The 230,686-nt window shown below is 45.6% G+C and carries 236 protein-coding genes, 1 other RNA gene, 4 pseudogenes, 3 riboswitches and 1 other annotated feature (2 of these 245 only partly in view); of the genes and pseudogenes, 67 read left to right on the top strand and 174 right to left on the bottom strand.

The window, feature by feature from the left end:
* On the bottom strand, positions 1–125 hold the 5' portion of the coding sequence (locus KHQ79_RS08180) for a YuiA family protein (protein WP_148982784.1). It extends 19 nt beyond the left edge of the window; only the first 125 of its 144 coding nucleotides appear in the window; the start codon lies at positions 123–125; its stop codon lies off the left edge, out of view.
* A 172-nt stretch (positions 126–297) separates the two neighbouring features.
* On the bottom strand, positions 298–1,518 hold the full coding sequence (locus tag KHQ79_RS08175) for an NAD(P)/FAD-dependent oxidoreductase (RefSeq protein WP_225514760.1): 1,221 nt from the start codon (positions 1,516–1,518) through the stop codon (positions 298–300).
* 331 nt (positions 1,519–1,849) lie between these two features.
* Here KHQ79_RS08175 and yumC point away from each other — a divergent pair, with 331 nt between their 5' ends.
* On the top strand, positions 1,850–2,848 hold the full coding sequence (gene yumC, locus KHQ79_RS08170) for a ferredoxin--NADP reductase 2 (protein WP_003228725.1): 999 nt from the start codon (positions 1,850–1,852) through the stop codon (positions 2,846–2,848).
* Between the two features lie 39 nt (positions 2,849–2,887).
* Here the strand turns inward: yumC and KHQ79_RS08165 are convergent, their stop codons facing one another.
* Positions 2,888–3,028, bottom strand: coding sequence for a hypothetical protein (locus KHQ79_RS08165; protein WP_003240972.1), 141 nt, complete (start codon positions 3,026–3,028; stop codon positions 2,888–2,890).
* Positions 3,029–3,305: 277 nt separating this feature from the next.
* Between KHQ79_RS08165 and guaC the strand changes: the two genes are divergently transcribed.
* Positions 3,306–4,286, top strand: coding sequence for a GMP reductase (gene guaC / locus KHQ79_RS08160; RefSeq protein ID WP_003240970.1), 981 nt, complete (start codon positions 3,306–3,308; stop codon positions 4,284–4,286).
* A gap of 103 nt (positions 4,287–4,389) precedes the next feature.
* On the opposite strand, the gene KHQ79_RS08155 is transcribed toward guaC, so the two are convergent.
* From KHQ79_RS08155 to KHQ79_RS08130, 6 genes are all read right to left on the bottom strand, one after another.
* The gene (locus KHQ79_RS08155) at positions 4,390–5,013 is read right to left on the bottom strand and encodes an FMN-binding negative transcriptional regulator (RefSeq protein WP_225514758.1); all 624 of its coding nucleotides are present in this window, start codon (positions 5,011–5,013) and stop codon (positions 4,390–4,392) included.
* Positions 5,014–5,034: 21 nt separating this feature from the next.
* Positions 5,035–5,553, bottom strand: coding sequence for a spermidine/spermine N(1)-acetyltransferase (gene paiA / locus KHQ79_RS08150; RefSeq protein WP_003240967.1), 519 nt, complete (start codon positions 5,551–5,553; stop codon positions 5,035–5,037).
* Positions 5,554–6,083: 530 nt separating this feature from the next.
* On the bottom strand, positions 6,084–6,446 hold the full coding sequence (locus KHQ79_RS08145; RefSeq protein ID WP_225514756.1) for a HesB/IscA family protein: 363 nt from the start codon (positions 6,444–6,446) through the stop codon (positions 6,084–6,086).
* A 78-nt stretch (positions 6,447–6,524) separates the two neighbouring features.
* Positions 6,525–7,379: a diaminopimelate epimerase gene (dapF, locus tag KHQ79_RS08140; RefSeq protein ID WP_225514755.1), complete on the bottom strand. Its 855-nt coding sequence runs from the start codon at positions 7,377–7,379 to the stop codon at positions 6,525–6,527.
* 122 nt (positions 7,380–7,501) lie between these two features.
* Positions 7,502–8,716, bottom strand: a complete 1,215-nt coding sequence (locus KHQ79_RS08135; RefSeq protein WP_019259367.1) for a NupC/NupG family nucleoside CNT transporter — start codon at positions 8,714–8,716, stop codon at positions 7,502–7,504.
* A gap of 136 nt (positions 8,717–8,852) precedes the next feature.
* The gene (locus KHQ79_RS08130; protein ID WP_003222913.1) at positions 8,853–9,089 is read right to left on the bottom strand and encodes a YuzB family protein; all 237 of its coding nucleotides are present in this window, start codon (positions 9,087–9,089) and stop codon (positions 8,853–8,855) included.
* A gap of 262 nt (positions 9,090–9,351) precedes the next feature.
* On the opposite strand from KHQ79_RS08130, the gene KHQ79_RS08125 reads away from it, so the two are divergent.
* A complete protein-coding gene (locus tag KHQ79_RS08125; protein ID WP_003240960.1) occupies positions 9,352–10,419 on the top strand; it encodes an NAD(P)/FAD-dependent oxidoreductase in 1,068 nt (355 codons plus the stop codon).
* Positions 10,420–10,444: 25 nt separating this feature from the next.
* Here KHQ79_RS08125 and KHQ79_RS08120 read toward each other — a convergent pair whose 3' ends face one another.
* A complete protein-coding gene (locus KHQ79_RS08120; protein ID WP_225514753.1) occupies positions 10,445–10,771 on the bottom strand; it encodes a YuzD family protein in 327 nt (108 codons plus the stop codon).
* 87 nt (positions 10,772–10,858) lie between these two features.
* Between KHQ79_RS08120 and KHQ79_RS08115 the strand changes: the two genes are divergently transcribed.
* Positions 10,859–11,194, top strand: a complete 336-nt coding sequence (locus KHQ79_RS08115) for a NifU family protein (protein WP_010886606.1) — start codon at positions 10,859–10,861, stop codon at positions 11,192–11,194.
* A 42-nt stretch (positions 11,195–11,236) separates the two neighbouring features.
* Here KHQ79_RS08115 and KHQ79_RS08110 read toward each other — a convergent pair whose 3' ends face one another.
* From KHQ79_RS08110 to cotNH, 5 genes are all read right to left on the bottom strand, one after another.
* Entirely contained in the window at positions 11,237–13,210 is a 1,974-nt protein-coding gene (locus KHQ79_RS08110) for a S9 family peptidase (RefSeq protein WP_225514751.1), read from the bottom strand.
* Between the two features lie 108 nt (positions 13,211–13,318).
* Positions 13,319–14,248, bottom strand: coding sequence for a homoserine kinase (gene thrB, locus KHQ79_RS08105; protein WP_225514749.1), 930 nt, complete (start codon positions 14,246–14,248; stop codon positions 13,319–13,321).
* A complete protein-coding gene (gene thrC / locus KHQ79_RS08100) occupies positions 14,245–15,303 on the bottom strand; it encodes a threonine synthase (RefSeq protein ID WP_060400055.1) in 1,059 nt (352 codons plus the stop codon). Before thrC ends, thrB begins: the two co-directional genes overlap by 4 nt.
* A complete protein-coding gene (locus KHQ79_RS08095; RefSeq protein ID WP_003240951.1) occupies positions 15,303–16,604 on the bottom strand; it encodes a homoserine dehydrogenase in 1,302 nt (433 codons plus the stop codon). The genes thrC and KHQ79_RS08095 overlap by 1 nt, the downstream gene beginning before the upstream one ends.
* Before the next feature lie 200 nt (positions 16,605–16,804).
* Positions 16,805–17,824, bottom strand: a complete 1,020-nt coding sequence (gene cotNH / locus KHQ79_RS08090) for a spore coat-associated protein CotNH (RefSeq protein WP_225514861.1) — start codon at positions 17,822–17,824, stop codon at positions 16,805–16,807.
* Positions 17,825–17,976: 152 nt separating this feature from the next.
* On the opposite strand from cotNH, the gene KHQ79_RS08085 reads away from it, so the two are divergent.
* The gene (locus KHQ79_RS08085) at positions 17,977–18,477 is read left to right on the top strand and encodes a phosphatidylglycerophosphatase A family protein (protein ID WP_003240947.1); all 501 of its coding nucleotides are present in this window, start codon (positions 17,977–17,979) and stop codon (positions 18,475–18,477) included.
* 25 nt (positions 18,478–18,502) lie between these two features.
* Here the strand turns inward: KHQ79_RS08085 and nucF are convergent, their stop codons facing one another.
* From nucF to KHQ79_RS08070, 3 genes are read right to left on the bottom strand one after another with little or no spacing between them, the layout of a single operon-like run.
* Positions 18,503–19,273 (bottom strand): 5' nucleotidase NucF, encoded by a 771-nt coding sequence (gene nucF / locus KHQ79_RS08080; protein WP_133486148.1) that lies wholly within the window; start codon positions 19,271–19,273, stop codon positions 18,503–18,505.
* A 17-nt stretch (positions 19,274–19,290) separates the two neighbouring features.
* Positions 19,291–19,725, bottom strand: a complete 435-nt coding sequence (locus tag KHQ79_RS08075; protein WP_225514747.1) for a DUF86 domain-containing protein — start codon at positions 19,723–19,725, stop codon at positions 19,291–19,293.
* 23 nt (positions 19,726–19,748) lie between these two features.
* Positions 19,749–20,024 carry a YutD family protein gene (locus tag KHQ79_RS08070; protein WP_003228682.1) on the bottom strand — a complete coding sequence of 92 codons (276 nt, stop codon included), beginning with the start codon at positions 20,022–20,024 and terminating at the stop codon, positions 19,749–19,751.
* 113 nt (positions 20,025–20,137) lie between these two features.
* Here KHQ79_RS08070 and KHQ79_RS08065 point away from each other — a divergent pair, with 113 nt between their 5' ends.
* Positions 20,138–20,773 carry a YhcN/YlaJ family sporulation lipoprotein gene (locus KHQ79_RS08065; protein ID WP_225514746.1) on the top strand — a complete coding sequence of 212 codons (636 nt, stop codon included), beginning with the start codon at positions 20,138–20,140 and terminating at the stop codon, positions 20,771–20,773.
* Positions 20,774–20,788: 15 nt separating this feature from the next.
* Here KHQ79_RS08065 and lipA read toward each other — a convergent pair whose 3' ends face one another.
* The gene (gene lipA / locus KHQ79_RS08060; protein ID WP_003222888.1) at positions 20,789–21,685 is read right to left on the bottom strand and encodes a lipoyl synthase; all 897 of its coding nucleotides are present in this window, start codon (positions 21,683–21,685) and stop codon (positions 20,789–20,791) included.
* Between the two features lie 225 nt (positions 21,686–21,910).
* Here lipA and lytH point away from each other — a divergent pair, with 225 nt between their 5' ends.
* Positions 21,911–22,891 carry an L-Ala--D-Glu endopeptidase gene (gene lytH, locus KHQ79_RS08055; RefSeq protein ID WP_019259376.1) on the top strand — a complete coding sequence of 327 codons (981 nt, stop codon included), beginning with the start codon at positions 21,911–21,913 and terminating at the stop codon, positions 22,889–22,891.
* A gap of 26 nt (positions 22,892–22,917) precedes the next feature.
* Here lytH and yunB read toward each other — a convergent pair whose 3' ends face one another.
* The 7 genes from yunB to KHQ79_RS08020 form a co-directional block, all read right to left on the bottom strand.
* The gene (yunB, locus tag KHQ79_RS08050; protein ID WP_019259377.1) at positions 22,918–23,685 is read right to left on the bottom strand and encodes a sporulation protein YunB; all 768 of its coding nucleotides are present in this window, start codon (positions 23,683–23,685) and stop codon (positions 22,918–22,920) included.
* Between the two features lie 69 nt (positions 23,686–23,754).
* Positions 23,755–24,060: a YunC family protein gene (locus KHQ79_RS08045; protein WP_225514744.1), complete on the bottom strand. Its 306-nt coding sequence runs from the start codon at positions 24,058–24,060 to the stop codon at positions 23,755–23,757.
* A gap of 64 nt (positions 24,061–24,124) precedes the next feature.
* Positions 24,125–25,513, bottom strand: coding sequence for a bifunctional metallophosphatase/5'-nucleotidase (locus KHQ79_RS08040; protein WP_225514743.1), 1,389 nt, complete (start codon positions 25,511–25,513; stop codon positions 24,125–24,127).
* Between the two features lie 19 nt (positions 25,514–25,532).
* A complete protein-coding gene (locus tag KHQ79_RS08035; RefSeq protein ID WP_003240931.1) occupies positions 25,533–26,354 on the bottom strand; it encodes a sulfite exporter TauE/SafE family protein in 822 nt (273 codons plus the stop codon).
* Between the two features lie 17 nt (positions 26,355–26,371).
* Positions 26,372–27,220 carry a DUF72 domain-containing protein gene (locus tag KHQ79_RS08030; protein WP_029316899.1) on the bottom strand — a complete coding sequence of 283 codons (849 nt, stop codon included), beginning with the start codon at positions 27,218–27,220 and terminating at the stop codon, positions 26,372–26,374.
* A 37-nt stretch (positions 27,221–27,257) separates the two neighbouring features.
* Positions 27,258–27,605 carry a YunG family protein gene (locus KHQ79_RS08025; protein WP_225514741.1) on the bottom strand — a complete coding sequence of 116 codons (348 nt, stop codon included), beginning with the start codon at positions 27,603–27,605 and terminating at the stop codon, positions 27,258–27,260.
* A 98-nt stretch (positions 27,606–27,703) separates the two neighbouring features.
* The gene (locus tag KHQ79_RS08020) at positions 27,704–29,044 is read right to left on the bottom strand and encodes an allantoinase (RefSeq protein WP_225514739.1); all 1,341 of its coding nucleotides are present in this window, start codon (positions 29,042–29,044) and stop codon (positions 27,704–27,706) included.
* A 176-nt stretch (positions 29,045–29,220) separates the two neighbouring features.
* Between KHQ79_RS08020 and pucR the strand changes: the two genes are divergently transcribed.
* The 5 genes from pucR (at position 29,221) to uraH (ending at position 35,443) form a co-directional block, all read left to right on the top strand.
* Positions 29,221–30,816: a purine catabolism transcriptional regulator PucR gene (gene pucR / locus KHQ79_RS08015; RefSeq protein WP_060399419.1), complete on the top strand. Its 1,596-nt coding sequence runs from the start codon at positions 29,221–29,223 to the stop codon at positions 30,814–30,816.
* A 146-nt stretch (positions 30,817–30,962) separates the two neighbouring features.
* A complete protein-coding gene (gene pucJ, locus KHQ79_RS08010; RefSeq protein ID WP_225514737.1) occupies positions 30,963–32,297 on the top strand; it encodes a uric acid permease PucJ in 1,335 nt (444 codons plus the stop codon).
* 6 nt (positions 32,298–32,303) lie between these two features.
* On the top strand, positions 32,304–33,596 hold the full coding sequence (gene pucK, locus KHQ79_RS08005; RefSeq protein ID WP_225514735.1) for a uric acid permease PucK: 1,293 nt from the start codon (positions 32,304–32,306) through the stop codon (positions 33,594–33,596).
* Positions 33,597–33,608: 12 nt separating this feature from the next.
* Positions 33,609–35,093, top strand: a complete 1,485-nt coding sequence (gene pucL / locus KHQ79_RS08000) for a factor-independent urate hydroxylase (protein ID WP_225514733.1) — start codon at positions 33,609–33,611, stop codon at positions 35,091–35,093.
* Complete coding sequence (uraH, locus tag KHQ79_RS07995) at positions 35,093–35,443, top strand: hydroxyisourate hydrolase (protein ID WP_225514731.1); 351 nt, start codon at positions 35,093–35,095, stop codon at positions 35,441–35,443. Before pucL ends, uraH begins: the two co-directional genes overlap by 1 nt.
* Positions 35,444–35,607: 164 nt before the next feature.
* Here the strand turns inward: uraH and KHQ79_RS07990 are convergent, their stop codons facing one another.
* A complete protein-coding gene (locus KHQ79_RS07990; RefSeq protein WP_019259389.1) occupies positions 35,608–35,895 on the bottom strand; it encodes a hypothetical protein in 288 nt (95 codons plus the stop codon).
* A gap of 193 nt (positions 35,896–36,088) precedes the next feature.
* Here KHQ79_RS07990 and KHQ79_RS22375 point away from each other — a divergent pair.
* A pseudogene (locus tag KHQ79_RS22375) lies at positions 36,089–36,194 on the top strand (hypothetical protein); the annotation flags it as partial.
* Positions 36,195–36,542: 348 nt separating this feature from the next.
* A complete protein-coding gene (locus tag KHQ79_RS07985) occupies positions 36,543–36,641 on the top strand; it encodes a YjcZ family sporulation protein (protein WP_032732263.1) in 99 nt (32 codons plus the stop codon).
* A 433-nt stretch (positions 36,642–37,074) separates the two neighbouring features.
* On the opposite strand, the gene KHQ79_RS07980 is transcribed toward KHQ79_RS07985, so the two are convergent.
* Both KHQ79_RS07980 and KHQ79_RS22315 read right to left on the bottom strand, forming a co-directional pair.
* Complete coding sequence (locus KHQ79_RS07980) at positions 37,075–37,491, bottom strand: hypothetical protein (protein ID WP_060399424.1); 417 nt, start codon at positions 37,489–37,491, stop codon at positions 37,075–37,077.
* A gap of 156 nt (positions 37,492–37,647) precedes the next feature.
* A pseudogene (locus KHQ79_RS22315) lies at positions 37,648–37,798 on the bottom strand (phage terminase small subunit-related protein); the annotation flags it as partial.
* Positions 37,799–37,960: 162 nt separating this feature from the next.
* Between KHQ79_RS22315 and KHQ79_RS07970 the strand changes: the two are divergent.
* Positions 37,961–38,077 carry a YjcZ family sporulation protein gene (locus KHQ79_RS07970; protein ID WP_003240909.1) on the top strand — a complete coding sequence of 39 codons (117 nt, stop codon included), beginning with the start codon at positions 37,961–37,963 and terminating at the stop codon, positions 38,075–38,077.
* Between the two features lie 687 nt (positions 38,078–38,764).
* On the opposite strand, the gene pucE is transcribed toward KHQ79_RS07970, so the two are convergent.
* The 7 genes from pucE to allC form a co-directional block, all read right to left on the bottom strand.
* Positions 38,765–39,286 (bottom strand): xanthine dehydrogenase subunit E, encoded by a 522-nt coding sequence (gene pucE, locus KHQ79_RS07965; protein ID WP_225514729.1) that lies wholly within the window; start codon positions 39,284–39,286, stop codon positions 38,765–38,767.
* Positions 39,277–41,514: a xanthine dehydrogenase subunit D gene (gene pucD, locus KHQ79_RS07960; protein WP_225514727.1), complete on the bottom strand. Its 2,238-nt coding sequence runs from the start codon at positions 41,512–41,514 to the stop codon at positions 39,277–39,279. The genes pucE and pucD overlap by 10 nt, the downstream gene beginning before the upstream one ends.
* A complete protein-coding gene (gene pucC / locus KHQ79_RS07955) occupies positions 41,515–42,348 on the bottom strand; it encodes a xanthine dehydrogenase subunit C (protein ID WP_225514725.1) in 834 nt (277 codons plus the stop codon).
* Entirely contained in the window at positions 42,345–42,962 is a 618-nt protein-coding gene (gene pucB / locus KHQ79_RS07950) for a xanthine dehydrogenase accessory protein PucB (protein WP_088112129.1), read from the bottom strand. The genes pucC and pucB overlap by 4 nt, the downstream gene beginning before the upstream one ends.
* Positions 42,959–43,951 carry an XdhC family protein gene (locus KHQ79_RS07945; protein ID WP_225514724.1) on the bottom strand — a complete coding sequence of 331 codons (993 nt, stop codon included), beginning with the start codon at positions 43,949–43,951 and terminating at the stop codon, positions 42,959–42,961. Before KHQ79_RS07945 ends, pucB begins: the two co-directional genes overlap by 4 nt.
* Positions 43,952–44,382: 431 nt before the next feature.
* Positions 44,383–45,633: a (S)-ureidoglycine--glyoxylate transaminase gene (gene pucG / locus KHQ79_RS07940; RefSeq protein ID WP_003240895.1), complete on the bottom strand. Its 1,251-nt coding sequence runs from the start codon at positions 45,631–45,633 to the stop codon at positions 44,383–44,385.
* Between the two features lie 16 nt (positions 45,634–45,649).
* Positions 45,650–46,888: an allantoate deiminase gene (allC, locus tag KHQ79_RS07935; RefSeq protein WP_225514722.1), complete on the bottom strand. Its 1,239-nt coding sequence runs from the start codon at positions 46,886–46,888 to the stop codon at positions 45,650–45,652.
* A 282-nt stretch (positions 46,889–47,170) separates the two neighbouring features.
* Between allC and KHQ79_RS07930 the strand changes: the two genes are divergently transcribed.
* On the top strand, positions 47,171–47,485 hold the full coding sequence (locus KHQ79_RS07930) for a glycosyl transferase (protein WP_225514720.1): 315 nt from the start codon (positions 47,171–47,173) through the stop codon (positions 47,483–47,485).
* 137 nt (positions 47,486–47,622) lie between these two features.
* Positions 47,623–48,489, top strand: coding sequence for an endonuclease I family protein (locus tag KHQ79_RS07925; protein WP_225514718.1), 867 nt, complete (start codon positions 47,623–47,625; stop codon positions 48,487–48,489).
* Between the two features lie 32 nt (positions 48,490–48,521).
* Here KHQ79_RS07925 and KHQ79_RS07920 read toward each other — a convergent pair whose 3' ends face one another.
* Positions 48,522–49,625 carry an ABC transporter ATP-binding protein gene (locus tag KHQ79_RS07920; RefSeq protein ID WP_225514716.1) on the bottom strand — a complete coding sequence of 368 codons (1,104 nt, stop codon included), beginning with the start codon at positions 49,623–49,625 and terminating at the stop codon, positions 48,522–48,524.
* 181 nt (positions 49,626–49,806) lie between these two features.
* Here KHQ79_RS07920 and frlR point away from each other — a divergent pair, with 181 nt between their 5' ends.
* Positions 49,807–50,535, top strand: coding sequence for a transcriptional regulator FrlR (gene frlR / locus KHQ79_RS07915; protein ID WP_119914243.1), 729 nt, complete (start codon positions 49,807–49,809; stop codon positions 50,533–50,535).
* Positions 50,536–50,559: 24 nt separating this feature from the next.
* Here the strand turns inward: frlR and frlD are convergent, their stop codons facing one another.
* From frlD to KHQ79_RS07880, 7 genes are all read right to left on the bottom strand, one after another.
* Positions 50,560–51,414, bottom strand: coding sequence for a fructosamine kinase FrlD (frlD, locus tag KHQ79_RS07910; protein ID WP_225514714.1), 855 nt, complete (start codon positions 51,412–51,414; stop codon positions 50,560–50,562).
* A gap of 12 nt (positions 51,415–51,426) precedes the next feature.
* Entirely contained in the window at positions 51,427–52,329 is a 903-nt protein-coding gene (locus tag KHQ79_RS07905) for a carbohydrate ABC transporter permease (RefSeq protein ID WP_225514712.1), read from the bottom strand.
* A gap of 3 nt (positions 52,330–52,332) precedes the next feature.
* The gene (locus tag KHQ79_RS07900) at positions 52,333–53,211 is read right to left on the bottom strand and encodes a carbohydrate ABC transporter permease (RefSeq protein ID WP_003240882.1); all 879 of its coding nucleotides are present in this window, start codon (positions 53,209–53,211) and stop codon (positions 52,333–52,335) included.
* 56 nt (positions 53,212–53,267) lie between these two features.
* A complete protein-coding gene (locus KHQ79_RS07895; RefSeq protein ID WP_225514710.1) occupies positions 53,268–54,536 on the bottom strand; it encodes an ABC transporter substrate-binding protein in 1,269 nt (422 codons plus the stop codon).
* 80 nt (positions 54,537–54,616) lie between these two features.
* Complete coding sequence (gene frlB, locus KHQ79_RS07890) at positions 54,617–55,603, bottom strand: fructosamine deglycase FrlB (protein WP_225514708.1); 987 nt, start codon at positions 55,601–55,603, stop codon at positions 54,617–54,619.
* Between the two features lie 214 nt (positions 55,604–55,817).
* The gene (locus KHQ79_RS07885; protein WP_019259408.1) at positions 55,818–56,192 is read right to left on the bottom strand and encodes a nucleotide excision repair endonuclease; all 375 of its coding nucleotides are present in this window, start codon (positions 56,190–56,192) and stop codon (positions 55,818–55,820) included.
* Positions 56,193–56,287: 95 nt separating this feature from the next.
* Complete coding sequence (locus tag KHQ79_RS07880; protein ID WP_225514706.1) at positions 56,288–57,412, bottom strand: NAD(P)/FAD-dependent oxidoreductase; 1,125 nt, start codon at positions 57,410–57,412, stop codon at positions 56,288–56,290.
* A gap of 158 nt (positions 57,413–57,570) precedes the next feature.
* Between KHQ79_RS07880 and KHQ79_RS07875 the strand changes: the two genes are divergently transcribed.
* Together KHQ79_RS07875 and KHQ79_RS07870 are read left to right on the top strand one after the other, a co-directional pair.
* A complete protein-coding gene (locus tag KHQ79_RS07875) occupies positions 57,571–57,720 on the top strand; it encodes a hypothetical protein (protein WP_003240873.1) in 150 nt (49 codons plus the stop codon).
* Complete coding sequence (locus tag KHQ79_RS07870; RefSeq protein WP_225514704.1) at positions 57,720–57,992, top strand: hypothetical protein; 273 nt, start codon at positions 57,720–57,722, stop codon at positions 57,990–57,992. The genes KHQ79_RS07875 and KHQ79_RS07870 overlap by 1 nt, the downstream gene beginning before the upstream one ends.
* 183 nt (positions 57,993–58,175) lie before the next feature.
* On the opposite strand, the gene KHQ79_RS07865 is transcribed toward KHQ79_RS07870, so the two are convergent.
* The 21 genes from KHQ79_RS07865 to KHQ79_RS07765 all read right to left on the bottom strand — a co-directional run bounded on the left by KHQ79_RS07865 (position 58,176) and on the right by KHQ79_RS07765 (position 76,206).
* Entirely contained in the window at positions 58,176–58,559 is a 384-nt protein-coding gene (locus KHQ79_RS07865) for a VOC family protein (protein ID WP_119914250.1), read from the bottom strand.
* 111 nt (positions 58,560–58,670) lie between these two features.
* Entirely contained in the window at positions 58,671–58,949 is a 279-nt protein-coding gene (locus KHQ79_RS07860) for an ArsR/SmtB family transcription factor (RefSeq protein ID WP_060400058.1), read from the bottom strand.
* Positions 58,950–59,407: 458 nt separating this feature from the next.
* Entirely contained in the window at positions 59,408–60,805 is a 1,398-nt protein-coding gene (gene sufB / locus KHQ79_RS07855) for a Fe-S cluster assembly protein SufB (protein ID WP_003240854.1), read from the bottom strand.
* Between the two features lie 20 nt (positions 60,806–60,825).
* Positions 60,826–61,269, bottom strand: a complete 444-nt coding sequence (gene sufU, locus KHQ79_RS07850) for a Fe-S cluster assembly sulfur transfer protein SufU (protein WP_003222809.1) — start codon at positions 61,267–61,269, stop codon at positions 60,826–60,828.
* The gene (sufS, locus tag KHQ79_RS07845; protein WP_003240852.1) at positions 61,259–62,479 is read right to left on the bottom strand and encodes a cysteine desulfurase SufS; all 1,221 of its coding nucleotides are present in this window, start codon (positions 62,477–62,479) and stop codon (positions 61,259–61,261) included. Before sufS ends, sufU begins: the two co-directional genes overlap by 11 nt.
* Positions 62,479–63,792, bottom strand: coding sequence for a Fe-S cluster assembly protein SufD (sufD, locus tag KHQ79_RS07840; protein ID WP_003240850.1), 1,314 nt, complete (start codon positions 63,790–63,792; stop codon positions 62,479–62,481). The genes sufS and sufD overlap by 1 nt, the downstream gene beginning before the upstream one ends.
* A 17-nt stretch (positions 63,793–63,809) precedes the next feature.
* Positions 63,810–64,595 (bottom strand): Fe-S cluster assembly ATPase SufC, encoded by a 786-nt coding sequence (gene sufC, locus KHQ79_RS07835; RefSeq protein WP_003151872.1) that lies wholly within the window; start codon positions 64,593–64,595, stop codon positions 63,810–63,812.
* A 192-nt stretch (positions 64,596–64,787) separates the two neighbouring features.
* Positions 64,788–64,925, bottom strand: coding sequence for a YuzK family famiily protein (locus KHQ79_RS07830; protein WP_003228600.1), 138 nt, complete (start codon positions 64,923–64,925; stop codon positions 64,788–64,790).
* A gap of 192 nt (positions 64,926–65,117) precedes the next feature.
* Complete coding sequence (locus tag KHQ79_RS07825) at positions 65,118–65,495, bottom strand: carboxymuconolactone decarboxylase family protein (protein WP_003222796.1); 378 nt, start codon at positions 65,493–65,495, stop codon at positions 65,118–65,120.
* A gap of 84 nt (positions 65,496–65,579) precedes the next feature.
* Complete coding sequence (metQ, locus tag KHQ79_RS07820; protein WP_003240839.1) at positions 65,580–66,404, bottom strand: methionine ABC transporter substrate-binding lipoprotein MetQ; 825 nt, start codon at positions 66,402–66,404, stop codon at positions 65,580–65,582.
* A 13-nt stretch (positions 66,405–66,417) separates the two neighbouring features.
* Entirely contained in the window at positions 66,418–67,086 is a 669-nt protein-coding gene (metP, locus tag KHQ79_RS07815) for a methionine ABC transporter permease MetP (protein WP_003240837.1), read from the bottom strand.
* On the bottom strand, positions 67,079–68,104 hold the full coding sequence (metN, locus tag KHQ79_RS07810) for a methionine ABC transporter ATP-binding protein MetN (protein ID WP_003240833.1): 1,026 nt from the start codon (positions 68,102–68,104) through the stop codon (positions 67,079–67,081). The genes metP and metN overlap by 8 nt, the downstream gene beginning before the upstream one ends.
* Before the next feature lie 105 nt (positions 68,105–68,209).
* A riboswitch (SAM riboswitch) is annotated at positions 68,210–68,316 on the bottom strand.
* A 114-nt stretch (positions 68,317–68,430) separates the two neighbouring features.
* Complete coding sequence (locus tag KHQ79_RS07805) at positions 68,431–68,775, bottom strand: SCP2 sterol-binding domain-containing protein (protein WP_003240831.1); 345 nt, start codon at positions 68,773–68,775, stop codon at positions 68,431–68,433.
* 107 nt (positions 68,776–68,882) lie between these two features.
* A complete protein-coding gene (locus tag KHQ79_RS07800; protein ID WP_003222787.1) occupies positions 68,883–69,203 on the bottom strand; it encodes a thioredoxin family protein in 321 nt (106 codons plus the stop codon).
* A gap of 1 nt (position 69,204) precedes the next feature.
* The gene (locus KHQ79_RS07795; protein WP_060400059.1) at positions 69,205–69,567 is read right to left on the bottom strand and encodes a toprim domain-containing protein; all 363 of its coding nucleotides are present in this window, start codon (positions 69,565–69,567) and stop codon (positions 69,205–69,207) included.
* A gap of 76 nt (positions 69,568–69,643) precedes the next feature.
* Entirely contained in the window at positions 69,644–69,880 is a 237-nt protein-coding gene (locus KHQ79_RS07790) for a YusG family protein (protein WP_003240826.1), read from the bottom strand.
* Between the two features lie 55 nt (positions 69,881–69,935).
* Positions 69,936–70,319, bottom strand: a complete 384-nt coding sequence (gcvH, locus tag KHQ79_RS07785) for a glycine cleavage system protein GcvH (RefSeq protein ID WP_003222781.1) — start codon at positions 70,317–70,319, stop codon at positions 69,936–69,938.
* A 66-nt stretch (positions 70,320–70,385) separates the two neighbouring features.
* On the bottom strand, positions 70,386–70,742 hold the full coding sequence (locus KHQ79_RS07780) for an arsenate reductase family protein (protein ID WP_003240824.1): 357 nt from the start codon (positions 70,740–70,742) through the stop codon (positions 70,386–70,388).
* 109 nt (positions 70,743–70,851) lie between these two features.
* A complete protein-coding gene (gene fadE, locus KHQ79_RS07775) occupies positions 70,852–72,636 on the bottom strand; it encodes an acyl-CoA dehydrogenase FadE (protein ID WP_225514702.1) in 1,785 nt (594 codons plus the stop codon).
* 14 nt (positions 72,637–72,650) lie between these two features.
* Positions 72,651–73,826 carry an acetyl-CoA C-acetyltransferase gene (locus KHQ79_RS07770; RefSeq protein ID WP_225514700.1) on the bottom strand — a complete coding sequence of 392 codons (1,176 nt, stop codon included), beginning with the start codon at positions 73,824–73,826 and terminating at the stop codon, positions 72,651–72,653.
* A gap of 10 nt (positions 73,827–73,836) precedes the next feature.
* Entirely contained in the window at positions 73,837–76,206 is a 2,370-nt protein-coding gene (locus tag KHQ79_RS07765; protein WP_225514698.1) for a 3-hydroxyacyl-CoA dehydrogenase/enoyl-CoA hydratase family protein, read from the bottom strand.
* 173 nt (positions 76,207–76,379) lie between these two features.
* Between KHQ79_RS07765 and KHQ79_RS07760 the strand changes: the two genes are divergently transcribed.
* Positions 76,380–76,526 carry a YuzL family protein gene (locus tag KHQ79_RS07760; protein ID WP_003240817.1) on the top strand — a complete coding sequence of 49 codons (147 nt, stop codon included), beginning with the start codon at positions 76,380–76,382 and terminating at the stop codon, positions 76,524–76,526.
* 24 nt (positions 76,527–76,550) lie between these two features.
* Here KHQ79_RS07760 and KHQ79_RS07755 read toward each other — a convergent pair whose 3' ends face one another.
* The gene (locus KHQ79_RS07755; protein WP_225514696.1) at positions 76,551–77,459 is read right to left on the bottom strand and encodes a proline dehydrogenase family protein; all 909 of its coding nucleotides are present in this window, start codon (positions 77,457–77,459) and stop codon (positions 76,551–76,553) included.
* A gap of 92 nt (positions 77,460–77,551) precedes the next feature.
* Here KHQ79_RS07755 and KHQ79_RS07750 point away from each other — a divergent pair, with 92 nt between their 5' ends.
* From KHQ79_RS07750 to mdtP, 4 genes are all read left to right on the top strand, one after another.
* Positions 77,552–77,797: a hypothetical protein gene (locus tag KHQ79_RS07750; protein WP_003222768.1), complete on the top strand. Its 246-nt coding sequence runs from the start codon at positions 77,552–77,554 to the stop codon at positions 77,795–77,797.
* Positions 77,798–77,809: 12 nt separating this feature from the next.
* Complete coding sequence (locus tag KHQ79_RS07745; RefSeq protein WP_003222766.1) at positions 77,810–78,142, top strand: spore coat protein; 333 nt, start codon at positions 77,810–77,812, stop codon at positions 78,140–78,142.
* A 158-nt stretch (positions 78,143–78,300) separates the two neighbouring features.
* Positions 78,301–78,771, top strand: coding sequence for a MarR family transcriptional regulator MdtR (gene mdtR, locus KHQ79_RS07740; RefSeq protein WP_060399445.1), 471 nt, complete (start codon positions 78,301–78,303; stop codon positions 78,769–78,771).
* A 1-nt stretch (position 78,772) separates the two neighbouring features.
* Complete coding sequence (gene mdtP / locus KHQ79_RS07735) at positions 78,773–80,389, top strand: multidrug efflux MFS transporter MdtP (RefSeq protein ID WP_225514694.1); 1,617 nt, start codon at positions 78,773–78,775, stop codon at positions 80,387–80,389.
* A 37-nt stretch (positions 80,390–80,426) separates the two neighbouring features.
* On the opposite strand, the gene KHQ79_RS07730 is transcribed toward mdtP, so the two are convergent.
* Positions 80,427–80,810 (bottom strand): tautomerase family protein, encoded by a 384-nt coding sequence (locus tag KHQ79_RS07730; RefSeq protein ID WP_225514693.1) that lies wholly within the window; start codon positions 80,808–80,810, stop codon positions 80,427–80,429.
* A 17-nt stretch (positions 80,811–80,827) separates the two neighbouring features.
* The gene (locus KHQ79_RS07725; RefSeq protein WP_225514691.1) at positions 80,828–81,568 is read right to left on the bottom strand and encodes an SDR family NAD(P)-dependent oxidoreductase; all 741 of its coding nucleotides are present in this window, start codon (positions 81,566–81,568) and stop codon (positions 80,828–80,830) included.
* Between the two features lie 133 nt (positions 81,569–81,701).
* Between KHQ79_RS07725 and KHQ79_RS07720 the strand changes: the two genes are divergently transcribed.
* Positions 81,702–82,589: a LysR family transcriptional regulator gene (locus KHQ79_RS07720; protein ID WP_100276171.1), complete on the top strand. Its 888-nt coding sequence runs from the start codon at positions 81,702–81,704 to the stop codon at positions 82,587–82,589.
* A 20-nt stretch (positions 82,590–82,609) separates the two neighbouring features.
* Here the strand turns inward: KHQ79_RS07720 and KHQ79_RS07715 are convergent.
* From KHQ79_RS07715 to KHQ79_RS07700, 4 genes and pseudogenes are all read right to left on the bottom strand, one after another.
* A pseudogene (locus KHQ79_RS07715) lies at positions 82,610–82,898 on the bottom strand (YusU family protein).
* Between the two features lie 27 nt (positions 82,899–82,925).
* Entirely contained in the window at positions 82,926–83,753 is an 828-nt protein-coding gene (locus KHQ79_RS07710) for an ABC transporter ATP-binding protein (RefSeq protein ID WP_075749192.1), read from the bottom strand.
* A gap of 217 nt (positions 83,754–83,970) precedes the next feature.
* Positions 83,971–84,408, bottom strand: coding sequence for a YusW family protein (locus KHQ79_RS07705; protein WP_003240790.1), 438 nt, complete (start codon positions 84,406–84,408; stop codon positions 83,971–83,973).
* A 108-nt stretch (positions 84,409–84,516) separates the two neighbouring features.
* Positions 84,517–86,313 (bottom strand): M3 family oligoendopeptidase, encoded by a 1,797-nt coding sequence (locus tag KHQ79_RS07700; RefSeq protein WP_225514687.1) that lies wholly within the window; start codon positions 86,311–86,313, stop codon positions 84,517–84,519.
* A gap of 133 nt (positions 86,314–86,446) precedes the next feature.
* Here KHQ79_RS07700 and KHQ79_RS07695 point away from each other — a divergent pair, with 133 nt between their 5' ends.
* Both KHQ79_RS07695 and mrgA read left to right on the top strand, forming a co-directional pair.
* Entirely contained in the window at positions 86,447–87,289 is an 843-nt protein-coding gene (locus KHQ79_RS07695) for an oxidoreductase (RefSeq protein WP_225514685.1), read from the top strand.
* A gap of 89 nt (positions 87,290–87,378) precedes the next feature.
* Positions 87,379–87,840, top strand: a complete 462-nt coding sequence (gene mrgA / locus KHQ79_RS07690; protein WP_003221689.1) for a metalloregulation DNA-binding stress protein MgrA — start codon at positions 87,379–87,381, stop codon at positions 87,838–87,840.
* 43 nt (positions 87,841–87,883) lie between these two features.
* On the opposite strand, the gene htrB is transcribed toward mrgA, so the two are convergent.
* A complete protein-coding gene (gene htrB / locus KHQ79_RS07685; protein ID WP_003240785.1) occupies positions 87,884–89,260 on the bottom strand; it encodes a serine protease Do-like protein HtrB in 1,377 nt (458 codons plus the stop codon).
* A gap of 277 nt (positions 89,261–89,537) precedes the next feature.
* Between htrB and cssR the strand changes: the two genes are divergently transcribed.
* Positions 89,538–90,215 carry a two-component system response regulator CssR gene (gene cssR, locus KHQ79_RS07680; RefSeq protein WP_003240782.1) on the top strand — a complete coding sequence of 226 codons (678 nt, stop codon included), beginning with the start codon at positions 89,538–89,540 and terminating at the stop codon, positions 90,213–90,215.
* On the top strand, positions 90,212–91,567 hold the full coding sequence (cssS, locus tag KHQ79_RS07675) for a two-component system sensor histidine kinase CssS (RefSeq protein WP_060399453.1): 1,356 nt from the start codon (positions 90,212–90,214) through the stop codon (positions 91,565–91,567). Before cssR ends, cssS begins: the two co-directional genes overlap by 4 nt.
* Positions 91,568–91,595: 28 nt before the next feature.
* On the opposite strand, the gene spxO is transcribed toward cssS, so the two are convergent.
* Positions 91,596–91,760 (bottom strand): anti-adapter protein SpxO, encoded by a 165-nt coding sequence (spxO, locus tag KHQ79_RS07670; RefSeq protein ID WP_003221681.1) that lies wholly within the window; start codon positions 91,758–91,760, stop codon positions 91,596–91,598.
* Between the two features lie 166 nt (positions 91,761–91,926).
* Here spxO and KHQ79_RS07665 point away from each other — a divergent pair, with 166 nt between their 5' ends.
* Positions 91,927–92,802 (top strand): TetR/AcrR family transcriptional regulator, encoded by an 876-nt coding sequence (locus tag KHQ79_RS07665; protein WP_088112103.1) that lies wholly within the window; start codon positions 91,927–91,929, stop codon positions 92,800–92,802.
* 39 nt (positions 92,803–92,841) lie between these two features.
* Here KHQ79_RS07665 and fumC read toward each other — a convergent pair whose 3' ends face one another.
* Both fumC and KHQ79_RS07655 read right to left on the bottom strand, forming a co-directional pair.
* Positions 92,842–94,230 (bottom strand): class II fumarate hydratase, encoded by a 1,389-nt coding sequence (gene fumC / locus KHQ79_RS07660; RefSeq protein ID WP_003240775.1) that lies wholly within the window; start codon positions 94,228–94,230, stop codon positions 92,842–92,844.
* A 66-nt stretch (positions 94,231–94,296) separates the two neighbouring features.
* On the bottom strand, positions 94,297–94,482 hold the full coding sequence (locus KHQ79_RS07655) for a YvzF family protein (protein ID WP_003221676.1): 186 nt from the start codon (positions 94,480–94,482) through the stop codon (positions 94,297–94,299).
* A gap of 117 nt (positions 94,483–94,599) precedes the next feature.
* Between KHQ79_RS07655 and gerAA the strand changes: the two genes are divergently transcribed.
* The 3 genes from gerAA to gerAC are packed head-to-tail and all read left to right on the top strand — an operon-like array spanning position 94,600 to position 98,232.
* Entirely contained in the window at positions 94,600–96,048 is a 1,449-nt protein-coding gene (gene gerAA, locus KHQ79_RS07650; protein WP_003240771.1) for a spore germination receptor protein GerAA, read from the top strand.
* Positions 96,017–97,114: a spore germination receptor protein GerAB gene (gene gerAB / locus KHQ79_RS07645; RefSeq protein ID WP_225514683.1), complete on the top strand. Its 1,098-nt coding sequence runs from the start codon at positions 96,017–96,019 to the stop codon at positions 97,112–97,114. The genes gerAA and gerAB overlap by 32 nt, the downstream gene beginning before the upstream one ends.
* Positions 97,111–98,232, top strand: coding sequence for a spore germination receptor protein GerAC (gene gerAC, locus KHQ79_RS07640; protein WP_003240768.1), 1,122 nt, complete (start codon positions 97,111–97,113; stop codon positions 98,230–98,232). Before gerAB ends, gerAC begins: the two co-directional genes overlap by 4 nt.
* A 7-nt stretch (positions 98,233–98,239) precedes the next feature.
* Here the strand turns inward: gerAC and liaR are convergent, their stop codons facing one another.
* The 11 genes from liaR to KHQ79_RS07585 all read right to left on the bottom strand — a co-directional run bounded on the left by liaR (position 98,240) and on the right by KHQ79_RS07585 (position 108,255).
* A complete protein-coding gene (gene liaR / locus KHQ79_RS07635; RefSeq protein WP_003240766.1) occupies positions 98,240–98,875 on the bottom strand; it encodes a two-component system response regulator LiaR in 636 nt (211 codons plus the stop codon).
* A complete protein-coding gene (gene liaS / locus KHQ79_RS07630) occupies positions 98,853–99,935 on the bottom strand; it encodes a two-component system sensor histidine kinase LiaS (RefSeq protein WP_003240764.1) in 1,083 nt (360 codons plus the stop codon). The genes liaR and liaS overlap by 23 nt, the downstream gene beginning before the upstream one ends.
* Positions 99,932–100,657, bottom strand: a complete 726-nt coding sequence (gene liaF, locus KHQ79_RS07625) for a LiaRS two-component regulatory system accessory protein LiaF (RefSeq protein WP_225514681.1) — start codon at positions 100,655–100,657, stop codon at positions 99,932–99,934. Before liaF ends, liaS begins: the two co-directional genes overlap by 4 nt.
* Before the next feature lie 33 nt (positions 100,658–100,690).
* Positions 100,691–101,563, bottom strand: coding sequence for a LiaG family protein (gene liaG / locus KHQ79_RS07620; protein WP_225514679.1), 873 nt, complete (start codon positions 101,561–101,563; stop codon positions 100,691–100,693).
* 100 nt (positions 101,564–101,663) lie between these two features.
* The gene (gene liaH / locus KHQ79_RS07615) at positions 101,664–102,344 is read right to left on the bottom strand and encodes a stress responsive protein LiaH (RefSeq protein WP_060399459.1); all 681 of its coding nucleotides are present in this window, start codon (positions 102,342–102,344) and stop codon (positions 101,664–101,666) included.
* Positions 102,345–102,370: 26 nt separating this feature from the next.
* Entirely contained in the window at positions 102,371–102,751 is a 381-nt protein-coding gene (gene liaI / locus KHQ79_RS07610) for a cell envelope stress-induced membrane anchor protein LiaI (protein WP_003240759.1), read from the bottom strand.
* A gap of 161 nt (positions 102,752–102,912) precedes the next feature.
* Positions 102,913–104,181 carry an MFS transporter gene (locus tag KHQ79_RS07605; RefSeq protein ID WP_060399460.1) on the bottom strand — a complete coding sequence of 423 codons (1,269 nt, stop codon included), beginning with the start codon at positions 104,179–104,181 and terminating at the stop codon, positions 102,913–102,915.
* A 174-nt stretch (positions 104,182–104,355) separates the two neighbouring features.
* Positions 104,356–104,937, bottom strand: coding sequence for a cob(I)yrinic acid a,c-diamide adenosyltransferase (locus tag KHQ79_RS07600; RefSeq protein ID WP_060399461.1), 582 nt, complete (start codon positions 104,935–104,937; stop codon positions 104,356–104,358).
* Between the two features lie 21 nt (positions 104,938–104,958).
* Positions 104,959–106,287: an ABC transporter ATP-binding protein gene (locus KHQ79_RS07595; protein WP_225514859.1), complete on the bottom strand. Its 1,329-nt coding sequence runs from the start codon at positions 106,285–106,287 to the stop codon at positions 104,959–104,961.
* Positions 106,287–107,348, bottom strand: coding sequence for a FecCD family ABC transporter permease (locus KHQ79_RS07590; RefSeq protein WP_032732257.1), 1,062 nt, complete (start codon positions 107,346–107,348; stop codon positions 106,287–106,289). The genes KHQ79_RS07595 and KHQ79_RS07590 overlap by 1 nt, the downstream gene beginning before the upstream one ends.
* Positions 107,311–108,255 carry an ABC transporter substrate-binding protein gene (locus tag KHQ79_RS07585; protein ID WP_003240753.1) on the bottom strand — a complete coding sequence of 315 codons (945 nt, stop codon included), beginning with the start codon at positions 108,253–108,255 and terminating at the stop codon, positions 107,311–107,313. Before KHQ79_RS07585 ends, KHQ79_RS07590 begins: the two co-directional genes overlap by 38 nt.
* A gap of 105 nt (positions 108,256–108,360) precedes the next feature.
* Positions 108,361–108,500, bottom strand: a riboswitch (cobalamin riboswitch).
* A 154-nt stretch (positions 108,501–108,654) separates the two neighbouring features.
* Here KHQ79_RS07585 and KHQ79_RS07580 point away from each other — a divergent pair.
* Positions 108,655–109,446 carry an SDR family NAD(P)-dependent oxidoreductase gene (locus tag KHQ79_RS07580; protein ID WP_225514677.1) on the top strand — a complete coding sequence of 264 codons (792 nt, stop codon included), beginning with the start codon at positions 108,655–108,657 and terminating at the stop codon, positions 109,444–109,446.
* Positions 109,447–109,483: 37 nt separating this feature from the next.
* On the opposite strand, the gene KHQ79_RS07575 is transcribed toward KHQ79_RS07580, so the two are convergent.
* The 5 genes from KHQ79_RS07575 to sigO all read right to left on the bottom strand — a co-directional run bounded on the left by KHQ79_RS07575 (position 109,484) and on the right by sigO (position 113,802).
* Complete coding sequence (locus tag KHQ79_RS07575; protein WP_225514676.1) at positions 109,484–110,362, bottom strand: SMP-30/gluconolactonase/LRE family protein; 879 nt, start codon at positions 110,360–110,362, stop codon at positions 109,484–109,486.
* A 68-nt stretch (positions 110,363–110,430) separates the two neighbouring features.
* Positions 110,431–112,173, bottom strand: a complete 1,743-nt coding sequence (gene yvrG / locus KHQ79_RS07570; protein WP_032732256.1) for a two-component system sensor histidine kinase YvrG — start codon at positions 112,171–112,173, stop codon at positions 110,431–110,433.
* The gene (yvrH, locus tag KHQ79_RS07565; protein WP_003243545.1) at positions 112,170–112,883 is read right to left on the bottom strand and encodes a two-component system response regulator YvrH; all 714 of its coding nucleotides are present in this window, start codon (positions 112,881–112,883) and stop codon (positions 112,170–112,172) included. Before yvrH ends, yvrG begins: the two co-directional genes overlap by 4 nt.
* A 149-nt stretch (positions 112,884–113,032) precedes the next feature.
* Positions 113,033–113,269, bottom strand: coding sequence for a sigma-O factor regulator RsoA (gene rsoA, locus KHQ79_RS07560; protein ID WP_003240741.1), 237 nt, complete (start codon positions 113,267–113,269; stop codon positions 113,033–113,035).
* Positions 113,266–113,802 carry an RNA polymerase sigma factor SigO gene (gene sigO / locus KHQ79_RS07555; RefSeq protein WP_225514857.1) on the bottom strand — a complete coding sequence of 179 codons (537 nt, stop codon included), beginning with the start codon at positions 113,800–113,802 and terminating at the stop codon, positions 113,266–113,268. Before sigO ends, rsoA begins: the two co-directional genes overlap by 4 nt.
* A 201-nt stretch (positions 113,803–114,003) precedes the next feature.
* On the opposite strand from sigO, the gene KHQ79_RS07550 reads away from it, so the two are divergent.
* From KHQ79_RS07550 to KHQ79_RS07540, 3 genes are all read left to right on the top strand, one after another.
* Complete coding sequence (locus KHQ79_RS07550) at positions 114,004–114,159, top strand: YvrJ family protein (protein ID WP_003221632.1); 156 nt, start codon at positions 114,004–114,006, stop codon at positions 114,157–114,159.
* A gap of 119 nt (positions 114,160–114,278) precedes the next feature.
* Entirely contained in the window at positions 114,279–115,436 is a 1,158-nt protein-coding gene (oxdC, locus tag KHQ79_RS07545) for an oxalate decarboxylase (protein WP_060399469.1), read from the top strand.
* A gap of 60 nt (positions 115,437–115,496) precedes the next feature.
* Entirely contained in the window at positions 115,497–115,907 is a 411-nt protein-coding gene (locus tag KHQ79_RS07540) for a regulatory YrvL family protein (RefSeq protein WP_003240734.1), read from the top strand.
* 33 nt (positions 115,908–115,940) lie between these two features.
* On the opposite strand, the gene KHQ79_RS07535 is transcribed toward KHQ79_RS07540, so the two are convergent.
* The 6 genes from KHQ79_RS07535 to KHQ79_RS07510 all read right to left on the bottom strand — a co-directional run bounded on the left by KHQ79_RS07535 (position 115,941) and on the right by KHQ79_RS07510 (position 122,082).
* Complete coding sequence (locus tag KHQ79_RS07535) at positions 115,941–117,170, bottom strand: ABC transporter permease (RefSeq protein ID WP_084993350.1); 1,230 nt, start codon at positions 117,168–117,170, stop codon at positions 115,941–115,943.
* Complete coding sequence (locus KHQ79_RS07530) at positions 117,163–117,852, bottom strand: ABC transporter ATP-binding protein (protein ID WP_225514674.1); 690 nt, start codon at positions 117,850–117,852, stop codon at positions 117,163–117,165. The genes KHQ79_RS07535 and KHQ79_RS07530 overlap by 8 nt, the downstream gene beginning before the upstream one ends.
* Positions 117,836–119,029 (bottom strand): efflux RND transporter periplasmic adaptor subunit, encoded by a 1,194-nt coding sequence (locus KHQ79_RS07525; RefSeq protein ID WP_225514673.1) that lies wholly within the window; start codon positions 119,027–119,029, stop codon positions 117,836–117,838. The genes KHQ79_RS07530 and KHQ79_RS07525 overlap by 17 nt, the downstream gene beginning before the upstream one ends.
* A gap of 171 nt (positions 119,030–119,200) precedes the next feature.
* A complete protein-coding gene (locus KHQ79_RS07520; protein WP_003240726.1) occupies positions 119,201–120,010 on the bottom strand; it encodes an ABC transporter ATP-binding protein in 810 nt (269 codons plus the stop codon).
* A gap of 15 nt (positions 120,011–120,025) precedes the next feature.
* Positions 120,026–121,036, bottom strand: coding sequence for a FecCD family ABC transporter permease (locus KHQ79_RS07515; protein WP_225514671.1), 1,011 nt, complete (start codon positions 121,034–121,036; stop codon positions 120,026–120,028).
* Positions 121,036–122,082: a FecCD family ABC transporter permease gene (locus KHQ79_RS07510; RefSeq protein WP_060399473.1), complete on the bottom strand. Its 1,047-nt coding sequence runs from the start codon at positions 122,080–122,082 to the stop codon at positions 121,036–121,038. The genes KHQ79_RS07515 and KHQ79_RS07510 overlap by 1 nt, the downstream gene beginning before the upstream one ends.
* Before the next feature lie 203 nt (positions 122,083–122,285).
* Between KHQ79_RS07510 and KHQ79_RS07505 the strand changes: the two genes are divergently transcribed.
* The 4 genes from KHQ79_RS07505 to KHQ79_RS07490 all read left to right on the top strand — a co-directional run bounded on the left by KHQ79_RS07505 (position 122,286) and on the right by KHQ79_RS07490 (position 124,692).
* On the top strand, positions 122,286–123,233 hold the full coding sequence (locus KHQ79_RS07505) for an iron-hydroxamate ABC transporter substrate-binding protein (RefSeq protein ID WP_225514670.1): 948 nt from the start codon (positions 122,286–122,288) through the stop codon (positions 123,231–123,233).
* A 156-nt stretch (positions 123,234–123,389) separates the two neighbouring features.
* Complete coding sequence (locus KHQ79_RS07500) at positions 123,390–123,704, top strand: ArsR/SmtB family transcription factor (protein ID WP_032732273.1); 315 nt, start codon at positions 123,390–123,392, stop codon at positions 123,702–123,704.
* A gap of 75 nt (positions 123,705–123,779) precedes the next feature.
* Positions 123,780–124,208, top strand: coding sequence for a DMT family transporter (locus KHQ79_RS07495; protein ID WP_032732255.1), 429 nt, complete (start codon positions 123,780–123,782; stop codon positions 124,206–124,208).
* Positions 124,209–124,218: 10 nt separating this feature from the next.
* Positions 124,219–124,692 carry a DMT family transporter gene (locus tag KHQ79_RS07490; protein WP_003240704.1) on the top strand — a complete coding sequence of 158 codons (474 nt, stop codon included), beginning with the start codon at positions 124,219–124,221 and terminating at the stop codon, positions 124,690–124,692.
* A 61-nt stretch (positions 124,693–124,753) separates the two neighbouring features.
* Here the strand turns inward: KHQ79_RS07490 and KHQ79_RS07485 are convergent, their stop codons facing one another.
* Positions 124,754–126,163 (bottom strand): amino acid permease, encoded by a 1,410-nt coding sequence (locus tag KHQ79_RS07485; protein ID WP_225514668.1) that lies wholly within the window; start codon positions 126,161–126,163, stop codon positions 124,754–124,756.
* A 103-nt stretch (positions 126,164–126,266) separates the two neighbouring features.
* A riboswitch (Lysine riboswitch) is annotated at positions 126,267–126,446 on the bottom strand.
* A 118-nt stretch (positions 126,447–126,564) separates the two neighbouring features.
* On the bottom strand, positions 126,565–126,705 hold the full coding sequence (gene sspJ / locus KHQ79_RS07480; protein ID WP_003240697.1) for a small acid-soluble spore protein SspJ: 141 nt from the start codon (positions 126,703–126,705) through the stop codon (positions 126,565–126,567).
* Between the two features lie 166 nt (positions 126,706–126,871).
* Here sspJ and KHQ79_RS07475 point away from each other — a divergent pair, with 166 nt between their 5' ends.
* Positions 126,872–127,354, top strand: coding sequence for a metal-dependent hydrolase (locus tag KHQ79_RS07475; protein ID WP_100276146.1), 483 nt, complete (start codon positions 126,872–126,874; stop codon positions 127,352–127,354).
* A 98-nt stretch (positions 127,355–127,452) separates the two neighbouring features.
* The gene (locus KHQ79_RS07470; protein WP_119914275.1) at positions 127,453–129,306 is read left to right on the top strand and encodes an LTA synthase family protein; all 1,854 of its coding nucleotides are present in this window, start codon (positions 127,453–127,455) and stop codon (positions 129,304–129,306) included.
* 26 nt (positions 129,307–129,332) lie between these two features.
* Here the strand turns inward: KHQ79_RS07470 and KHQ79_RS07465 are convergent, their stop codons facing one another.
* A complete protein-coding gene (locus tag KHQ79_RS07465; protein ID WP_119914276.1) occupies positions 129,333–130,259 on the bottom strand; it encodes a substrate-binding domain-containing protein in 927 nt (308 codons plus the stop codon).
* A 110-nt stretch (positions 130,260–130,369) separates the two neighbouring features.
* Between KHQ79_RS07465 and modA the strand changes: the two genes are divergently transcribed.
* Both modA and modB read left to right on the top strand, forming a co-directional pair.
* Positions 130,370–131,152: a molybdate ABC transporter substrate-binding protein gene (modA, locus tag KHQ79_RS07460; protein WP_225514667.1), complete on the top strand. Its 783-nt coding sequence runs from the start codon at positions 130,370–130,372 to the stop codon at positions 131,150–131,152.
* Positions 131,124–131,816, top strand: coding sequence for a molybdate ABC transporter permease subunit (modB, locus tag KHQ79_RS07455; RefSeq protein WP_225514665.1), 693 nt, complete (start codon positions 131,124–131,126; stop codon positions 131,814–131,816). Before modA ends, modB begins: the two co-directional genes overlap by 29 nt.
* Before the next feature lie 33 nt (positions 131,817–131,849).
* On the opposite strand, the gene pgoN is transcribed toward modB, so the two are convergent.
* Positions 131,850–132,680, bottom strand: coding sequence for a glyoxal/methylglyoxal reductase (pgoN, locus tag KHQ79_RS07450; RefSeq protein ID WP_225514663.1), 831 nt, complete (start codon positions 132,678–132,680; stop codon positions 131,850–131,852).
* A 222-nt stretch (positions 132,681–132,902) separates the two neighbouring features.
* On the opposite strand from pgoN, the gene yvgO reads away from it, so the two are divergent.
* Complete coding sequence (gene yvgO, locus KHQ79_RS07445) at positions 132,903–133,388, top strand: stress response protein YvgO (RefSeq protein WP_003240683.1); 486 nt, start codon at positions 132,903–132,905, stop codon at positions 133,386–133,388.
* A gap of 45 nt (positions 133,389–133,433) precedes the next feature.
* On the opposite strand, the gene KHQ79_RS07440 is transcribed toward yvgO, so the two are convergent.
* From KHQ79_RS07440 to csoR, 11 genes are all read right to left on the bottom strand, one after another.
* Positions 133,434–135,446 (bottom strand): Na+/H+ antiporter, encoded by a 2,013-nt coding sequence (locus KHQ79_RS07440; protein WP_225514661.1) that lies wholly within the window; start codon positions 135,444–135,446, stop codon positions 133,434–133,436.
* A gap of 257 nt (positions 135,447–135,703) precedes the next feature.
* A complete protein-coding gene (gene cysI / locus KHQ79_RS07435; RefSeq protein ID WP_225514659.1) occupies positions 135,704–137,416 on the bottom strand; it encodes an assimilatory sulfite reductase (NADPH) hemoprotein subunit in 1,713 nt (570 codons plus the stop codon).
* 25 nt (positions 137,417–137,441) lie between these two features.
* A complete protein-coding gene (locus tag KHQ79_RS07430; RefSeq protein ID WP_032732254.1) occupies positions 137,442–139,253 on the bottom strand; it encodes an assimilatory sulfite reductase (NADPH) flavoprotein subunit in 1,812 nt (603 codons plus the stop codon).
* Between the two features lie 169 nt (positions 139,254–139,422).
* Positions 139,423–141,747, bottom strand: coding sequence for an RNA polymerase recycling motor HelD (gene helD, locus KHQ79_RS07425; RefSeq protein WP_225514658.1), 2,325 nt, complete (start codon positions 141,745–141,747; stop codon positions 139,423–139,425).
* 192 nt (positions 141,748–141,939) lie between these two features.
* Positions 141,940–142,548 (bottom strand): trimeric intracellular cation channel family protein, encoded by a 609-nt coding sequence (locus KHQ79_RS07420; protein WP_003219999.1) that lies wholly within the window; start codon positions 142,546–142,548, stop codon positions 141,940–141,942.
* Positions 142,549–142,733: 185 nt separating this feature from the next.
* Positions 142,734–143,150, bottom strand: coding sequence for a disulfide oxidoreductase (locus tag KHQ79_RS07415; RefSeq protein WP_003235152.1), 417 nt, complete (start codon positions 143,148–143,150; stop codon positions 142,734–142,736).
* A 4-nt stretch (positions 143,151–143,154) separates the two neighbouring features.
* A complete protein-coding gene (bdbD, locus tag KHQ79_RS07410) occupies positions 143,155–143,823 on the bottom strand; it encodes a disulfide bond formation protein BdbD (protein ID WP_133486014.1) in 669 nt (222 codons plus the stop codon).
* Positions 143,824–143,942: 119 nt separating this feature from the next.
* The gene (locus tag KHQ79_RS07405) at positions 143,943–146,051 is read right to left on the bottom strand and encodes a heavy metal translocating P-type ATPase (protein ID WP_225514656.1); all 2,109 of its coding nucleotides are present in this window, start codon (positions 146,049–146,051) and stop codon (positions 143,943–143,945) included.
* A gap of 159 nt (positions 146,052–146,210) precedes the next feature.
* Positions 146,211–148,622 carry a copper-exporting P-type ATPase CopA gene (copA, locus tag KHQ79_RS07400; RefSeq protein ID WP_225514654.1) on the bottom strand — a complete coding sequence of 804 codons (2,412 nt, stop codon included), beginning with the start codon at positions 148,620–148,622 and terminating at the stop codon, positions 146,211–146,213.
* A gap of 83 nt (positions 148,623–148,705) precedes the next feature.
* Positions 148,706–148,915 carry a copper chaperone CopZ gene (gene copZ / locus KHQ79_RS07395; protein WP_040081817.1) on the bottom strand — a complete coding sequence of 70 codons (210 nt, stop codon included), beginning with the start codon at positions 148,913–148,915 and terminating at the stop codon, positions 148,706–148,708.
* A gap of 73 nt (positions 148,916–148,988) precedes the next feature.
* Complete coding sequence (gene csoR / locus KHQ79_RS07390; protein ID WP_014115157.1) at positions 148,989–149,294, bottom strand: copper-sensing transcriptional repressor CsoR; 306 nt, start codon at positions 149,292–149,294, stop codon at positions 148,989–148,991.
* A gap of 79 nt (positions 149,295–149,373) precedes the next feature.
* Between csoR and KHQ79_RS07385 the strand changes: the two genes are divergently transcribed.
* On the top strand, positions 149,374–150,498 hold the full coding sequence (locus tag KHQ79_RS07385; RefSeq protein WP_250648200.1) for an oxidoreductase: 1,125 nt from the start codon (positions 149,374–149,376) through the stop codon (positions 150,496–150,498).
* 35 nt (positions 150,499–150,533) lie between these two features.
* Here KHQ79_RS07385 and azoRB read toward each other — a convergent pair whose 3' ends face one another.
* The 12 genes from azoRB to secG all read right to left on the bottom strand — a co-directional run bounded on the left by azoRB (position 150,534) and on the right by secG (position 160,509).
* Positions 150,534–151,169 (bottom strand): FMN-dependent NADH-azoreductase AzoRB, encoded by a 636-nt coding sequence (gene azoRB / locus KHQ79_RS07380; protein ID WP_019259473.1) that lies wholly within the window; start codon positions 151,167–151,169, stop codon positions 150,534–150,536.
* 130 nt (positions 151,170–151,299) lie between these two features.
* Positions 151,300–153,210 (bottom strand): FUSC family protein, encoded by a 1,911-nt coding sequence (locus KHQ79_RS07375; RefSeq protein WP_225514651.1) that lies wholly within the window; start codon positions 153,208–153,210, stop codon positions 151,300–151,302.
* 101 nt (positions 153,211–153,311) lie between these two features.
* A complete protein-coding gene (locus KHQ79_RS07370; protein WP_003235161.1) occupies positions 153,312–153,461 on the bottom strand; it encodes a hypothetical protein in 150 nt (49 codons plus the stop codon).
* A 15-nt stretch (positions 153,462–153,476) separates the two neighbouring features.
* Positions 153,477–153,881: a YvaD family protein gene (locus tag KHQ79_RS07365; protein WP_084993386.1), complete on the bottom strand. Its 405-nt coding sequence runs from the start codon at positions 153,879–153,881 to the stop codon at positions 153,477–153,479.
* Positions 153,878–154,237 (bottom strand): DMT family transporter, encoded by a 360-nt coding sequence (locus KHQ79_RS07360; protein ID WP_225514649.1) that lies wholly within the window; start codon positions 154,235–154,237, stop codon positions 153,878–153,880. Before KHQ79_RS07360 ends, KHQ79_RS07365 begins: the two co-directional genes overlap by 4 nt.
* The gene (locus tag KHQ79_RS07355) at positions 154,234–154,806 is read right to left on the bottom strand and encodes a TetR/AcrR family transcriptional regulator (protein WP_225514647.1); all 573 of its coding nucleotides are present in this window, start codon (positions 154,804–154,806) and stop codon (positions 154,234–154,236) included. The genes KHQ79_RS07360 and KHQ79_RS07355 overlap by 4 nt, the downstream gene beginning before the upstream one ends.
* A 110-nt stretch (positions 154,807–154,916) precedes the next feature.
* The gene (locus KHQ79_RS07350) at positions 154,917–155,711 is read right to left on the bottom strand and encodes an SDR family NAD(P)-dependent oxidoreductase (RefSeq protein ID WP_225514645.1); all 795 of its coding nucleotides are present in this window, start codon (positions 155,709–155,711) and stop codon (positions 154,917–154,919) included.
* Between the two features lie 183 nt (positions 155,712–155,894).
* Positions 155,895–156,257, bottom strand: a transfer-messenger RNA (tmRNA) gene (gene ssrA / locus KHQ79_RS07345).
* A 176-nt stretch (positions 156,258–156,433) separates the two neighbouring features.
* Positions 156,434–156,904: an SsrA-binding protein gene (gene smpB, locus KHQ79_RS07340; protein WP_003220025.1), complete on the bottom strand. Its 471-nt coding sequence runs from the start codon at positions 156,902–156,904 to the stop codon at positions 156,434–156,436.
* A 144-nt stretch (positions 156,905–157,048) separates the two neighbouring features.
* The gene (rnr, locus tag KHQ79_RS07335; RefSeq protein WP_225514643.1) at positions 157,049–159,388 is read right to left on the bottom strand and encodes a ribonuclease R; all 2,340 of its coding nucleotides are present in this window, start codon (positions 159,386–159,388) and stop codon (positions 157,049–157,051) included.
* Between the two features lie 18 nt (positions 159,389–159,406).
* Positions 159,407–160,147, bottom strand: coding sequence for an alpha/beta hydrolase (locus tag KHQ79_RS07330; protein WP_003235169.1), 741 nt, complete (start codon positions 160,145–160,147; stop codon positions 159,407–159,409).
* Positions 160,148–160,278: 131 nt separating this feature from the next.
* Positions 160,279–160,509 (bottom strand): preprotein translocase subunit SecG, encoded by a 231-nt coding sequence (gene secG / locus KHQ79_RS07325; protein WP_003220028.1) that lies wholly within the window; start codon positions 160,507–160,509, stop codon positions 160,279–160,281.
* A 150-nt stretch (positions 160,510–160,659) separates the two neighbouring features.
* Here secG and KHQ79_RS07320 point away from each other — a divergent pair, with 150 nt between their 5' ends.
* Positions 160,660–161,430: an alpha/beta fold hydrolase gene (locus tag KHQ79_RS07320; RefSeq protein WP_225514642.1), complete on the top strand. Its 771-nt coding sequence runs from the start codon at positions 160,660–160,662 to the stop codon at positions 161,428–161,430.
* 39 nt (positions 161,431–161,469) lie between these two features.
* On the opposite strand, the gene KHQ79_RS07315 is transcribed toward KHQ79_RS07320, so the two are convergent.
* Positions 161,470–161,703 carry a helix-turn-helix domain-containing protein gene (locus tag KHQ79_RS07315; protein WP_003220031.1) on the bottom strand — a complete coding sequence of 78 codons (234 nt, stop codon included), beginning with the start codon at positions 161,701–161,703 and terminating at the stop codon, positions 161,470–161,472.
* Between the two features lie 152 nt (positions 161,704–161,855).
* Between KHQ79_RS07315 and rghR the strand changes: the two genes are divergently transcribed.
* The 4 genes from rghR (at position 161,856) to KHQ79_RS07295 (ending at position 164,962) form a co-directional block, all read left to right on the top strand.
* Entirely contained in the window at positions 161,856–162,263 is a 408-nt protein-coding gene (rghR, locus tag KHQ79_RS07310) for a transcriptional repressor RghR (protein ID WP_003235175.1), read from the top strand.
* 28 nt (positions 162,264–162,291) lie between these two features.
* Positions 162,292–162,711: a helix-turn-helix domain-containing protein gene (locus KHQ79_RS07305; protein ID WP_133485995.1), complete on the top strand. Its 420-nt coding sequence runs from the start codon at positions 162,292–162,294 to the stop codon at positions 162,709–162,711.
* 91 nt (positions 162,712–162,802) lie between these two features.
* Complete coding sequence (catR, locus tag KHQ79_RS07300) at positions 162,803–163,129, top strand: catDE operon transcriptional regulator CatR (RefSeq protein ID WP_003220037.1); 327 nt, start codon at positions 162,803–162,805, stop codon at positions 163,127–163,129.
* Positions 163,130–163,261: 132 nt separating this feature from the next.
* Positions 163,262–164,962, top strand: coding sequence for a methyl-accepting chemotaxis protein (locus tag KHQ79_RS07295; RefSeq protein WP_225514640.1), 1,701 nt, complete (start codon positions 163,262–163,264; stop codon positions 164,960–164,962).
* Positions 164,963–165,005: 43 nt separating this feature from the next.
* On the opposite strand, the gene opuBD is transcribed toward KHQ79_RS07295, so the two are convergent.
* From opuBD to opuBA, 4 genes are read right to left on the bottom strand one after another with little or no spacing between them, the layout of a single operon-like run.
* Positions 165,006–165,686 (bottom strand): choline ABC transporter permease OpuBD, encoded by a 681-nt coding sequence (gene opuBD / locus KHQ79_RS07290; RefSeq protein ID WP_225514638.1) that lies wholly within the window; start codon positions 165,684–165,686, stop codon positions 165,006–165,008.
* 16 nt (positions 165,687–165,702) lie between these two features.
* Positions 165,703–166,623, bottom strand: a complete 921-nt coding sequence (gene opuBC / locus KHQ79_RS07285) for an osmoprotectant ABC transporter substrate-binding protein (protein WP_225514636.1) — start codon at positions 166,621–166,623, stop codon at positions 165,703–165,705.
* An 11-nt stretch (positions 166,624–166,634) separates the two neighbouring features.
* Entirely contained in the window at positions 166,635–167,288 is a 654-nt protein-coding gene (gene opuBB / locus KHQ79_RS07280) for a choline ABC transporter permease OpuBB (RefSeq protein WP_084993412.1), read from the bottom strand.
* A gap of 14 nt (positions 167,289–167,302) precedes the next feature.
* Positions 167,303–168,448 carry a choline ABC transporter ATP-binding protein OpuBA gene (gene opuBA, locus KHQ79_RS07275; RefSeq protein ID WP_225514634.1) on the bottom strand — a complete coding sequence of 382 codons (1,146 nt, stop codon included), beginning with the start codon at positions 168,446–168,448 and terminating at the stop codon, positions 167,303–167,305.
* A 284-nt stretch (positions 168,449–168,732) separates the two neighbouring features.
* On the opposite strand from opuBA, the gene KHQ79_RS07270 reads away from it, so the two are divergent.
* Positions 168,733–169,266: a GbsR/MarR family transcriptional regulator gene (locus KHQ79_RS07270; protein WP_060399502.1), complete on the top strand. Its 534-nt coding sequence runs from the start codon at positions 168,733–168,735 to the stop codon at positions 169,264–169,266.
* Between the two features lie 33 nt (positions 169,267–169,299).
* Here KHQ79_RS07270 and opuCD read toward each other — a convergent pair whose 3' ends face one another.
* Genes opuCD through opuCA form a run of 4 tightly spaced genes read right to left on the bottom strand, consistent with a single transcriptional unit; the run spans position 169,300 to position 172,738 of the window.
* Positions 169,300–169,974 (bottom strand): glycine betaine/carnitine/choline/choline sulfate ABC transporter permease OpuCD, encoded by a 675-nt coding sequence (opuCD, locus tag KHQ79_RS07265; protein WP_225514633.1) that lies wholly within the window; start codon positions 169,972–169,974, stop codon positions 169,300–169,302.
* A 17-nt stretch (positions 169,975–169,991) separates the two neighbouring features.
* Complete coding sequence (gene opuCC / locus KHQ79_RS07260; RefSeq protein ID WP_225514631.1) at positions 169,992–170,909, bottom strand: osmoprotectant ABC transporter substrate-binding protein; 918 nt, start codon at positions 170,907–170,909, stop codon at positions 169,992–169,994.
* A gap of 13 nt (positions 170,910–170,922) precedes the next feature.
* Positions 170,923–171,576: a glycine betaine/carnitine/choline/choline sulfate ABC transporter permease OpuCB gene (gene opuCB / locus KHQ79_RS07255; RefSeq protein WP_225514630.1), complete on the bottom strand. Its 654-nt coding sequence runs from the start codon at positions 171,574–171,576 to the stop codon at positions 170,923–170,925.
* 22 nt (positions 171,577–171,598) lie between these two features.
* Positions 171,599–172,738: an osmoprotectant ABC transporter ATP-binding protein OpuCA gene (gene opuCA / locus KHQ79_RS07250; protein ID WP_003235198.1), complete on the bottom strand. Its 1,140-nt coding sequence runs from the start codon at positions 172,736–172,738 to the stop codon at positions 171,599–171,601.
* 267 nt (positions 172,739–173,005) lie between these two features.
* Here opuCA and opcR point away from each other — a divergent pair, with 267 nt between their 5' ends.
* The 3 genes from opcR to KHQ79_RS07235 all read left to right on the top strand — a co-directional run bounded on the left by opcR (position 173,006) and on the right by KHQ79_RS07235 (position 175,211).
* Positions 173,006–173,563, top strand: a complete 558-nt coding sequence (opcR, locus tag KHQ79_RS07245) for an opuC operon transcriptional regulator OpcR (RefSeq protein WP_003235200.1) — start codon at positions 173,006–173,008, stop codon at positions 173,561–173,563.
* A gap of 189 nt (positions 173,564–173,752) precedes the next feature.
* Positions 173,753–174,367, top strand: a complete 615-nt coding sequence (locus KHQ79_RS07240) for a PH domain-containing protein (RefSeq protein ID WP_060399506.1) — start codon at positions 173,753–173,755, stop codon at positions 174,365–174,367.
* A 145-nt stretch (positions 174,368–174,512) separates the two neighbouring features.
* Positions 174,513–175,211, top strand: coding sequence for a zinc ribbon domain-containing protein (locus tag KHQ79_RS07235; protein ID WP_225514628.1), 699 nt, complete (start codon positions 174,513–174,515; stop codon positions 175,209–175,211).
* 39 nt (positions 175,212–175,250) lie between these two features.
* Here the strand turns inward: KHQ79_RS07235 and KHQ79_RS07230 are convergent, their stop codons facing one another.
* Positions 175,251–177,065, bottom strand: coding sequence for a zinc ribbon domain-containing protein (locus KHQ79_RS07230; RefSeq protein ID WP_225514626.1), 1,815 nt, complete (start codon positions 177,063–177,065; stop codon positions 175,251–175,253).
* A gap of 132 nt (positions 177,066–177,197) precedes the next feature.
* Here KHQ79_RS07230 and KHQ79_RS07225 point away from each other — a divergent pair, with 132 nt between their 5' ends.
* Positions 177,198–177,659 (top strand): GNAT family N-acetyltransferase, encoded by a 462-nt coding sequence (locus tag KHQ79_RS07225; protein WP_225514624.1) that lies wholly within the window; start codon positions 177,198–177,200, stop codon positions 177,657–177,659.
* Positions 177,660–177,702: 43 nt separating this feature from the next.
* Here the strand turns inward: KHQ79_RS07225 and eno are convergent, their stop codons facing one another.
* The 7 genes from eno to araE all read right to left on the bottom strand — a co-directional run bounded on the left by eno (position 177,703) and on the right by araE (position 186,613).
* Positions 177,703–178,995: a phosphopyruvate hydratase gene (eno, locus tag KHQ79_RS07220; protein WP_003235209.1), complete on the bottom strand. Its 1,293-nt coding sequence runs from the start codon at positions 178,993–178,995 to the stop codon at positions 177,703–177,705.
* Positions 178,996–179,023: 28 nt separating this feature from the next.
* Complete coding sequence (gene gpmI, locus KHQ79_RS07215) at positions 179,024–180,559, bottom strand: 2,3-bisphosphoglycerate-independent phosphoglycerate mutase (RefSeq protein WP_225514622.1); 1,536 nt, start codon at positions 180,557–180,559, stop codon at positions 179,024–179,026.
* Entirely contained in the window at positions 180,552–181,313 is a 762-nt protein-coding gene (gene tpiA, locus KHQ79_RS07210; RefSeq protein ID WP_003235214.1) for a triose-phosphate isomerase, read from the bottom strand. Before tpiA ends, gpmI begins: the two co-directional genes overlap by 8 nt.
* 30 nt (positions 181,314–181,343) lie before the next feature.
* Positions 181,344–182,528 carry a phosphoglycerate kinase gene (locus KHQ79_RS07205; RefSeq protein WP_003235216.1) on the bottom strand — a complete coding sequence of 395 codons (1,185 nt, stop codon included), beginning with the start codon at positions 182,526–182,528 and terminating at the stop codon, positions 181,344–181,346.
* A 315-nt stretch (positions 182,529–182,843) separates the two neighbouring features.
* A complete protein-coding gene (gene gap, locus KHQ79_RS07200; RefSeq protein WP_003219957.1) occupies positions 182,844–183,851 on the bottom strand; it encodes a type I glyceraldehyde-3-phosphate dehydrogenase in 1,008 nt (335 codons plus the stop codon).
* Positions 183,852–183,897: 46 nt separating this feature from the next.
* On the bottom strand, positions 183,898–184,920 hold the full coding sequence (gene cggR, locus KHQ79_RS07195; protein WP_088112062.1) for a gapA transcriptional regulator CggR: 1,023 nt from the start codon (positions 184,918–184,920) through the stop codon (positions 183,898–183,900).
* Positions 184,921–185,218: 298 nt separating this feature from the next.
* The gene (gene araE, locus KHQ79_RS07190; RefSeq protein WP_003235220.1) at positions 185,219–186,613 is read right to left on the bottom strand and encodes an arabinose-proton symporter AraE; all 1,395 of its coding nucleotides are present in this window, start codon (positions 186,611–186,613) and stop codon (positions 185,219–185,221) included.
* A 203-nt stretch (positions 186,614–186,816) separates the two neighbouring features.
* Here araE and araR point away from each other — a divergent pair, with 203 nt between their 5' ends.
* The gene (gene araR, locus KHQ79_RS07185) at positions 186,817–187,905 is read left to right on the top strand and encodes an arabinose utilization transcriptional regulator AraR (protein WP_003235221.1); all 1,089 of its coding nucleotides are present in this window, start codon (positions 186,817–186,819) and stop codon (positions 187,903–187,905) included.
* 48 nt (positions 187,906–187,953) lie between these two features.
* Here the strand turns inward: araR and KHQ79_RS07180 are convergent, their stop codons facing one another.
* Both KHQ79_RS07180 and KHQ79_RS07175 read right to left on the bottom strand, forming a co-directional pair.
* Positions 187,954–188,964, bottom strand: a complete 1,011-nt coding sequence (locus tag KHQ79_RS07180) for an LLM class flavin-dependent oxidoreductase (RefSeq protein WP_060399510.1) — start codon at positions 188,962–188,964, stop codon at positions 187,954–187,956.
* A 157-nt stretch (positions 188,965–189,121) separates the two neighbouring features.
* On the bottom strand, positions 189,122–190,000 hold the full coding sequence (locus KHQ79_RS07175; protein ID WP_225514620.1) for a LysR family transcriptional regulator: 879 nt from the start codon (positions 189,998–190,000) through the stop codon (positions 189,122–189,124).
* Between the two features lie 97 nt (positions 190,001–190,097).
* On the opposite strand from KHQ79_RS07175, the gene KHQ79_RS07170 reads away from it, so the two are divergent.
* The gene (locus tag KHQ79_RS07170) at positions 190,098–191,015 is read left to right on the top strand and encodes a DMT family transporter (RefSeq protein WP_060399512.1); all 918 of its coding nucleotides are present in this window, start codon (positions 190,098–190,100) and stop codon (positions 191,013–191,015) included.
* 39 nt (positions 191,016–191,054) lie between these two features.
* On the opposite strand, the gene KHQ79_RS07165 is transcribed toward KHQ79_RS07170, so the two are convergent.
* From KHQ79_RS07165 to KHQ79_RS07125, 9 genes are all read right to left on the bottom strand, one after another.
* Complete coding sequence (locus KHQ79_RS07165) at positions 191,055–192,398, bottom strand: amino acid permease (RefSeq protein WP_225514618.1); 1,344 nt, start codon at positions 192,396–192,398, stop codon at positions 191,055–191,057.
* A gap of 64 nt (positions 192,399–192,462) precedes the next feature.
* Positions 192,463–192,698, bottom strand: a binding site (T-box leader).
* A gap of 97 nt (positions 192,699–192,795) precedes the next feature.
* Complete coding sequence (locus KHQ79_RS07160; RefSeq protein ID WP_225514616.1) at positions 192,796–193,830, bottom strand: glycosyl hydrolase family 18 protein; 1,035 nt, start codon at positions 193,828–193,830, stop codon at positions 192,796–192,798.
* 106 nt (positions 193,831–193,936) lie between these two features.
* A complete protein-coding gene (gene lutC, locus KHQ79_RS07155) occupies positions 193,937–194,659 on the bottom strand; it encodes a lactate utilization protein LutC (protein ID WP_225514615.1) in 723 nt (240 codons plus the stop codon).
* The gene (gene lutB, locus KHQ79_RS07150; protein ID WP_060399515.1) at positions 194,659–196,098 is read right to left on the bottom strand and encodes a lactate utilization iron-sulfur protein LutB; all 1,440 of its coding nucleotides are present in this window, start codon (positions 196,096–196,098) and stop codon (positions 194,659–194,661) included. The genes lutC and lutB overlap by 1 nt, the downstream gene beginning before the upstream one ends.
* 26 nt (positions 196,099–196,124) lie before the next feature.
* On the bottom strand, positions 196,125–196,841 hold the full coding sequence (lutA, locus tag KHQ79_RS07145; RefSeq protein WP_003235238.1) for a lactate utilization iron-sulfur protein LutA: 717 nt from the start codon (positions 196,839–196,841) through the stop codon (positions 196,125–196,127).
* A 188-nt stretch (positions 196,842–197,029) separates the two neighbouring features.
* Entirely contained in the window at positions 197,030–197,632 is a 603-nt protein-coding gene (gene yvfU, locus KHQ79_RS07140) for a two-component system response regulator YvfU (protein WP_060399516.1), read from the bottom strand.
* 16 nt (positions 197,633–197,648) lie between these two features.
* Positions 197,649–198,764, bottom strand: a complete 1,116-nt coding sequence (locus KHQ79_RS07135; RefSeq protein WP_119914297.1) for a sensor histidine kinase — start codon at positions 198,762–198,764, stop codon at positions 197,649–197,651.
* Positions 198,765–198,767: 3 nt separating this feature from the next.
* The gene (locus KHQ79_RS07130; protein WP_225514613.1) at positions 198,768–199,505 is read right to left on the bottom strand and encodes an ABC transporter permease; all 738 of its coding nucleotides are present in this window, start codon (positions 199,503–199,505) and stop codon (positions 198,768–198,770) included.
* Positions 199,506–200,411: an ABC transporter ATP-binding protein gene (locus KHQ79_RS07125; RefSeq protein WP_080429060.1), complete on the bottom strand. Its 906-nt coding sequence runs from the start codon at positions 200,409–200,411 to the stop codon at positions 199,506–199,508.
* A gap of 400 nt (positions 200,412–200,811) precedes the next feature.
* Between KHQ79_RS07125 and KHQ79_RS07120 the strand changes: the two genes are divergently transcribed.
* The 5 genes from KHQ79_RS07120 to rsbP all read left to right on the top strand — a co-directional run bounded on the left by KHQ79_RS07120 (position 200,812) and on the right by rsbP (position 205,062).
* On the top strand, positions 200,812–201,330 hold the full coding sequence (locus KHQ79_RS07120) for an ATP-binding protein (protein ID WP_225514611.1): 519 nt from the start codon (positions 200,812–200,814) through the stop codon (positions 201,328–201,330).
* A gap of 17 nt (positions 201,331–201,347) precedes the next feature.
* Positions 201,348–202,382, top strand: a complete 1,035-nt coding sequence (locus KHQ79_RS07115; protein WP_225514609.1) for an N-acetyltransferase — start codon at positions 201,348–201,350, stop codon at positions 202,380–202,382.
* The gene (locus tag KHQ79_RS07110) at positions 202,360–202,779 is read left to right on the top strand and encodes an ASCH domain-containing protein (RefSeq protein ID WP_225514607.1); all 420 of its coding nucleotides are present in this window, start codon (positions 202,360–202,362) and stop codon (positions 202,777–202,779) included. The genes KHQ79_RS07115 and KHQ79_RS07110 overlap by 23 nt, the downstream gene beginning before the upstream one ends.
* 228 nt (positions 202,780–203,007) lie before the next feature.
* Entirely contained in the window at positions 203,008–203,817 is an 810-nt protein-coding gene (gene rsbQ, locus KHQ79_RS07105) for a sigma factor SigB/phosphatase RsbP regulator RsbQ (RefSeq protein ID WP_100276321.1), read from the top strand.
* A 33-nt stretch (positions 203,818–203,850) separates the two neighbouring features.
* On the top strand, positions 203,851–205,062 hold the full coding sequence (gene rsbP / locus KHQ79_RS07100; protein WP_225514605.1) for a phosphoserine phosphatase RsbP: 1,212 nt from the start codon (positions 203,851–203,853) through the stop codon (positions 205,060–205,062).
* 52 nt (positions 205,063–205,114) lie between these two features.
* Here the strand turns inward: rsbP and ganB are convergent, their stop codons facing one another.
* From ganB to lutR, 7 genes are all read right to left on the bottom strand, one after another.
* Complete coding sequence (gene ganB, locus KHQ79_RS07095; RefSeq protein WP_225514603.1) at positions 205,115–206,404, bottom strand: arabinogalactan endo-beta-1,4-galactanase; 1,290 nt, start codon at positions 206,402–206,404, stop codon at positions 205,115–205,117.
* Positions 206,405–206,484: 80 nt separating this feature from the next.
* On the bottom strand, positions 206,485–208,548 hold the full coding sequence (gene ganA, locus KHQ79_RS07090) for a beta-galactosidase GanA (RefSeq protein ID WP_225514602.1): 2,064 nt from the start codon (positions 208,546–208,548) through the stop codon (positions 206,485–206,487).
* Between the two features lie 18 nt (positions 208,549–208,566).
* Positions 208,567–209,418, bottom strand: a complete 852-nt coding sequence (gene ganQ / locus KHQ79_RS07085; protein ID WP_225514600.1) for a galactooligosaccharide ABC transporter permease GanQ — start codon at positions 209,416–209,418, stop codon at positions 208,567–208,569.
* Between the two features lie 3 nt (positions 209,419–209,421).
* Positions 209,422–210,678, bottom strand: coding sequence for a galactooligosaccharide ABC transporter permease GanP (gene ganP / locus KHQ79_RS07080; RefSeq protein WP_225514598.1), 1,257 nt, complete (start codon positions 210,676–210,678; stop codon positions 209,422–209,424).
* A gap of 39 nt (positions 210,679–210,717) precedes the next feature.
* Complete coding sequence (gene ganS, locus KHQ79_RS07075) at positions 210,718–211,983, bottom strand: arabinogalactan oligomer ABC transporter substrate-binding protein GanS (protein ID WP_225514596.1); 1,266 nt, start codon at positions 211,981–211,983, stop codon at positions 210,718–210,720.
* 140 nt (positions 211,984–212,123) lie between these two features.
* Positions 212,124–213,116 carry a galactan degradation operon transcriptional regulator GanR gene (gene ganR, locus KHQ79_RS07070; RefSeq protein ID WP_119914302.1) on the bottom strand — a complete coding sequence of 331 codons (993 nt, stop codon included), beginning with the start codon at positions 213,114–213,116 and terminating at the stop codon, positions 212,124–212,126.
* A 181-nt stretch (positions 213,117–213,297) separates the two neighbouring features.
* A complete protein-coding gene (gene lutR, locus KHQ79_RS07065) occupies positions 213,298–214,020 on the bottom strand; it encodes an L-lactate utilization/bacilysin biosynthesis transcriptional regulator LutR (protein WP_119914303.1) in 723 nt (240 codons plus the stop codon).
* Between the two features lie 227 nt (positions 214,021–214,247).
* Between lutR and lutP the strand changes: the two genes are divergently transcribed.
* Positions 214,248–215,939: an L-lactate permease LutP gene (gene lutP, locus KHQ79_RS07060; protein WP_225514594.1), complete on the top strand. Its 1,692-nt coding sequence runs from the start codon at positions 214,248–214,250 to the stop codon at positions 215,937–215,939.
* Between the two features lie 26 nt (positions 215,940–215,965).
* Here lutP and rpoN read toward each other — a convergent pair whose 3' ends face one another.
* Positions 215,966–217,276 carry an RNA polymerase factor sigma-54 gene (gene rpoN / locus KHQ79_RS07055; RefSeq protein ID WP_225514593.1) on the bottom strand — a complete coding sequence of 437 codons (1,311 nt, stop codon included), beginning with the start codon at positions 217,274–217,276 and terminating at the stop codon, positions 215,966–215,968.
* 78 nt (positions 217,277–217,354) lie between these two features.
* Between rpoN and yvfG the strand changes: the two genes are divergently transcribed.
* Complete coding sequence (yvfG, locus tag KHQ79_RS07050) at positions 217,355–217,573, top strand: protein YvfG (RefSeq protein ID WP_003235267.1); 219 nt, start codon at positions 217,355–217,357, stop codon at positions 217,571–217,573.
* A gap of 9 nt (positions 217,574–217,582) precedes the next feature.
* Here the strand turns inward: yvfG and KHQ79_RS07045 are convergent, their stop codons facing one another.
* The 13 genes and pseudogenes from KHQ79_RS07045 to KHQ79_RS06985 all read right to left on the bottom strand — a co-directional run.
* Positions 217,583–218,551: a polysaccharide pyruvyl transferase family protein gene (locus KHQ79_RS07045; protein ID WP_225514591.1), complete on the bottom strand. Its 969-nt coding sequence runs from the start codon at positions 218,549–218,551 to the stop codon at positions 217,583–217,585.
* Positions 218,530–219,696, bottom strand: a complete 1,167-nt coding sequence (locus tag KHQ79_RS07040) for a DegT/DnrJ/EryC1/StrS family aminotransferase (RefSeq protein ID WP_225514589.1) — start codon at positions 219,694–219,696, stop codon at positions 218,530–218,532. The genes KHQ79_RS07045 and KHQ79_RS07040 overlap by 22 nt, the downstream gene beginning before the upstream one ends.
* 4 nt (positions 219,697–219,700) lie before the next feature.
* Entirely contained in the window at positions 219,701–220,351 is a 651-nt protein-coding gene (locus tag KHQ79_RS07035; RefSeq protein ID WP_225514587.1) for an acetyltransferase, read from the bottom strand.
* A complete protein-coding gene (locus tag KHQ79_RS07030) occupies positions 220,348–220,956 on the bottom strand; it encodes a sugar transferase (protein WP_088112048.1) in 609 nt (202 codons plus the stop codon). Before KHQ79_RS07030 ends, KHQ79_RS07035 begins: the two co-directional genes overlap by 4 nt.
* On the bottom strand, positions 220,953–222,470 hold the full coding sequence (locus KHQ79_RS07025; protein ID WP_225514585.1) for an MATE family efflux transporter: 1,518 nt from the start codon (positions 222,468–222,470) through the stop codon (positions 220,953–220,955). Before KHQ79_RS07025 ends, KHQ79_RS07030 begins: the two co-directional genes overlap by 4 nt.
* Positions 222,467–223,501 carry a glycosyltransferase gene (locus KHQ79_RS07020; protein WP_225514583.1) on the bottom strand — a complete coding sequence of 345 codons (1,035 nt, stop codon included), beginning with the start codon at positions 223,499–223,501 and terminating at the stop codon, positions 222,467–222,469. The genes KHQ79_RS07025 and KHQ79_RS07020 overlap by 4 nt, the downstream gene beginning before the upstream one ends.
* Complete coding sequence (locus KHQ79_RS07015; RefSeq protein ID WP_003235280.1) at positions 223,498–224,574, bottom strand: polysaccharide pyruvyl transferase family protein; 1,077 nt, start codon at positions 224,572–224,574, stop codon at positions 223,498–223,500. The genes KHQ79_RS07020 and KHQ79_RS07015 overlap by 4 nt, the downstream gene beginning before the upstream one ends.
* A 4-nt stretch (positions 224,575–224,578) precedes the next feature.
* A complete protein-coding gene (locus tag KHQ79_RS07010) occupies positions 224,579–225,613 on the bottom strand; it encodes a glycosyltransferase family 2 protein (RefSeq protein WP_225514581.1) in 1,035 nt (344 codons plus the stop codon).
* A 24-nt stretch (positions 225,614–225,637) separates the two neighbouring features.
* The gene (epsG, locus tag KHQ79_RS07005) at positions 225,638–226,741 is read right to left on the bottom strand and encodes a biofilm exopolysaccharide biosynthesis protein EpsG (protein WP_119914313.1); all 1,104 of its coding nucleotides are present in this window, start codon (positions 226,739–226,741) and stop codon (positions 225,638–225,640) included.
* Positions 226,738–227,893, bottom strand: a pseudogene (locus tag KHQ79_RS07000) (glycosyltransferase family 1 protein). Before KHQ79_RS07000 ends, epsG begins: the two are co-directional and overlap by 4 nt.
* Positions 227,886–228,722: a glycosyltransferase EpsE gene (gene epsE, locus KHQ79_RS06995; protein ID WP_225514577.1), complete on the bottom strand. Its 837-nt coding sequence runs from the start codon at positions 228,720–228,722 to the stop codon at positions 227,886–227,888. The pseudogene KHQ79_RS07000 and the gene epsE overlap by 8 nt, the downstream one beginning before the upstream one ends.
* Complete coding sequence (locus KHQ79_RS06990) at positions 228,719–229,864, bottom strand: glycosyltransferase family 4 protein (protein ID WP_225514575.1); 1,146 nt, start codon at positions 229,862–229,864, stop codon at positions 228,719–228,721. The genes epsE and KHQ79_RS06990 overlap by 4 nt, the downstream gene beginning before the upstream one ends.
* 11 nt (positions 229,865–229,875) lie before the next feature.
* Positions 229,876–230,686 carry the 3' end of a polysaccharide biosynthesis protein gene (locus KHQ79_RS06985; protein WP_178938627.1) on the bottom strand. The gene runs 1,010 nt beyond the window's last position, so the window shows 811 of its 1,821 coding nt (coding positions 1,011–1,821); its start codon lies off the right edge, out of view; the stop codon is at positions 229,876–229,878.

Here is a 230,686-nt window from a genome sequence, read left to right as displayed (position 1 = left end):
TGACTGTCTTTTCCTGTCCCCTGGCAAGACGGACAAGTCTCTGAACCGCCGAGGATCAATTGAAAATACCCTTTCCCTGAGCAAAATGGGCATGTATGCGAAGCGGTTGTCGTTGCAGTTTTCATCTGATCATCACCCTTTTTCTTAATTTTCTGATAATATAACATATCGAGCTGTCAACAATAAAGTCAGATCATGTGACAAATCTTTCGATGTAAGCGGAAACATACTTGTTTTCCTCTCGTTCTCTTTTTATTTTGGCGTTTTTTAATAAAGAAAACCCGCTTCCGCGGGTTTTTAGAAAAACTTGAACTTGCCCTTTTTCAGCGTTAGTCCGATTCCGCCGATCAAAAACAGCGAGCGATTATCGATGACTTTTTTCATAAACGAAGCCGGCGTGCCTTTCAGCTTTCTGCCATAAACGACTCCAACCGCGTTATGCTCGCCAAGAGAAGCCACCGTTCCTTTAATGTCGGGCTTGAATTCCTCAAGCTCCCCGCCTTTAATGAGCCTGCCAAGGTTTTTAGCAACCGTTATCCCCTGCTGCATCGCAATTTGCGCAGTCGGCGGATACGGGCGCTCTGTATCCTCATTCATAAACAGCGAGCTGTCACCGAGTATAAAGACGTTGTCATGTCCGGGTGCACGAAGATCCGGATTCACTTTGACCCGGCCGCGCATATTTTCAAAACCGGCTTCCTCCACAATCGGATGGCCGCGGACACCTGCCGCCCATACAACGGTTTGCGATTTGATCTGCTCTGGTTCTTCATCTTTTTTGCCGACTCTGACTCCTTCCGGTGTACATTCTTGCACAGCCGTTCCGATCTTAAACTCAATTCCGTTTTCCTCAAGATAATGAACCGCATAATCGACAAGCTCAGGATCAAATCCCGGCAAAACGGTCGGCGCCGCTTCCACACAAATAATGCGCACGAGGCTTCTGTCAACGTCATACTCCTTGCAGAGCTCAGGCACGCGGGCTGCCAGCTCGCCAAGAAATTCAATCCCCGTAAATCCGGCTCCGCCTACAACAATGGTTAACCTGTCCGGCCGTTTTTCCGCTTCCGTATTGTAAGTCGCAAACTGCAGCTCAATATGTTCCCTCAGCAGGCGCGACGTGTTGATGTTGGCAATCGGAAACGCATATTCTTTCAAACCTTTAATGCCGAACGTTTCGGGCACCGCGCCGAGTCCGATGACTAAATAATCGTACTGCAGCTCTCCATTCGCAAGCACAACTTTTTTCTCATCTATTTTGATTGCCTTTACGGTATCCTGTACAAAATTGACCCGCGACTGGTTGATTACATCTTTTATCTGATAACGGCAGCGGTCATGGTGGAGCGTACCCGCGCTCGCTTCATGCATCCATGTCGTTTCATAATGATAATTGTGTTTATTCACAAGCGTAATATCAGCATCATTCGGCCCGACAAACTTTGTCAGCCTAGTTACCGTCATCAATCCGCCATATCCTGCACCTAAAATCACGATTTTGGGCTTATTCAATGCCATCACATCCACCTTCTCTTTTTTTGCTTTTGTTAGACGCATAATAAAATCATCATTTGTGTTAGCTTCAGCTTATTGGCGGGATTTTATGAAATATATTGAAAAGTTTTTTGTGAAGTCCTCACGCATAGCACTACTATCATATTTATCCGGCTGGCCCAAGAAACATTCAGAAAAAGATCAATTCATTTGGTTATCATCGTATCGGCCGGCGGAAATATTTTCAAGAACGGATGCTCACGCCATACACTTAGGATTTTTTCTGCTGACTCGTCAATTTAAACGGCAATATGGTATAATTAATAACAATTTTCATTTAGGAGGCAATTTTCGTATGCGAGAGGATACAAAGGTTTATGATATTACAATTATAGGCGGGGGACCGGTCGGCTTATTCACCGCTTTTTACGGAGGCATGAGACAGGCAAGCGTCAAAATTATCGAAAGCCTGCCTCAGCTCGGCGGACAGCTTAGCGCCCTTTACCCTGAGAAATATATATACGATGTAGCGGGCTTCCCGAAAATCCGCGCACAAGAACTTATCAATAACCTAAAAGAGCAAATGGCGAAATTCGACCAAACCATTTGTCTGGAGCAAGCGGTTGAATCTGTTGAGAAACAAGCGGACGGCGTGTTTAAGCTCGTGACAAATGAAGAAACCCACTACTCTAAAACAGTCATCATTACTGCAGGAAACGGCGCATTCAAACCGAGAAAGCTGGAACTTGAAAATGCCGAGCAGTATGAAGGCAAAAACCTTCACTACTTCGTTGACGATTTGCAAAAATTCGCCGGCAGACGCGTTGCGATCCTTGGCGGTGGAGATTCAGCAGTTGACTGGGCGCTTATGCTTGAACCAATCGCAAAAGAAGTATCCATCATTCACCGCCGCGATAAATTCCGCGCGCACGAGCACAGTGTGGAAAACCTTCATGCGTCGAAGGTTAATGTCCTGACACCATTCGTCCCTGCGGAGCTGATCGGGGAAGGCAAAATTGAACAGCTTGTGCTTGAAGAAGTGAAAGGCGATCGAAAAGAGATTTTAGAAATCGATGACTTAATCGTCAACTACGGTTTCGTTTCATCTCTTGGACCGATCAAAAACTGGGGTCTGGACATCGAGAAAAATTCCATTGTCGTGAAATCAACAATGGAAACAAACATCGAAGGCTTCTTTGCAGCAGGTGACATTTGCACATACGAAGGAAAAGTCAACCTGATCGCAAGCGGCTTCGGCGAGGCGCCGACAGCAGTGAACAACGCCAAAGCTTACATGGATCCGAAAGCCCGCGTACAGCCTCTTCACTCAACAAGTCTTTTTGAAAATAAATAATAAAAAAAGGAGTTTGTGTCAACGACACAGCTCCTTTTTTTATTTGAAGATATTTATATAATTCATCGCAGTTCCAAGAACCAGCGCAATCACAAGGGCTGCGACGATCCAGATCATTGCCATAATAATGCGGTCTTGGATCTTTTGGGATTTCGGTGTTTTTTCTTCGTTTTGCGTCATCTCATTCGCTCCTTTCACATGTCCATGTCATAAAGAAAGCCTGGTGCTGAACGACCAAGCTTTGCTGAACGTATATCATTCGCGTTTTGATCCGCTCTCTAAGACTTTTCGTTAAGACTATGATACCCAAACTCACTGAGCATGACAAGCTTCGGCACTTGTACATACGTGCCAGCAAATAAAAACGTTTGACATCCTAAATAAAACAGAGTACATTATAGAAGGCGAACATTTCATATAATATCATTTTAAATATTCGTTTTTAGGAGTGAAAACCATGGAAAACGTATTTGATTACGAAGATATTCAGCTAATTCCTGCAAAATGCATTGTAAATAGCCGTTCAGAATGTGATACATCCGTACGTTTAGGCGGACGTACATTTAAATTGCCCGTCGTCCCTGCCAATATGCAGACGATTATAGATGAAAAACTAGCGATTTCATTAGCCGAAAATGGCTACTTTTATGTGATGCACCGATTTGAACCTGAAAAACGGATTGATTTTATTAAAGATATGAACGCACGCGGATTATTCTCTTCTATCAGCGTGGGCGTCAAAGATGAGGAGTATGAATTTGTCCTCCAGCTGGCAAAAGAAAATCTGGCTCCTGAATACGTGACTATTGACATTGCTCACGGGCACTCAAATGCTGTCATTGAAATGATCCAGCACCTAAAAAAACATTTGCCGGACAGCTTTGTTATTGCTGGCAATGTCGGAACGCCGGAAGCTGTCAGAGAACTTGAAAATGCGGGAGCGGATGCCACTAAAGTCGGCATCGGACCGGGAAAAGTATGTATTACGAAAATCAAAACCGGCTTCGGCACTGGCGGCTGGCAATTAGCGGCGCTGCGCTGGTGTGCCAAAGCAGCCAGCAAACCGATTATCGCGGATGGCGGCATCCGTACACATGGCGACATCGCAAAATCAATCAGATTTGGCGCAACGATGGTCATGATCGGTTCACTATTCGCCGGACACGAAGAATCACCAGGCCAAACGATCGAAAAAGACGGAAAGCTCTACAAAGAGTACTTCGGCTCAGCCTCTGAATTCCAAAAAGGCGAAAAGAAAAATGTAGAAGGCAAAAAAATGCACGTGGCGCATAAAGGCTCAATTAAGGATACGCTGATTGAAATGGAACAGGATCTGCAATCTTCTATTTCTTATGCAGGCGGAACAAAGCTTGATGCGATCCGAAATGTGGATTATGTAATTGTGAAGAATTCCATTTTTAATGGGGATAAATATTAATCATAAAAAAACGCCAAGTCAGCGGTTTGCCGCTTGACTTGGCGTTTACTGTTATTAGCACCTTCAGGCCCACTGGCATACGGAGGGTTTCATAAAAGTGGGTTTATATTTGCTTTTTGAATCTCTTTTCCATCAATTCTGCCATTTGTTTTGAATTTAGATTTCCTTCATTTTGTAATTCTTTAATGATGTTCGTATAATCCGTTTCATCTCGGTTCTGGCTTAATTTATATGCCGCCTGAATGTCTCCTACCTTAATCTTAAATCCAACTATACCTTTCAATTCACTTTCTAAAAGAGTTGGAGAAAGTTTATCCCATAAAACTGGATTTTCTCGATGTTTTTCGTATTTTTCCAACATTATTGTTAATTCTTCAATTAATTCATCTTTCTCTAAAATGCTTGCTTTACCATACATGTGGACAGCCTGATAATTCCACGTCGGAACATTTTCGCGGGAATACCAAGAAGAAGAAATATAAGCGTGCGGTCCCTGAAACATCACAAGCACATCTTCACATGCTGCAAATGTTCTCCACTGAGGATTTCCATAAGCCATATGCCCAGTAATATAGCAATCATCACCTTTTTTATTGAATCCTAAGGGCAAATGAGTGGCAATTGGTTTCCCTTGTTTCGTTGTGACAATCGTGCCAAAAGAGTTATTTTGAACAAAATCAACAATTTCATCAACATTTGTGACCTTATAATACTTTGGAATATACATGTTAATCCCCATTTCAACAAGTTATAGGAGTGTTTTGGCCATGATATAGTCTATTTGTTCTTCATCGCCCATATAAAAAGAGTGGGCTCCAATTTGAACAAACCCCATTTTCTTATAAAAAGCAATGGCATTTTCATTTTTTTCCCATACACCCAGCCAGACTTTCTTTTTATTACGTTCCAAGGCAATTTCCATAGCTTTGTTTAATAGATGTTTGCCAAGCCCATGTTTTTGAAATTTGTTCTTTATATAAATCCTCTCTATTTCAAGTGATTCTTTACCCATTTCTTCAGACTGAGCATCATCGGTGTTGATCTTTAAATATCCAGCGACTTCATGATTAAAATAAACAAAAAAGAACTGCGAAGAAGTATTGGATAATTCCTTTTCCAACTGTTTAGCGTTAAATGCACTTTCCAAATAGGCTTTCATATTTTCAGGTGAATTCTGGTCTTTAAATGTATCATTGAACGTTTCAATACTAATTTCTTGAAGTATTTTTAAGTCTTCTTGGCTGCACTTTTTTATATTTATGGTCATTTAAATATGTCGCTCCTTTATATAATCAATAATTTCTCGTGTTTTTCCTAAATTTCCAGTCCTTTTCTATACTTTTTCTTTTTATAAATGGAAATACATTTTTCCTTTCTCTGTTGGAAAAAGTTTTTTGTTCGATCCACCTTTATCCTTTCGCTAACTTTTCTTGAAGATTCCTGGGTTTGTACATATTCGGACAAGGTACAGATACGGCCCTTGCTGCCACTCAATTTCACAAAGAATCTCCCTCATCATCAACTCCTCAACGTATTTTTTGTTGTAAATGCAATAAAAATACCGTACATCAAATATAACTCAACTTTGTTGCATTTACAATATAAATGAAGATGAAGGAGGCTGCGTAAAGTGAATTTTGTCTATTTAAGCCATAATAAAAACGCCTCCCTTAACGATGGTTTATCGCTAAGAAAAGCGTCATGAACAACTAACGGTTACTCGTGGGATGCAATCACGCAATCCTCCGAAACTGGTGTAATGATTGATTCATATCTCGAAATATCGGGCTTTAGCGCCTAGCACTCTTCAGGCTTACCTGCATTCGTTGCTGTTCTAAAAGAAGAACCGCAGCCGCATGAGGCGATGGCGTTTGGATTGTCGATGGTGAAGCCGCCGCCGAGCATGGATTGTTTATAGTCAATCACGGTGCCGTTCATGATATCAAGGCTTTCTTTGTCAACAAGAACCGTGATGCCATGCTGATCAAACATACTGTCTTTTTCGCCTTTTTCATGCTCAAAGCCCATGCCGTAAGAAAGGCCGCTGCAGCCGCCGCCTTTGACGCCGACACGCAGAAACGCGTTTTCTTCTTCATGCTCTTTCATCATTTCTTTTATATGCAAAGCTGCTGCTTCTGTAATTGTTACCGGGTTGCTCATCTTTGTGAACCTCCTTTTAAAAACCGGATGCTGTCTTTTATTATAAACATGATCGGTTCAATTCTCAAACAAGGTGTTTTACAAAAAATAGACACCTTCACAAACGGTCTCAGCCGGCCCTGTCATCATCACATGGCCGTTGTCCTTCCAGTTAATCACCAAGTCTCCGCCTGCTAAATGCACAGTGATGTCTTGATTTCGTTTTGATACGCCGTTTAACACTGATGCGACCGCCGCTGCACACGCTCCTGTCCCGCATGCCTGAGTAATGCCTGATCCCCGTTCCCAGACGCGGAAATGCAGTTCATGTTCATTCACGGTTTCGACGAATTCCACATTGATGCCTTCCGGAAATCTTGGATCTTTCTCAATCACCGGCCCCAGTGTCGTCAGGGGTGCCTGTTCAATGTCAGCGATCGGAAAAACGATATGCGGATTTCCCATTGAAACAGCAGTGCCTGTTAGTTCGGCTTCACCAAACGTCATCGTTTCATTGATCGTGTGCTCTTCCCCGCCGCCAAGCATTGGGAGCTCGGCTTTTGTCAGGTGCGGTTCGCCCATATCGACAGTGACAACATTCACTTTTCCGTTTTCAGCTTGAACCTCCGCTTTCACAAGCCCGGAGAGGGTTTCAATCAGAAAAGATGTTTCCTCAACCAGCTTATGCTCATACGCGTATTTTGCGACGCAGCGCAGGCCATTGCCGCAGTTTTTCCCTTCAGACCCATCATTATTAAAAATCCGCATTTTGACAGGCGCTTGATCTGAAGGGCATATCAGGATCATTCCGTCAGAACCGATCCCAGTATAAACAGAAGAAACCTGAACTGCAATCTCAGACAGTTTTTCTTCCGGAAGCTGTTCTTCAAATTGATTCACATAGATATAGCTATTTCCCAGGCCGTGCATTTTGGTAAATCGAAATGAGTTCATAGGTGCCTCCAACTTTTTTTCTTTTACTTAGTATAAAAGCTATTATAAACGGACACAATACAATTATCCCCCGTTTTTCATACATAAAAGCTCCTTGCACTGACGCAAGGAGCTTTTATCGTTTATATAAACATGCCGGCAATGGCTGCGCTGAGCAGATTGGCTAATGTTCCCGCTAGAACAGCCTTCAAGCCTAGGCGTGCGATATCTGAACGGCGGCTCGGCGCTAAACCGCCAAGTGTACCGAGCATAATCGCAATTGATGAAAAATTGGCGAATCCGCATAATGCGAAACTGATAATGGTAGCGGTTTTCTTAGAAAACTCGCCGATGTGCGGACCGAAGTTAGAATAAGCAACAAACTCATTCAGCACCAATTTCTGGCCGATATAGCTTCCTGCCTGCAACGCTTCATGCCAAGGCACGCCAATCAAAAAGGCGATTGGAGAAAACACATAGCCGAGGATAGATTCTAACGTGACGCCTTTTAAGCCGAACAAGCTGAAAACTCCGCCAAGAATACCGTTTACCACGGCGATTAATGCAACGAACGCAAGCAGCATCGCTCCAACGTTTAAAGCAATTTGCAGGCCTGTTGACGCTCCCTTTGCAGCTGCGTCAATGACATTGGCTGCGCCTTCGCCTTCATCCATTTTGAAATCGCTTTTTACGGTTTGGGGCTTTTCCGTTTCGGGTATAATCAATTTACCGAAGACAAGACCCGCGGGAGCAGCCATAAAGCTGGCCGCAAGCAAGTATTCAATCGGAATACCGAGAAGCGCGTACCCAAACAAGGTTGAACCCGCAACAGCCGATAGACCGCTCGTCATGATCGTGAACAATTCAGAGCGCGTCAGCCCTGCAATAAGGGGTCTGATCACTAACGGAGATTCAGATTGTCCTACAAAAATATTAGCAGCAGCTGCAAGAGATTCCGTTTTGCTTGTCCCAAGGAGCTTCGACAATCCGCCGCCAATGACACGGAAAATGAGCTGCATGATTTTTAAATGATATAAAACGGCGATCAGTGCTGAGAAGAAAATGATAACGGGCAGTACACTTAATGCAAATGCCGGACTGTCACCGACTTTCAGAAGCGGTCCAAAAATAAAACTGATGCCTTCATTTGCGTAATCAATCAGAAGCTGTACACGGCTTGAAAACCATAAAAAAACAGCGCGTCCCGCTTCCCATTTCAACACGATGTATCCAAACGCCACCTGTGTGCATAAACCAATGATGACGGTTCTTATCTTAATATTGCTTTTCTTTTCTGAAAATAAAAACGCGATAGCAATGATCGCAACTGCGCCGAGCAGCCCCCACAGAACACTCATGAATACACCTACACCTCTTAACATTTTATTTAAAAAAATATCTTTTATACGATAACAATAATATTTTTTGATGTCTACACATTTTTTAGTTCTTTTGTACGGCAAAATAAAAAAGGGCCTGTCCAGGCCCTTTTCTTCAAAACATTGGATTTTCTTCAATAAATGTATATATATTCTCAACAAGCTCAGCAGGCGTTTCACCCATGACGACTTCTCCGTTTACAAGAGCGAAAAGCGACTCCATGCATGTCCCGCAGTAGCTTAAGCAGCCGTATTCGAGAACATCCAGGTTTGGGTCCTTCTCCAAAATCGCCCGGGCTTCCTGAGAGCCGTGAGCCAGATTGCTGACACAAAATTCAATCATTGGATTCATGCGGTTTCACCTCACATATGTCCATTATCGCGAATTTTTTACCATTCGTCAAAGATAACAGATTCATCAAAATTTATTATCGTAACATATCATTCCTTGAATAACGTTTTACTAATTTGTGATTAAAGGCTAATTTGTAGGTTATTTTGAAACTATTATTGTGATTTTAGATCAAATTCGATATAATTCTAGATGTTATTTTACATAGTTCGTATTTTCTTCAATGTGTCTATCATACTCTTCGGATTAAAGGGGAATTCAAATGAAAAAATTGGTCTTGATCGGCGGAGGTTACGGGAACATGCGTGTTCTTCATCGCTTATTGCCAAACCAGCTGCCTGATGATGTTTCAATCACGTTAATTGACAGAAATCCTTATCACTGCTTGAAAACAGAATATTATGCCCTTGCCGCAGGCACAATTTCTGACCATCATATCAGAGTGTCATTCCCAGAGCACCCTCGCCTGGATGTCCAATACGGTGATATCTCATCAATTGATATTGCACAAAAACAAGTGCTGTTCCAAGATCGTGAACCGATTTCTTACGATGACGCCGTGATCGGGCTCGGCTGTGAGGATAAATATCACAACGTGCCGGGAGCGCCTGAATTCACCTACAGCATTCAAACCATCGACCAGTCCCGCGAAACCTATCAAAAGCTGAATAACCTGAGCGCTAATGCCACTGTCGCCATTGTCGGAGCGGGCCTTAGCGGCGTTGAGCTTGCAAGTGAATTGAGAGAAAGCCGTGATGACCTGAACATTATTTTGTTCGACCGCGGCAATCTCATTTTATCAAGCTTTCCCGAGCGCTTGAGCAAATATGTGCAAAAATGGTTCGAAGAGCACGGTGTCCGCATCATTAATAGGGCAAATATCACTAAAGTAGAAGAAGGCATTGTGTATAACCACGATGATCCGATTTCTGCAGATGCCATTGTATGGACAGCCGGCATCCAGCCCAACAAAGTCGTCAGAGACTTAGATGTGGAGAAGGACGCACAAGGGCGTATCGTATTAACGCCTCATCACAATATTCCTGGTGATGAACATCTGTACGTAGTCGGCGATTGCGCCAGCCTTCCTCATGCACCGAGCGCCCAGCTGGCAGAGGCTCAAGCAGAGCAGATTGTCCAAATCTTGCAAAAACGCTGGAATGGAGAAGCCCTTCCAGAATCAATGCCGCAGTTCAAGCTGAAAGGCGTTCTCGGTTCACTCGGAAAAAAAGCCGGCTTCGGTCTTGTTGCTGACCGCCCGCTGATCGGCCGTGTTCCGCGTATGCTGAAATCCGGCTTGCTGTGGATGTACAAACACCATAACGGTTAATGATAGAGAAGAACCGCTGATCATATCAGCGGTTTTCTGCATACCCATGCTTCTCCATTTCCTCATAAACGTCTTTTAATTTCGGATTGCCTTCACCGACAATTTTGCCTTCTACGAGCACAAGCGGATAAAAATACTCGTCATTTCTGATTTTCTCCGCAAGCTCTTTCGCATGTTCATTGTCAGGCGGCTCATGAATATCGATGTATTGCATCATAAAAGGCTGATTTGGATATTTTCTTTTCAACGCTGCCTCAAGCCATTCGTATGTATCCTTGGCCGTCGGCATATTGACACAGCTTGCACAAACGGTTTCTGCCCCGTACACGCTGAGCATGACTGGTTTTGTCACTGATAAACCCTCCTTCTCCTTTCTATTCAGTATACAGAGCCAAGAGACATTTTTATAGAAAAAAACCGTTTTTGTGTTCAAGTCTGAATGTGCTATAATAGGGAAAGCAACTTTGCAAACCAAACAATAGATTTTTATTGTTACACTGAATATAATGGTTTTATGACGACGAAAGGAGCGAATGTCATGACTGAAGTTGAAATGAAAGAACAGGTGCAGGAAGTACTGGACAAACTTCGTCCGTTTTTACTTCGTGACGGCGGTGACTGTGAGCTTGTAGACGTAGATGAAGGTATCGTAAAGCTTCGTCTTCTAGGCGCATGCGGCAGCTGCCCAAGTTCAACAATTACGCTGAAAGCCGGAATTGAACGCGCTCTTCTTGAAGAAGTGCCGGGTGTTGTTGAAGTAGAACAAGTCTTTTAATAAAGCAGCCAGGCTGATATTTCCATCAGCCTGGCTTTTTTTTTAGAGATATTGATCAAACCATGAGCTGATATAATTCAGGCGTTTGATCCGCTGTCCCGGGTGACCGCTGCGTGACAAATTGTGCGATGCTTTCGGAAAACGGACGAACATGGTTTCCTTGCCCATTTTTTTCAAGGCAATAAATAGCTGCTCAGCCTGCTCGATCGGACATCGGTCATCTCGCTCGCCATGCAGAATCAAAAGCGGTGTCTCGACATTTGCTGCGTACTTTATAGGGGAACGGTCCCAGAGCTTTTCTGTGTCTTCAAACACGTCATGCTCAAGCTGCCAGTCTGTGAAGAAGTAGCCGATATCACTGACGCCGTGAAAGCTGATCCAATTTGATATGGAGCGCTGGGTGACGGCAGCTTTAAAGCGGTTCGTCTGCCCGACGATCCAGCTGGTCATAAAGCCTCCGTAGCTTCCTCCCGTGACACCGAGCCGCTTCGGATCAATCTGCGGATCTCGTTTGATAGCCTCGTCCACAGCCTGCATCACATCCTCATAATCCTTTCCTCCATAATCTCCTCTGACGGCATTCACAAATTCCTGCCCGTAGCCGTGGCTTCCTCTCGGATTGATATAAACTACCGCGTACCCTTTCGCCGCCAGCACTTGAAATTCATGAAAATATGTATTCCCGTACATCATGTGCGGTCCGCCGTGTATGTTGAGAATAAGAGGGTATGATGTCTCATCTTCCGCCTGTGCAGGCTTCATCAGCCAGCCGTTCACCGTCACGCCGTCTTCTGTGACAAATTGAATATCTTCAGGTATTGAAATCGCATGCTCGCCGACAAACTTGTCATTCGCGCCAGTCAGCCGTTTCTCTTCCTGCCCAAGCGGGATGCTGTATAGCTCGCTCGGTCTGTCCGGCTTTGTCACACTGGCAATAAAGTGTTGTTCGTCAGGTGAAATGGAAAAGCTATTGACGTACTCTTTTTCGAGACGAATCGGATACACAAGGCCTTCAATCGAAATATAATAGATTCCCGTGCTGCCTTGATCTGTGCCGATAACATAAAACCCTTGGCAGTCTTTCGTCCAAACCGGGTGCTGTTCGGCACCTCCGATCAATGAATCTCCAATCAGCGCATCCGCTAAATGAACGTCCAGCATCTCAGTCAGACATGTGAGGCGGTCTTGTTCGGTATCATAGAGCCACGCCTTTTCGAGCGTTGCATTATGATATTCCTTTTCATGCCCAAGCAAAGCAAGATACCTTCCGTCCGGTGAAAATGAACTTGGTCCGAATGAGCCGCGATGAGGTGTAATCTGCTTAAGATCTCCAGACTCCAGCGACATGATATAAACATCATGCGGCTTGCTGGCATCATCCGTCTCAATCAAATTAGCTGAGAAAACAAGCCATTTGCCATCAGGAGAAAAAGCAGAGTCGCCATGATCGGCTTTGTGATTTGTCAGCTGCTTCACCTTACCAGACTTCACGCTGACAAGCACAAGCTGGGCATGCGCACCTCTCGTCAGCCCTTTGCCGTCCCGTTTATAGGATAGACCCTGCACTTCAATGGGTTCAAAGCTGTCCGGCTCCGTTTTCTCTTGGTCATCAATACTTTCCCCCTCTCCCAAACTGACAGTGACAAGCACCGATTCGCCATCCGGGGACCATATTGGTTTTGACACGCCATACGGGATATCAGTCAGTTTTCTCGCTTCTCCGCCTTCAGCGCTCATGATATACAGCTGTGCCGCATCGCCTTCACGATCAGATATAAAGGCAAGCGTGCGCCCGTCCGGAGACCATCTTGGGTCAGTGCTCCGCTTTTTTCCGTGTGTCCAAGGAACAGATCTGCCCGTTTTCGTTTCATAGATCCATATATTTGATGTATACGAATCTTTCTCTTGGTTCACTTGTGACTTCACATATGCGGCACGGCTGCCGTCTGGGGCATATTGAGGATCGGTCACAGAGACAATCGCTGTGATGTCTTCTGCGGTTATCAGCTTTTTCATTTTCATCTCCTCCTTTTTACAAGTATTTCGTTTTTCTAAATAAAAACTCCTTTATCTCCAGCAGAAAAAAAGCGCCCTCCGCTGACGCTGAGGAACGCTTGGCATGATCTATACACTTTTTACTTGATATAAAGGATTTCGCTCTATTATACTTCCCTCTTTCGGAACGGTCAAAGCGTCAACTTCACAATGAGGGAAATGAAGCGCGAGCTGTTCTTTCAGCTCTTCTCCCTTTCCTTTTTCAGTCATGACGAGAATCGTCGGGCCTGCCCCGCTGAGCGCCGTTCCATAGGCGCCCTTCATCTCGGCGACATGTTCTACCTTGGACAACTCAGGGACAAGCATCGCCCGGTACGGCTGATGAAACATATCCTTCTTCATGATTTTCCCGACGAGCGCCCAATCCTTGGACATGATCGCAGCGATGAGTATATTGCTGACGGCACTTCCTTTTACGGCGTCGGCATATGGAAACTCTTTCGGAAGCACGTCTCTTGCGTCTCTTGTCAGCACCTCGTAAAAAGGAATGACAACGACAACGTCAATGTCAGCATCTGGGACGCGGATCATTTGTGTCTCGTCTTCTTCATGCAGGCCAATGACAAGTCCGCCAACGAGAGAAGCGCCCGCATTGTCCGGATGTCCTTCTTCAAGACTGGCTAAATGCAGCTTGTCCGCTTCAGACAGCTTTAAGCTGCATAATTCATCAGCCAGTTCAATGGCCGCTACAATCGCCGCGGCGCTGCTGCCAAGGCCGCGTGCGAGCGGAATGTCGCTCCACACCTTCACATGGACAGGCGGCATTTCTTTGCCGTACAAATCTGCTGTCCGTTTTGCCACTTGATAGATCATATTATCTGTACCCGCCGGAATTCCGGCGACTGTTTCTGTTTCAGCTTCAAAAGACCATTTGTCGCTTTCAAAGACGGTCAGCTTCAAATATCTGCTGAGCGCCATTCCGACTGAATCAAAGCCGGGGCCTAGGTTAGCCGTGCTTCCGGGAACAGTGACAGTGAACAGCATGTCGGCTTCGTTCATACACGGGCCGCTCCTTTTACATATTCAAGGATGCTGTCTTCATCAGTCGGCAATGTGACAGGCTTGATTTCCGAAATGTCGACCGCTGTGTTCGGATCTTTCAGTCCGTTTCCTGTTAACACAGCAACGACCTTGCTGCCTTTTGGTATTTCTCCGGATTTCACCTGTTTCAGCACTCCTGCGATAGACGCGCAAGAACCCGGTTCTGCAAACACGCCTTCTTCACGGGCGATCAGCTGATACGCGTGAAGAATTTCATCATCAGTGACTTCGTCAATTTTCCCATTGGATTCCTCAGCTGCTTTTACAGCTTTGTCCCAGCTTGCCGGGTTTCCGATACGAATGGCCGTTGCTATTGTTTCGGGATTTTCAATTACTTCATTGCGCACGATTGCCGCCGCGCCTTCTGCTTCAAAGCCGCGCATTTTCGGAAGGCCTGTGCCGTTTTTCTCATGATATTCCTTGAAGCCCTTCCAGTACGCAGTGATGTTTCCCGCGTTTCCGACCGGGATCGCTAACACATCCGGCGCTTCTCCCAGCTGCTCGCACACTTCGAAGGCAGCTGTTTTTTGGCCTTCTATGCGGTAAGGGTTAACTGAGTTGACAAGGGCAATCGGTGATTTCTCACAGATGGAACGGACAATTTTAAGCGCATCGTCAAAGTTTCCGTCAATTGCAATAATCTCGGCTCCGTACATGACAGCCTGAGCGAGTTTACCAAATGCGATTTTGCCGTTCGGGATGATGACGATGCATTTCATGTTAGCGCGGGCTGCATAAGCCGCCGCAGCAGCGGAAGTGTTTCCTGTTGACGCACACATAATCGTGTCGTTGCCTTCTTCTTTTGCTTTCGCCACAGCCATGACCATTCCGCGATCTTTAAATGATCCCGTAGGATTGACGCCTTCTGTTTTGACATGAAGTTCAATTCCGAGCTGCTCAGACAGCTTCGGCAGGTGAATAAGAGGTGTGTTTCCTTCATGTAAAGTAAGCGCCGGTGTTTGATCTGTTACAGGTAAAAAATCTTTATATTGATGGATAAGTCCTTTCCACATTAGCTCCAACCGTTCCCTTCTACACGATATGTGCTTTTGACTTCTTGAACGACTTCCAAATCATTTAGGTTTTGCAGGATATCACTGAAATCAGCTTCAGATGTATGGTGTGTCACAATCACGATTTCGGCTAACTCATCATGGCCTTTAATCGGCAGCTGAAGGATCTTTTCAAAGCTCACGCCCCGTTCGGAGAACACAGACGTAATTTTCGAGAATGAACCGACCTCATCTTTTACATGAATTCTTAAAAACTGCTGTGCGTAAATGTCAGACGGCGATTTCATATTTTTCTCATATTGCGGCCCAACAAAGCTGTTGCCGGTTACGCCGAGGCGCATATTTTTCATGACAGCGACAAGGTCAGAAACAACAGAGGTCGCAGTCGGCATGCTTCCGGCTCCCGGTCCGTAGAACATCGTCTCACCGACAGCCTCGCCGTATACATAAACGGCGTTAAATTCATTATGAACAGCAGAAAGCGGGTGGTGGTCAGGAAGCAGTGTCGGCTGAACACTGACTTCAATTTTGCTGCCGTCACGCTGAGCAATCCCGATCAGCTTCATCGTATAGCCGAGGCGTTTGCTGAAGCTGATGTCCTCGTCTGTAATTTGGGAGATCCCCTTTACTTTGACGTCTTCCAGATCCACGTTCATTGAGAAGCCGAGGCGCGCCAATATCGCCATTTTCCGTGCGGCGTCAAGCCCTTCCACGTCTGAAGTCGGATCAGCTTCGGCAAAGCCGAGATCCTGCGCTTCCTTGAGCACTTCCTCGTAAGGGCTTTTTTCTTTAATCATTTTTGTTAAGATAAAGTTCGTTGTTCCGTTCACAATCCCCATCATTTTTGTAATCCGGTCTGATGAGAGACCTTCCTCTAACGTACGCAGAATCGGAATCCCGCCGGCAACACTGGCTTCAAAGTAGATATCACAGCCATTTTCCTTCGCTTCCGCAAGCAGCTCAGAGCCGTACACAGCCATTAAATCCTTGTTTGCTGTGACAACATGCTTTTTCGATCTCAGCGCGTCGAGCAAATATTGTTTTGTCTGTTCAACTCCGCCGATCACCTCGATGACGACATCAACATCTGGATCATCGATGACATCATACACTTCGGTCGTGAGCACTTCCTTTGGCAAATCTACTTCTCTCTTTTTCTCTAGATCTTTTACAAGCACTTTTTTTATCGTAACCGGACAGCCGACCTGATGCATCAGCTTATCCTGATGGTCTTGAATAATTTTAACGACACCGCTTCCGACGGTACCTAAACCTAAAAGCCCTACACGAATCGCTTTCAAAAAAACTCCACCTTTCTATTGATTGTCCTCTTGAAAAAGACAATTGTTAACTCAACACAGACATATAAGTTACAAACATTATATAAGCCCTCTCCTGTTTTGACAAGACAGCAATCGGCTGAATTTTACGAATGTAAACGCTTAACACATTGATATGACAAGATTCTTTATTTTCTAATTATTTTTGTCAGATTTTCTCCTCACCCTGGGCTGCCTTTGCCGAGCCAGCTCACGCGGGGAACAAATGGCTTCTGTGCCCGCATATTCATGAATTCCTGCGCTGTATTGAGAAATTGCTCATAGCGGCCGCAGTCGCTAAGAATGAAGTCAAGCTGCTCTTCATAATAATGCGTTTCTGATTCTGACGACATGTAGTAGCTCTCCACGATTTCAAAATAATGAAGCGGGAAGAGCAGGCGGCTGTACAGAAGACGTTTCGAAAACGAAGACAGCGGCGTGACCTGCCCGTATTCCTGTAAAAAGAGAAAGCCCTGCTGATTAAAATCCTGTCTGTGATGCAAAAACGTATGTCGCATATATTCAGCCAAATCGCGTGAGGCGTGGTCAAAAACCCAATCCGCCGGAATCCTAAGCAATGATTCGGATGACCATGTATGTCTTTCCATCCGCTGATGGCATATCGTTCCTGAATCAGCGGCTTGGGGCTTGTCATCCAGCTCAGTGTCCACTAAATATTGTATCGCGTTTTCTGACAGTCCTAAATAATATGGAAATGACTCGATCATTTTTTTATCGAATGGCTCGTGCGGAGGGGTATGAACCTTTCGCTGCCAAAACGCTTCCAACTGATCAATGCGTTTTCCCCACAGATCCTTCCACTGGCCGATTCTTCCGGCTGCCTTCACTTCATACGGATACCCTCGGCCTTTTCGGTGAAATTCCGCCAGCTCCGCTCCAATAGAGAACGCCCGGTTTGAAACAGGGGGTGCCGCCTTCAGCAGAGCGTACGTTTTTCCTTCATGTTCAAACGTTAGCTCACCTTCTTTTGTAAAGATAAAAACCGAAACGTATGGGTCACTTTGTTCTTGTAAATACTGACTCATGTAATAAAGCTCCGCCAGTTCCGTATCTGAGAATTGGGAAACGGGGACAATCAGAAAGAATGAATTCGGCGTCTGAAAGCATTGATATGTGTGCTGGTACATGGAAAGCTGCCTGATATGAATACCGTATTTTTCTTTTATTGTACCTTTCACAATGATCACCTGCCTGTAGAATTAGGGCTCATCACATCGTAGTCATACACGTCCGGAATTATGAATACATATTTTAATCCGACGAAGGCGCAAGAAAAAGTCGTAAACATCTCAAACATTTTGTATAAACTAGTAAAAAAGATTGGGTGAAGCTGATGTCAGAAAACGAACAAATCAGTCAGATGGAAGCAAAAGCAAGAGCACGGATGAAGGAGCGCGGCGTTGAGGTGTCAGACATTGCCGAGCTTGTCTTTTTTCTGCAGAAAAAATATCATCCGGATTTAACCATTGATGAATGCACGTTGAACGTCAATCGCGTTCTCGCAAAACGCGAGGTGCAAAATGCGATTTTAACGGGCATTGAATTGGATGTTCTTGCTGAGCAGAAAAAACTGTCTGAACCGCTGCAAACGATGCTGGAAACAGATGAAAGCCTATATGGAGTAGATGAAGTTCTGGCATTTTCCATCGTGAACATTTACGGATCGATCGGGTTTACGAACTACGGCTACATCGACAAAGAAAAACCCGGAATCCTTACACATTTGAATGATAAATCAACCGGCGAATGCCATACCTTTCTGGATGACATCGTCGGTGCGATTTCCGCCGCGGCCTCAAGCAGGCTCGCACACCGCGCGCGGCACACAGAATAAGGGCACCCTTTTGGGGCGCCCTTTTTTAAATGTATGGAATCCATTCAGTCAGAGAGTCAATGGCATGAGTCGGTTTTTCCATATCGTCTGTCATATGCTCTCTTTTCGTTACGCCTGTGTGAACAAGCAGCGTATCCATACCGGCGTTAATGCCGGCCATAATGTCCGTCGCGTAGTTGTCGCCGACCATGAGTGTTTCCGACACATCTGTGCCGAGAACGCGCATCGCCTGCTCCATAATAATTGATTCCGGCTTGCCGATAAATACCGGCTGTACGCCTGTCGATACGGTTAATACAGATGTCAGTGAGCCGTTTCCAGGCAGAAGGCCTCTTTCAGTCGGTATCGCAATATCTCCGTTAGTGGAAATAAAGCGGGCGCCATTTCTGATTGCAAGGCAGCCGACAGCAAATTTTTCGTATGTAATGGAACGGTCAATACCAACAACGACAAAATCCGCGTTTTCCTCGCCAAACGTCAGGCCGTTTTCTTCAATCGCCTGGCGGATGCCTTCTTCCCCGATCACATACACAGACGCGTCTTTTTTCTGCTGGGCAATATGCTGGGCAGTCGCCATGCTTGTCGTAAAGACCTGCTCTTCTGTTGCCGGAATATCAAAAGACATAAGCTTGTCCGCCACCTGCTTCGGTGTGCGCGAAGAGTTGTTTGTCACGAAAAGATAAGGAACGCCGCGATCTTTCAGCGTTCTGACAAATTCACACGCTTCCTCGATTTTTTCCGTGCCATTGTACATTGTTCCGTCTAAATCAATTAAATACCCTTTATATGTTTTCATTTCCAACACTCCAGTTGTTATTTAAACGCGGAAACAGGACCAAGCTCTGTTTCCAAGTAGCTTCTGATCCGTTGCGGGAAGTCTTGCAGAGCTGTCTGATGTGCCGTAATCAGCCTGTAAAGCTCGGCGCTGTCAGCGAGCAGGTACTGCTGAACCAATGTTTTGCGGTAGGCGATCAATTTTTTGAGCTCAATTCCCTCTTGTTCTGTGACAACTTTTTCATCAACAAGTATGTCCATAATGTCATCATAGCTGCCCGGGTCCCGCATAATAAAACCGTCAATCATGTCATTGCCTGTATCCAGAATGCATTCGATTAGCAAATGGCCTATACGCTGAAGCGCCAGTCCCCCGATTTCAGACTGCCAGTCTGTTTGTGAGTTAAAAAGCGCCAGCTGGTGCTCAAAGAACCCAAGTGTTTGCTCGATCTTGTTTCTGTCAACAAAATACATGACAGCATCCCCTTTGTGTATGTTTATTTTCTGATCCGTTTCAAGACAAAATACGCACAGCCGAAATTGCAGTATTCGTAAATGTATTCATCTAATGTACTGATTTTCGTTTCGAAGGTTGCCTTTTGATTCTGGTCGTCAAAGAAGCCCTTGAGCCTAAGCTGACCGTATCCCCAGTCTCCCACAATATAATCGTATTTATTTAAAATATCGGAGTAGCGGGCTTTAAAAGCCTCTTCGTTGAAGCCGTCTTTGAAATTGTGCACCAATTCAAATTCGGCATTTTGAATAAGAATCATGATCTCACCTCTTTTTCACTCATTCCTATCATAATTCATTGCCCCGTCCCCATCAATTGCTAAAGAATAAATCATGCGATTTGGCTACCCTACACATAAGGAGGGATTTATAAATGAAACCAACTGCTGTCAGCCTCTGCCTGTTGGCCGGTCTTTTATCCGGATGCGGAGGCGCAGGATTAGATAATGCCGAGCAAAATGTCCAAAATCAGACGCAGAGTCAAACCAGGCCCATTCATGTGTCTGACCGCAACGAGGTTTTTAACCGGCATGATGAGAACGAACAATTTGGCTATGTCCGTTATCAAAAAGAACAATTTGACGGCGAACAGCAGGAAGCACCGGTGATGAATCGGGAAGAAACCGCTCACATCATATCAAGTTTAACGGTTCAGCTCCCTCATATTCAAGATGCTGCCACACTGGTGACCGATCGAGAAGCGCTTGTCGTGTACAAAACCGATTCAAAAAACCGCGGGCTGACCGCCGATCAGGTGAAGAAAACGGCGGCTTCTGTGATACCGCGATACTATCATGTGTATATTTCTGATAATCCAAACCATATGCAATCCATCGAAAATTACAGCAATCTCGGTTCCGGTTCAAGGGATATTAGAGAGATCATGTCGGGGACGATTCAAGAAATGAAAGCCTCCCCTCAAGGAAGCCCTGTCTCAGAGAATGAAAATGCCAACGGAGAAACCCGTCAGGACATGAAAATCGATAGGAATGACAAAAACGCCAGATGATCTGGCGTTTTGGCATTATGCTTGTGCTTGACGCTTTTTAGATGCTTCGTTCACCTGTTCATCCGCATGGTAAGATGAACGGACAAGCGGACCGGCTTCGCAGTGGCTGAAGCCTTTTTGCATTGCGATTTCCTTTAATTCTGCAAATTCATCAGGGTGATAGTATTTTTGGACTTTTAAGTGTTTCTTTGTCGGCTGCAAATATTGGCCGATTGCCATAATATCCACGTTGTTTGCCAAGAGGTCGTCCATGACTTCAATAATCTCTTCTTTCGTTTCGCCGAGTCCGATCATGATGCTTGATTTTGTCGGAATGTCAGGCTGCATTTCTTTCGCACGGCGCAAAAATTCCAACGAACGGTCGTACGTCGCACGCGCGCGAACTCTTGGCGTCAAGCGGCGAACCGTTTCGATATTGTGATTCAGGATGTCTGGACGTGTATCCATTAAGGTTTTCAGGTTATCATAATTTCCGCCCATATCAGACGGCAGCACCTCAATTGTTGTGAACGGGCTTTTTCTGCGGATCGCACGGACAGTTTCCGCGAAAATGCCTGCTCCGCCGTCTTTCTGGTCGTCACGCGCAACAGCCGTAATGACCGCGTGTTTCAGATTCATAAGCGCGACAGAATCCGCTACGCGTTCCGGCTCTTGCAGATCAAGCTCAGTTGGAAGGCCCGTTTTGACAGCACAGAAACGGCATGCTCTTGTACAAACAGAACCTAAAATCATAAATGTCGCTGTACGTCTGACCGCCCAGCATTCATGAATATTCGGACATTTTGCTTCTTCGCATACGGTATGCAGGTTGTTTTCCCGCATGAGTTTTTTGAGGCCTGTATAGTTTTCATTTGTATTTAATTTGATTTTGAGCCATTCGGGCTTTCTGAGGTGTTCGTCTTTCTTTGCCAATTCCCATCATCTCCAATATCCAATATACTCAATTTCTGACACGAAACATTCTGAAAACGAGAAAGGTATTTCTGCAACAAAAATAATGTTTTTCTAACTAAAGAAAGTCTTTTCTCTAGACACTTTAACATAGGAAAAATTTCTCGACAAGGGAAGATGATTACTGACATTTTTAAGCCGGCTTGCCGCAAACTATGTGTATTCAATATGAAAGGAGATTATTTTGTGAAAGTTTTGTTAACCGCTCTTCTTCTCCTTTTGTTTGCGCTTGAGCCTTATGCGTCTGGAAAAGAGCTTTCAGATCCAGTGCTGTCGAAACGGATGGAATTATATCATAAAGTCGAGGCTGTGACGCAGATTCCTTGGTATGCGCTCGCCGCTGTAGATCAATACGAGGAAAATGTGCGGAGCAACCGAAAAGATCTGCCTGACAAAGCGGGAATCATCAGCATCTATATACCGGATGAAATTTGGAGCGGGCCTGAAAACCCGAATCCTAAAGACGATGCGCCGTTAAGCATTAAAGTGTTTGACGGAATCGGAATGGATGGTGACGGAGACGGGAAAGCCGAGGTCAGCAATGATGAAGATATTTTGTATACGTTCAGCCAATACTTGCTGTCGTATGGCACAGATGAGGACAACATCCGCATTGGGCTTTGGGATTATTACCGGCGTGATCAGACAGTGGGGATCATATCTGAATTCATGAAGCTGTTTAAAGCCTACGGTCATATTGATCTAGGCGAGCATGCGTTTCCGCTTCCGATCAGAACCGATTACAGCTATCGCAGCACGTGGGGAGATGCCCGGGGCTTCGGGGGGAGACGGATTCATGAAGGCACGGATATCTTTGCCCATTACGGCCTTCCTGTCAGATCTACCTGTTACGGGGTAGTTGAAATGAAGGGCTGGAACCGCTTCGGAGGATGGAGAATCGGCATTAGAGACATTAACAATACGTATCATTATTTTGCCCATCTTAATGGGTTTGCCAAAGGGATTAAAACAGGACAAATTGTTGAGCCCGGCCAAGTGATCGGATCAGTCGGCAGCTCAGGATACGGCCCGCCGGGAACCGCTGGGAAATTCCCGCCGCATCTTCACTACGGCATGTACAAAGATAACGGAAAAACCGAATGGTCGTTTGATCCATACCCGCATTTGAGAGCGTGGGAGCGGTATGAATACAGAAAAAAGAAATAACAAAAAGCCGCCTCTTCGACAGGCGGCTATTTGCTGCTTTTTTCATTTTTCGATTCGGCACTGTCCTCTTCTTTGCTGCTTGGAAGCTGGACAGAAGGCGTGACACCCGAGGCGCCGCTTCCGTTATAAAACTGCGGCACTTCGCCCTGCACTGCTTTAATCGATACAGGCACATTATTTGTGACGACAGCAGTTTTACTTGCGAACGGAATAATGACCTTCACTTTAATTTCAACAAAGATGCTGATATCAATAAGTGCATTATTTATGCCATACGGCTTGATTTTGGTTTTGACGTCTGTAAAAGCGTCACCGATTAAATTGAACCGGACCGGGATTTTCGGGCCGAGGTTTCCGAGGAGGCTGTTGCCGGTTACCTGCCCCAGCGGAATGTTGATCATAATATTTTCACTGGCGCCGCTGTGTCCAGTGTGGGTTTCCATCTCTTTCAGATGAGCCTGAAGCTGCTTTGTCACTTTTGTTTTCACACTGTTTACAACCTGTGTATTAAAATCGATTGTCGTTAAGTTCCCGTTTTCATCAGAATTCATTTGAAACATATCTTTCATATTCTCACTGTCAGACATATAATCCTCAATCGAATCCTGGATCACCTCTGTCGCCACACGCTTCGTTTCCATCTCGCCGATGCTCATTAAAACAGGTTTAATCGAGCCATTGATCATCCAAAGGCTGACTGTTGTTGACAGAATAAAAAAGACAACTGACAAGAGCAGCACGTAACGGAAAGGCAAAGGTCCTCTCTTGCGAAAAGGGCCGCGATATCTTGGCAAGAAAATCCCCCCTTACATATCACAATGTATGCTTGTAAGAGGGGACATAGTAATAGCCGGGCCAAATTTTTATTTCACCATTTTTAAAAGCGCGTCTCTGCCGCTCATGCCGGCATGGATACCGAGATCTTCCGCGGCGTACGTGACGGATTCTAAAGGTGCGTCTAACAGCTGGTCAATTGTTCGTACACCAACTGCGCGCCCCGCCACAATGCCCCGCTCCTTTAATTTTTCATTCAGCAGCGCCACATCAAGCGCACCGCACATAATGTATCCGTGATCATTGGTGACGGCCATAAAATTTGTTTTTGGAAGCTTTACTGTTACAGCTGTAAAAGGCTGTCCTTCTATCATGATTGGTGTCAGATTTACCACGTCAACCACTCCCTTCAATCATCACTTTATGATGAAGGGCACAGCTTGTTGTGGGCTGACTCCCTTATTGCGCGAGCTTCCAAGCGAGCAGATCCCGCAAAAATTCAGGCATAAAATATTCTTTTTCTGCGGCGTCGCGGATGATCGGAAACATCCTGCCGAGCGTAAACATGTCGAGAACCGCAACGGAGTATTGTTTATGTTTTTCAATCTCTTCTCCGTTCAACGTGATCCGTGTGACATGCGTGATTCCGTCATCCAGGCGTTTCGTTTCTACATCAACACCCGCGTACACCATTTTTCCCATCACTTCTCCGCGAAAGCCGAGCCCTTTGATCCGGAGCTGCTCCATTTGTTCTGAAGCGGCATGGACAATGGTCTCTTTGAGTTCTTCTCCCGTCAGGCGGACAGCCACCGGGTTGATCGGGTGAGGACAGATGCGGTGCAGATCCAGCTTCGTCACTGGACCCGCTTTCAGCGGACCGAGAATGACACCGGAATTCACCATACTGATGTCCGTCCCGCACCATTCCTTTAACGCGTACGCCAGAAGCAAAGGCAGCTCTGATTCTTCAAACCACTTCACCTCAGCATCTTGTGCAAGCTCCGCAACGGCATCGGACAGCTTCTCCTCGGCTTCACGTTCTTTCTCATTAAGAAACGCTTTAGTTTCGGCGGATTCTCCTGGCCATTCCGCCATGTTCTGCACAGACGCTGTTTTGCTGATGATGCTTCGCTGTACACTGTCCACCGTGATTTCTACACAGCCGACATAATGCCCGTATTTCTCTGCGCTGGCAAGCAATACACCGTTTACTACTTGTCCATCTTCAAGCAAATGATGGGTGTGCGATTCGAGGATCACATCAATCTCAGGTACCGCTTCAGCCACTGCCTGATCATCAAGAATGCCTAAATGCGACAGCAAAACGATGATATCAGCCTGCCCTTTCACTTCCTGAATGGTTTCTTTTACGCTTTCAAGAGCATCAGTTACTGTCCATCCCAGCTTGTCATAAACGGGATAATAAGGCACAGTTACGCCTAAGAAAGCAATGGACATACCGTTTTTCAATGATTTGATATGGTAAGGAACCGCCCAGGACGGACGGTTTCCTGTTTTGTCATACAGATTGGAGACGATAACGGGAAATTCAGCATGATCATATAGTGCGGCTAGCTCTTCATGCGGAAGCGTAATCCCTTCGTTATTGCCGATCGCCGCTCCATCAATGTGAAGACGGTTTAAGAGATCGACATTCGCTTTTCCGAATGTCGCCTCTGTCACGAATTGAAAACGATCAAGATGATCGCCAATATCAAAAACGAGCGTCTCTTCGCTGTCTGACTGATGCTCTTTTCTTTTCTGCTCGATATAATCTACAATTTTCGGCCAGTTTTCAAAATGGCTGTGCAAATCATTTGTATGATATAAGCGGAGCTTCTCCTTCATATTATCTCTCCCTAATCGTTCAGCTGAAAATGCCTTCATAAATGAGCTGGCAGCCGATCAAGATCAGTACGATCCGCATGATCATAACGATCGTTTTCGTCTGCATTTTCCTATTGATGGCGGCGCCAAGCTTACCGCCGAACCAAGCGCCGGGCACCAGCGCTAGGGCATACAGCCAATTGACGTGCCCGGAAATAACATGTGAAACAGACCCTGTCATAGAGGACAGGAAAATAATAAACATGGACGTTGCCACCGCAACCTTTGGCGGGAACAGGAATAACAGCATCATCGCCGGAACCATCAGCGAACCGCCGCCTATTCCGAAAAGCCCACCTAAAAAGCCGACAACGAAGGCAATGGCAATGCCGATAGGCGCCTGATATGAGTACGTATAAGGCTCACCGGCATCATCCTGAAATGTCCGAATGATCCCTTTGTGCGCTTTGTTGATCGGCCGGGCTTTCGCTTTCAGCATTAAGGATAATGAAATAAGAATCATAAAAATGCCAAACCAAACAGAAAACGAGTTTGAATTGAACAGCTTTGACACGTAAGCCCCGATAATGCTGCCGGGACCTGAGCCAATAAAGAAAATGAGCCCGCTCTTATAATCAACGGTTTTATATTTAATATAAGCCAAAGTTGAAGAAAGACCCGTAAAAATAATGACTAAAAGCGAAGTTCCAATCGCGACCTGCGGCGTCACATCCTGAAACAGCGGCGTCACTGTGCTTAAAAACATCAGAGACGGCACGATGACAATTCCGCCGCCAAGCCCAATCAGACTTCCCACCGTACCTGCGATTAATCCCAATACGGCCAAAATCACAAACGACATCAATCAAAACCTCTTTTCTAAAATAAATCGAGCTGTCTCGGAGCAAGTCCGCTGTACTCGATATCAAGCAGTTCAAGCATCTGCTTGCCGTTATCCGCGGCGTCTCCGCCGGAATTGTTATTGAACAGGACAAAAACATCCTTACATTGCTGCTGCAATTCATCCAGGTGCTTTTTCCAATCCTCCAGCTCCTGTTGGTTGTAGCGGTATAAGTACCTGACCTCCCGCCAGTTTTTTCCGCCATCAGGCTTCATCCAGCCCTGCTTGTTGCGTCCGTGAAACCTGACGAGCGTTTTGTTTTCATCGGTGGCGCGCAAAACAGTCGGAACGCTGCCTTCTCCGATTTGCGGTTCATCACAAACACTGTGAATCCAGCCTTCCGCTTTCATAAATGAAAGTGTCTGCTCATAAAATGGCGGCGAGAACCAGGAGCGGTTTCTGAATTCAAGCGCACAAGGGATATCTCCCATTTGATGCTTGCACCACCTCAAATAGGCGACATTCTCCTTCTTGCAGTCAAACCACGGCGGAAATTGAAACAGCACCATGGCAAGCTTATTGCTATGTAAATATGGCGTTAAAGACACCTTAAACGCTTCAAACATCTCCTCTTTTGAGTCAAAGGGAATTTCGCCGCGCTGATGCCCCGTCATGCCCTGATACGCTTTCACGATAAATTGGAAGGTTTCCGGCGTTTCCTTCACCCACTTTTCATTATTGCGCGCCGGCTGAATCGCGTAAAAGCTCGCGTCTAATTCAACGATCGGAAAATGGGAGGAATAGGCCTGCAATTTTTTCTGGCTGGCCGTTTTCGGCGGATAGATGCTGTCATGATCCCCCCATCCCGTCAGTCCGATATAAATCACAATCATTCACCTCTCTCCCAGTTTATCACAGGTGTTTTCAGGTTTCCTCGGAAATGCTGTTCATATGGCGGGAAAATGCTGAACGGAGTTGCTGGTATTGTTCCTCATTCGTATCTAAAAACGCCTCTTCTCTTGAGGAAGGAATATGCTGATATTCAATAGGCGCCCGAAACTGTTCACTCGTAAAATCGTACATCACGCCATTGATGCTGTTATAAAAATGCCAGCTCTCACCGACTTTTGTTTTGAAAATGGCTCCGCCGAAATGATCCTGAATCACCAATGCCGTCACACCGCATTGGCCGCATGACGGGCATTCTTCCGTCCATTTAGAACTCGTATGGCGCGACCATGATTGCTTCAGTATGTATTTGACATGTTCCATTGCCTCCGCCTCCCTTTTAAAAAAGATACCACGTTGATTGAATTTTAAAAACAAGAACAGCGGAAATCAAAAAAACCCGGCGGTAAATACCGCCGGGTTTACGAAGGAACGACCAACGCTCCGTCAATTCCGCTGACTTTTTCCCCATCGCTGTACACGCACAGTCCTTTGCTGTAAGTGGCCGAAATGCGGCAGGGAAATGTATGGCCTTCGTAAATGCTATGCTTATGCTTTGCAAACATCGATTCTTTTGTAGCAGTGTACGGCTCCATGCTGACAAGCACAAAATCGGCATCACATCCCGCTTCAAGCCGTCCTTTTTGCTGAAGGCCGAATCGTTTTGCAGGGGCCGCCGCTGTCCATTCAGCGATGTTTTCAAACGGAATCTGATGCTCAAGCGCCAGTTCCAGCATTCCTAATAAAGTGAACTGCCCGCCGCTGATTCCGCCCCATGATAAAAACAGATTGTCCTCCCGCTTCAAGGACGGGCGGCAAGGGGAATGATCGGAGGAGACCATGTCAATGTGCCCCGCAATGAGCGCCTCGATCAACGCCTCCTTTGATCGAGGCGACCGGAGGGGAGGCGCGCATTTTGCGACAGAGCCCTTTTCTCGTAAATCGTCATGGCTGAACAAGACATAATGCGGGCATGTTTCGACCGAAACATCCAGCCCTTCCTGTTTCACATCTCTGATCAGCCGGACCGCTTTCACCGTGCTGATATGAACAAAATGGACCGGACAGCCTGTCACCTTCGCATACTGAATCGTGCGATACACCGCTTCAGCTTCGGCTTCCTCCGGGCGGGAGGCGGCGTACGCATCCGCATCCACTTTTCCTTTATTGGCCAAGACCATCTGCAAATAACTTGTGATTGCGTCGCTCTCGGCGTGAAGAGCGAGGATTTTTCCTGCAGCGGCGATTTCTGTCATGCCTTTGAGCAAGGTCCTTTCGTCAACGGAGCGGAACTCGTCTGTGCCTGATTTTGATAAAAACGCTTTAAACCCGATCGCTCCCGCTTCAGCCATTGGGCGGATGTCATCAATATGGCCGGGCACAAGGCCGCCCCATAGCGCAAAATCCACGACTGATTTTTGCCTGCCAAGTTCAGCTTTTGCGAGAAGATGTTCTGCCGTCACAGTTGATGGAATGCAATTGAGCGGCATATCAAAATAAGTGGTGCAGCCGCCTGCTGCCATCATCTGCGAACCTGTTTCAATCCCCTCCCAATCCTCTCTGCCCGGTTCATTGAAATGAACATGGCAGTCTATCGCACCAGGAAACACGTATTTTCCATCTGCCTGGATCATTGCTGCCCCGCCTGCTTCAATGTCTGAACCAATCTCGGCAATGACACCGTTTTGAACTGCAATATCAGCTTCTTTAACGCCATCTGGCGTAACTGCCTTCGCACCTTTTATCACCAAATCGTAAGCCATATTGATCCCTCCATGTAAGGATAACGATTTTTTAATGTCAGTTTATGTAACACAATCAGTTCTATTTTCAACAGTTTACTGCTACTATGATCGTATTACATCAGCAAAACCGCTAGAATTCCTATTGAAAATTATTCATCTTAACCAATGTTTTTTATAGAAAAGGAGAATGCTCTATGAATATTTTTGATGTGATGAAAATACCAGCTTATGAAAACGCCAATTTAATCGCGGGAAAAGCAGGAGGAGAAAGAGAGGTTCAGCATGTCAATATGATGGACGCTCCGGATATCGCAGACTTTCTGCATAAGAACGAATTGCTCGTCACTACCGCGTATCACCTGAAGGATACCCCCCACCAGTTATCTGAACTGATTCGGCAAATGGCAAAACGCGGCTGCGCGGGCCTCGGCATTAAAACAAAGCGTTATCTGGAGGATATCCCGAAAGAAATCATCGAACTGGCTGATTCATACGCGTTTCCGATCATCGAGCTCCCGGAACACATCCGCCTTGGCGATATTGTGAATGCAACACTCAGCCACATTCTCGATATGCGTTCTAACGAGCTGCAGCAAGCCATTTACGCGCACAAAAAATTCACAAACCACATTATGAGCGGCAAGGGGCTGCAATCTCTCCTCAAAAAGGTGTCAGACCTCCTTCAGCTTCCCGTGCTGCTTCTTGACCAGCATGCCAAAATGCTCTCTGCGTCCCATCAGATTTCAGTTGAGACCGAAAAGCTGAAAGGCACCCTGAATACCGTATCCGGGCCGTTTTTCACTTGTTTCTCTACGATCTCGGATCAAAAAACGTATTCTGTCCTTCCGATTTATAATCACGAAAAAAACTGCGGCTACCTGCTGATACCGGACATGGTGCAGGCCGGCGACAAAGGGTTGATTCTCACGATTGAACAAGCGGCCAACGTGATTTCCTTTGAACTGCTGAAGGAAAATGCGCTGAAGCAATTCAGCCGGCGGGCGCGCAATGAGTTTTTCAGCAATTTTATTGAGCGGTCATTTTCTTCAGATGATGAAATTAAAAACCGGGCGAAAGAATTCAAGCTGCGCTGGGATCAAAAATACATGTGCATTGCCGGAAAACTTGACCGTAATGACGAATCGATCAGCTTTACAGAAAATCAGCTCGCCTCCGACAGCGTATTCGAATTTCTTGAAGGCGAATTATCAGCCTTCCCGTTTCCGCCCCACCTCTTTATTAAAGGAAACGTCGGCATTATTCTGATCGAAGCAACAGACAGCTGGAGTGAAATGCACGCCTCGGTGATCAGCTTTTTAGAGCAGTTCCAATCACAGGTGAGAGCCCAATTTAAACGGACCGTCTCCTTTGGGATCAGCAATATATGCCAAAAGCTCATTGATGTTCCCGACGCGTTTACAGAGGCTTCTGATGCTCTGCAATCGGGGCATTTGTCAAGAAGCACGGAGTTTATTCAGGTGTATCACGCCAAAGATGTCCCTGAGCTTCTTCGCCTGCTCCCGGTTGAGGATTTGAAGAAATTTTACAACTCCACGCTTCAAAGCCTCGCTGAAAAACAGCAGGAGGATCAAAGCCTCCTTCATACACTGTCCGTCTATTTAGAGACACACTGCCAAATTTCCGAGACGGCAAAGCGTCTGTACGTTCATCGCAATACTGTCATCTACCGCCTTGAAAAATGCGAAGAGCTGCTGGGCAAAAGCTTAAAAGATCCTGAAACGACGATGCGTTTACGGCTTGCCTTACGGATGCAGCGGCTGATCAGCTAACGTTTGTCACATTCTCTTACAAACCGAATCGTTTTTCGTCACTTTCAGCAATAACACCTGTCTTTTTCGGCTACTGTATCCAATGACACCCGACAATCGGCACGCTATCATGTTACTAAAGTTCACATTTAAAAGGAGGGGCTATAGTGAAACAAAGATCGTTTGCGGTGTTTACTCTTGGCCTTCAGCATGTGCTGGCTATGTATGCAGGTGCGATTTTGGTGCCCCTGCTTGTCGGCAGGGCGCTGAATGTAACATCTGAACAGCTGTCTTACCTATTGGCGATTGACCTGTTAACGTGCGGCGTCGCGACGCTTTTGCAAACCTTGCGCGGAGCGTACATCGGCATCGGGCTTCCCGTCATGCTTGGCAGTTCATTTGTAGCCGTCACCCCGATGATTGCAATTGGCGCGAATTACGGCATTCACGCGATTTACGGTTCAATCATCGCGGCTGGTGTGTTTATCTTTTTGTTTGCGCGTTTTTTCGGCAAGCTGACCGTGTTATTCCCTCCTGTCGTAACAGGAACCGTTGTAACCTTGATCGGCCTTTCTCTTGTTCCGACAGGTGTGAAAAATATGGCTGGCGGCAGCGCCAATCCCGAATACGGTTCGCTCGAAAACCTTCTTCTCTCTGTCGGCGTCCTTATGCTGATCCTAGTCCTCAATCGCTTTCTCAAAGGGTTTGCCCGAACGCTGTCCGTTCTGATCGGAATCGCTGCCGGGACAGCGGCAGCAGCCATCATGGGCAAAGTCAGCTTTTCTGCTGTCGCCGAAGCCCCGTTCTTTCAAATTCCGAAGCCATTTTACTTCGGAGCCCCTTCATTTGAAATCGGCCCGATCTTAACGATGCTGATCGTTGGAATCGTCATTATTGTAGAATCAACCGGCGTTTTCTACGCGATCGGAAAGATATGCGGCAGACCTTTAACCGAAAAAGATCTTGTCAAAGGCTATCGGGCGGAGGGAATCGCCATTCTCATCGGCGGGCTCTTCAACGCCTTTCCCTACAACACCTTTGCGCAAAACGCCGGCTTATTGCAGCTGACGAAAGTGAAAACGAGAAATGTCGTCGTTACCGCAGGCTGTATCCTTGTCTGTCTCGGACTGATTCCGAAGATTGCCGCCCTTGCTTCAGCTGTTCCTGCAGCTGTTCTTGGAGGTGCGACCGTTGTCATGTTCGGCATGGTGATAGCGTCCGGCGTCAAAATGCTCAGCACAGCGGATCTCACAAATCAATATCACCTCCTGACCATCGCATGCTCAATCGCACTCGGCATCGGCGCCAGCACGGTGCCCGGGATTTTCGCTGAATTCCCCGCTCCAATCCGGATTCTGGTCAGTGACGGCACCATCACCGGAAGCCTGACCGCCATCTTTTTGAATCTATTTTTCAGCTTGCGCGGAAAAAAAGAAACAACAGCGCAGAAAACAGAACTTCCGGTATTAGACCATACACTTGCATTAGAAAAAGAGGTGTAAAAAGACATGAAGGAACAGTACAATTCCTTTCAGCTAATGATGCTCGGACTTCAGCATATGCTTGCCATGTATGCGGGAGCGATTCTCGTTCCGCTGATCGTCGGAGCGGCGATCGGGCTGAATGCAGGGCAGCTGACGTATTTAATTGCGATCGATTTGTTCATGTGCGGGACGGCGACTCTTTTGCAGCTGTGGAAAAACCGGTACTTCGGCATCGGCCTCCCCGTTGTGCTCGGATGTACGTTTACCGCAGTCGGCCCGATGATTTCCATTGGCAGCACATATGGTGTCTCAGCGATATATGGTGCCATTATCGCCGCAGGGCTGATTGTCGTCTTAGCTGCGGGCTTTTTCGGAAAGCTTGTCCGTTTTTTTCCGCCTGTCGTGACCGGCTCAGTCGTCATGATCATCGGCATCAGCCTGATTCCAACAGCAATGAATAACCTGGCCGGAGGTGAAGGAAGCAAAGACTTCGGCACACTGGACAACGTGCTCCTCGGGTTTGGGGTCACAGCTTTTATCTTATTGATGTTTTATTTCTTTAAAGGCTTTATCCGCTCCATTGCGATTTTGCTCGGCCTTGTCGCCGGAACGGCGGCCGCATTCTTCATGGGGAAAGTCGATTTTTCTGACGCCATAGAGGCATCCTGGCTTCATGTTCCGTCTTTGTTTTATTTCGGCCCGCCGACCTTCGAGCTGCCGGCTGTTGTCACGATGCTCCTCGTTGCCATTGTCAGCCTTGTTGAATCGACAGGTGTTTACTTTGCGCTCGCTGATATCACAAACCGCAGGCTGTCGGAGAAGGATCTGGAAAAGGGCTACCGGGCGGAAGGCCTTGCGATTGTGCTGGGCGGCTTATTTAACGCGTTTCCCTATACCGCCTTCTCGCAAAATGTCGGCATCGTTCAGCTTTCAAAAATGAAAAGTGTCAACGTCATCGCGATTACAGGAATCATGCTGATGGCGATCGGACTGGTTCCGAAAGCCGCAGCATTGACAACAGTGATTCCAAACCCAGTTCTCGGCGGCGCGATGATTGTCATGTTCGGCATGGTCATTTCTTACGGGATCAAAATGCTCTCCAGCGTTGACTTCGATTCGCAGGGCAATCTGCTGATCATCGCCTCTTCCGTCAGCTTAGGGCTCGGCGCCACAACAGTTCCCGCGTTGTTTTCGTCTCTTCCGGGCGCCGCCTCAGTCTTGGCAGGAAGCGGAATTGTGATCGGCAGTTTGACGGCAATTGCACTGCACGCTTTTTTTCAAACCAAACAGCCGGATGGCGCTGAAATGAAAACGTAAAGGAAGATGCCAATGTTCACAATGGATGACCTGAATCAAATGGACGCACAAACACTGACAGACACGCTTGGATCTATTTTTGAACACTCTTCATGGATTGCGGAGGAAGCCGCGGCATTGCGGCCGTTTTCTTCCCTTTCCGACCTTCACCACAAAATGGCGGGCATTGTAAAAGCCGCTGATCGCCAGACACAGCTTGATTTAATCAATAAGCACCCTCGTCTCGGAACAAAGAAAACGATGAGCGCTTCCTCGGTAAGAGAGCAGCAAAACGCGGGGCTCAGCACGCTTGAACAGCAGGAATACGAGGAATTTCTCAAGCTGAATGAACACTATTATAAACGCTTCGGCTTTCCTTTCATTTTAGCGGTAAAGGGAAAGACGAAGCAGGACATTCACCAAGCCCTGCTGGCAAGGCTGAAGAATGAACGGGAAGCGGAGTTCCAGCGGGCTCTAGAAGAAATTTACTGCATCGCCCGCTTTCGTCTGGCGGACATCATAACTGAAAAGGGAGAGACGCAAATGAATAGAACCATGTCTTACGGCAAAGGCAATGTATTTGCATACCGAACGTTTTTAAAGCCGCTCACAGGAGTGAAACAAATCCCAGAGTCAACTTTTACCGGGAGAGACAATACCGTTGTTGGCGTTGATGTGACATGTGAAATTGGCGGAGATGCCTTCTTGCCATCATTTACAGATGGAGATAATACACTCGTCGTAGCTACAGACTCAATGAAAAACTTTATTCAGCGCCATCTCGCTTCCTATGAAGGGACAACAGCCGAGGGATTCTTACACTATGTGGCTCACCGATTTTTAGATACCTATTCTCATATGGACACGATCACTCTGACCGGCGAAGACATTCCATTTGAGGCGATGCCTGCTTACGAAGAGCAAGAGCTCGGCACAAGTCAGGTCGTCTTCAGAAGATCGCGCAATGAACGCGCTCGGTCTGTTCTGAAAGCGAAACGAACCGGGGATACAATAACGATCAAAGAGCAATACAGCGAAATCATGGATCTTCAGCTCGTCAAGGTGAGCGGCAACTCCTTCGTCGGCTTTATCCGGGACGAATATACAACACTCCCGGAAGACGGCAATCGTCCGCTGTTTGTCCATTTAAACATCAGCTGGCATTATGAAAACACAAATGACGCATATGCTGCCGATCCCGCCCGCTATGTTGCGGCTGAACAAGTCCGAGACTTAGCGAGCACAGTTTTTCACGAGCTCGAAACCCCTTCAATCCAAAACTTAATCTATCATATCGGCTGCAGAATATTAATGAGATTTCCGCAGCTCACCGATGTCAGCTTCCAATCTCAAAATCACACATGGGATACGGTCGTCGAAGAGATCCCGGGCTCAAAAGGTAAAGTCTACACCGAACCGCGCCCGCCATTTGGTTTCCAGCGCTTTACCGTGACAAGAGAGGACGCCGAGAAAGAAAAACGGAAAACCGATGAAGCCTTAGGGAGCCTGAAGGCATAATGGGAAAGCTGACAACCCATATCTTGGATTTAACCTGCGGCAAACCCGCAGCGAACGTAAAAATTGAATTGAAGCGGCTGGGCGAAGGCAGCAGCCTTGTCAAAGAGGCATTCACCAACGATGACGGCCGAGTCGATGCTCCGCTGCTGGCTGGTGAAGAGCTGGTGTCCGGGGAATATGTGATGGAGTTCCATGCAGGAGACTATTTTGCGAGAAAAAAAGCGATGACGGCCGGCCAGCCGTTTTTAACCATTGTCACCGTCCGTTTTCAGCTTGCAGACCCAGATACTGATTATCATATCCCGCTTTTGCTGTCGCCGTTTGGTTATCAGATGTATAAGGGGAGTTAAGAAAAAGGAGGAAGCCCGCCGGTGAGGCGGGCTTAGATGATGTTCAGGGGTTAAGTTGGAACCTAAAAAACTTCTGGGTTAACTTTTTATATTCATCTAACATGATCTCCGAGTTTCAAAAAAGCATCATCCTAAAAGATGACACTTTTTATTAATATATAGATTTATCTAAAAAACTGAACTCCTCCCTGTGGGCCAGCTCCTAGTTGAGAAGCCGAAACTTGAGCGGAACCAGCAACACAATTACCGCCAACTCCTAAAGGAAAGACGATTGTAACAAGTTCTTGGCCAGCTTGAGTAAAACTGGATCTGTGTATAAACACCCTTGTGCCTGCAGCCAGCACTTGACCATTAGGCAAAGTTAGATTACCTGGAATCGATATAAACGTACCGACCAAACCTTCAAAAGCACGACTTTCACCCGTATATGGGTAATAATAATTTGGATACATAAAAAATTACCTCTTTCTTATAATGAATTCGCCTTTCTCTTACTTTATATTCCATTTATTGCAATTGTGTGAAAATAACTTTTTTAAAAACTTTCTCCCGAAACCCCCGCCTATAGGTGTCATGTTTCGTCCCATAATTTCTTCCCAATCATACTCGTAGAGGCAGGGATAGCCTAGGGTAATAACATTGAAGGAAATAAAGTCGCTGGCTCGAAATCCTGCAGCAAGACACCTTATTCATGGAACATGACCAAAAGAGCAGGGATAAACTCCGCTCCGCCTTTCAGCTTCCGCCGCTCCCGAAGACCAAATATCGTCCATGAAATTAAATAAGATTGATTTCCTTTTGGAGCTGCACCGCCTCTATTTTCCCTTTAGCGTTTTGGTTGCCCGACCGAATCCTTTCTCTCTTTTGTTCCCCTTATTTCCTTTTGCGTTTTATTCCTTTTAGATGCACCAACGGGTTAGTAACGTTACTTTTCAGATTCTGTTCCATTTATCTTGATTTTGTTTTTTAATAGTTTTTAATTATGCATTTCTATTAGCCTTTAGACAAAATATTCATTTTTTCTTATTTAGACTTAAATCTATGTCGAAAATTATCGTTTGCCATATCCTATACTATCCTCACTAAAGGAGGTGGCAATATGGGTTATTCAAATGGTTATGGTAGCTCCTTCGCTTTGATCGTGGTGCTATTCATTTTGTTAATCATTGTTGGTACTTCTTTCTTTGGTGGTTATTAATTTTTACTCTTGCCTAACCTCCGCCGTAGTAGCACCTCCTAGTTCGGCTGACGCCATAAGAAGTTTTTATGGCGTTATGCTCGTGATTAACTAATCATATCTGACATAGTTTTTGAACCAGGGATATATAAACATCGTATTCGATTCAATCGTTTCTGTTGAGCTGAAGACATAAAAAAAGACCCTCCGTATAGAGGGGTTATAGGAGTAATCGTTCTTCAGATTTGAAGACGATCTGAAGCAATATGAAATGCGTTTTGAGTTTGGTTTTCTGTTAAGTTTGTTCCGAAACCACATACTAAAACGACCGACAAACCCAGAATAAGACATACCTTCTTCTTAAAATTCATACACGCATTCTTCCCTTTGAATTTGTCAAAAATCTAAATACGTTTGGATACTTAGAATAAAAGGGAGCTATGCTCCCTTTTATTCATTCTATTACAGAATTTTCCAATGTGTATGAGCCACCAGTTTTTGCAGTGCTATATCCAGCAACCCTTATACTATAAGTATAGCTTTTACTGACTGCAATAGTGTGCTTCGATAATTCTGAGGAATCATAAGAATTCACAAGAGTTACTTTTCCAGTGTTTATATCTTCTTTGTAAATACTAACTTTTAACGGGGTTGTGTTACTACTTTTGGACAAATAAAATTTTACTTTTGTAGCTGATCCCGGATGGAATTGCCACTCATCTCCTTCTTTAGCAGCAGCGGCATCAGCAAAAGATCCACTTACTTTGTCATTAAGAGGAAGTATACCTTTAAATTCATAGGCTGATGCACTTCCCATAGCAGTAAAGATTAACATCAAAACAAAACACATTGATACTAACGACTTTTTCATATTAAATCTCCTCCTTAAAATTAAAGTCTTTGTATTATTACTCGTCCTAATTTACAAATCCTCCCACAAGATAATAATTTCATATTTTTGACACAAAAGGGAAACTAAAGATATCGATCATGATTATTTTACAGTGTAATCCTGTATTAATGAGCTTTCTTCCCATTTATTGTTTACTTTCCATTTGCGAACAGTGCTGCTTGTTACGCCTAATTCTTCGGAAGTGTCTTTTAACTTCTCGGTTCCTCCCGCTCTCTTCCCACAAACTGAAGGCTTCGTCTCTGCGTGGATCTCCCGGTCTTGTCACATGTCACCACCCATATTTGAGTTTGTTTTAATAGTTTTTGACTATGCATTTTCTATTAAGACTTTAAACAAAATATTCATTTTTTCTTATTTAGACTTCAATCTATGTCGAAAATTATCCATTGCCATATCTTATACTATCCTCATTAAAGGAGGTGGCAATATGGGTTACTCAAATGGATATGGCAGCTCCTTCGCTTTGATCGTGGTGCTATTCATTCTATTAATCATTGTTGGAGCATCTTTCTTTGGAGGCTATCCAGAAGGCGTTCCAATTTAGTATGTTATAAGCACCTCCCTGTTCGGGCTAGACGCCATAAGAAATTTTTATGGCGTTTTGCTATGTGATTTGCTGACAAAGTTTCTGAACTAAGGAAATATAAACATCGTTTTTGAGACATAAAAAAAGATCCTCCGCTTTAGAAGGTTTTGAAGACAATTTGAACCAATATGAAAAGTATATTGTGTTTGGTTTTCTGTTAAGTTGGTTCACAAACCACATTCTAAACAAATGATATACATAAGATGCTTCGTAAGCAGCTGTGGTCTCACAGGCAATGTCTTCAACATACGAATAGTTCTTATTCTCTTCTAGGTTTTATTCACTCAAAAACAAAAAAAGAACAGGTTTACCCCTGCCCTTTTTTCCTTTTCACATCATCTAATCTTAGAACCACAATACTTAATAAAATCAAACCAATAAACGTACCGTACTTTCCTGTGTCTAAATGTGTGAGTGGAGCTATAAAATATTCAATTATGAATATGATTATAGCAATTGAAACTAATATACGATTCATTTAGTAATTAACACCTCGTTTATGCATTTCTCCAAGGCATATTAATGGTTGACGCAATTAACTAATGATAGTTTACTCGTCCACAATGCTTCAGCAAGGGCACCAGCGATGGATCATCCGGCTGCTCTTTCATTATATTATAATTTCGAAAACTAATAAGCCCGCTTTTAAAAACCGGACTCCCTTTTTCCATCGTTCAGCTCTTTTCTAATCCTGCATGCAGACCGCATAATCCCTCCATACCCGGTACACCGGCACAAATTCCCCGCCAGCCCTTCTTCTATGTCTTCATCAGACAGATGCGTTTTTTCCTCAAAGAGTGCTTTAAGCGCAATTATCATTCCTGGGGTGCAGTAGCCGCATTGAAAGCCGCCTTCTTCCAGGAAAGCAGTTTGGCAGATATCCAGTTCTTCTTTTTGAATTCCCTCGATGGTTGTAATGCAATGGCCGTCCACTTGATAAGCCATGGTCATACACGCATTGGCCAGCTTTCCGTCAATTAAAATAGAACATACTCCGCAACGGCCGATTCCGCAGGACACCTTTGTCCCGGTAAGTTGAAATTCTGTTCGCAGCAGGTCAATCAGACGTGCCGTGGGAACGGCTGAAACCTCCCGCTCCTGCCCATTCACAGTCATTCGGAATTTTTCCTTTTTTACAGGAAATGGCCCGGCTTCTTTTACGTCCATTGCTTCAGCCCCTTTCTGTCTATCGCGTTCAGAAGCTCTTCTCTTGAAATTGGCAGTTTATTTATCCAGCAGCCGAGCGCATCATGTACAGCCTTTACAATCGCCGGGGTGATGGCGATCGTTCCGATTTCGCCAACACCTCGCGGGCCGTAGAAATCCCCTTCCAACAGCTCTTCTATCGCGGTCAGCTTCATATCGGGAACATCCTTCACACCGGGAATGACATACTGGTCGAGATTTTCCGCCGCGTAACGGCTGTCCGTCATTTTAGCTTCCTCCATTAGCGTATAGCCGAGTGCCATGGCAGCGCCGCCTTCAATTTGCCCCCGATAGCCCTGCGGACTGACAACCGGGCCTGCCGCAATGGCGTGCTCACAATCTATCACTCTGACATCGCCTGTTAATAGATCAACCTCCACCTCAACAGCAGCCGCTCCAAATGAGTAGAGAAAATGGCCGCCGACTACAGGATCAGGTGTTGTCGGAAAGTCGAATGCCGTTTCCGCTGCCAAAGGGCCTTTTTCAGCCAGCTCTCTATACGTCACCACGAGTTCCTTTGTGTTTTGATCACGCAAGCCCACTGCACCGAAAATAAGGTTTTCCGCTGAACAGCCGCTCCATTCTGCCGCCCGTTTTTTTAGTTGAGATAGAAACGGCTTCTTCAAACGCTGGATCGCGTGCCACACCATGCTTGTGCCGCGGGATGCTGTGGAGGAGCCTGACTTCGGCACTTTTGCGGTATCCCCAATGACAATGGATATATCCTCTGCCGCACAGCCCAGCTCATCCATGACAATATGTTCAATCGCCGCTAGAATCCCTTGTCCGCATTCTTCAAATCCGAACGAAGCTGTGATTTTGCCATCACTCGAAAGGGACAAACGGCCTCCTGCCGCATCCATTCGGCCATACCCCAGCCCGCCGCCGTGCATCGTAATTGCCGCTCCCGTGCCTCTCCGTATATACCCGGAGTTCTGGCGTTTTCTTGTGAGAATGGGAGATTCAGAAATGGCATTCAACACCTGCGCCGCTCCGTCAGTCGGTGCAATCCGATGCTCAAGCGGCCCCAAGTCATGCGGTTGTCTGATATTTTTTCTTCTCAGCTCCAACGGATCGATGCCGAGCATATCACTGAGACGATCAAGATGGGTTTCGAGTGCAAATGTGATTTGATTGCCGCCAAAGCCCCGGAATTCTCCCGCAACCCCGTTGTTCGTAAACACAGAGACCCCTTCCGTCCGGATATTTGGAATACGGTACGGACCCGCAGCATGCTCGACAGAAAAATCAAGAACAGCCGGTCCGAGCGTAGCATATGCCCCTGTGTCCGCCACAATTTTCACGTCATGGGCCAATAGATTTCCTGCATGATCCGCACCCGTTTTTATCGTAATCTTCATCGGATGGCGCTTAATGCCAGAGCGTACAGATTCCTTTCTGGTCTGATGAATTTTGACAGGAAGTCCGCTTTTCAAGGCCAAAAGCGCGGCATACGGCTGGATATTCAGCTCATCCTTTCCGCCGAACGAGCCGCCCATCGGACTCGACACAACCCTGATCTTCTCTTCAGGAATGTCAAACATACGGGAAAGCTGGAAACGGTCTTTATAGCCGTGCTGTGTTCCTGCATACATCGTAAAGCCCCCATCGTCTTCCGGAACAGCTACGCCTCCTTCTGTTTCCATATACGTATGCATCTGACGCGGCAGCCCGTAGGTTTCTTCGAGGACTATGTCACATGCTCGAAACCCTTCTTCCACATCGCCGTGTGAAAAAAACGCACGGTGAAGGATGTTCCCGTCCTCGTGCAGTCTATGCGCGTCAGGCCGAAGCGCTTTTTCCGGTGAATCAATGACCTCCAGCTCTTTATATTCAACGCGAATCAACTCCAGCGCCGCTTCCGCGATTTCCTCCGTTTCCGCAGCAACTGCGGCGATCGCATCCCCGACATACCGCACCCTGTCCTCACATAAAACCGGCTGATCAGGGATGACAATGCCAAATCGGTTTAAACCGGGAACGTCTTTATGAGTAACGACTGCCCGCACACCTTCCATTTCTTCCGCTTTCATGGTGCAAATCGACACGATCTCCGCATGAGGATAAGCGCTTCTCAGCACTTTGCCATACAGCATTCCGGGAAAGCTGAGATCGGTCATATATTTCAGTTCCCCTGTGACCTTTCTTCTTCCATCCGGCCTCACTCTTGACGGTTTGTTGACGATCATTTATTCCCCTCCCTCAGCCATCAGCTCTGCCATAATGACGTTGGCCGCGGCTTTTTTTCTGTATGGCGCTGACATAAAAGCATCTCCGGAAAACGGCAGCTCATTGATAAGCGTTTCGTACAGCTCGTGAGTATCCCACCCTGACGCCATCCACTTCGCTTCGCTTTCCACTAATCTTTCCGGTGTGATATCAGCATGGCCAGCGGCGAGGCGAATGCCGCCGTCTTTTAAAAAACGTCCAGCTGCAACAGCAACAGCTCCTGTAAAAGCCTGGCGCCTCCCAAGCTTGCGGTAAAACACACGCTCTTCCTTTGCATGCGGAATGTTGACACGCGTGACGATGGCATTTCCAAAGTCTTCATCTATGAGCCAATCGCCAAGCTGCAGCCTGATCAGCTCCTTTTGATATACGATAAGCTCAGCATCTAGCACAAGCAGGAGGGGAATCAAATCCCCGATTTTACTCGCTATGTTGCCGCCAATCGTGGCCCGGCTGCGAATTCCGGGTGCGGCGACAGCGGAAGCAGCGTCGCTGAAACAACCGAGCGCACTCTTAATCAAAGGGTTCTTTCTGCATTCACTCAGCGTTGTGAGTGCCCCGATCGAGAGGTGGGTGTCACTGGCGCTGATCCCTCTCATCTCTTCAATTCCTTCAAGACTGATGAGATGCTGTTTCGGAAGAATCCCTTTGTCCCACTGAAGCTGAAGCAGCGTGCTTCCCGATGCGGCACACACATCCGGGGAATGCTGCTCCAAAAGCGCATAGGCCTCATCAAGCGCTGCCGGCCTCCATAATTGAATATTCATCCTTGCTTTTGTCACTTGGCCGTTCAAACCATCGCCCTCCTTACCATGTCGTATTCCTCCGGTGTATCAATATCTTTCAACTCCGCGCTTTCCTTCGCCTCCAAAACCGCTCCTGTTCCAAGCTGTCCGCTTTTCAGGAGCCTGCGAGCCCCCTCATCTCCCTTTAACTCCTTTACATAAGGAAAACAAGCCGATGAGAAATAGATTGGCGGGGTGAACGCGCCTAAAAATGATGACACGGCAAATGACTCAGGAGCGATTGCCACAAGGGCATTGAGATGATTGACGGAAAGCTGCGGCTGGTCGGCTAACAAAATGACAACGCCTTCAGCTCCCATGCTTTCTGCTTTTCTCACCCCGCTGCTGACTGAATGTCCTTGACCCTTTTCTGCGTCTTGACAAACGTGCAGGGTCCAGCGTTTTCGAAAAGGCGGAGCGTGATAAGGCGCTCCCATCCACTCAAGGGAAGCATGTTCTGTTCTCTCGACGATCAGCACATGATCTAGGCGGGACAGAAGAGCTGTTTTCAAAGAAAGCGATCCGATGGTTTCTCCTTTTAGCGGCAAAGCCAGCTTGTTTTGGCCCATTCTTTTGCTTTTGCCGGCAGCAAGAAACACTCCGATAATATAGGGGCTTCTCATACAACCGCTAGCCGTTTTCTTATTTGAATGATTTCCGCGACAACGCTGACGGCAATTTCCTCGGGGCCTTCCGCACCGATTTTCAGCCCGACCGGACTGTAAAAGTGAGCCGGCGGCTGTTTTCCGTTCAGAAGCCGTTTGGTACGGTTTGCCGAACCCAACAATCCGATATAATGAAGATGTTGAGAAAATAAGCAGTCGACGATCGCTTGATCATGCTGAAAATGGTGGGTTGCCACAACAGCTGCATCCTGCGGAAAAAACTGAAATTCATTGAGCATTTGTTCCGGAAAAGCGGTGATCAGCTGATCCGCTTTTGGAAAAAGGGAGGATGTGCAATAAGCGGGACGCCAATCTGTCACGATAACAGAAAACCCTGTATCAGCCGCCAAATTGGCGAGCGGCACAATATCCGGTCCCGCTCCGAACAGAATGAGACGCGGCTTCGGTACAATTCGCTGAATAAACATGTTGGTTGATGGATCAAAATACGGTAAATGAAGCGTAGAAGCGATACGTTGAATATCCTGCAGAGGCGCGTCCGGCCAGTTCCCAAAACACCCTTTCTCGGACAGAAATAAATAACGGGAGGATTTAATCTGTTTAACGGCTGTTACAGCTTTGCCTGAATGAAGGCAGTCCCTCACGATTTCATAGTGCCGTCTTCTTTCCTGAGTGATTCGCTCCGCATGAATATGAATCATGCCGTTGCACCCGGCCCCCATGCCCCAGGAAAGATCGTCCTCCGCCCGCATGTCATAGGAAATCAGCGCTGACGTCAGCTGATCGGCCATCTCACTAATTCTTTGGAATAAATCTTCTTCCACACATCCGCCGCTCAGCAAGCCGACCCGTTCGCCATTTTTCTTAAAGAGCATAGAGGCGCCTGCTTTTCGATACGCGGAGCCCTCAACTTGAACAATTGTCGCCAGCACAGCCTCATCCTGATCTTTCAGGAGCGCATCTAATATCATGTGCAAATTTCCCAATGCTGCATCCTCCTCTCAAAAATCGCTGTAAGAAACCACTAGTTCAGCGTGGTTTTATAGGTAACTTGTATAAAGAATAGATGATGGAAGGAAAAATGACTCATACTTCGTCAGAAAATGCAACATAGAGAAAGAGGATTTGTAAAAAGAGTCAAACGAAGAAAAACAGATTGGAGAAAAAGCGAAATCGTATAACTAAAACAGCTTGCGGAGTTCCCGCAAGCTTAGATTGTTGACAAAATCCTAAAACGGTTTATAGTTTTAGGATTTTGTCATCTTTTCAGCGTGATTGAAAACCCTTGAAGTCTAGAAAAGGCGAGCATCGGAGCACAGCGAATGTTGAAATTCGTGAGCACCGAAGCGCAGCCTTGACAACGAATGCGAGGGTTTGTCGACACGCTGAAGCTTGCGGAGTTCCCGCAAGCTTTTCTTTATACCGCAGCCTGGCGGCCGGCGTTTTCATACACATCAAGCGCTGCCTGGAGCGCTTTTCCTGCTTCGATTCCTGCTCCATGTCTGAGAAGCACAGCCTCTAAACCGGCAAGCACGAACAATACGTTTTCTTTTCTGCAGCTGTAGCCCATCGTGCCGATTCTCCAGATCTTCCCCGCCAGCGGGCCGAATGAACTGGCGATTTCGATGCCGAATTGCACCAGCAGCATGTTGCGGACAGACTCGCCGTCAATACCATCAGGGATTTCTACACAGGTGACAACAGGCATTTTGCAGCCGTCATCTCCAAACAGCTTCAGCCCCATCGCCTTAATCCCTGCTGCTAATGCGGTCTCATGGTAGCGATGGCGCTCAAAACGGGCTTCAAGTCCTTCTTCAAGCACCAGTCTGACACCCTCACGCAAGGCGTACAGCATCGTCGTCGCTTCTGTATGATGATTGAGCCGTCTTTCGCTCCAATAATCCTCAAGCTGGCTCAAATCAAAATAATTGCTTGTGATCGGCCGGTTTCCTGAAAGCGTTGTCCTGTCAGCTTGTGTCGCAATCCCGCGCTCCACCTTTTTGCGGGCCGCAATTACATCCGCCACCCGCTCATTATATGTAATCGGCGCCATTCCCGATGGAACAGACAAGCATTTTTGCGTGCCGCCGATGGCCGCGTCAATGTTCCATTCATCCACCTTTACCTCACACCCGCCGATCGTCGCGACTGCATCGACGATAAACAATGCTTCCTGGGCGCGGCAGGCTTCGCCGATGGCTTTCAGGGGGTGAATCCGACCTGTCGATGTTTCCCCATGCACCATCGCCACGATTTTCGGTTTCACTTTTTTCATTTCCCGTATGATGTCTTCCGGGTCAAAAACCGTTCCCCACTCGCACTCAAGCGTATGAACATTCGCCCCGTACCGCTCGGCAATTTCAGTCAGCAAATAACCGAAGCGCCCATAAATCGGAATGAGCACATCATCTCCCGGCTCAATCACACTCGCCAGCACCGCTTCGATACCCGCCCGTGAAGTGCCATCAATCGGGTATGCCCAGCGGTTTTTCGTTTGAAATACCTCCCGAAGCATCTCCATCGTTTCATTCATGATATCCGTAAACGCCGGATCAAATTGGCCGACAACCGGGGTGCTCATCACTCTTAATACACGCGGATCAACCTCAACAGGACCCGGTGTCATAATCGTTCTTAACGGTGTACATAACTCTTTTCTGCCTGACACAGCCATTCCTCCTTTATCAGTAAGCCAGTTTGTATAATAAATCAGTCAATGCGCGGACGCCGATCTCAAGCTGTCTGGCTGAGGTATATTCCTTCGGTGAGTGGCTGATGCCGTCGCGGCTTGGCACAAACAGCATACAAGCAGGATGGCGCCTTCCGATCATTTGCGCGTCATGCCCTGCTCCGCTCACCATTTCTTCACACCTGATGCCGTTTTCTGCCGCTGTTTCCAGAGCCGCAGCCTTCAGCCTTTCGTCCATCGGTACAGGCTCTATCCGCATATATTCATCAATTACAGCGCGAATCCCTTTTTGATGGCAAATGCCGTTGATCAAAGCAGCCATGTCTTCATGAAATTGCTCCAGCACGTGCTGATGCTGATGGCGAATATCAATTGAAAACTGCACGCGTCCCGGTATCACATTGGCTACATTGGGCTCTGCAGTTATTTTTCCGCAAGTCAGACGGAGCTCATCCGGCTGCTCTTCCGACCGCAGCAGCAGTTCATGAATAATATGGCTGCTGGCTGCGAGCGGGTCTTTGCGCCATTTCATGGAGGTTGTTCCCGCGTGGTTGCATTCCCCCTCCAGCGTGACGAGATATCGCCTCTGCCCCGCAATACTTGTCACAATGCCAAGATCCCGACCTGACATTTCCAATGTCTGTCCCTGTTCTATATGAAGCTCGACAAAGGCGCTGATATCTGTCCTGTACGGAGCCTGATACACACCTTTTCCAAAACCGCACTCATACATCGCTGATTGCAGAGAGACGCCTGTTTCGTCTTTCGGCTCTACTCCATCCTGTAATGAAAAAACGCCCGTCATATTCCCTGATCCCCAATAGGTCATTGGAAAACGGCTGCCCTCCTCCTCACATAAGGACACCGCTTCGAGTGTTTTTTTCGGTACTCCGTACGTTTCTTTGAGCTGCTTTAGCGCGAGCATTGCCGCAAGGACGCCATAGGCACCGTCATACTTTCCCCCATTGATGACAGTATCGATATGTGAACCGGTTACAATCACTTCATCCGGAGACTGGGTGCCCGAAAGCCTTCCAAACACATTGCCGACATCGTCGAATCTTGTTTCAAGTCCGAATGAAGACATTTCCGTTTTTACGGCAAGCTGCGCGTCCATCCATTCTTTTGTATACAAAAGCCTCGTCACACCGTCGTCAGCGGATGCGCCGTATTGGGCGAGCCATTCGATATAATCTGCGATGCCGCTTTTTACTGAAAGCTTCTGCTTTTCCATGTACTCCCCCCTCTGGCCGTTATGGTGACTTCATTATAGAAGGAGGAGCACGATAGTTCATTGGCAGATTAACCAAAAAAACGTTTATTTTTTAGTCACAGTATCTATCCGGCATCAAGCAGCCAGAAAACACCCTACCTCTCAGGGCTATTCTCATGTAAAGTCAAAAGAAAACACAGTAAGGGAGAGATCCAATATGCAGCAGTGGATTAAAGAAACAGCAAGAGGAAAAAGGGGTCAAAACACCTTTCATAGGAACAAGCTAAACTTGCGGGAGAAGCGATGTTTTCTGGCGAGGCAAGCGATGTGCAGATCGCAGCGTTTCTGATCGCGAACGGATCAAAACAGAATCGCCGGACGAATTGCTGGGCATCACCGAAGCAATGCGGGCATGCGTATTCCTCGGTGCTTCAATTGCCGCCACACATCGGCGGACCTGCCGTCGATTTTGCCTGCCCGTATACGGGCAGGCGCTCTTTTCTCGCCACCATTCCTGCGTCTCTTTTACTCGCGGAAAACGGCATACCGGCATTTCTTCACAGCAGCGACGCGCTTCCGCCGAAATATGCAACAAGCCGGAGCAAAAACGGGGCCTAAAGTTATTGGAAGAGTGGATATCCGCCTCCTCCAAAGGGACTAATTTACAATTTTAATGAAAAATATACAAAATGACACTTCTATCCTTTATTTCAATTTTAGATAATAGACATGATCTGATAAAAGGAGGGCAAGTGATGACAAAAAAAGCAAGGTTTCTGCCGCTCGTCTGTGTATTACTGATTTCCGGATGGTTTGCGCCCGCCGCCTCAGCAAGCGCGCAAACCGCATTGAGCCTGAACGACCGATTGGCGTCTTCCCCTTCAGGAACCGGGGACCTACTCTCATTAACCGCTCCCGCTGCACCCTACGCTGACACAGATACCTATTATGAAGGGACTGAAGGAAAAACTGGAGAATCGCTAAAAAGCACCCTGCACCGCATCATCAGCGGACACACGATGCTGTCCTACAGCGAAGTATGGAACGCGCTGAAAGAAACCGATGAAGATCCGGCAAACCCGAATAACGTCATCCTGCTCTATACGAATGAATCGCGGTCGAAAAACCTGAACGGCGGCAATGTCGGCGATTGGAACCGCGAGCACGTCTGGGCAAAATCCCATGGCGATTTTGGTACAAGCATGGGGCCTGGCACCGACATTCACCATTTGCGCCCGGCTGATGTTCAAGTCAACAGCGCCAGAGGAAATATGGATTTTGACAACGGCGGCACTGAATATGCGAAAGCGCCCGGAAATTATTATGACGGAGATTCATGGGAGCCCCGAGATGATGTGAAGGGCGATGTCGCCCGCATGCTGTTTTACATGGCTGTCCGTTACGAAGGTGATGACGGCTACCCTGATCTTGAGCTTAATGATAAAACAGGCAACGGCTCAGCCCCTTACCACGGAAAACAATCTGCCCTGCTCGAATGGAATAGGCAGGACCCGGTTGATGACCATGAGCGAAAAAGAAATGAAATCATTTATGAAAAGTATCAGCACAACCGCAATCCATTTATCGACCACCCTGAATGGGCGGACGACATTTGGCCGTAAGAAAAAGGTGCTCCTTTTAAGGAGCACCTTTCCTAATACACAGCCTCTTCCGTCTCCGCATCGAAAAAGACGACGTGATCCATTTTCACTGACAGCTGGATCGAATCGCCTGCGGCGATTCGCGTGTTTCCGTCCAGGCGGACCGTGAGCCTCTCATCTCCAGCCGTGACATGCACAATCAGCTCCGATCCCAGATTTTCATTCACTTCCGCCTTCGCTTTAAACACTGAATCAAACAGCTGATCATTTCCCATCAATTGTGTCATATGCTCCGGCCGGACGCCGGCAATCATCTGTTCTCCGGCGTATCCTTTTTCCTTAAGGCTCTTCGCTTTTCCTTCAGGAATATGAAGCCGGATTGAAGGGTTTGTGAAAAACAGCTCGCCGTGCTGCTCTTCAATGACGCCTTTCAGAAAGTTCATTCCCGGGGAGCCGATGAAGCCTGCGACAAACAGATTCGCCGGGTAATGATAAATGTCATGAGGTTTCGCCACTTGCTGGATTTCCCCTTCATTCATCACGACAATCCGATCGCCCATTGTCATCGCTTCGGTCTGGTCATGCGTGACATAAATGATGGTTGCCTCCAAACGCTGGTGCAGCTTGCTGATTTCTGTCCGCATCGTCACTCTCAGCTTCGCATCCAAATTGGAAAGCGGCTCGTCCATTAAAAAGACCTTCGGCTCCCTCACAATCGATCTGCCAAGCGCCACCCTTTGCCGCTGCCCGCCGGAGAGCGCTTTTGGTTTTCTCTTCAGCAAATGTTCAATCTCTAAAATTCTAGCTGCCGCATGAACCCGCTCGGCAATTTCCTGTTTCGACATCTTTCTGAGCTTTAATCCGAACGCCATATTATCAAAAACCGTCATATGCGGATAAAGCGCATAGTTTTGGAATACCATCGCAATATCACGTTCTTTCGGCGGAAGATCATTGACCCGCTCCCCATCAATAAGAAGGTTTCCTTCAGAGATGCTTTCCAGTCCCGCCACCATCCGCAGCGTTGTCGATTTTCCGCATCCTGACGGCCCCACCAGCACCAAAAGCTCCTTATCCTTTACATTTAAATCAAAGTCCTTCACCGTTAATTGTGAATGATATGATTTTTTGACATGCTCAAATGTTAATGAAGCCATCAGAAATGTCCCCCTATCTTTTGATCCATTATTTCGTCACTGGAAACAACTTGGTCTTTCTGTTATTTTTAGAGTAATCGATTCCTATTTTTGCTATATTTCTAAAATAAAAAATGTAAATTTGTATTATAACGTCATAATACATTATAATATGAATAATAGGTTAAAAGGAGGCTACCCCTTGTTAAACAACGGAAGTTCTACACCTTTATACATTCAGCTAAAACAAATCATCACTGATGACATCAAAAAGGGCGTGTATTCCCCAACCACCAAGCTGCCTACCGAAAACGAGCTTTGCAGCAAGTATAATGTCAGCCGCATTACTGTCAGGAAAGCCATTCTTGATTTAGTCGAAGAAGGCTATCTGATCAGGCAGCAGGGGAAGGGAACGTTCGTTAAAAGCCCTAAATTAAAGCGAGAGCTGATCGCAGTAAACGGCTACTCGGAATTTATGGAATCAACCGGCAAAAAACCGAAGCATCAGGTGCTGTCCCATGAGATCATTCCAGCGTCAAAACCCATCGCCGAAAAGCTTCAAATCCATCCCGAGAGCCCTGTCGTTGAATTAAAACGAATTTTATACAACGATGATCAGCCGCTCTCCTTTGAAGTGACGCATTATCCGCTGGATTTGTTTCCCGGCATTGATACCTTTATTGCTGACGGCGTATCCATGCATGATATTTTGAAACAGCAATACCAAGTTGTTCCCACCCACAATACGAAGCTATTAAATGTTGTATATGCCCAGCAGGAGGAAAGCAAATACCTGGATTGCGATATCGGGGATGCACTATTTGAAATTGATAAAACGGCTTTTACATCAAACAACCAGCCAATCTACTGCTCACTGTTTTTGATGCACACAAACCGTGTCACTTTTACGATCAACAGCCCTTACACATAACAGGCATAAAAAACGAGACACTGCTTATAGTATTCTCGTTTTTTCACTGCTTCCCCCGTCCTCCAAGCGAAAAGGATGGCCGTAGCCAAAAGCCCCATACACGCCGCATGTTTTCGCAGCCGTTTCGGCCGCTTGGCGCAAAGCGCGCGTTATGTCCTGCTTCTCGCAAAAGGCTGTCAAAAAGCCTGCTATAAATGAATCTCCGGCTCCAAGTGTATCTATTATATCAGTTTCCACAATCGGCTGATGATAGATTCGGTCTCCCGCAGACAGGATTGCTCCTTGCCCCCCGCGGGTCAGACAAACGAATTTGGCTCCATACCCATGAGCTGTTTTCGCAAGCTCACCGCACTCCGACTCACTCAGATCGCTTCCTGAAAAAAACGCATACGTCACATAAGGACAGACCTTCCTCAAATAATCATCCTCCCGATTGGTTGAAAAATCAAAAGAAACCGGGATCAGTCCGCACAGCTGCGGAAGATCGTTCTCAAGTCGGCTGTACACACTGGTATGCAACAGATCATGCCCGCTGATAAAGGCTAGATCTTTCTCCTGGAACACCAGACGGAGCCGGGACTGAATGCCGCCTTTATTTGATCTGACAAAAATACGGTCCCCCTGCTCATCAAGGGTGACAATCGCCATCCCGTTTTCTCCGTGCGCCTGGCGGATATAATCCGCATTGACCTTCTCCAATTTCAGTACGTTCAAAAGATGTGCCGCTGCTTCGTCATTGCCGACGATTCCGATATAGGAAGCCTCATGCCCGAGCCGTTTGGCAAGCACCGCGACGTTTAAGGCATTTCCTCCCGGGTAGAACGTTTCTTGATCCTGATAGTAATCTACAACGTTATCTCCAACCGCAATCAATTTCATTATGCTTCCTCCTTATCCTTTTACACTTCCGCTCGCAATCCCGCGGACAAAATATTTCTGCATAAATAAAAATAGAATAATAATCGGCGCAGCTGAAATCGTTAATCCCGCCAGCAGGACGCCCCAATCTGTCTGCAGTGCGTCTCTGAACTGCATCAGCCCGGCTGGAATGGTCCGCAAATTCTCATCATCTATGAAAATAATCGCAAACATGAACTCATTCCACGTATGGTAAGCCGTTAAAATGCCGGATGTCACCAAAATCGGCACACTCATTGGTAAGAAAATTCTGAAAAATACCCCGAAACTCGTACACCCATCTAAATAAGCCGCCTCCTCCAATTCTTTGGAAATAGAAAGAAAATAAGAGCGGATCAAAATGATGGTGAATGGAATCCGGTAAGCCGCATACGGCAAGATTAACGCCCAATACGTATTGTAAAGGCCCAGCGACTGAATAATAGAATACAGCGGCACAAGACTGACCTGCGGCGTCAGCATCAAACCGCCAAGACAAAGCACCAAAAAGAATCCTTTTCCCTTAAACTCAAACCGGGAAAGGCCGTACGCCGCCCATGCACTGATAAAGACAGTGATCACACACGTCAGCGCCGTGACGATAACGCTGTTCATAAAATAAGAAGAAATCCCCTGATTCCAGGCGGACACAAAGTTTTCCGGATGCCACGAAGACGGCAGCGACCAGCTGTGCTCAAAGATATCGTCCGAGCTTTTAAAGGCGCTCATGACCATCCATAACAGCGGATAGGCGATCGCAATAAGATAAAGAAACAGAAAAACCCACACAGACGTTTCTCCGATGTACCATTTTCGTCTCGGTTTTCTTTTCTTCTCAATGTGCCGGTCAGGCACTGGCTCCAATCTGAACGAATCTGTCTTCTTCTGAGGCAGCATCTGTTAGTCCTCCTTTCCGGTTTTAAAGAACTTCATTTGCATGAGCGACAATGCGAGCGTAATGATTAACACAACGGTGGCAATCGCTGACGCATAGCCCATCATATCCTTTGTAAAGGCGCTTTTATATAAAAACGTGCTTAAGACTTCTGAAGCGTTTCCCGGCCCGCCGCCTGTCAATATGTACGGTTCATTAAATACCGTAAAGGCGCCGGTCAGCGTCATGACCACCGCAACAAAAGACATCTCTTTCGTCTGGGGAACGGTAATATGAAAAAACTGCTGAATTTTCCCCGCACCGTCAAGCCGGGCCGCTTCATACAGTTCATCCGGTATTTTTTGAATTGACACAATGTACAGCATCGCAATATAACCGACAGATTGCCATTGAGACACAAAAATGACAGATAGCATAGCCGTGCTGTCATCACCGAGCCAAGCCCTCGTCAGCTGATCAAGACCGATTGCCTGTAGCAGCTGATTCAAAAGCCCCGTCTCAGGGTTGTAAATAAAATCAAACAAAAGCGCGATTACCGTCATGGAGATGACAACCGGCAAAAAGAAAACGGTGCGAAAAAACGGCGACCATTTTCTGACCAGCTTATCCTCAAGCACCGCCGCCAAAATCAACCCGCCAAATACCTGGCATACAATAGAGATCACTGCGTAAAGCACATTATTGGTAAGTGCCTGATAGAAGACAGGATCATGAAATAATTCAACATAGTTTTTTAAGCCGATAAACGTTTTTTCCGGAGAAAAAGAGCTCCATTGAAATAGGCTGAGGAAGACATTCTCAAAAATCGGGATATAAACGAAAAGTAAAAAAACGAGAGCGGGCACCAAAAACAAATAGGGGATTATTTTATTCTGATTGACCAAGGATATCTCATCTCCTTTATAAAAAGAAAAGGTGCAAAGCTCACCTTTTCTTTGATTTATTCAGCTGACGCCCTCACTTGCTTCGCTGCTTTTTGAACGGCTTTCATCACCTGCTCCGGTGTCATGTCGCCGCCAAGCATTTGCTGGACGCCCGTTAGGTACGCGTCTGCGATTTCAACATCAACATCCATATCAAACCATGGAACCATTGATTTGGCATCAACAATTTGCTGAACCGCTTCACGCTGAATGGCTGTAGAATTTTCTTCAGTAGCCGTTCCTTGCACTGCACTGTATTTCCCGACATCTTTGACGAGCTTTTCACCCATTTTTTTCGACGTCAGAAACTGCAAAAATTCCATCGCTTCCTTCGGATGTTTTGTTTTCGAGGAGATCATGAACCCTTCCGGCGCTCCCGTTAATGCCTCTGAAGAACCTTTTTGCCCGCTGATTTCAGGAAATGGGAACATCCCCAGATTCACCGGTTCAACCAGCTTGATTTCCGCTGTTTCCGCATATATCATCGCCGACTTTCCGCTCTTAAATTGCTGTCTCACATACTCGTGGTCGACGGAGTTTACATGTTTATTGAAGTAAGGCATCAGCTCCTGAAGCTTTTCAAGTGCTTTCACATAGCCTTCATCAGTAAATTCACCCGTTTTGGCGTTATAATCCTTTTGTCGTGTTTTTTCATCGACCATCCGCTGATTGAGCGTGCCGATATAGTGCGAGATTGTCCAAGTCGCCTTTGTTCCGAAGCTGATCGGTGTGTAGCCATTTTCTTTGAGCTTCTTTGACACATCGATTAATTCATCCCATGTCTTCGGGGGATCAAGGTTCAGCTTTTGAAAAATGTCTTTATTATAGAAGAATGATTTAGCGTCCATTTGCCACGGCACGCCATATTGCTTGCTTTCATAAGTAAATGGTGTAATTTGTGATTGAACGATCTGTGATGACCAATCTGTATCATTTTTGTAGTAGGACGAGAGATCAAGTGCCTTATTGCCTCTGATGAATTTAAACGCAAACTCGTCACTCCAAGAGAAGTAAATGTCAGGAGGACTGGTGGTTCCCAGCATAACCTTAATTTTGTCTTTATAGGAGTCATTCAAAACGGCTTCAATTTGAATGTCGATATCCGGATGCTCTTTTTCAAATTCTTTTACAACCTCTTCAAAATAACTTTTTTCCGGCTCCTTTGGCCATCTGTGGAAAAATTTCAATGTCACCTTTCCGTCCGCTGAACTGTTTTGGCTTGAACAGCCCGCAATGGTGAGCATACTGACAGCTGCAATGATCAAGAACAACAACATTTTCTTCAAAGGGTTGGCCTCCTCTGGACATTAGACTATAATGTTATATAACATTATAGTCTAATGCATAATGGTTCCTCATTTTCAGATCAATACTCAACTTTCCACATGTATCTTCTATGAGATAAAGGATGATTTCTCGCCTCTGCCAGCTCGTCCGCATAGCTTCTCAGCACACGGTTGAGAACGAGCGGAGCAAGGTAGCCTTTAACTGAATCGTCAATCGCAGTGAAATCGTAAGATGCAGCATCAAGCACAGTGAGCTTTTTGCCATACTTTTTCGAGAAGGTAAGCGCCCGCTCTTCAAGAGGTCTAGTTTCATCTAAACCGAGCAGGATGATAAACGGCACGGATTCATCAATAATCTCAAACGGTCCGTGAAAATATTCTCCGGCATGAATGGCGTGGGAATGAATCCATTGCATTTCCATGAGAATGCAGATGCTGTAGGAGTAAGCGACACCGTAGTTTGCACCGCTTGCCATTGTATAAATAATGCTTTCTTTTTCATGAGCTTTTGCAAACTGCTGTGCATTGTCAGCTTCCTGCTTAAGGGCTTCATCATACACAGCCTGCAATTGATCTAAACCTTCAATTGCTTTTTCAAATTTCGTATTGTTTTCTAATACTTGCAGGGCGCCGAAAACGATTTGATACAGAACGCCATAGTTCGTATTCATTGCAAGCGCCTCATCACCCCAATCGTACTGGGCAACATATTGCGCTTCCTGTGCTAAAGGAGACTCCGGTTTATACGTCATCGCAATCGTAAGTGCGCCTTTGCCCCTCGCAAACGCAGCAGCTTTGACTGTTTCCGGGGTATTTCCCGAATGCGAGCACAAAATAACAAGAGATTTTTCACCAAGCTGAACAGGGTTGCGCTGAATAAATTCGTTAGAGCTGTAAAGGTCGGAGTTCATTGATTTTGACTCCCTGTCAAACACATACTTACTCGGATACATAATGGCCGAAGAGCCTCCGCATGCGACAAAGAATACATGGTCAATGGTTTTCCCTTTCAAATCCTGCAAGAAAGCTTGAACCTCACGATTAACTTTTGCTGTGGCTTGACTCAAATCCTTCACTCCTCATTTTTATTATATAACGTTATATAACATTATATATTGTTATATTAAAGTCCACAGCTAGGATTGTCAATATTATTTTCTGAAATTTCTCAATAATCCACTTAGACGATAGACAAAGGGTCTACATACGGAAAGTGCCCAAATCAAAAGCCAGAACTTAACATAAGTTCTGGCTTCGTTATTCAATCCGCAGACTGACGTCTTATTTAAAAAATGCCTTGTCTATATTGTACTTCGAGTGCTGTGTATTGATGATATATGTTTCGTAAATGTCTCTTTCCATTGGGTCATCGACTACACATACTTCAATTTTATATACTTCGTCTCTGTGATGTTTGATCGGTGAGACAGTGTCTTCAAAATGCTTCTTAATTCTCTGTCTTAACTTTCTAGCTTTACCGACAAACAGCAGCTCGTCATGAATGTTGTAAAACATGAAGATGCCGCCTTTATCCCTTGGTATCTGGTGAAAGTCAATGAATCCGTGAATCGCCTTTATTTTCGGCTCGTTATCATTAGCTGACTGCTGTCGTTCAGTGATGGTGACATTCGGTGCGGGTATATCAATTTTTATCAAAATTAGTTCACGTCCTCTTTTTCATTAAAGATAAATGCTAACACAGACAGAAAAGAAAAGCCAGAACAGCTTTATTATATTTGTTTGTTATGCTTTTACTTATTATGCAACGCTCCGGCTGGATCATAAGGGCTAAGATCTATTTCTGTCTGCTTTCCGAGAACTAGCTTTGCGAGCTCTGACCCCAAGAATGGCCCCATCGTTAATCCCGAGGCGCCTAAACCGTTAGCGGCAAAAAGGCCTTGAACGTCCGGTACAGCGCCCACAACCGGGAGAAACCCAGGTGTAAACGGCCTGAAGCCCACTCTTGTTTCAATGGCAGCGGCATCAGCAAGTCCCGGAGCCGCTGCTAGCGCTTTGCTCAATACTTCGTGCTGGCCTCCGGCCGTCACACGCAGATCATCAAGTCCGGCATCGTTTTCGTGCGTGGCGCCAGCTACAATTCTGCCGTTATCAAACGAAAGAATGTACTGATCGTTCGGCGGCATCACAACCGGCCAAGATCCTGTATCCGTTTCTGTCATTTCAAAATGCATAATCTGCGCTTTCTGAAAGGACACTTGAAAATGAATGCCAAGAGGCTTCATGACCTCATTGGCCCATGCCCCCGCCGTCACAATCACTGTATCGGCCGCAAACTGCTGTGTATCTGTTTGCACGCCGGTAACCGTGCCGTTTTCAAAAAGCAGGGACGCATTTCCTTTCACCATCAATGCGCCTCGCTTTTTTGCCGCGCTTACAAGTGACCGGCACAGCGCTCTTCCATTCACCCGGGCGGCACCGCTGATATGAACCGATTCATAACCATCAGCTAAAATCGGCAACAGCTTTTTCGTTTCACTTGCAGACAAGCGGGTAATGTCGCCGATTTCTGGCGCATCCTCCCGTCTCTTATATGCCCTTTCCTCCATCTTATCGAGCTTTGACGGATCAGTATGAATGCTGATCGCACCGACACGTTTATATCCTGTATCCGTTTCTCCGTCCTCTTCCAACTGATTGATTAAATCCGCATAGTATCGCGCCCCGCCCTTAGCAAGCTGATACCAATCCTGATTGCGGCGCTGAGAGAGCCAAGGACAGACGATCCCCGCCGCCGCATCAGTCGCTTGTCCAGGTTCGTTCCGATCAATGACAGTAACTCGAGCTCCTGATTTTGCGAGATGATAAGCCGTCGACGCACCTAGTATGCCGCCACCGACGATGATGTAAGATTTCATATGCAAACACCTTTTCTATTATAATGTCTATTCATTTTACCAAATAGAGTGCTTTCCTTCGACCTTTTGCCCTAATGTGGAAAAACCGCGAAGTTCGTCCAATCTCTTCACTCTCCTATCGAATATCCTGTCACTATCAATAGAGAAAGGATGATACCATGAGCGAAAATCGTCATGAAAATGAAGAAAACCAAAAGCGCAATGTATCAGTTGCTAAAGTTGAAAACAGCGGCAATGCAAAAGTCGTAGTCAACGTGAATACAGATCAGGATCAGGCACAGGCACAGTCTCAAGACGGAGAAGAGTAATGAAAGAAAATATCATTCCTATCAACAGACATACTCAAGATATGCCTAGCAATGGATCTATGATCGAAAACAGCGGCAACTCAGAGGTCCATATCGATATCCACATTGATACAATGCCGATCGCCTTTGCCATTTTATGCTCAGCATTAGCCGCAAAGCAGATGTCAAAAGAGGAATTCGACATGGCCTATACTCGTTTACAAGAGATGAACAGGGAGCATAACAGCAATACATCTGTAAAACAAATCATCAATCAGGAGATCGAAGAGTAAGAAACCGCGGCCCCCGGCCAGCGGTTTTTCTCCTGCATACAAAAAGGACGCGACTGAAAACCAGCCACGTCCTTTTTTATGAAAGAATTAACCGAATGAACCTTAATTAATCGTTAATAATACAGCTATAATTTTTGATTAGATTTCACCAATAAACAGAAATATGGTTAATTCATGCATTGGTTACTTCTGTACAATTTGAATAAGATTACCGCATGTATCGTCGAAGACAGCTATTGTGACTTGGCCCATTTTTGTCGGTTCCATAGTAAAGTTCACGCCTTTTTCCATTAATCGTTTGTACTCTTTTTGAATATCTGCAACGCCAAACATTGTTGCTGGGAAGCCTTCGGAGAATATCTTCTTTTGATACTCCTTGGCGGCAGGATGTTCATTCGGTTCAAGTAAAAGCTCGGTTCCGTCTTGATCATCTTGAGAAACAAGCGTTATCCACCTGAATTTCCCCATGGGAACGTCCTCCTTTTTTACAAACCCCAGTTTTTCTGTATAAAACTCCAGTGCCTTGTCTTGATCTTGTACGAATAAACTGGTAACAATGATTTTCATACTGTTTTTGCCTCCTTTGATTATTTATGACGCACGGTACTGTGCTAACAGTCTGGCTGCCAGCAAAACAACCCGCACATTTGTCAGACATCCTTTTCCGATTTTATAAAGTTACTCTATCCATCCTTTCAGCAAATTTTTAAGTGGTTCGTTGTTGAATATAAGTACTCGATATTTTCCCTTTCGTTTTGACTTTACAAGCCCTGCATCTTCCAGTACAGAAAGATGTTTAGCTATCGCCTGCCGCGTAATGGAAAGGCCGTGCTTCGTAATGAGACGTATCGTAAGTTCATACAACGTCAGCTCGTTGCGTTCGGATAGTTCGTCTAATATAAGCCGCCGAGTCGAATCGCCGAGTGCTTTGAATATAGTGTCTTTGTCCCAATTCATATATTGAGTATAAGCAACTATATGGTTGCATGTCAAGAATAAGCAACTGTATGGTTGCGTGATATAGGAACTGAATCATGTAGCCGTTAAAGTCACATAATAGTAGTTTGAACCTTATAGAAAAGATTACTTGTGCAAGCAGGAATATTGCCCCGATTGAAATTATTAAAAAGGACAAAAGTGACGGCATAATGTGGTCATTATCACAACAAGAACAGGCTTTTGACAAAAAAGAAAAAGCAAAAACTGCGTGAACCTGGCGCAAGTCTGAAATATGTATCTAATCGAATAGGACATAAAACCATCTAAACAACAGCGGATACTTATTTTGATATCACTAAAAAAATAAAAGGAGGCGAACTTCAAAAGTTCGCCTCCTACATAAAAATCGGCACGCCGACAATTTTAAAATTTATAATAATCCCTTAAACCCTTGATAAACCAAGGCGTTTTCATCATTAACCAATAGAACCTTCCATCTCGAACTTGATTAAACGGTTCATTTCAACTGCGTATTCCATTGGAAGCTCTTTTGTGAATGGCTCGATGAAGCCCATTACGATCATTTCAGTTGCTTCTTCTTCGGAAATACCGCGGCTCATCAAGTAGAAGAGTTGCTCTTCAGATACTTTAGACACTTTCGCTTCGTGCTCCAATGAAATGTTATCATTTAAGATTTCATTGTAAGGAATTGTGTCTGACGTTGATTTGTTATCCATAATGAGCGTATCGCACTCGATGTTAGAACGGGCGCCTTCCGCTTTGCGTCCGAAGTGGACGATTCCGCGGTACGTTACTTTTCCGCCTTGTTTTGAAATCGATTTTGATACGATTGTGGATGATGTGTTTGGTGCAAGGTGAATCATTTTCGCACCCGCATCCTGATGCTGGCCTTTACCCGCAAGAGCGATAGAAAGCGTCATACCGCGCGCGCCTTCGCCTTTTAGGATACAAGCCGGATATTTCATTGTCAGTTTAGAACCGATGTTGCCGTCGATCCATTCCATTGTTGCGTTTTCTTCACAGATCGTACGCTTCGTTACAAGGTTGTAAACGTTGTTCGCCCAGTTTTGGATCGTTGTATAACGGCAGTAGCCGCCTTTTTTCACGATGATCTCAACAACCGCACTGTGAAGTGAGTTTGTTGTGTAAACAGGCGCAGTACAGCCTTCAACATAATGAACGCTTGCTTCTTCGTCAACGATGATCAGCGTACGCTCGAACTGACCCATGTTTTCAGAGTTGATACGGAAGTAAGCTTGAAGCGGTGTTTCAACCTTCACGCCTTTAGGAACGTAGATGAAAGATCCGCCTGACCAAACAGCTGAGTTAAGCGCCGCAAACTTGTTATCAGTCGGCGGGATCACTTTTGCCCAGTGCTCACGGAAAATATCTTCATTTTCTTTCAGCGCGCTGTCAGTATCTTTAAAGACGATGCCTTGCGCTTCAAGATCTTCTTTCATGTTGTGGTATACAACCTCAGATTCGTACTGAGCAGAAACACCCGCAAGGTATTTTTGTTCAGCTTCTGGAATACCGAGCTTGTCGAATGTTTGCTTAATTTCGTCAGGAACTTCATCCCAAGAACGCTCTGAACGCTCAGACGGTTTTACGTAGTACGTAATTTCGTCAAAGTTCAGTGAGTTTAAATCTCCGCCCCATTGAGGCATCGGCATGTTGTAGAAATGCTCAAGTGATTTCAAGCGGAAATCAAGCATCCATTGAGGCTCTTCTTTCATGCGAGAAATTTCTTCTACGATTTCTTTTGTCAATCCGCGCTCTGAACGGAAAATGGAAACGTCCTTGTCGTGAAAACCATACTTGTATTCACCAATATCAGGCATTTTTTTAGCCATCCATTTTCACTCCAATCCTTTTAATTGCCGCCTTCTTCTTTTGCGACTCCTTTTTCAAGTGCTTTCCATGACAGGGTTGCACATTTGATACGGGCCGGGAATTTTGAAACGCCTTGAAGGGCTTCAATATCCCCGAGATCTATAGAATCATCATATTCTTTCCCTTGCATCATATCCGAGAAAATCTTAGACATGGAAAGGGCTGTTTCAATATCTTTCCCTTTAATCGCCTGAGTCATCATCGAAGCGGATGCCATTGAAATGGAACAGCCTTCCCCTTCAAATTTCGCATCTTCCACGATGTCTCCGTCAAGCTTCATTGTCAGTCTGATTCGGTCGCCGCATGTCGGATTGTTCATATCCACGACGATGCTGTCATTCAAAACCCCTTTGTTGCGCGGGTTTTTGTAATGATCCATAATCACCTGTCTGTACAATGTATCTAAATTTGCATTAAAAGACATTTGTAAAATACTCCTTTGTCTTTTGAAGAGCTTCCACAAGCTTATCAATCTCTTCCTCTGTATTATACAGATAAAAGCTTGCTCTTGCAGTAGCAGTTACATCCAGCCATTTCATCAGCGGCTGCGCGCAATGATGGCCGGCTCTGACAGCGATTCCCTCCGCATCAAGCACGGTTGCCACATCGTGAGGATGAACATCATCAAGGTTAAATGTAACAAGCCCGGCACGCTCTTCCGGTCCGTAAACCGTCACGCCGTCAAGCTGGCGGAAGCGTTCAAGCGCATAAGCTGCAAGCTTGTGTTCGTGGCGGGAAATCTCATCCAGACCGATTTCTTCGAGAAAATCAATGGCGGCACCGAGACCGATTGCTCCTGCAATAATCGGCGTACCCGCTTCGAATTTCCACGGAAGCTCTTTCCAAGTTGATTCATAAAGCCCGACAAAGTCGATCATTTCACCGCCGAATTCGGCAGGCTCCATGTTTTCCAGCAGGGCTTTCTTTCCGTACAGCACACCAATACCGGTAGGTCCGCACATTTTATGGGAAGAAAGCGCAAAGAAGTCGCAATCGAGATCCTGCACGTCAATTTTCATGTGAGGCGTGCTTTGTGCACCGTCCACCACAATAACAGCCCCATTGTCATGAGCGATTTTCGCCATTTCTTTAATCGGGTTGATCGTGCCGAGGACGTTAGATACATGAGACACTGCAACAATTTTTGTGTTGCTTGTGACCGTTTCTCTGACGTCTTCTAAAGAAATCGTTCCGTCTTCCTGCAGCGGAATATATTTTAATGTGGCGCCAGTCGCTTTTACAGCCTGCTGCCACGGAATGATATTCGCATGATGCTCCATATAGGTGATGACCACTTCATCACCCGGTTTCAGGTTGGCGCGCGCATAGCTTAACGCCACCATATTCAGTGATGTGGTCGTGCCTTTTGTGAAAATAATCTCAGCCATTGACTTCGCGTTAATAAACTTGCGGACTTTTTCACGCGCACCTTCATAACCGTCTGTCGCTCTGGTTCCAAGTGTATGGACGCCCCGGTGAACATTGGAATTGTATTGGTTATAATACTTATCCAGTGTTTCAATGACAGCACGCGGCTTCTGGGAAGTCGCCGCGCTGTCGAGATAAACGAGATCATGTCCGTTCACTTGCTGATGAAGGATCGGGAACTGTTCACGAATATCTGTGATATTCATTACTTCACTTTCCTTTCGATAACAGAAACTAATTGTTTCTTAACGCCTTCAATCGGAAGTTCATTTACTACCGGTGCAAGGAATCCGTAGATGACTAAGCGTTCTGCTTCTTCTTTCGCAATACCGCGGCTCATCAGGTAGTAAAGCTGAATAGGGTCCACACGGCCGACAGATGCCGCATGCCCTGCAGTTACATCGTCTTCGTCAATTAAAAGAATAGGGTTTGCGTCTCCGCGTGCTTTTTCGCTGAGCATCAGCACACGTGATTCTTGCTCCGCATTCGCTTTAGAAGCGCCATGTTCGATTTTGCCGATCCCGTTAAAGATAGAAGAAGCGGAATCCTTCATCACACCGTGCTTCAAGATATATCCTTCTGAAGCTTTACCAAAATGAATGATTTGTGTTGTAAAGTTTTCTGTTTGCTCTCCTCTTCCGACAACAACCGTTTTCGTATCGCCGTATGTGCCGTCACCGTAAAGGTTTGTTGTGTTTTCGGAAATCGTGTCGCCGTCGTTCATCAGGCCGAGAGCCCACTCGATTTTGCTGTCGCGTCCGCGCGCAGCACCTCGGCGGTTAACATATGTTGTCACACCGCTAGACAGAGTATCCACCGCACCGTATGTCACGCTGGCATTATCACCTGTGATGACCTCACTGATAATATTGAACACAGCGTCTTTAGGGTTTACAGTGCTGATGTAGTTTTCAACATATGTTACAGAGCTGTGGTCTTCAGCCACAATCAGCACGTGGTTGAATAGAGCTGTATCGTTGCTTTCGTGGACATAAACAGCCTGAACCGGCGTCTCCACCTGAACATTTTTCGGAACATAAAGGAATGCTCCTCCGTTAACAAGAGCTGCGTGAAGCGCAGTTAATTTATGCTCGTCAACCTTCACGCCGTCCTTCATAAAGTATTTCTCCACCAAGTCGCTGTGCTCGCGTGCGGCAGTCAGAATATCAGTGAAGATGACGCCTTTGTCTTTCAATTCTTGTGAAAGAGAAAGGTATGCCGGCGTCTGGTCACGCTGTACGTATAATGTTTTATCTTCGTTTTCAACATCAATCAGCGCTTTTACTTCATCAGTCAAATCTTCTAATGAAGAAAGCGGTTCGTTATCAACTGTATGCTTCGCGAAGTTCGTGAAGTTCCAGTTTGTGATTTTTGTTTTGTCAGGCTTCGGCATCGGCAGATCCTCAGCTTGTTCAAGAGCCTGTAAGCGCAGGTTTTTCAGCCAGGCAGGTTCTTGATGCTTTTCGGAAAAGCTTTTGAGATACTCCTGATCTACGGATAGTTTTGTACCTAGTGTCATATTAATCCCCCTAACGCTTACGCTTCTTGGCCTACAGTTTCGTCTTCAATGCCAAGTTCTTGTTTGATCCAGTCATAACCTTCTGCTTCAAGACGCTGTGCAAGTTCTGCACCGCCGGATTTTACAACGCGGCCTTGCATCATAACGTGAACAACATCCGGAGTGATGTAGTTTAACAGGCGCTGATAGTGAGTGATCATCAGGCAGCCAAAGTTTTCGCTGCGCATTTTGTTGATCCCTTTAGATACAACTTTCAGAGCATCAATATCAAGACCTGAGTCGATTTCATCAAGGATGGCGATTTTCGGTTCAATCATCATTAATTGAAGGATTTCGTTGCGTTTTTTCTCCCCGCCTGAGAAGCCTTCGTTAAGGTAACGCTGAGCCATTTCAGGGTCCATTTCAAGGAACTCCATGTTTTCGTCCATTTTGCGGATAAATTTCATAAGAGAAATTTCATCGCCTTCTTCTCTGCGCGCATTGATTGCTGAACGAAGGAAGTCGGCATTTGTCACACCGCTGATTTCACTTGGGTACTGCATCGCAAGGAATAAACCTGCCTGCGCACGCTCGTCCACTTCCATCTCCAGTACATCTTTGCCGTCAAGCGTGATGCTTCCTTTTGTTACTTCATATTTAGGATGCCCCATAATAGCAGCTGACAGAGTGGATTTACCAGTTCCGTTCGGTCCCATTACTGCGTGGAACTCTCCGCCTTTTATTTCAAGGTTTACACCCTTTAAGATCTCTTTCCCTTCGATTTCAACGTGAAGATCTTTGATCGTTAATGTTGAAGCAGCCATATCTATACCTCCAAAAATATATAATCATTATTCTCAATTTATTCTCATTCTAATTTTATAACAAATGAAAAGTAAATACAACTTTTTATCGTGTCTTGCACATTCCTCAAGTTTAACAAAGATCGGCACTTTATTAAAGCGATTGAAAAAGAAAAAGAGTGGATTCCCACCCTTTTTTAAAGATTGATTTTCTCAATAAGCTCCCGCGGAAATTCGCTTGCTTTTTTCATAATCAAGCTCTCTCTGCCGCTCTACTTTCATTCTTGTTTCCAGCCGGCGTCCGTATTCCTCGTATCCAATTCCGTGAGACAGCTGCATCGCTTTTTCCATTTCTGACGTATAATCGAGGTCCAGTCTGTCCTGGCTGCTGCAAATAATGAATCAATCCCTTCATATATTTGCTTCAATTGTATCAGCGCTGAGATGGATGCCGCAAAAAGGATATGGCTCGAAATAGCGGCAGATGAGACGAAAGCATCCTTTTAGATCAAATGAGAATGGTTTTTCGGAATATTCCTTCTCTTAATGAGTGGTGTTTCCGAATTCCTCTATGCACTGCTGGACGACTGTCACGCCTTGGCTTAGAGCCGCGCCGCCTCCAAATGCCGCTGCAACACTGACGGCTTCGAGAATGTTTTCTTCTGTCGCTCCCTCATCAAGACAGCCTTTTGTGTGATAGATCATGCAATATTCATCCTGGGCATTGATGGCGATTCCGAGGGCGATCAGCTGTTTTTCTCTTTCAGTCAGAGAATTGCCGGCAAAGCATTGTTCAGTAAACTCGTTAAACTTTCTTCCCATCAGCGGCATCTTTTGTTCAAATGTGCCTAAACCTAATTTATACTGTTTTAGCGCGTCCTGCATGCTTCCTCTGTCTTGATTCAAAGAAAATCCCTCCATCTGTTTAACATTCCTTTTTATTATGAACAGCTTTTAGGAAAATACCCGAAAAAAACCCCGGATTTCTCATCCGGGGTTTCAGTCTTATTCAGATACAGGAAGCACAGCTCCGTCGTATTTTTTGTCGATGAAGTCTTTGATCTCTTTAGAGTGAAGAACTTCCATCAGCGCTTTGATTTTTGCAGAATCTTCTTCGCCTTTTCTTACTGCGACGATGTTAGCGTATGGGTTGTTTTTCGTTGATTCTACTTCAATCGCGTCTTTTTTAGGATTTAATTTATTTTGGATCGCATAGTTTACATTGATGAAGACCGCGTCTCCTTCTTTGTTATCATATGCTTTTGCTGTTAATTCAGGCGCTACTTTTTTGAACTCAAGGTTTTTCGGGTTTTTCTTAATGTCTTTCAAAGTTGCGTCAACTGCTTCCACTTTAGAATCAAGTGTGATTAATCCTGCGTTTTCAAGCATTGCAAGCATACGACCTTGTTCAGCAACGTTGTTTGTCAGGATAATTGTCGCACCGTCTGGAAGGTCTTTTAATGATTTGTATTTTTTAGAGTAAATACCGAATGGCTCTAAGTGAACAGCACCGGCATTCACAAGTTTGTAATCTGTGTTTTCTTTCATTTCTTGCTCAAGGTAAGGAATGTGCTGGAAGTAGTTCGCATCCACTTCTTTATCAGATAAAGCTTTGTTGTACATCTTGTAATCACTAAGCACTTTCACTTTCAGCGTGTAGCCTTTTTCTTTCAGCAGTGGTTCAGCTTCTTTTAAAATTTCCGCATGCGGTGTTTTTGTTGCCGCAACGACAATTTCTTTCTTGCCGGATTCAGCGCCGTTATTCGAACCGCAGGCAGCCATAACTCCTGCAAATACAAGCAATAATGCACCCAAAAATAGCTTTTTCAATGTAAATCCTCCCTTATCGTTTGTCTATAATATTTGTTATGACATCACCGATGATTTGAATAATAAATACGATGATTAAAATAAACACAGTAGCAACGAAGGTAACATCAGTATTATTAGACTGATAGCCTTCTACGTACGCAAGGTTTCCAAGGCCTCCTGAACCGATGGCACCGGCAATTGCCGTTGAGCCGATCAATGCGATGGCCGTAACCGTAATACCAGAAATCAGAGCCGGCATCGACTCCGGAAGCAGCACTTTGAAAATAATTGTAGACGTTTTAGCGCCCATTGATTTAGCAGCTTCAATAACACCTTTATCCACCTCGCGAAGCGCGATTTCAGCAAGACGCGCGTAAAACGGTGCAGAGCCGATAACCAAGGCCGGCAATGCGGCATTTGGCCCTAAGATGGTGCCGACTAAAAACTTCGTAAACCCTAGCAGTAAAATAATTAAAATGAGGAACGGAATCGATCTGAATATGTTGACAATGGCCGCAATTACAGAGTTGACTGCTTTATTCTGCCAAAGGCTCCCTTTGCTTGTCAGGAAGAGCAGCAAACCGAGGATCACCCCGATGACAAAGGCAAACAGTAAAGAGATCAGCGTCATATAAAGTGTTTCATATGTCGCGTTCCACAATTCAGTTAAATCAACGTTCGGGAAGTATTTTTCAAACATTCGTGATCACCTCTGCTTTCACCTGTTTGTCATTAATAAACCGGATCACGTTGTGTACTTCTTCCTCGTCTCCGTCAATGTGGATGAACAGTGAGCCGTACGCCCCATCCTTCGTCTGCGAGATTTTCCCTTGCAGAATATTGACACTGATATTAAAGTTTCTGATCATCTCTGTAATCAGAGGCTGTTCAGCTGAATCGCCGACAAATGTGAGCTGAACCGTTTTTCCTGATGCTGTTTCATCAAGAAGGTGCTGAAGCGTTTCTTTCGTTTCTTCCGGTTCTGTCACCTGCTGAACAAATCGTTTTGTCATTTCTTCCTTCGGATTTTTGAAGACATCGAGAACTTCGCCTTCTTCAACAACCTTTCCGTTTTCCATGACAGCGACTCTGTTGCAGATTTTGCGGATCACATGCATTTCGTGTGTGATCAGCACAATCGTCAAACCGAGTCTTTCATTAATATCGGACAACAAATCCAAAATTGAATCTGTCGTTTGCGGATCTAATGCTGATGTCGCTTCATCACAAAGGAGAACCTTCGGATTGTTTGCAAGCGCTCTGGCGATTCCGACACGCTGCTTTTGCCCGCCGCTCAGCTGAGACGGGTAAGATTTTTCTTTTCCTTCTAAACCTACCAGTTTAATCAGTTCATTGGCGCGCTTGATCCGCTCGCTCTTTTTCACCCCGGCAATTTCTAAAGGAAACATGATATTATCTCTGACGGTCCGCGACCAAAGCAAATTGAAATGCTGGAAAATCATACTGATTTCATGGCGTGCTTTTCTTAAACCGCGTCCATTTACTTCATTAATCTTGGTTCCCGCCACTTCCACGGTTCCTGAGGTTGGTTTCTCAAGGCCGTTCAGCAGACGGATTAAGGAACTTTTACCTGCTCCGCTATATCCTATAATTCCAAAAATCTCACCTTTTTTAATGGAAAGCGAGACATTTTGGACAGCATTGACATCTCCATGTTTCGACTTATAAACTTTTGAAACATTTTGAAGATTGATCAAAGCAATCACCTGCCTTAACACTATTCTAAGAAATCTTCCGGGTTTTTCTGCAAAAGAAAAGCCTTTCTGCACACTTGAGCAGAAAGGCTTATAGAAAATGCCTTTCTCTCATCTTTCAAAGCTGAACGCTTCGTGTGAATTGGCACCATTTCAACAGCGTTGATGGTTGCCGGGCTTCATAGGGCACTTCCCTCCACCTCTCTTGATAAGAGAAATATATAGTCTTTTTCGTCCGGAAATTCTTAATGTAGAATAGCATGGCGAATGATTAAATGTCAATAAAATAAATGATGTCAACTTTTACTATTATAATAATTTCCTATTTTTTAATTTTTCAAAATCCTCTGAAAAAATCCATTTGTCAGCCAGAGAATGGCTTCTAGTTTTAACAGGGCTCTGAATGACCCCTTCACTTTTAGTCTTCCGCTCTGGATCAGGTGCTGAAGGGAAATGTCTCCGTGCAATAAATGAATGATTTCTGCTTGGTTTCCGTAAAAGGTCAGGTTGGACGTTTGGGGCGGAGAAATTTTTTTCATTTCTCCCTGTTCGTTTATTGAGACGGTTAAGGCTTCTGTTTCTCCTTGGAAGGTAATGAGCAATGTTGAAGCGTTCAAAAGGGGTTTTAAAAACAGATGCTGATACTCATCTTCTAAAACTTCCGCTTTCTCCATATGTACAACCTCCTATTTGTTGGTCATACATACACATTTCTCTTTCTGGCGCAAGAACCCCTTTATAAAATGAACGACAATTTCATTGAAATGTGTTGAGAAATATGTCATAAATGGGATGCGGAAGATGATTTTTGTTTGATCAGCTCATATAAATAAGAAACGGAATGAAACGCATATCCCCTTTCGACCACTTTTCCGCCTTTAAACAGCAGAAAACAAGGGACACTTTCAATTTGATACGCTTTTGCGAATGTCGGAGAGTAATTGACATTGTTTTTATAGAAGGCGACATCGGGCAGCATTTCTTTCACCACTGTCAGCATTTTGCTTGCAAGCTGGCAGGTGCCGCAAAACGGAGTATATAAATATAGGAGATACACATCATCAGCAATGTGCTCAAGCTCGTGTTCTTGGAGTTCTTTCATGCTATACACCTCGGGACTTTCTTTCAAGAAAAATAGTATGGACATTCAAATTCGCGCGCAGCAATACAGCGGCGACATGGTGTCTGGGCGCAGCGGCCACTTCCTTATAGGCTTTGTCGATATGTAAATGGCAGGCTTCATTAAATTCTCTTTTCAGCTGTTTTCTCAATTTCTCGCCTGATTCATCAGCATCAACTAATATATAGACGTCTTTATCGTAAAGCTCGTCAGCCAATTCCTCAAGCTTCAGCTGGCTGATTGTTCCGTTTGTGCAGATAATGCGCACTGGTTCATTTAGGACGCTTTCGATTTTCTCTTTATCTGATTTCCCTTCGACAATCATAACCTTTTCCAGCTCTTCCATCTTCATCTTCTTCACCTGCCGCGTCAAATTTGAAACGTTCAGATTGTAAAAGAAGGCAGTGAAATTCACCGCCACATTAACACCAGCCGTTTTCGTAGTCACAATCCACATATTTTTCGTCGTTTCCCGAGACCACATCGGCTGTCTTATAAAATTTCTCATTTTCAAAGGAATAACCGGATTTTAGCTCATATTCATCCATGCTTGTCATTTGGCCGATCATCTCATTATCATGATATAACGAGAGCCGGCCATTTTGAAAGCGGCCTGTCACATCATTGGTAACATCGAGCTTTTGTTTGCTGAAAGCCATATTGGACACCTCCCATAACGTTAGCGTGTCCAATTGCCTTTACAGCTATCCTGTTTTAGTCTTCTTGTGTCATCTCTTCGTATTGCTCTGCTGTCATCAGTTTTTCAATTTCAGAAGCGTCAGACGGCTCAACGACGATCATCCATGCTTTTTCGTACGGAGATTCGTTAACGAATTCCGGACTGTCATCAAGATCTTCGTTTACTTCTACAACAGTTCCGTTAATCGGTGCATAAAGCTCAGATACCGTTTTAACGGATTCAACACTGCCGAATGGCTCGTCCGCTTTGATTTCAGCGCCAACTTCAGGAAGTTCGACAAACACGATGTCGCCTAGCTCGGACTGGGCAAAATGCGTAATCCCGATTCTGGCTTTTTCTCCTTCAACTTTTACCCACTCGTGTTCTCCTGAGTAACGCAAATCTTTAGGTATGCTCAATTGAATCCCTCCATTTTTTACAGCACTACAATAAGAAGATACCACACTTTTCGAAAAAAATTTACATTAAGCCCAGTTTTCTTCAAATTGCTCTTCTTTAAAACCGACTGTCACTTTTTCGCCGTCTGTTGTAAGCGGGCGTTTGATCAGCATTCCGTCTGAAGCCAGCAGTTCAAGCTGTTCATCCTCCGACATATGATACAGCTTTTCCTTGAGATTCAGCTCGCGGTATTTCATGCCGCTCGTGTTGAAAAATTTCTTGAGATCCAGCCCGCTTTTTTCATAAATCGCTTTTAGTTCTTCTTTACTTGGAGGCTGCTCTGCAATATGTATTTCGTTTATTTCTTTCCCATGCTCTTCAAGCCATTTCTTTGCTTTGCGGCACGTTCCGCATTTAGGGTACCAGTAAAAAGTTAACGACATCTTCTTCCCCCTCAATAAAATAATCGAGGTTATTTTAACACAGTTTGTTTTAAAAACCTAAAACGGTGCTTCTTAAAAAAAGCTCCGCACATGCGGAGCTCTTGGGCAATCAGACAATATATTTTTCAGCTTCAAAAATGCCCGCTGCCGCTTCGCGCTTTTTCTGAATGACGTTTTTAGGCGTTACGCGCGTCAGCTTGCGCAGAGCGGAAAGCATCATGCGGAGTGAATCTCCTTCTTCCATTGCGATGAGGGACTCCTTCGCGTGCGCTTCAATTTCGTTAAAGGCTTCCTGAACGAAAATTTCCGTATACAGCACCTTTTGCGCTGCTTTTTCTGCACCTTGTGCGGCAATGGCCTTTTCCGTTCTGAGCACGGCTGATTCCATTGCGTACACATTGCTGACGATATCCGCGACGTTTACGAGAATTTCTTGTTCGCGATCGATGGCTTTTCCGTATTTTTGTGCAGCAAGGCCAGCGGCGAATAGCGCGATTTTTTTGGCTTGCTTGACGATATATTTCTCCTGCTCTAAAACGCCGATGCCAGGCTCCTCAGGCATAAGCATCATGAGTTCTTCCTGCAGTGATTGTGCTTTTTCAAATAGAGGGAGCTCGCCTTTGAGCGCTTTTTTCAGGAAGGTGCTTGGCACGATCAACCGGTTGATTTCGTTTGTGCCTTCAAAAATCCGATTGATCCTTGAATCCCTATAGGCTCTTTCTACTTCGTACTCCTGCATAAAACCGTAGCCTCCATGAATCTGCACACCTTCATCAACGATATAATCAAGCGTTTCAGAGCCGAATACCTTATTCAGAGAGCATTCGATGGCATATTCAGCAATTGACTTGGCAATTTGCCGTCCGTCCTTGAGATCTTCGGCTGTAAACTGGCTCATATTGTCTTCAAACAGCCCGACGGTTCTGTACACAGAGCTTTCCATCGCGTACAGCCTCGATGCCATTGTCGCCATTTTTTCCTGTGTCAGCGAAAAGGCTGCAATCGGCGTTTTAAATTGGCGGCGCTGATTTGCGTATGCCGCAGAGAGCTCGATTACCCGCTTAGACGCGCCGATTGTGCCAACCGCCAGTTTGTAGCGGCCGATATTTAAAATATTAAAGGCGATGATATGCCCTTTGCCGATTTCTCCAAGCAGGTTTTCTTTTGGGACTTCAGCTTGATCCAGAATGAGGGTTCTTGTCGATGATCCTTTAATCCCCATTTTCTTTTCTTCCGGACCCGTGGATACTCCCGGGAAATCTTTTTCTACAATAAAGGCCGAGAACTTTTCGCCGTCCACCTTAGCGTAAACGACAAATACATCAGCAAAGGCAGAGTTGGTAATCCACTGTTTTTCCCCGGTTAATACGTAATGGGTTCCCGCTTCATTCAGCACGGCTGTTGTTTTTGCTCCAAGCGCATCAGAGCCAGAGCCCGGCTCAGTCAATGCATAAGCCGCGATCTTTTCGCCTGAAGCGAGCCCGGGCAAATATTTTTTCTTTTGTTCTTCTGATCCGAAAAAGACGATCGGCAAGGAACCGATGCCGACATGCGCCCCATAAGAAAGCGAAAAGCTTCCCGCACGCGAAAATTTTTCAGTGATGAGTGCCGAGCTGATTTTATCAAGACCGAGGCCTCCGTATTCCTCCGGCACATCAGCGCCAAGCAGTCCCAGTTCGCCCGCTTTCTTCAACAGCCTGACGGAATGCTCGAACTGATGGTTTTCGATATCATCTATATGAGGGAGAACATCTTGCTCAATGTAATCCTCTGTTGTTTTCGCAATCATTTTATGCTCGTCAGTGAAATCCTCCGGTGTATACATTTGGTCGTATGTGACATCCTCGATTAAGAAACCGCCGCCTTTTTGTACTTCAGCCGCTTTTTTTACCATTTGTTTTTCCCCCTTTAGCATAATTCAAATACACCGGCCGCTCCCATCCCGCCGCCGATACACATTGTGACGACTCCAAATTGCTCGTTTCTCCGTTTCATTTCATGAATCAATGAGAGTGTAAGCTTTGTGCCCGTACAGCCAAGCGGGTGTCCGAGTGCGATTGCGCCCCCGTTGACATTCACTTTTTCTTCATCAATTCCCAGCTCTCTGATGACTTGAATGGCCTGTGATGCAAAAGCTTCGTTCAGTTCAAACAAGCCGATGTCCTGCAGTTGAAGCCCGGCAAGTTTTAAGGCACGCGGAATGGCTTCCACCGGACCGATGCCCATCACTTCCGGCGGTACGCCGCCTACGGCAAAGGAGCGGAATTTCACAAGCGGGGCTAATCCCAGCGCATCAGCCTTTTCCCGGTCCATCAGCATGACAGCCGCCGCTCCGTCACTCGTCTGCGAGGAGTTGCCCGCAGTAACCGTTCCGTCAACGGAAAAAGCCGGGCGCAATGTCGCTAAGATGTCGGCTGCCGTTTGCGGGCGAACGCCTTCATCCTGTGAAAACACAAACTGTTTTTCCTGCGGCTTATGGTTGTCTCCGATTTCTGTCACCGTCACTTCGACGGGTACAATCTCGTCTTTAAATTTTCCCTCTGCAAGGGCTTTGGCCGCGTTCTGGTGGCTGCGAACAGCAAACGCATCCTGATCCTCGCGGGAGACGCCGTATTTTTTCGCGACCTGCTCGGCCGTGTGGCCCATGCTCATGTAATATTCCGGCGCCTTTTCTGCCAATGCGAGGTTCGGACGGGTCACATGCCCCATCATCGGAACCTGCGACATGGATTCTGCTCCGCCCGCGATCGCTGTATCGTAGGCGCCGAGCATAATCTTTTCTGCCGCATAAGCGATGGACTGAAGACCTGAAGAGCAGTAGCGATTGACTGTAATCGCCGGGACCGTGTACGGCAGGCCCGCGAGCGCGCCGATATTTCTCGCCATATTAAGCCCCTGTTCTGCTTCAGGTGTCGCACAGCCGATAATCAAGTCGTCAATATTGCCTTCGTAGCCGCCTGCCCGTTTCAGTGTTTCTTTTACGCAAATCGCTCCCAAATCATCCGGGCGAACGGTGGCCAGCGATCCTTTTTTTGCTTTCCCAACCGGTGTTCTTGCACCTGACACAATGACTGCCTCTTTCATAAGCTCCCTCCTAATTCCGTAAAGGTTTACCTTTCACAAGCATATGCTGCATTCTCGCTTGAGATTTCGCCTCTCCAGCCAAACTCAAAAACGCCTCTCTCTCGATCTCCAATAAATACTCTTCATCAACCTCAGTACCGAACGGCACTTTTCCGCCGGCAATGACATAAGCGAGTTTTTTCGCGATCTTGAAATCATGCTCAGATATATAGCCGGACAGTTTCATTTGCTCGGCGCCAAGCAAGAGTGCCGCATAACCGGTTTCGCCCGCCACTTTGACCTTTTTCTTTACTGGCGGCCGCCAGCCGGTGTCGTATAAAGATGCGGCAAGCTGCTTTGCATCATACAGCAGGTGGTCCTGATTTATACTGATGTGATCTGTTTCTTTTAAGATGTTCATCTCTCGAGCCTCTTGGGCGGAAGCGGACACTTTCGCCATCGCAATCGTTTCAAATGTTTTCATTGCCGCATTCATCGGATCAAGACCGCGGTGAAGATGGTTGATGTACAGCTCTTTGTTTCCTCCTCCGCCAGGGATGAGGCCGACACCGGATTCCACAAGTCCCATATAGGCTTCGCTTGCTGCTTGAATGCGCGCCGCCGGCAGGCACACTTCCGTTCCTCCACCGAGCGTCATGCCAAATGGAGCGGCGACAACCGGTTTCGCACTGTATTTGATCTTCATCATCGTCTCCTGGAAACGGCGTATCACGAAATCAACTTCCAAATAGTTGTCATCTTGGACTTCCATTAGGATCATGCCAAGATTCGCACCGACGCAGAAATTTTTTCCTTGATTCCCGATGACAAGACCTTTGTAGTTCCGCTCTGTTTCCTCTAACGCTTTGTTGATCATTTGTATGATATCAAGGCCGATCGCATTGCTTTTCGAATGAAATTCAAGAAGGGCCACATCATCTCCAAGATCGATCAGGCTTGCTCCGCTGTTTTTCGCAATCACGCCGTTTGTTTCCTTGAGCGCTTGTAAATGAATCCGTTTCTTGTTTTCTTTCACGGCTCTGTATTCGCCGCGGTCATAATAAAATACCGTTCCGTTCTCTTTGATGTAGAAGGTTTCATTTCCTTTGTCCAGCATGTCTTTGATCCAGCCAGGCACATCTGCTCCAAGCTGCTCAAGCTTTTCCGCCGATCGCTTGAGGCCTATGGCATCCCACATTTCAAATGGGCCCAGCTCCCAGCCAAAACCCCACTTCATGGCTTGGTCAATCGCATGAATATCATCAGCAATCTCACCAAGCAGTTCGGCTGAGTAAAGCAAGGTTTGAGATGTGATATTCCACAGCAGCCTACCTGCCCTGTCATCCGAGTAAATAAGCGCTTTCATTTTGGCTTTTGTCCCTTTTGCCTGTTTTGCTGCTTCAAGTGAGGCTGTTTTCATTTTTGTCCGCTCGCCGTAAGTAAGCGTCACTGGATCAAGCTCATAAATCGTTTTTCCTTCTTTTTTATAAAAGCCTTGGCCAGCCTTGCTTCCGATCCACCCTTTCTGCAGCATATCGTTCATGAAGCCTGGCAGGCGGAACACTTCTTTCTCGTCACCATCCGCTTTGTCATACACATTTCGAGCGACGTGGGCGAATGTATCGAGCCCGACAACATCAAGCGTTCTGAAGGTCGCGCTTTTCGGTCTTCCGATCAGCGGGCCTGTGATTGAATCAACCTCCCCGACCTGATAGCCGCCTTTCAGCATTTCTTGGACTGTAACGAGAAGCCCGTACGTTCCGATGCGGTTTGCGATAAAGTTCGGTGTGTCCTTTGCTGTAACAACGCCTTTACCGAGGACATTTTCACCGAAGGATGCCATAAACGTTAAAATATCAGGGTCCGTTTCCTTAATCGGAATGATCTCCAGCAGCTTTAAATAGCGGGCGGGATTAAAAAAGTGTGTTCCGAGAAAATGGGTTTTAAAATCATCCGATCTGCCTTCTGCCATTTCTTGCACTGATATGCCGGATGTGTTGCTTGAAACAATGCTTCCAGGCTTTCGATGTTCATCCACAAGAGCGAAAATTTGCTTTTTGACCTCTAGGTTTTCGACAACGACCTCAATAATCCAATCTGCTTCTTTCAGCTTTGCTGCATCATCCTCCAGATTGCCTGGAGTGATATAGGAGGTATTTTTTGCTGATGTAAGGGGAGCCGGCTTTTGTTTCAGCAGTTTTTTCACTGCCTGCCGGCTCAGCCTGCTGCGCACCTCCGGACTGTCCTTCGTCAGCCCCCTTTTTTTCTCTTCCTTTGTCAAATCGTTCGGCACAATATCTAGCAGCAGGACAGGAATTCCGATGTTAGCCAAATGCGCTGCAATCCCGGAACCCATTACCCCCGATCCTAAAACGGCTGCCTTCCGAATGTGTTTGTGCATGAGACATCCCCCTTGAACATTGAATGAATAGTCATTCATTTTTTGACCAAAAAAAATGAAACCCGTTTCTTCTTTCATCTTAAAAGATTTCCGGTTCGACTTCAATAGCTAATTTGTTATTTTTTGAATGAAGCGTATAAAAGACGGGCAACTTAAGCCCGGAGGTGAAGGGAATGGTGCGAGAGAAAAAAAATCCGTCTTCAGCGGCAGTCAGCGCGGCTAGCGTAAAAGGAGACGCCGGTCCGACCCAGCATTACGGCGGCGGAAAACGGACAAGTCAAAATCAGCAGTATAAAAAACATAACATGGAACAATCATGACGCAGCTGCTTCTCGCGGCTGCTTTCACTTTTTCAAGATTCCTTTTAACACAAACGCTGCATTGGCGGGCCGTTCGGCAATTCTTCTCATAAAGTAGCTGAACCAGTCCGTTCCATATGGGACATACACACGCATTCTGTACCCTTCCTTGGCAAGTTCCTTCTGCCGCTCCGGCCTGATGCCGTACAGCATTTGAAACTCAAATTGTGACGCTGGGATATGATGTTCAGCAACGAGCTGTTTCGTAAACGCAATGATATCATCGTCATGTGTGGCGACAGCCGTGTAGTTCCCGCTTAACAGCTGCAGCTTTATTAAGCTTTGAAAATGAAGGTCTGTTCCTTTTTTGTCAGGAAACGCTACAGCCGCAGATTCTTTATACGCACCTTTCACGAGCCTGAGAATCGGCTTTAGATCGCGCATATGTCTGATATCTTCTGCCGCCCGGTACAGATATGCCTGAATCACCGTGCCGAGCATCTCAAATTCCTGTTTGCATTGCCTGTAGATGGCAAGTGTCTGTTCATAATGAGAATAGTCTTCCATATCAATGGTCACAGCAACACCATATTGCTTCGCAGCAGATAGAATAGCACGCAAATGAGAAAGGGCAAGTTCTTCTGAAAGATCGAGCCCGATTGATGTCAGCTTTAATGAAAGTTCTGAGTCCAATTGGTGTTCAGCAATGGCTTGAATAGCTTTTTTGCATTCCTCTGCGACTTGATTCGCTTCTTTTTCCGAAGCGGCATACTCGCCTAAATAATCAATTGTTGCACACAAACCGGATCTGTTTAGCCTTTTGACGGTCTTAACCGCCGATTCAATTGTATCCCCTGCGACAAACCTTCGTGCTCCAAGCCGCGTTCCGTATGCTTTTGCGAACTTGGTAAGTGTTTTATTTTTTGATAAGAATAAAAACACATGTCTCAACATCCGACTCCCTCCCGCCGTCAACTTAAAAACCTGTATATAACTCCCAGTCTGAAGGAAACTATAAAATGAACAGAAATCAAAGGAGGATCACAATGGACAATCAGCAGCAATCTCAAATGCCACCTTCCGTTATTTCGACAAAGGATCATTTGTATCTGAATGACATGCTGAACTGGAATTTGCTCGCGATGAAAAAAGCGCATTTCATGGCGCAGCAGTGCCAGGATCAATCGTTAAAACAAGAACTCGACCGCGTCGGACACATGCATCATGATCACTATCAAAGAATATTAAAGCATCTGCAGCCAGGCCAGCAGCAGTCCGGCTACATCCAATAAGGAGGCGCCAGAATGAATCAGCAAAATCAGAAAATCAGCAACCCGCAGACACCTGTACCGACAACTTCGGAGATGAATGACAGAGATTTCGTCAACGAACTGCTGACAACAGAAAAATACATGACAACAGCTTATTGCACAGCCTTGCACGAATTCAGCCACGAGTCTCTTTATCAGGATATTCAATCCATTTTTGATGAGTCACAAAAAGCGCAAAGAAAACTGTATGACCTCATGTTCCAATATGGATGGTATTCTGTTGAAGCGGAGGATGCCCAGAAGCTGCAGCAGTCCTATCAAAAGTTCCAGCAGACCATTCAGCAGCAGTCTCCATACCAGCAATAACACTATCAGTAAAAGGGATACGATGTTCTTTCGGACATCTATCCTTTTTTTGTGTAAAATCAATTGACTTTTCATTTACGCTTATTTATATTTAATAAGCATTAACTATTTTGTTATCAAAATATATATACAGTGTATGTAACAGAGGGGAAATGAATATGAAGAGTGCGGATCAGTTAATGTCCGATATTCAATTATCGCTTCAGGCGCTCTTTCAAAAGATACAGCCTGAAATGCTGGAAAGCATGGAGAAACAAGGTGTCACCCCAGCGCAGCTGTTTGTGCTGGCCAGCTTAAAGAAACACGGCAGCCTCAAAATTTCTGAAATTGCCGAGCGTATGGAGGTCAAGCCAAGCGCGGTGACGTTAATGGCAGATCGCCTTGAACAAAAAAATCTCATCGCCAGAACACACAACACAAAAGACAGGCGAGTGATAGATATCAGTCTTACTGATGAAGGAGACAGAAAGTTCGAGGAGGTTTTGGCAGGCAGAAAGGCCATTATGGCACGGTACCTTTCCTTCTTGACAGAGGAGGAAATGCTTCAGGCGGCGCATATTACAAAAAAGCTCGCACAGGCTGCAGCGGAAACTGATGAAAAGCAAAATATGAAAGAAGGAAACGGATGAAATGAGTAATGAAGGCAAACAATCAAAACGAACGTTATTAATAACAGGCTTAATTATTGCCATGTTTTTTTCAGCTCTTGATGGTACCATTGTCGGAACGGCCATGCCGAAAATTGTCGGTGATCTGGGCGGTTTGAGCATGATGACCTGGCTGACAACTGCATATTTGTTAACATCAACAACCATCGTTCCAATTGCCGGCAAACTGGCCGATTTATTGGGACGCCGCATTGTCTATGTATCAGGTTTGATTATTTTTATGGCAGCTTCTGCTTTGTGCGGAATGGCCAATAATATGACAGAATTGATTGTCTTCCGTGGACTTCAAGGAATCGGCGGAGGCATCATGATGCCGATGGCGATGATTGTTATCGGTGACTTGTTCACAGGAAAACAGCGTGCTAAATTCCAAGGGGTCTTTGGCGCAATTTACGGGCTTGCTTCAGTGATTGGGCCGCAAATCGGCGGCTGGATTGTAGACTCGCTAAACTGGAAATGGGTTTTCTATATTAACCTTCCAGTCGGAATTATTGCGGTTATTTTTATTGCGAGAGGATTGCAGGGCCGCCAGCAGACTGGTCCAATCAACTTCGACATCGCTGGTATTTTCACTATGATTGTCGGAGTTGTCAGCCTTCTTCTCGCCCTAAGCTTTGGCGGGAAAGATTACGCGTGGGATTCATGGCAGATTCTTGGTTTATTCGCACTCGCGCTAATCGGCATTGTCAGCTTTATTATCGTAGAATCAAAAGCAAAAGAGCCAATCCTGCCAATGTATCTATTTAAAAACAGAACGTTTACATTTTTAAACCTGATCGGCTTTTTTATGAGTATCGGAATGTTTGGTGCAATTACGTTTGTTCCTTTCTTTATGCAGGGAATTGTCGGTGTAAGCGCGTCTGAATCAGGCACGATTATGACACCGATGATGATCTCTATGATTATTACAAGTATTATCGGCGGCCAGCTTGTTTACAAAATCGGCATTAAACCGCAAATCATTACAGGCATGCTGGTTATGGCCGGAGGATTCCTTCTGTTAACAACTTTGGATCTTGATACGAGCAAGCTTGTCGCTACATCGTATATGGCGATTATTGGTCTGGGAATGGGTCTGGTTATGCCGATTCTGACACTGGCTTTACAGGAAAGCTTTTCGAAGGAAGAGCTTGGGGTTGTCACCTCATCCAGCCAATTCTTCCGTTCTATCGGAGGAACATTCGGTATTACCATGCTGGGAGCCGTTATGAATGCGAGATCCGGAAGTTTATTAACTGATAAACTGGTGCCATATTTAGACTCACTTCCGGCACAGGCAAGCTCATTTGCCGCCCAGCTAAAGGGTATGATTGATACAAATCCGCAAGGGCTGCTGCAATCACTGTTCAGCCCGGACGCAATCAAACAAATCCCTGCGGCTTTCTCATCCCATATTATGCCGATTTTAAAAACATCGTTGATGGATTCGCTCCACAGCGTGTTTTATACAGGCCTGATCTTTATCGCAGTCGGAGCCGTATTTACCTTGTTCTTAAAACCTATCAAGCTATCGAATAAGAAAACGGGAGAACAAGTAAAGGAGAAAGCGGCACAAGCCGTTGAATCACCTTCCCATTAATAGAAAACCCCGCGGGTACCAATCCGCGGGGTTTTTTTTATTGTATCATCTGAGCCCTTCCGTTTCCGAAGGACCAATCCTCATCCCGGTTTCCGGCCAGCATGATAAACACATCTTCTTTTCTTACACCAAGCTCGGAATGAATCCCACTTGCGATTGAGCGGTAAAGCGCTTTTTTCTGTTCAGTTGTTCTTGAATGCTTCAACGTAAAATGAATGTATATCAGTTCATCAGTACGCTCAACCTGCAGATAAGACGGATCATAAAAAAATTCGCTTTTTTCATATTGCCTGATCACTTGAAAATAGTCATCTTCCGGCACATTGATTTCTTCGATCATCGATTGGTGGATGGTTCTGCTTAGTTTTTTAAGCCACGCTTCGCTTCTCCCCGCCCGCAAATGAATTTGTACAAATGGCATCCCCGCATCTCCTCTCTTTACAGCGTCTGTCCGCTGTCAATTGTGATGATTTGGCCTGTGAGTGATTCCTGTTCAACAAGCGAACAAATCAATTTGGCGACCTCTTCCGGTTCAGCAATACGCTGTAACAGCAAAGTGCCGATCATGCTTTTCATTTTTTCTTCCCGGCCAGCCCACCATCTTGTTGCGACAGCTCCCGGTGCTACACCGCTCACTCTGATTTCGGGCGCTAAAGCGTGGGCCAATGATTTCGTTAAACCGTGCACCGCCGATTTTGACACTGCGTAAGGCATAGATGAGCCCGCCCCGGTTAAACCTGCGATACTGCCGACATTTACGATCGCTCCAGCCTTGTTTTTTTTCATGAATGGAACAACGGCCCGCGCGCAGAAAAACATCCCTTTCACATTGACAGCGTACAGCTCATCCCAGATGTCTTCTGTCGCAGCTTCTAGATCATCCATTGGAATATGCCGCGTAATGCTGGCGTTGTTGACTAAAACATCAATCGTGCCGTATGTTTTCACAATCGATTGAACCATATCCAGCACGTCACTGTTTTTTGATACATCCGCTTGGATGGCGAAGGCTTGCCCGCCTTCTTTTTTAATCATTTCCACGGTTTCCTCCGCTTCGGATTGCGAACGTGAATAATTCACCGCAACAACCGCTCCGCGTTTTGCCAATTCCATGCTGGCAGCTCTTCCGATTCCTGTGCCGCCCCCTGTTACGAGAGCTATTTTGTTGATTACATTCATTGCCGCCACTCCTTGTTGTTGATTAAATTATCTTGCTGTTTCCATTGTAATCCAGATTGGATGTTACGTATAATGATTGTTAAAGATACTTGATATCACTCAGATTGATAGCAAATGAACGGAGGAATTCAAAATGGAAAGCGGAGATTTACGTGTGTTTCAAATGGTAGCCCGTGAAGGCACAATTACGAAAGCCGCCCTGCAGCTTGGCTATGTGCAATCGAATGTCACAGCAAGAATTCAACAATTGGAAGCTGAGCTTGGCACCATTCTGTTTTTGCGCCATAATCGCGGCATGACACTTTCTGCAAGCGGAAAACTGCTGCTGGACTACGCAAATAAAATTATCGGCCTGCTGGATGAAGCGTCTAAAGCGCTCTCATCCTCCGTCGAACCAAGCGGGCCGCTTATGATCGGCTCTACTCAGACAACCGCCGCGGTAAGGCTTCCGAAGCTTCTGGCTGCTTATTATGAAGAGCATCCAAACGTACAGCTGTCTTTAACAACAGGGCATACACAATTTCTCATTGACAAAGTTCTTCGTTATGAATTGGATGGCGCGTTTATCGGATGCGAATGCAATCATCCTGAGCTCAAATCCTATCCTGCATTTGAGGAAGAACCAGTGGTTGTTTCGGCTGCTTCTGTTTCCAATGCAGAGGAAGCCATCACAAAGCCGATTCTCGTTTATAGCACAGGCTGTTCGTATCGAGAGACACTTGAAAAATGGCTGCGCTCTGTCGGCGTCACACAGCCGGTCATTATGGAATTTGGCACGCTTGAAGCGATTATCGGCGGGGTTACAGCAGGTCTTGGCATTTCTTTGCTGCCGAGAACGGTTGTGCAGAAACACGAGGCTGAAGGGTCGATTCGACTGTACCCTCTGCCTGAAGCCCTCAGACAGATGAAAACAGAATTTATTGTCCGAAAAGATTCGTTTATCAGCAGCGCGTTGCGGACCTTTATGGATTCCTTTGCGCCTGATAAAACGGCAGCATCACAAAAAAGCAGTCTGTTGTAATTGGCAGACTGCTTTTTTAGCTATTGTTTGTTTCGATGCGCTTCATTTAATTCCTTAATATGCTGAATGATATCTTTAATGCCCTGCTTTGCATCAGGATATGTCGCATTCCAATGCTTAGCGAGCGCAGGCATGCTTTTGGCTATATGCGTGTACAAAATCCATTGCTTCACTTCTTCTTTTAGCTCATTGTTTGATTCACCAAGCAGAAGCTCAGTATATTTCTCCAGCAATCCATCTAACTGCTCCTGAAGTTTTTGTTCCATTTTCCATCTTCCTTTCGAAAAAAACAGTAAGGAGCTTTCTCAGGGTGAAAGCTCCTTCCGCTGGCGTTATTTATCCATGTGATGTGAAAGCCGCTTCCTGGACAATGCATCTGCCCTTGCCATGAGGGATACAAAGAGGCGTTCCGAACAGCGGGTCCTGTGTGACCTGACAGTTCATAGAAAACACATTTTGCACAAGATCACAAGTAATGACCTCTTCAGGACGGCCTTCAGCATAAATACGTTTATCTTTTATAGCCACGAGATGATGCGCATAGCGGCACGCCAAGTTTAAGTCATGGAGAACCATAACAATCGTCCGCTCTTCCTTTTCATTCAGTTCAAACAGCAAATCAAGAATTTCTATTTGGTGCGTCATGTCTAAATACGTCGTCGGCTCGTCTAGAAGAATAATATCCGTTTCCTGCGCAAGCGTCATCGCGATCCAAGCCCGCTGGCGCTGTCCTCCTGACAAAGAATCGACGGCGCGGTCAGCCATGTCCTCAAGCTTTGTTGCTTTAAGCGCTCTCTCAACTGCTGCCTCATCCTCTTTTGACCACTGTTTCAGCCAGTTTTGGTAAGGATATCTTCCTTGCTTGACCAGCTGATGCACTGTCAGCCCCTCTGGAGCCGAAGGACCTTGCGGCAGGATGGCGAGCTCTTTTGCGACTTCCTTCGTCGGAAGCTTGGCAATCGCTCTTCCTTCCAGCAGCACTGAACCGCCTCTCGGCTTCATCAGACGCGCTAATGAACGTAAAAGTGTCGATTTTCCGCAGCCATTGCTGCCAATAAATACGGTGATTTCACCTTTTGGAATTGTTAAATTCAACTCATCGATAATAACGGCATCCCCGTATCCTAAGCTCAGCGTTTCTGTAGAAATTGCACTCATACCCATAACCGCTCCTTTTTGCTGGCTTTTTAGCAGCACTATGTATTGCACGTTTTCTATATACATGCGTTTTAAGTCAATTGTCATCAATGCAAGTGATTCGATATTCAGCCATTTGATATGGTCATATATCCCTCATTGTAGCAGAAAACAATGACTTTGAAAATCATTTTCAATTAGTTTTTTGGACATAATTGGCGTTTATGGGTTTTTTATCACAAGGTTATTTCTTAATTTCTCTGACTGAGCCGTCCTTCAGCTTCAGTTTTAAGTCGATATGATCATAATGGCTGTCCAGATTAAATGCTGCCAGCACACTGTGGATCACTTCTGTTTCTGCCATTTGGTCTGTCACGGAAAGCTCGCTCAGGATTATTTTCATCTCATCTAATGCTTCTTCTCCCTCCTGTTTGACGCCGGAGAGCTTATCCTGTATTTCCGCTGTTTCCTGAGTCCCGTTTTTTGTATATATGCTTTCATAACGATTATGCTCACCATCCCCATAGCTCACGCGAAGCGAGAAATTGCTGTAAGGAACGGACTTCTGCTGGGTGACGGCTGTATTTTCTCCTTCTGCCTGCTGCTGATCTTCATTGAGACGGCAGCCCGCAATCAGAACCACTGCGAGACAAACAGCCCCGGCTGCTCTGATTAAATGCATATGTTTCCCCCCTGTAGGATTCCATTTGTTTTAGGTATATCCAGAGAATGAAATCCTCATTCAGAGGAGAATTGAAAAAGCCGGGGCAACTTACGCCACGGCTTTTCTTTAAGATTCAGTCATTTGCAAAAAGGCCTCCGCGTCACGCACGGCCAGCTTAATGGCATTCTCCCAGAAATCGCGCTTCGTGATGTCAGCACCCAAATGCTTCATCGCCAAATCTTCAACGGTCATAGAAGCCGTATCGCGCAATAACGCGATATACTTCTCTTCGAACGGATTTTTTTCTTCAAGCGCCAATGCATAAATACCAAGAGAAAACAGATAGCCGAACGTATAAGGGAAATTGTAAAATGGCACCCTCGTGATATGAAAGTGAAGCTTTGCCGCCCAAAAAAGCGGATGATACTCTCCTAACGCATCGCAATATGCCTCTTTTTGCGCCTCTTCCATCAGCTCATTCAAGCGGTCGGCCGGGACAGCTCCCCGCTTTCGTTCTTCGTAAAATCTCGTTTCGAATAGGAATCTGGCATGGATATTCATGAAGAACGCAACGCTTCTTTGCACTTTATCTTCAAGAAGGACAAGCTTTTCCTCCTTCGTCTGCGCCTGCTGGACAGTCGCGTCCGCCACAATCATTTCTGCAAACGTCGAGGCCGTTTCCGCGACGTTCATAGCGTAGGAACGGTTTAACGGCCTGACGTTGAGCATCGCTTCCTGATGGAACGCGTGTCCGAGCTCATGTGCAAGCGTTGAGACATTTGAGGCACTTCCCGAAAACGTCATGAAAATTCGTGATTCACCGCTGTCCGGAAAGCTCGTGCAAAAGCCGCCGACTCTTTTTCCGCTCCTGTCTTCCGCTTCAATCCAGCGGTCCCGAAACGCTTTTTCAGTGAAAGAGGACAGTTTTTTGCCAAACGTTGAAAACTGGCTGACGATAACATTTGCGGCTTCATCATATGAATAGGCCTTTCCATCAGAACCGATCGGTGCCTCAACATCGTACCAGCTGAGCTTTTCAAGACCGAGCATCGACGCTTTCCGGTTCAGAAACTGAACGAACGGCTGCTTGTTTTCAGTGATAACCTGCCACATCGTATCCAGTGTTTCTTTTTTCATCCGGTTGATCTGCAGCGGCTCCTTCAGGACGTTCTCCCAGCCGCGTGCTTTATAGGTTTCAAGCCGGAATCCCGCTAAATGATTCAGTGTGCTGCTGAACACATCCTGCTTGCTCTCCCAGGCTTGATGCAAGCGTTCATATATTGTTTTTCTGACAGCGCGGTCTTGATGGGCCATCACATTTTCAGCCTGGCCAACAGACAATTGCTTGTTCTCACCGTTTTCCTCATACGGTATCGTCATTTTCCCGACAACCATATTGTATAAGTCACTCCAAGCATGATACCCGTCCACCGCAAGGTTTCCAATCAGTTTTTCTTTACCCGGGCTGAGCTTCTCAGCAACCCTCTGTCTTCTTTCGTTTAATATGTACGATACATCACGTAATCCCGGTTTTGTAAGCAGTGTATTCCACACGTCTTGGTCAATGTCCACAAGCTTATGATCCAATGTGACGAGAGAGGACTGAAAATTAGCAGAAAGCTGATTCATCAGCGATTTATGCTCATTAGCCTTATGATCACTGATATTCTGGGCCATAAGGCAAGCGACATAAGCGCCGGCCTGCTGAAGCTTGACGGATGTCTGTTCGAATAAATCAAGCAAAGACGTCAGTTCTTCAGTATCTTCAGGCGATTCAGGCACCTGAAACGCATCAGTCATGTCTTGAAATGCATGCAGACTTTGTGACAGTTTCTCGATATATCCCTTGAATTCTTCTGATTGGCTCCCGCCCTTAAAAAATGAATCAAGATCCCATCTTTGGTCTACCCCTTGCAGCGCCATAACACAAAACCCCTTTCCTTCTTTCATTTTATTATAGAACAATTCTGAATTATTGTATAAAAATTTCTTTGATAGGCGTAATTTTCCGTTCATGATTGTACAATAGCTGTAGCAGTTTAATAGGAGGTATATGATGAATAAAAAAATTGCCATCGTAACAGGAGCATCAAAAGGCTTTGGTCGGCTGGCAGCCGTGAAGCTCGCCAAGTCATTTTTCGTAATTGCTACAACAAGACAGCCTGAGAAAGCTGAACAGCTTCGGGAATTGGCCGCAGCACACAATGTGTCTGATTCTATTCACATCACCGCTCTCGATGTCACAGATGAACAATCTATCGCTTCATTCGGAAAAGCTGTTAGCACTTACGCTCCCATTGATATTCTCGTGAACAACGCCGGAACGGCTTATGGAGGATTTGTCGAGGATGTGCCGATGGAACATTTCAGACAACAATTTGAAACAAATGTCTTCGGTTTAATTCATGTGACAAAAACCGTTTTGCCTTACATAAGAAAGCATAGCGGCGCAAAGATTATAAATGTGAGCAGCATCAGCGGTCTGACCGGATTCCCTGCGCTGTCGCCTTATGCAGCTTCCAAGCATGCACTGGAGGGTTTTTCTGAAAGCCTGCGTATGGAACTGCTTCCGTCCGGAATCGAAACCGCTTTGATCGAGCCGGGCTCATACAAGACATCAATCTGGTCAACATCATTATCAAATTATATGTCGGTGCCCGCTGACGATTCAGCTTATCATCGATACTATCAAAAGATCCTTTCCTACGTTGAAAAAAACGCAGATGAAAGCGGAGATCCCCAAGAGGTTGCCGACCTCATTTATCAATTGGCAACAAAACAGCACTTAAAGAAATTGCGATACCCGATCGGAAAAGGCATCAAGCTCACCTTGTTATTCCGGTCGCTTTTTCCTTGGTCTGCGTGGGAATCTATCCTCAAGAAAAAACTTTTCAGTTGATCTAAATTATAATAATTATAATTTAGTATTGATTTTTAATTAATACGTGGTATAATTAAATTAACAGATCACAAGGAGGACGTTATCTTATGAAAACTGAAAATGCAAAAACAAACCAAACATTAGTTGAGAATTCAATGAACACACAATTATCAAACTGGTTTCTGTTATACTCTAAGCTCCACCGCTTCCATTGGTATGTGAAAGGGCCTCATTTCTTTACATTGCATGAAAAATTTGAAGAACTGTATGACCATGCGGCTGAAACGGTCGATACCATCGCTGAGCGCCTGCTCGCGATTGGCGGACAGCCTGTTGCCACATTGAAGGAATACACTGAGCATGCGTCTATCACAGACGGCGGAAACGAAACATCAGCGTCAGAAATGGTACAAGCATTGGTAAATGACTACAAACAAATCAGCAGCGAATCTAAATTCGTGATCGGACTGGCTGAAGAAAATCAAGACAATGCGACAGCAGATTTGTTTGTCGGATTAATTGATGAAGTTGAAAAACAAGTGTGGATGCTTTCCGCTTACTTAGGATAAAAAAAAGCTGAACCCTTTTCGGGTTCAGCTTTTTGATTACCGCTTAGCTTGTGCTGCTTTCTGTCTGCTTGGTCAGTGTCACGTTCAAGGTTTTCGTTTTTCCGTTTCGCAGTACTTGAATTGTCGTTTTATCTCCGACTTTCAAGTCTTTGTAAAGGATCTGGCGGATATCCGCGCTGCTTTCCACGTCTTTACCGTTTAGTTTGACAATGACATCCTCAGATTTGATACCGGCTTTTGCCGCAGGTGAATTCCCTTGAACTTCTTTTACATAAACACCTTTGCCCAATTGATCTCCAAACAGGCCGAGTGTATTTTCCTGATAGGTTTCTGGCACTTGTGACATGTCAATCATTTGTACGCCTAAAAACGGACGATCTACCTTCCCGTTTTCCAGCAGCTGGTCAACAATCGGCTCTACATCATTGCTTGGGATCGCAAATCCAAGTGACTCCACGCCGCTTTCGCTCACCTTCAAACTGTTGATGCCGATGACTTGGCCGCTTGCATTGATTAACGGGCCTCCGCTGTTCCCCGGATTGATCGCTGCGTCAGTTTGCAGCACGTTCATTTCCACCGTTCCTTGTGTTGTATCTACATCAATTGTCCGGTTCAATCCGCTGATGATGCCTTGTGTCACCGTACCGGAAAACTGCTGTCCGAGCGGGTTTCCGATGGCGATTACCTTTTCGCCCGTGCGCAGCTTTGAAGAGTCACCGAAGCTCGCCACTTTTTTGACGTTCTTGCTGCTGATTTCCAGAACGGCCAAATCAGTTATGGTATCGCTGCCGACAAGTTTGGCAGTCTCCGTTTCTCCGTTGTATAACGTGACAGTCAGCTTATTCGCGCCTTGAACAACATGGTTGTTTGTAATGATATACGCTTTATTGCTGTCTTTCTTGAAAATGACGCCTGACCCCGTTCCGCTTTCACTTTCAGAGCTGGAGCCGCCTCCCGTGCCGAATGTGTTATTTTGGGAGGTTTGGATGTTGGAGATACCGACAATCGTCGGCTCTAAATCCTCTACCATATCAGCGACGTTTGAAGCGTTAGTGATCGGTGTCGTTGTAAAATTATCTGACTGCACCTGTTTATTGGCGGAAACGGCCTCAGTCGCCTGATTTTGGTCTGACGGCAGATAAGGCGCGATGCCGAGCATCAGGCCCCCGCCGATAATTCCGCCTAAAATCGGGCTCAGCCAAGCGGCTCTCCGTTTCTTTTCTTTTTTCACAGCCGTTTCTGTCTTCTCCCTTTCTAAAGCAGAAGCCGTTTCCTGCTTTCCCGCTTCATACGAAACAGGCGCGTCAAGCAATTTCTGTTCAGAATGTTCAATCAGCTGCCGGTTTTCTGTATTCTGATGTTCTGTATGTGAAGATTCTGCTTGAGGTTGATCGTTTTGGTCATCACGTCGATAATCCATGTTCTTACACTCCCTTAACGGTTTTTCATTTATCGTTACATATTAATCGCATGTACAAGTTCAATTGTCCCAATGATGAGGAGAAAAGCAAAGCACCAAAATAGAATATGTTTGATCATCCTACATCTTCCTCGCTCTTTTTCTCTTCCTTTCTTCCCTTATACATATCATAAACAAACATTGTGGGATAAAAATGAAAAGAATATGTGAAATTATGAAAATTGCCTGCCGTATGTTAAAACTAGTTTATAATGACGTTGAAAGGATGTGAAGAGCCTTGTCATACACCATTTATCTAGTTGAAGATGAGGATAACCTGAATGAACTGCTGACGAAGTATTTAGAGAATGAGGGCTGGAACATTACATCTTTTACGAAAGGTGAAGACGCCAGAAAGAAAATGACGCCGTCTCCCCACCTTTGGATTCTCGATATCATGCTGCCGGATACTGACGGCTATACATTAATAAAAGAAATCAAAGCGAAAGATCCTGACGTGCCGGTCATTTTTATTTCCGCCCGAGATGCAGATATTGACAGAGTGCTTGGCTTAGAGCTTGGCAGCAATGACTACATTTCAAAGCCGTTTCTGCCGCGGGAGCTGATAATACGTGTACAAAAGCTGCTGCAGCTCGTTTATAAGGAAGCTCCGCCTGTACAAAAAAATGAAATCGCCGTCTCTTCGTATCGGGTCGCCGAAGACGCCCGCGAGGTATATGATGAAAACGGAAATATCATCAATTTGACGTCGAAGGAATTTGATCTGCTGCTTTTATTTATCCATCATAAAGGACATCCATACTCACGTGAGGATATTCTCGTAAAAGTATGGGGGCATGACTACTTCGGCACAGACCGGGTTGTTGATGACCTCGTTCGGAGACTGCGCAGAAAGATGCCTGAATTGAAGGTGGAGACGATTTACGGGTTCGGCTACAGGATGATGTCATCATGAAAAACAAGCCGCTCGCGTTTCAAATATGGGTTGTCATATCCGGCATCCTGTTAGCGATATCTATTTTACTGCTAGTGTTATTTTCAAACACGCTGCGCGATTTCTTTACCAATGAAACGTATACGACAATTGAAAATGAGCAGCATGTTCTGACGGAGTACCGCCTGCCGGGTTCAATTGAAAGGCGCTATTACAGTGAGGAAGCCACGGCGCCTACGACTGTGCGCTCTGTGCAGCACGTGCTCCTGCCCGAAAATGAAGCTGCTTCTTCAGACAAGGATTTGAGAATCCTGTCATCTTCGTTTATCCATAAGGTGTACAAGCTGGCTGATAAGCAGGAGGCCAAAAAGAAACGGTACAGCGCCGACGTCGATGGAGAGAAAGTGTTTTTTGTCATTAAAAAGGGGCTTTCCGTCAATGGACAATCAGCCATGATGCTCTCCTACGCGCTTGATTCCTATCGGGACGATCTGGCCTATACCCTATTCAGACAGCTTCTGTTTATTTTAGCTGTTGTCATTTTATTAAGCTGGATTCCAGCCATTTGGCTTGCGAAGTATTTATCAAGGCCTCTCGTGTCATTTGAAAAGCACGTCAAACGGATTTCCGAACAGGACTGGGATGACCCAGTGAAAGTGGATCGGAAAGATGAAATCGGCAAATTGGGCCATACCATCGAGGAGATGCGTCAAAAGCTTGTGCAAAAGGACGAAACAGAAAGAACCCTATTGCAAAATATCTCTCACGATTTAAAAACACCGGTTATGGTTATCAGAGGTTATACACAATCTATTAAAGACGGGATTTTTCCTAAAGGAGATCTTGAAAATACAGTAGATGTCATTGAAGGCGAAGCCCTTAAGCTGGAGAAAAAAATAAAGGATTTATTATATTTAACAAAGCTAGATTATTTAGCAAAGCAAAAAGTGCAGCACGACATGTTCAGTATCGTGGAAGTGACAGAAGAAGTCATCGAAAGACTGAAGTGGGCGCGGAAAGAATTATCGTGGGATATTGATGTAGAAGAAGACATTCTGATGCCTGGCGATCCGGAGCAATGGAACAAACTCCTCGAGAATATTCTGGAAAATCAAATCCGCTATGCTGCGACAAAAATAGAAATCAGCATGAAACAAGATGATCGGAATATCGTGATCACCATCAAAAATGACGGTCCGCATATTGAAGATGAGATGCTCTCCAGCCTCTATGAGCCTTTTAATAAAGGGAAGAAAGGCGAATTCGGCATTGGTCTCAGCATCGTAAAACGAATTTTAACTCTTCATAAGGCCTCTATCTCAATTGAAAATGACAAAACGGGTGTAACATACCGCATAGCAGTGCCAAAATAGACTGTAGATGTTTTTGCAGTCTATTTTTTTATGTGAAAGAATAGCCGTTAAAGTCTCTGTAATTTGTTTTGAGCGGCTGTTTGCATTGATGAACCCATTTTTTCTCTGACAAGGTCTGCTTCGGATATTTGACTTTCTCCACTTTGATTCCTCTGTTTCGCAAGCGGCTGATCATTTCGTCCAATTCTCTCATTCTAGATTCACCCTTTCGCTTGAGCTTTGACCGTTCGGTCATCTCAATTTATAATATAAATAATACATGATAAAAAAACAAGTTACAATAAGGTTAATTTTATAACAGAAGGTGTGACTATATGGTCATATCCTGCAGGCCTCCGGGCTCCGAAAGGGTGGAACCATTGAAGGAAAAAGAAAAGCTGATTATTGAAACAGCCTTAAAACTGTTTGCCCAAAAAGGATACAACTCAACATCAGTACAGGAAATCGCAAAAGAATGCAAAATATCTAAAGGCGCTTTTTATATTTATTTTCCTTCGAAAGAAGCGCTTCTTCTCTCTATGCTGAACTACTATTATGATAAAACGTTTACCCGAATTTTAAATCTTAAAACGAAGGGCGACAGCCCCAGAACGGCTTACCGCAAACAGCTGACCGTGCTCTATGAAAACATCCTTGAACACAAGGATTTTATCAGCATGCAGATGAAGGAAGGTTCTCTGCCTTACACAGAGGAAGTGGAGCAATGCGCAAAAAAAATCCGCCAGTCCTCACTTCAATTTCATATCGACAGCTTGCTGAACATTTACGGAAAAAAGGCGGAACCGTATACTGCAGAGCTTTGTTTCTTAATAGAGGGCATCAGCCAGATTTACCTGGAAAGCATGATTTTGCTCGGGTACAATGTGAAGCCGGATCAATTAGCTGATATCATTATTAATAGAATTGATGATATGGTAAAAGGCATGTCTGAACGAAACGATAAGCCTTTCATCACATTGGAAGAGGCAAGCTCTTTATTTGGGCCTCTTACGCACGGACGGCCTGACCCGCTGACTGAATCGATTGTGAAAAGCCTTCGTGACAAAATTAACAGCTTAAACACAAACTCCTCTCTTGAATTATCGGAGAGCTTGGACATACTTGAAGCAGAAATGAAGAAAAAAACACCGAAGCTGGCGATCATAAAAGGAATGATCCATAACCTGACGGAGTCTGAAGCTCTCGCCAAAGATGCAGAGCAGCTTAAATATCTATTAAAACAGCAACATATTTAGAAGAACGGCTGCTTTAAAAGCAGCCGTTTTTTCTTTCTATTACGCCTTTGGCTTTACCATATCTTCCGGTTTAACCATTTCGTTAAATTGCTCCTCTGTCAGCAATTCAAGCTTCAATGCCGCTTCTTTCAGCGTCAATCCCTCTTTATGGGCAAGCTTGGCGATTTTCGCCGCGTTTTCATATCCGATATGCGGATTCAGCGCCGTAACAAGCATTAATGAATTTGACAGGTTTTCCTGGATGGTTTCTTTATCTGGCTCAATACCGACAGCACATTTATCATGGAATGAATTCATGCCGTCACTCAGCAGCTGCACAGACTGCAGGAAGTTGTAAATAATCACAGGCTTAAACACGTTCAGTTCAAAGTTACCCTGACTTGCCGCAAAGCCGATTGTCGCATCGTTCCCCATAATTTGCGCTGCGATCATTGTCAATGCTTCACTTTGTGTCGGATTGACTTTACCAGGCATAATGGAGCTGCCCGGCTCATTTTCTGGGATGACAATCTCCCCGATGCCGCAGCGAGGTCCGCTTGCAAGCCATCTGACATCGTTGGCGATTTTCATTAAGTCAGCCGCAAGCGCTTTTAATGCGCCATGCGCATAAGTAATTTCGTCATGGCTTGTCAGCGCGTGGAATTTATTCGGCGAGCTGCTGAACGTTTGGCCGGTCAGTTTTGTGATTTCTTCTGAGACAAGCTCTCCAAACTCTGGGTGAGCATTGATTCCCGTACCGACAGCCGTTCCGCCGATTGCAAGCGCGCGCATTTTGTCTGTCGCTTCTAGAATCATTTCCTTCGAACGATCCAGCATGTACACCCATCCGCTGATTTCCTGTCCAAGCGTCAGAGGCGTAGCATCCTGAAGGTGCGTGCGTCCGATTTTGACAATATCATTGTATGCTTTCGCTTTTTCATCCAATGTGCTGCGAAGCTGGTCAAGCGCCGGCACAAGCTGCTCGTAAACAGCCAAAACGGCAGCAACGTGCATCGCAGTCGGGAATGTGTCGTTTGAGCTTTGGCTGCGGTTCACGTCATCATTTGGATGAATCGTTTGATCAGAGTTCTTTTCTTTTAATAAAGCAGTAGCGCGGTTGGCCACCACTTCGTTCATGTTCATGTTGCTTTGTGTGCCGCTTCCGGTCTGCCATACGACAAGCGGGAAGTTGTCATCGTATTTGCCTTTGAGCACATCATCACAAACCGCTGCAATCGCTTCCGCTTTTTCCGCATCCAGATTGCCGAGGCGTTTATTAGCGAGCGCTGTGCTTCGTTTTAATATTGCAAACGCCTTCACAACTCGCATCGGCATTTTTTCAGAACCGATCTTAAAGTTCTCCTTGCTTCGCTGTGTTTGGGCGCCCCAAAATTTATCAGCAGGAACTTTTACTTCTCCCATGGTGTCTCGTTCAATTCTGTATTCCATTTATGTATCCCTCCATAACGGTTGCTTCAATAGATCATAATTCGCCAGTGATATAAAAAATCCTTTTTATTTTTCGATCTTGGCAGATTTTAATTTTAATTCAAGATATACGCGGGAATCCTTTGAATATTTGTACTTCGGATTCGTCCTGCCGTACTCCTTTGATGTATAAGAGACATCATAATGCTTTTCAAATGATCTGATGAGCTGTTCGATTTCTTCTTGTTTTCCTGCAAGCCTTACCTGTGCCACTTCATTTCCTCCGCTTTCATAAAAAAACTGCTGCCATGAAATACTGTAACACAGTATATCATTTTTTTAACAGGAAAAGATAACCTCTACTAAGGTTTTGGATAAGAGGTGACCTCGTTGGAACAAACAGAATTTAAGGAATATATACACGATAATTTAGCATTGGTGCTTCCAAAATTAAAAGAAAACGACGATCTCGTAAAAAACAAAAAAATGCTCGCCAACGGGCTTGTTTTTTACTATCTCTATTTTAGTGAGCTGAATGATCAGAAGAAGGTTTCAGATTCGATTAAAACCTTAATCAAAGATGAGGAGACCCTGACGCTTGACCAAGTTAAAAAACGCCTTGACCAGCTTGACGCAAGACCCGTTGAAACCGTAAAAAAAACGATCGAGTCCATTCTCAGCGGCAATTGTGCTGTGTTTATCAACGGATTGGACAAAGTCTATATTCTGTCTACAGGAAAGAAAAAAACAAGAAGCCTGGCAGAGCCGACAACTGAAAAAGTGGTTCGCGGCCCAAAAGTCGCGTTTGTAGAAGATCTCAATACAAATCTCGCTCTGATCAGACAAAGAACCTCTCATCCGAAATTAATCACCAAAAAAATCATGATCGGCCAAAACAAGCTGAAGCCGGCGGCCATTATGTATATTGAAGGGAAAGCAAAAAATTCCGTCATAAAAGAAGTGAAGGCGCGGCTTAAAAATGTCCAGCTGGAGGATATCCAGGACAGCGGAACGCTTGAGGAGCTCATTGAAGATAATAAATACTCGCCGTTTCCGCAGATTCAAAATACGGAAAGGCCTGACAAGGTATCGTCGGCCCTGTTTAACGGCCGTGTGGCCATTTTGGTCGACAGTTCACCATTTGTGCTGCTGGTCCCGGTTTCTCTCGGCATACTGATGCAGTCCCCGGATGACTACTATGAACGCTGGATTTCAGCATCTCTTATCCGGTCGCTGCGTTTCGCTTCTATCTTTATCACCTTGTTTTTGTCATCGATTTATATCGCACTCGTGTCATTCCATCAAGGGCTGCTGCCGACCGCACTCGCCGTTACGATTTCGGCAAACAGGGAAAACGTGCCGTTTCCGCCGATATTTGAAGCCTTGCTGATGGAAGTGACAATCGAGCTGCTAAGAGAAGCCGGGCTGCGCCTCCCCAATCCGCTCGGCCAGACGATTGGTCTCGTCGGGGGCGTTGTCATCGGACAGGCAGCTGTAGAAGCCAACCTTGTCAGTTCGATTATGGTTATCGTTGTCAGTGTCATTGCCCTAGCATCCTTTACCGTTCCCCAATACGGAATGGGTCTGTCTTTCCGCGTGCTGCGTTTTATTTCGATGTTTTCAGCCGCAATACTCGGGCTGTACGGGATTATTTTATTTATGCTGGTCGTTTATACGCACCTAACGAGACAAACGAGCTTTGGATCTCCGTATTTTTCGCCTAATGGATTCTTCAGTCTGAAAAATACAGATGATTCCATTATCCGTCTACCAATTAAAAACAAACCAAAAGAGGCGAATAATCCAAATGAGCCAAAAACAGACTCCACTGAAACTTAATACCTTTCAAGGTATTTCTGTTGTTGCAAATACAATGCTCGGGGCCGGTCTTTTAACATTGCCCCGAGCGCTGACCACCAAGGGTAATACTCCTGACGGCTGGATTGTGCTGATATTAGAAGGTGTCATTTTCATTTTTTTCATTTATTTAAACACGCTCATTCAGAAAAAACATCAATATCCCTCACTGTTTGAGTATTTGCGGGAAGGCCTTGGGAAATGGATTGGCAGCATCATAGGGCTTTTGATCTCCTGCTATTTTATCGGAGTGGCCAGTTTTGAAACCAGGGCGATGGCTGAAATGGTGAAGTTTTTCCTGCTTGAGAGAACACCGATTCAGATTATTATTTTAACGTTTATCTGCTGCGGCATCTATTTAATCGTTGGGGGGCTCAGTGATGTTTCGCGGCTGTTTCCCTTTTATTTAACAGTGACGATTATTATTTTGCTGATTGTGTTTGGGATCAGTTTTAAAATTTTTGACATCAATAATTTACGCCCTGTTTTAGGTGAAGGCCTTGGCCCCATTGCGAACTCGCTAACTGTTGTTTCCATCTCTTTTTTAGGAATGGAAGTGATGCTTTTTCTTCCTGAACATATGAAGAAAAAGAAATATACATTCCGATATGCATCTATAGGATTTTTGATTCCGATTGTATTATATATCCTTACGTATATCATCGTTGTCGGGGCTTTAACGGCTCCCGAGGTGAAAACACTGATCTGGCCGACCATTTCTCTCTTTCAGTCCTTTGAACTCAAAGGCATATTCATTGAACGGTTTGAATCGTTTTTACTGGTCGTCTGGATCATTCAATTTTTCACAACGTTTGTCATTTACGGATATTTTGCCGCTAACGGACTGAAGAAGACGTTCGGATTATCAACTAAAAAAAGCATGATGCTCATCGGCGTGGCTGTCTATTATTTTTCCCTCTGGCCGGATGACTCCAATCAGGTCATGATGTACAGCGATTATCTCGGATACATTTTCATCGGCGTGTTTCTGCTTCCCTTCATTCTCTTTTTCATTGTAGCTCTCAAAAGGAGGATTTCAGCAAAATGAAATTCCGGATTTTAAGTATGTTCATATGCACCCTATTGCTGTCCGGATGCTGGGACAGCCGGAATATTGAGGAATTAAGCCTGATCATCGGTGTTGGTTTAGACAAGCCGGATGATAAAAATTTAGAACTGACACAGCAGATTCTCGTCCCGAAAAAAATCAGCTCCAAAGAAGGCTCTTCATCTGATCCGACACAGCTTGCAATCACAAAGGGTGAAACTGTCCATCAAATGATGAGAACATCTGCATTAAAGCATAACCCTACGTTTTCACAGCATTTGCGTCTCATTCTGCTTTCCAAGAGCGTAATTGCGGAACATATTGGAATGGACGCGATCATTAACCAGTTTGTCAGAGACAACGGAACAAGGAGGAGTTCATACGTCTTTGTCACCGATGGCAGAACTAAGGATATATTTAAAATGAATGATCAAGGCGAACCCGCATCTAATGTGATTTACGATCTGACAGAGAATAATGCGGTAACGATCAGAATGATGGAGCCTGTTACATTGGGGGAGATCTCAGAACACTTGACCTCTGACGATTCGTTCCTCATCCCTCATGTCGGTAAGGAAAACGGCAAACTCGCGATAAACGGGGCTGCCATCATCAAAAATAAATTATGGAACCGGAATTTAACACCGGTTGAGGTTCAAAATATCAACTTATTTACAGGCACTGTCGAAGGAGGCGTCATTGATATGAGGCATAATGGCAATCTTTTTTCTTATGAAGTGTACTCCAGCAATCGCAAGATCAAGACAGACTACAAAGACGGGAAGTTCAAATTCACCGTCACACGCAATATTGAAGGTCGTTTATCAGAGGACTGGAATCCGAATGAAGATTCATTTAAGGATTCATATATCAAAGATATTGAAAAGACAGTCGAAAAACGATTACACAAAACAGTAACAGCATTTATTACAGGCACACTGCAGAAAGATATCAAAGCAGATGTCACCGGGCTGGGAAACGAGGTCAGAATTCATTATCCTCAAAAGTGGAAAAAGATTGCAAGAAAATGGGATGATGATTATTTCAGCAATGCGGAAATAGACTACCGGGTCAATGTGGTTGTCAGAGACTTCGGGACGAAAGGCGCAAACAAATAGCAGACGCCTATTTTACGAGGTGATTTCGGTGTGCATACACCGCCGCCTGCGTCCGGTCACTGACATCCAGTTTTGATAAAATATTGGTGATATGGGTTTTGACTGTTTTAATGGTGATAAACAGTTCCTCGCCTATTTCTTTGTTTGTTTTTCCTTCTGCGATCAGGCAGAGAATTTCGAGCTCCCGTTTCGTAAGTGATTCATGCGGGAGCGCGTGTTCACCTGAGTGGCGCAGCCGGGATAATACTTTTCCCGCCACTTTGGATTCCAACTTAGGTTCTCCCTTGCTTGCGGCGCGGATGGCATCGGCGATTTCCGCAGCTTTTGAGGTTTTCAATAGATAGCTGAGCGCGCCCGCTTCAATGACCGGATACACTTTGTCATCATCAATGAAGCTTGTGAGCACAATAATTTTCGGATCTGGAAGCTCTCGGCAAATCTGCTTTGTGGCTTCAATGCCATCCATGCCCTCCATGACAAGATCCATTAAAATGACATCAGGCGACAATTCAGCAGCAAGCCGCACGCCTTCGCTGCCGTCAGACGCTTCGCCGATGACTTCAATATCAGGCTGCGCCTCCAAAAAAGCCGCGAGCCCCATTCTGACCATTTCATGATCATCAATCAATAATACTCGAATCACGTTCGTTCTCTCCTTTTTCTTCCGGGAAAATCGGAACCTTCACTTCGATTTGTGTGCCTTTCCCTTCTACTGAAATCACTTCGGCGACCCCGCCGATTTCGCTTGCACGTTCTTTCATAGAGTTCAAACCGTATGAGGATGCTTTCACCTGATCCATTTTAAAGCCTTTTCCGTTATCAATAACCTTAAGCCGGAGCTGATTGTTCTTTACGCCCAGAATCACGGATACTTTTGAGGCTTTTGAATGTCTGAATACGTTTGAAAGGGCCTCCTGAACGATTCTGAACAAATGATCTTCCATACCCTTGGATATCGGCGTGTCCTGAATATCCCACTCAATATCAAGCGGCTGTTTCTTCCGGAACTCGTCCAAAAGCTCTGTAAGCCCCTCTTTCAGTCCTTTTCCTTCAAGGGTAACAGGCCTTAAATGAAGCAGCAGCGCCCTCATTTCATTTTGGGCTTCACCTGCCATATGCTCGACCAGCTTGATCCGCTTGACCGTTTTATCATCAGCTTCCTTGACGTGTTCCAACACAGCTGATGTCATCATCGATATTGCAAAGAGCTGCTGGCTGACTGCATCATGAAGATCTCTTGCCAATCGCTGGCGTTCTTCTGAGATAACCGACTTCTTCATTTGCGCCTGCCATTCCGCACGTTCATTGGAAAGTTTCTGCAAGGAAGCGACTTGAAGCTCCACGCGCTTCGCCATTTCATTCAGCTGATCGGCGGCCAGGCCGATTTCGTCATCTCCAAGCGGCGGTATTCGATAAGCGAAATTGCCGTTTTCAAAGGTTAAAATCGATTCGACTAATGTATCAACCCTTGTCTTCAGCCGATTGCCGTACATATACCCTGAGGCAAAACCGACCGTCACGCTGATCAGCAGCAATATCAGGATAAATGGAATTCCAAACCAGCTTGACGACAGCAAAACAAGCGGATCGAGCCGATAGTAAAACATCATAAAGGAAATCAAGCAGGCAAAAAGGAGCAGGCTGATTCCCGTTGTCATGCGGATGGCGCGCCACTGGAGGCTCGCAAGCATTTTTTTTCTCATACGTACTTCACATCCACATCACCGATAAATAAGGAAACGGACACTTTGACCCGGCGCTTTGACTCACTGAAATCGGATGACGTGGCATATACCTTCGTGCTTAATCCGCTTTTCTTCGAGCCGATCAGATTGATATCACCGATAAAAACAGCTGAGCTGACGGCCACTTCAAGGTCTGATGGTACATAAATATCAACGTTTCCAATGACTCCGCTAATGACGATTGTACTTTCTCCCTCGGGAATCATCGCTTTAGACAAATCGATTTTGATATCACCGATAAAACCAGAGATATTTAAATCATTCAGGTCAAACGGCTGCTTCATCATTTGCAGCTCTCCGATAAAAAAGCTGCGCATATCGGGATGTTTCACATCTTTTGGCGGCTCATGCTGTTCTTTTTTATTGAGATCGACCCGTTTTTCATTTGGTTCAAATATCGGCTTCCCTTTGACAAGCCTGTAGCCGGCGTAAATCAGAAATGCGGCAAACGCATAGCCGAATAAATTAAAGGTGATACTGAATAGGTTTTTCAAAAATAGAAATGCTGCAAAGATGTACATGACGGAACCGAGCCAATCACGGGAATATTTTTTTAAGAAATAGCCGGCAATCAGAAAAAAGAGCGGCCAAAACAGCAGATCGCCTATTCCGATAATTTGCAAAAACATACTGATGCCGAATAAAGCAATAATAAATCCAAGAAGCTGTTTTTTTGTCATTCCTGGTGTCCGCCTCCTTTCTTCTGCCTGGTGCTACTGTATCGCTAGATCCCCGCTGTCCGTTTTGATATCGATTGGATGCCGGCCGCTTCCTTGCGAGCCTGTGATTTGATGATGATCTTTATGTGCTGTATCAGCAAATGAATACGGCGAACTGACGCTCCCGCTCGCTGATTTTGCATTGACTGTAAAGCTGCCGTTTTTGGGAAGGCTCAAATCCGCATCGCCGCTTGTCAGCGTGACAGATACAGGGCCCGTTACCTTTTTCAGTGCAGCATCAAGGTTTCCTGAAGTCATCTTCACATCAAGAGAGCCTGATACATCAGCCAGCTTTGCGTCTCCTGAAGCTAAGTCAATGCCGGCTGTTTTGGAGATGGTATTTGAAATGATGACATCTCCGGATGATCCCTTCACTTTCAGGTCTTGAAGGCGGACGTCCGTCACTCTCATATTTCCGCTCGCAGATACTGCGTTCAGCCCCGAAAGCGCAAGACGATGCTTCCCGTCCACAGACACGTCACCGCTTGAGGTTCGCACCGTCAGATCACCTTTATAATCATACGGAAGCCGGACGACAAGGGAAGAACGGTTAAACCCATTCAAAAATTGAAATTCTTTTTCCTTTGCGGTCAGCTCCAGTTTTCTTCTGTTTTCAGTAACAAATAACTTCCCGGAGTCTCCTGATATGCCTGCCGATATGTCATTTCGTTCTTCCGCTATGATCCGGACATTCTTGTTATCCGACTCAATGACCACGCTGCCGATGTCCCGCGGCGATGCGCTGGCTGAATCAGCTTCTGTGCCGCTTACGAAACCCAAGCCTGCAGCAAACACGTCTTTTACCACGACGGCGAAAAATATAAGAATACCGGCAATGATCAGCAATTTGCCCAGCATTTTTTTCATTCGATTTCATCCTTCTCATTCATTCTATTATAAAGGAAAAGCCTATGAATTGATACGTGCGGAAGGGAAGGACTTGACCGCAAATCCTTCCCCGTTCCGCTTATTCATTTGCTGCTTTTGACGTCTGGTCTGATTTTTGCAGTGAGAGCGATCGCATTTTTTCAATCTCCGCTTCCACATCATCTGCGAATTCTTTGCGTGTGAGTTCTGTGCCGGCTTCAGCTGACTTTGAATAATTCGCGCGGATTTCCATTTCCTCAATACGGTTTTCAATACGCAAAAATTCACGATACGCGCTTTCGCTGTCAATTTTGTCAAATGTCGTATTCATATGCTCTTTTGCCTTCGCTGCATTTGCACGGGCAATCAGCGCCTGTTTTTTATCCTTTACGTCCTGAAGCTTTGTTTCAAGTGCAGCCAGCTGTTCTTTCAGCTCAGCCAGCTGGCTGTTCGCTTGTTCATAGGACGCTTTATGCTCAGCCGCCTTCCCTTCTAAGTACTTCATTTCAGTTAGCGCCTTTTTCGCCAGTTCTTCTTCGCCTGAGTCAAATGCGAGCTGTGCCTGATTTTTGCGTTTTCCAGCCACTTCAGCTGCTTCTTCAAATTTTTTCTTGAATTGATAGGCAATCGTGTGCTGTTTTATAATCGTTTGTTTTGCTTTGGCAATGTCACTTTCCATATCACGTACATATTGATTCAGCATCACCTTTGGGTTTTCCATTTTATCAAGACCTTCATGAACTGACGCAACAAACATATCTCTGATTCTTTTTAATACCATACCTGATTCCTCCTAATATGCTGATATTATTTTTTCTTCAAAAATTCTTCCCATTCGTCATCAAAGTGAGATTGGTAGCCAGCTGAAGCCGGTTCAGGATCAAAAGATGACACACCGTTATCAGCTGATCCGTTTTTCATCAGCTTCCAGCCGTAATACACCATAGCGGCCGCCAGCGCAATTCCGACGACAAACGGAAGTGAACAAATGAGCATGATCGCTCCGATACCGCCCAAGATGATTCCTGTGATGGTTTTTCCTGCAGCAAACCTTTTGATTCCTGCGTATGTCATCAAGCCCCCGATGGCGAGCGGGATGATAAAGCCGAAGCTTCCTCCTCCAAAAAAGACGGAGATCCCAAATACAATTAATAAGAATCCGCCTATTGTTTTCTTGTTTATCTTCATGCAGATCCTCCTTTCGTTTTCCTTGTCTTCATCTTAAACAAATTAGCATTTGCGCAAAACGAATCAGAGATTGATTTTTATATAAGACCGGAGTCGTATCTTGTGCCAGACCCATAAGCACAAAAAAACGCCATGCACGAGGCATGGCGTTTCAAAACCCTTTACAGATGAACACTTGCTTCCCTTTCTTTGATCAGGTCGGACCGTTCTGCTTTAGCCAGCTTTGTGAATAGCAAAATGCCGATACCCGCAATAATTTCGACAACCCCTCCAACAGCGATCACAGGTCCTGAACCAAAGGCGTTTGCAGCATACCCGCAAATGACAGCTCCGGCAGGTATGGAAATATTTGAGATCATATGTATAACGGCGTAGACCTGCGGCTGATCCTCACTATCCACAGATGTCTGGATAATCGTGTACTCTGGAACATTAACAGCACTGACTGCGGCGCCAAAGGTAAACGCAGCGAGAAAGACGAGCGGCAAAAAGGTATTCATACCGGTAATAAAGAAAGCCAATCCTTCAATAATGCCGGCAGTTACAAATAACAGGCCGTATCTGTTTACTTTGACTTTCGCCAGCACAAATCCCAATAAAAACGCGCCTGCGGCGGTGGTAGCCTTTAAAAGCGAGTATACGATCGGCTGGCCGTTTAAATCTTCCGCAACGTAAACAGCTGAGAGCGCTTCCCAAGGGGCAGCCGCGAAATTCATAAAAATACAATAAATGGCGAGCGGATATAAAATCTGATGTCTTCTGACGAGCGTAAAACCGCGTTTCAGTCTTCCGATATATGTGCCTCTCTGCGTAACAGCAGCAGACTCTGATTGAGATTCAACCGCAGTGTACTTAATAAAAAGGACGAGAAAACCAGAAACCAAATAGAGAACAAGTGCGATAAGCATTGTATAAGAAGGGCTGATAAATGTAAGAAAAGCGCCGCATAACGTGACAGCTCCGAGCCGGACAATTTGAGCAGAGGACTGCAGTACAGCGTTTGCTTTTTGAATGCCCTCTTCATTTACGATTTGGGGAATCAAAGCTATGGAGGCGGGATTGTAGGCGGCGCCCGTAGCAGAATGCACAATCATAAGCGTCATGACAAACCACAGCGGAGAAAAGCCCGCAAAATGACACAGAGGAATAATCAAGACAATCGCAGCCCTTGTCAGATCTGAAAAGTACATCCAAAATTTCAGCGTGTTCTGTTTCATGAAAGGACCCGTCACAGGTGCCAGTACAGCTTCCGGCAGAAAGGTAACAGCAATCAATAAAGCAGTCCCGATCGCACCTTTGCCGTCATAAATTAAAAACCATAATATTGAATTAAATGCGAACATATCGCCGGATATCTTGACTATTCTTGAGAAAAAAAGATAATTGAAATTTCTCTTCCAGATGCTATCACTTTCAATTAAATTCACCATCTATCAGAGCCCCCCACTGCCTATTTTTTACATCTATTTGTTCCAATATCTCATTTTTCCATTTTTCAGTCAATAATTCATAAGGTTCATTTTTTGTCGTAAAATGGGAGATTGACAGAATGAAAAACAAAAAAGCCGGCATGTAGGGAATACGCCGGCTTTTATTTTCTCTTTTTATGATTCGCTGCTGTTTCGGTCCCGAAACACAATAGCACTTCTTTCATATTCTACATCGTCAATGCCGCTTCTTACGTTCACAACCCGTGCGGCGGCAAAGAAATAGTCGGACAGACGATTCAAATAACGAAGCACTGTTTCATGGATCTCCTCCGATTTCATCAGCGCCACCACTCTGCGTTCCGCCCGCCTAGCAATGGTGCGCGCCGCATGGAGAAGCGAAGCGCCCTTCGATCCGCCCGGAAGAATAAATTTCTTCAGTTCTGGCGCTTCTGATGTATAGGCATCAATGCGCGTTTCTAAAAAGGAAACGGATTCTTCCTTTAGTTTGTAGTCTTTTCTTTCTGTGACAATTGCCAGATCGCCTCCGCAGTCAAACAGCTCATGCTGGATGATCAGCAGCTCGGCTGTCAAATCTTCAAAGCCGGGCTGCCCGGAAAGCTCTGACAAAGCAAGCCCAACAAAGCTGTTCAGCTCGTCAATCGTCCCGTAGCTTTCGACGCGGAGGCTGTCCTTGTCCGTTCTGCCTCCGACTAAGCTCGTTTGTCCCTTATCGCCTGTTTTTGTATATAGTTTCATACATGTGTCTCCTTTACAGACTTATTCAAACAGCTCTGCAGCCTCTTTTACACATTCAGCTGTTCCTATCTGTATCAATTGATTCAGCCGCTTTTCTGTGTTTTCAGATTGCTGAGTTTGTGTCGCAGCGATGAGAATATCACCCTCTACCCGTCCGTCTCCCAGCACTTTCATCCGTTCTGCTTCGGCAGTCATGAGAGCTCTGACAAAGCATTGATCTGCCGCATAGCCGTTGATCAAAATCCATATCGAAAAGCCGGTCATGACACATATCAAAATGGATAGCTCTCCATCTTCATACGTTCGATACACGAAACGGTCAAGCCTTCCCGGAGAAGCCATCGCACAAGTTTCCGGCAGATGAAAACCGTTTTCTGACAGATAGGCCGTAAGCCCTTCTATAGGATCTGACTGAACTGGCAGCCGTTTATGGATCAGCGTCCTGCTCCATGAAAACCCTGCACCGACAGGCGCTGAGGACAGTGTACGGAGCGGGATTTCCGTTTGCAGAAGAATGTCATCATGCCCCGTTTGAAGCAAAGATTCAAACGGGATAAGCTGCTGCTTCACGCTGTCTTTTTCAGGCTGTATCGCAATCATCGGTTTTGGGGAGCTGTGATGGACCAAGGTGGTGACATCTGTATCGTACACGGCCTTTATGTGATGTTCTGTGACCGCATATTCCGGCTTTTGCTTAGGCCCGGCTGTACCATTTTTCATAAACAAGAGCTCATCACAGTACAGGCTCGCGGTGTTCAAATCATGAAAAACGCTGACAGCTGCCAATCCGTTTTCTCTTGTCAGGCGTTTGATGAGATCAAGCAGTTCTTTTTGATAAGCCAGATCGAGAAAATTTGTCGGCTCGTCCAAAAATAAAATACGCGGCTGCTGCGCCAAAGCTTGGGCCAAATACACCCGCTGCTGTTCCCCTCCGCTTAGATCGCGGATCGATTTTCCTGCAAAAGCGGCCACTCCGGTTTGCTCCATTGCTTCCTGTACAATGGCTTCATCCTTTTCAGTCTGCTGTCTGAACAGCCCTGTTTGGAATGGATATCTGCCGAAGGCTACAGTTTCTTTGACGGTAAAGGTAAAGGCTTGATCCGTTTTTTGCGGCAGGACGGCCATGATTTGCGCCAGTTCCTTCGGTTTATAGTCTGCCAGCGGTTTGCCAGCCAAATAAACACTGCCTTCCTTGGCCGGCAGCGTACCAGTCAGCAAGTGTAAAAGCGTGGTTTTTCCGCTTCCATTAGGGCCGAGAATACCGAGAAATTCACCCTTCTCCACTGTTAAGCTGACATTGTTGATCAGCCGGCTGTCTCCGTATCCTCCCGACAGCCCTTCTGCCTTCATCATAAGCTTCTCCCCCCGCGGTGCTGCCGAATTAAAATAAGGGCAAAAACAGGTGCCCCCGCCAAGGACGTAATAATCCCAATCGGCAGTTCAATCGGCTCAATGATCGTTCTGGAAAGCAGATCAGCTAAAACAAGAAAACCTGCTCCGAGCAAGGCGGACAGCGGCAGTAAATGCCGATGGTCCGTTCCCCACAAAAGCCTTGTGATATGCGGAATCACAAGACCGACAAAGCCGATCGTGCCGGATACAGCCACAGCGCTTCCCGTCAAAAGAGAGCCAGCTATCAAAATCAGCATTTTTCTCTGCTGAACACTGACTCCGAGAAGCTTTGCTTTGTCTTCTCCATATGTCATTACGTTCAGCTCTCTTCCATTGACGATCAGTAAAACGGTTCCCAAAAGAAAAAACGGGAGAAACAGAACAACATAACTCCAGCCCCTCATGGAGACACTGCCGAGCAGCCAATGCACAATCGGCAGCAGGTTGTCGCCTGTCAAAGCAATGATAAGAGAAATAAATGCGCCCAAAAAAGAGTTAATGATGACACCGGTCAAAATCAGGGTAGAAACAGACATTGAAGCATGAACGAGGCGGCTGAAGGAAAGGACCGCCGCCATCGTGGCAAGTGCCGCGGCTACACTCACAACCGGGAGTGTAAACCCTCCGATAACAGGAAGCTGCAGGCTAAAGAATAGGGTCACAACCGCTCCGACTGAAGCACCGGATGAAACACCAAGTGTGTAGGGGTCAGCAAGAGGATTTTTCAACAGCCCCTGAAAAGCAGCCCCTGCGATAGAAAGAGCCGCCCCCACAAGGGCGGCCAGCACAACTCTCGGCAGTCTGATATTCATCATAATATTGGTGTACATCGGGTCATCAGAACCGATAGAGCCGCCAAAGCCTTCATGCCAAAAGACACGAAAGATAGCAGGTATAGGAATTTGCAGGCTGCCGCAAGAAATTCCTAATATGATGCTCACGGCTAAAAATGAAAAACTGATGATATATGCGGAGTAACAATTATTCCTTAAACGTATCCGGGTAAATGCTTTCCGCAAGTTCTTCGACCCCTTCGATCAGACGGGGGCCGGAGCGTGTCACAAGATCAGGATCCACATCATACACGCGATGATGTTTCACAGCATCGATTTCGCTCCAGCCATCGCGTTTTTCCACTGCTTTCGCTTTCACTCCGTCCGTTGTAACGATAGCATCAGGATTGAGTTTTACGATCGCCTCGTCTGTCATTTGCACCCAGCCTGTTTGGTCCGCTGCTACGTTTTTAGCATGGATGACATTCAGCATTTCATTCATAAACGTGTCTTTTCCGGTTGTGTAAATGTCAGGATCAGGAGAAACCTCGATAAATACGCTTTTCTCCTCGTCTTTTGAAATGGTTTTCGCTTTTTCTTGAATATCCTGCAAATCTGATTTCATGCTTTTCACGAGCTGATCGGCTTTTTTCTCTGCCCCGGCAGCTTCTCCGATCATTTCGATTGATTTGTACACCTCGGAAAATGATTGTGCATCATTGACAGTCAGCACGGTAATGCCCGCGTCCTTCAGCTGTTTGATGGCATCCGCTGACGCTGACATGGAAGACTCATGGGCAAGAACGAGATCCGGCTTGAGAGAAATGACTTTCTCAACGTTTACATTCATATCTCCGACCTTATCAACCTTTTTGACTTCCTTTGGATATGTATCGTTTGTGGTGACGCCAACCACTTTGTCACCGAGGCCGAGAGCGTATGTAATTTCTGTGTTGCTAGGCATTAATGAAACAATCTTTTTCGGCTCCTTTTTGATTGTCACATCTTGATTTGACGCATCATCAATGGTGACAGGAAACGCTTCTGTCTTTTGTTTTGCCTTGGAGTCCTCCTGATTTGCAGCATTTCCGCAGCCTGTCATCATAACAGCAGCCAGCAGAAGCGCAGTCCATATTCCGGCTAGTTTCTTCATAACCTTTCCTCCTAAGTGAACTAAAAAAAGCATCTCTACGATGGTAAAGATGCTGTAAACAACACAAAAAAGCCTATTGTTTACACATCATCTGTCCTCGCAGACTTCGTGCTGATCAAACAGGCAGGTATCCTGGCTCTTGGCGCTATGGCCAATTACAGTGGCGGGACCGCACCGGCTTTTACCGGTTTCCCTATTAAGCCGGCTGTTGTTCACGGACCGGCACCTATTTGACATTCGTATCCTTTTTTCGGAGTAATTATACTATATGACTGACAGGCTTGTATATGCGTCCTGAATGACTTTTCACCCGGTATATGTATGGAAGCAAAATCCTCGTAAACACTAATTTTGTTCTTGTATACTTAATACCATCATGTATAAAAAGGAATGATTCTTATGGATTTAAAGCTAAAAGACAAACTCGTCTTAATCACCGGCTCGACTTCAGGTATCGGGAAAGCTGCAGCAAAAAGCTTTCTGCAAGAGGGTGCGGCTGTCATTGTCAACGGACGCAAACAAGAGACTGTCGATCGCACAGTTGAAGAGCTTTCTGCATATGGAACCGTGCACGGTGCGGCTGCCGATTTGTCAAAAACAGATGAAGCAGCGGCTTTTATTGAAAAAGTAAATGAAATCGGTGATATCGATATCCTTGTCAACAACCTTGGTTTCTTCGAGGTAAAAGACTTTGCCGATGTAACAGATGAAGAGTGGAATCAATATTTCGAAGTGAACGTGATGAGCGCGGTTCGGACAAGCCGTCACTTCCTTCCAAAAATGCTTGCCAAAAACAGCGGACGCATTTTAAATATCGCAAGTGAAGCAGGCATCAAACCGCTTCCAACGATGATTCCATACTCCATGACAAAAACGGCGCTGATCAGCCTTTCAAGAGGGATGGCTGAAATGACGAAAGGCACGAATGTGACGGTCAACTCAGTGCTTCCGGGGCCCACTTGGACAGAGGGCGTCGCATCCTATATGGAAGGTGCCGCACAAGCTGCCGGCCAGGATACAGATACATTCATTAAGGACTATTTTAAAGTCAATGAGCCGACTTCTCTTATTCAGCGATACGCGACAGCAGAAGAAGTTGCTAACACGATCGTATTCCTCGCGTCTGACGCCGCATCTGCCATCAACGGCACGGCACAGCGTGTGGAAGGCGGCATTATCCGTTCTCTGTAATATGCAAAAAACGCATCCGTATTTCGGATGCGTTTTTTTATACGTCTCCAGCGAATGGAACCGGCTGGTACCCGCCTGTTTCCAATTTTGCTGAAAACAATCCTCCCGCATGAGGCTGCTCGTATCTTTCTGTTTCTGTCATTTGTTCCGTTGCCGTTGTAATGTAAAGGGTTTTTAAGTCCCTGCCGCCGAACGCGCAGCACGTGACATATTTGGCCGGCACGCTGATTGAATCGATTTCTTTTTTCTGAAACGGATCAATGTGAACAACGCGGCTGCCGCCAAACAGCGCCACCCACAGCATGCCATTTTGGTCGATTGTCATGCCGTCCGGCAATCCGTCTGATTGATCAAAACGATAGACGGGTTCTGGATTTGAGACACCTCCGCTTTCGGGATCATAGCTGTAACGCACAATCTCCTGCGTCGGCGTGTCGATGTAATACATCAAATTCCGCTCGCGATCCCAATCCAAACCGTTTGAGGTAGAGACTTGATCTTTGATTTTGGCAAGACTGCCATCTAGGTCCAAACGGTACAGCGAGGCCTGTTTTTGTTCGCCTTCCATGCTCGTCGTCCCCGCCCAAAGCCGTCCGTACGGGTCACATTTAGCGTCATTAAAACGCAGGCTCTCATGCATGTCCTTCGGCTGTTTGATTTTTTCCAGGCTGTCATCCTGAAGATGATACAGGTAAAACCCGTCCTTCATCGTCATAATCAGTTCATCCTTTGCGTATTTCGCAAGCGCCGTCACAAAGGATTTAAATTTGATCGACCGGTTGACTTTTTCTTCAGGGTCGAAGATGTGGAGCTCGCTCCCTAAGATATCAACCCAATATAAGCGGCCGTTTTCTTCATCCCATAACGGGCCTTCACCAATGACTGCCCTAGTGTCTGCTTCCAATACTGCATCCATGTGCTACACCTCTTTAGCTTCAGTCTACATATTGTTATTCCCGGCAAAAAGGTGTCCAAACCACATGTTTATTGTTTTTTGAAAAGGATGGTGATGACTGATCCAATGTTTATTCTGCTGTTCACATGAATCGTCCCGTTATGCAGATGGACAAGCTCCTTGGCAATCGCAAGCCCGAGGCCCGTTCCGGCAGCAGGATCTTTTGTGTTCGTCCCTCTGTAGTAACGGTTAAACAAATTGGTGATCGTTTCTTCATCCATTCCCTTCCCATTATCCTTTACCTTCAAAGAAATATGATTTTTTGCTTGTTCCAGAATGACCTGAATCTCCGTTCCTTTGTCGTTGTGCTTCACGGCATTCCCCAGCAGGTTTTCTAATATGCGCCTGAACCACGCTTCATCAAGCGCAAATTCAATATGCTCTTCTTTGGATACAAAGGAGATATCATACCCTTCAGAAAATGGATTTTTCTTAAAATCCTCAATGACATTTTTAAAAAACGGGATAAGGCTTGTGAGCTTTCTCTCAATTGGAAGAGCATCATTTTTCAGCCGATACGTTAAATTTAAGTCTTCAATCAGCTTGGACATGTATTCAGATTTTTCTCTGACAACCTGTCCCATTTCTTTCACTTCTTCCGGCGACCAATCATACTGCTTCGACTCGAGCATCATGCTGTAGCCGTAAATGCTGCTAAGCGGTGTTTTTAAGTCATGCGACAAACCGGCAATCCATTCTTCCCTTGTCGCCTGGATTTTTTCTCTGTTTCTTTTATCCCGCCTCAGCGTTTCAGTCAGCTGATCCATTGATTCAAAAATCTCACCGAAGAAGCGGTACGGCTGTTTGATTTTCCCCTTTTTGTTTTTGCTGATAGGACGGCCTTTCCGGTTTTTCGGTTCCTCGAGTTTCCCTTTAGATAGATTGACCAGCCATTTAATCGTGTGAAAAATCGGCAGCCCGAATCGGAACATATACCAAACAGTCATCCAAATGATATACAGGAACAGAACACCCATAATCAGGAACATCGCCTTTAGCACAACCTTCAGAAATGATTTGTTAAACTCCTGATCGGTTACATAGACAGGGTTCGGCACCGTAGCGACCATCCATCTGTCTTTATTAAGGATCTTAACGGAAATTTCCCGTTTATAGTTCCAAGGTTTAGAGCTGTATTTGAGCAGCTCCAGCTGGTTCATCGTTTTTCTTTCACTTTTTGTGCTGTTGATGCTGTGGATAATGTTTCCATTGCTGTCTAATAGGTAAATGGCACCTTTTTCCCGCTTAATATAGTCGATGGTACTGGACTTATAATGTGCTAGAGAATCTATCTTTTGTTCTCGCTTTTCAACGGAAGTCAGCAGCTGTTCGCTCTTTGATTTCCAGCCGGACAATAGAAGATACGACTTATCTTCAATATTGATGGCCCAGTAATTCAGCTTATAGTTATGAAGCTTTTTGGTTTTATAAATAGACAAAAGCTCTTTCTTGGTATAGGTGCCGGGCACGTCTTTCGGCACGCTGTACGAATAAGCGGTTTTCCCTTTCGAATCAATGATTTGCATCCAGCCATGCTGTTTATCGACAGATTTCTTCAGAAAATTATCCACTTCCCATGACCCATCTTCGTTTACATCGAGATATGCTTCAAGTGTGTCAGTTGTTGCCTTTGTCAGCCCTGAATTGGATTCCGCATCGCTAAACCGAGCGTCTAAATAGAAAAACGAAGCAACAAGCATAACCGTAAGCAGCAGGATTACAATTAGCATCTGCCCGAAAAAGTGAAACAGAAACTTCCATCTTAACCTCATGACCGCTTGCCTTCAGGATTTGGGATAAAACGATAGCCGAGACCGCGAACGGTGACGATATACTCCGGATTGCTCGGATCGCGCTCAATTTTTTCCCGAAGCTTGCGGATATGAACCATAACGGTGTTATTGTCGCCATAGGAAGGATAGCCCCAAACTTTTTCATAAATTTGATCTTTGGAAAGCACCACATTAGGATGTTCACAAAAATACTGCAATAGCTGCAAAAGCTGAGCTGAACAAGCGACAGCTTCCCCGCCTACGATCAGCTCGGCATTTTGCGGAGAAAATGTAAAATAATCATATGTATAGGTTTGATTTGAGCTCGTTTCTTTCGACTGATATGTGCGCTTGAGGTGCGCTCTGATCCGCGCTGCTAATTCCAGCGGATTAAATGGTTTTGTGATATAGTCATCAGCCCCAACCGCAAAGCCCGACAATTTGTCCGCGTCGGATGATCTTGCCGTCAGGAAAAAAATCGGAGCATCTGAATACTCTCTGATCAGCGTGCAGGCTTCAAAACCGGACATTCCGCCCATCATAACATCCAGCACGATCAAATCAACCTTATTGGCCTTCACAACCGGAATTGCTTCTTCTGCGCTTGCAGCATCCAGTATATTTCGATAACCTTCTTTTTCGAGAACGCGTTTGATCATGTCCACAATCGCTTTCTCATCGTCTACGATTAAAATTGACGCATTTTCCACTTTTATGTTCCTTTCTGTCACTGTTTTTTTCATCTTATCATTATATCGTTTATTTTTGGTACATTTTTGAATAGGGAAAGTCTGCCGGGCATGACAAACAGAAAACGGGAACATGGAAGTTCCCGTTTATTCGTATTTTCAGATGAAAGTTATGAATTCTCGTCCACCATATACAAAATAAACTCCCAAAACCCCGGAACGTCCTGGCACAAAAGCATATCAGCCTTTTCAAACATTTTGATCTTCAGCTCCTGCTCCAAATCTTCTCTTTCTTGGTAGGACGTATTGCTGAGTTTTTTTCTGATCATCGGCGAAAAGCATGTAATCAGATGTTCAATGTCATACATGTCGTCTTTTTGTTTCTTTTGTTCAAACTGGCCGTTCACAGCTTACTTTCCCCCTTTTTTTGCGCCGCTAGCTGCTTTCTGATATTCTCAAGCCCCTTTTTATGAATGTTGGAGATGTTTTGCCGTGACTCTCCTAATGAATCCGCAATCTCCTGCATCGTGGCACCGTGAAGATAGACTTTTGTCAGCACGCTTTTTTGTTTGTCAGTCAGCTTCTGGATCGCTTGATAAAGCTGATAATCCTGGACATGCTGGCTCAAATCATCCTGCCGGTCTAAAAATGCTTCAAACGCATCACTTCCTGTTTCGGAAGGAAGGCGTTCTCCTGCTTCAGGATGATCAACCGTCAGCGGATACCGTTTTTGGTTTTTGCGAACCCGCTTATCAAAATCAATAGAAAAGATGCGAATCATTGAATTCATATACTTGACGATGCGGATCTCCTTATAAAATTGCCTGAATTGCTCGTCCAATGATTTTGCATCTTTTTCGTTCGGGCTTTCCATTAGGTTTTTGAACAAACGGTAATGCTGAGGATTGCTCAAAAAATGCTTCACGATGGGATGCTTCATTATCTCCTTACATTTTGACCGCAAAAGACCTTGATAGTCCATCAAACCGCCTCCCTACTAAATTAAATGAAGGAAAGCAAAAAAAAGTAAACTACTACTTTCTGACTAGCGCTTGTGCAAATGCTCCGGCTGCAGTTTACGTTTTCTTGGATTTCCTTCACTTACATACATGACTGCCAAAAAAGAAGGGAGGTATTTTCCATGGATCAGGTTTTTATAGAGGAAGTCGTAAAACAGATCGGTAATCTGGGGTTTCCTGCGCTGATTGCAATGTACCTGCTGACCCGATTTGAGAAAAAGTTTGATCAGCTGATAGAACTGATGACAGAGCTGAAAGACCAGAAAGCAAAAAATTAATTTTCAATCGAAGTTGACTTTTTACTGTTTTTTTTCACTTAACAAGACAGAAGGGAAAACGAAAGGCCTTTCACCTTCTCTTTCTGCTTAACATTTATTTTTAAGGAGGAGACAGTTACATGAAAAAACAAAACGACATTCCGCAGCCAATCAGAGGAGACAAAGGAGCCACGGTGAAAATCCCGCGCAATATTGAAAGAGACCGGCAAAATCCTGATATGCTCGTTCCGCCGGAAACCGATCATGGAACCGTCAGCAATATGAAATTTTCGTTCTCTGATACTCATAACCGATTAGAAAAAGGCGGATATGCCCGTGAAGTCACCGTACGGGAGCTGCCGATCTCAGAAAACCTTGCATCTGTAAATATGCGGCTGAAGCCAGGTGCCATTCGCGAGCTGCATTGGCATAAAGAAGCAGAATGGGCTTATATGATTTACGGAAGTGCTAGAGTCACAATTGTGGATGAAAAAGGGCGCAGCTTTATTGATGATGTAGGTGAAGGAGATCTTTGGTACTTCCCGTCAGGCCTGCCGCACTCCATTCAAGCGCTGGATGAAGGAGCCGAGTTCCTGCTCGTGTTTGACGATGGATCATTCTCTGAAAACAGCACGTTCCAGCTGACAGACTGGCTTGCCCACACCCCTAAAGAAGTCATTGCTGCGAACTTTGGCGTGACAAAAGAAGAAATCGCCAATCTGCCGGGAAAAGAAAAATATATATTTGAAAACCAAATCCCAGGCAGCTTAAAAGATGACATTGTGGAAGGGCCGAACGGCGAAGTGCCTTACCCGTTTACTTACCGCCTTCTTGAACAGGAGCCGATTGAATCAGAGGGAGGAAAAGTATACATTGCGGATTCGACAAACTTTACAGTGTCTAAAACAATCGCATCTGCCCTCGTGACGGTAGAACCAGGCGCCATGAGAGAGCTGCATTGGCATCCGAATACTCACGAATGGCAATATTACATCTCCGGCAAAGCAAGAATGACCGTTTTTGCATCTGACGGCCATGCCAGAACGTTTAACTACCAGGCCGGTGATGTCGGATATGTCCCATTTGCAATGGGTCATTACGTTGAAAACATCGGGGATGAACCGCTTGTCTTTTTAGAAATCTTCAAAGACGACCATTATGCCGATGTCTCTTTAAACCAATGGCTTGCCATGCTTCCTGAAAAATTTGTTCAAGCACACCTTGACTTAGGCAAAGACTTTACCGATGTCCTTTCGAAGGAGAAACATCCGGTTGTGAAAAAGAAATGCAGTAAATAATAGACTTGCAGCTTGCAGAGAGCACTCGTTCTCTGCAAGCACTAAAAAGGAGCTGAACCAGTGAAACAACAAACTTCTTCAAAACGTTTATTGCGGCTCTCCATACAGTACATGCTGGCCGCAGCAGCAGTGGTGTTGACCTATTTTGGAATCATTTTTACTTTGTTTTCTTTAGCGGGAACGAGCTACCGCTCAGCAGCTCATGTCCTGCTTTTTGCCGTGTTATTCCTTGTCCTCGGGTTATGCTTTGAACCATTTGAACGCCTGATGATACATAGTTTTACATTTTTTAAGACAGGAAAACGCCTATTCATTCTCCTTGCCGGCATCGTACAGCTGCTGTTTTTGTGGATGACTGCTCATACAACAGACCAATTGATCAGCGACATCTGGCTGTCCACCACAGAAGAAATGATTGTCGCATCTGTTTTTCTGATTTTAGACAAATGCAACTCGGCTCTTCCCAGCTAAAAAAAGAACGCATTCCAACTGAATGCGTTCTTTTTATTCATAGCGAAGCGCGTCTACAGGCTGAAGCTTCGATGCCTTAATGGACGGAAGCAAGCCGAAAATAATGCCGACTGCCATTGAAAAGATGAGTGCTCCGACAACAGCCGGAACGGAGACAATAAAAGGCATCGGAAAAACGACTGTCAGCAGCTTAGCGATGCCGAAGCCTGCCAGCACACCGAGTATTCCGCCAATACTTGTCAGCACGACAGCCTCGGTTAAAAATTGAAATAAAATCACACGACGCTTAGCACCGAGCGCTTTCTTAATCCCGATTTCCCTCGTGCGCTCCGTGACGGAAACGAGCATGATGTTCATGACGCCGATACCGCCGACCAAAAGTGAAATACTGGCGATCCCGCCAAGCAGCAATGCAAATGACTGATTAAAGGACTCCACTTCCTGCGCGATCTCCTGAAGATCCATCACACTGTACTCTGCTTTTTCCAGCTCAGCTTCAGACAGTCCTTGGTTTAAAAGATCCGCAGCCATTACGCCGGCTTCTTGGATATGCTCAGAGGAATCGGCCTGCACGGCAATCTGCGTTGGTGCGTCAAAGCCTTCAATGAGCGGCCATACTTTTTTCGGCACGTACAAAACCGGGTTTGCGTAGTCGCCTTCAAACATGCTTTCCTGCTGATTTTTTTCTTTAAAAACACCGGCAACCTTAAATGGCACACCATTCATCTCAATGTTTTTATGCAGAGCGTCTCCGTCTGGAAACAGTTCATCTCTGGCAGCTTCATTGATCATCACCACTTGGCGGGTGCTGTTTAAATCGTTTTCCGTCAGCTTTCTCCCCTCGGTTATACGGATTGGGAACATATCAAAGTAATCACCGTCAACACCGTACACTTGAGGGTACGAAACATTTGTTAAATGAAAAACGCTCGCGCCTTCAGACAAGTAATATAAAGATAATCCTTTGACCATAGGATCAGATTTGATCGCCTTTACTGTTTCTTCAGCTACAGGCGGCGCGGACGTATACGAAACCTGAGGGCCGCCGCCCTCCTCTTCTCCGCCCGACGGCTGGTAGACAACATTGATCGCGTTATTTCCCATGCCGATCATGCTTTGCTTTAATTGTTCGCTTTGGCCCTTCAGCATCGAAACAATCGCGATGATTGCCGCTATGCCGATAATGACACCGAGCATTGTCAGAATCGATCTTAATTTATGAGAGAAAATTGATTGAAAGGAGATTCGAATATGTTCAAGCATGGCTGATATCCCCTCTCTCATCTAATACCAATTCTCCATCCCGGATAAAAACCGTTCTGTCAGCTTTTCTGGCGACGTCCGGGTCGTGGGTAATCATAATAATGGTCTTGCCTTCCTGATGCAGTTCGGAAAACAGCGATAAAATTTGTTCACTTGATTTGGTATCAAGCGCCCCGGTCGGTTCATCAGCTAAAATAAACCTCGGCTGATTGACAAGGGCCCTCGCTATCGCCACCCGCTGCTTTTGCCCGCCGGACAGCTTCGGCGGCTTGTAAGAGACCCTGTCTTTTAAACCGACTTTTTCCAGGGCTTCATAAGCTCTTTGCCTTCTCTCTTTTTTCTTCACTTTATTGTAGATCATCGGCAGCTCAACATTTTGCAGCGCGGTAAGACGCGGCAGCAGATGAAAGGTTTGAAACACAAACCCGATTGATTCGTTGCGGATTTCGGCTAAGGCACCGTCTTTCCCTTTCAATATATCTATCTGGTCAAGCGTATAGGTTCCGGAGGTTGGCCTGTCCAAACAGCCGATGATATTCATTAACGTTGACTTTCCAGAACCGGAAGGCCCCATAATAGCCAGAAACTCACCCGCCTGGACAGTCAGATTGATATGTTTCAAGATTGGAACTTCTTCTCTTCCCAGCTTGTACGATTTCGAAATATTATTCAGTGTCAGCATTGACTGTAACCTGCTTTCCTTCCTTGACCGCGGGATCAGGATAGATCACATAATCTTCCGGCGTCAGGCCGCTCTTAATTTCTACCATGTCATTTTCATCAGTCTCACCGATTTCAATAGGCTGTTTGACCGCTTTCTGCTTCTCATCGGCTTTCCACACATATGGTTCGCCGTCATCCTGAATCACCATGTCGGTCGGCAGCTTGATCTTGTCCGCATCAGCATCATCACTCATCACTTCGATGTTGACATGATAGCCGACTTCAAGGCCCTTATGGCTGTCTAATAAAATTGTGAACGGATAGTTAGAGGATTGGGGATTCATTTCTTCTTCAGCAAAACTTTCTGACTCCTCCCCCTCGCCTGCTCCCGCCGGAAGCTTGCCGATCGAGGTGACCTTTCCTTTCCACTCGCCTTCACCGCCTGTTTTCAGCGTGACTCTGACTTTGCTGCCTTTTTTGATTGTGTCCATTAACAGCTCGTTGATTTGGCTTTTGACGAGATATTTGCCCGTCGAAACAATCTGGATATACGGACCTGCTGCCTGGTCACCTGTTGCTCCGTCAGCGATATCCTGATTGACGCTTTGAACGATCCCGTCATGCTTGCTTGTAATCACATTGGAACCTTTGTTTTTCGTCAGGGCAGCCAGCTCTTTTTGATGCTGCTTCAGCTCAAGCTGGCTTGTTTTCAAATCGAAATTGGCCTGATCAAGCTCATCTTGAAGCTGTGATTTCTCTTCTTTTCCGGCCGTTTTCAGCTGTTTTTCCGTTTCCGTTATTGATTTTTGCAAACGGCTGATTTGGAGGTTTGTCATTTCAATTTGCAAATTGGCTTGCTCAACTTCGTCAGAATGATCTTCGCCCTCATACTCAAAAAGCTTATCGCCCTTTTTGACCTGATCGCCTTCTTTGACGTATGTTTTTTTAATGCTGCCTTTCTCTGAATCTATGTATACTTTCTGCTGTTTCTCAGGTTCAACCTTTCCAGAAAACGTTTGGCCTGATTCTGATTCTCCTCCCATGTATACCGCTACTGATTCAGCATAGGGCTCCGTTGATACGGCAACTCGGTTCATGTGAGTAAAAAAGTAAAAACCGCCGGCGCCGATCCCCGCCAATACAAGCACACCAACACATATCGCACCGCCAATAAGCCATTTTTTCTTTTTGGACACAACGATCTCCTCTTTCTGTAAACTATGTAATATTTTCGAAACATTCTAACCAATATTATCTATTAATTCAAAAAGACTTGCAATCTTTTTATTGAAATGAGGGAATCAAATAGAAAAATGGTATTTTCACAGCTGAAAATAAAAAATCCCGGCTCAGAACCGGGATTTTTCTCACACTGAAAGAAGCGTTTTTTCGTTTTTAATCAGGTCATAGGTCAAGCACACAGGCTTATTTGTACGGGGATCAGTCACGATTTCAGCATCAATCTGAAATACCCGCTTCAAAATGTCCGGAGTCATGACCTCCAGTGCAGTGCCTTCTTTGATGACCGTGCCTTTTTTGAGTGCGATCATATAATGAGAAAAACGGGCTGCATGGTTAAGATCATGAATGACCATTAAAATCGTCCGCCCCTGCTCTTTGTTGAGTCTGTCTAGCAGCTGCAGAATTTCAAGCTGGTGTGCAAGATCAAGATACGTTGTAGGTTCATCCAGCAGCAGCAGTTCCGTCCCTTGCGCAAGCGCCATGGCAATCCACACGCGCTGACGCTGTCCGCCTGACAATGCCTCAATCGGCCGTTCAGCGAATTCAGCCATGCCTGTTTCTTCAAGCGCCCATTTGATAATTTGGCGATCTTCATCATTTAATCTGCCAAATCCTGATTGATGCGGAAATCTGCCGTACGACACCAATTCATACACCGTTAAACCGCTCGGCGCTTCAGGTGTCTGCGGCAGAATCGCCATATCTTTCGCAATGTCCTTTGTAGACATTTTATGAATCGCTTTGCCGTTTAAATAGACGGCACCTGCATGTGAACGCATAATTCTGGACATTGTTTTTAATATCGTTGATTTCCCGCAGCCGTTCGGGCCAATTAAGGTGGTAATTTTCCCTTTAGGAATCGAGATATTTAAATCCTCTACTATTACCCTGTCTCCATAACCGATTCCAAGCTGATCTGTTGATAATGAATTCATATTCGGCCCCCTCCTCTAATTCGCTTTCATCAATAAATAAATAAAGTAAGGCGCACCTAACACGGAAATGACAAGTCCGACCGGAATTTCTGACGGTGCCAATACATTTCTCGCCAGCGTATCAGCGAGCAAAAACAGAAATGCGCCGATGAAGGCGGAGACCGGTATCAGCGTCTGGTGACGGGGACCGGTAAACCTTCTTGCCACATGGGGCGCAATCAATCCGAGAAACGCGATGCCCCCTGCAGCTGCCACGCATGAAGCGGCAAGAGTGACCGCTGCCAGAAGGAGAATCCGTCTTTCCCTTTCAACAGCAGTGCCCAGCCCGGTCGCTAATTGGTCTCCGAGCTGCAAAATGTTCAAATAGCGCGCCTTATATAAAGTAAACGGAAGCAAGATCACAATCCAAGGGAGGATTGCCCAGATCATATTCCAGTTCGCCCCCCATATCGAGCCGGAGATCCAAACCGCCGCTTGCATAAAATCATGAGGGTCCATCTTGAGCTGAAAAATCAGCAACAGGGCGTTAAATCCGGCATTCACGCCAATGCCGACTAAAATCAGCCGAATCGGAGTCACACCTTTTTTCCAAGCCAGAAGATAAATGAGAAACGCGGCGAGGATTGCGCCTGCCAAAGCACTGAACGGCAGCATAAATGTTCCGAAAAAGCTGAGATCTGAAGCTGATCCTTGAAAAAAGTAAATAAAAAGCACAACAGCAAGTGAGCCGCCGGCGTTAATTCCGAGAATACCGGGCTCTGCCAGATCATTTTGAGACACGCTTTGCAAAATGGCTCCGGCAACAGCGATCCCAGCCCCAACGAGCAAGGAAAGGATGATCCGGGGCAGCCTGAATTCAAATAAGACAAGCTCGTCACGTGCCGTTCCTTGGCCGAAAAAGACCTGAAGCGTTTTAAGCGGTGCAATTTTGATGACGCCCAAATTTAGACTGATAAAAAAGACCAGCACGATGAGCATAAAGGTCACAGCCATCACAACGAGCGGTTTTTTTGTTTTTGTTTTCATTACAGCCCTCTCCTTTCACGACGTGCCAAATAAAAGAAAAAGGGAACGCCGATGAGAGAGGTCAGCGCGCCGACAGGCGTTTCAAAGGGCGCGTTTACGAGTCTTGCCGCAATGTCAGCAAACACAAGCAAAACAGCGCCGAGCACAGCCGAGCAAGGAATGATCCACCGATAATCCACACCGACCAAAAACCGGGTAATATGTGGAATGATCAGCCCGATAAATGCGATGGTGCCGGCAATAGAAACTGCAGCTCCCGTCAGAATCACAACGACAAGCATGCCAACCAGTTTCACCGCTGATGTATATTGTCCAAGCCCTTTCGCCAGATCGTCACCAAGACTTAGTACTGTCACGGACCGGGCGATGATAAACGCAAGCGTTAAACCGACAGCCCCTGCGATAAGCAAAAGCTGGACACCTGACCATTTCACACCCGCTACTCCGCCTGCATACCAAAAGCTGATATCCTGAGCAACATCAAAGCGAATTGCGATAGCAGTTGAAATGCCCGTAAAGAAATAAGTAACTGCTGTTCCCGCCAGAGCAAGCTTTACAGGCGTAAGTCCGCCTTTTGAAAACATGCCGATGCCCATTACCGTTGATGCCCCCAGCCCCGCTCCGACAAAGGACCATAGCACAAGCCCCATAGCCGAAAGTCCGGGAAAAAAGGCAAACGCAATCGAAATGGCAAACGCAGAGCCCGATGTAACGCCCATAATCGAAGGCTCTGCCAAAGGGTTTCTCGTCATCCCCTGCATAATCGCCCCTGATACCGCTAATAAAGCCCCGACAAGCGCGGCCGCAGCCGTTCTCGGCAGCCGGAGATCATGTATGATTTGGTGGGACGTCTCTGTCGGCTGAAAATGAAAAATGGCGTCCCACACAGTGCGCAAATGAATATCCGCAGCACCGAGGGATATGGATAAAAGTGCGCCAAGGCATAGCAAGCATATCCCTGCAATAAGGACCATGACTGCGCCAAATGACCTTGACGTCCATTGGATTTCTTCTGATGTGGTCTGTATATTTTTCTTTTGACTCAACAGCCGTACTTCCTTTCATCAATGATAATGATTATCAATTGCTGTTCCAGTATATCACTTTTTTCCGCTGATTTAATAGAGCGTTTTAAATAAAAATGAGAATATATTTACAAAAATATCGTGCCAACCGGCACTTGCGATGGTATAATCACATTGATAATGATTCTCTTTATCATCTATCTTTCAGAAAGAAGGTATGAGATATGACCCATACATACAAGAAAATCGGAGCAGCGTTTTTTGCCCTCCTATTGATCGCAGCGCTGGCAGCCTGCGGGAATAACTCAGAAAGCAAAGGCTCTTCCTCTGATTCAAAAGACGAAGAAACCTTTACATACAAGGCTGAAAACGGAAATGTAAAAATTCCTAAACACCCTAAACGAGTGGTTGTCATGGCAGACGGCTACTACGGATACTTCAAAACACTGGGCATCAACGTCGTCGGTGCGCCTGAGAATGTATTTAAAAACCCTTACTACAAAGGAAAAACCGACGGTGTCACAAACATCGGAGACGGCACTTCCGTTGAAAAAGTCATTGATTTGAACCCTGACCTGATTATCGTCTGGACAACGCAAGGCGCTGATATGAAAAAGCTTGAAAAAATTGCGCCGACTGTCGCGGTAAAATACGATAAGCTCGACAACATCGAACAGCTGAAAGAATTTGCAAAAATGACGGGAACTGAAGATAAAGCCGAAAATTGGCTGGCTGAGTGGGATAAAAAAGTTGCGGAAGCTAAAACAAAAATCAAAAAAGCCGTCGGTGACAAAACCATTTCCATTATGCAAACGAACGGAAAAGACATTTACGTATTCGGTAAAGATTTCGGAAGAGGCGGAAGCATCATTTACAAAGATCTCGGCCTGCAGGCTACAAAGCTGACAAAGGAAAAAGCCATTGACCAGGGCCCTGGATATACAAGTATTTCATTAGAGAAGCTCCCTGACTTCGCCGGGGATTATATTTTCGCAGGCCCATGGCAATCAGGCGGTGACGATGGCGGCGTATTTGACAGCTCCATTTGGAAGAACCTAAGCGCCGTTAAAAATGACCATGTCTATAAGATTGACCCGATTGGCTTCTATTTCACAGATCCGATTTCATTGGAGGGCCAGCTGAAGTTTATTACGGAAAGCTTAACAAAATAAATAAAAGAGCCGCCCTAGATACGGCTCTTTTGCTTATTATCAAAAAAGAATGGGACGATTTATTTAAACAGGGCAAAATAATAAGTAACAGTGCCTAATGAGCATTAATAACTTTCCAAATTGACATATCGAAAAAAATCGATATATAATATGACCATGAAACCAATCGATGTATTTAAGGCCTTATCAAATGAAACTCGGCTTAACATTTTGCATTGGTTGAAGGAACCGGAGAAGCATTTCCCTAAACAAGGCGCTCACCTGCCAAAGGAGGTCAGTGTTAAAGGGGGAGTATGTGTAGGGGATATTCAAGAAAAAGCCAAAGCTTCTCAATCTACAGTTTCACATTACTTAAACTTGATGCAGAATGCTGGCCTGCTTGAATCTGTTCGGTATGGTCAATGGACCTATTACAGGCGAAATGAAGAAGTGATTCAGCAGATAGCTGAATATTTTAAAACAGAAATCTAAACTGGATGATTTCTGTTTTCAATCTACTTAATATCGATAATTCTAGATATTTAAATATATAAGGAGAGGGATCTAATGCGTTACTTCGCATATATACTAGCGTTATTAGCAGGGTCAGCACTTAGCTTTGAGGGAGCAATCTACGGTGAACTAGGAAAAACTATAGGCCAACTCGAAACTAGTTTTTATAATTTCTTTATGGGTTCAATCATTATGGGTTTACTGTGGATATTCTTTGGAAAAGGGAAACTTTCATATGCTGTTGAAGCACCTAAATGGTCACTTCTTGGAGGTGTTTTAGGTGTTGTGTATTTAACATCTATTGTGATTAGTGTTCCTTTTGTTGGTGTTGGACTCACTATGGTAGCAGTTATTATTGGCCAATTAATAATGAGTATGATTATTGAACATTATGGTTGGCTTGGCAGCAAGAAAACGAGAATCAATAAAGAAAAAATATTTGCAGTTATTTCGATGATTATTGCTCTTATTTTAATTTACTAGGAGGTCTAAAATGGGTATATTTATGATTTTATTCACTTTATTGGGCGGCATCACATTAAGTGCACAATCGTCTATTAATGGCACCTTTAGCCGAAAAGCTGGAACAATTGAAACAACACTTTTAACTTTTATAACCGGATTTATGTTTCTTCTCATTTTTATTCTTTTTTTCGGCCATGGAGATGTGCTTGCTATACTAGAAGCACCTAAATGGCAGTTAAGTGCTGCATTTTTGGGTACTATGTATTTGCTTCTCACTGTTATGGCTGTACCAAGAATCGGGGTCATTGCAACAAATATTGCTGGGATCATTGGCCAGCTTGTAATTGGATTGATTATTGATCATTTTGGCTGGTTCCATAGTTTAGTCATACCTTTAGATTTGAAACGTTCTTTTGCATTACTCTTTATGATGATTGCCCTTTATTTTATCTATAAAGGAAATAAACGCTCAAGCGATGAAATACAAACACAACATAAATAAAACGCTGCAATTGATATTGCAGCGTTTTTTATTGAAAAGAAAACCGTACCTTTTCGGATTATTATGTTTGTTTTTCTTTCGAGAATTTCTTAATCACAAACGGATAAATCACCAGACCGACAAAGAATAAACCGATGCCGAGAATAAATGTCGTTAAATCCGCTGTGCCTGTTACGATAACAAACACTGAGTACACGCATGCTAATATTGCAATCAATCCGTCTTTTACACGGGAGCCTTTCAGCTGGTCATACGTTTCACCTTTGATGACAAGCTTCAAGCTGTAGATCGCTGATACCAAATACGGAATTAAATACGCAAGCGTTGCCGCTGTCGTTAAAAATGTAAATGCGTCACTTATTGTCCGGGAAATAACCGAGAAAATGAAGACCTGTGACATAACGTTTGTAATAATTAGTGCGATAACCGGACTTCCTTTTTTATTCGTTTTCGCAAATAATGCCGGGAAATCTCCTGCTTTAGCGGCTTGGTATGGGACCTCAGAGCCAAGCAATATCCAGCCGAGCATCGTTCCGAATAAACAAAGGATTGCCAAAAGTGCCATAATGACGCTTCCCGCGTTTCCGACAATCGCATAAAGCACATCAACGAACGGTTTTTCAGAGCCGACAAGCTTATCATGCGGCAGAACACCCATCGTAATTAAAGTCACAATAATATAAATGCTCAAAGCAATCAGCAAGCCGGTAATTGTCGCACGTTTCACATCACGCTGAGAGCTCGCACGGCCGGACAGGATAACCGCTGATTCAATTCCGACAAACGCCCACAGTGTAGAAATCGCGGCGTTATGCACCTGGCCGCCAATTCCAATACTTGTGCCGTTTTCTCCTTGAATCGGGAAATAAAAATGATCGAATAATGTCGTTTGAAACACAAACAATCCGGCAACGATAAAGAAGACAAAACCTAATACTTTAGAAAGCGTTGTGACAAAGTTCAATTTACTTGCACCGTTAATGCTTGCAACAAGAATCGTGTGCGTTCCCCATAACAAGATCGTACATACAGCAAACGTCATCAATTGACCGAGTGTCACCTCTTGCCCGCCGATCGAAAACATTTCACGTTTATCAACCAAGATCGGGAAGAACGAAGTCAAGTAACCGGCGAGACTAGTGATGATCGCCACGTTACTGATCCAGCTCGCCACCCAGTAGCCCCACACCATTGTGAAACCGGCAGCGTTCCCTTTCTTCGGATCAGAGAACAGCGCTCTTGCATAACTTTGCGGCCCCGCTGTCAGTTCAGGCTTGCGAATGGACAAGTGCCCGAAGACAAGTGCAATCATCAGCACGCCGGCACCTGTCAAAAGCCAGGCGGACGTGGCGCCTAACGGACTCGCGATTGAAGCAAGCGAGCTCGGCAAGGAGAAAATTCCTGATCCAACCATATTTCCAACGACAAACGCCGTTAATAACCAAAAACCCCATTTTTTCGTCTGTTCCATTCCAGTACCTCCATGATTCTTTGTACGGACCAGACCCCGAGATCATGTAAACGCAAAAAAAGCCTGAACAAAAGTCCATGCTTAAAGAAACACACACCCTTGATCTCCGGATAGCCCTCCGCGAAAAAGCACGCGGCAGTCCTGCACTTATTCAGATACAGTCCCAGCATAGAGAAGGATCGGCTTTCTCCACACTTCGGCGCTGATGCCTTTTACACATGTTTAACAGCTCCTGTCAGCCTGGCATGTGTGACTCATCATCCGCGCAACCTCTACCTCACTGAGAAAGAGTGAGGATTTAATTATTCAGTTACTTCCAGAAGGTTATCAAAGAAAGAGTGATCTGTCAAAGGGAACAGATGGAAAATACGGATAGAGCCAAGCCCTATCCGCATTGTGGTTTATCGATTATTTTTCTTTTTTTGCACAGCTTCTTGAAGCGGATCATCTTTTAGAGCTGAACCGGCATCTTCAAGAGCTCCCTGGATTACGTTTTTTTCTTTATCAGAACGTTTTCCTTTATCTTTATTAAAGAAACCCATTCGAATCACCTCTTTTAGAAAATAGGTACATTTTTAAGATGCCTTTTTCCTTAAAAAATTATGCGGGAAATTTTTTATCGTCCAAAGTCCTGTTGATCAAACATACATTCTCTTGATATATTTGTAATTCAGAGATTTTTGCAAAAGATAAAAGGAGAAGCGAGAAATGACAGGAAAAACACACATCATGGGAGGCATCGCTTCTTGTACGGCAGCGGCTTATTATTATGGATTTGATCCAGTGCTTATGGCTGCGTCCGGCGCGGTTGGGGCATTAATACCCGATATCTGCCACACACAAAGTAAAATCGGGAGAAGATTTCCTATCTTATCGAAAGCGGTCAGCTCTGTTTTTGGACACAGAACCTTTACGCACAGCCTGCTGTTTCTGCTCATCATGTTTTTTATCACAGCCACATATATTCCAAATAAAAACATATCAACCGGGCTGATGATCGGAATGGCGAGCCACTTGGTTCTTGACGCTTGGACGGTGAACGGAATCAAATTATTATTCCCTTCAACGATTCGCGTACGGCTCCCATTATATATGAAGACAGGCAGTTTTTCTGAGCAGCTTGTGTTAGCCGGCCTGACAATTGCTTCATGTTATTATTTTTATATGCTGTTTCATGGGCGCATGTTTTAAACGTGAGTGCTGACACTTGTCTGAACGGACTGTTTTTAGTAGGTTTTACATAAGAAGCATTTCATGCAGAGATCAAGGAAACGTGAGGAGTCATATTGATGAAAGGAACCTTTTTTCCCAATCAGCGGTTTTTATGTTTTTCGATCGTATTCATGTGGATCAAAACGTATGTGATTTATAAACTGGGCTTTGATTTGCAGATCGATACTCTGTTGGAGGAGCTGATTTTGCTGATCAATCCGCTCAGCTTTATCCTTCCTTTATTCGGGATCGGCCTGCTTCTGAAAGAAAACAAACAGCGGGTCTTTTTGCTGATTGCCAATTTGGTTCTGACTGTTATCTTGATCTCCAATACGATTTTTTACGGCTTTTATATCGATTTTATTACCATCCCGGTTTTGTTTCAGGCCAGTAACATGAGCGATATGGGCAGCAGTGTAAAAGAACTGTTCAATCCTCTGTTTATCGCCCTGTTTGCGGATTTGGTTTTTCTTCTGCTGCTGGCCAGAAAAGAGAAGCATCCGCAGACAAAAGCCGCCCCCCGCACAGTCAAACGGTACTATGCAGCTTCCTGCGGCATGATTCTATGCACCCTGGCACTTGCAGAAGTACAGCAGCCGAAGCTTTTGGCACATTCCTTTGACCGGGAAATGCTCGTCAAAAGCATCGGTCTGTTTCAGTTCCATATCTACGATACGATTTCTCAGACTGTGAATATAAGCGCGAAAGCATTTGCAGATGAAGACAGCATGACCACCATTAAAAACTACACAGAGGCAGACTACAGCAAGCCTGCCCCAAGCAAATTCGGGCTGGCAAAGGGGCGCAATGTCATTTTTGTCACGCTTGAATCGACCCAAAGCTTTGTTCTGAATGAAAAGGTAAATGGAAAAGAAATCACTCCGTTCATGAATGATCTCATCAAAAAAAGCTATTACTTTGATCATTTCTATCAGCAAACCGAACAAGGCAAAACTTCTGATTCAGAATTCATCGTCGCTAACTCACTATATCCTTCCCTTAGCGGCGCCGTCTTTTTCACGAAAAGCGACCATCAATTTCATACAATGTACAAATCGCTGAAGCAACATGATTATTATTCAGCCGTCTTTCACGCCAACCATAAAACATTTTGGAACCGAGATGTGATGTACGAAACATTTGGGATTGACCGCTTTTTTGATGTTGATGATTTCCATGTCACTCCCGGGTCATCGACAAGCTGGGGCTTAAAGGATAAGGAATTTTTAGAGCAGTCCGCCGGCAAGCTGAAAAGCCTGCCGCAGCCGTTTTACAGCAGTTTCATCACGTTAACGAATCATTTTCCGTTTGAGATCGATGAGAAGGATCAGCTGATTGATGAATACGATTCAAGCAGCGACCTGTTAAACCGCTATGTGACCACGGTGCGCTATGAAGATGAGGCATTGAAGCATTTTATCAAAAAGCTGAAGGACGAAGGCTTATACGAAAATTCGATGATTGTATTTATGGGAGATCATTACGGCATTTCAGAAGCCCATAACGATGCGATGGCTGAGTTTTTAGGAAAAAATGAAATCACTCCGTATGACAATGTTCAGCTCCAGCGGGTGCCGTTTATCATACATATCCCGGGAATCACAGATCAAAAGCCAGAAACCATCTCTGATGCCGGAGGGCAGGTCGATGTCAGGCCGACACTGATGCATCTGCTCGGCGTTGATACAAAAGGCAATATTCAATTTGGCAATGATTTGCTGTCCAACGACCGCACCCCGTTCGCCGTGCTGAGAAACGGCAGTTTTATTACGAACGACTATGTATACACGAAAAACACGTGCTACAGCCAAAAAACAGGGGAAGTGCTGGAAGATCAGGATGCGTGCCTTTCTTATAAGGAGAAAGCAAACGAAGAACTGTCTCTCTCTGATAAAATCTTAAACGGTGACCTGCTCCGTTTTTATGAATAAAAAATCCCTCTTTACAGAGGGATTTTTTACGTTTCAAACATCACTTTGCCGGTCAGCTTCGTTTGATAGCCGTTTAAATGAGACAGATTCGCCTTGTATTCCTCAGAATTCAAGATCTCCTTCACGGCCTTCAGCAGCTGCTCATGTTTTTTCAAAATGACGATATCATATTGTTCATCAATGAGCGGGATAAAATCAACACTGCCCATATGTGCAGCATGCTGCGCTCCGATTCCCGCGTCAGCCTGTCCGCTTGAGACTTGTGAAGCGACAGCGTAATGATCGGACACGATATCGCTGTATCCCTTTACATCAGCCGAATTCACACCAAGCAAGCCAAGCTGTTCATCAAGGAGCACTCTTGCGCCCGAACCCTTTTCCCTGTTGATAACTCGGATATCGGTTCTTTTCAAGTCTTCCCAGCCTTGAATGTTTTTCGGATTCCCTTTTTGAACATACAGTCCGGCTTTGCGGAGAACGACATTGATCAGACAAAACGGTTCACCTGACAAAATCCGTTTTACATAAGGCGCATTATACTGCCTCGTTTCGGCATCGTATAAATGGAGGCTGACAATGTCACACTTGCCTTGATACATATCAATCAGGCTGTTTAAGCTTCCTTTGTATTTGCGGAGCGGCGTCTCCTGAATGATATTCTCCAAATGCTTGCTGAGCAGATCCATCGAAATGTCCTGTCCGCTGATCATGACATTCGGTCTGCCGTCCGGCTCCGCCTCCTGCATCTTTTTCGGCTCTTCAGCTATAGGAATGGGCTGAGACATTCTCATATTCATCTTGTATTGCTTTAAATCTTCTTCATCCACACGCATCTGCCTGCCGACACGGTAAGCAGGGATCATGCCTTTTTTAATCAAATCATAAACGGTCAGCTTTGATACCTTCAGCAGACCTGCAACTTCTTCTATCGTATAGGAAGAGGTTTCATTCATATTCATCACTCTCCTACTTCATTATACCTTTTCATCGAATGTAAAAAAACCCACATAAACCAAACATAATCAGTTATAATTAGATATAACTAATCATAAGGGGTGCAATTATGTTTAAAAAGTATTCCATTCTAACAGCAGCCTTAACCGCTTTTCTGCTTGCAGCAGGCTGCTCTGCAAACCAGTCTTCAACGGACAGCGAGAAAGAAGTAACGTTAACGATCTCAGCTGCCGCCAGTGCACAGGATGCGCTTGAGGAAATCCAAAAGAACTACGAAAAAGAACATCAAAACATTACAATCCAAGATAACTTTGGCTCTTCCGGCACCTTACAAAAACAAATTTCTCAAGGAGCAGGGGCAGATCTGTTCTTCTCAGCTGCTGAGGATAAATTTCAAAAGCTGGTGGATGATGGAGATATCGCCAAAAAAGACAGCACTGATTTAGTCGGTAATGAAATTGTACTGGTCGTGCCGAAAAACGGAGAGTCACCTGTGACAAGCTTCAGCAATCTGGCTGACTCAGAAAAAATCGCCCTCGGAACGCCGGAATCCGTACCGGCAGGAGCTTACGGGAAAGAATCACTGACAAAGCTGTCTCTATGGGACAAAGTGAAGGATAAGATCGTTTACGGAAAAGACGTTCGCCAAGTTCTTTCTTATGTTGAAACCGGCAATGTGGATGCAGGTGTTGTTTATAAAACAGATGCACTGATCTCTAAAAAGGTCAAAATTATTGACGAGGCAAAAGCAGATACACACAGCCCGATTGTCTATCCGTTAGGAATTGTAAAAGATACAAAACACCGTAAGGAAGCGAAGGAATTTTACGATTACCTGCAATCTGATGAAGCAATGAAAGTATTTGAGAAATATGGTTTTACTGCCGAATAGCATAAGCGCTTCAGAGTTTTTCACACCTGTTGTGCTTTCCTTCCAAGTGGCGGCAGTTGCCGGAATTGTTGTCATTATTCTCGGAACATTGGCTGGAGCGTGGATGTCGCGGGCATCATTTTTCGGAAAAACGGCTCTCGAAACTTTTTTTATGCTTCCGCTCGTTCTTCCGCCTACTGTTGTCGGTTTTATTTTGATCGTCATTTTCGGAAAGCACAGTTTCATTGGACAAGCCATCGAATGGGTCTTTCAGCAGCCTGTCATTTTCACCTGGTGGGCCGCTGTGATTGCCTCGGCTGTTGTGGCCTTTCCGCTAATGTATCAATCCGCCAAAACCGGGTTTGCTGACATTGATCCCGATATACAGGGCGCGGCAATGGTAGACGGCGCAAGCAGATGGCAGGTATTTATCCATATTTCCGTCCCGCTCGCCTATCCTTCATTGCTGACCGGAAGCATCCTCAGCCTTGCGCGGGCGCTCGGAGAATTTGGCGCCACACTCATGTTTGCAGGGAACATCCCCGGTGTCACGCAAACACTGCCGACGGCCATTTATGTCGCATTGGATTCCGGCAACAATGCCCTTGCCTGGGCGTGGGTCGTCTGTATCGTTTTCATTTCCTTTTTGATGCTGTTTTTCATTCAACAGAAAAACACACACTAAAAAACTCCCCGTGCCGTGACGGGGAGTTTTTCATTAAAACAGAAGCTCGTCGGGATTTGGGCCGACACGCTCATCTTTGTTTAATGCGTCAATTTTGTCCATGTCTTCTTGAGACAATTCGAAATCAAAAATATCAGCGTTTTCGATAATACGGTGTTCTTTGATGGATTTTGGAATTGTTACAACTTCATGCTGAAGGTCCCAACGCAAAATCACTTGAGCCACAGATTTATTGTGCTTTTCAGCAATCTGTGCGAGCACTTCGTTATCCAGAAGCTGTCCCTGCATGAGCGGAGACCATGCCTCAAGCTGGATGCCTTGCGCTTTACAGTAATCTCTTAATTCTTTTTGCGTCAAACGCGGGTGAAATTCCACTTGGTTGATCATCGGTTTGATTTCAGCATCTTTCAATAGCTCTTCTAAATGATGAACTTGGAAGTTGCTGACGCCGATCGCGCGGATTTTGCCGTCTTTGTACAGCTTTTCAAGCGCGCGCCAAGTATCTTTATATTTATCCTTGCCAGGCCAGTGGATTAAATATAGATCTAAGTAATCAAGCTGAAGTCTTTCCAGGCTTTTTTCAAAGGCAGCAAGCGTTGTTTCGTAGCCTTGATCTTCATTCCATACTTTTGATGTAATGAAGAGCTCTTCTCTTGCCACACCGGATTCCTTGATTCCGATGCCAACGCCTTCCTCATTTTTGTAGACAGCTGCTGTATCAATGCTGCGGTAGCCGTTTTTAATTGCCGCTTTCACAGATTCAGTCGCTTCACTTCCGTTTTCTACTTTAAAAACACCAAGACCGAACCACGGCATTTCAACTCCGTTATGTAGCTTTACAGTATCTTTTAAACTTGTTGGCACTTGAACATCCACCCTTTCACTGAAATGTAAGTGTCTATATTATCTCACATTCCTCTCAGCCGATACCAATAATACGCTTAAGAGCCTCTTTTTGCTTCTTTTTTCACAGTACGGTTAAACCGGTGTACTATTTTTTTCCTATTTTAACAATATTGAGATTACAAAAAAAGTGAGCAGGGTATGCGAATAGTGTAAACCACAATATACAAAGGAGGAACCACATTGAAACGTATTCGTATTCCAATGACACTTGCACTTGGTGCCGCTTTGACAATTGCCCCTTTGTCCCTAGCTTCCGCTGAAGAAAACCCCGCTCCGAAGATCTCGCAGACAACAACAGCCGGAACAACTGCCGCTGAGGTCGGTTTAAATGTAAACCTTGATGTGCTTGGCATTGCCAATCAGATTGCGGACGCCATTAAATCCGCACAGAACCGGGATGGATTTGTGAAAAACCTCATGGAGTCTTCCTTCTACGCTTCCGGCCAAAAATACAATGTCATGGTATTTAATTTAAGCCAGGAATATGAAGATCACTTAAACGGTGTGCAATTTTACGGTTCAGCCGTTTACGACGGCATTACGTACGGCATTTGGGTATTTGAAGACGGAACCTTTACAAACAAAGGTGATGGCGGCTGGATCAACTGGGCCTTCAGAGGCTGGTTCGACCGGGATGGCAGCACTGTCGAATTCCATCGCCCCTAATATTGAAAAAAGCTGGCGCTCTAACGCCAGCTTTTTTGCTGCTTTTTATTCGCCGCCTTCAAGCATGGCGGCTTCCACATCATTAATGTATTGGCGAAGCTCATGGGAGATGTCCCGGGAAATTTCCCGCTCCTCAAAGAGCGTCTGAATTTCATTTCTGATCGCCTGCACAGCCTTCAGCTTCACTTCCAGCTTCTGATTTTCAAAATGAGCGCTTGATTTCAGCTCATGATGGCTGTGCTCCAGCCTGAAAATCAACTGTTTATAAAACGAAATGACAGATAAAAACACTTCTTTATGTTCTTCCGTTTTATGTTTTTCCAGATAGTCTATCGCTGCTTTTGCCGTTTTCACTCTCGTTGCCCGTATCAATCCCGCTTCATTTAAAATCGACATCTCCGGCTTTTTATGTTCACCGAAGAAAATCCAATACATCAGCCGCTTGAGCCTTGTTTTTGATAATCCGACCTTAAATGGGTTGGCATACAAAATTTCTAATTCATTAAACCGTTCTTGCAGCACGTTTGCCGTTTCTTCCGGGATGTCCCCTCGCTCCAGCATTTTCACCAGCGCCTCTTGCTCAGCGTTAACCCCTTGCGCACGGACTTTTCGCTCTTGCTTCTTGATACGATTAGATGATGTATACTGCTGAAAACGAAGATTTTTCATTTTCTCATTGTATTCAGCTATCACCGCAAGAGAGGCCGTTTTGTTTGTATCATTCATGTCCTCTTTAATCGTTTGGAGAGCTGTTTTGATCAATTTGCGTCTCGCCGTCAGCAGCTTCTTATTTCGTTCCTCGTCCTCTTCTTCTTTTTCAGTCAGAAGCGGCAGCACAACGGTGGCAATGACAAGTGTGCATAAAATGACGCCGGCTGCTAGAAAGAGAATCAGATTTCTTTCCGGAAACGGCGTGCCGTCCTCCAGAAAATACGGTATGGAGAAAGAACCCGCCAGTGTTACAGCTCCGCGCACGCCGGAAATCGAAATTAACAGCGTCGAACGAAGACCAGGTTTATAGATGTTCTGATCCTTATTAAAGAACCACTTGCCGTTCCAGAAGAACAGCACCCACAGAAATCTGAGGAGCATTAGCGTAAATGTGATCACAAGGATATAGCCAATCACCTTCATGTTGCTGATGGCGGTGTCGTTAAAAATGACAGAAATGACGTCCGGAATCTGCGTCCCAAGAATAACGAAGACCAGGCCATTCAAAATAAATAAAATAATGTTCCACGTACTTGAGGAGACGATTTGCAGCTTGATCATCGTTGATTCCAGACGATCCTGTTCAACTGCATGGGTAATGCCTCCCGCCACAACGGCCAAAATGCCGGAAACGCCGATTTCTTCCGCTGCCAAATAAATGACAAACGGCGTAAGAATTTGAATCAGCATATGCATCGTGACATCCTGCATACCAAGGCGGCGCAGGAAGAGGCGAAAACGAATAATGAAGAACGAAATGACAACCCCGCACAGCAAGCCTCCGAGAGAAATAAAGACAAAGCTGACAGCCGCTTGTGCTAATGAAAATGCACCGGTCACTGCTGCCGCAATCGCAAACTTAAAGGCTACCAGACCTGATGCGTCATTCATCAGCCCTTCCCCTTCAAGCAGACGAAGAATCCCTTTTGGCATTTTCACTCTTCCTGATAATGCGCTGACAGCGACGACATCAGTCGGTGAAAGAATGGCCGCAAGTCCAAAGGCCGCTGCCAGCGGAATACCAGGAATCATCCAGTGAATCGTGTAGCCTCCTACAATCACAGTCGCAAATACAAGACCGAGTGCAAGCAATAAAATCGGGGCTCTTAAATTCCAAAGCTCTGCCCGCGGCGTTCTCTTCCCATCATTAAATAGAAGAGGCGCGATAAACAAAACAAAAAACAATTCAGTACTTAATTCAAAATGAAGCCCCTGTGGAAATGAGGCGGCAAGAATCCCAAGCGCCACCTGAATCAGAGGCACTGGAATAAACGGAATAAACCGGTTCACGATATTGGATATCGCAATAATCGTTAATAAAACGAGAACAACTAAAAATATGTCCAAATGCATGACCTCCTTCGTCTGTTGTGTTCGTGCATGATGAGTCGATGAAGCTGCTTGTTTAAAAGAGGCTTTAGGCTAGGATGGCCTTGCATCCGATATGTGATTCCGCAGGAGTTCCCTCCACACTTGTCTTCTTTTATAGTACCCTTTTTAGGGTATTATTTCTCATGATATGCTCACAGTGAACTTTTTTGCCGAAGAGCAAATTTCAGATAAAAAGAGACAGGGAGCTATTCCCTGTCTCTCGTCTTTCTTTATCAATCATGAAAATTCGTGCCGTCAGTCGTTGCTTTAATGATACCGGCGCGAATGACAAAGTCACCGAAGTGCTCGCCTTCGTCGCGTTCTTTCGCATAGCGGGAAAGAAGGACGCGCAGCTCGCTTAAAATGTCTTCTTCACCGATGTTTTCACGGTACATTTTGCTTAAACGGCTTCCGTCAAATGCAGCGCCAAGATACATATTATATTTGCCCGGCGCCTTTCCGATAAATCCGATCTCACCGAGCGCATGGCGTGCACAACCGTTCGGGCACCCTGTCATGCGAATGGTGATTTCCTGATCACGAAGGCCGTTTTCGTCAATGATCTCTTCAACCTTATCTAAAAAGGTCGGCAAGTAACGTTCTGCTTCAGCCATTGCCAATCCGCAGGTCGGAAGAGCAACGCACGCCATAGAGCTGCGGCGGAGCGCTGAATGATGCTTGCCGTCAGTGAGTCCGTATTGCTCGATTAACGCACTGATTTCATCTTTTTTATCGCTTGAAACGTTCGCAATAATCAAGTTCTGATTGGCTGTCAGACGGAACTCGCCTGTGTGAACTTTGGCGATTTCCCGCAAGCCTGTCATCAGCTTATAATCATCGTAATCCGTCACACGGCCGCCTTCAACAAACAGCGTAAAATGCCATTTATCCTTAATGCCTTCCACCCAGCCGTAGCGGTCGCCGTTATGATCGAAAAGATACGGCTTCGCTTCTTCCAGGCTCCAGCCGAGACGGTTTTCCAATTCTTCCTTTACGGTTTCTAAACCGAGGCGGTCAACCGTGTATTTGAATCGCGCATTTTTGCGGACAGAACGGTTTCCGTAATCACGCTGAATTGTAATCGTTTTTTCAGCAATGTCATACAGTTGCTCAGGACGGCAGAACCCGATCACCTTGGCTAATTGCGGATATGTCGCTGTGTCGCCATGCGTCATTCCCATACCGCCGCCAATGGCCACGTTAAAACCGATCAGTTTGCCATCTTCAACAATCGCAATGAATCCAAGGTCTTGTGAAAAGACGTCAATATCATTAGACGGCGGAACAGCAATACCGATTTTAAATTTCCGCGGCAGATAGAGCGGTCCGTACATTGGCTCGACTTCTTCCGGCGTGCCAGCCACTCTCTCCTCATCAAGCCAAATTTCATGATATGCCCTCGTCCGCGGCAGCAGATCATCACTTAATTTTTTAGACCACTCGTATACTTCTGAGTGGATTTCAGACTGATAAGGATTCGATGCACACATGACATTGCGGTTTACGTCTCCGCAGGCTGCGATCGTATCCAAAAGAGCTGAGTGGATCGTCTTAATGGTTTTCTTCATGTTCCATTTCAGAATCCCGTGCATTTGGAACGTTTCACGTGTCGTCAGTTTTAATGTGCCGTTCCCGTATTTCTGAGAAAGGTCATCCATGACAAGCCATTGCTCAGGCGTTGAAACGCCTCCTGGCATACGCACGCGCAGCATGAACTGATATGCCGGTTCAAGCTTTTGCTTTTGGCGTTCATTGCGGAGGTCGCGGTCATCCTGCAAATAACTGCCGTGGTGTTTCATCAGGCGGTTGTCATCATCCGGAATTCCGGCACTGATCCGATCGAGCATCACTTCTTTCAGTGTGCCGCGCAAATAATCACTTTCTTTTTTTATGCGTTCAACATCACTTGGAGAGCCGTCCGGTGCTTTTAAGATTTTGGTCACCATGTTGAAAAACTCCTTTCAAGTCAAATCAGTATACATCACGCTGATAGCGTTTTTGCTGCTGCATATCGGCAAGATAAGCTTCCGCTTCTTCGCGGCTCATATTGCCTTCTTTCTCGATAATTTCAAGTAATGTGTTATGGACGTCATGCGCCATGTGCTTTTCATCACCGCAAATGTACACGGCCGCGCCTTCTTGAAGCCATTCGAACAATTCCGCGCTCTGTTCAAGCATGCGGTGCTGCACATATACTTTTTCTTCCGTATCACGTGAAAATGCCACATCCATTTTTGTCAGCACACCGTCTTTGAGCCAATTCTGCCACTCTGTCTGATAAAGGAAATCCGTGACAAAATGCTGATCGCCAAAGAACATCCATGCTTTTCCTTCCGCTCCCATCTCTTCGCGCTCCTGCATAAAGGAACGGAACGGCGCGACGCCTGTCCCAGGGCCAACCATGATGATCGGCGTTTCAGGATCTTTCGGAAGCTTAAAGTTTTGATTGTGCTGGACATAAACCGGTAGTGTGTCTCCCGGCTGCAGACGCTCCGCGCATAAAATCGAGCAGACGCCTTTACGTTCACGGCCGTGCGCATCGTAGCGGACTGCACCGATTGTTAAATGCACTTCATCCGGATTTGCGGATAAACTGCTCGCGATCGAATAGAGGCGGGCCGGCATTTTTCGCAGAATCGAGACAAACTCCTGCGCAGATACACTGAACGGGCCATAATCACGAATAAGATCAAGCAAATCGCGTCCTTCAATATACGCTTTTACATTCCCCTCATTCCCCGGGGCTAAAAGCTCTCTAAGCTCATTGCTGCCTGTCAGCTGGGCTGCCTGTTCAAGAAGCGGTTTTGTGAGAACGGTAATCTCATAGTAAGAAATCAGCGCTTCTTTCAGCGGGCGGACATCACCTTGCTTATTAAGCGTCACAATTTCTTCCGGGTCCCAATTCATTTCCTTAAGCAGCAGCTCGACAAGCTCCGGATCGTTTTCCGGATAAACGCCGAGGCTGTCACCAGGCTCGTAAGTCAGGCCAGAGCCTTCAAGAGACAGCTCCACATGGCGTGTTTCTTTATTTGATCCTCTGCCGTTCAAATTTAAATTTTCTAACACTTCAGCCCGAAACGGGTTTGTTCTGGAATAGGAAGACTCACCGGTTTGAGGCGCTGCTGGAGCATGCGCGGCACTTCCGCCCCCGGCTTCACTTAAACCCTCAAATACGCTTTCAAGCCATTCGGCTGCCGGCTCATCATAGTCAAGATCGCAATCAACGCGCGGAGAAATCCGTTTTCCGCCGAGTTCTTCTAAGCGCTGATCAAATTCTTTCCCTGTCTGGCAGAAAAATTCGTATGAACTGTCACCAAGCGCCAAAACAGAAAAACGAAGAGCTTCAAGCTTAGGCGCCCGTCTTCCATGGAGAAATTCATGAAACGACAGCGCGTTATCAGGCGGCTCGCCTTCACCGTGCGTACTGACGACGATCAAAAGATTATTTACTTTCTTCAGCTGATTCGGCTTAAAATCGCTCATGGACGAGACAGTTACTTGAAAACCGCGCTGCTCAAGCTGCTTGCCGGCATTTTCTGCAAGCCCCTGTGCGTTGCCCGTCTGTGAACCGTAAAGAACGGTTACTTCCTTTGAAACGGCCGGTGCCGCCGCTGCTGCAGACGCTGCCGCCGGCGCCCCCGCAGTTTCTTGGGCGGAAACAGATTGCGCGGATAAATATCCGCTCAGCCAGATTTTCTGAGATTCGGTCAAGGTTGGCAGAAGGCGGTTAAGGAGCTCTGCCTGCTCCTGATTAAACGGACTGTTCATTACCTGAAGTTGCAACGTATCCACCTCACAAAGTTATAAACTGATCGAAAATTGCATCTAATTGAACTTTACCGGAATACTAGGCTTAAGTAAAATATATTTACATGATGATAACTATTAAGAATCCTAATGATAAAACCGCCTTATTTCATTTAAATAAAAAAAGAGAAGGGTTCCCTTCTCTTCATTCAGCATTCTCATATAAATGAGACGGCACAGCCGTTACAAACGGACTTGCCTTACCTGTATAAAACACCGTCAGCGTATGCATCGCACGGGTGCAGGCAGTGTATAACAGCCTGCGATCGTGCTCTGTTTGATAATGTTCTTCTGAAGCATCATAGACAAGTACTGCGTCAAACTCAATTCCCTTCGCTAAATACACCGGAATGACACAAACTCCCTTTTGGAATGTTTGATTTTCTTTATGAATCAGTCGAACATCTATATATTCACTCATGCGTGCATGCGCCTGTACGCATTGCTGCGCAGTCTTGCAAATGACGGCTATCGTTTCGTGACCTTGCTTCTTGAGCCGCTCAATTTCTTTCGTAAGCTTTTGACACAGGTCCTCACGTCCTTCGGTTTTAAAAACGCGAGGGATTTCCCCATTTCTGTTAAAAGGCTCAATGTCCGCTCCATCCTGAAGCATCGCTTTTGTTAACTCGACAATCTGCCTTGTCGATCTGTACGTTCTCTTTAAACGAACATATTCAGCCGCCTCACCTTCAAAGCACGCATCCATACGCTTTGCGCCATGTATGGCATGGGCGTAGATGGACTGATTGATATCACCGAGCACTGTCATGCTGGCAGCCGGAAAAATGCTTCTCATGTACGCCATCTGAAACGGTGAATAGTCCTGAGCTTCATCGATAAAAAGATGTTTGATCTTCGTATTTTTCTTTCTGCCTTCAATCAGATCCTGCATATAAAGAAACGGTGCCGCGTCCTCATAGAGCAATTTATTTTCCGCAAATGCCGATCGGGTCAGCTCTCCTATTGCTGCCATCTTCTCATGCTGAGATTCCCCTCCCCAGCCAGAAAACAATTGCAGGTACAGCTGTTTCACATCAAGAAATGCAAGGAGTCTGACCGCCTGTTTGAGCGGTTTGAAAGCCTTTTTTACAATGATAGCGGCAAGCAGCTGCTGCTCTCTTTGATAATCGTTAAACGTACTCTCACTGAACCGTTTCCTTTCCTGGAGCTTTTTGTACACGTCCAGGTAATCCTCTTTGTCGAGCAGCTCAGCTTCCTGAACGACCCAATCCTTACGACGTTCCTTTTTCTCAAGCTTGTTTAGCTCACTCAGCAGCCACTTCGCTGTTTGCTCCATCCGATTCGGAATGGACTGTCTTTGATCCAGTGAGTAAAAATAGGATTGAATTTGTTCCTTTGTGATCAGCTTTTGTCCGCGGAAGATGATATTTTTAAAGATCATCCCTTCAGAGGACAGCCGTGTGACGTATTCATCAATGAATTGCTGAAAAGATAATCCCGCCTTACATGTGATTCCCGCAAGCCTTGTTGGAAAACCGCCATCCTTTGTTTCAGTCAGACAATATTCAAGCTGATCAAAGGGGCTTTCACATTGAAACTTGCGGCCAAGCCGATGCTCGATATATTCCTGAAACGTCGCCTGCTCCATGTTCTCTTCCCCTAACTCAGGCAAAACAGAGGAGACATAGCTGTTAAATAAAAAGTTGGGAGAAAATAAAACGATTTGTCCGGCATCTATGACGCCGCGGTGCCTGTATAACAAATAAGCGACACGCTGAAGCGCTGCCGATGTTTTCCCGCTGCCAGCCGCTCCCTGCACGATTAGGAATTTACTTTTTTCATTACGGATAATCTGATTTTGTTCTTTCTGGATCGTAGACACGATGTTTTTCATTTGGGTATTAGAGTGATGGCTTAATACTTCTTGCAGCATTTCATCGCCGATCGTCATATCAGTATTAAACATCGCCTTGAGAGCGCCGTTTTTAATGATAAACTGGCGTTTCAGTACCATTTCTCCTTCTATCGTTTCACCGGGCACTTCGTACTCCGCTTTTCCTGGGGAATAATTGTAGTACATGCTTGATATCGGCGCCCTCCAGTCATAGATCAGAAAGTGTTCCTCCTTCTCATCCATACAAGAAGCTAAACCGATATAAATTCGCTCTGCCTGCTCCTCACCGTTTTCAATAAAATCAATCCGGCCGAAATAAGGCGAAGCTTTTAATTGATGAATTCGTTTGAGCTGCTGATCCATACGCCGATGATTCCGTTCCCGATCTGACAGCAGCTCTGCCTGCTGCTTAATGCTTGCCATCGTTTCAACCGCTTCATGGGCATCATCAAGATTAACCGTAACATCCTCCCAAAAGCTTTTTCTTAATCCGATAATATCATGCTTTAACCCGCCCGCAGACGTTTCCAGAAACCGCTCTTTTTTGCCGAGCTCCTGCAGCACCTCATCTATTCTTGACTGCTCTTCCTTCCATTCCTTATCCTGCTGATTCATGAACGGCACCTCCAGAAAATAGTTGACAAACACTGAAGAAATACTGTAAAATATAATTGGATACATATATTCAATATATGATAAAAATACGCAAATACAATTTATCTTAGCACATTCACCCAATATCAATCAAGGTTTGGGTTATTTATATGCACAAAAACCGATTTCAAAATTGAAATCGGTTTTTTAATGTTAGTTATCTAAACGAAAAGAACGGTTTGGCAGCTTCCAATTAAACATATAGGAACAAACGCGGCAAACAACGAGCACGAAAAACAGTACGTACAAGCCGAACGAGTTTCCCAGCCAGCCCAAGCCGACGATTAAACCGCCGAGAGCCGCCCAGACCGCATAAATTTCTGCTTTCAGCACAAGCGGTTTGCGCCCGGCAAGAAGATCGCGAATGATTCCGCCGCCGCTTCCCGTCAGCACCGCTGCCACGATGACGGCACTAAGCGGATGGCCCATTTTGACGGCATACAATGCGCCTTGGATAGCGAAGGCTGCGAGACCGATCGCATCTGATAAATTGCCCCACTTATTCCAATGCTTCAGCAGCAGCTTCGGGAACAAAAACACAATCGTAATGGATAAGAGCGCGATTTGAAAGTACGCTCCCTGCTCCCATAGTGCTGACACCGGAACACCGATCAGCAAATTGCGGATCGCTCCCCCTCCGAAAGCTGTGACAATCCCTAATATATAAACTCCTAAAATATCATATTCCTCTTCCATCGCAACGATTGCGCCGCTGACTGCAAACGCAATGATACCAATCACACTGAGCAGCTCCCAAGCCATTCTGATGACTCCCTTTATGTTTGTTAAATTTTCTGACGACCTCTAGATTTTATAATCGCTCAAGCGTAAAATCAATAACAATTTCACGATAAAAAAAGATAAATTTAGAGAGAGTACACCAAACGCTATCGAGCATGAGTTTTCGAGATAAAAAAAGCGCCCGGCATACAGCGGGCGCTTTTTTGTTATTCAGATTTTTCGCCTTTCAGCAGACACATAAAAACGATAATCAGGATAAAAGCAATCAAGGCCAGGAATGGAATGGTAATAAAACCAAACCAGTTAATATATTGGCCTGAGCACGGCACGCCGCTTACACACGGCTTAATGCCGGTAAAGCCGGGCACTTTTTGCTCTAAGTAGTGCATGATCGAAATAAATGCCCCGATAATCGCCATGGGGAGCACATATTTTTTCACGCGTGTGTCACCTTGAAAGGTGGCGATGCCTAAAATCAGGACGAGCGGATACATGAGGATACGCTGGTACCAGCACAGTTCACATGGAATGAACTTTCTGATTTCACTGAAATACAGGCTGCCAAGCATAGCGACAAGAGCCACAACCCAGGAAGCATATAAAAATACAATTCTATTTTTCATATGATTACTTCCCTTTCAGCTCTTTTTCTATTGTTTCTTTGATTTCATCATAATCTGAAAAATCACTAATCACTTTATCATTTACGTAAATCGTCGGTGTTGCGTTTACGTTCATTTTTTGATTAAGGTCAGAATCCTTTTCCACTTGAGAAGCGAATGTTTCCTTATCAAGATTGTCCTTGAGCGTCTCAGGTTTTACCTTTGTGGTGCTTTTTGCAAGATCACCGAGAACGGCTGGGGTCACCCATTCCTGTTCTGTGTCCGGCTGTTTTTCGAACAGCTTTTCATGGAATGCCCAGAAAGAGTCAGGATCTTCTTTCCATACTTCTTCTGATGCAAGAGCCGCTAATCTTGAACCTGTTCCATGGAACATGACGTTCACGAATGAAAATTTCACATCGCCCTTATCAATAAAGTCTTTTTGTATTTTTGGGAAGATGTCACTGTTAAACACCTTACAAGACGGACATTTGTAATCTCCGAATTCTACTACAGTTACCGGTGCATCATCCTTGCCAAGCACAGGCTGGCCTTTGATAGAAGGCTGTCCGGAAACCGCTTCATTGCCTTGTTCCGTTTTGTTATTAATGATTACAATGGCTGCTAGCAATACAACAACCACAATCGTAAGGATGACCGCGAATTTCGCAGAAGACTGCTGTTTCTTTTTCACTCCGACACCTCATCGTTTTCAAATTAAAAAAGAAGCGGATCGCAATTGACCCACTTCTTTATTTTAACAAGACAAGTGCCTATAAGAAAACCCCGAAAAAATGAATTCTCTCCGACAATTTATCTGTTTTTGAGACGCATAACGCGCATGGCGTTTGCCACAGCGAGCAGGGTAACGCCGACATCTGAGAAAACCGCTTCCCACATGGTCGCAATTCCAAATGCTCCAAGAATGAGAAAGATCGCTTTTACTCCTAAAGCAAAGCCGATGTTTTGCCACACGATTCGCCTTGTCCGTTTCGCAATCCGAATCGCTTCCGCTATTTTCGACGGCTGATCTGTCATCAGCACGACGTCTGCGGCTTCTACCGCGGCGTCTGAGCCAAGGCCTCCCATGGCCGCTCCGATATCCGCGCGCGCAAGCACCGGCGTATCATTGATGCCGTCACCGACAAAAATGAGTTTTTCGTTTGGCGAAAGCTTGGCTTCCAATGCTTCGACCCGCGACACTTTATCCTGCGGCAGCAGCTCCGCATACACCTCGTCGATGCCAAGCTGTTTTCCGACGGCTTCTCCCGTTTGTTTCGAATCACCTGTCAGCATAACTGTCTGTTTGATTCCAAGCGACTTCAGATCAGCAACCGCCTGTGCTGCATCTTCTTTTACTTCATCCGCTATGATGATTGCTCCGGCATAGCGTTGATCAACAGCAACGTGCACGATTGTTCCGGCATGTTCATCCGGGACGCCCTTAACCTGTTCTCTATCCATGAGCTTCTTATTCCCAGCAAGGATTTCTGTTCCGTTTACTTTTGCAAAAATGCCGTGGCCGGATATTTCCTCGTATGACTCTATCGCATCAGATGAAAGTATTTTCCCGTAAGCTTTACGCACAGATTCAGCAATTGGATGTTGGGAGTGAAGCTCAGCATATGCCGCCGCTTCAAGTAATGTGTCCTTTGTAAATCCTTCCGCAGGTTTGATTTCTGTCACTTCAAAGCTTCCTTTTGTTAATGTTCCTGTTTTATCAAACACCGCGTATTTGACTTGATTCAAGGCTTCTAAATAATTGCTTCCCTTCACAAGCACTCCGGCCTTTGAGGCTGCGCCGATTCCGCCAAAGAAACCGAGCGGTATAGAGACCACAAGCGCACATGGACAAGAAATCACTAAGAAAATAAGTGCACGGTACACCCAATCGGAAAGTGCGGCGCCAGGAATCACCAGCGGCGGGACAAAGGCCAGCAATACCGCGATGATCACAACAGCAGGTGTATAATACTTGGCAAACTTCGTGATAAAGTTTTCTGTACGGGCTTTGCGGCTGCTCGCATTCTGAACCAAATCTAATATTTTTGATACTGCAGATTCCTGGTAGCCCTTTGTGACTTCAATATGCAGAACGCCGTTTTGATTGATAAAGCCTGACATCACATCTTGTCCTTCTGCAGCTTTTCTCGGAACGGACTCACCTGTCAAAGCAGACGTATCAACCATCGCTGATCCCTGCATGACCTTACCGTCAAGGGGTATGCTTTCTCCCGGATTGACCACAATGATGTCTCCTGTCTGTACGTCCTCCGGAGAAACCAGTTCGATGCCGTTCTCTGTTTTGACATTGGCGTAATCAGGCCGTATGTCCATTAACGCACTGATTGATTTTCTGGACCGGCTGACCGCGGCTCCTTGAAAAAGCTCACCGATTTGGTAAAACAGCATAACGGCTACGCCTTCAGGGTATTGCTGAATCAGAAAAGCACCGATTGTGGCAAGAGCCATTAAGAAATGTTCATCAAACACCTGACCGCGGCTGATGTTTTTGACTGCACGGATGATAATGTCACCGCCGATGATCAAGTAGGCAGCGAGGAAAAGTATAAATTCAATGGTTCCGGAATGAACGACATATGCTGCTGCTCCGAGTATGATAGCCGCCGCCATTCTGATCAGCATATTGATCATTCGATGACGATAGCCGTCATCAGCTGATTTCTGTTTATGCTTTTGACGAACCGTTACATGCGGATCGATTGATTTCACTTTTTTCTCCACCTTATTGGTGACCCATTGCTCTTCTTTTCCATCGGCTGAGACAGTCAAGGTGCTTGCCGCAAAATTAACCGCACATCCGTCAATGCCTTTTATGCCTTTGACTCCGTTTTCGATTTTTTGGGCACAATTGCTGCAATCCAAACCGTCCAGAACGTATTCCTGTTTCACTAGTCTCACCTTACCTTCCGATTTAGGGTTCCCTCTTCAAAGCGTATCAATGAGTATTGGTATTGAATTTATATATATGAGCACATACTCATATATTGGTTACGTCTATTATATGTCGTTTTCCAAGAAAGTGTCAATGAAAAACAAAAACCGGCATATGGCCGGTTTTTATTTTACTTTCTGCAGACGCAGCGCATTCAGAACAACAGAAACGGAGCTGAATGCCATTGCTGCTCCCGCTATCCACGGCGCTAAAAATCCGAGCGCTGCGATTGGGATACCGAGGCTGTTATAACCAAGCGCCCAGAATAAGTTTTGTTTAATGTTTTTCATTGTTAATCTGCTCATGCGGATGGCGTCGGCAATGCTGTTCAAATCTCCGCGAATCAACGTAATGTCCGCTGTTTCCATGGCAATGTCCGTGCCTGTTCCAATCGCCATGCCGATATCGGCTGTGGCAAGCGCCGGCGCATCGTTAATTCCGTCGCCCACCATGGCCGTCTGACGGCCTTCTTTTTGCAGGCGGGAAATTTCCGCCGCCTTTTGTTCTGGAAGGACTTCGGCAATGACACTTGTAATTCCCGCTTCCTTCGCAATCGCTTCTGCAGTTCTGTGATTGTCACCTGTCATCATGATGACATCCAGGCCCAACTCTTTCAGACGGGCCACGGCCTTCCGAGACGTGTCTTTTATCGTATCGGCAACGGCTACAAGTCCCGCTGCTTCTCCATCAATGGATACAAGCATAACCGTTTTTCCTTCTGCCTCAAGTTCTTCCATTTGGGCAAGAAGTGCACCATGCTCAACCTGTTCGCTCTCCATTAACTTTTTTGTGCCGACGAGAATGGTTTTGCCTCCGGCTTCAGCCAAAATGCCTGCGCCAATCTTTGCTTCAAAGCGGGTCAGCCTCGGTATCTCAAGCCCTTTTTCTTTCACACCGACAACAATCGCTTCACCGAGCGGATGCTCTGATCCCGTTTCGGCTGCCGCCGCAAATTGAAGCAGATCTGTTTCTTCAAAACGGCCGAACGGAATGGCATCAGTCAGTCGCGGCTTCCCGTTTGTTACAGTTCCGGTTTTATCAAGAACAATCGTATCGAGACGATGTGTTTTTTCTAAATGCTCGCCGCCTTTAAAGAGAATTCCGAATTCAGCAGCGCGCCCAGATCCGGCCATAATGCTCGTCGGAGTGGCAAGGCCGAGGGCGCAAGGACATGCAATGACAAGAACCGCAATGAACTTGCTGATCGCTTCGGCAAAATCGCCGGGAGCCGCCCAAAGATACCAAATGAGGAAAGTGAGAACGGCAATCCCCAATACGATAGGCACAAAAATGCCGGAAATCTGATCAGCGAGACGCTGGATCGGCGCTTTTGACCCTTGTGCTTCCTCGACAATTTTGATGATATGAGAAAGTGCCGTATCCTTTCCAACGTTGACAGCTTTGATTTTCAGGAAGCCGTTTGAGTTGACGGTTGCACCTGTCACACTGTCACCTGGATCTTTGTCAACAGGAAGACTTTCTCCTGTAATCATCGATTCATCTACTGCCGAGCGGCCTTCAACCACTTCCCCGTCAACAGGAATTCGTTCGCCCGGTTTGACGTAAACAATATCATTGACTAGCACTTCGTCTATCGGAATGATTTGCTCCTGTCCGTCTCTTACGACAGTCGCTGTTTTCGCTTGGAGCTTCATCAGTTTTTTAATTGCATCCGAAGAACGGCTCTTTGCTTTTGTTTCAAACAGCTTGCCTAATAAAATCAGCGTCAGCAAAATCGCGCTTGTTTCATAGTAAAGGCCGTCTGTATGCCCATGGGAACCAAGGCTTTGGATGGTAAGATAAAGACTGTAAGCATAAGCAGCCGTTGTTCCGAGCGCGACCAATACATCCATATTGGCGCTTTTATTTCTGAGCGCCTTATACGCACCCTCATAAAACGGCCAGCCGATCAGAAACTGGACCGGTGTCGCCAGCGCAAACTGCATCCACGGATTGAGGAATATATCCGGCACCCAAATAAACGATGTAAACGTAAAATGGCTCACCATCGCCCAAAGCAATGGAAATGACAGAACCGCTGAAAAGATCAGTCTCGCCGTTTGCTTCCGTTCTTCTTTCTTTTTAGAAGCTTCCGTTTCTCGTTCCTCATCACCCTTCAGCTGAAGCTTATATCCCAGCTTATCTACCGCTTCTTTCAAATCGCCGACAGACGCTTCTTTTGGATTGTACTCGACCGTGACCGTTTCTAAAGCGAAGTTTACAGGAGCATTTGTGACGCCTTCTATTTTGTTAAGCCGCTTTTCAATCCGATTGGCACAGGCTGCACAAGTCATGCCTTCAATATCGAATTCAGCTTTTTCTGTCACGACGTGATAGCCCAGCTTTTCTATTTTTTCCTGAATCGCTGCAGCCCCTGTCTCAGCGGGATCGTAGGTGACATTTGACGTTTCCATTGCCAGATTGACATTGGCATCCGTCACACCGGGCATCCGCTTCAGGCCTTTTTCAATTCTGGAGGCACATGCCGCACAGGTCATACCCGATACCTGCATCGCGATTTCCTTTTGTTCACTCAATCTACTCACTCCTTTATATACACCCGGGGGGTATATAAAAATGAAAGAAATATCGCGCCTCCCTAAAGGCGCGACACCTTGAATCAATCGGCTACATCATAGCCCTGATCTTCTATCGCATCCGCAATGTCCTTGACTGATACTTTGTCAGCATCAAACGAAACATCGACTTTTCCCGCTTCCAGATTGACATGAACAGCACTGACGCCGTCCAGTTCTCCTACGCTCGTTTCCACAGCTTTGACGCAGTGCTGACAAGACATTCCTTCAACTTGCAATGTTTTTTGTTCCATTTGAATTCCTCCTGTTTATCTTTCTGTTTTCATCCTACCATACCCCCGTAGGGTATTGCAACAAAAAAAGACTTTATGATTTTGTGAACTTTTTAAATACGTCCAAAAGCTCAGAAATGGCCTGTTCCCCGTCTCCGCTTTTGATGGCATCTGCTACACAGTGATGGGCGTGGTCCTCAAGCAAGTGAAGCGCCACATTTTTCATTGCCGCCTGAACAGCTGAAATCTGCACAAGAATATCTACACAATATCTATCGTTTTCCACCATATTTTGAATGCCTCTGACTTGGCCTTCTATCCGTTTCAGCCGGTTTGTGATTTGATCCTTTTCTTTCGAGCTTTTATGGTTTAATGCTTTATGTTCGTTATGCTTCTCCATGCGTACACCTCTGTTTCTTATATTAATTCCCATTATACTGATTGTCCAAACTGTTGTCTAAGCATGCCGCCGCAAAAAAATGAATCAGTTAGGTTTTACCATTTATACAGGAGGGTATATATCTCTTGTGAAAACGCTTTTAAAGGGGAGAAGAAAAGTGGATACGATAAAGGTTGGGATATTAGGGTACGGACTGTCTGGTTCTGTTTTTCACGCGCCGCTGCTTGCTGTTCTGGAAGAGTATCACATCAGCAAAGTCATGACATCGCGGACAGAAGAAGTGAAACGGGATTTTCCGGATGCAGAAGTTGTGCATGAACTTGAGGACATCACAAATGACCCGGCCATTGAGCTTGTCATTGTCACCACACCGAGCGGCCTTCATTACGAGCACGCTATGGCATGCATTCAGGCCGGAAAACATGTTGTGATCGAAAAACCCATGACAGCGACGGCCGAAGAAGGGGAGAAATTAAAGAAGGCTGCCGATGAAAAAGGTGTATTGTTAAGTGTCTATCATAACCGGCGCTGGGATAACGACTTTTTAACGATTAAAAAGCTGATCGCTGACGGATCCCTTGAAGATATCAATACATATCAAGTCTCCTATGACCGCTACAGACCTGAGGTTCAAGCACGGTGGCGGGAAAAAGGAGGCTCGGCCACTGGTACGCTGTATGATCTCGGCTCCCACATCATAGACCAAGCCCTGCATTTGTTCGGGTTGCCAAAAGCCGTGACTGCAAACGTAATGGCCCAGCGTGAAAATGCCGAAACCGTTGACTATTTTCATTTGACTCTGGATTACGGCAAACTCCAAGCCATTCTATACGGAGGATCGATCGTTCCGGCAAACGGCCCTCGTTATCAAATCCACGGACAACATGCCAGCTTTATGAAATACGGAATCGACGGACAGGAAGACGCACTCAGAGCGGGAAGAAAACCGGAGGATGACAGCTGGGGAGCGGATGATCCGGAGTTTTACGGAAAGCTGACAACCGTTCATGGCACGGACAAAAAAACAGAAACCATCCCATCAGTAAATGGCTCCTACCTTACCTATTACCGCAAAGTAGCAGAGAGTATACGAGAAGGCGCTGCGCTGCCCGTCACCGCTGAGGAAGGAATTGATGTTATTCGCATCATTGAAGCCGCGATGAAAAGCAGTGAAGAGAAACGAACCATTATGCTGGTGAAATAAACAAAAGCCTCCCCAAGAAAAGGGAGGCTTTTTCATTAAAATGTTTTTCCTGCTTCTTTCGCACGCGCAATCGCGTCTTCTTTGATTTGCTGTGCTTTATCAGGCTCCGCATTATGTCCCTCTACGAAAATGCCATCGAATGATGGTACACCGAAGAAGTTCATCATGATGCCGATGTAGCGGTGACCCATTTCCATTTCAGCCGCAGGGCCTTCAGAATAGTAGCCGCCGCGCGCTTGGATATGAATCGCTTTTTTATCAGTTAACAAGCCGATCGGGCCTTGTTCAGTGTATTTGAATGATTTTCCTGCAACTGCAACAGAATCAAGATACGCTTTCATTACTGGCGGGAATGAGAAGTTCCATAAAGGAGTAACGAATACGTACTTATCAGCAGATGCAAATTGATCACTAAGCTCTCCCAGACGGCCCACTTTCGCTTTTTCGCTTTCAGAAAGCTCGTCAAAGCCTGTGCCTGACTGCAGCTTGCCCCAGCCGCTGAATACATCCGCGTCAATGTGCGGGATGTTTTCTTTGTACAAATCGATATGTACAACTTCATCATTTGGGTTCGCTTCTTTGTAAGATTCGATGAATGCTTTACCTGTTGCCATACTGTAAGAAGTTGCTTCATCATGCGGGTGAGCAGTGATATACAATACTTTTGCCATTTTTACCAGCCCTTTCGTTTTTAAAAATCACACATCAATTATTATCATACAGACGCATCATGATTATTCTTTCTCTATTAGTCTTTATTATAGGGGCACTAAAAATTACTTTCAAGTAAAACATCTTGAATTAAAGATTACTTCTCTTTTCGAAAGCTGTCCGCAAGCCCGAATACAGTGCGGAGAGCTCTTTACTGATACGCGGGTAATAAGGAATATGCTGCACTTGTATGTCAGCCGGCATCCTTTTCATCAAAGCGGATTGCTCAGCCTGTTCAAAAAACACTTTTAACTGGTTCATCTCTTTTTCAGAAAACGGAGCAGGCGGTCGATGATGGGCTTGGGCCGAGAGCAAATAATACCCTAAGTGCTGAGCACCGGAAATGGCAGGCCAAAGCACATCTGCATTCGCGTTAGGAAAGTCCCCAAGCGCCTTGTCATACGCATCCCGAAGCCTAACCAGACTCACCCTTAACTTGTTCTCGTCTGCTTTCTGCCCGGTCAACAGTTTCTCCATAAAGTGCCCTTCCAGCCGAATCACGTCCCGCATTAGTTCAGGCAGCCGCTTCGTTGAAAACCGTCTCCACAAAACCATCGTTCCCAATAGCCCGATTACACTGCCAACAGCTACATCCGTCAGCCTCGCTATCATAAAATAACCGACGTCCGAGCCGCCATGCATGCTTTCTGTTATGACAAGCGCATTTGCGGTCAAAAAAGGAACCGCCAGCGCATAATTGCGGACAATCAGCATCTCAAGAAGACATTGCAGCGCTGCAATACACAACGCAATATAAACACCGCCCGGCTTAACAAACAGGATTGCTCCTGCCAGCCCAACACCGATCACGGTTCCGATTGAACGCTGATTGGCCCTGTGAAGCGTAAAGAGAACAGTAGTGCCAAGCATGACCGCTGCTGCCGAAAGCGGAATCCAATAGGAGCGTGCAAAGCCGAATGTGAGGGCAAACATATCGGCGGCAAACAGCACAATTCCGTACTTTAATGCCCGTATCAAAACGGGAGACTGCCAGTCAAAGGCATTTCTCAAAAAGTAAAAAGAGGCTGGCAGGCGGCTCGGTTCCCCGTCCGATTGCTTATCATTCCGTCCTGAAGCGATAGACAAAGCCTCATTGATTTCTTCAAACAGCTTCCGGCTTGGCTCAGATTCATTCTCTTTAATCTGAAACGCACTGGAACTACGAGCATGCCCCAGCGCATCTCCGGTTTGACGGAGTGCCTTTTCAATCTCGGCCGTCTCTCTGTCTGGCGTTTCAGCTGAAAAATGAATAATGGCAAGGAATATGTCGTCAGCTTTTTCGAGCAGGCGGAAAAATCGTTCATCATACTGTGATTTTTTCCGCCTGTTCCCCTTGCCGAGAACCGTTTGACGAGCTGTTCTGAGCATAAGCACCGTCTGATGCTGCGCATTATGAAAGCCTTGCGTACCGACGGCTGAAAGACATGCAGCCAGCTGATGATATGTTTTTTGCAGCACCGCCTCCTCCGGTCCATGTTTGTTCCATAACCAGCCGATTAAGGCGATACCCATGGCGAAAATGCCGCCGAGAAACGTCAGTCCCGATCTGAACAACGCTTGTGAAGGATCGGCCGGCAGCCCGGAGCTGACTAAAAAGGCAAGGACAAAAAACATCGGCGCAGGACCTTGTATACCGAGCGCGCTAAAAATAAACATCGCAGCTGCACCAATCAAGCCCAGGACAGCCGCCATTATCCAAACCGTCCCAGACAAAATAGTGCCTAATCCAAATGAGAGCGCGATCCCAATGGAAACCAAGAGCAGCTTCAAAGCGCGCTTTTTATACGATTCACCGCCCGCATATAAATAAACAAAGCCCCCGATGCTTGCAGTTAAACCATAATCCGTGTGACCCGCCAATGCGCCGATCAGCACAGGAAACCCTGAAGCGATCCCTGATCCGATCGCCTTTTTCCATGGAAATGGATTCGCATGAATGCGAAAGGCATCCTTCACGATGCTGGGCATGGTTCTTTGATTGTTCTCAACAGTTTTGTTCATTTGACAAAATCCTTTTCTATGAATGTATAGGACTTTTCCCGATTATTCACTATAGTATGCCCCAAAAACGCCTTCGCAGAGACCATACGTCTCTGCCTGCTTTACATCAGTTTATTCGCAATATCCTGAATCGGCTTGATCCAGTTGCTGTACGTCAACTCAGCAGCTTTTTTCCGATCCTTTTCCCTACATGCCGCAATGATTTGTTCATGTTCTTCAATCGAATTTTGCGGCGATTTAAAAAAAGACAAAAATAAAAGCAGCGCCTAACAGCACTGCTTTGTCCATTTGCTTTCTTTTAAGAGAAGATGAATAAAAAATAAAGGATAAATCAATAGATACCCATTAAACAGCCACCAAACAAGATCGAAGTCCCGGCTGAATGTCCAGAATGAAATCGCCTGAAGGCCTGAACAACAGGTCAGTACAAGAGAAATCAGCGCCATCAGCTTCCAGTCAGCACTGTTCTTCCGCTGCAAGTACAAGCTGTACAATCCTGTGAAAGAGATCAGGATATCCAGCGGGAAAAAGGACCAGTTCCAGGCGATCATAAACGGATGGTCATGATGTTTAAAAGCCCAGCTTTCCGGTATCAGCGAAAACCCAGCTGACAGCCAGTACAAGATAAAACCAATATCAGTCACGAGAAAAAACAGTTTCATATATCTCATTTGTACTGCCCGCTTTTATGTATCGGCTCAGACTGCGCCCGATGATCGATCAGGTTTAAAGACACAACACCGCCGATAATCAATCCGATTGAAATGAGTTTCATGACGCTAACATTCTCTTGAAAAAACAAAAAACCAACGACTGTAATCAGGACAATCCCCATCCCTGACCATACAGCATAAGCGACAGAGACATCAATTGATTTTAGCGTAAGCGTCAGAAAGAAAAGACTCCCGCCATAAAAGAAAATCAACAGGACACTGGGAGTAAGCTTTGTAAAACCCGACGATAGCTTCATGCTGACCGTCCCGGCAACTTCAAACAGAATCGCTAAGCATAGAAACACCCAATTCACGTAGCATCAGCCTCCTCATCAGCTGTTATGCCGTTAAACAATACATCTACAATCGATTCAAGAACCTCTCCTGTCGTGAACTGATGTTTGAGCGGATATTCGGGATCATACACTTGGTTGATGCTTCCTATATACATGTGAACAAACAGGTCCGGATTGATGCTTCTGATTCTCTTTTGCTGTTTGCACTCGTTTAATAATTCAAGGACAATTGTCCATTCTTCCTTAATAAACGTATCTAATGTAAGCCACGCATCGTAATGGTATTTCTTCAGATCACTTAATAATCCCATATTCAGCAGTTCCATCCCCTGCGGAAGACCGATCAGCATTTTTTTCACTTTTTCAAGAATGTCTAAACTTTCATTTTCATAGATGTCTTTTTCCATTTGCTTCATCTCTGCGATAAATTGCTCAACGACCGCTTCCGCAAGCTTGTCTTTTGATGAATAATGCGCATAGAGCGTCCGCTTGCTCGTTCCCAGCACTGCTGCCAAATCATTCATCGTAAATGAAAATCCTTTCTGCCTGATCAGCCGGATGGTTTCCTCCAGAATTCTTTTTTCCAAATCAATCCCTCGCTTTCGGTACTAATAAAACTATATTGGTACCAAAATTATACGACAGCAATTTATGGAAATCAACAACACATAAAAAAACCTCTCCCAAAAGGAGAGGTTTAAAAGACACTGCGAACCAAACCGCCGTCCGCCCGAAGCGCCGCGCCATTGATCGCGGAGGAAAGCGGACTGCTTAAAAATGTAACGAAGTGGGCGATTTCTTCCGGACGGATCAGTCTTTGAATAATGGATGTCGGCCGGTTTTCTTTCATAAAACGTGCCTCAGCTTCTTGAACAGTCAGGTTTTCATCAGGATACAGCGAGTTCAGCATGGTTTCCACACCCTCTGTTAAGGTAGAGCCCGGCATGACGGTGTTGACCGTGACATTCGTGCCGGTTGCCAGCTCCGCCAAACTGCGGGAAATGGACAGCTGCATCGTTTTTGTCGCACTGTAATGGGCCATTTCCTGTGACGGCATAACCGCCGCTTCACTGGCAATGAAAATCACGCGCCCTTCTTTTTTCTCTATCATGTTGTGCAAATACTTGCGTGTCAGCCTTACCCCGCTCATAATGTTCACTTCAAAAAAACGAAACCATTCATCATCGGGAATATCAAAGTACTCCGCCGGTTCAAAAATCCCTAAATTGTTGACCAAAATATCAACCTCTGGATATGCCTGAAACAGCTCATTGCAGCCTTCTTCTGTTCCCAAATCAAATGCAGCCGGATATAGTACCGCTTCAGAATGTTGTGTTTTCAATTCATCTATCGTCTGATTCACTTTCTCTTCCCGGCGTCCGTTAATGATCACTGCCGCGCCTTCTTCAGCTAACGAAGAGGCAATGGCTTTTCCGATTCCCGATGTCGAACCAGTCACCAGTGCGGTTTTTCCTTGTAAATTCAGCTTCATTCGTTCATCCCTCCGTTTTTGATTCCTCTTATTTATTGACAGAAATGCGTTTGGTGAAACATCTGCTCTGCAATCAGTATGAAACAGCTGGGATTGAAATGGAAGTACGCACTTTTTGGTGCCTGTGATCTGGAGAAAAAATAAAGCAGAACCCTCAAAGAGGTTCTGCTTTATTGTCAGTATGTATGGAGACGGTGGGAGTCGAACCCACGTCCAGAAACATCGATTACTTAAGCGTCTACGAGCGTAGCCTGCATATTTATGTTTTCACTCATCTTCTTGCCTGCGGGCGGGCCTTCCGAGAGCTAGTCTGTTCATCTCTTCTTACGTTCTCAGACGGGAACGCAAGCGTAGCCTACTTGGATGTGCTCTTCACAGACACATAGGCAATGTCAGGAAGAGCTCGCTGCGCTTATTAGGCAGCTAATGCTACGTTTTGGTTAAAACTGTTAGTTTTGCCAGTTATATTTAAGTGCGTGTTTACGAGATCGCCTCTCGGCTCGCAGCTCAAGCTCGATCCATCCCTGTCGAATCCGTAACGTCCCCTTGTTATAAGGGAAATACGGGAGAAAATATCAAGCTCTCACTCAAACTGGCTATAGTCTTATTATAACACGATCACGGTTCTTTTCAATTGTCAAATCCTTGAAATGAAAAGCGTTATGATCTGATCGTGAACACAGTATAGCACAGGCCTGATTTTTGAATCAAGCACTATGCCTTTAGAAGCCTTTTTGACTGTCTCTGAACGCTCTTTCGATTTCCCGCTTCGCGTCCTTGCGCTTCAGGTCTTCCCGTTTGTCATAGTTCTTCTTCCCTTTTCCAAGGCCGAGAAGCACTTTGGCAAAGCCGTTTTTCAAATACAGCTTCAGCGGAACGAGGGAATAGCCTTTTTCCTTTGTTAACCCGATCAGCTTATTAATCTCCTTGCGATGCATTAACAGCTTTCTCGTCCGGAGCGGATCGTGGTTATAGCGGTTTCCCTGCTCATACGGGCTGACGTGCATATTGTGAAGAAACACTTCTCCCCGTTCGATTTTGGCAAAGGAATCCTTAAGGTTTACGCGGCCGGCGCGAATCGATTTGATTTCGGTTCCTTGCAGAACGATGCCTGTTTCATAGGTTTCTTCTATAAAATAATCGTGATTGGCTTTCTTATTTTGAGATAATACTTTTCCTGACCCTTTTGGCATGCCAGAACCTCCTCTCTCTAAGGAAAAACTGTCCACCTTTTGCGATACGCTCTATTTTACCAAATGTCACGTACCGCTACAATGAAAAGCTGTTTCCGAAAGAAAGCAAATAGAGCGCTGCGGCCCTATTTGCTGGTTGAGCTGCTATTTCTTCTTTTTCCGTTTCTGTTTCGGCGCGTTTTGGAAGCCGCGTTTTTTCTTTTTCTTCTTCGGCTTAGTGAACCACTCCCCTTTTTCCTCAGACGGAGCTGGAGAAACAGGCGTATTGGTGCTTTGGACGCGCTTTCTGGCAGGCTTTCCGCGTTTTCTGCTCCGACTGCTGTCCAGTTCTCTCGGACGACGCGGAGAGCCCTTCATGCCGACGATTTCAAAGTCGATATTGCGCTCGTCTTTGTTGACATCGACAACCTTGACTGTGATTTCATCCCCAATGCGGAAGACGTTGCCTGTCCGCTCGCCGATCATCGCAAAATGCTGTTCGTCAAATCGGTAGTAGTCATCCGTCATAAAGCTGACGTGGACGAGTCCTTCGATTGTATTCGGCAGCTCGACGAACATTCCGAAGTTTGTCACTGAACTGATCATCCCGTCAAACTCTTCACCGATTTTATCAAGCATGTATTCCGCTTTTTTCAGATCATCCGTTTCACGCTCGGCGTCAACTGCACGGCGCTCCATCGTTGATGTATGCTCGGCGATATCCGGCAGGCGTTCAGCCCACTTTTCCTGTGTCGCTTCATCGACTTTGCCGTTGATTAAGTACGTTCTAATCAGACGGTGGACGATTAAGTCCGGATAACGGCGAATCGGTGATGTGAAATGCGTATAGAATTCCGTTGACAGACCAAAATGCCCCAAGCTTTGCGGGTCGTATTTCGCCTGTTTCATCGAACGGAGCATGACAGTAGATATAACGGTTTCTTCAGGTCTGTCACGCACAGCGTCCAGAATGCTTTGCAGCGCGCGCGGATGAATATTTCCCGCCGTTCCTTTCACCACATAGCCAAATGTCGTCACGAACTCTAAAAACTTTTGCAGTTTTTCAGCATTCGGCTCTTCGTGAATCCGGTATATAAACGGTACATTCATCCAATGGAAATGCTCCGCTACCGTTTCGTTCGCCACAAGCATAAATTCTTCAATCAGTTTCTCGGCGACAGAGCGTTCTCTGATGACAACGTCTTTAACCGCGCCTTCGTCATCGACAAGCACTTTCGCTTCTTTGAAATCAAAATCAACGGCGCCGCGGTTCATCCGCTTATCGCGCAGAATTTCTGCCAGGCGCTCCATATCTTTGAACATCGGAACGAGAGGCTCGTATTTTTGTTTCATCTCTTCGTCATCGTCAACAAGAATTTTATTCACATCTGAATAAGTCATTCTTTCCGTTGTTTTGATGACACTTTGGAAGATTTGGTGCTCCGTCACCTGTCCCTGACTGTTAATTGTCATTTCACAAGAAAGTGTCAGGCGGTCAACCTTTGGATTTAAGGAACAGATGCCGTTTGACAGTCTGTGCGGAATCATAGGGATGACTCGGTCAACCAAATACACACTCGTCCCTCTTTCAAGCGCTTCTTTGTCAATCGGCGAGTTTTCGGTTACGTAATGGCTGACATCAGCAATGTGAACGCCAAGCTTGTAGCTTCCGTCATCAAGCTTCGTCACGGTAACTGCATCATCCAAATCCTTCGCGTCCGCACCATCAATGGTGACAATCACCTGATCACGGAGATCACGGCGGTCTTTCAGGTCTTTTTCGTCAATTGTGTCAGGCGTACTTGATGCCTGTTCCATTGCGTCAGCAGGAAATTCTCCCGGTAGGCCGTGCTTATGAATGACCGATAAAATATCAATGCCCGGATCATTTTTGTGGCCGAGAATGGTTTCAATCTCGCCCTCTGCGTTCATGCGGCCTTCAGGATAGCTCGTCAGCTTGACAACAACCTTGTGCCCTTCCGCCGCTCCGTTTTTCCCATTTTTCGGGATAAAGATGTCACTCGTGATTTTTTTGTCGTCCGGAATGACAAAGCCGAAGTTTCTTGTTTCTGTATACGTACCGACAACCCGCTGAATCGCTCTTTCTAAAATGCGGATGACGGTCCCTTCCTGTCTTGAGCCGCTTGACTGTGAATTCAGCCGAACCATGACGATATCGCCGTTCATTGCCGTATTCAGCTCAGTAGGCGGAATAAACACATCGCTTAATGACGTATCCTCAGGCAGCAAAAAGGCGAATCCTTTTGCATGCGCTGAAATCTTTCCTTTTATTAAATTCATCTTCTCCGGAATGCCGTAGCGGTCGCTTCTCGTCCGTACGATAAGCCCTTTGTCTTCCAAAGTGACTAACGCTTTGACGAGCTCTTTAAACTCCTCGGCTTCCGTAATATTTAACATCTCCTCAAGTTCCTGAACGGTCAGAGGCTTGTACGCCTCTTCCTTCATAAACGAGAGAAGCTTATCCATAAATGCTTCTTTTTCCATTATCCGACCTCCTGTTGATTACCAATCGAGCTTCTCTAAAAATTCATACACATCCTGATGGACGAGGTCACGTTCTTTGTCGAGCGTAATGACATGGCCTGATTCCTCGTACCATTTCAGCTGTTTCTCATCAGTTTCCACTTCGTTGTAAATAATATTTGCGCTTTCTGTATTAATCATGTGATCATGACGGGCCTGCACCACAAATGTCGGTGAATAAATCATATCGACATTGTTTCGCACATCGGCAATTAAGTCTTGCAGCGCCTTGAGGGTGTTCATCGGCGTTTTTTCGAATTCCTTCATTTCTTCTTCAATTTGCTCCGGGCTTTTCCCCTCGAACTTTTTGTAATTGCGAGCGTATGAAAGAACGCCCTGATACATGACCTCTTCACTCTTAATATGCATTGGCGCGCACATTGGGACAATTCCCTTTATGGGTACAGTGTAACCCAATTTCAGCGAAAAAACCCCGCCAAGCGACAGTCCGCAGGCAGCAATGCTCTCATAGCCTTCAGATTTTAAGTATTCATAGCCATCCATCACGTTTTTCCACCAGTCTTCAGGCCCTGTATGTACAAGTTCTTCAGGGGGAACGCCGTGTCCTTCATATTGAGGCGCGTGGCATGTATAGCCCCGTTCATTCAAATAACGTCCCAGCATTCGTACGTCCGCTGTATTTCCTGTAAAGCCGTGCAGCAAAAGCACCGCTTTGTCTCCGCCTTTAAATGTAAATGGTTTTGGTGTCACAACTTTCATGCTCATGTCTCCCTTTCTATCTGCACGATCATTTTAGTTTTCCACAGTTTGATTAGAAAAAAACGCTCTGAATATCAGCCAGAAACGAGAAAAAGGCCTGACTTCACATCAGACCTTATACAAACATTGCCCTATAGGATATAAGCAAGCGCAATCGTTAACACGAAAAACAAGACTGCCAGCACTACCGTGATGCGGTGCAAAATCAAATCAAGACCTCTTGCTTTTTGTTTCCCGAAGAGCTGCTCCGCTCCGCCTGAAATCGCACCAGATAATCCGGCGCTTTTACTGGATTGAAGCAAAACGACAATAATAAGTGCAATGCTGACGATAACCAATAAGGTAATCAAAACCGCGTGCATCCCTTACACCTCCAGACTCACTGGCCTACATTACTTCTATTTTACATGAAAAGGGTTGGCATGTCACGCTGTATCAGACGCCAAAAGGCCGGATAAGACGTTTTATCTTGGTTACCCTATTCATATGAAAAGGTCAAAAGGAGAAAAACGATGCCCCTTATCAGCATAACCAGCAGAAAACATCTTTATTATGAGGAATATGGACAGGGAATGCCTATCATTTTTATCCACCCGCCGGGCATGGGACGTATGGTCTTTTATTATCAGCGCCTTCTCTCCAAGCATTTCAGGGTGATTTTTCCCGATTTAAGCGGCCACGGCGACAGTGATCACGCGGATCAGCCCGCCTCTATTTCTTATTACGCAGATGAGATCGTGCAATTCATGGACGCTCTGCACATTGATAAGGCTGTGTTATTCGGATATTCCGCCGGTGGCTTAATCGCCCAGCATATCGGCTTTACCCGCCCGGACAAAGTGTCACATCTTGTTCTCTCCGGCGCTTACCCGGCTGTCCATAACGTAATCGGAGAGAAGATACACAAGACGGGGATGTATCTGCTTGAGAAAAACGCCGGTTTGCTCATAAAAATCCTCGCCGTCAGCCATACAAAAAACAAAGAACTTCGAAACCTATTAACAGGCCATATGAAAAAAGCAGACCTTGCCCATTGGCATCAATATTATCAGGATTCTCTCCACTACAACTGCATTGAACAGCTGCCCCATTTACACATGCCCATGCTGTTTATGTATGGCGGCCTGCGGGACTGGACCTTCCCAGCCTCAGGCTATTACCGCAAAGCTTGCAGCCATGCCGAATTTTTCAGATTGGAATATCAAGGGCATCAGCTGCCGACAAAACAATGGAAAACATGCAACGAACTGGTGACAGGGTTTGTGCTGACACATCATTCATAGGAATAGAAAACGCTTGGCTTCCTTGCGTTTTTTGTCGCTTTATTGACTTTTGTCAATAAAATCATAGTAAAAAAGATCCTCAAATTTCAAATTAAAATAGTGAAGCATTTTACCGATCACAAGCTGCCCCGGCCGTCTTTCTCCATTCAGCACGCGGCTCAGTGTGGCGGGTGAGACTCCGATTTCCAGCGCAAGCTGATTAAGGGAATAATCGTTATTGACCATATACTGCAAGACATAATCACGTCTAATCTGTATCTTTTCTACTGGCACTTTCCTCACCTTCCGTTCCTGAAAAAACTTTTTTCTATACTTTTACATTACGGCTTATGTTAACTTTTGTCAATACATTTCCAGCCTACCTATTCCCTTTAGTCAATAAACATACTAAAATATGAGTAACAGTGAGGGACGGGGTGAGACATATGGAAAGCTTTGGCGAACAATTGCGGGCATTGCGCGAAGAGAGAAAGTTAACAGTCAACCAGCTGGCGACTTATTCTGGCGTAAGCGCGGCCGGCATCTCCAGAATCGAAAACGGCAAACGGGGCGTTCCCAAACCTGCCACCATCAAAAAACTGGCGGAAGCCTTAAAAATTCCTTACGAAGGGCTTATGTATAAGGCTGGTTACATCGAAGAAGTACATGAAGACAGAGCTCCTTATGAAACGAAGTGCAAGCTGCTTGAAAAAGCAGAGGCCTATGACCTGAAAAACCTTGCTCTTCTTGAGAACGAAAAGTGGCAATATCTCAATAAAGAGGATTTGCTCATGCTGGATCATTATTTTTCGTTTATATCAGACGAAGCCAAAAAACGGTCTGCTGATGACTAACTCTTGATAGGAATGCGAGGCGATCACCATGTCACCGTTCGGACAGCAATTACGGGAGCTGCGCCGCGCCCGCAAACTGACAGTGAATCAGCTTGCGGTGTACTCAGGCATCAGCTCGGCCACCATTTCAAAAATTGAAAACGGCAAGCGGGGCACGCCAAAACCTGCCACTATCAAAAAACTGGCGGCAGTACTGAAAGTGCCCTACGAAAACCTGATGGCTGCCGCTGGTCATATTCAAGCCTTTCCAGAAGAAATCCGCGAGGCTTCGGAAAGCTATCAGTCCATTTATGACATTTACCAGACTGCAGTCACTCGCGGAGCGGAGCACCTTCCGATTTTCAACAGCCAAAAATGGGAACATCTCTCAAAGCAGGATATTGAAAATCTCAGCAAATACTTCGATTTTTTAGCCTCGGAAGCGAAAAAACGCGCCTCTTCTTCATAATCCCCTGCTTCTCTTTCTGCATTTTATCAATCACGCTTGCATACCTTCCCTCGTTATTTGCGTTATAATAGTGACAGACGAGGTGAAAAGTATGAACCAATCAGAAATGTGTCCTAGATTTGAAAAAGCAGTCGACATCTTGAGTAAACGCTGGGTCGCTTTGATCGTATTTCAGCTCTTGAACGGGTCGCAGCGATTTAGCGAAATTGAAGCAGCACTTCCAAATCTAAGCGGCAGAGTTCTGTCAGAACGGCTGAAAGAACTTGAGCTTGAAGGAGTGGTGAAGCGGGATGTCATCCCGGAAACTCCGGTTCGCATCGAATATTCATTGACCGATAAAGGAAAGGCGCTAGCCCCCATTTTGGGTGAGATTTCAAAATGGGCAACGGATTGGATTGACCCTTCCTTTCTTGACTAATTACTAAAACGGTTCTGATCTCAAAGACGAGAAAAGGAGCCGTTTTTTTATTTTTTATTTTCCAGTGAAAAAACGATTTCTCAGCCGATATATAGTACATCCACACATTACGTTTCTAAAGGAGACCACTATATGCGACTGACGATTTCCCGCAAATTCAGCCTGGTATTTTTGACACTGATCCTGATCAATTTACTTATAGGCGGAATAGGCGCTTTTAATATGCAGCACATCATTCAAAAGACAGATGAAATCAACACAAAATGGATTGACGGCATCAAAGAAATTACTTCGATTAATTATTTGACCGAGCATCTGTCTTCTAAAGAAAAGGATTTTCTGATTTTCACAGACAAAAGCAAAATGGATACGCTTGAACAAGACATGAATCAGATCCTTGAAGACATCAATCAAAAGCTTGATAGCTACGAAAAAACGATTTCCAATGACAAAGAACAGAAACTGTTTGAGCAGCTTCAAACTGAAGTAAACACCTATACTGATATTCATGCGCAAATTATAGAAAGCGGCCGCACGAATGACATGGACAAAGCAAGAGGTTTATTGGTGCAGACTGAGGCCAGATTTGAGGATATGAAAAAATCAGTCACTCAGCTCGTTGACTTTAATAAAAAAGGCAGCAACACAGCGGTAAAAGAAACGAAGGACGTATACCATAAAGGGCTCATTTACACTGCTTTGCTTCTGTCAGCATCGATCATTATCAGTATTTTCATCTGGCTTTATATCACGCGAAACATTGTAAGGCCTATCACTCGCATGAAGGAGTCTGCCAATCATATTGCCGAGGGAGATCTGTCGAATGACATGGAGCCGCTCAAATCAAAAGACGAGCTCGGCGATCTGAACGAGGCACTGCAAAAAATGGTAGGCAATCTGAGAGATATTGTCGGGTACTCCAAAGAAATATCAATCCGGGTTCTTTCTTCTTCACAAGTGCTGGCAACCGCAACGAATGAAACGAGATCCGGCAGCAAACATATTACCGAAACAATGAACGAAATGGCTGAAGGCTCTGAACAGCAGGCCCAAGACGCCGTGACAATTGCAGAATCAATGAATGAGTTCACTGAAAGCATTGATAAAGCCTATAATCGCGGCATCACAATCAGCGATACGTCTCAAAACGTCCTCGAACTCGCAGTAAGCGGAAACGAAAATATGGATACGTCATTACAGCAAATGAAAACCATACATCATATCGTTCAGGAGGCCGTGCATAAAGTGAGATCACTAGAACAGCATTCTCAGGATATCAACAAGCTCGTTCAGGTCATCAACGGCATTGCCGAGCAAACGAATTTGCTGTCACTTAACGCCGCAATTGAGGCTGCCCGCGCAGGAGAAAGCGGCAAAGGCTTCGCCGTTGTGGCAGAGGAGGTCAGAAAGCTGGCTGACGGCGTTTCTGATTCCGTCCAGGATATTACCCGGATTGTCAACGGGACACAGCAGGAAATCCACACTGTCATTGGGTACTTAGAAAGCAGCTTTACAGAAGTCGAAAAAGGAACAGAAAACCTGACAGACACCGGACAAGCTATGCAGCATATCAGACAATCGGTCACTCACGTTGCAGACAGCATTAAGGAAGTAACGGATGGCCTGAAGCAGTTAACAAACCAATCAATTACCATCAATCAATCGATTGAAAATATCGCTTCTGTATCTGAAGAGTCGGCCGCCGGCATTGAAGAAACATTTTCGATTACCGAGCAGTCCGCCCATTCCATGGATCAAGTGCTCCAGAATGCTAAAGAGCTTGAGAAGCTGGCGAAGGAGCTTAATGAGAAGATGGATCAGTTTACAATCTAAAGAAAAAAAAGAGGCTGGAGTCATCCAAGCCTCTTTTTCTATTCTATGCAGCTGTTTGAACGCGTTTCGCTCTGGTTCGTTTTTTCTTTACCGGACTTAATGCCCGCTCCAGCCAGGCCATGAGCAAATCAGCTGCAACCGCCATCACCGCAGTCGGTATCGCGCCGGCGAGAATAATCGCTGTTCCGTTTGTCGCGTTTGAGCCGCGGACGATCATATCTCCAAGGCCGCCGGCTCCGACAAATGTTCCGATCGCTGTAATCCCGATGGCAATGACGAGAGCCGTGCGCAAGCCTGCCATAATGACAGAAAGCGCGAGTGGAAGCTCAACCATCCGGAGAACTTGGAATTTCGTCATGCCCATTGCTTTTCCCGATTCTAAGTAGGCATGTTCAATGCTGACTATGCCTGTGTACGTGTTTCGGATAATCGGCAGAAGGGAATACAGAAATAATGATACAATCACCGTGTTTGCGCCGAGCCCCATGACAAGCATCAAGACGGCCAGCATGGCGAGCGCCGGGATTGTTTGAATAACGTTTGTTACGGCGAACACCCAGGCTGACAAGCGGCGATAATGCGCAATGAGGATTCCGACCGGAACCCCGACGACAGCGGCAAACAAAACGCCGTAAGCCGACATGAGAAAGTGGCGGCCGAATTCTTCCATAACGTAGCTGCCGTTCTGCGCATAATACGTCATGACCTGTTCAAGCACATTCATTGGCTTCTTCCCCCTTTCATGATTCGAAGTAATGATGCTTTTCTAAATATTCCTTGGCAACGACAGACGGCTCTTTTAAATTGCCGTCGACTTCATAGTTGAGCTCCTGCATTGTGGCTGTGTCGATTTTCCCGATCATTTTCTGAATGACGCCTTCAAGCTCAGGATGTTCTTTGAGCACTTGTTCCGGAACAACCGGAGAGCAGTCGTACGGCGGGAAAAATTGCTTATCATCCTTTAGCATTTTAAGACCATAGGACTTGATTCTTCCATCAGTCGAATACGCAAGCACAATGTCCATTTTTCCGCTCTTCACCGCGTCATACACAAGCCCGATCTGCATTGGATACGTGCCTCCGAATGTCATGCCGTAGGTTTTCGTAAAATCTTGATAGCCGTTTCCCTTGAGCTTCATCCAATAGTTATCGACACCCAGCTTTAATTGCGGCGCCCATTTTTTAACGTCTGATACGTTTTCTAAATGATATTGATCGGCCAGTTCCTTGCTGACCGTAAAGGCATATGTATTATCAAACCCGTAGGAGTCATACCATTTTAAATCGTATCTTTTTTTAAACTCCCGCTGTGTCAGCGCCAGCGCTTTCTCCGGATCTTTCTCAGGTTCCATTCTCAGCGTTCCTGTCAGCGCGTCTCCCGTATATCTTGTGGCCGCAATGTCGATTTCCCCGTTCATTAAGGCCTGCTGCTGCACCGCGTTGGAGCCGAGATTTTTAATGGTTGTTGTTTTGAGATCAGTATGATGTTCGATCAGCTGCCCAAGCATGCTGGCGATAATTTCTGATTCGCTCATGCTTTGCGCGCCGATTTTAATGGTCTGGTCTGAAGCAGCGCTGAGACCCGGAAGTGAACAGCCGCTCAACGTCAGCATTGCTGCTAGCGTTAACCCGATCATCCATTTGAGATATTTTCTTTTCATGAGCCGCCTCCTTATGAAACTTCCTTCAATCTCTGCATGCCGGCAGGTGTCAGTTTTCGTTCAGTCACCGCCAGCACGTAATCTATTACAATTGCCAATATCGTGACGGGCACCGCGCCCCCGATGATATATTCCGGCTGATATAAATTCAGTCCGATAAAAATGTAATCACCCAAACCGCCGCCTCCAATAAAGGAAGCGAGCGTTGCCCAGCCGATTAAGTAAATCGTCGATGTTCTGATTCCCGCCATGATCACAGGCGCGGCAAGCGGCAGCTCCACCAGGCGGACTTGTTCAGCCGGCGTCATGCCGATGCCTTTGCCAGACTCAAGCAGATTTTTGTTGACGCCGCGAATGCCGGTGTACGTGTTGCGCAGAATCGGCAGAACGGAGTAGAAAAACAAAGCCACAATGGCTGGAACCTTCCCGACACCTAGGAGCGGAATAAAGAAGGCGAGAATCGCCAGACTCGGCAGCGTCTGAATGATATTAACGATGCCGATAATGGTGCCGGCGCCCTTCTTCATTCTAGTAAGCACAACCCCGAGGGGTACGGCAACGAGTACGCCTAAAATAACAGCAATGAGCGATATCGTGATATGCTCATATGTTTTATAAAGAAGCTCGCCCCCGTTGGTTTGCAAAAATTGAACAATATGATTCACAACTTATCGCCTCCCTATGACAATACCGCGAGCTGCTTTTCTTCTCCCCAGAGAGAGTCATATACAATGTCGACCAGACTCGCTCTCGTCACAATTCCGATTAAACGCCGGTTTTCATCCACAACAGGTACGTATTTAACACCCCGTTTTAAAATTTTGCGGACCGTGTCTCGCAGCAGTGTGCCACCCAATACTGTGTAAAGATCTTCATGTAAAACTTCTCCTACGAGATTGGCTTTTTTCCGGCATTGATCAATGATTTCAACATCCACATAGCCTTGCAGAACGTGCCCGTCATCGACGACAAGCAATGAATCGACACGCTCCTGCCTCATTAGCTGAATCGCTTCAGAAAGCGTTTTATCCGCGGTGATCGTTACAGGCTGCGTGTTCATAATTTGGTCAACCCGTTCTACATCCGGGCTGGATGACTGGATCAGCCGCTCCTTGCCGATAAATTCCTCAACAAATTCATCTGCCGGATTTCTCAAAATATCATCGGGCGTTCCGACTTGAACGATTTCTCCCGCTTTTAAAATCACAATCCGGTCTGCCAGTTTAATCGCTTCATCCATATCGTGGGTAACAAATACGATGGTTTTATGTAAGGTTTTTTGCAGTTTTTTAAATTCTTCCTGAAGGGAATCCCTCGTAATCGGGTCGAGTGCCCCAAACGGTTCATCCATTAAGATAAGCGGCGGCTCCGCGGCAAGTGCCCGTAATACACCTATTCGCTGCTGCTGCCCCCCGCTTAATTCATGAGGGTAACGGTCTAAATATTCTGGCCCCATATCGACCAATTTTAGAAGCTCACGGGCCCGCTCTTTCCGCTGCTGCTCCGGCCATTTCAACAGCTTAGGGACAAGTGAGATGTTCTGCTGAATAGTCATATGCGGAAACAGGCCGATCTGCTGAATGACATAGCCGATCTTACGCCTAAGCTCTACCGGGTCCTGTTCCATGATGTTTTCACCGCCAATGAAAATCTTGCCGGCAGAAGGCTCAATTAATCGGTTAATCATTTTCATTGTTGTTGTTTTTCCGCAGCCGCTCGGGCCGATAAAACAGATAAATTCACCTTTTGCAATCTTAAGATTCACGTTGTTCACGGCTTTTTTGCCGCCTTTGTATGTTTTCGAGACATTTTCTAATGTCAGCAAACATCGCACCTCCAAAGTTAAGTTTATTCAATTCGTTCAGTTCATATTTAATTTTTCAGACAATTGAATGGTTCCCATTATAGAATAAAGTTTATAAAATAAAAAGTTTACAATTTGTTCATATTATTTATAAAGTATGTATAAACGCTGATTTACCCGCATTGACCTGTAATGATCTCCTTATTGCTCCAATTTCCTGCCAAATTCTCTTGATGCGGCATTTCCGCCGCATCAAAAATGTGGTATATTGACATCGGAATTGTTAGCTGAAAGGATTGAAACCGTTGGAGAAAGATCCGATAACGATCATTGAACAAGCTGAGGACCATTTAATAGAAAGAATCGCGGAAAACATGCATGCATTTGGAATGCCCTCTACCGTCGGACGTGTGCTGGGCATTATTTATATGAATCGAAAACCGATGACGCTGGCCGAATTATCTGAAGCGACCGGCATGAGCAAAACACGCATGAGCCAGGTTGTGCGGGAAATGCTTGATGCCAACATCGCCGAGAAAGTGTTCGAAAAGGGCGTGCGAAAAGATTTATATGAGGTTGAGCAGGACTACTACCAAACGTTTATCACGCTGTTTTCAGCCACTTGGAGCAAAGTCGTCAGCAAAAATAAAATGATGCATAAAAAACTCAATCGGGAACTGCTCAGCGTCTTGGACGAAGAGCTTACTCCTGAAGCGGAAGAAAAAGTGAATGAGCTGCTGAAGGAACTAAAAGAATGGCTCGATTATTATAATTGGCTCGGGCGATTGATTGAGTTTTTTGAAAGCGAAGAGATTTTTAAATATGTGCCGAAGCCGTAAAAAAACGCCCTGTCATTCACAAGGCGTTTTTTCTTATGCGGCGCCGGCCAGGTTTTTCTTCTTTTTCTTTTTAATCGGGCTTAACGCGCGCTCAAGCCAGCCCATGACCAAATCGGCTATCACCGCCATCAGAGCCGTGGGGATTGCGCCTGCTAATATAATCGCGGTTCCGTTTGTTGCGTTTGATCCCCTGACGATGATATCTCCGAGACCGCCTGCACCGACAAATGTCCCGATTGCCGTAATCCCGATGGCGATGACAAGCGCGGTGCGGAGGCCGGCCATAATGACAGAAAGCGCAAGCGGAAGCTCGACCATGCGAAGGACTTGAAATTTTGTCATTCCCATCGCTTTTCCGGATTCAAGATAGGCGTGTTCAATGCTGATAATGCCTGTATACGTATTTCTGATAATCGGCAGAAGAGAATACAGAAATAATGACAATATCACCGTATTAGCGCCCAGCCCCATGACAAGCATCAGCACGGCGAGCATGGCGAGGGCCGGGATGGTCTGAATGACGTTCGTCATCGCAAAAATCCATCCGCTTAATGTTCTGTACCTGGCTATCAGGATGCCGAGCGGAATCCCAACAATGGCGGCAAACAAAACGCCGTACACCGACATCAGAAAATGGCGGTAAAACTCCTGCAGCACGTAACCGCCGTTTTGCGAATAGTAAGTGCCTAGCTGCTGTAGTACTTCCATATAATCTGCCTCTTTTCTTAATCAAAATAATGATGTTTCTCTAAAAATTCCTTTGCTACGACAGACGGCTCCTTCAGCTTGCCATCCACCTCATAGTTAAGCTCCTGCATCGTTTCCGTATCGATTTGCCCAATCAGCTTATTTATAACGCCTTCAAGCTCCGGATGCTCCTTAAGCACCTTTTCCGGAATCACCGGTGAACAGTCATACGGCGGGAAAAAACGTTTATCGTCTTTTAAGATTTTCAGATCATAGGCTTTAATCCGTCCGTCTGTTGAATAAGCCAGAACAGCGTCCATTTTCCCGTTTTTGACTGCGTCATAGACAAGCCCGATCTGCATCGGATAGGTTGTGCCGAACTCAAATCCGTACGTGCTGACAAAGCCTTTATACCCGTCGCCTTTCCGTTTCAGCCAGGCATTGTCGACGCCCAGTTTATATTGGGAAGCGTTTTTCTTCAGGTCAGACACGCTGCTGATATGCTCCTTTTCCGCAAACTTTTTTGTCACGGTAAAGGCATATGTGTTATCAAATCCGTAGGAATCAAACCATTTATAGGCAAAGCGTTTTTCAAATTCATTCTGCACAATATTCAGCGCTTTTTTCGGATCTTTTTCCGCTTCCTTGCCGAGGGTACTTGTTAAATCCGTCCCGGAATAGCGCGTGGCAGAAATATCAATGTCACCGCCGAGCATCGCTTGGTGCTGAACATAGTTTGACCCGAGGTTTTTGACTAAAGCGGTATTCAAATCTGTATCATGTTCAATAAGCTGCGCCATCATGTTTGCTAAAATTTCTGATTCTGTCATGCTTTGCGCCCCGATTTTGATCGTATCGTCTGAAGCGCCGCCGAGCCCCGGCAGAGAACAGCCGCTCAGCAGCAGGACAAAGGCGAAAGCGAGAGCGCCGAGCCATTTGATTTTTTTTGTTTTCAACAGAGCCAACTCCTTACGAAACTTCCTTCATCCCTTGCAATCCTTTCGGCGTCACCTTTCGTTCTGTCACGGCCAGCACATAATCAATAATAATCGCCAGGATCGTGACCGGCACGGCGCCGCCAATAATATATTCAGGCTGATACAGGTTCAAGCCGATAAAAATGTAATCACCGAGACCGCCGCCCCCGATAAACGAGGCAAGTGTCGCCCAGCCGATTAAATAGATCGTTGACGTGCGGATTCCCGCCATAATGATCGGAATCGCCAGCGGGATTTCGACGAGCCGAATCTGCTCCCAGCCGGTCATACCGATCCCTTTTCCCGATTCCAGCAGATTTTTGTTGACACCTTTGATGCCGGTATACGTATTGCGCAGGATCGGCATCACCGAATAGAAAAATAAAGCGACAATCGCAGGCACTTTTCCTACACCGAGAAGCGGAATAAAAAAGGCTAAAATCGCCAGACTCGGCAGGGTTTGCACAATGTTGACCACGCCTATAACCGTGCCTGCGCCTTTTTTCATTCTAGTGAGAGCAACACCGAGCGGCACTGCAACGATAATGCCCAATACAACGGCAATGAGTGAAATATATAAATGTTCTCCTGTTTTATACAACAGCTCTCCGCCGTTCGTTTGCAAAAAAGTCATCATTTGATTCATCTTAATAGAGCTCCTCCCCTGGTCAGATCGTCATGAGCTGGTCTTCCTCACCCCATATGGAATCGTATACGATATCAACAAGGCTTGCTCTCGTCACAATTCCTGCTAAATGGTTCTCCTCATCCACCACAGGAACATACTTGATGCCCTGCTTCAAGATTTTTCGGACCGTATCGCGAAGAAGCGCCCCTTTTTGCACGGTATATATATCGGAGCGGTATACATCGCCAACGACGCTCGCTTTTTTGCGGTTTTGATCGATCATTTCCACATCAACATAGCCCTTCAGCACATTTTGCCGGTCTACAACGAGCAGTGAATCGACACGTTTTTCTCTCATTAGCTGGATCGCCTGGGAAAGCGTTTTGTCCGCTGACACCGTCACTGGCGTTCTGTTCATCATTTGCTCAACCCGCTCGATATCCGGCCTTGACTGGATCAGGCGTTCTTTCCCGATAAATTCTTCAACAAATTCATTTGCCGGGTTCCGGAGAATCTCATCAGGTGTGCCGACTTGAACGATTTCTCCCGCTTTTAAAATCACGATCCGGTCAGCAAGCTTAATCGCTTCATCCATATCGTGGGTTACAAACACAATCGTTTTATTTAAGGTTCTCTGCAGTTTTTTGAATTCTTCCTGAAGGGAATCACGCGTAATCGGATCAAGCGCTCCGAACGGTTCATCCATCAAAATGAGTGGGGGTTCCGCAGCCAGTGCGCGCAGCACACCGATTCTTTGCTGCTGACCGCCGCTGAGCTCATGGGGATAACGGTCTAAATATTCCGGGCCCATATCGACTAGCTTTAACAGCTCTCTCGCCCGTTCTTTCCGTTTTTCCTCAGGCCATTTCAGCAGTTTCGGTACGAGTGAGATGTTCTGCTGGATGGTCATATGGGGGAACAAACCAATCTGCTGAATCACATAACCGATTTTTCTCCTCAGCTCAACCGGATCCTGTTCCATAATATTTTCTCCGTCAATAAAGATCTTTCCTGACGATGGTTCAATCAATCTATTAATCATTTTCATCGTCGTCGTTTTTCCGCAGCCGCTCGGGCCGATAAAACAGATAAATTCGCCCTTGGCAATATCTAAATCAATGCTGTTCACAGCTTTTTTGCCGCCTTTATATACTTTTGATACTTGTTCCAATTTCAGCAATCCGTGCACCTCCGCAGGTTTCCTTTAAATTTTCTGAAAAGTATAATCTTTATTTATTATAGTTTGAACTTTGTAAAATAAAAAGTTTACAATGTGTTGAAATTATATGTTATTTACAGATTATTTATTGTTATGACCAAGACGGAGAGGGTGTTCTTACAATTACGCCGGATCCCTCCCTCTTCCTCTGTATTCAGCTATTTTCAACAACTGGCAGAAATATGTTATATTGACACCATCAATTGCCATTTGAAGGGATGATCAGCTGTGGAAAAAACTGCTCTCGACATCATTGAACATGCTGAAGAGCATCTCATTGAGAAGATTGCCGAAAATATGCATACGTTTGGAATGCCTTCAACTGTCGGGCGTGTGCTTGGAATTATCTATATGAATCGAAAACCGATGACCTTAAGCGAGCTCTCGGAGGCAACAGGCATGAGCAAAACACGGATGAGCCAAGTTGTCCGCGAAATGATCGATGCCAATATTGCCGAAAAGGTGTTTGAAAAAGGCGTACGAAAAGACCTATATGACGTCGAGCAGGATTATTATCAAACCTTCATTTCTTTATTTGCGGCGAACTGGACAAAGGTCGTAAGCAAAAACAAAGTGCTGTATAAAAAATTAAACCGGGAGCTGACTGATCTTTTACAAAGGGACGGGCTAACCCCGGAAGCGGAAGAGAAAGTCAATCAGTTGCTGAATGAATTAAGAGAATGGCTCCATTACTATGACTGGCTGAACAGATTGATTGAATTCTTTGAGAGTGAGGAAGTCTTTCAATACGTGCCTAGAACGAAAGAAAGCAGTTCCCTGAAGTAGGGGAACTGCTTTCTTTTGTTAATAAAATTTTAAAATTCGGTTTTAGGATTTTATCAGTGTCTGCATAGGAAAAAAGAAATATTCTCCACCCTTGTAGCAGAAGGCGATTTCTTGATAAACGTTTATAGCCTGTCAGAAACGCTCCATGCTACAATGAAGTGACAAATGGAATAGGAAGGACGTATACAGATGTTCAAAAAAATTGCAGCAGATGCACTGGGCTTATCTGATATCGGAAAAATTATCGAACCTCAGGATTATGACAAAACAGATTCTGATGACTATGTCATGCATGAAGACAATGAAAAAATTTATTTCTTGATTAAAACGAAAGCAGACGAATACTGCTTTACGAATCTGGCTCTGATCCATGTAGACGGCGCACGCGCCACTTCCTCAAAACGAACGTTGAAACGCTATCCTTATTCGCAATATAAAATCTCTGATGTTTTTCTGGAAACTGCCGGAAAAGTCGATTTGGATGTTGAGATTAAGTTCAAGCTGGGCGGTGAACAATTCGACATCGATGTGCACAAAGACCAAATTGAAAAGTTAAAAGACCTTTATAAAGCACTGCTTCGCATCGCTGAAACAACCTATGAAAATGATATTTTAATCAATCAAGCGGAACAAAGCTTGGATAAAGCCGTGACGATTCTTCACCATACCCGCCCCGAACACGTCAATATTGAAACACAATATAAAGAGCTGACTGAATTCGGATTCAGATGGCTGACATCCGTTCGCTCGCAGTATCATATTAAGGATTTTGGAGATGTATTTGAGAAATATATGAATAACTAACATAAAAAAAGACACAGCTGGTATTAGGCTCGTGTCTTTTTTTGTGTGGTATTTTTGTATGAATATTGGTTACTTTACAACTTTTTTCTTTTATAATAAAACTATTAGTCTATTTTCCCTATATTACAGATAAAGGAGTTATTTTATGTATTGTCCTCAATGCGGCCATCAAACAGATGGCGGAAAGTTTTGTGAGAAATGCGGATCGCCGCTCCCTGGTCAATCAGGCCAGCAGCAGGCAGTTCAAACTGGAGCCGCTGCAAAACAAGCGGCAAAGCAGTTCGGTTCTTTTGTCCTGGCCGTCCTGAAACGCCCTTATCAGGAATGTAAAACAACAGAAGGAGAACAGCTGATCAGCGCGGTTATTACGATGGTTCTATTCAGTTTGCTGACCCCTTTGATGTTTTATACTCTTTTTTCAGACGGTCCCGGAAGCGTAAGCTTTACAGCAGTCTTTTTAGAGCCAACCATTTACTTTGCCCTGTTTATTTTCGGTTTGCATGCACTGATCTTTTTCGCCTTGAAACTCGCGGGAAACCAAGTATCTTTTAAAGATTCATTTTCCAGATTTGGTGCGTTTCTCATTCCGTTTACAGCTATTTTGATTCTTGCCCTTTTATTGTTTTTATTACAAACAGACATTTGCTTCACCGTGTTAGCCGTTGGTTTAATCGGTGCATTCTTTGCCATTCCTCCTGCAATGCTGAGCAGTTACCAGCATTCATATAAAGGAAAGGTTGATATGATTTACTCAACGATTGTGATTTATCTGATCACCTGCGTTACATTTCAGCTTATTATCGAACACTATATTAAAGAGATTTTCCGTTATATGTTCTTTTAAAAAACAACCCCCATCACCTGCTGGTGATAGGGGTGTTTTTTATTGAATCGATGTTAAATAAATTCTTCCGTCCTTCACTGTACCGGTATAGGTCCAGTTATATGTTCTAAGCTTTGGACTGCCGCCTGATTTTGTGATATAGAATTCTTCATACGTCTTAATCGTAATCGCTGATCCATTTTGACTCCAGCTTTTCACTTTATAGTTATTAAAGTCTTCTGTTGTCCCCTCTTTATTTAATTTCGTTACGAGATGCTGCTGGTCGGAATAAAGGGAACTGCCTTTTTCAAGGCTGTCTGCCATCAGTGAGAAATTATTTTGATTGACGGCATCTGCCTGACTTTGCAGATAACTGCCCATAAATAATGTCACTTGTTCATCTGTAACATCACCGCTTGCAGAGCTTTCACTGTTTTTGTTTTTCGAGCCTGCCCAGGCGGATGTGTATGTCTCCGGTTTATCATTTTTGATTTTCTTTACATTTGTTCCGGCAGATTCGAATGTTGATTCTGCATCTTCGAAAATCCACTTCTTCTGTTTTTTATCATATGAAAGGAGATATTCGTAACTCGGACTGTTATCAGTCATTTCGGATTTTGAATAGTCGTTATACGAAGCAGACTGGTGAAGTTCTTTCCCTGTTACCGATACCTGCCACGTCCCGTCATTTTCCTGAGAGAGTGCGAATGTATCCAGGTCAAAATCAGTTTCTAAGTACTTGTCTTTTAAATATGAATCCGTGTTTTTCATAGAATCGACGGTATCCTTCGTCTCTGCCTTCCATTTGGCACTCGCCTCTGTCATCTGGGCTGTATTCCCGTCTGATAGCGCTTTGGAGTACTGTTTTGTGGCTTTGACAATCGTGTTCATAATCGTTTCCTGTGTAGCTTGATCAGGAATTAATGGTAACTCCATATCTTTATGATCGATCGGAACGCCCGCTGTTTTTATTTTTCCCCACGGAAATTCCGCTTCGACCGCAGCCGTCATTGATCCGTCTGTCAGAAGCGGACCGTAAGTTACGGATTTGAACGGGTCTTTATGAATCGATTTGCCGTTAATCAGCAAATCTCCCTTCCCGCTCTTGATGTCATCTGCTAAGCTGAATGTCACATCGTCTGCTTCCAATGAGAGATCCACACGAAAGCTGTTATCGCCAACCGCCTGAATGTCTTCCTTTTTCACAAGATCGACTACATCGTTTTTCAGTTTGGCTGAGACTGTATATTCTCCGGGAATGTACGGTCCGAGGGTTTGTGCTTGATCCGCTTTCTTTACAGATCCGGCATCCTCTTTATTGACATATAGATCGGTATTTTTATAATTGCTGGTCACTTCAAAATAAACAGGTGCTATCTTTAAGTCATAATGGTCAAATATCAGCAGGCTTTTTCCGTCTTTCTCTGCGTATACGATATCCTTTTGAGGTGTTTCAGCACGCAGTGATGCAAAAAGCTCATCTTTTTTGTCAGGATGATCCTTTAAATATGTAAGAAACGGTTTTACATTATTTTTAGTAAGCTTAAGCTTGTCATTTACCGGCGTAAGGAGAGACGCGATTTGGTCTTTATCCTCATCATTTACAGCCTGTTCAAACTTGTCAACTAACCTATCCTTTGAAGTAAAGTACGCTCCGGTTTTATATGCGGCAAATAATATGACGCACGCTGCGGCAATGCTGCTCCATAAAATGATGGTTTTCTTAGGGATTGGTTTTCGCGGAGCCTGCCTCGTTTCAGCAGTGCTTGCTGTTTCTTTTTGTACCTGTCTGCTGCTCCCACCGATCGGGGTGCCGCATTCTTTACAAAACTTGGCCCCTTCATTATTTTTTTGACCGCATTCCTTACAAAACATGTGACTTTCCTCCTATTTGTTATCCACTATTTTGTACATATTTCCTATGTTACATATTTTATAATAGAATGGTATGAAATTGGAGGAAATCACGAAAATATCTCTATAAACATATGAAAAGGTGGAATGACGATGCAACATCTCACCATTCAAAAAGCAATAAACCATGATCAAGCGCTGTATGAGCTTCTGCTGCTTGCCGATCCTTCAAAAGAGATTGTTGATGAATACATTGCCAGAGGAGAATGCTACACAGCTTATATATCGGGCGAATTAGCTGGTGTATACGTGATCATCACAACTAGACCGCAAACCACAGAAATCGTTAACATCGCAGTAAAACAAACAATGCAAAAACAGGGCATTGGCAAGCTTCTTATCCGCGACGCCATTGAAAAAGCGAAACACATGGGAGCAAAGGTGATTGAGATTGGCACTGGAAATTCCAGCATCCATCAACTGTCGCTTTATCAAAAATGCGGGTTTCGCCTTCAAGCAATTGACCATGATTTTTTTATCAGACACTACGATGAGGAGATCTTTGAAAACGGCATTCAATGCCGTGATATGGTGAGGCTTTATTTGGATCTCTAAAAGCACAAAAAAGCCGCCGAGACATATCTCGGCGGTCATTTTATTACTTGTTTAAGTTGTAGAAAGAGTTAATACCGTGGTATTGAGCAGTTTCAGCCAACTGATCTTCGATGCGAAGAAGCTGGTTGTATTTCGCAACACGGTCCGTACGAGACGGAGCACCTGTTTTGATTTGTCCTGCGTTTGTTGCCACAGCGATGTCAGCGATTGTGCTGTCTTCTGTTTCACCAGAACGGTGAGAGATAACAGCAGTGTAGCCTGCGCGTTTCGCCATTTCGATCGCATCGAATGTTTCAGTCAATGTACCGATTTGGTTTACTTTGATCAGGATAGAGTTGCCTACGCCGTTTTTGATACCTTCAGCAAGTTTTTTCGTATTTGTAACGAAGAGGTCATCACCAACAAGCTGAACTTTTTTGCCAAGACGCTCAGTAAGAAGCTTGTGGCCTTCCCAGTCGTTTTCGTCAAGTCCGTCTTCGATAGAGATGATTGGATATTTAGAAACCATTTCTTCGTACCAGTCAACCATTTCAGCAGATGTTTTCACAACGCCTTCGCCAGACAGATGGTATTTGCCGTCTTCTTTGTTGTAGAACTCAGAAGATGCAGCATCCATTGCAAGCTTCACTTCTTCGCCAGGTTTGAAGCCGGCTTTTTCGATTGCTTCAACGATTGTTTGAAGCGCTTCTTCGTTAGAACCAAGGTTTGGAGCGAATCCGCCTTCATCACCTACAGCTGTGTTCATTCCTTTAGCAGAAAGAACTGATTTCAGGCTGTGGAAGATTTGAGCGCCCATGCGAAGTGCTTCACGGAAGTTAGGAGCACCTACAGGCATGATCATGAATTCTTGAATATCCACGTTGTTATCAGCATGCTCTCCGCCGTTTACGATGTTCATCATCGGTACAGGAAGCGTTTTTGAGTTGAATCCTCCAAGGTATTGGTAAAGAGGAATCTGTAAGAAATCAGCAGCTGCGCGCGCACAAGCCATAGATACGCCAAGGATTGCGTTCGCACCGAGTTTGCCTTTGTTTTCAGTACCGTCAAGCTCGATTAAAAGCTGATCGATTGCGTTTTGTTCAGTTACATCAAAACCAAGAAGCTCTGGAGCAATGATTTCGTTTACGTTGTTAACAGCTGTTAACACGCCTTTTCCAAGGTAACGGTCTTTATCGCCGTCACGAAGCTCAACTGCTTCGTATTCACCTGTAGAAGCTCCGCTTGGCACTAATGCGCGGCCGAAAGCTCCTGATTCTGTATATACTTCAACTTCAACTGTTGGGTTGCCGCGGGAGTCTAATACTTCGCGTGCATAAACATCAACAATGTATGGCATGAGTTTTGTCTCTCCTTTTGATTTCAACTTATTTTTGAATTAAAGATGTTCCTGTCATTTCTTTCGGTTTTTCAACACCGAGAAGGTCTAATAACGTTGGTGCAAGGTCGCCTAGGATTCCGCCTTCACGCAGCGTAATGCCTTCTTTCGTAACAATCACAGGGACTGGGTTTGTCGTATGCGCAGTGTGCGGTTCGCCTGATTCTGTAATCAGAATGTCAGCATTACCGTGATCAGCGGTAATGATAGCATGTCCGCCTTTAGCGAGAATCGCGTCAACGACTTCGCCTAAGCATTCGTCCACTGCTTCAATTGCTTTAATTGTTGGTTCAACCATTCCGGAGTGGCCGACCATATCAGGGTTTGCGAAGTTAAGAATGATCGCGTCATGCTTGTCAGCTTCAATTTCTTTGACCAACGCGTCCTTCACTTCATACGCACTCATTTCAGGCTTCAAGTCATATGTTGCAACTTTCGGCGAGTTGATGAGAATACGCTCTTCACCCGGGAATTCAGCTTCACGGCCGCCGCTCATAAAGAACGTGACGTGCGGATACTTTTCAGTTTCTGCAATTCGAAGCTGTTTTAATCCGTGCTGAGATAATACTTCTCCGACTGTGTTATCAAGATTTATCGGTTTAAACGCCACATAGCCGTCAACTGATTCACTGAAGTGAGTCAGGCAAACGAAATGCAGGTTCTTCGGATAATTCTCGCCGCGGTCGAAATCGCGGAAGTCTTTGTTTGTGAACGTGTTAGAAATCTGGATGGCGCGGTCCGGTCTGAAATTATAGAAAATCACAGAATCGCCATCTTGGATTTTCGCAACAGGCTCACCGTTTTCTTTTGTGATGACGGATGGAATCACGAATTCATCGTAGATACCATTCGCATATGAATCATCCACAACATCCATTGCGCTGCGGTATGTCGGGCCTTCGCCGTACGCCATTGCGCGGTACGCTTTTTCTACACGGTCCCAGCGTTTGTCGCGGTCCATTGAGTAGTAGCGTCCGGAAACGCTGGCGATTTCTCCAACACCGATTTCCTCAATTTGATCGTTCAGCTGCTTGATGTATGTTTTCGCTGTTTGCGGACCTACATCACGGCCGTCAAGGAAACCATGAATGTAAACCTTTGTCAGCCCTTCATTTTTCGCAAGCTTTAACAGCGCGAATAAATGGTTGATATGGCTGTGCACGCCGCCGTCTGATAAAAGACCGAACAGGTGCAGAGCTTTGTTGTTTTCTTTCGCGTTACTAATCGCGTCAAGGAATGTTTGATTGCGTTCGAACTCCCCTTCACGAATGGCAACATTTACGCGTGTTAAGCTTTGGTACACAATACGTCCCGCACCGATATTTAAGTGACCCACTTCGGAGTTCCCCATCTGTCCGTCAGGAAGACCTACAGCCTCGCCTGAAGCAGTCAATGTTTGATGAGGATACTGGTTCCAATAGCGGTCAAAATTCGGTTTTTTCGCTAAAGCGACTGCGTTTCCTACTGTTTCGTTTCGTAATCCGAACCCATCAAGAATGATGAGTGCAGCTGGTTTTTTACTCATATTGACCTTCCTCCAATAATTGAACGAATGACTGTGGCTCAAGGCTCGCGCCGCCGACCAAAGCACCGTCAATATCGGACTCTGCCATATATTCTTTAATGTTTGCAGGCTTTACGCTTCCGCCATATTGGATGCGAAGCTTGTCTGCAGTTTCTTGGCTGAAGCTTTCAGCGACGGTTTTACGGATATGCGCACACACGTCGTTCGCATCTTTCGCTGTAGAAGATTTGCCTGTTCCGATTGCCCAGATTGGCTCATAAGCAATAACAGAAGCAGCAACTTGTTCTTCAGAAAGACCAGCAAGGCCTTTTTTCACTTGGTCAGCAACAAGATCATTTGTTTTGCCGGCTTCACGCTCTTCAAGCGTTTCACCTACACAGATGATCGGCACAATGCCGTGTTTGAAAGCAGCATGTGCTTTTTTGTTAACTGTTTCATCAGTTTCAGCGAACATTTCACGGCGCTCAGAGTGGCCGATGACGCAGTAGTCAACGCCAAGGTCTTTCAGTGCAACCGGGCTGATTTCGCCTGTGAACGCGCCGCTTTCTTCGAAGTGCATGTTTTGAGCGCCGACTTTTAGGTCAGTGCCTTTAACAGCAGAAGTAAGCTTTTCTAAGAAAAGTGCTGGCGCGCAAACAACAGCTTCCGCTTTGTCTGCTGCTGGAATGGAAGATTTCACTTCTTCAACGAAGCTGACAGCTTCGCCGAGTGTTTTGTTCATTTTCCAGTTACCGGCGATAATTGGTTTTCTCATCTGTTCCACTTCCTTATAGCAGTTTTGAGATTATTTATCGTTAAGTGCAGCTACCCCTGGAAGCTCTTTGCCTTCCATAAACTCAAGGGATGCGCCGCCGCCTGTTGAGATGTGGCTCATTTTGTCAGCAAGGCCGAATTTTTCAACCGCTGCCGCAGAGTCTCCTCCGCCGATGACAGAGTATGTATCTTTCGCCTCTGCCAATGCTTCCGCAACCGCTTTTGTTCCTTGAGCGAACAAGTCGATTTCGAATACGCCCATCGGTCCGTTCCACACGACAAGTTTGCTGTTTTTGATTACGTCAGCATACGTTTCGCGTGTTTTCGTACCAATGTCGATTGCTTCTAAATCACTAGGGATTTCAGAGATCGGCACAATTTTCACGTTTGCATCGTTAGAGAAATCATCTGCAACGAGTACATCTTCAGGCATGTAGAAGTTAACGCCTTTTTCTTTCGCGCGGTCCATAAATGATTTCGCAAGCTCGATTTTATCCTCTTCAAGAAGAGATTTACCGACTTCATGGCCAAGCGCTTTAACGAATGTATAAGCAAGACCTCCGCCGATGATCAGGTTGTCTACTTTATCAAGAAGACTTTCGATCACACCGATTTTGTCTTTTACTTTCGCTCCGCCAATGATTGCTGTGAACGGGCGGTCAGGGTTAGAAACCGCTTTTCCGAGTACGTCAAGCTCTTTTTCCATTAAGAAACCTGCAACTGCTGGCAGATGCTCGGCAATTCCAGCTGTAGATGCGTGAGCACGGTGGGCAGCACCGAATGCGTCATTTACATATACATCTGCAAGCTCAGCAAATGCTTTTGCAAGCTCAGGATCATTTTTCTCTTCACCAGGGTAGAAACGTACGTTTTCCAATACAAGAACGTCTCCGTCCTTCATGTCAGAAATTTGTGCTTTTACAGCATCGCCGTAAGCTTCATCTGCTTTTTTCACTTGTTTGCCAAGCAGTTCGCCGAGACGTGCAGCGACAGGAGTTAAACGAAGCTCCTCAACCACTTCGCCTTTCGGACGGCCTAAATGGCTCGCAAGAAGGACTTTCGCGCCTTGTTCTGCAAGGTGTTTGATTGTTGGAAGCGCAGCACGGATACGTGTATCGTCTGTTACTTCCCCGTCTTTCATTGGAACGTTAAAGTCAACGCGGCAGAATACAACTTTGCCTTTTACGTCGATGTCTTTGAGAGTTTTCTTATTCATGCCTAGGAGATCCTCCTTCAAAATGGTTTGCATACAGCACGAAAAACGTGAAACCGTCTGGTCAAGCGATAACTCCGCCAGGGCAGATCGCAGTCTTTTTCGGCACAGGGCAGTTCGTCTGAAGCCAGGGCAGCGGCCTTAGGCGAAAGCGCCGGCAAAACTGCTGAAACGCGGTCGTTTCTCTTTCACAGAACGTTTTCTGAAAGCCGGTCTTCATGGAAAAAGGGAAAGGGAGTCCGTCCCCTTCCCTTGTCCGCTTTCATTATAGCGCTTCTATTCAAAAGAACCAAGTCAGGTCCTTTTTTCAGCTATAAATTAAAGACCTTTTTTTGCGATGTAAGCTGCAAGGTCAACAACGCGGTTAGAGTAGCCGCTTTCGTTATCGTACCAAGAAATTACTTTTACCATGCTGCCTTCCATAACCATTGTAGAAAGGGCATCGATTGTAGAAGAGTTTTTGTTTCCGTTGTAGTCGCCAGAAACTAATGGCTCTTCGCTGTAGCCAAGGATTCCTTTAAGATCGCCTTCAGCCGCTTCTTTAAGAGCTGCGTTTACTTCTTCAGCTGTTACTTCTTGGTTCAGTTCAGCAACCAAGTCAACTAGAGAAACGTTTGGAGTTGGAACACGCATTGCTCCACCGTTCAGTTTGCCTTTTAGTTCAGGAAGAACTAGAGAAACTGCTTTAGCAGCACCAGTTGATGTTGGGATGATGTTTTCAGCTGCTGCACGCGCACGACGGTAGTCTTTGTGCGGAAGATCAAGGATTTGCTGATCGTTTGTGTAAGAGTGAACAGTTGTCATCATACCGCGTTTGATGCCGAATTTATCGTTAAGTACTTTTGCAAACGGCGCAAGGCAGTTTGTTGTGCAAGATGCGTTAGAGATAACATCGTGGTTAGCCGCATCGTATTTATCTTCGTTAACACCCATAACGATTGTGATATCTTCTTCATTAGCAGGAGCAGAGATGATTACTTTTTTCGCGCCAGCTTCTAAGTGTTTCGCAGCGTCTGCGCGTTTTGTGAAGAAACCAGTAGATTCAACCACGATTTCAACGCCTTGTTTGCCCCAGCTAAGTTTAGCAGGATCGCGTTCTGCAGAAACTTCAATTGTTTTGCCGTTAACAACAAGGTTGTTACCGTCAACTGAAACTTCAGCGTCTAATTTTCCGTGTACAGAATCATATTGTAAAAGGTGAGCCAGCATGTTAGCATCTGTTAAATCGTTAACCGCTACTACCTCAACTTCAGGATTGTTTAATGCTGCGCGGAATACGTTACGTCCAATACGACCAAAACCGTTAATACCGACTTTTACTGCCATGATTGTTTCCTCCTTTAAATAAGTGAGAGATATTTATATTGAGGGATTATTCATCCCTTAATAACTTCTTTGCGGCTCCTTCGTCTGTGACGAGAACCGTGTTGCGGGGCTTTTTAAAGTAAGCCTCGATCGCCTCGGCTTTTGATGATCCGCCCGCTACCGCAATAATATCGGGGATGGCGTCTATGTCATCCAGCTGCATTCCGACAGAATGCACTTTGTGGACCACTTCGCCGTCCGCGTTAAAATAGTAGCCGAACGCTTCTGTCACCGCGTCGTTGTCATCTATTTTCTTTAAGTCTTCTAAAGGCGTATTTCTCCGCTCAGCCATAGTTTTAGCTTCGCCGATTCCGTGAACCAGCATACTCGCTGATTTAATGGTGTTCAGCACCTCTTTGACTGAAGGCTCTTCAATAATAGATGAATAGGCGCCTTGTGACAGCTGTCCCGGAACAAACAAAAGCCGGTAAGTGCCTGAAGCCTTCTCCGCCATATGCGCGCATATGGTGTTCGCCTGGTTTTTCACGTCTTCGCCTAAACCGCCTCTTGCGGGCACAAACAAAAGCTCGCGGTTTTTAGAATCCGGCGTCATCATTTCGGCGACAGCTTCAATTGTCGTACCGCCAGTTACAGCGACGATATTTTTGCCTGAAAATCTTTTTTTCATACATGCGACAGCTGCTCTTCCCATTTCTTTTTTGACCCATGGGGATTGGTCGCTGTCTCCGGATACGATAATGGCATCCTTTAGATTTAAACGTTCCTTTAATGTCTTTTCCAAAAGCGTCAAACCTAAAACATCTTTCATCGTATCTTCCAGAACGGAAAGCAGTTCGTAGCCCTCTTCTGTCAATGTCATGCCGTTTGTTTTAATATCAACCAGGTTCTGTTCCTTTAAAAACTGAACCTCGCCCCTCAGCACACGCTCGCTGATTCCGAGACTGGCAGACAGGCTTCTTCGCCCGATGGGTTCTGTCAGCCTGATATACTGCAAGATTTCAAACCTCTTTTGCATAACGACCAGAAGATCAGGCAATAATTTTTTTTGAGCTTGTATTAACTGGTTCATGACTCAAACGTTCCTTCCTTTTTTTGCTGGACATTATATGTCCCGCTATGACAAAAAACGTCCCATCATAGCCAAAAAAAATTATTTCTGCTTTCTTTAATTATTTTAACAGGGTGGAATTGTTTATTCAACTGTTAAGAGCCAATTCATCGACAATATTCGCAGAGTTTTCATGCCGCGGGGTTTTATCCAGCAATATTTTTTCCTTTATATCTTTATCTTATACAGAAAACGGCATAAGGTGCATCCCAACATAAACAGCCCTTCCAATAGAAAGGGCCGCCCTTTTAAAGCGTTTTCATTTTATCCAGAGCTTTTCAATCTCTTCGAGCGATTTGTTCTTTGTTTCCGGGCAGATCGTAACGACAAACAGGAAGCAAAGGATATTAATCACTGCAAAGATCCAGAATGTATAGGCGAGCCCGAATGAGTCGATCATCATTGGCACAAACTGTCCGATCGCCCAGTTTGCTCCCCATAAGAAGATGGTCGCAATCCCTGCGGCTCTCGCCCGAAGATGATTCGGGAAGATTTCAGAAATCATAATCCATGTGATCGGCCCTACAGATACACAAAACGCCGCCACAAAACCTAAAATAAAGAAGATCAGCATAAATCCGCTTGTTAACTGAAAGTAGAACGACGTTCCGATTAAGATCATAAAAATAGCCATAAAAGCAGAACCGATTGACATCAATTTTTTTCGTCCGACTTTATCAATCAGCAAAACTGCAATAACTGTAAAAATGACTTCTACAACACCGACGATACAGGTTGTCACAAATCCGGCATTTTGACCGAATCCCATCATTTTGAAAATTTCCGGCCCGTAGTAAGTAATCGCATTCATGCCGATGACTTGGTTAAAGAGCGCCAGCAGGATTCCAATGACAAGCGCCTTTCTGAGACCCGGCTTGAACAGCTGAGAGAGCGACCCCATTTGTTCTATTTTTAAAGAGTTCTCTATGTTCTTTAATTCTTCTTTTGCGACAGTTTCTCCATTAATACGTGTCAGTATCTTTAAAGCTTCATTTGTTTTGCCCGCTTTCGCCAGCCATCTCGGACTTTCCGGCACGACGAGCAATACGAGGAAAAAGATCACGGACGGCACCATTCCATAAGCAAGCATCCATCTCCAGCCGGTGTGAACGCCCCATTCGTATGTTCCAGACCGCTGCACAGCGAGATTAATAAAGTACGTTGCGGATATGCCCAATATCGTAAAGAGCTGATATAAGGAAGAAAGGCTTCCTCGGATGGCTGGCGGCGCCGCTTCCGTAATATACGTAACAGAGAGTGATGAGCCCATCCCAATCCCAAGGCCCCCGATAATCCTTGCAATGATTAAGGTAGACACATCTTGAGAAAGCGCCGAAACAATTGCTGATATCGCAAATAACAAAGCGGCTGTCATTAAAATTTTTCTCCGTCCGAACCTGTCGCTTAAAAATCCGGATATCCCGACGCCCGCCACTCCTCCAATCATAATGCTGGAAATCACAAGACCTTCCATAAACGGACTCAGGCTGTATAAATCTTTCAGAAAACCGATGGCGCCTGAAATCACTGCCGTGTCATAGCCGTACAATAAGCCGCCAAGTCCCGCCGCGCATGAGATCAAAATGACAAATCCCATTGAATGGCTTCTTGTTACAGGAGCATTTGGTTCTAATTGAGTTGGAGTATTCTTCATTTCCCTGCCCTCCCGAATGTTGAGTAAAGCGTTTACATTTACTTCTATAATTGTACGTACTTATATTAAAATTTAACGAAAATTTCATTTAATTAGTACGTACAAATATAGAATAATCTTGTTTGCATTTTCTGTCAATGTTTTCTTACAAAGAACGCTGTGATATACTGAAATTTGTCCGTATACATTTTGGAGGAATAGATATGTTACCAAAATACGCTCAAGTAAAAGAAGAAATCAGTTCATGGATTAATCAAGGCAAAATACTGCCTGATCAAAAGATCCCTACCGAAAACGAGTTAATGCAGCAATTCGGCGTCAGCCGGCATACCATTCGCAAAGCGATCGGAGACCTCGTATCACAAGGTCTGCTGTACAGCGTGCAAGGCGGGGGAACCTTTGTCGCTTCACGCTCTGCTAAGTCAGCGCTGCATTCCAATAAAACGATTGGTGTTCTGACAACCTACATATCAGACTATATTTTCCCGAGCATCATCAGAGGAATCGAGTCCTATTTAAGCGAGCAAGGATATTCCATGCTGCTGACCAGCACAAACAACAACCCGGACAATGAAAGAAGAGGGTTAGAGAACCTGCTGTCCCAGAATATCGACGGACTTATCGTGGAGCCGACAAAAAGCGCCCTGCAAACGCCGAATATCGGCTACTATTTAAATTTGGAGAAAAACGGAATTCCTTTCGCGATGATTAACGCTTCATACGCTGAGCTTGCCGCACCGAGTTTTACCTTGGATGATGTGAAAGGCGGCATGATGGCGGCTGAGCATCTCCTTTCTCTCGGCCACACGCACATGATGGGCATTTTTAAAGCTGATGATACACAAGGTGTGAAGCGGATGAACGGGTTTATTCAGGCGCACCGGGATCGTGAGCTATTCCCTTCTCCGGATATGATTGTGACATTTACGACGGAGGAAAAAGAATCAAAGCTGCTGGAGAAAGTGAAGGCCACACTGGAGAAAAACAGCAAGCATATGCCGACAGCCATTCTTTGTTATAACGATGAAATTGCGCTGAAGGTGATTGATATGCTGCGGGAGATGGATATCAAAGTGCCGGAGGATATGTCTATCGTCGGGTACGATGATTCGCATTTTGCGCAAATCTCCGAGGTGAAATTAACCTCTGTGAAGCATCCGAAATCCGTGCTCGGAAAAGCAGCTGCCAAATATGTCATTGACTGCTTAGAGCATAAAAAGCCGAAGCAGGAGGATGTCATTTTTGAGCCTGAATTGATCATCCGCCAGTCCGCACGAAAACTGAATGAATAAAAAAAGCAATGTATGGGTCTCCCCGCTACATTGCTTTTTTTATAGCTGTTATCTGTTTTTCCAAACGTCTGCGATGATTTCAAACGAACGCATTCTGTCTGTATGCTCAAAGGTTTCTGAGTTGACCATAATTTCATCAGCCTGTGTCGTTTTGACAAAGTCTTCGAGCTTCGCCTTCACTTCTTCCGCACCGCCGACAATCGTCGAGCTCAGCTGCTCATTGACCATCGCTTTTTCATACGGGCTCCAGATTTGATCCATATCCTCAACAGGCGGCTTAAGCTGATTCGGCGTGCCGCGGACAAGATCAAGAAATCTTTGATAATGCGAAGTCGCAAGGTGCTGCGCTTTCTCGTTTGTATCTGCCGCGATAATGGTGACGCCGACCATCGCATACGGTTCATCGAGCACGTCTGACGGCGTAAAGGAATTGCGGTACAGCTCCAAAGCGGGAACCGTATTCGCCGGTGAAAAATGAGCGGCGAATGCAAACGGAAGACCTAGTTCGCCTGCCAGACGGGCGCTGAAGCCGCTTGAGCCCAGCAGCCAAATCGGCACATCTATGCCCTCTCCCGGAATGGCGCGGACTTGATTGCGCACATTTCCGGACGGTTTAAAGTAATTGCGCAGTTCCTCTAATTGTTCCGGGAAATCTTCACCGCTGTTGATGTTTCTGCGGAGCGCTCTTGCTGTCAATTGGTCCGTTCCCGGAGCACGTCCGAGCCCCAGATCAATCCGTCCGGGATACAGCGTTTCCAGTGTGCCGAATTGCTCGGCAATCACTAGTGATGAGTGGTTCGGAAGCATAATACCGCCGGAACCGACGCGGATTTTCTTTGTGCCGCCCGCAATATGGCCAATCAGAACCGCGGTGGCAGAGCTTGCGACACCTTCTATATTATGATGCTCAGCGAGCCAGTAGCGATGATAGCCCCATTCCTCAGCACGGCGCGCCAAGTCCATGCTGTTTCGGAATGATTCCGCAACCGTTCCTCCCTGAACAACCGGAGATAAATTCAAGACAGAAAGCAAGGTATCTTTGCGTTGTTGAGTAGACATGTTTTTCTCCTTTGCAATTGTGATATCAGTAAACAGCCTCAAGCTGTCAAGTCATGATCGAAAGGACTTCTATCACACCATAACACAACTGCAATCAGGAATAAAAGAATTTGATTCGATGAAATTCGAACAATATAAAACGAACGGTTTGGCATCGTTATTCTGCCCCAAACAGCTCCTGCGCCATATCAATAAATAGTTTAGCCGCCAGAGAAGCCTCCTTTAGCGACGGAACAGCAAGCTGCACATCACGGTATACCGGCGGGTCCAGATCCCGCGTCACCACATGCTCCGGCAGCGGCATGCCCGACATGGACATTTCTGATAAGATCGCCAGGCCCAGTCCTTCTCTGATCATACTGATCGAGGTGTTAATGTTATAGACTGTAAAAGCGGCGTGCAGTGTAGCGCCCGCCTGCCTGAACATATCGATAAAAGGTGATTCATAGCCCCCGTCACAGACGATCATCGGTTCGTGATCGAGATCTTTCAGCGTAATGGCCGAACGGCTGCAAAGCGGGTGATCGTCCCTGAGAACGACGGACATTTTGTCTTTTTTCAGCGGAATGTACTCGATTTCCTCCGTCGGATACAGAAGAATCCCGACATCTATCATCCGCGTGTGAAGCCACTCCTTGACTTCATCTACCGTTCCTTCGTGCAGCACAAGCTCCAGTTTCGGATATTTTTGTTTAAACTCACTGATCAGCTTCGGCATAAAATAAGCCGAGGCAGTTGAGAATGTGCCGATATGGATCGTTCCCAGTTCAAGCCCTTTTTCCGCGGCTGCCACTTGCTCAACTTTTTCAATGCCTTTTAAGACTTCCCTGATGTGGACTAAGATCTTTTTCCCCGTATCGGTCAGCATCAGGCCATTGCGGCGGTCACGAATGATCAGCTTCACATCAAGCTCAGCCTCGATCGCAGAAATCGCATGGCTGACAGCCGGCTGTGTCATGTTCAGCGCCTGCCCCGCTTTTGTAAAGCTCCCCGTTTCAGCTATTTTTACGAAAACCCTTAATTGTGTAATGGTCATAACAATTTACTTATGCTCCTTATAAAAAAGATTCATTTTATTTATCTTATATTCTACAGTATCATAATGGAAAAGTTCTACAAGGAGTGATTTAACAGTGAAACAGCTTTCAAAAACGAAGACAGCTATCCTTCTCGCCTTTCTCGTCATCACGTGGGGCATCAATTGGCCGCTGTCGAAAGCAGCGCTCGCCTATTCGCCGCCATTATTGTTCGCGGGCATCCGGACGCTGATCGGCGGGCTTTTATTAGTCATCGTCGCACTGCCGCGTATTCATAAATTGCGATTAAAAGAAACGTGGCCGATTTATCTTGTTTCTGCACTTTTAAATATTACGTTATTCTACGGCCTGCAAACGATCGGGCTGAATTACCTCCCGGCGGGACTGTTTTCCGCGATCGTCTTCTTTCAGCCGGTGCTGATGGGCGTGTTTTCTTGGCTTTGGCTCGGCGAATCCATGTTTGCGCTGAAAGTGATCGGGCTTATCCTCGGTTTTGCGGGAGTAGCTGTCATCAGTGCCGCAGGCTTTGGCGGGCATATTTCTGTCATTGGGGTTCTGCTGGCTCTCGGCTCCGCACTCAGTTGGGCGCTCGGGACAATATATATGAAAAAAACAGGCAGCCGCGTCGATTCCATCTGGATGGTCGCTTTGCAGCTGACGATCGGAAGCGTGTTTCTGCTTATATCCGGCTTTTGGACAGAAAGCTTTTCTGCGATCCAATGGACAGTTCCGTTTATTACGAGCTTGTTGTTCATCTCTGTCTTCGTTATCGCGCTTGGATGGCTTGTCTTTTTTACCCTTGTCGGTTCAGGGGAAGCAAGCAAGGTCGCATCCTATACCTTTTTGATTCCGCTCATTTCGATCGTGGCAAGCTCCATTTTCCTTCATGAACCGCTTACCTTAAGCCTCTTGGCGGGTCTGCTGCTGATTGTGACGAGCATCTGCCTCGTGAATTCTAAATCAAAAGCACAGAAAGCGGCGGCGATTGGTGTAAATGAGAAGGCTGCACAATAATAAAAAAACCTCTTGTCGTTGTGACAAGAGGTTTCTCATTTACTGATGTTTACGTCCATTGATCCAATAAAAAATTGTAATCAAAAGATAAATCGCGGCAGTGATGAGGGTAATGACAATTGACGTTGTCATGATGACCCCGATCAGAATGGCGAGTAACGCCAAAACCGCAAACCATGTCGTGTACGGGAACCATTTTACATAATAGGCCGGTGTTTCTGTTTGCTCTTTTCTCGATTTCAAATGAGCAAATCCGATGATCAGCCAAATGAATAAAACGGTATACCCCAAAGATCCCATTAAGTAATTAAACGTTTGGCTTCCTGCGAACAGAGAAATCAATACGCCAATATAGAGAGAGGAAGTGCACATCAGAATCGCAAGCATCGGTACATTTTTCGATGAGAGCTTCGAAAAGATCTTCGGGAGCCTTCCGTCAGTAGCCTGTGTATATAAAATGCGTGATGATCCGTATAAACCTGAATTCATTGAAGAAATGATCGCCAGCAGGATGACTGCGTTCATGATATGATCCGCGCCCGGAATGCCTACCATTTTAAAGACCATGACGAAAGGACTTTCTGGAACGGAATTGACTTGATTCCATGGAATCAGGCTGACGATGATGAAAAACGGCAGCAGGTAGAACGCGACAATCCGTGTCAATGTGCTGCGGACTGCTTTCGGGACAACCTTTTCAGGATTCTTTGTCTCAGCAAGCGTCACACCGATAATTTCTGTACCGCCGTAGGAGTAGATCACGACAAGCATCGCCGTAATCAGCCCTGTGCCGCCATGCGGGAAAAATCCGCCGTGCTCTGTCAGGTTTGAAAACCCGGCAGCTGTATGATCACCGAATGATACAAATAAGAGCAATAATCCTAAAATAATAAAGACAATAATAACGGTAATCTTGATCATTGCCAGCCAATATTCAGTTTCGGCAAAGATTTTAACAGAAAGCAAGTTCACAATCGTGACGATAAGAGAAATCCCTAATGCCAGCACCCAGATCGGGCAGCCCGGCAGCCAATATTGAATAAAGATCGCAGCGACAACAGCTTCAGCCGCAATGTTAAGCACCCACATTTTCCAGTATATCCAATCCAAGAAATAAGCAGCGTAATTTCCTAATACCTGCTGGACAAGATCTCGGAAGGTTCTGGCGTTACGGTTGCGCACAGCCATTTCCGCGAGCCCCTGCATAATAAACAGCAAAATAATTCCGCCGAGCAGGTATGCGATAATGACAGATGGACCTGCCACATCGATCGCTGAGCTGCTCCCTTTAAATAAACCTGCGCCGATTGCTCCGCCCAGCGCCATCATCATAATATGGCGGGACGTCATCGTGCGTTTTAACGTCTGATTGTCCTTTTTCATCCTCTTGTACCTCTCCTTCTCATTTTCAAAAACAAAAAAAGCCCGCCGTCTCCTATCTAATAGATAAAGAGACGACGAGCCTTTGGCTGACCGCGGTACCACTCTTGTTGATTCTTCGTAAAGAATCCAGCTTTTGACCTGTAACGAAGGTTAGCCGTTAAAACATAGGGAATATTCAATCTATTCCGTTCCGTCTTACCACTCCCGGGCGAGTTCAAAGAAGAATCAGGCTGCGTCGCACCACCCCGCAGCTCTCTTTTCTGATCTCTTTCTTTTACTGCTCCCATTCTATGTGTTGTAGTTTTCTGAAAAACTTAAATTTTATGATCTGAATATATTAACATAATATACGTGCTTCTCTTTTACCTGTCAATAACTTCAGAGAAAAAAGAAACTGTTATTTTGTCCCTTTTTGGATGGCTTTCCAAAAGGATTCTGACTCGTTTCCTAATGCATAGACTGAGACACCTGCTATTTTATATTGCTTTGCCAGATGGCTTTTCGTTTGAACGGTTTTCTCATTTTCATACCACACGACATGTTTATGCTTCTTTTTGTCAACGTAAGAAAACGTCATCGAACCTGATTTTTTGTTGAATGCCGGCTTTGCTTTCTGCTTCTTGATGAGGGACTTAAGTTCATTCCATTCCCGCATGGCGCTGCCGCTTCCGTCTTTTACATCCCAGTCATAGCCGTACGCAGGGATTCCCATAATGACTTTATTGGCTTTGATTTTTTTGACTGAAAACTGCAGAGAGCTTTTGATCCAGCTTGTGCTTGCCACTGATCCCGGCTCGCCCCATATGCCGTGTTCGTCGTAAGTCATGACTTGTACGTAGTCGGCATATTTACCGATTTTCGCATAATCATACGGCCAGCTCCAGTCATCGTTTTGATCATCGGCGCTTTTGGCCGGAACGGAAACCATTGTTTTAATATGTTTCTTTTTCAGAGCCTGTGAGACATATTGAATGAAGCTTGAGTATTTGGATCGGTCTTCTGGATGCACTGCTTCAAAATCGATATTGATACCGTAGTATGAGTGCTTTTTGGCTAGTGCTATCAGCTGATCTGTGAATCGTTTTTTCGCTGTTTTATTACTCATGACCCGCTTTGCTAAATCTCCGTCAAAATCGTATATGGCGTCATTATAGTTTGAAATGACAGCCCATGTCTTGATTTTTTTCTTTTTCGCATATGTCAGCTGCTTGCTCGGGGCATCGCCAATGACTTGTCCATTTTTTTCAAAGGCAAACGTATCTGTGGCGATGGAATTCATGTATGAATGATATTTCGTAAGAGAATTGTATGAGGCCGTATCTCCAGTGGTGTAGCCTAATGTCATGCCGGCTGCCTTCGCTTCTGTTTTTGTATACATAAACAGCACGATCGCAATCGCCAGTGAAACAGCAATAATCAGCCATTTTTTCATCGCATTTCCTCCTTTTTCAAGTCATACTCTTCTCATCGGCCAAAAAATTGGAAGTTGAAGTTTTTTCAAGCAAAAAGCCCGGCAGCATATGCCGGGCTTTTTGAGATCAGCGGTCGGAGACGAGAATGTATGCGGCTTTTACAGGTCCATGCACCCCGACGACCAAATCCATTTCGATGTCGGCTGAGTTGCTCGGTCCGGTAATGTAGTTGATGCATGAAGGAACAGTGACGCCGTCCGCAATGTTTTGGCGGATGATATCACTGGCTTGCGTCATTCTCGGCACAATGCTTGATTTCGGCACAATCGCAATATAGGTCGTTGGCAGAAGGCTGACAGACCGGCCGATATCTTTTGAAGAAAAGAGGACAACCGTTCCCGACTCAGCCAGCGTGATTTCACTGAATGTAATCCCTACATTGGCTTGCTCCGCTTTTTTGATATTTTCTTCGCCTTTGTCAGCATCCCACTCCCAGACTGACGTTCCTTCGCCCGGCCAGTCCTTGGTGAGCAGACTTTTTAATCCGTATGCTTCAAAGCGGGGGTCCTTCGGAATGATGACAGGGCCTCCGGAAAAGCGGCTGACCTGCTCGCGAAGAGCATCGTAAAGGCCGGTTGAATCGGTTTCAATCAGCTCTGTATGGATTTTGACACAATGGTTTTTGAGCACTGTCACTAAGTCATCTGCTGAATATCCTTCAAGTGTTTTATATTGCGGCTGGTGCGCCCACTCAGGGACTGCCACGCCTCCTGTTCTTCTTTCACGGCCCAGGCGTGATGCGATCCGGTTTAAAAAGCTCTCCTGATTCTGAACGGTTCCCTTCGTCATCACTGCTCCTCCTTCGTGCGTTCACTTGTTTCTCTGTCTGTAAACCAGTCTCTGAATCTTGATTTATGCGGTGCCGGGAAGTCGCGGATCTGTGTCCAGCTCTTGAGCGGGCCGGGCCCTTTCGAAATTTTTTCGTCCTCTGTAAAAGGCGTCATGGCGGCTGGCGCCCATTTTGAGCCCATTTTATAAAGCGACAAAGAGGACGCGCCAAGTCCGAACGCTTTCATCGCAAGCTTTTCGCTAATCGGCGCTCTTCCTTCTTTTTCGACGATGTTCTGGCGATGCTTGAGAAGCAGCTCGTGAAGCGGAATTTTGACCGGGCAGGCTTCTGAACAAGCCGCGCACAATGTAGACGCGTACGGCAGCTCCTTAAAATCGTCATAACCGCCGAGCAGCGGCGATAAAACTGCTCCGATCGGCCCCGAATAAATTGAGCCGTAAGAGTGTCCGCCGACATGGCGGTACACAGGGCAGACATTGATACATGCAGCACAGCGGATACACTGCAGCACAGACTGGAATTCCGTACCGAGAATGTTCGAGCGGCCATTGTCAACAATGACAAGATGGAATTCCTCCGGCCCGTCCACTTCCCCTTCCAACCTCGGGCCTGTCAAAGCCGTAATATAACTTGTCAGCCGCTGTCCGACAGCGCTTCTTGTCAGCATGCTGACAAGCACTTCAAATTCAGAAAATGACGGGACAATCCGCTCCATGCCCATCACGGTGATTTGCGTTTTCGGCAAAGTGCTCACAAGCCGTCCGTTACCTTCATTGGTCACAAGGCTGACAGAGCCCGTGTCAGCGATGGCGAAGTTACAGCCGGTAATGCCGATATCCGCTTCCAGAAACTTTTCCCGGAGGATGGTGCGCGCATGCATGACAAGCTCTTCCGGTTTTTCTGTATGTTGATAGTCCAGCCTCTCTTTAAACACATCGCGTATCTGCTCTTTATTTTTATGAAGGGCGGGCGCTACGATATGTGACGGCGGATCATGATCATCAATCTGCAAAATATACTCGCCGAGGTCGGTTTCGACGACTTCGCAGCCTTCCTGTTCCAGCACCTCATTCAGATTGATTTCCTCTGTGACCATTGATTTTGATTTCACGATTTTCTTCCCGTTCTTCTTTTGAATGACATCGCGAATGTAAGAAGACGCCTCTTCCGATGTTTCCGCGAAATAGACATGCCCGCCTCTTTTCGCCACATTTTCCGCAAGCTGGCCGAGATAGAAATCGAGGTTTTCAAGGACATGCTGCCTGATTTCCTCTGATAGCGAGCGCCACTCTTCCCAGTTTCCCAGCTCTTCGGCTGCTTCAAGGCGCCGTGTCCGCAGACGTTCCTGCGCACCTGAAACAGCGCCTCTCATAAATTCATTATCAATCCCCTGTGATACCCGCTCTTTAAAAGCGTCAGTACCGATTTTCATCGCCATGATCCTTTCCCCCTCTGAATCCAGTTTTATCTGCTGTTGAGCACTTCGGCGATGTGCATCACTTTGACATTCTTGTCTTTTCGGTCAAGCCGTCCCCCGATATTCATCAAACAGCCGCAGTCAGCACCGATCAGCACCTCTGCTTCCGTTTCCTCTACGCACGCGACTTTTTCATCGACCATCTGTTCAGAGATCTGCGCCATTTTGACGGAGAATGTTCCTCCGAATCCGCAGCAATTGTGTTTACCCGGAAGCGGCGTGAATTCAAGCCCTTTCACATGGCTCAGCAGCTTCATCGGCTCCTCCGATACCCCGAGGAGCCTTGTCATATGGCATGACGTATGTAAGGTTGCTTTTTTATGAAGGGTTGCGCCGACATCCTCCACCCCGAGGACGTTCACGATGAAATCCGTTAATTCATACGTTTTATCCGCAAGCTTCTGCGCTTTATCCGCCCATTTCGGGTCATCTTTAAACAGGTGCGGATACTCCCGGAACATTGTGGTGCAGGAACCGGATGGACTGACGACATAATCTGACTCCTGAAACGTTTCAATCATTCGTTTCATTGCTTTTTTGGCATCATTCACGTAACCGCTGTTGTAAGCCGGCTGGCCGCAGCAGATCTGCCCCTCCGGAAAATCAACCTCACACCCAAGCCGCTCCAGCAGCTCAACCGTTGCTTTTCCTACGTTTGTTTGAAACATATCAACAAGACAAGTGACAAAAAGTGAGACTTTCATGATGAACCCCTCTCTCATCCCCAATATATGATCAGGTCATCAGATGACCTGAGTTAAAATAACTATATGAATATCGTACACTATTCTGATAATGGAAGGAAAGGGTTTTCTGGGGATATTTTCATTTGCGGGCATATAAAAAACACTCCTGATCTCCCAGGAGTGCCGTGATGGTGAAAAACATATGGTTAAATCCAGCCCTTTTCCTCAGCAATGCTGGCGGCTTCTGTCCGATTTTTCGCATCAAGCTTTTGGATGATTTCTGATATATAGTTTCGGACTGTGCCTTGAGATAAATAGAGTTCAAGCGTAATATCTTTTGTTGTCTTGCCTAAAGCCGCCAGCCGCAGAATTTCTTGCTCTCTTACGGTGAGCGGATTTTCGTCTCGAATCATATTAAACGTCAGCTCCGGGCTGAACACTCGTTTTCCCTTTACACACTTTCGGATGGCATCGGCCAGATCGTCAATTTCCCCGTCTTTCAGCAGGTAGCCATGTACGCCGGCTTTGACGGCGCGTTCAAAATATCCGGGGCGGGCAAAGGTGGTTAATATAATGACCTTGCTGCCGCAGCCTTTTTGCATTAATGCCTCTGCCACATCCAGCCCGCTTTGAACCGGCATTTCAATGTCCATGATGCACACATCCGGCTCCAGCTTCAAAATGGCTTTTAACGCCTCTTCCCCGTTTAATGCTTGTCCGATGACTGTCATATCCTTTTCTAAATCAAGCAGAGATCCCAAAGCGCCTAAAAGCATTCGCTGGTCCTCAGCAATAAACAGACGAATCATTCTTTTCGTCCTCCTATCATTCTGCTTTTTTAATAAGCGGAATCGTCAGTGTCAAAACCGTTCCGTTATGGACTGAAAGCGTTAATCCGCCTTCAATGAGCATGAGCCGTTCTTCCATTCCCCGCAAGCCATTCCCAAATGTTTTCTCCTTTGCCGCTCCCTTTCCGTCATCCCGTATGACAATCCTCATTTTGTCAGCAAACTGAGAAATGGTGATGGCGCAGTGGGTTGCTTTGCTATGCTTGATGATATTGGTCACGGCTTCCCGCATACACATACTGATAATGTTTTGAGTGACGGGAGATATTGCTGAAAAGTCTTCGTCTCCTTCGTATTGAAAGGTAATGTTCCCCGTTTTTAATATGTGCTGAATGTTGGCGAGCTCCTCCGTCATCGTGACCGTTCTCATATCAGAAACAAGCTCACGAACTTGCTTAAGTGCGGCTCGTGAGCTTGTTTCCATTTCTTTTGCCTCAAGCCGTGTCCGTTCTGGATCAGATGTTGCCAGCCGCTGAATCAGCTGGCTTTTTAATGTAAGGAGCGACAGGGTATGGCCGAGGGTATCGTGAAGATCACGGGCGATTCGAACGCGCTCCTCCCTTTTGGAGAGTTCCCTTATCTGTTCGTTTGCTTGGTCAAGCTTCGTTTCAAGCTCTATTCTCCGAAACATAGAACGGATTCCGAATGGAGAAATGAGCATGATGACCTGAAATGGAAGAATAGAGAAAAGCTCCCGAATTGAGACCGAATTCGCAAATAATTGATACAGACAAGGGAGCAGCAGCATGAAGATTAAACCGCAGAAAGCACGGTTAAACTTCGTTTTCTCTCTGTAATACCCAACAAAGTTTGCCGGGAAAAAACCTAAGTACATATAGCTGATATCATAAAACAGACTGTATATAAAAATAACTGCCATTTGCACGATGAGCCAACACGTAAACGATCCTCTGCCCAAGCTGCAGAACAACTGGCGATATGCTGCGACAAAAAGGACCAGCATGCCATATCCAATCACCTGTTTGATGCCTGATTCTTTCAATAAAGAGAGGAACGGCATAATGGTGTACACCAGAAAGATATAAGGGAAAAACCCGAATTGCTTCGGGAAAATTGATATTGCCTTTTTCATGTATTACACCGCTTCTTGTTTTCTTCTAATATACTTAGATAGTAGCATGAAGAGCATCAAATAAGCGATTAATATCAGAATATTTTTCCAGGATGGGAATTCGCCTCGGACAAGTTCCCACGCTCCGCTCCCGAAATGATAAGACGGAAGCCACCGGCCAATGTTCTGCATCATGTCAGGCATGACCTCAAACGGCATCCACATGCCACCGCCTAAAGCCAGCAGCATGTAAAGCACATTACTGATTCCGGCCGCTGTTTCTACTTTTCTCATGAGGCCTATTAGTGTGCCTAATGCTAAAAACGGCAATGCGCCAAACAAAATCCACAGTCCGCTCATGATCCATTCAAACGGTGACAAGGCAATGTCATTGATAATGGCGCCGAAAAGAAAAATGACGGTAATGGATAAAACGTGAATCACACTTTGGCCAATCATCTGAGCTGATAAATAAATATGATCCGGAAGAGGCGTAATGCGGATAAAGGCAGTCCAGCCCTGTGACCGTTCTTGAACCATACGGATTCCAAGCGTCATGATGGAAGAACCCATCACGCTGAAGACTGTCATCGACATTAAGTAATAGGCGTCCCATGCACGTTGATCAGGGACGTTGGTATTCACTACATTGGTAAAGAGATAATAAAAAGCAATCGGCATCATCAGCGACCAAAGTACAAAGTACTTATTCCTAAGCACCCTTTTCATTTCAGCTATGCTTTGCTTCTGGAGCATGTTCACTCACATCGCCTCCCTGTTTCCGTCAGCCAGCTGGCGAAATGCCTCATCAAGCGTTCCTTGCTCAATTCGAATATCGCGTGCATGTATGTTTTCTTGAAAGATCAGCGCTAACACTTTGTCTGTATTTGATGTTTGGATGATGGTTCTCTGATGCTTTTGGATCACTCGCTCTACTTCCGGATGACGAGACAGCTTTTCCAATGATTCATCTGAATGGAGCGTAAAGGAAACAGACTGTTTTTGAATCCTAGAGCGGAGCTGCATTGGTGAATCGTCTGCCACAAGCCGTCCATCAGCAAAAAATAAGATTCGCTGTGCGGCATCATCTGCTTCCTGTAAATAGTGAGTTGAGAAAATAATCGTTTTCCCTTGATCTGCCAGTCCATGAATGGTCTGCCAGAATCGATGTCTTGATGATGTGTCCATTCCGACTGTCGGTTCATCGAATATAAGCAGCTCCGGGTTCCCGGCAAGAGCCAAAGCAAAGCTCAAACGGCGTTTTTGTCCGCCGGATAATTTTTCTGCTCTTGTTTTCAAGTCTTCTTTTGTGAGTGCTGTTAACGAAACGAGTTCTTTCATGGACAATGGATTCGGATAATAGCTTCGGAAGAGTTCGAGGATTTCATTCACCTTTAGCCCCGGCATGACACTCACTTCCTGCAGCATCACGCCTATTTTTTCGCGAACCCGTTGATCATCGGGAAGCCGGTTAAATAGTTTGATTTCTCCCTTAGTCGGTTTCAGCAATCCTAATATCATGGAGATAACGGTCGTCTTCCCTGCCCCATTCGGTCCGAGAATGGCTGCAATTTCTCCTTTTTCAATGCTGAAGCTGATGTTGTTTACAGCTGTTTTTTGCTGGAAATGTTTTGTCACATTGCTTACTGATACTGCCTCATTCATCACATGAGCACCTCCTGATGGCTTACATTGATTGTAAAATGACTGAGATGATGATGTTAGTATGGGGTGTCATGATGATTGAGTGACAAATGTCATATTCTTTCCCGCCGCAGGTGCCTAGGTAATCCAAAAAATCATTACATATTTTTCTTCATTTTCAATTTACTGTTTTATCGATAAGGATTCAGTTGTATAATTTATTTATAATATTAAAATGGTGTTTTTGATTATTAACTGGTAGAAAAAAGGTTTAAAATGTGATAAGAGAGAAAACTTAGTTAAAAAGACATTACTTGTATTAGAGTTAGAAACAAAACATAGACAATATAAATGCGATTAACTTTTTTCAAAAAAAGTTTTCAAGTCAAACTAAACAACTCTTTAAAACTAGGAGGTCAACACATTGATTTTTATCGGGGGAATTCATGGTGTAGGTAAGTCATTTATTTGTAATAAACTAAAAAGTAAGTTTAATTTAATGCACTTCTCTTCAAGTAACTTAATATCTCAAAAAAAGAAAGAACAGTTCGGGAAGAGTAAAAAAATAAAAAACATTAACCAAAATCAGACTTTCTTACAGGAGGCAATTGATGAGATAAAGTATGAAAATTACTTTTTAGATGGCCATTTTTGTTTACTGAATAAAGAAGGAAAAATAACTAAAATAGATGAAAAAACATTCATTGACTTATCCCCTAAAGCAATAATAGTCTTGACTAATTCAACCAAAACAATAGCTGAAAGACTTAAATGTCGTGATAATATTAGCTATGATATCGATTTACTTGAATCTCTTCAATCTACCGAGATCGAATATTCCGAATACATAGCAAAAAAATTAGAGATTCCTTATTTTTTTTATAATCCAATGTCTTCTACAGAAGATGAATTGTCTCATTTCATAAAGCAACTATTAGACTAAGAATTAGGAGGATATATATGACTAACTACCTTGAGAAAGTTAAAATTAGAGATATTGACATTAATGATCCTTTCTTTGATTCACTTAAAGCAGATTATGATGGCTTTGAGAATTGGTTTAAAAGAAAAAAAGATGAAGAAGCCTACGTTCTTTATGAAAAAGGTCTAGTGAATGGGTTTCTCTATTTAAAATACGAAAGTGGGCCTATAACTGACGTTACACCTAATATTCAATGTATAAATGCCTTAAAAATCGGTACATTAAAAATCAATCCTCATGGAACTCGATTAGGTGAACGCTTTATCAAAAAAGCTCTCGACTATGCTATTGCTGGTAAAGTTGATCTTTGTTATGTAACAATATTTGAGAAGCATGATGCACTTGTTAAATTGTTTGAAAAGTACGGTTTTAATAGAGCAGCTGATAAAAATGGTGAATTAGTATTAGTTAAAAATTTTAGAGAAGTAAAAAACAATATATTATTAGATTATCCATTGATAAACATAAGAAATAAGCAAAAATTTTTATTAGCTATATATCCAAAATACCACTCAGTAATGTTTCCTGACTCAATATTAAATAATGAGAATATTGATATTTTAGAAGATGTGACAATCACAAATAGTATTCATAAAACTTATGTGACAACAATGAGAGTAAACCAAGCAAATCCTGGGGACATATTAGTTATGTATCGAACAAAAAGTGAGGGCATGTCTGCCGAATATACAGCGGTGGCTACTTCAGTTTGTATAGTAGAAGAGGTGAAAAGTCAAAAAGAATTTGCTAATTTTGAGGACTTCTATGCGTATGCTACCACCTATAGTATTTTTGATAAAGATGACTTAAAATCATGGTATGATCGTGGTCGATGTTATGCAATAAAAATGACCTACAATGCAGCGTTAACCAAAAGATTAATTAGAAAAAAATTAGCGGACGGTATTGGTCTAGATAGAAATACACGTTGGTCATTTATTAAATTAACTGATGAACATTTTAAGCGGATACTAAAAGAAGGTGGAGTAAGTGAAGGTATTGTTATCAATTAAACCTGAATATGTTGAAGAAATCATAAATGGGACAAAAAAGTTTGAATATAGAAAAAGAATTTTCAAAAAAAAAGTTGATTCCGTGATAATATATTCAACAATGCCCGTTGGAAAAATAATTGGTGAATTTACGATTGATAAAATAATAAATGATACACCAATAGAAATATGGAGAAAAACTTCCTCATATTCTGGAATATCAAAAGACTCTTTTTTAGAATATTTTTCTGGTAGAGATGATGGATTTGCTATAAAAATAAAAAGGTTTATCAAGTATGATAAACCAATAAATCCCAGGGATTTTGATAAAGATTTTACCCCCCCCCAATCATATAAGTATTTATCGGGTTTTGATTCAGATGATTTTTCAACCAAACAATTACATTTTAATATATAATAAAAGCGAATGCTCCTACTATTAAAAAAGTTGGAGTGTTTTTTTATTAAGAAATTTGTGCTTTGAAATAGATTACTCTTCTAAAAAATCCGCAAAACCTTTTATTGTCTTTCAAAGGTACATATAACGTTGTACTATAAAGTGGAACAAATTTAATAGAACATTCAAGCTTAAAATAAAACAGAAAGTTAATACACATTTAATCTTTCCAGCTGAAAGGAGCCAATCATGAACGAAGCGATTTTGTCTCGAAATGATGTGAAGGTGAAGGGCAGCGGCAAAGCATCTATCATTTTTGCACCTGGTTTTGGATGCGATCAAAGCGTGTGGAATGCCGTGGCGCCGGCCTTCGAAGAAGATCATCAGGTCATTTTATTTGATTACGTCGGTTCGGGACATTCAGATTTGCGCGCATATGACCTGAATCGTTACCGGACACTTGACGGCTATGCCCAAGATGTTCTAGATGTTTGTGAAGCTCTAGATCTGGAAGATACCGTGTTTGTGGGTCACTCTGTCGGAGCTGTGATTGGGATGCTTGCTTCCATCCGCCGTCCGGAACTCTTTTCCCATCTGGTGATGGTGGGCCCTTCTCCTTGCTATTTGAATGATCCGCCTGAGTATTACGGAGGATTTGAGGAGGAACAGCTAATTGGTTTACTGGAGATGATGGAGAAAAATTACATAGGCTGGGCAACTGTATTTGCGGCCACCGTTCTGAATCAGCCAGACCGGCCTGAAATCAGGGAAGAGCTTGAAAGCCGTTTTTGTTCTACTGACCCTGTGATTGCCCGCCAATTCGCGAAAGCAGCGTTTTTTTCTGATCACCGGGAGGATCTTTCGAAGGTAACGGTTCCCTCTCTTATTCTCCAATGCGCAGATGATATCATCGCACCGGCAGCAGTAGGTGAGTATATGCATAAGCACCTGCCTTATAGCAGGCTGAAACAAATGGAGGCTCGCGGGCATTGTCCCCACATGAGCCATCCTGAAGAGACGATACAGCTGATCAGCGATTATTTGAAAGCACACGTGTGATATGGAACGAAAGGGATAGAGGTGACCCTCTGAATGGACAAACAATTGAATAATGCACCATGCGGTTTCCTCACTTTGTCAGAAGAGGGTTCAATTATAGCGGTCAACCGTACCCTGCTCAACATCCTAAAATATGAGCAGGAACAGGTAATCGGCCAGCATATGGATACGATCTTGACCGTTTCCGCACAGCTTTTCTACCAGCTTTATTTTGTTCCGCTTTTGAAACTGGAGCAGCACATTGAAGAAATGTACATTTCCCTGCAAACAAGAGATGGAGAAGAAATTCCCGTCCTTGTCAATGCGGTTGTAAGAGCTGATCGCGGGGCATCTGTCACCGAGTGTGTTCTGATTCCGATGCAGAAGCGAAATGAATATGAAAATGAACTGCTGATGGCCAGAAACGCGGCCCAAGAAGCTTTGTTTGCCAAACAGAAAGCCAATGCAGAATTAGAGATTGCTTTAGGAACGCTGAAGGCTAAACAAGAAGAGCTTCTTGAGATCAACAAACAAAATCAGCAATTTAAATTAAACACCAAAAGAGAGCTTGAGCTCGCCAGAAAGATTCAGGAAAACTCGTTGACTGAACCGATTGTAAATGATCAGATTCAGATTGAGTCTTATTACAAAGCATCCAGTGACTTATCAGGTGATCTATACGGATTTTATCAAATCGATGAACACCGTTACGGCATTATTATCCTTGATGTGATGGGTCATGGAATTTCATCTGCTTTGATTACGATGTCTCTTCATCCTTTGTTCCAGCGCCAGATCACGCAAGGTCTCAGTCCCGTCAAAGTCATGAAAGAATTAGACCGCCATCTTCACAGCTTGTTTCAAAATGATGAGGAAGCAAGACATTATTGCACTGCCATTTATCTCGAGATTGATACAGCCCGGCAAAGAATTGATTATGTCAACGCAGGGCATCCCCCGGCATTATGGCAGGGCGCCGGAGGAACCCAAAATCTGCTGCAGGCAACTGCGCCTCCGATCGGGATGTTTGAAGACACGGTGTTTCAGTCAAGCAGCCTTCCATACACGGAGGGCGGAAGGCTGCTTCTTTATACAGATGGCGTGATGGACCCTACGGCTTCATGTTATTTATTTGATTTATTGAAGGAGCATCCCGAGTTTCCTATTACCGACCTGAAAGAGAAAATGCTTACATCACTGCATCAACATAAGGAAGCCCATCATAAAAGTGATGACGAATGTTTTATAGTAGTTGATTTGAAATAAAAACATCCATGAGACATAACAATGATTTGTTACATCTCATGGATTTTCTGTTTCAGCGTTTCTTCGGGTTATGTCCTGACTCCGCATATTGAAACACCTGCAAAGAAGGCAGCGGGTGTCCGTTAAAATCAAACAAAGCTTGATTATCCACAGCGCTTCCCCCATACCATTTCCCGGCATCTTCAGGGTCGTATTCGGCAGCGTAGCTGGAGGCCCAGCCTGACCCGTACGTTTCCCATAACACTTTGTTTTTCTCTATTTGCGTTTTCGGCCCGACTGGAATCCACGCAGGCTCCCAATAGAAAACGCCAAGTCCTGCCGTGCCCGTATTTGCTACAGCCTGCATCACATCTCTTATCGCATCTGCCTGGCCTTGAACGGACATTGGATATGGCAGCGTCTGCCCGCTTTTTGGCGCTGTATTTTCATGACCGTCGCCATCCTCAGCGGTATAGGTGTATGATGTCTCCGCGACCATAACTTTTTTGCCGTACGTATCAGCGACAGCCTTCAGCACGGAGGTCAAATTCTGTACTGTGCCGTGCCAGAAAGGATAATACGAGCTGGCAAACACATCATAATCCACTTTGTTTTTGCGTAGTGTTTCTGCAATAAATGAATACCTTCCAGTCGTTTCAGGATTGGTAAAATGCAGTGCGACCAGAATGCCGCGGTTTGTTTCCCTGACCGCTCGGCTTCCTTCGTTAAACAATTGGCTCATCTTCGCCCAATCGGTTTCGCCGGCAAATGCCCCTGTTGTTTCATTTCCGACTTGAACCATGCCGATGTTGACGCCTTCCTTGATCATCTTTTGAAGGCTTTGTTTCGTATACTCATAGAGCTTTGCTTTTTTAGCTTCAAAGCTGAGATTCGTCCAAGCTTTGGGCACCTTCTGTTTCGCAGGATCGGCCCAGAAATCAGAATAATGAAAGTCGGCCAGCACCTTCATTCCGTTCGCTGTCGCTCTTTTTCCGATTTCGATCGCTTTTTGGATATCATTGTTTCCCCCTCCATACCCGTTGCCATTTGAATCATACGGGTCATTCCAGATGCGGACGCGAACATAGTTGACGCCAGCTTGTTTTAAGGTTGTAAAGATGTCCTGAGGTTTTCCGCTTGTATTGTAAAAGGTGACGCCGCTGTTTTCTAAAGCAATAACACTGGACACATCTGCCCCTTTGATAAAATCCTTGTTCATACCCTCTACTTTTTTAACGAAAAGCTCATCTGTCTGAAGCTCTGGTACATGTTTCTCCCCCTCAATGGCAGCGGCATATCCCGTTGAACTGAATGCACTCCACACGATAACAGCCGCAAAGAACATTTTCACTCTTCTTCTCATGATTCCACCCCTCTCTCCAAAGTAAGCGTTTTCAAATATACAAGAAAAAAGAATCCGCCCAAATCGAGCGGAGCATCAGCCTAATGTGTGTTTACGACGATTCTCACTTCATATTTTTCCATCGTCAGGTCGCCTGACAATATGTCTCCTGTCATCATATCCTTCACACTCTGATCAAACGTGACCAGCTGCTTTTCTTCCGTAAAATTCATGACAAAAATATAATCATGGTCCTGATCCTGCCTCGCTTGTACGGAGACGCCTTTTCCGTGCCGAACCAGAAAAACAGGAGAAAGCGACAGGTCTGTGATCAGTCCTTTATAGAAATCCCGATGAAATTGATCTTCTAGACGCGCACCGATAAAATACGCCTTGCCCTGCTGATATTGATGGCTTGTCACCGCTGGCGTACGCGCATAAAAATCTTCTTGATACACCGCTTCTGCTGATGCGGTCTTGACATCGATCACCGTTGCATAATCCCTCATTTCATATGTTTGGCTGCGATAGCTGACAGCATTTCGATCCTTCGGATACAGCGTGTCAGTTTCAAGAGGCTCAATCCCGAAAATAGCCTGCAGGTCCGGATGCCATCCGCCTGTGTACGTTAAATCATGCTCATTTACAATTCCGCTGATATACGTCATGACTAAAGTGCCCCCGTTAGCCGTAAACGCTTTCAAACGGGAAATGGTGCCTTCGCTCATCAAATACAGCATCGGGACGATCAGCAGTTTATATGGTGAAAAATCTTGTTCTTTCGTGATGACGTCGACAGGGATATCGTGTTCCCAGAATGTGCGGTAATGCTGCTGAAGCGTTTGCGCATAACGTTTTGTCGCCTTCGCAAACCCCTGAGCATCCTCGAGCGCCCAATGATTTTCCCAGTCATATAAAATAGCGGTTTCAGCGGGCCTCTTCGTCCCGACAACCTCGGACAGCCGTTCTAATGTTTCGCCGACTTTGGCCACTTCTTGAAAGACCCGGTTCTTCGGGCTATTGTCATGATCCACTACTGCCCCGTGCAATTTTTCTGATGACCCGCGTGATTTACGGTATTGGAAATAGAGAACGCTGTCCGAACCGTGGGCAATCATTTGCATGGACGACAGCAGATTCATGCCCGGGCGCTTCGCCTTGTTGACGTTATGCCAATTGACTGCGCTTGGCGTACACTCCATTAATAAGAAAGGCTGCTGCTTCAGGCTTCGGTACAGGTCGTTGATAAAGCCGACCTTCATCGCTAAATCAGCTGTGCTTTCCCAGTCATTGTGCCAAACCGGATAAGCGTCCCAGCTGATGACATCGACATGCTTCGCAAATTTGCTGTAGTCGAGGCCCTGATACGGTATTAAATCCGGTGTATCAGCCATAAAGTTCGTTGTGATAGGGATATCAGGCGTCAGTTCTTTCAGCGGAATGATTTCATTTTCATAAAACGAAATCGTTTGATCGGTGACGAACCGGCGCCAGTCTAAATTCAAGCCATGCAAGCCATTTTCACCGATCGGCGAAGGGCTTTCAATCTGTGACCAGTCATTGAATGTATGGCTCCAAAAAGGAGTCCACCACGCATGGTTCAGTGCCTTGAGGCTGTTGTCATATTTCGATTTCAGCCACTCCCTGAAAGCATGCTGGCATAGATCGCAGTGGCAATCTCCCCCGTATTCATTTGAGATATGCCACATTAACAGCGCCGGATGATTGCCATATCTCTCTGCTAATAACCGGTTAATGTGACGTGTCTTTTCACGGTAGGCCTTTGATGTGATGCAGTGGTTGTGCCTTCCGCCGTGCAGCTGTTTGACTCGGGAAGCATTGACACGCAAAACTTCAGGATAGGTTTGCGACAGCCAGGCAGGACGCGCTCCGCTTGGCGTTGCTAATATGACCCGGCCGCCTATGCTGTGAATCTGTTCAAAAATATCATCCAGCCATTCAAATTGATATACGCCCTCCACCGGCTCAAGCGCGCTCCATGCAAAAATGCCGACAGAAAACGTATTCGTATGAGAAAGCTTCATCAGCTTGATATCATCAGCTAAAATATCGGGCCGATCAAGCCACTGATCAGGATTGTAGTCTCCTCCGTGGAGCATAAATTTTGCTTCTGTTACGTGCGTTTTTTCAAGCTTCGACATCATATTCTCCTCCTTATTCTCCTAGCCTTTCGTTCCCCCTGCGGTTAATCCGGACACAAAATTCTTTTGCAGCATGATAAAGATGACGGCAACCGGGATGCTGATGAGCAGGGCTCCGGCCGCAAATGTCGTATAGCTGGCCCCCATGACATCGTTCACTAAATTGAATAGGCCGACGGGCAATGTATATGATTCAGGCGTTCTCAATATCGTTGAGGACAGCACAAAATCTCCGAGCGGGCCGGTAAAGCCGTTCATAGCGACCACTGTGGCCATCGGTTTTGATAATGGCAGAATAATCTGGAAGAAGATTCTTGTGCTGCTGGCCCCGTCAATCTTGGCGCTTTCGTCTAAATCCATCGGGATGGAATCCATGTACCCTTTCATCAAATACGTATTCATCGGGATCAGGCCGCCGATATAAAGCAAGATTAACAGCCAATGGCTATTGATCATCCCCAAGATTTGCGCCAATACAAACAAGGCAATTAAAGCCGAAAACTGGGGAATCATTTGCAGCAATAAAAAGAGAGTTAAAGCGTATTTCCTCCCTTTAAATCGAAACCGCGAAAACGCATAGGCGGTAAATGTCACACAGATCAAAGACCCCGCCATCGTAAACAGGCTAATCTTCATTGAGTTGATATACCACTGCACATATTGAAGGCTTTCTTTGCCCGCAAATAATTCCTTGTAATGGTCGAATGTCGGATGCTTCGGAATGATGGATGTACTGATCAAGCTGTTGCCGGGGTTAAAGCTAGCGCCTGCCGTCCAAAGGAGGGGATAAACAATGATGACCGTCATACAGGCTAACAACAAGTAAGAGAAAAGGAGACGGATATATTTTCTGACCTTCATATCTGCCAGCATGCCTCATGCCTCCTCTTTAAAAGACTTCGTCCGCCTGAACTGCCACAACGCAATGGAAATGACGAACACAGATAATAAAATCGTTAAAGCTGCGGCGAGTGAATATTGGCTGGACTGCATTGTCAATTTATAAATCCACGAAACGAGGATATCTGTCCCGCCAGCTGTTGATCCGGTGACAGCCGGACCGCCGCCATTGAATAGATAGATAATATTAAAGTTATTAAAATTAAACGTAAACTGAGTAATGATAATCGGAGCCATGGCAATGAACACCATTGGAAGCGTGATGTATCTCAGCTTTGCGAAGACAGAAGCGCCATCAATCGTGGCTGCTTCATACAGATCGTCCGGGATCGACTGCAACACGCCTGTTGAGACAAGAAAGATGTACGGAAACCCAAGCCAGCCCTGCATGAGAATCAGCGCAAGCCTAGACCAATTGGCATCTGTCATCCACGGAAGAGGCTCTATCCCGAAAAAAGCCAAGATGTCGTGATTCATCGCACCGAAGCTGTCATTAAACAGCCCTGCAAAAATTAAAATCGTTACAAATCCGGGAACGGCCCAGGGCAAAATCAGAATCGTCCGGAAAAAGCGTTTAAAACGAATGTCTTTCTGATTGACAATGATCGCGAGAAAAATCCCTAAACTGACTTGCAGTGTGGATGCGGCAAGTGTCCAAACCACCGTCCAAGCCAGCACATCAAAAAAAGTCGACCTCCAAATATCAACTGTGAAGATGTTTGAGAAGGTTTGAAAACCGACCCAATCGATTAATTTAGCAGGAGGGGAATGGTACAAATCATAGTTTGTAAAAGCTACTGCAAAGCTGAACAAGATAGGAAAAACCACGGCGAATATTAAAATAAACAAAGATGGGCCGCTGACAACATAAGGATAGCCCTGAGAAATGATATTTTGGTATTGTTCCTTTAGGGAACCCAACGGCTTGTTTTCATCACGCCGTTTTCCGCTTTGAAACGCATCGCGAAGATTCGCATAATACACCGCAAGGCCAAAGCAGGTCACAATCACAGCGATAATCCCTTCCGCCAGGAGAAACACGGAATTATCCCGCGGCACTTCTGTTCCCAGAGTAAAGATTCCCCAAAACCCCATATTGAGCAGATCTCCAAAGACCGCAAAAAACGATGCGCCTAAGGAAAGAAAGACAAAACCTTTTATCCATTGCTTGTTATAAAATTGCCCCAGCCCCGGGATGATTGACAGGAACAAAGCGATTTGACGATGCTGCACCGTTTTCACCTCTCTTACAATACAAATCTAGCTTTCTCTTTATTTTCCGCTGTGCTTTGCCTTGATTTGTCCTTTGGCCGTTTCAGCTGCTTGATCCAATGCTTGTTTGGGATCCGCTTTTCCTGTTGCAATCGTTTGTAATGCCGAATCAGCCGGCGTCCATATTTCATTCATTTCCGGGATATTTGGCGTCAGCTCTGAGAAGCGGGATTGTTCAGTAACAGCCCGTGCCGCCTCGCTTTTCATAATAGCCTGGTCATTGGCTAAGGATTTCACAGCAGGGACTTCCTTCGATTGTTCATATCGTGTTTTAGAATTCTTTTCGTTCGCGAGAAAAACGGCTAATTCTTGCGCCAGCTCCGCATTCTTTGAAAACGCACTGACGTTGTAGCTTTTGACGCCGATAAAGGAGCTCATGTTTTTCCCATTGTCTAGCTTCGGCAGTTTCGTTATGCCATAATTGATTCCTGCTTTCGAAAAGGCTTCTACATTCCACGGGCCCGAAATAATCGCGGCGGCTTTTCCTTCTGTGAACAGTGATTCCAGCACATTAATCCCTTGTTCTCCAATAATGCCGGCCGGGAATAAGCCCTCTTTGTAAAACTTCTGAATCAGCGCCGCACCTTTGACAGCGCCTTCATGATTGATCCCGATGTCAGACGGGTTATAGCTGCCGTCATGATTCTTACCGAAAATGTATCCGCCGTATCCGCTCATCACACTTTCCGCGTAATAAATTTGATCGAACAGGGCTAAAAATCCAAACTTGCTTCCGTCAGCTGTCTTTTTAGAATAGTCGTACCACTCTTCCAGCGTTTGCGGCAATTCCTTCTCTGAGATGAGATCTTTGTTGTAAAAAAGCACTGTCGTTTCCACCGCTTTAGGCAGCCCATAAAGCTTTTGATCTACCATTTGAGACTGAATGGAAGCGTCAGTATAGAGCGATTGAACGTCCTTTTCGACATGTAATTCCTTAAGTAATCCTTCCGTCACAGCCGTTCCGATTTGGTCACCGGGCATTGTTAACACGTCAGGCCCCGTGCCGGCCGGTCCGTCCATCCGCAAATCTTCAATCTGCTGGGCATACGGTTTTTCCACGACTTTAACCTTTACATCATGCTCTTTTTCAAACGCAGCAACGGCGTCTTTAATGCCGATGCTCTTTTCTTTATCCTCCCACACGACAAGCTCTGACCCTTTTGAGCTTGATTTGGCACTGCTGCTTTCCTTTGGGCCGCAAGCCGCCAAGGATAAACTGACAGCCGAGCAGAGCATGAGTACGGAACACTTTTTTACCATTTTCATTGATTGTCACCCTTTCGGTATGAATGAAAGCGCTTTTAAAATAATATAGCACGCCTGAGAAAATGTGTAAACAAACTATTTACCTCCAACAGTAAATTTTTTTACCTAAATAAAAAATGACTTAGTCTCCTAAGCCATTGTTAATTCATACTCTTTCTGACGATTAATTCCGCCCCCAAGTATAATGTTTTTACCGTTCTTCTTTTGTCTTGCACTTGTTCAAGCAGCATTTCAACAGCATTTTTACACAATTCATGTATATCAATATGAAACGTCGTCAAAGGAGGCGAAACATACTTTGCGAAGCTGATGTTGTTGATGCTTACAACGCTCACCCTGTTCGGTATGGCAATTCCCTTTTCATTCAGGGCTTGCAGACAGCCTACTGCAATCGGGTCCGCCGCGATCAAAAAAGCGGTCGGGAGCTGATCACCTAATGTGTCAATCGCTGCTGTCATCAGGCGGTAGCCATTTTCTACAGAGAACCCGCGATGACAGAAAATATAACGCTCGTCCAGCATGCCTTTTTCCCGCATATAGGATCTAAAGGTTTGTTCACGGATGTCCATTTCATCCTGATTGTTGTTGGGATTTTTGTATGTGCCGCCGATAAACCCGATGGTCTTATGCCCCTTCTCGCTCAGGATGTTTACCGTTTTCCTTGTCATTTGGGCTAAATCAGGCCTTACCGAGTCAAAATGATCTGGATCAGGAGTTGAATCGATAAAGACGCCGTTTTCAGTGAGATTTCTGAGGAAAGCCAGCTCTTGATCAGAAAATGTGCCGACGGCAATAAACCCTTCGATATGTTCAGGAATGCTTTCGATTCCATCCGATATTTTATAAGTGGTCATGTCGACATTGAATGCTTTCGCCAGTTTCTCTACTTCTAATCTCATCGTTTTAAAATAGACATCTTCTAATTCTTCTTTATCTGTCAGCCAATATAAAAACGCAATATGTTTCACTAGCGGCCTTACTGTTTTCTTGCGGTAATTGAGCTTTTCTGCCGCTTCATAGATTTTCTCCCGTGTCTCATCAGGAACAGAAAGGCTTTCATCGTTATTTAAAACGCGGGAAACGGTTGAAATCGAAAATCCCGCTTCCTGCGCGATATCTTTAATTGTCGCCATTGCATCTGCCTCCATTATTCAGCTTGCCGTTCATTTTAGTAAAATATTTTACTTTCTTTTCTGCAAATGTCAAGTGCACAAAGCCCTTGCTGCATCATGTAAAAAGACTGAACCATTTGCGGCTCAGTCTCGGTTGTTTGTATCATGCGGCACCGGCAGAATTGCCCGGGAAATGAGTTGGTTATTGCACATTTTCCTCGAAATATCTCGAAAGCACATCTTCCACATTCGTTAAATGCGCCAGCATGGCAGCCTCCGCCTGCACTCCATCCTGTGCTGCCACGGCTTTGTAAATCCGTTCATGCTCCTCATAAAGCCGCTGAACTGAGGTCTTTTTGGAAAACAGCCAGATTTTCCGTGTTTCTCTCATCGTTTCCAGCAGCAATGATGAAACATGATTCATCAAATGTTTGAGAAGATCATTTTGGGAAGCGTCAGCAAGCGCCAGATGAAATGCGAAGTCTGCTTTCTCGCCCAGCTCCCCGTCCGCTTCAATGCTGCTCATTTCCTTTAACGTAGCATGAATTCTTTCGAGATCCTCTTCTGTCCTTTTTTCAGCAGCTAATGACGCCACGCCGATTTCAAGCAGTTTTCTGACCTCGAGCAGCTGCTTGACATCCTCTTTTTTCATAAGAAGCGCGGCTGAGAGCGGCTGAGAAATTTGATTCGGTTCAAATTCCTTCAAGTACGTGCCTTCTCCCTGTTTCATTTCGACAAGCCCCATCGCTTTTAATGCAGAAAGTGCTTCGCGGACCGCTGAGCGGCTGACTTGAAAGCTTTCAGAAAGCGCCTGAACGGAGTCCAATTTATCTCCCGGCTTCAATTCGCCGTTTTTGATCATATCTAATAGTGCATCCGCCACTTCTTCATATATTTTCTTTGTTTTAATCTGTTTGTATTTCAATGCAATTCACCCCGTAACTTGTAGGTCTGGCTGGTTACGATCTATTATACTCTGTTTTGGGGGCCGCCAAAAGATTTTGACAATTTTGTCAAAAAGTCTTGTACTTTGATTTTTTTCAAAATATAATGCTAGGTAACTGGTCTTATTACCCAGTCATCAGATGATCATATCATCTTCAGAAACCGCTTACATATGACGCCAGTTTATGTTTCAAGGAGGGGTTTGGGATGCAATGGACACAGGCATTTACGCCTATAGGGGGAAATTTGCTTTTATCTGCGCTTGCCGCACTTGTACCGATTATTTTCTTTTTTTGGGCACTCGCGATTAAACGGATGAAGGGGTATACAGCGGGCTTGTCCACCTTGGGGATCGCGCTTGTGATTGCTGTATTGGTTTATCGGATGCCGGCGGAAAAAGCGCTGATGTCCGCTACACAAGGAGCCGTATACGGGATTTTGCCGATCGGCTGGATCATTGTAACGTCTGTTTTTTTGTATAAAATCACTGTGAAAACGGGACAGTTTGATATTATTCGAAGCTCTGTTCTCTCGATTACCGATGACCGCCGGCTTCAGGCGCTTCTGATCGCTTTCTCATTCGGTGCTTTTTTAGAAGGAGCGGCGGGCTTCGGGGCGCCGGTCGCCATTTCTGCCGCGCTGCTGGTCGGCCTCGGCTTTAACCCTCTTTATGCGGCGGGAATCTGTTTGATCGCCAATACGGCGCCGGTCGCCTTTGGGGCGATTGGGATTCCGATTACAGCTGTAGAAGGGCCGACAGGGATTCCGGCGATGGAGATTTCGCAAATGGTCGGGCGGCAGCTGCCGTTTCTATCCGTATTTATTCCTCTTTATTTAATCATTATCATGAGCGGGTTCAGGAAAGCCTTTGAAGTTTGGCCGGCGATTCTCGTTTCCGGTGTTTCCTTTGCTGTTGTTCAATATCTCAGTTCTAATTTTTTAGGGCCTGAGCTGCCGGATGTTTTGTCCGCTCTGGTTTCGATGGCTGCACTTGCTGTGTTTTTAAAATGGTGGAAGCCGAAAACAACATTTCGGTTTGCCAGTGAACAGGAATCGGCCGCTGCGATTGAAACGGCGAAAACAAATTCAGCAACACCTGCGTACAGCGGCGGACAGATATTCAAGGCCTGGTCGCCATTTCTGCTGCTGACAGTGATGATTTCTGTATGGGGCATTCCATCTGTCAAATCGGCGCTGACCGGGCATTATGAAGGCTCCGCTGTTTTCTTGAAGTGGCTGAATGCTGTTGGAGAAAAATTGACTTTTGCCCCCGGTGTGCCTTTTTTGAACAATCAAATTGTCAATGCTGACGGTGCGCCGATTGAAGCTGTTTACAAGCTCGAGGTGCTTGGTTCGGCCGGCACCGCGATATTGATTGCCGCTGTGCTGTCAAAGTTCATCACGGCGATTTCGTGGAAAAACTGGGGAGCTGTTTTTCAGGAAACAATCCAAGAGCTGAAGTTTCCGATTTTGACCATTGCTTCTGTCGTTGGTTTTGCCTATGTCACCAATTCCTCTGGAATGAGCACGACACTCGGGATGACACTCGCGCTGACAGGTTCAATGTTTACCTTCTTCTCGCCTGTTCTCGGCTGGCTCGGCGTCTTCATTACCGGCTCAGATACCTCTGCCAACCTGCTGTTCGGCAACCTGCAGAAAGTCACCGCATTATCAGTCGGCATGGACCCGGTTCTGTCTGTCGCTGCCAACTCATCAGGCGGTGTCACAGGAAAAATGATTTCGCCGCAGTCAATTGCGGTAGCGTGCGCCGCGGTAGGACTCGCCGGAAAGGAATCAGATCTTTTCCGCTTTACGATTAAGCACAGCTTGTTTTTGCTGCTGCTCGTTTGTATCATCACCTTTTTGCAGCATCATGTGTTCAGCTGGATGATTCCGTAAAAAAATCCTCCCGTCAAGGGAGGATTTTATTTATACCGTTTTCTCGCCGCCGATGACGGAATGTTCATTTGATCGCGGTATTTTGCCACGGTTCGTCTGGAGATTTGGATGCCGTGCTGTTCATATAGCAAATCAGCTAGCTTTTGATCTGAGAGCGGTTTTGTTTTGTCCTCTTGATTGATCAGGTCTTCAAGATGCGTTTTGACTGCATAGTTAGACGCATCTCCATCTCCTGAAGCCTCGGCTTTTGCTGAGAAAAAGAGTTTCATCTCAAACAGTCCGTACGGCGTTTGTATCGTTTTCCCTTTAATTGCCCGGCTCACAGTTGATTCATGAAGGCTTAGGCAGTCCGCTACATCCCTGAGAGTCAGCGGCTTCATTGCGCTTCGCCCTTTCAGAAAGAAATCCTTTTGGCGCGTGATCAGCTCATTTACAATTCTCGTAATCGTCTGTTTTCGCTGTCGCAGCGCACGGCTAAGCCAGCGCCATTCCTGATATTTTGCAGATAAATAAGAGGCGGTATCCTGACAGGAGCCGGACGATAAAAGCGTTCTGTACTGCGGATGCAGGTCTATCTCTGGAAACGAGCGGGTATTCAGCTCCGCTGCGATGTGCCCGTTTTTCACGGTGATAAAAATGTCAGGCTCGATATACACATCTTGCTCTGGCCGGGCAAATAGAAGGCCCGGTCTTGGATGAAGAGCTGCGATGTCATCAGAGATATCTTGAATGGTATGAAGCGGAATTCCTGTTTCTCTTGAAAGCGCTTTCCAGTTTTTTTGCGCGAAAGCATCAAAATGAGCTGAAACAAGCATTTCCGCTTGTTCATTTCTGTTCGGCAGCCGCTGTAATTGAAGAAGGATACATTCCTGCAGAGATCTTGCACCGATTCCAGCCGGCTCTAACGACTGGAGTTTTGCCAAAACAGCTTCCGCTTCCTTGATTGAAACAGATAGTCGCCGTGCTGCCTCCTCCACTTCTTCTTCCAAGTACCCGTTCGAATCAAGCGAATGAATCAGATAATTGAAAATCTTTTTTTCAGAGTTTGTCAAATTCATATCAAGTGACTGCTGTTTTAACACATCCTGCAATGTTTTTTGCGGATCACTTAATTGAAGGCCTGCTTCCTGTGCATTCATCCTGTTTTTGTTTATTTTATGGTAAGATAGTGGCGGTGTGTCTGTTTCCTTTCGTTCAATAAGAGGGTTTTCCAGTGAGAGCTCATCAATGTATTCGGCGAGTTCTGCCGAATGATAGCCAAGCAGCGTGATGGCCTGCCTGAGCTCCTGTGTCAGTTGAGGCTTTAATACTTGTACTTGCTGAAGTTTCATATCCATCTTGCTCACTCCCCTTTCTTCATTGTACATGATTGAGATCGCACCGTATACATTTATGAAAAAGGAGCTGCCAAAGAAATGTCTGAACTTTTTTCCGTACCTTATTTTATTGAGAATTTCAAACAGCATATTGAAATGAATCAGTCTGAGGATAAAATCCACGCGATGAACAGTTACTACCGTTCCGTCGTCTCAACGCTTGTGCAGGACCAGCTGACGAAAAACGCAGTCGTCTTGAAACGGATTCAGCATTTAGATGAAGCGTACAACAAAGTCAAACGGGGAGAATCAAAATAAACCTTCCGCTCACATGTGAGCAGGAAGGTTTTCCTTCTTTGAAGCGCTCTGGATGAGTCGAGTATTCGGCACGCCTTCCATCCAGGTGTGATAGTAATTGGCGTTTTTCCCGTACGAATTATCAATGACCGTGTTTTCTTTTTGAAGAAGAGAAGACAAGATGTGGCCGTGCAGCCTTGACGTTTCTACCGATTCGTAACGGCTGAAAAACCGAATCGCTTTTTTAACGATATAATCCGAGTATTTTTCCCATATATACGCGATGGGCAGAGGGTTGCCCGCTTTTTTGTTCAAGACGTTCAGCGTTTGCAGAAAAGCGATCGTCCGGCGGTCTGAAGCTGACAGCACCGTGCGCCAATCGTAGCTTTCCGCTTTTGCGTCTTCCTGAAGCTCCTTGTTTGCTTCATGATCTGTTCTGATAAATCTCAGCTTTTGATTGATCGGCTGCTGCGTTGGAACGACGGGAAACAGCTGATGAGCCATATCAGGCAGAAGCTTAATATGATTGCTTGTAAAGTAAGCCTGTGCTGTTGCATAGGAGGCTTTTTCCCTTGTGATGATGTGGAGATTCGCATGTTTAGAAAATATCTCCGCTGTCCGTTTGAGATTGTCTTTGTTTTGAAAATAAATTGATTGCGGCAGGATCACGATTTTGTGGTTCGGATAGGTTTGGACGATTTTCTCTCTAAAGCCTTGATAATACGGATACAAGTCCCCGAAGTTGCCGCCTCCCTGGCAGACGATGATGAGGTTCGGATCCAGCTTTCGTCCAACTGGAAAATTGTCGGGATTCCAGCGTTTTCTGACCCGGATCCCATGTTCTTTAAAGAATGCTTCTGTTCCCTTCATAATAAATAAATCCCCTACATTTCCGTATAGAGGATAGTCGGCATATATGATCTCGGACTGTTTCGGAATGACATCGAGCAGCCCGGACAGTTTCTGTTTCAGGCTGATCATCGAATACTTGCTGTCCATTTCTTCACCTCGGCAGTTTGGAATAAGTGTACTAGCACATCAATGACCCGGTCTTGTTCTTTTTCCGTCAGATTTGACCCTGATGGGAGACAGATCCCTCGTTTGAAAAGATCTTCGCATACGCTTCCTGTATCTTCATGAGAATAAAATAAAGACGGCTCAAACAGCGGCTGGGTATGGAGCGGCTTCCACAGCGGCCGCGCTTCAATGTTTTCTTCCGCAAGGCGTTGAACCGCGTCATATGGGCTCAGCCCGTTATCAAGTGTGAGCGTGGTCAGCCAGCGATTGGATACACCTGCTGCATGCTCTGGCATAAAGCGGACGCCGTTTATGTGACCGAGTGCATTTTTGTATCTTGTGAAAATGGCCCTTCTTTTCTCCACCCGCTCATCCAATACCTCAAGCTGGGCAATGCCCACGCCGGCGAGGATATTGCTCAGTCTGTAATTGTGTCCGATTTCGCTGTGCTGATAATGAACAGCCGGCTCTCGTGCCTGCGAAGCGAGAAATCGTGCTTTCTCAATGGCGGCTTCATCGTCTGAAACGAGCATCCCGCCCCCCGATGTGGTAATAATTTTGTTCCCGTTAAATGAAAAAATGCCGAAGCGCCCGAATGTCCCGCTTTGCTTCCCTTTATATACTGTGCCGAGAGATTCGGCTGCGTCCTCAATGACAGGAACTCCGTATGCATCACACAGGCTTACGATTTCATCCATTTTCGCGCTTTGCCCATATAAATTGACGGCAATGACCGCTTTTGGCAGCTTTCCGTTTCTTTTCGCATCCTCCAGTGCTCGTTCAAGGGCTTTCGGGGACATATTCCACGTATCAGGCTCAGAATCAATAAAGACAGGCACCGCTTTTTCATACAAAATCGGGTTGGCGGTTGCTACAAATGTGAAGGACTGGCAAAACACACTGTCTCCTTCTTTTACCTCAAGCAAACGCAGCGCCAGATGAATCGCCGCCGTTCCAGAGCTGACCGCAGCCGCCCCTTTTATGCCGACGCGTTCAGCCAATTGTTCTTCAAATGAATTCACGAGAGGCCCAAGCGGCGCAATCCAGTTTGAGCGAAAGGCTTCTGAAATATAGTGCTGCTCTCTGCCGCTCATGTGAGGGGGAGATAAGTAGATTTTTTTATGCATATAATCATCCTTTGTTTTCTGTTTGAATGGAAGAAATAATGCGCGCCGGGGCACCGGCCGCCGTTACCCTGTCCGGTATGGAACGGATCACCGCGGAGCCGGCGCCGACAGTGCTCCAGGCTCCGATTGTGAGCTGCGGTATGACGGACGCGCCGGTTCCGACATGAGCGCCTTCCTGAACAACAACCGCTCCTGACAGCGTGACACGCGGGGAAAGATGGACATAATCGCTGATTTGATTGTCGTGCTCTGCCACTGCACCCGTATTGATGATGCAGTGGGCGCCGATACGCGCATCCGCCTGAATGATCGCGCCCGCCATAATTACGGTCCCTTCCCCGATGACAGCGGACTTGCTGACGATGGCTGTCGGGTGAATCAATGTAATGAACTCTTCTTTCTTCAGTCCCAGTCGCTCTGCCAGCTGTTTTCTGACACTGTTGTTTCCGATGGCGATCAGGAACAACACATCGGGGACCAGCCTGCGCACTTCAGAAATGGCTTCCGGCGGGCCTGTGCACCACTCTTTTCCGGCTTCAAACGATCTGAATTTATCATCCAGCACAGCGGTTAAGCGCGTGTCTGGCCGGGCGTTTATCAGCTCTCTGATCACCTTTCCGTGTCCGCCGTCACCCACAATGGCCACGTTTCTCATGAGGACACATCTCCGCTTCCTGTAAACCGTTCCGCCGTCACATGATTGGTTTGCTGAATCCCTTCTGAAACAAGCACTTTTCGCACCGTCAAACATAAAATTTTCAAATCGAGAAAAAATGATCGGTTGTCAACGTACCAAACATCGAATTCAAATTTCTTTTCCCAGGAAATTGCGTTTCTGCCGTTGATTTGCGCCCAGCCTGTGATACCCGGCTTCACCTCATGGCGCCGTGCCTGCTTTTCTGTATAAAGCGGCAGATAGTCCATCAAAAGCGGCCGCGGACCGACAAGGCTGAGATCGCCTTTTAGGACATTCAGCAGCTGCGGAAGCTCATCGATGCTCAGCTTCCTGATCAGCCTGCCCGTTTTCGTCAGCCGGACTTCATCAGGCAGCAGATTTCCTTCACTGTCCCGTTCATCCGTCATCGTTCGGAATTTATAAAGGGTGAACGGTTTGCCGTGCAGGCCCGGCCTTACTTGCTTAAAGAAGACGGGTGATCCTATTTTCAGCCTGACAACGGCGATGGTGAGCAAAATGATGACACTCGTACAGCACAATAAAAGAATGGCGACCGTCAGATCAAAAAGTCGTTTCAGGATCAAAGATTCACAGCTCCTTTCGTTTTTCGAAACCGTTTCAGTACCAGCTGTCTTTCCTCTTTCGTACAAACGAGCGTAAAAGCGAAAACGGCGTAGCAGCAGCTGACTGTCATTCCCGCTGCTATTAGTGATGTCCAGCCGTCAATCTTCACAAAGAACCGGATCGCCTCACAGACCGCCCAGGCAAACGCAGCTGCTGAAAGAGGCCCGATTATGCCTTTGAAGAACACGTGCTTTTTGTAGCCGGTAATGCGGGATACGTAAAGCGGCGTAAAGATGGCATTTTTTAAAATAAGAGAAATCGCCCCGGCCAATGTAATGCCGTACAGGCCAAGATGAGCCGGCCCGCTCAGCGCGACGGCCAGCACCACATTCACCGCGCCTAACAGCAGGGTAACGATCGCCGGTGTTTTTTGTTTATTAAAGGCGGTCCATATATAGAACATTGGCATAAAGGCGAGGCTGACCACTAAGTATCCGGCATGAATATATAAAAGCGGTGCTATAGACGAAAAGGACGGTCCGAGCCAGATCGTCAGAAAAGGCCCCGCCAAACCGCCCAATAAGGCAGCGGGAAGCGCAAGCAGAAGACCGTTCAGCCTCACTGCCTTGTTAGCGTAATTCACCAATCCGTCCATATCGCCTTTTGAATAATACGAAGTCATAAGCGGCGCAAACAGGGATGCGACTGTTCCAGCCAAGCTGCGCAGCAGCAGCGGAAACTGGATTATCGCCGCGTATTTCCCGGATGCAGACGCCCCCAGCACCAAATTGGCGGTTAATAGATCAATCTGCAAAAAAAGCAGGACGCCGATTTGATTGACGGAGCTCCATGTGCCCGCCTGAAACAGCTCCTTGCTTGTGCGGAATGAAAGATCCTTCATACGAAACGAGAACCACGGAATCAGCTTTTTGAAGAAATAGAAAGACAGCACAGACGCGATGACAGCACCAGTTAAAGCGGCAAGCTGGATCTGCCAGATTTTCGGCGTGAAGCATGCAAACAAGAGCAGCACAGACAGCACGCGTACTAGCATTTGCACCGCCTGAATTGAGCTGGTGATGTATAGGCGGTTGGCATAAAATGGAGCAGCGCCGAAACCCGCCATCAGAAACGTTAAAATGAACAGCAGACTGCCGATCAAAATCGACAAACGCACATCGGCCAAAAGCGCTGGCGGCACGTTCATGATACGGTCAATAAAAAAAGCCGAACCCGCAAGAGGCAGCAAAAGAAGCAATGATATCAGAACAGACGCCGCCAAATAGTTGCTGATATACGCATTTGCTTTATCCCGCTCTCCCCTGTGGGCGGCGACAGAAAAGAACCGCACGACAACCGAGCTGAGCGCCACGGTGATAATTGAAAAGTAATTAATCACATTTTGTGTCAAATGAACAAAGCCGAACGCTTCCACACCAAGCGTTTTGACAATAAAAGGCGTCATCCAGACTGACAGGAATACGGACAAGAGAAAAGCCGTGAGATTAGCGCTGAAGTTTATCGTGAATTTCATGCCTGCTTCGCACTGCCTTTCATCGTCCCCCGCTGCTCGAAAAACAGCTTGATGAGAAATATGAGCCGCAATTTGCACAGGCCTAATACCAAACGCTCGCCTCTTAATAATTTCTCATGCTGAAACGGTGTATTTCTGACAGCCTGCCGCACCATGTCATAGGATAAAATCTGTCTGATCTGCTTTTTGATGTCTTTCGGCGGATTTGGAGAAGCACAGGCATTTGCCAGAAGCATCGGAAGCTGGTGCTTGCAAATGTACACATTTAAATCTTCTTTACATACACCTGCTAAACCGTAATGATTGTAGAATGCGATTTTAGCCTGATATTGCTTTTGAATCTGTTCATCCATCGCCGGCTTATAAGGCATTTCTGTCAGGCTGTTCGGGTTTTCACGATAGATGTACAAGCCTTCATCCAGCATTTTCACCCGCTCCGCTTCGAAAAAAGCGGACAAATTGAAGGGGGAGTCTTCGGCAAAACGGATGTCTTCATCAAACAGCAGATTCGCCCTTTCCAAAAGCTCACGGCGATAAACATAACGCCATACATACCAGATAAATCTCGTTTCGTGAGCATGTTTGAGCCGTTCAGCAATTTCCGCTTTTGTCAGCACGCGGTTTGTGTCAAGCTGCGGCGGCACATATACCCGACTGTCCGCTGACTGCTTGTAAAAACCGCATCCAGCGATGTCGAGCCGGTTCTCCTCCGCTTCTTCAATCAGCCTCTGGAACATGGCGGAAGATACATAATCGTCTCCATCGACAAAGCCGATGTACGTGCCCCGCGCGGCCTTTATTCCCGCATTTCGCGCTGAACTCAGCCCGCCGTTTGTCTGATGAATGACCCGGATTCTCGCATCCCGTTTTGCATAGTCCTCTGCAATCTCGCCTGAACGATCCGGAGTTCCGTCATTCACGAGGATGATTTCAATATCAGAAAGCGTTTGACGAAGCAGAGAATCGATGCATTCCTCTATAAATGGTTCAACGTTATACATCGGGACAACAATGCTGACGACCGGGGTCATTGCGCTTCACCGCTGATTTTGTCCCGTAGCCCTTTAAAATACACATCTCTCGGAAAGCCGGCACGGGGTGTTTCTTTTGTTAACAGCTCTTTTACTGCGTCTGTCACGCGCTCGGGGTCCGGATGTTCAATCAGCTTCATGAATGGGATGTCTTTGAGCCATTGATAGCCCTCCATCACCTTGTGGTCGAAGGAACGGATGACAACACACGGCGTTCCTGTCAGCGCGCAAAAAATCATGCCGTGAAGCCTGTCAGTGACAACAGCTTCTGCGCTTTGCAGCTTAGACCACAGCGCTTCAAGCTCCTGCTCCCGTGAGTCGCGGCTGACCCGGCGCCCAATCGTTGTCGTAAAGGATTGGATTTCGCCGAATTCTTCAAAAAGCGCGGCCTTGACCCGGTTTCTCTCATCCTCCTGAAGGACGCTTTCCTGATCCTCGCGCAAACACATATAAACCCCTTCGCGCTCTGCGGGGGTCTTGCTTCTATTTAAATACAGCACCATGTCCGGCTGCTTCAAAATCGTTTTTTCTTGAAAATGCCGTTTCATAAATTGATACGTTGTTTCATCCCGAGCCATCAGCAATAGGCCGGGGTGCGCATTATAAATTTTCTGTGCCCGTTTCAACTCTTTGCGCCCCTTTTTCGTGTCAGAAAAATGAGCCGTTGCCGGAAGCTGGACAACTCGATAGTCGTGAAATGTTTTAATGATAAAGCGGCGCGTCCACTCCTCATAACGGTATAAATCCCCCATGTTTCCGCCGCCGATGATAAAGACCATATCCTCCGGATGGCGCGAGCGGAGCAGCGCTTTCGCTGATTTGTAAATGTCCTTCATATCGACCTCGACGATGTCAAAATCGGGATATTCCCGCTCAAGAAATGCCTTGCTGGCATAAGCAATCGCGTGGTCTCCCAAATTGTCATGAGACGGCAGCAGGGTCAGTATGATTTTTTTCTGATGTGCTGCGGCCTTTACCGGCTGATCGGCCGCACCCAGCCAATATTGGGACGGGTATTTGACCTTAAGCAGCAGCCATTCTGCAAGATTGATTTTCAACGATTGTAACGACATGTCCTCACCCTCTGTTCCTCATTTTGTACTCGATTACCCGCTGATACACGGCCGATGCCATAGCGACGAACGGAATCATTCTGTATTTCGCCATCAGAAGCAGGCATGACCGTTTTGCATCAAAAGTCGCAGTACCCGTTTTTGAGAGGCTCTCCTGAAACACCGGGTCCGCGCAAATCACGCCGACATTTCTAAGCTTTTCAAACAGCCGGCCGCTGCCGCTTGTTTTCCATTCGTTCAGCATACAGATGCTGCTGTGAAGCACGATAAAGGTATCAAGCTCCTTTCGGTACTCCTCCATTTTGTTGTTCTCCTGTAAAAAAGCCGCATTCGCCTCATACAGCGCAAGTCCTGATTCAAACAGTTTTTTCTGATAGCGCTGCACGATGGATGATAGGTGAATTCTGTAATGATAGAGCGGCGCTTTTACATAGGATACCGAACGGGCGAAAAAATGAGCCCGGAAGCTGAAAAACTGATCCTCGACATGCTCCAGCTCGCCTCGGAGGGGAAACGACAGCCGGTGTGCTTCAATCATGCTTCTTCTGTAAAGTTTGTTCCATGAAAACCCTCTGACCTTCCCTTCGAATAACGCCTTGATATAGTGCTCCTTCGGCTGCCACTGATAGGTTTCCGCAATGTCAGAGAGCATCGTTTTTCCAGTGTCCTCAAACTCCGCGGCGTAATTGCAAATGACCAGATCAGTTTCATCGCCTGCTGCCTGGAGCATCCGCTCGCAATAATCAGGCTCGATCCAATCATCTGAATCGATAAACGCGATAAAATCGCCGCGTGCCGCCTCGATGCCTTTATTCCGAACCGCGCCGAGCCCTTGATTCTCCTGATGTATCACTCTGAACCTGTTGTCGTTTTTGGCGTATTCCTCCGCGATATCAGGGCTGGCGTCTGCTGAACCGTCATTGACGACGATGATTTCAATATTGTCCACCGTCTGATTCCGCAATGATTCTAGACACGTTTTGATATATGTTTCTGTGTTATAAACAGCAACTAACAGACTAACCGCAGGTGTTTCCATAATGACCGGCTCCTCTTGCATAAATTACCGGGAAAAAATCGTTCTGTAGGGCAGAACGGACGAATCAACCGGCATAAGCAAATAACTGTAAAGAAAATAACAAACAACGATAGCGATATAGATAAGGGCATTCGATTTTTCATCAAAGATCCTGACGAAATAAGGGACTAAGATCATTTGATACAGGCCGAAATAGATATTGAATCTGGCAAAGATCACGTCCTTTGTGGCCAAAAGCCCGAACAAAAACCCGAGCAGGCACAAATTGACGACGATATCGATTTGCGGCCACAGCTTCCGCAGACGCGCTCTGTAGCAAAAGGCGAGAAACAGCGGCAGAACCAAGACAGCGATTTTGATCACATTCATTCCATTTGTGTTTGTCATGAGCCATTTTTCATAATGACTGTATGAGCTGTTTTCAAGCACAACGACAAACACAGAAATAAATTTTTGATATAAAAACGTCATGCCGAGAAATAAAGCGGATAGGCCGAATATCGCCGGTGACCAGGCTTTTCTTCTGACAATAAAGTACACTGGAATCATAATCAGCGCCGAGGAATGAAAGAGCGAGCTGATCAGCACGATCAGAAAATATCGCTTCCAGTTCCCGCTGATGATATAACGGATCGCCCAAAACAAAGCAGCGGCCACCATGTATTGCCTGATGCCGTTAAAAGACGCGTAATAATGGAAGGTTCCTAAAAATAAAAAGACACTCAGCTCAAACGGCCTTCCGTAGTCAGCGAGTGTCTTCATAATAAAGCTGTAGGTCACGGCCGCAACCGTTATATACATGATTTGGGGATCTTTCGTGATGAAATTCATCAGCCAAAGCAGTGCGGTAAAGCCCGGATCTGTCGCCATTTTCGCTGTCCCGAAACCGAATATCTGCCACACGTTTTGATAATCGCCCGCCATTTCGTACAGCAGCGTGTACGTCTGAAAATCCGTGCCGACTCTGTAGCGGAGACCCGACACGAGCACAAGTGAGGCGAGCGGAATCCAGATCAGAAGCTTATTCGGCCGATACCCCGTAGCGAGCGAATCGTCACGGCCGCCGCACATTTTAGCGAACCAAGACCAAATATATACAATTCCCATATTGACGGCATATACAATCATCGTTTATAGTCCTTTTCCGCTGCTGATGTTGTACACATTCAGCAGCTCTCCTACATTTTGCTGTGCATCGTAGCCGAGTTCGGCAAGTGTTTCTTTGATGAGCTCCCGCTTCGGCCTGCCTGAGGCGGCCGCCCTTGCAATGGTTTCAGCCCAGATACCGATCGGCTCAGAAAGACTCAATCTCGTCACAAGCCCGAGACCGGCGTCGACTTTTTCTGTAATGTTGTCTGAAATGATGCATGGAAGCCCCGATGCCTGCGCTTCCACAAGCACAACCGGCAAGCCTTCGTACAGAGACGGCATGACAAACACATCAAATGTGCGCATCAATTCATGAATACGTTCTTCAGTGCCTAAAAAAAGGACCTCTGAAAGCAGATTCAGCCGCCGCACCTCCTCTTCCATTTTCTCGCGCAGCGGCCCGTCTCCTGCGAGAACGAGCTGAAAGCGAACCCCTCGTTCCTTGAGATGTGCAGCAAGCTTCAGTAGAAACGCGTGGTTTTTCACTTCATGAAACCGGGCCACATGGCCAATGATCATACGGTCAGCCGCTATGCCGCGTGCTGTTTTTTCTTCATCAGCCCTCTGCCCATTTGGAGCGAACAAATCAAGATCAATCCCGTTCGGAAGGAGATGAACGCGCTCCCGTTCCATGTTGGACTGCCCGAATAAAAACCTGCCCGCATCCTCTCCGCAGGCACACAATGCTGTCGCATTCGACAAGATAAGCTGCCTAAACACCATCAGCTGCAGGCGATCCTTCCAATTGAAGCCGGTTTTCCACGACGTATTGTGGGAATGGCATACCCTGACCGGCACTCCGGCAAGCCTTGCCGCAAGGGCGATAAAGCCCGTTTGAAAATCCGTGTGGGCATGGACCGCGCTGAACGGCCCGTTTTCTTTTATCGTGTTTCTCACATTCCTCACAAATGTAAGGGGATTGCTTTGTCCGATGCTCGGGACATAAAAAAGCCGCCCGCCTAAAGATAAAATTTCTTCATCATAAGCGCACGGATCATTTCGATACGTTAAAAAATCAAATTGTACTTTGCTTCTGTCCATTTTCCGATATAAATTCATCACCATGGTTTCCGCGCCGCCCCTGTTCATACCGCTGAGAACATGGAGCACGCGTTTTTGGCTGCTACTCATGCTTGACAAGCCCTTCCTTTTGGTTCGTCACTCTATTTTTGTGGTAGCGATTCATCACGGCTGGGGGCATAAACGCGCGGATTAACGGTTTTGCGATATATATGTAATCAAATAAAGGAAGCTTCAAGCGCCTACATGCCTGATAGACAAGGATGGCATTGTCAATGGAATACGTAAATGACCGCCGTTTGAATGCATCGCTGTCTTCCCTTACTTTATACAAGGCCTCCTGGAGATTGTAGCCCCTGAAGCCCTCTTCAAAAAAGCGAAGCCACAAATCAATATCCTCCATCCGTCTCGTCCGCCGCACCGAACGGTAGCCTTTCAGCGTGCGGTAGGCGCTCGCCCTCATCATAATCGTTCCGTGGCAAAACGGGGTCCCTTTTGCCATGATGGCCGGCTCTGGAACAGAAGGCAGGATGCGTGTGCCCCTTACGCCACATTCATCAAATACAAGCATGCCGGTGCCAACCACCTGATAGTGGCGGTGTTTTTCTAAAAACGCGACCTGCTTTTCCAGACGGCGCGGAAACGAAAGATCGTCTCCGTCCTGGCGGGCGATATATTCGCCTGTCGCATGCGAAAGACAATGATTTAATGAAGCGGCAAGCCGCTTGTTTGTTTTGTTTTGAATCAGCTTGATGCGGTCGCTGTAATGAGCGGCATACTGCTTCGCGATGCGGAGCGTGCCGTCTGTTGACGCATCATCGCACATAATCAGCTCCCAATTTTTATAGGATTGGCTGAGAATGGATTCAATGCTTTCCGCCAAAGTACGTTCGCAATTATAAATGCCCATAATGACAGAAACTTTCGGTCCTGAGTTCATACGCTTTTCTCCTTTGTATCCATATCCATGTACGCGGAATAAATATCTGCCATTTCTTCCACCGTTCGCGCCTCCGAAAAGCGCAAGGCTGTTTTTCGGCCTTCCTGTCCCAGCTTTCGGCAGAGTTCCGGCTTATGGTAAAGCTGTTCAATCCGGCGGGCAAAAGTAGCACTGTCACCGATTTTGATCAGAAAACCATTTTCTCCGTCGCGGATGATTTCCCGATGCCCGCGGTTATCCGTGGCGATCGCCGGTTTTTCCGCCGCCATCCCTTCAAGCACATTCATGCCGAGGCCTTCTCTAATGCTGGATGCGACAGATACATCCGCCAGCTGAATCAGCTCATGTATGTCGCGGCAAAAGCCGTAAAAACGGACATTGCCGGAAGCGCCAAGCTTTTCAGCTAACGTTCGATACGTTTGTTCCATCGCCCCTTCTCCGGCAAAAACAAGACAGAGCGACGGAATTTTTTCTTTCAGCAAGGCTACGGCTTCAATTAACAGCTTCTGATTTTTGTTCAGATTGAGCTCAGCTGGATAAACCAATATAAAATCATCTTCACGGAATCCGTGTTTTTCTCTGAGTCTTTGCTGCTCTTTCGGGCTGACAGGCCGGAAACGCTCGGTATTGACGCCGATGCCGTGAATTTTCCGCGTCATTCCGCCCGGCCTTTGAAGTCCTTTTGCCCGAGTGTAATCCTCTTCATTGATCGTGATCAGGCAGTCGGTATATGCCGAAAGCCATTTCTCAACCGGATAGTAAAGAAGCCAATTTTTTATCGGCGCTCCGCTGCAGAAGTGAAAGCCGTGCGCTGTGTACAACACCTTTGTTCCGTGCCGCCTTGCCTGCCTCGCCGCTAGTCTGGCGAGCACGCCGCCGACCGGCGTATGGCAATGGACAATGTCATATTGATTGGTGTCGATCACGTCCTTCAGCTGTCTGTAAACGGCCAGATTCTGAGGATGAAAGGGTGATCTGCGAATCGGGATGGAGAATTTCTCATCCACATACGGCAGCTTGGTTTGTCCGCTCGCGGCGACATGAACCTCCCAGCCCATTCGTTTAAACCATTTAAAGTAAGGGAGGTGAAAGGCCTTAAAATGATAATCAACAGTCGCGCAAAACAAGATCTTTTTCGTCATCTTCACTCCCCCTAATGAACACTGGCAGCCGTCATTTTGTCTGATGTATTGATCGCCGCAAACAGCCTCGCTCTCATATCGGCTTCCGGCAGCTCATGAAAATCCTCGATAAAGCGCATCAGCACTGGCCAATCGCCGTCCACCGCTTTGCCGATATGGATTTTCGGAAAGATTTGTTCAGCGTGCACTTCATTTTTATTCAGCAATTCCTCATACATTTTTTCACCGGGACGAATGCCTGTGAATTCGATTGGAATCTGCTCAGTCGTGTAGCCGGACAAATGAATGAGGTTTTTGGCAAGATCCACAATCTTTACGGGCTCTCCCATATCGAGAACGAAAATCTGACGCCCCTTCGCCAGTGCCCCGGCCTGAATGACAAGCCTTGAGGCCTCGGGAATCGTCATGAAATAGCGGGTCATCGCCGGATGTGTCACCGTCACCGGGCCGCCTTTTTCAATCTGTTTTTTGAAAATCGGAATGACGCTGCCGCGGCTCCCGAGCACATTGCCGAAGCGGACAGCGACAAATTTGGTGCTGCTGAATTTTCCGAGATTCATAATAATCATTTCGGCGAATCGTTTTGTTGCCCCCATCACATTGGCCGGGTTTACCGCTTTATCCGATGAAATCAGTACGAACGTTTCTGTCCCCGACATATCGGCTGCTTCCGCGACATTTTTTGTTCCGATGATGTTGTTTTTGACAGCCTCTTCAGGATTGTGTTCCATTAAAGGCACATGCTTATGGGCAGCTGCATGGTAGACAACGTGCGGCTCGTACTTTTTCATCAAGGTAAACATTTTATCGCGGTCCTGCACA

It is taken from the genome of Bacillus sp. TSO22 (genome assembly GCF_020223595.1).
Lineage (GTDB): Bacteria > Bacillota > Bacilli > Bacillales > Bacillaceae > Bacillus > Bacillus inaquosorum.
This window is presented reverse-complemented; position numbering and strand designations above follow the sequence as displayed.

Bases quoted from the DNA above. Each gene is read 5' to 3' on its own strand.
- KHQ79_RS07725 (WP_225514691.1), bottom strand. From the start codon at position 81,568: ATGAATGTAATCAACAAAATAGCTCTCGTAACAGGGGGCGGCACAGGA.
- KHQ79_RS07505 (WP_225514670.1), top strand. From the start codon at position 122,286: ATGACCCATACATACAAGAAAATCGGAGCAGCGTTTTTTGCCCTCCTA.
- KHQ79_RS07010 (WP_225514581.1), bottom strand. From the start codon at position 225,613: ATGGAAACACCTGCGGTTAGTCTGTTAGTTGCTGTTTATAACACAGAA.
- htrB (WP_003240785.1), bottom strand. From the start codon at position 89,260: ATGGATTATCGACGTGATGACCAAAACGATCAACCTCAAGCAGAATCT.
- uraH (WP_225514731.1), top strand. From the start codon at position 35,093: ATGGGAAAGCTGACAACCCATATCTTGGATTTAACCTGCGGCAAACCC.
- rpoN (WP_225514593.1), bottom strand. From the start codon at position 217,276: ATGGATATGAAACTTCAGCAAGTACAAGTATTAAAGCCTCAACTGACA.
- KHQ79_RS07225 (WP_225514624.1), top strand. From the start codon at position 177,198: ATGCAACATCTCACCATTCAAAAAGCAATAAACCATGATCAAGCGCTG.
- KHQ79_RS07235 (WP_225514628.1), top strand. From the start codon at position 174,513: ATGTATTGTCCTCAATGCGGCCATCAAACAGATGGCGGAAAGTTTTGT.
- mdtP (WP_225514694.1), top strand. From the start codon at position 78,773: ATGAGTAATGAAGGCAAACAATCAAAACGAACGTTATTAATAACAGGC.
- rsbP (WP_225514605.1), top strand. From the start codon at position 203,851: ATGGACAAACAATTGAATAATGCACCATGCGGTTTCCTCACTTTGTCA.
- lutA (WP_003235238.1), bottom strand. From the start codon at position 196,841: ATGAAAGTCTCACTTTTTGTCACTTGTCTTGTTGATATGTTTCAAACA.
- KHQ79_RS07305 (WP_133485995.1), top strand. From the start codon at position 162,292: ATGTCACCGTTCGGACAGCAATTACGGGAGCTGCGCCGCGCCCGCAAA.
- smpB (WP_003220025.1), bottom strand. From the start codon at position 156,904: ATGCCAAAAGGGTCAGGAAAAGTATTATCTCAAAATAAGAAAGCCAAT.
- KHQ79_RS07320 (WP_225514642.1), top strand. From the start codon at position 160,660: ATGCCCCTTATCAGCATAACCAGCAGAAAACATCTTTATTATGAGGAA.
- KHQ79_RS08110 (WP_225514751.1), bottom strand. From the start codon at position 13,210: ATGAAAAAGCTGATAACCGCAGAAGACATCACAGCGATTGTCTCTGTG.
- opuBC (WP_225514636.1), bottom strand. From the start codon at position 166,623: ATGAAAAGAAAATATCTCAAATGGATGATCGGGTTAACGCTAGCAGCA.
- lutB (WP_060399515.1), bottom strand. From the start codon at position 196,098: ATGGCGATGAAAATCGGTACTGACGCTTTTAAAGAGCGGGTATCACAG.
- pucK (WP_225514735.1), top strand. From the start codon at position 32,304: ATGAAGGAACAGTACAATTCCTTTCAGCTAATGATGCTCGGACTTCAG.
- KHQ79_RS07880 (WP_225514706.1), bottom strand. From the start codon at position 57,412: ATGAAATCTTACATCATCGTCGGTGGCGGCATACTAGGTGCGTCGACG.
- KHQ79_RS07035 (WP_225514587.1), bottom strand. From the start codon at position 220,351: ATGAGAAACGTGGCCATTGTGGGTGACGGCGGACACGGAAAGGTGATC.
- KHQ79_RS07825 (WP_003222796.1), bottom strand. From the start codon at position 65,495: ATGGAGGGATTTTCTTTGAATCAAGACAGAGGAAGCATGCAGGACGCG.
- sufS (WP_003240852.1), bottom strand. From the start codon at position 62,479: ATGAATATCACAGATATTCGTGAACAGTTCCCGATCCTTCATCAGCAA.
- KHQ79_RS07230 (WP_225514626.1), bottom strand. From the start codon at position 177,065: ATGTTTTGTAAGGAATGCGGTCAAAAAAATAATGAAGGGGCCAAGTTT.
- pucE (WP_225514729.1), bottom strand. From the start codon at position 39,286: ATGGACGTAAAAGAAGCCGGGCCATTTCCTGTAAAAAAGGAAAAATTC.
- KHQ79_RS07015 (WP_003235280.1), bottom strand. From the start codon at position 224,574: ATGTCGTTACAATCGTTGAAAATCAATCTTGCAGAATGGCTGCTGCTT.
- rghR (WP_003235175.1), top strand. From the start codon at position 161,856: ATGGAAAGCTTTGGCGAACAATTGCGGGCATTGCGCGAAGAGAGAAAG.
- KHQ79_RS08085 (WP_003240947.1), top strand. From the start codon at position 17,977: ATGTCAGAAAACGAACAAATCAGTCAGATGGAAGCAAAAGCAAGAGCA.
- KHQ79_RS07515 (WP_225514671.1), bottom strand. From the start codon at position 121,036: ATGAAAACAAAAACAAAAAAACCGCTCGTTGTGATGGCTGTGACCTTT.
- sufD (WP_003240850.1), bottom strand. From the start codon at position 63,792: ATGACACTAGGTACAAAACTATCCGTAGATCAGGAGTATCTCAAAAGC.
- KHQ79_RS07025 (WP_225514585.1), bottom strand. From the start codon at position 222,470: ATGAAATTCACGATAAACTTCAGCGCTAATCTCACGGCTTTTCTCTTG.
- opuCB (WP_225514630.1), bottom strand. From the start codon at position 171,576: ATGAATCAAATGATGACTTTTTTGCAAACGAACGGCGGAGAGCTGTTG.
- KHQ79_RS07580 (WP_225514677.1), top strand. From the start codon at position 108,655: ATGGATTTAAAGCTAAAAGACAAACTCGTCTTAATCACCGGCTCGACT.
- KHQ79_RS07475 (WP_100276146.1), top strand. From the start codon at position 126,872: ATGACAGGAAAAACACACATCATGGGAGGCATCGCTTCTTGTACGGCA.
- KHQ79_RS07985 (WP_032732263.1), top strand. From the start codon at position 36,543: ATGGGTTATTCAAATGGTTATGGTAGCTCCTTCGCTTTGATCGTGGTG.
- KHQ79_RS07175 (WP_225514620.1), bottom strand. From the start codon at position 190,000: ATGACCATTACACAATTAAGGGTTTTCGTAAAAATAGCTGAAACGGGG.
- nucF (WP_133486148.1), bottom strand. From the start codon at position 19,273: ATGAAAACATATAAAGGGTATTTAATTGATTTAGACGGAACAATGTAC.
- KHQ79_RS07695 (WP_225514685.1), top strand. From the start codon at position 86,447: ATGAATAAAAAAATTGCCATCGTAACAGGAGCATCAAAAGGCTTTGGT.
- araR (WP_003235221.1), top strand. From the start codon at position 186,817: ATGTTACCAAAATACGCTCAAGTAAAAGAAGAAATCAGTTCATGGATT.
- KHQ79_RS07485 (WP_225514668.1), bottom strand. From the start codon at position 126,163: ATGGAACAGACGAAAAAATGGGGTTTTTGGTTATTAACGGCGTTTGTC.
- KHQ79_RS08165 (WP_003240972.1), bottom strand. From the start codon at position 3,028: ATGACGCAAAACGAAGAAAAAACACCGAAATCCCAAAAGATCCAAGAC.
- KHQ79_RS07970 (WP_003240909.1), top strand. From the start codon at position 37,961: ATGGGTTACTCAAATGGATATGGCAGCTCCTTCGCTTTGATCGTGGTG.
- dapF (WP_225514755.1), bottom strand. From the start codon at position 7,379: ATGAACTCATTTCGATTTACCAAAATGCACGGCCTGGGAAATAGCTAT.
- KHQ79_RS07860 (WP_060400058.1), bottom strand. From the start codon at position 58,949: ATGAATTGGGACAAAGACACTATATTCAAAGCACTCGGCGATTCGACT.
- pucL (WP_225514733.1), top strand. From the start codon at position 33,609: ATGTTCACAATGGATGACCTGAATCAAATGGACGCACAAACACTGACA.
- cysI (WP_225514659.1), bottom strand. From the start codon at position 137,416: ATGGTGACCAAAATCTTAAAAGCACCGGACGGCTCTCCAAGTGATGTT.
- KHQ79_RS07530 (WP_225514674.1), bottom strand. From the start codon at position 117,852: ATGCTGACACTGAATAATATTTCGAAATCGTACAAGCTGGGAAGAGAA.
- pucB (WP_088112129.1), bottom strand. From the start codon at position 42,962: ATGAGAAGCCCCTATATTATCGGAGTGTTTCTTGCTGCCGGCAAAAGC.
- KHQ79_RS07575 (WP_225514676.1), bottom strand. From the start codon at position 110,362: ATGGATGCAGTATTGGAAGCAGACACTAGGGCAGTCATTGGTGAAGGC.
- KHQ79_RS07870 (WP_225514704.1), top strand. From the start codon at position 57,720: ATGAAAGAAAATATCATTCCTATCAACAGACATACTCAAGATATGCCT.
- gap (WP_003219957.1), bottom strand. From the start codon at position 183,851: ATGGCAGTAAAAGTCGGTATTAACGGTTTTGGTCGTATTGGACGTAAC.
- KHQ79_RS08175 (WP_225514760.1), bottom strand. From the start codon at position 1,518: ATGGCATTGAATAAGCCCAAAATCGTGATTTTAGGTGCAGGATATGGC.
- thrB (WP_225514749.1), bottom strand. From the start codon at position 14,248: ATGAACGAAGCCGACATGCTGTTCACTGTCACTGTTCCCGGAAGCACG.
- KHQ79_RS07980 (WP_060399424.1), bottom strand. From the start codon at position 37,491: ATGAAAAAGTCGTTAGTATCAATGTGTTTTGTTTTGATGTTAATCTTT.
- KHQ79_RS07795 (WP_060400059.1), bottom strand. From the start codon at position 69,567: ATGGAAGAGCTGGAAAAGGTTATGATTGTCGAAGGGAAATCAGATAAA.
- frlD (WP_225514714.1), bottom strand. From the start codon at position 51,414: ATGAAATTGATTGCGGTTGGAGATAACGTTGTAGATTACTATCAGGAT.
- KHQ79_RS07500 (WP_032732273.1), top strand. From the start codon at position 123,390: ATGAAACCAATCGATGTATTTAAGGCCTTATCAAATGAAACTCGGCTT.
- opuBD (WP_225514638.1), bottom strand. From the start codon at position 165,686: ATGAATGTGCTTGAACAGGTCATGACGTATTATGCGCAGAACGGCAGC.
- KHQ79_RS07865 (WP_119914250.1), bottom strand. From the start codon at position 58,559: ATGAAAATCATTGTTACCAGTTTATTCGTACAAGATCAAGACAAGGCA.
- KHQ79_RS07920 (WP_225514716.1), bottom strand. From the start codon at position 49,625: ATGGCTTCATTAACATTTGAGCATGTCAAAAAATCATATCATTCACAA.
- KHQ79_RS08040 (WP_225514743.1), bottom strand. From the start codon at position 25,513: ATGAAGGAGAAGCTCCGCTTATATCATACAAATGATTTGCACAGCCAT.
- KHQ79_RS07180 (WP_060399510.1), bottom strand. From the start codon at position 188,964: ATGTCTACTCAACAACGCAAAGATACCTTGCTTTCTGTCTTGAATTTA.
- gpmI (WP_225514622.1), bottom strand. From the start codon at position 180,559: ATGAGTAAAAAACCAGCTGCACTCATCATTCTTGATGGGTTCGGATTA.
- sufC (WP_003151872.1), bottom strand. From the start codon at position 64,595: ATGGCTGCTTCAACATTAACGATCAAAGATCTTCACGTTGAAATCGAA.
- allC (WP_225514722.1), bottom strand. From the start codon at position 46,888: ATGGAAAAGCAGAAGCTTTCAGTAAAAAGCGGCATCGCAGATTATATC.
- KHQ79_RS07800 (WP_003222787.1), bottom strand. From the start codon at position 69,203: ATGAAAGAACTCCAAGAACACGAGCTTGAGCACATTGCTGATGATGTG.
- thrC (WP_060400055.1), bottom strand. From the start codon at position 15,303: ATGTGGAAAGGACTTATCCATCAATATAAAGATTTTTTACCTGTAACA.
- KHQ79_RS07240 (WP_060399506.1), top strand. From the start codon at position 173,753: ATGTTCAAAAAAATTGCAGCAGATGCACTGGGCTTATCTGATATCGGA.
- KHQ79_RS07465 (WP_119914276.1), bottom strand. From the start codon at position 130,259: ATGAATGAAACCTCTTCCTATACGATAGAAGAAGTTGCAGGTCTGCTG.
- KHQ79_RS08115 (WP_010886606.1), top strand. From the start codon at position 10,859: ATGTGCTATAATAGGGAAAGCAACTTTGCAAACCAAACAATAGATTTT.
- epsE (WP_225514577.1), bottom strand. From the start codon at position 228,722: ATGAACTCAGGACCGAAAGTTTCTGTCATTATGGGCATTTATAATTGC.
- guaC (WP_003240970.1), top strand. From the start codon at position 3,306: ATGGAAAACGTATTTGATTACGAAGATATTCAGCTAATTCCTGCAAAA.
- catR (WP_003220037.1), top strand. From the start codon at position 162,803: ATGAACCAATCAGAAATGTGTCCTAGATTTGAAAAAGCAGTCGACATC.
- KHQ79_RS07600 (WP_060399461.1), bottom strand. From the start codon at position 104,937: ATGAAACTATATACAAAAACAGGCGATAAGGGACAAACGAGCTTAGTC.
- KHQ79_RS07930 (WP_225514720.1), top strand. From the start codon at position 47,171: ATGTTTTCTGGCGAGGCAAGCGATGTGCAGATCGCAGCGTTTCTGATC.
- ganS (WP_225514596.1), bottom strand. From the start codon at position 211,983: ATGAAAATGGTAAAAAAGTGTTCCGTACTCATGCTCTGCTCGGCTGTC.
- sufB (WP_003240854.1), bottom strand. From the start codon at position 60,805: ATGGCTAAAAAAATGCCTGATATTGGTGAATACAAGTATGGTTTTCAC.
- csoR (WP_014115157.1), bottom strand. From the start codon at position 149,294: ATGGAGAAGCATAACGAACATAAAGCATTAAACCATAAAAGCTCGAAA.
- KHQ79_RS07040 (WP_225514589.1), bottom strand. From the start codon at position 219,696: ATGCATAAAAAAATCTACTTATCTCCCCCTCACATGAGCGGCAGAGAG.
- sigO (WP_225514857.1), bottom strand. From the start codon at position 113,802: ATGAAGCATCCCATCGTGAAGCATTTTTTGAGCAATCCTCAGCATTAC.
- KHQ79_RS07730 (WP_225514693.1), bottom strand. From the start codon at position 80,810: ATGCCATTTGTACAAATTCATTTGCGGGCGGGGAGAAGCGAAGCGTGG.
- yvfG (WP_003235267.1), top strand. From the start codon at position 217,355: ATGTCTGAACTTTTTTCCGTACCTTATTTTATTGAGAATTTCAAACAG.
- KHQ79_RS07205 (WP_003235216.1), bottom strand. From the start codon at position 182,528: ATGAATAAGAAAACTCTCAAAGACATCGACGTAAAAGGCAAAGTTGTA.
- ganB (WP_225514603.1), bottom strand. From the start codon at position 206,404: ATGAGAAGAAGAGTGAAAATGTTCTTTGCGGCTGTTATCGTGTGGAGT.
- liaG (WP_225514679.1), bottom strand. From the start codon at position 101,563: ATGAAAAAAATGCTGGGCAAATTGCTGATCATTGCCGGTATTCTTATA.
- fumC (WP_003240775.1), bottom strand. From the start codon at position 94,230: ATGGAATACAGAATTGAACGAGACACCATGGGAGAAGTAAAAGTTCCT.
- ganA (WP_225514602.1), bottom strand. From the start codon at position 208,548: ATGATGTCGAAGCTTGAAAAAACGCACGTAACAGAAGCAAAATTTATG.
- azoRB (WP_019259473.1), bottom strand. From the start codon at position 151,169: ATGGCAAAAGTATTGTATATCACTGCTCACCCGCATGATGAAGCAACT.
- KHQ79_RS07595 (WP_225514859.1), bottom strand. From the start codon at position 106,287: ATGAAGGCAGAAGGGCTGTCGGGAGGATACGGAGACAGCCGGCTGATC.
- KHQ79_RS07115 (WP_225514609.1), top strand. From the start codon at position 201,348: ATGACTAACTACCTTGAGAAAGTTAAAATTAGAGATATTGACATTAAT.
- lutC (WP_225514615.1), bottom strand. From the start codon at position 194,659: ATGACGAAGGGAACCGTTCAGAATCAGGAGAGCTTTTTAAACCGGATC.
- KHQ79_RS07780 (WP_003240824.1), bottom strand. From the start codon at position 70,742: ATGTCGTTAACTTTTTACTGGTACCCTAAATGCGGAACGTGCCGCAAA.
- KHQ79_RS07420 (WP_003219999.1), bottom strand. From the start codon at position 142,548: ATGGCTTGGGAGCTGCTCAGTGTGATTGGTATCATTGCGTTTGCAGTC.
- KHQ79_RS07520 (WP_003240726.1), bottom strand. From the start codon at position 120,010: ATGAATTCATTATCAACAGATCAGCTTGGAATCGGTTATGGAGACAGG.
- opuCD (WP_225514633.1), bottom strand. From the start codon at position 169,974: ATGGAAGTACTACAGCAGCTAGGCACTTACTATTCGCAAAACGGCGGT.
- KHQ79_RS08035 (WP_003240931.1), bottom strand. From the start codon at position 26,354: ATGTCGTTTGTGATTTTGGCCGTATTGGGATTAATCGCAGGTACGGTG.
- KHQ79_RS07905 (WP_225514712.1), bottom strand. From the start codon at position 52,329: ATGCTGCCTCAGAAGAAGACAGATTCGTTCAGATTGGAGCCAGTGCCT.
- helD (WP_225514658.1), bottom strand. From the start codon at position 141,747: ATGAATCAGCAGGATAAGGAATGGAAGGAAGAGCAGTCAAGAATAGAT.
- modA (WP_225514667.1), top strand. From the start codon at position 130,370: ATGTTTAAAAAGTATTCCATTCTAACAGCAGCCTTAACCGCTTTTCTG.
- cssS (WP_060399453.1), top strand. From the start codon at position 90,212: ATGAAAAACAAGCCGCTCGCGTTTCAAATATGGGTTGTCATATCCGGC.
- copZ (WP_040081817.1), bottom strand. From the start codon at position 148,915: ATGGAACAAAAAACATTGCAAGTTGAAGGAATGTCTTGTCAGCACTGC.
- eno (WP_003235209.1), bottom strand. From the start codon at position 178,995: ATGCCATACATTGTTGATGTTTATGCACGCGAAGTATTAGACTCCCGC.
- KHQ79_RS07160 (WP_225514616.1), bottom strand. From the start codon at position 193,830: ATGAAAAAATGGCTGATTATTGCTGTTTCACTGGCGATTGCGATCGTG.
- mrgA (WP_003221689.1), top strand. From the start codon at position 87,379: ATGAAAACTGAAAATGCAAAAACAAACCAAACATTAGTTGAGAATTCA.
- gerAB (WP_225514683.1), top strand. From the start codon at position 96,017: ATGAGCCAAAAACAGACTCCACTGAAACTTAATACCTTTCAAGGTATT.
- KHQ79_RS07585 (WP_003240753.1), bottom strand. From the start codon at position 108,255: ATGAAGAAACTAGCCGGAATATGGACTGCGCTTCTGCTGGCTGCTGTT.
- KHQ79_RS07135 (WP_119914297.1), bottom strand. From the start codon at position 198,764: ATGAAAAAGGCAATATCAATTTTCCCGAAGCAATTCGGGTTTTTCCCT.
- KHQ79_RS07295 (WP_225514640.1), top strand. From the start codon at position 163,262: ATGCGACTGACGATTTCCCGCAAATTCAGCCTGGTATTTTTGACACTG.
- KHQ79_RS07385 (WP_250648200.1), top strand. From the start codon at position 149,374: ATGAATCAGTTAGGTTTTACCATTTATACAGGAGGGTATATATCTCTT.
- KHQ79_RS07875 (WP_003240873.1), top strand. From the start codon at position 57,571: ATGAGCGAAAATCGTCATGAAAATGAAGAAAACCAAAAGCGCAATGTA.
- KHQ79_RS07830 (WP_003228600.1), bottom strand. From the start codon at position 64,925: ATGGAAAAAGCGATGCAGCTGTCTCACGGAATTGGATACGAGGAATAC.
- KHQ79_RS07375 (WP_225514651.1), bottom strand. From the start codon at position 153,210: ATGAACAAAACTGTTGAGAACAATCAAAGAACCATGCCCAGCATCGTG.
- yvfU (WP_060399516.1), bottom strand. From the start codon at position 197,632: ATGATTCGTCTGTTTATTGCTGAGGACCAGCGAATGCTTTTAGGCGCT.
- KHQ79_RS07760 (WP_003240817.1), top strand. From the start codon at position 76,380: ATGGTGCGAGAGAAAAAAAATCCGTCTTCAGCGGCAGTCAGCGCGGCT.
- sufU (WP_003222809.1), bottom strand. From the start codon at position 61,269: ATGTCTTTTAATGCAAATTTAGATACATTGTACAGACAGGTGATTATG.
- secG (WP_003220028.1), bottom strand. From the start codon at position 160,509: ATGCACGCGGTTTTGATTACCTTATTGGTTATCGTCAGCATTGCACTT.
- pucR (WP_060399419.1), top strand. From the start codon at position 29,221: ATGAATATTTTTGATGTGATGAAAATACCAGCTTATGAAAACGCCAAT.
- ganR (WP_119914302.1), bottom strand. From the start codon at position 213,116: ATGGCGACAATTAAAGATATCGCGCAGGAAGCGGGATTTTCGATTTCA.
- KHQ79_RS07470 (WP_119914275.1), top strand. From the start codon at position 127,453: ATGAAAGGAACCTTTTTTCCCAATCAGCGGTTTTTATGTTTTTCGATC.
- KHQ79_RS07020 (WP_225514583.1), bottom strand. From the start codon at position 223,501: ATGACCCCGGTCGTCAGCATTGTTGTCCCGATGTATAACGTTGAACCA.
- KHQ79_RS07495 (WP_032732255.1), top strand. From the start codon at position 123,780: ATGCGTTACTTCGCATATATACTAGCGTTATTAGCAGGGTCAGCACTT.
- KHQ79_RS08155 (WP_225514758.1), bottom strand. From the start codon at position 5,013: ATGTATATTCCAAAGTATTATAAGGTCACAAATGTTGATGAAATTGTT.
- KHQ79_RS08070 (WP_003228682.1), bottom strand. From the start codon at position 20,024: ATGATTCTTATTCAAAATGCCGAATTTGAATTGGTGCACAATTTCAAA.
- KHQ79_RS07605 (WP_060399460.1), bottom strand. From the start codon at position 104,181: ATGGTGAATTTAATTGAAAGTGATAGCATCTGGAAGAGAAATTTCAAT.
- ganQ (WP_225514600.1), bottom strand. From the start codon at position 209,418: ATGCTGGCAGATATGAAGGTCAGAAAATATATCCGTCTCCTTTTCTCT.
- paiA (WP_003240967.1), bottom strand. From the start codon at position 5,553: ATGACCATAAATATAAAAAAGTGCAGCCAAGAAGACTTAAAAATACTT.
- KHQ79_RS08065 (WP_225514746.1), top strand. From the start codon at position 20,138: ATGAAACCAACTGCTGTCAGCCTCTGCCTGTTGGCCGGTCTTTTATCC.
- KHQ79_RS08130 (WP_003222913.1), bottom strand. From the start codon at position 9,089: ATGAATCCAATGATTGAATTTTGTGTCAGCAATCTGGCTCACGGCTCT.
- KHQ79_RS07165 (WP_225514618.1), bottom strand. From the start codon at position 192,398: ATGAAAAAGGACAATCAGACGTTAAAACGCACGATGACGTCCCGCCAT.
- KHQ79_RS07330 (WP_003235169.1), bottom strand. From the start codon at position 160,147: ATGAAAGTTGTGACACCAAAACCATTTACATTTAAAGGCGGAGACAAA.
- KHQ79_RS07750 (WP_003222768.1), top strand. From the start codon at position 77,552: ATGGACAATCAGCAGCAATCTCAAATGCCACCTTCCGTTATTTCGACA.
- spxO (WP_003221681.1), bottom strand. From the start codon at position 91,760: ATGAGAGAATTGGACGAAATGATCAGCCGCTTGCGAAACAGAGGAATC.
- epsG (WP_119914313.1), bottom strand. From the start codon at position 226,741: ATGATTGTATATGCCGTCAATATGGGAATTGTATATATTTGGTCTTGG.
- metP (WP_003240837.1), bottom strand. From the start codon at position 67,086: ATGTTTGAAAAATACTTCCCGAACGTTGATTTAACTGAATTGTGGAAC.
- KHQ79_RS08075 (WP_225514747.1), bottom strand. From the start codon at position 19,725: ATGTATTTTGTTGACAGAAACAAGATCGAGCAAACACTTGGGTTCTTT.
- yumC (WP_003228725.1), top strand. From the start codon at position 1,850: ATGCGAGAGGATACAAAGGTTTATGATATTACAATTATAGGCGGGGGA.
- liaF (WP_225514681.1), bottom strand. From the start codon at position 100,657: ATGACAAAAAAACAGCTTCTTGGATTTATTATTGCTTTATTCGGCATC.
- rnr (WP_225514643.1), bottom strand. From the start codon at position 159,388: ATGGAAAAAGAAGCATTTATGGATAAGCTTCTCTCGTTTATGAAGGAA.
- KHQ79_RS07700 (WP_225514687.1), bottom strand. From the start codon at position 86,313: ATGGCGCTGCAAGGGGTAGACCAAAGATGGGATCTTGATTCATTTTTT.
- fadE (WP_225514702.1), bottom strand. From the start codon at position 72,636: ATGGTAAAAAAAGCGGCTGAAGTACAAAAAGGCGGCGGTTTCTTAATC.
- liaI (WP_003240759.1), bottom strand. From the start codon at position 102,751: ATGAAGATAAACAAGAAAACAATAGGCGGATTCTTATTAATTGTATTT.
- KHQ79_RS07705 (WP_003240790.1), bottom strand. From the start codon at position 84,408: ATGCATTTAATCAGAGCAGCCGGGGCTGTTTGTCTCGCAGTGGTTCTG.
- lutP (WP_225514594.1), top strand. From the start codon at position 214,248: ATGCAATGGACACAGGCATTTACGCCTATAGGGGGAAATTTGCTTTTA.
- KHQ79_RS07720 (WP_100276171.1), top strand. From the start codon at position 81,702: ATGGAAAGCGGAGATTTACGTGTGTTTCAAATGGTAGCCCGTGAAGGC.
- KHQ79_RS07045 (WP_225514591.1), bottom strand. From the start codon at position 218,551: ATGGACAGCAAGTATTCGATGATCAGCCTGAAACAGAAACTGTCCGGG.
- KHQ79_RS07710 (WP_075749192.1), bottom strand. From the start codon at position 83,753: ATGGGTATGAGTGCAATTTCTACAGAAACGCTGAGCTTAGGATACGGG.
- KHQ79_RS07550 (WP_003221632.1), top strand. From the start codon at position 114,004: ATGGATCAGGTTTTTATAGAGGAAGTCGTAAAACAGATCGGTAATCTG.
- gerAC (WP_003240768.1), top strand. From the start codon at position 97,111: ATGAAATTCCGGATTTTAAGTATGTTCATATGCACCCTATTGCTGTCC.
- KHQ79_RS08135 (WP_019259367.1), bottom strand. From the start codon at position 8,716: ATGAGTGTTCTGTGGGGGCTGCTCGGCGCAGTTGCGATCATTGCTATC.
- KHQ79_RS07415 (WP_003235152.1), bottom strand. From the start codon at position 143,150: ATGAAAAATAGAATTGTATTTTTATATGCTTCCTGGGTTGTGGCTCTT.
- pucD (WP_225514727.1), bottom strand. From the start codon at position 41,514: ATGATCGTCAACAAACCGTCAAGAGTGAGGCCGGATGGAAGAAGAAAG.
- KHQ79_RS07535 (WP_084993350.1), bottom strand. From the start codon at position 117,170: ATGCTTGAACATATTCGAATCTCCTTTCAATCAATTTTCTCTCATAAA.
- KHQ79_RS07745 (WP_003222766.1), top strand. From the start codon at position 77,810: ATGAATCAGCAAAATCAGAAAATCAGCAACCCGCAGACACCTGTACCG.
- KHQ79_RS07490 (WP_003240704.1), top strand. From the start codon at position 124,219: ATGGGTATATTTATGATTTTATTCACTTTATTGGGCGGCATCACATTA.
- tpiA (WP_003235214.1), bottom strand. From the start codon at position 181,313: ATGAGAAAACCAATTATCGCCGGTAACTGGAAAATGAACAAAACACTC.
- sspJ (WP_003240697.1), bottom strand. From the start codon at position 126,705: ATGGGTTTCTTTAATAAAGATAAAGGAAAACGTTCTGATAAAGAAAAA.
- cggR (WP_088112062.1), bottom strand. From the start codon at position 184,920: ATGAACCAGTTAATACAAGCTCAAAAAAAATTATTGCCTGATCTTCTG.
- oxdC (WP_060399469.1), top strand. From the start codon at position 114,279: ATGAAAAAACAAAACGACATTCCGCAGCCAATCAGAGGAGACAAAGGA.
- KHQ79_RS08145 (WP_225514756.1), bottom strand. From the start codon at position 6,446: ATGAGCAACCCGGTAACAATTACAGAAGCAGCAGCTTTGCATATAAAA.
- KHQ79_RS06990 (WP_225514575.1), bottom strand. From the start codon at position 229,864: ATGACGAAAAAGATCTTGTTTTGCGCGACTGTTGATTATCATTTTAAG.
- mdtR (WP_060399445.1), top strand. From the start codon at position 78,301: ATGAAGAGTGCGGATCAGTTAATGTCCGATATTCAATTATCGCTTCAG.
- KHQ79_RS07770 (WP_225514700.1), bottom strand. From the start codon at position 73,826: ATGAAAGAGGCAGTCATTGTGTCAGGTGCAAGAACACCGGTTGGGAAA.
- KHQ79_RS07350 (WP_225514645.1), bottom strand. From the start codon at position 155,711: ATGAAGCTGAATTTACAAGGAAAAACCGCACTGGTGACTGGTTCGACA.
- KHQ79_RS07990 (WP_019259389.1), bottom strand. From the start codon at position 35,895: ATGTATCCAAATTATTATTACCCATATACGGGTGAAAGTCGTGCTTTT.
- liaS (WP_003240764.1), bottom strand. From the start codon at position 99,935: ATGAGAAAAAAAATGCTTGCGAGCCTCCAGTGGCGCGCCATCCGCATG.
- araE (WP_003235220.1), bottom strand. From the start codon at position 186,613: ATGAAGAATACTCCAACTCAATTAGAACCAAATGCTCCTGTAACAAGA.
- KHQ79_RS08020 (WP_225514739.1), bottom strand. From the start codon at position 29,044: ATGGCTTACGATTTGGTGATAAAAGGTGCGAAGGCAGTTACGCCAGAT.
- yvrG (WP_032732256.1), bottom strand. From the start codon at position 112,173: ATGAGGTTAAGATGGAAGTTTCTGTTTCACTTTTTCGGGCAGATGCTA.
- KHQ79_RS07790 (WP_003240826.1), bottom strand. From the start codon at position 69,880: ATGGCTTTCAGCAAACAAAAGCTCGATGTTACCAATGATGTGACAGGC.
- KHQ79_RS08025 (WP_225514741.1), bottom strand. From the start codon at position 27,605: ATGGAACATGTCAAATACATACTGAAGCAATCATGGTCGCGCCATACG.
- rsbQ (WP_100276321.1), top strand. From the start codon at position 203,008: ATGAACGAAGCGATTTTGTCTCGAAATGATGTGAAGGTGAAGGGCAGC.
- KHQ79_RS07755 (WP_225514696.1), bottom strand. From the start codon at position 77,459: ATGTTGAGACATGTGTTTTTATTCTTATCAAAAAATAAAACACTTACC.
- KHQ79_RS07925 (WP_225514718.1), top strand. From the start codon at position 47,623: ATGACAAAAAAAGCAAGGTTTCTGCCGCTCGTCTGTGTATTACTGATT.
- KHQ79_RS07805 (WP_003240831.1), bottom strand. From the start codon at position 68,775: ATGGAGAAAGCGGAAGTTTTAGAAGATGAGTATCAGCATCTGTTTTTA.
- KHQ79_RS07765 (WP_225514698.1), bottom strand. From the start codon at position 76,206: ATGCACAAACACATTCGGAAGGCAGCCGTTTTAGGATCGGGGGTAATG.
- liaH (WP_060399459.1), bottom strand. From the start codon at position 102,344: ATGGTATTAAAAAGAATCAGAGATATGTTTGTTGCGTCAGTTCATGAA.
- KHQ79_RS07365 (WP_084993386.1), bottom strand. From the start codon at position 153,881: ATGAGATATATGAAACTGTTTTTTCTCGTGACTGATATTGGTTTTATC.
- KHQ79_RS08125 (WP_003240960.1), top strand. From the start codon at position 9,352: ATGAAAAAATTGGTCTTGATCGGCGGAGGTTACGGGAACATGCGTGTT.